The sequence below is a fragment of the Citrobacter sp. Cpo069 genome (assembly GCF_030332785.1).
GTDB lineage: Bacteria > Pseudomonadota > Gammaproteobacteria > Enterobacterales > Enterobacteriaceae > Citrobacter > Citrobacter portucalensis.
The window spans coordinates 1-230,686 of sequence record NZ_JAOWHD010000042.1 but is presented as its reverse complement, the minus strand read 5'-3'; the positions used below and the strand labels follow the sequence as shown (position 1 = coordinate 230,686).

General features: G+C 51.6%; 198 protein-coding genes, 1 tRNA gene and 1 riboswitch (1 of these 200 cut by a window edge). Of the genes, 119 read left to right on the top strand and 80 right to left on the bottom strand.

The window, feature by feature from the left end; all coding sequences use genetic code 11:
- Window positions 1–837 carry the 3' portion of a glycerol-3-phosphate transporter gene (glpT, locus tag OGY08_RS05570; protein WP_057066393.1) on the top strand. The gene continues 522 nt to the left of window position 1, outside the view, so only the last 837 of its 1,359 coding nucleotides appear in the window; its start codon lies off the left edge, out of view; its stop codon occupies window positions 835–837.
- A 3-nt stretch (window positions 838–840) separates the two neighbouring features.
- Window positions 841–1,908, top strand: coding sequence for a glycerophosphodiester phosphodiesterase (glpQ, locus tag OGY08_RS05565; RefSeq protein WP_008785318.1), 1,068 nt, complete (start codon window positions 841–843; stop codon window positions 1,906–1,908).
- A gap of 61 nt (window positions 1,909–1,969) precedes the next feature.
- Here glpQ and OGY08_RS05560 read toward each other — a convergent pair whose 3' ends face one another.
- The gene (locus OGY08_RS05560; RefSeq protein WP_057066394.1) at window positions 1,970–2,848 is read right to left on the bottom strand and encodes a LysR family transcriptional regulator; all 879 of its coding nucleotides are present in this window, start codon (window positions 2,846–2,848) and stop codon (window positions 1,970–1,972) included.
- 160 nt (window positions 2,849–3,008) lie between these two features.
- On the opposite strand from OGY08_RS05560, the gene OGY08_RS05555 reads away from it, so the two are divergent.
- Window positions 3,009–4,199, top strand: coding sequence for an MFS transporter (locus OGY08_RS05555; protein ID WP_079934560.1), 1,191 nt, complete (start codon window positions 3,009–3,011; stop codon window positions 4,197–4,199).
- A gap of 3 nt (window positions 4,200–4,202) precedes the next feature.
- On the opposite strand, the gene yfaE is transcribed toward OGY08_RS05555, so the two are convergent.
- From yfaE to ubiG, 4 genes are all read right to left on the bottom strand, one after another.
- Complete coding sequence (gene yfaE, locus OGY08_RS05550) at window positions 4,203–4,457, bottom strand: ferredoxin-like diferric-tyrosyl radical cofactor maintenance protein YfaE (RefSeq protein WP_003027609.1); 255 nt, start codon at window positions 4,455–4,457, stop codon at window positions 4,203–4,205.
- Window positions 4,457–5,587, bottom strand: coding sequence for a class Ia ribonucleoside-diphosphate reductase subunit beta (nrdB, locus tag OGY08_RS05545; RefSeq protein WP_060683511.1), 1,131 nt, complete (start codon window positions 5,585–5,587; stop codon window positions 4,457–4,459). The genes yfaE and nrdB overlap by 1 nt, the downstream gene beginning before the upstream one ends.
- Before the next feature lie 110 nt (window positions 5,588–5,697).
- Window positions 5,698–7,983: a class 1a ribonucleoside-diphosphate reductase subunit alpha gene (nrdA, locus tag OGY08_RS05540; RefSeq protein ID WP_003834667.1), complete on the bottom strand. Its 2,286-nt coding sequence runs from the start codon at window positions 7,981–7,983 to the stop codon at window positions 5,698–5,700.
- A 419-nt stretch (window positions 7,984–8,402) separates the two neighbouring features.
- Window positions 8,403–9,131: a bifunctional 2-polyprenyl-6-hydroxyphenol methylase/3-demethylubiquinol 3-O-methyltransferase UbiG gene (ubiG, locus tag OGY08_RS05535; protein ID WP_048234860.1), complete on the bottom strand. Its 729-nt coding sequence runs from the start codon at window positions 9,129–9,131 to the stop codon at window positions 8,403–8,405.
- Between the two features lie 158 nt (window positions 9,132–9,289).
- Here ubiG and gyrA point away from each other — a divergent pair, with 158 nt between their 5' ends.
- Window positions 9,290–11,929 (top strand): DNA topoisomerase (ATP-hydrolyzing) subunit A, encoded by a 2,640-nt coding sequence (gene gyrA, locus OGY08_RS05530; RefSeq protein WP_003834662.1) that lies wholly within the window; start codon window positions 9,290–9,292, stop codon window positions 11,927–11,929.
- A gap of 121 nt (window positions 11,930–12,050) precedes the next feature.
- Window positions 12,051–14,897 carry a two-component system sensor histidine kinase RcsC gene (rcsC, locus tag OGY08_RS05525; protein ID WP_048234866.1) on the top strand — a complete coding sequence of 949 codons (2,847 nt, stop codon included), beginning with the start codon at window positions 12,051–12,053 and terminating at the stop codon, window positions 14,895–14,897.
- A 118-nt stretch (window positions 14,898–15,015) separates the two neighbouring features.
- On the opposite strand, the gene rcsB is transcribed toward rcsC, so the two are convergent.
- A complete protein-coding gene (rcsB, locus tag OGY08_RS05520) occupies window positions 15,016–15,666 on the bottom strand; it encodes a response regulator transcription factor RcsB (RefSeq protein WP_003027592.1) in 651 nt (216 codons plus the stop codon).
- Between the two features lie 16 nt (window positions 15,667–15,682).
- A complete protein-coding gene (gene rcsD / locus OGY08_RS05515; RefSeq protein ID WP_125362698.1) occupies window positions 15,683–18,352 on the bottom strand; it encodes a phosphotransferase RcsD in 2,670 nt (889 codons plus the stop codon).
- Window positions 18,353–19,089: 737 nt separating this feature from the next.
- Here rcsD and OGY08_RS05510 point away from each other — a divergent pair.
- From OGY08_RS05510 to mgtE, 6 genes are all read left to right on the top strand, one after another.
- Complete coding sequence (locus tag OGY08_RS05510; RefSeq protein WP_057066398.1) at window positions 19,090–20,190, top strand: porin OmpC; 1,101 nt, start codon at window positions 19,090–19,092, stop codon at window positions 20,188–20,190.
- A 114-nt stretch (window positions 20,191–20,304) separates the two neighbouring features.
- On the top strand, window positions 20,305–21,357 hold the full coding sequence (apbE, locus tag OGY08_RS05505) for an FAD:protein FMN transferase ApbE (protein ID WP_125362697.1): 1,053 nt from the start codon (window positions 20,305–20,307) through the stop codon (window positions 21,355–21,357).
- 79 nt (window positions 21,358–21,436) lie between these two features.
- Window positions 21,437–22,501, top strand: coding sequence for a bifunctional DNA-binding transcriptional regulator/O6-methylguanine-DNA methyltransferase Ada (ada, locus tag OGY08_RS05500; RefSeq protein WP_125362696.1), 1,065 nt, complete (start codon window positions 21,437–21,439; stop codon window positions 22,499–22,501).
- On the top strand, window positions 22,501–23,151 hold the full coding sequence (alkB, locus tag OGY08_RS05495; protein ID WP_125362695.1) for a DNA oxidative demethylase AlkB: 651 nt from the start codon (window positions 22,501–22,503) through the stop codon (window positions 23,149–23,151). Before ada ends, alkB begins: the two co-directional genes overlap by 1 nt.
- Before the next feature lie 75 nt (window positions 23,152–23,226).
- Window positions 23,227–24,870 (top strand): multidrug ABC transporter permease/ATP-binding protein, encoded by a 1,644-nt coding sequence (locus OGY08_RS05490; RefSeq protein WP_125362694.1) that lies wholly within the window; start codon window positions 23,227–23,229, stop codon window positions 24,868–24,870.
- Window positions 24,871–24,976: 106 nt separating this feature from the next.
- On the top strand, window positions 24,977–26,413 hold the full coding sequence (mgtE, locus tag OGY08_RS05485) for a magnesium transporter (RefSeq protein ID WP_071444658.1): 1,437 nt from the start codon (window positions 24,977–24,979) through the stop codon (window positions 26,411–26,413).
- Here the strand turns inward: mgtE and OGY08_RS05480 are convergent.
- Window positions 26,376–27,623, bottom strand: coding sequence for a SulP family inorganic anion transporter (locus OGY08_RS05480; protein WP_100272890.1), 1,248 nt, complete (start codon window positions 27,621–27,623; stop codon window positions 26,376–26,378). The genes mgtE and OGY08_RS05480 overlap by 38 nt on opposite strands.
- A gap of 278 nt (window positions 27,624–27,901) precedes the next feature.
- Between OGY08_RS05480 and mqo the strand changes: the two genes are divergently transcribed.
- Window positions 27,902–29,563 (top strand): malate dehydrogenase (quinone), encoded by a 1,662-nt coding sequence (gene mqo / locus OGY08_RS05475; RefSeq protein ID WP_125362693.1) that lies wholly within the window; start codon window positions 27,902–27,904, stop codon window positions 29,561–29,563.
- A gap of 93 nt (window positions 29,564–29,656) precedes the next feature.
- On the opposite strand, the gene eco is transcribed toward mqo, so the two are convergent.
- The gene (gene eco / locus OGY08_RS05470) at window positions 29,657–30,154 is read right to left on the bottom strand and encodes a serine protease inhibitor ecotin (RefSeq protein ID WP_125362706.1); all 498 of its coding nucleotides are present in this window, start codon (window positions 30,152–30,154) and stop codon (window positions 29,657–29,659) included.
- A 413-nt stretch (window positions 30,155–30,567) separates the two neighbouring features.
- Here eco and napF point away from each other — a divergent pair, with 413 nt between their 5' ends.
- The 15 genes from napF to OGY08_RS05395 all read left to right on the top strand — a co-directional run bounded on the left by napF (window position 30,568) and on the right by OGY08_RS05395 (window position 42,753).
- Window positions 30,568–31,059 (top strand): ferredoxin-type protein NapF, encoded by a 492-nt coding sequence (napF, locus tag OGY08_RS05465; RefSeq protein ID WP_125362692.1) that lies wholly within the window; start codon window positions 30,568–30,570, stop codon window positions 31,057–31,059.
- Window positions 31,049–31,312, top strand: a complete 264-nt coding sequence (gene napD / locus OGY08_RS05460; protein WP_003027560.1) for a chaperone NapD — start codon at window positions 31,049–31,051, stop codon at window positions 31,310–31,312. The genes napF and napD overlap by 11 nt, the downstream gene beginning before the upstream one ends.
- Window positions 31,309–33,795 carry a nitrate reductase catalytic subunit NapA gene (gene napA / locus OGY08_RS05455; RefSeq protein ID WP_008785300.1) on the top strand — a complete coding sequence of 829 codons (2,487 nt, stop codon included), beginning with the start codon at window positions 31,309–31,311 and terminating at the stop codon, window positions 33,793–33,795. The genes napD and napA overlap by 4 nt, the downstream gene beginning before the upstream one ends.
- Before the next feature lie 6 nt (window positions 33,796–33,801).
- The gene (napG, locus tag OGY08_RS05450) at window positions 33,802–34,497 is read left to right on the top strand and encodes a ferredoxin-type protein NapG (protein ID WP_003834629.1); all 696 of its coding nucleotides are present in this window, start codon (window positions 33,802–33,804) and stop codon (window positions 34,495–34,497) included.
- Window positions 34,484–35,347 carry a quinol dehydrogenase ferredoxin subunit NapH gene (gene napH, locus OGY08_RS05445; protein ID WP_003027552.1) on the top strand — a complete coding sequence of 288 codons (864 nt, stop codon included), beginning with the start codon at window positions 34,484–34,486 and terminating at the stop codon, window positions 35,345–35,347. The genes napG and napH overlap by 14 nt, the downstream gene beginning before the upstream one ends.
- A complete protein-coding gene (gene napB / locus OGY08_RS05440; protein ID WP_003834627.1) occupies window positions 35,344–35,793 on the top strand; it encodes a nitrate reductase cytochrome c-type subunit in 450 nt (149 codons plus the stop codon). Before napH ends, napB begins: the two co-directional genes overlap by 4 nt.
- A gap of 9 nt (window positions 35,794–35,802) precedes the next feature.
- The gene (gene napC, locus OGY08_RS05435) at window positions 35,803–36,405 is read left to right on the top strand and encodes a cytochrome c-type protein NapC (RefSeq protein ID WP_003027548.1); all 603 of its coding nucleotides are present in this window, start codon (window positions 35,803–35,805) and stop codon (window positions 36,403–36,405) included.
- A 20-nt stretch (window positions 36,406–36,425) separates the two neighbouring features.
- Entirely contained in the window at window positions 36,426–37,046 is a 621-nt protein-coding gene (gene ccmA, locus OGY08_RS05430) for a cytochrome c biogenesis heme-transporting ATPase CcmA (RefSeq protein ID WP_008785298.1), read from the top strand.
- A complete protein-coding gene (gene ccmB, locus OGY08_RS05425) occupies window positions 37,043–37,702 on the top strand; it encodes a heme exporter protein CcmB (RefSeq protein WP_048215891.1) in 660 nt (219 codons plus the stop codon). The genes ccmA and ccmB overlap by 4 nt, the downstream gene beginning before the upstream one ends.
- Before the next feature lie 76 nt (window positions 37,703–37,778).
- Window positions 37,779–38,516, top strand: coding sequence for a heme ABC transporter permease (locus OGY08_RS05420; protein ID WP_003027538.1), 738 nt, complete (start codon window positions 37,779–37,781; stop codon window positions 38,514–38,516).
- The gene (ccmD, locus tag OGY08_RS05415; protein WP_048215892.1) at window positions 38,513–38,725 is read left to right on the top strand and encodes a heme exporter protein CcmD; all 213 of its coding nucleotides are present in this window, start codon (window positions 38,513–38,515) and stop codon (window positions 38,723–38,725) included. The genes OGY08_RS05420 and ccmD overlap by 4 nt, the downstream gene beginning before the upstream one ends.
- Window positions 38,722–39,201 (top strand): cytochrome c maturation protein CcmE, encoded by a 480-nt coding sequence (ccmE, locus tag OGY08_RS05410; protein WP_003834619.1) that lies wholly within the window; start codon window positions 38,722–38,724, stop codon window positions 39,199–39,201. The genes ccmD and ccmE overlap by 4 nt, the downstream gene beginning before the upstream one ends.
- Complete coding sequence (locus tag OGY08_RS05405) at window positions 39,198–41,153, top strand: heme lyase CcmF/NrfE family subunit (protein WP_125362691.1); 1,956 nt, start codon at window positions 39,198–39,200, stop codon at window positions 41,151–41,153. The genes ccmE and OGY08_RS05405 overlap by 4 nt, the downstream gene beginning before the upstream one ends.
- Window positions 41,150–41,707 carry a thiol:disulfide interchange protein DsbE gene (gene dsbE / locus OGY08_RS05400; protein WP_003834613.1) on the top strand — a complete coding sequence of 186 codons (558 nt, stop codon included), beginning with the start codon at window positions 41,150–41,152 and terminating at the stop codon, window positions 41,705–41,707. Before OGY08_RS05405 ends, dsbE begins: the two co-directional genes overlap by 4 nt.
- Window positions 41,704–42,753, top strand: a complete 1,050-nt coding sequence (locus OGY08_RS05395; protein ID WP_125362690.1) for a cytochrome c-type biogenesis protein CcmH — start codon at window positions 41,704–41,706, stop codon at window positions 42,751–42,753. Before dsbE ends, OGY08_RS05395 begins: the two co-directional genes overlap by 4 nt.
- A gap of 96 nt (window positions 42,754–42,849) precedes the next feature.
- Here the strand turns inward: OGY08_RS05395 and narP are convergent, their stop codons facing one another.
- From narP to OGY08_RS05375, 4 genes are all read right to left on the bottom strand, one after another.
- Entirely contained in the window at window positions 42,850–43,497 is a 648-nt protein-coding gene (gene narP / locus OGY08_RS05390) for a nitrate/nitrite response regulator protein NarP (protein WP_003834605.1), read from the bottom strand.
- A 209-nt stretch (window positions 43,498–43,706) separates the two neighbouring features.
- Window positions 43,707–43,783, bottom strand: a tRNA-Pro gene (locus tag OGY08_RS05385).
- Window positions 43,784–43,857: 74 nt separating this feature from the next.
- Window positions 43,858–45,618, bottom strand: a complete 1,761-nt coding sequence (yejM, locus tag OGY08_RS05380) for an LPS biosynthesis-modulating metalloenzyme YejM (RefSeq protein ID WP_286565825.1) — start codon at window positions 45,616–45,618, stop codon at window positions 43,858–43,860.
- Between the two features lie 31 nt (window positions 45,619–45,649).
- Entirely contained in the window at window positions 45,650–45,877 is a 228-nt protein-coding gene (locus tag OGY08_RS05375; protein WP_047500945.1) for a YejL family protein, read from the bottom strand.
- Between the two features lie 134 nt (window positions 45,878–46,011).
- On the opposite strand from OGY08_RS05375, the gene yejK reads away from it, so the two are divergent.
- Complete coding sequence (gene yejK, locus OGY08_RS05370) at window positions 46,012–47,019, top strand: nucleoid-associated protein YejK (RefSeq protein ID WP_003027504.1); 1,008 nt, start codon at window positions 46,012–46,014, stop codon at window positions 47,017–47,019.
- Between the two features lie 119 nt (window positions 47,020–47,138).
- Here yejK and rplY read toward each other — a convergent pair whose 3' ends face one another.
- Window positions 47,139–47,423 (bottom strand): 50S ribosomal protein L25, encoded by a 285-nt coding sequence (rplY, locus tag OGY08_RS05365; protein ID WP_003027502.1) that lies wholly within the window; start codon window positions 47,421–47,423, stop codon window positions 47,139–47,141.
- A 124-nt stretch (window positions 47,424–47,547) separates the two neighbouring features.
- Window positions 47,548–49,308, bottom strand: a complete 1,761-nt coding sequence (gene radD, locus OGY08_RS05360) for a DNA repair helicase RadD (protein ID WP_125362689.1) — start codon at window positions 49,306–49,308, stop codon at window positions 47,548–47,550.
- 151 nt (window positions 49,309–49,459) lie between these two features.
- Between radD and rsuA the strand changes: the two genes are divergently transcribed.
- The 3 genes from rsuA (at window position 49,460) to OGY08_RS05345 (ending at window position 52,051) form a co-directional block, all read left to right on the top strand.
- On the top strand, window positions 49,460–50,167 hold the full coding sequence (rsuA, locus tag OGY08_RS05355) for a 16S rRNA pseudouridine(516) synthase RsuA (RefSeq protein WP_008785291.1): 708 nt from the start codon (window positions 49,460–49,462) through the stop codon (window positions 50,165–50,167).
- 15 nt (window positions 50,168–50,182) lie between these two features.
- Window positions 50,183–51,373: a Bcr/CflA family multidrug efflux MFS transporter gene (locus OGY08_RS05350; RefSeq protein WP_003834584.1), complete on the top strand. Its 1,191-nt coding sequence runs from the start codon at window positions 50,183–50,185 to the stop codon at window positions 51,371–51,373.
- A gap of 333 nt (window positions 51,374–51,706) precedes the next feature.
- On the top strand, window positions 51,707–52,051 hold the full coding sequence (locus OGY08_RS05345) for a YejG family protein (protein WP_085951589.1): 345 nt from the start codon (window positions 51,707–51,709) through the stop codon (window positions 52,049–52,051).
- A gap of 3 nt (window positions 52,052–52,054) precedes the next feature.
- Here the strand turns inward: OGY08_RS05345 and yejF are convergent, their stop codons facing one another.
- The 9 genes from yejF to OGY08_RS05300 all read right to left on the bottom strand — a co-directional run bounded on the left by yejF (window position 52,055) and on the right by OGY08_RS05300 (window position 63,710).
- Complete coding sequence (yejF, locus tag OGY08_RS05340; protein WP_125362688.1) at window positions 52,055–53,644, bottom strand: microcin C ABC transporter ATP-binding protein YejF; 1,590 nt, start codon at window positions 53,642–53,644, stop codon at window positions 52,055–52,057.
- A gap of 1 nt (window position 53,645) precedes the next feature.
- Window positions 53,646–54,671, bottom strand: a complete 1,026-nt coding sequence (locus OGY08_RS05335) for an ABC transporter permease (protein ID WP_003834577.1) — start codon at window positions 54,669–54,671, stop codon at window positions 53,646–53,648.
- Window positions 54,671–55,765, bottom strand: a complete 1,095-nt coding sequence (locus OGY08_RS05330; RefSeq protein WP_003834575.1) for a microcin C ABC transporter permease YejB — start codon at window positions 55,763–55,765, stop codon at window positions 54,671–54,673. The genes OGY08_RS05335 and OGY08_RS05330 overlap by 1 nt, the downstream gene beginning before the upstream one ends.
- Window positions 55,766–57,580, bottom strand: a complete 1,815-nt coding sequence (locus tag OGY08_RS05325; RefSeq protein ID WP_125362687.1) for an extracellular solute-binding protein — start codon at window positions 57,578–57,580, stop codon at window positions 55,766–55,768. It lies immediately after the preceding gene.
- A gap of 100 nt (window positions 57,581–57,680) precedes the next feature.
- Window positions 57,681–59,240 carry a cyclic di-GMP phosphodiesterase gene (locus tag OGY08_RS05320; RefSeq protein ID WP_286565822.1) on the bottom strand — a complete coding sequence of 520 codons (1,560 nt, stop codon included), beginning with the start codon at window positions 59,238–59,240 and terminating at the stop codon, window positions 57,681–57,683.
- Window positions 59,241–59,407: 167 nt separating this feature from the next.
- Window positions 59,408–59,977 (bottom strand): bifunctional murein DD-endopeptidase/murein LD-carboxypeptidase, encoded by a 570-nt coding sequence (gene mepS, locus OGY08_RS05315; protein WP_003834567.1) that lies wholly within the window; start codon window positions 59,975–59,977, stop codon window positions 59,408–59,410.
- Window positions 59,978–60,390: 413 nt separating this feature from the next.
- Entirely contained in the window at window positions 60,391–61,104 is a 714-nt protein-coding gene (locus OGY08_RS05310) for a phosphatase PAP2 family protein (protein ID WP_032944023.1), read from the bottom strand.
- Between the two features lie 33 nt (window positions 61,105–61,137).
- Complete coding sequence (locus tag OGY08_RS05305) at window positions 61,138–62,124, bottom strand: CobW family GTP-binding protein (protein WP_048215900.1); 987 nt, start codon at window positions 62,122–62,124, stop codon at window positions 61,138–61,140.
- A 119-nt stretch (window positions 62,125–62,243) separates the two neighbouring features.
- Window positions 62,244–63,710, bottom strand: a complete 1,467-nt coding sequence (locus tag OGY08_RS05300; RefSeq protein WP_125362685.1) for a mannitol dehydrogenase family protein — start codon at window positions 63,708–63,710, stop codon at window positions 62,244–62,246.
- Between the two features lie 202 nt (window positions 63,711–63,912).
- Here OGY08_RS05300 and uxuA point away from each other — a divergent pair, with 202 nt between their 5' ends.
- Complete coding sequence (gene uxuA / locus OGY08_RS05295) at window positions 63,913–65,103, top strand: mannonate dehydratase (protein WP_048215901.1); 1,191 nt, start codon at window positions 63,913–63,915, stop codon at window positions 65,101–65,103.
- A 45-nt stretch (window positions 65,104–65,148) separates the two neighbouring features.
- Here uxuA and pdxR read toward each other — a convergent pair whose 3' ends face one another.
- Window positions 65,149–66,621, bottom strand: coding sequence for a MocR-like pyridoxine biosynthesis transcription factor PdxR (gene pdxR / locus OGY08_RS05290; RefSeq protein ID WP_048234896.1), 1,473 nt, complete (start codon window positions 66,619–66,621; stop codon window positions 65,149–65,151).
- Window positions 66,622–66,786: 165 nt separating this feature from the next.
- Between pdxR and torC the strand changes: the two genes are divergently transcribed.
- The 3 genes from torC to torD are packed head-to-tail and all read left to right on the top strand — an operon-like array spanning window position 66,787 to window position 71,050.
- A complete protein-coding gene (gene torC, locus OGY08_RS05285) occupies window positions 66,787–67,920 on the top strand; it encodes a pentaheme c-type cytochrome TorC (protein WP_125362683.1) in 1,134 nt (377 codons plus the stop codon).
- A gap of 9 nt (window positions 67,921–67,929) precedes the next feature.
- The gene (gene torA / locus OGY08_RS05280) at window positions 67,930–70,428 is read left to right on the top strand and encodes a trimethylamine-N-oxide reductase TorA (RefSeq protein WP_125362682.1); all 2,499 of its coding nucleotides are present in this window, start codon (window positions 67,930–67,932) and stop codon (window positions 70,426–70,428) included.
- On the top strand, window positions 70,418–71,050 hold the full coding sequence (gene torD, locus OGY08_RS05275; RefSeq protein ID WP_008785279.1) for a molecular chaperone TorD: 633 nt from the start codon (window positions 70,418–70,420) through the stop codon (window positions 71,048–71,050). Before torA ends, torD begins: the two co-directional genes overlap by 11 nt.
- A 55-nt stretch (window positions 71,051–71,105) precedes the next feature.
- Here the strand turns inward: torD and yeiP are convergent, their stop codons facing one another.
- Window positions 71,106–71,678, bottom strand: a complete 573-nt coding sequence (yeiP, locus tag OGY08_RS05270) for an elongation factor P-like protein YeiP (RefSeq protein WP_003027452.1) — start codon at window positions 71,676–71,678, stop codon at window positions 71,106–71,108.
- Between the two features lie 157 nt (window positions 71,679–71,835).
- Here yeiP and OGY08_RS05265 point away from each other — a divergent pair, with 157 nt between their 5' ends.
- Window positions 71,836–72,090, top strand: coding sequence for a YkgJ family cysteine cluster protein (locus OGY08_RS05265; protein ID WP_008785278.1), 255 nt, complete (start codon window positions 71,836–71,838; stop codon window positions 72,088–72,090).
- On the opposite strand, the gene setB is transcribed toward OGY08_RS05265, so the two are convergent.
- Entirely contained in the window at window positions 72,087–73,268 is a 1,182-nt protein-coding gene (setB, locus tag OGY08_RS05260) for a sugar efflux transporter SetB (RefSeq protein WP_003834548.1), read from the bottom strand. The genes OGY08_RS05265 and setB overlap by 4 nt on opposite strands.
- A gap of 368 nt (window positions 73,269–73,636) precedes the next feature.
- Between setB and fruB the strand changes: the two genes are divergently transcribed.
- The 3 genes from fruB to fruA are packed head-to-tail and all read left to right on the top strand — an operon-like array spanning window position 73,637 to window position 77,410.
- Window positions 73,637–74,767 (top strand): fused PTS fructose transporter subunit IIA/HPr protein, encoded by a 1,131-nt coding sequence (fruB, locus tag OGY08_RS05255; protein WP_125362681.1) that lies wholly within the window; start codon window positions 73,637–73,639, stop codon window positions 74,765–74,767.
- The gene (gene fruK, locus OGY08_RS05250; protein ID WP_003834544.1) at window positions 74,767–75,705 is read left to right on the top strand and encodes a 1-phosphofructokinase; all 939 of its coding nucleotides are present in this window, start codon (window positions 74,767–74,769) and stop codon (window positions 75,703–75,705) included. Before fruB ends, fruK begins: the two co-directional genes overlap by 1 nt.
- 16 nt (window positions 75,706–75,721) lie before the next feature.
- Entirely contained in the window at window positions 75,722–77,410 is a 1,689-nt protein-coding gene (fruA, locus tag OGY08_RS05245; protein ID WP_060683531.1) for a PTS fructose transporter subunit IIBC, read from the top strand.
- 107 nt (window positions 77,411–77,517) lie between these two features.
- On the opposite strand, the gene OGY08_RS05240 is transcribed toward fruA, so the two are convergent.
- Together OGY08_RS05240 and cuyB are read right to left on the bottom strand one after the other, a co-directional pair.
- A complete protein-coding gene (locus OGY08_RS05240; protein WP_008785273.1) occupies window positions 77,518–78,816 on the bottom strand; it encodes an anaerobic C4-dicarboxylate transporter in 1,299 nt (432 codons plus the stop codon).
- Window positions 78,817–78,891: 75 nt separating this feature from the next.
- Window positions 78,892–79,611, bottom strand: coding sequence for a cysteate racemase (gene cuyB / locus OGY08_RS05235; protein WP_048234902.1), 720 nt, complete (start codon window positions 79,609–79,611; stop codon window positions 78,892–78,894).
- A gap of 353 nt (window positions 79,612–79,964) precedes the next feature.
- On the opposite strand from cuyB, the gene hypT reads away from it, so the two are divergent.
- Window positions 79,965–80,876, top strand: coding sequence for a hypochlorite stress DNA-binding transcriptional regulator HypT (gene hypT, locus OGY08_RS05230; protein ID WP_020996669.1), 912 nt, complete (start codon window positions 79,965–79,967; stop codon window positions 80,874–80,876).
- 32 nt (window positions 80,877–80,908) lie between these two features.
- On the opposite strand, the gene nfo is transcribed toward hypT, so the two are convergent.
- Window positions 80,909–81,766, bottom strand: a complete 858-nt coding sequence (gene nfo, locus OGY08_RS05225) for a deoxyribonuclease IV (RefSeq protein WP_286565815.1) — start codon at window positions 81,764–81,766, stop codon at window positions 80,909–80,911.
- Between the two features lie 71 nt (window positions 81,767–81,837).
- The gene (locus OGY08_RS05220) at window positions 81,838–82,887 is read right to left on the bottom strand and encodes a YeiH family protein (RefSeq protein WP_071444678.1); all 1,050 of its coding nucleotides are present in this window, start codon (window positions 82,885–82,887) and stop codon (window positions 81,838–81,840) included.
- Between the two features lie 119 nt (window positions 82,888–83,006).
- Between OGY08_RS05220 and yieE the strand changes: the two genes are divergently transcribed.
- Together yieE and lysP are read left to right on the top strand one after the other, a co-directional pair.
- Entirely contained in the window at window positions 83,007–83,888 is an 882-nt protein-coding gene (yieE, locus tag OGY08_RS05215; protein ID WP_057066531.1) for a DNA-binding transcriptional regulator YeiE, read from the top strand.
- A gap of 193 nt (window positions 83,889–84,081) precedes the next feature.
- Window positions 84,082–85,551 carry a lysine-specific permease gene (lysP, locus tag OGY08_RS05210; RefSeq protein WP_003834517.1) on the top strand — a complete coding sequence of 490 codons (1,470 nt, stop codon included), beginning with the start codon at window positions 84,082–84,084 and terminating at the stop codon, window positions 85,549–85,551.
- Between the two features lie 72 nt (window positions 85,552–85,623).
- Here the strand turns inward: lysP and OGY08_RS05205 are convergent, their stop codons facing one another.
- On the bottom strand, window positions 85,624–87,609 hold the full coding sequence (locus OGY08_RS05205; RefSeq protein WP_103014201.1) for a ligand-gated channel protein: 1,986 nt from the start codon (window positions 87,607–87,609) through the stop codon (window positions 85,624–85,626).
- 279 nt (window positions 87,610–87,888) lie between these two features.
- Entirely contained in the window at window positions 87,889–88,725 is an 837-nt protein-coding gene (gene fghA, locus OGY08_RS05200; protein ID WP_008785267.1) for an S-formylglutathione hydrolase, read from the bottom strand.
- Window positions 88,726–89,047: 322 nt separating this feature from the next.
- On the opposite strand from fghA, the gene folE reads away from it, so the two are divergent.
- From folE to mglC, 6 genes are all read left to right on the top strand, one after another.
- On the top strand, window positions 89,048–89,716 hold the full coding sequence (gene folE / locus OGY08_RS05195; protein WP_003027410.1) for a GTP cyclohydrolase I FolE: 669 nt from the start codon (window positions 89,048–89,050) through the stop codon (window positions 89,714–89,716).
- Window positions 89,717–89,730: 14 nt separating this feature from the next.
- Window positions 89,731–90,888 (top strand): DUF418 domain-containing protein YeiB, encoded by a 1,158-nt coding sequence (yeiB, locus tag OGY08_RS05190; protein WP_241176560.1) that lies wholly within the window; start codon window positions 89,731–89,733, stop codon window positions 90,886–90,888.
- A 144-nt stretch (window positions 90,889–91,032) separates the two neighbouring features.
- Window positions 91,033–92,058, top strand: coding sequence for an HTH-type transcriptional regulator GalS (gene galS, locus OGY08_RS05185; RefSeq protein WP_020996668.1), 1,026 nt, complete (start codon window positions 91,033–91,035; stop codon window positions 92,056–92,058).
- Between the two features lie 293 nt (window positions 92,059–92,351).
- On the top strand, window positions 92,352–93,350 hold the full coding sequence (gene mglB, locus OGY08_RS05180) for a galactose/glucose ABC transporter substrate-binding protein MglB (protein ID WP_003027399.1): 999 nt from the start codon (window positions 92,352–92,354) through the stop codon (window positions 93,348–93,350).
- 71 nt (window positions 93,351–93,421) lie between these two features.
- Complete coding sequence (gene mglA, locus OGY08_RS05175; protein ID WP_003027396.1) at window positions 93,422–94,942, top strand: galactose/methyl galactoside ABC transporter ATP-binding protein MglA; 1,521 nt, start codon at window positions 93,422–93,424, stop codon at window positions 94,940–94,942.
- 15 nt (window positions 94,943–94,957) lie between these two features.
- On the top strand, window positions 94,958–95,968 hold the full coding sequence (gene mglC, locus OGY08_RS05170; RefSeq protein ID WP_003027393.1) for a galactose/methyl galactoside ABC transporter permease MglC: 1,011 nt from the start codon (window positions 94,958–94,960) through the stop codon (window positions 95,966–95,968).
- A gap of 51 nt (window positions 95,969–96,019) precedes the next feature.
- Here mglC and OGY08_RS05165 read toward each other — a convergent pair whose 3' ends face one another.
- The 6 genes from OGY08_RS05165 to OGY08_RS05140 all read right to left on the bottom strand — a co-directional run bounded on the left by OGY08_RS05165 (window position 96,020) and on the right by OGY08_RS05140 (window position 100,314).
- A complete protein-coding gene (locus OGY08_RS05165) occupies window positions 96,020–96,259 on the bottom strand; it encodes a DUF2542 family protein (protein ID WP_003834502.1) in 240 nt (79 codons plus the stop codon).
- Between the two features lie 2 nt (window positions 96,260–96,261).
- On the bottom strand, window positions 96,262–96,981 hold the full coding sequence (gene sanA, locus OGY08_RS05160; protein WP_003027383.1) for an outer membrane permeability protein SanA: 720 nt from the start codon (window positions 96,979–96,981) through the stop codon (window positions 96,262–96,264).
- Window positions 96,982–97,144: 163 nt separating this feature from the next.
- Window positions 97,145–98,029, bottom strand: a complete 885-nt coding sequence (gene cdd, locus OGY08_RS05155; protein WP_125362678.1) for a cytidine deaminase — start codon at window positions 98,027–98,029, stop codon at window positions 97,145–97,147.
- 148 nt (window positions 98,030–98,177) lie between these two features.
- The gene (locus OGY08_RS05150; protein WP_003027380.1) at window positions 98,178–98,873 is read right to left on the bottom strand and encodes a CidB/LrgB family autolysis modulator; all 696 of its coding nucleotides are present in this window, start codon (window positions 98,871–98,873) and stop codon (window positions 98,178–98,180) included.
- A complete protein-coding gene (locus tag OGY08_RS05145) occupies window positions 98,870–99,274 on the bottom strand; it encodes a CidA/LrgA family protein (RefSeq protein ID WP_003834497.1) in 405 nt (134 codons plus the stop codon). The genes OGY08_RS05150 and OGY08_RS05145 overlap by 4 nt, the downstream gene beginning before the upstream one ends.
- Before the next feature lie 131 nt (window positions 99,275–99,405).
- Window positions 99,406–100,314 carry a LysR substrate-binding domain-containing protein gene (locus tag OGY08_RS05140; RefSeq protein WP_032943992.1) on the bottom strand — a complete coding sequence of 303 codons (909 nt, stop codon included), beginning with the start codon at window positions 100,312–100,314 and terminating at the stop codon, window positions 99,406–99,408.
- A 126-nt stretch (window positions 100,315–100,440) separates the two neighbouring features.
- Here OGY08_RS05140 and mhbT point away from each other — a divergent pair, with 126 nt between their 5' ends.
- The 6 genes from mhbT to dusC all read left to right on the top strand — a co-directional run bounded on the left by mhbT (window position 100,441) and on the right by dusC (window position 106,432).
- Window positions 100,441–101,799, top strand: coding sequence for a 3-hydroxybenzoate transporter MhbT (mhbT, locus tag OGY08_RS05135; RefSeq protein WP_008785261.1), 1,359 nt, complete (start codon window positions 100,441–100,443; stop codon window positions 101,797–101,799).
- A gap of 11 nt (window positions 101,800–101,810) precedes the next feature.
- Window positions 101,811–102,848: a gentisate 1,2-dioxygenase gene (gene gtdA / locus OGY08_RS05130; protein ID WP_048215915.1), complete on the top strand. Its 1,038-nt coding sequence runs from the start codon at window positions 101,811–101,813 to the stop codon at window positions 102,846–102,848.
- Window positions 102,849–102,863: 15 nt separating this feature from the next.
- Entirely contained in the window at window positions 102,864–103,565 is a 702-nt protein-coding gene (locus OGY08_RS05125; protein WP_003845199.1) for a fumarylacetoacetate hydrolase family protein, read from the top strand.
- Between the two features lie 8 nt (window positions 103,566–103,573).
- Entirely contained in the window at window positions 103,574–104,218 is a 645-nt protein-coding gene (maiA, locus tag OGY08_RS05120; protein ID WP_100272122.1) for a maleylacetoacetate isomerase, read from the top strand.
- Window positions 104,219–104,232: 14 nt separating this feature from the next.
- Window positions 104,233–105,426, top strand: coding sequence for a 3-hydroxybenzoate 6-monooxygenase (locus OGY08_RS05115; RefSeq protein WP_125362677.1), 1,194 nt, complete (start codon window positions 104,233–104,235; stop codon window positions 105,424–105,426).
- A gap of 61 nt (window positions 105,427–105,487) precedes the next feature.
- Window positions 105,488–106,432 (top strand): tRNA dihydrouridine(16) synthase DusC, encoded by a 945-nt coding sequence (gene dusC, locus OGY08_RS05110; RefSeq protein ID WP_048215919.1) that lies wholly within the window; start codon window positions 105,488–105,490, stop codon window positions 106,430–106,432.
- Between the two features lie 103 nt (window positions 106,433–106,535).
- On the opposite strand, the gene yohP is transcribed toward dusC, so the two are convergent.
- Complete coding sequence (gene yohP, locus OGY08_RS25280) at window positions 106,536–106,619, bottom strand: small membrane protein YohP (protein WP_015572324.1); 84 nt, start codon at window positions 106,617–106,619, stop codon at window positions 106,536–106,538.
- Between the two features lie 70 nt (window positions 106,620–106,689).
- A complete protein-coding gene (locus OGY08_RS05105; RefSeq protein ID WP_125362676.1) occupies window positions 106,690–107,424 on the bottom strand; it encodes a class I SAM-dependent methyltransferase in 735 nt (244 codons plus the stop codon).
- A gap of 169 nt (window positions 107,425–107,593) precedes the next feature.
- On the opposite strand from OGY08_RS05105, the gene mdtQ reads away from it, so the two are divergent.
- Entirely contained in the window at window positions 107,594–109,033 is a 1,440-nt protein-coding gene (mdtQ, locus tag OGY08_RS05100; RefSeq protein ID WP_048234918.1) for a multidrug resistance outer membrane protein MdtQ, read from the top strand.
- Between the two features lie 37 nt (window positions 109,034–109,070).
- On the opposite strand, the gene OGY08_RS05095 is transcribed toward mdtQ, so the two are convergent.
- Window positions 109,071–109,640: a DedA family protein gene (locus OGY08_RS05095; protein ID WP_003834476.1), complete on the bottom strand. Its 570-nt coding sequence runs from the start codon at window positions 109,638–109,640 to the stop codon at window positions 109,071–109,073.
- A gap of 240 nt (window positions 109,641–109,880) precedes the next feature.
- Between OGY08_RS05095 and OGY08_RS05090 the strand changes: the two genes are divergently transcribed.
- Entirely contained in the window at window positions 109,881–110,468 is a 588-nt protein-coding gene (locus OGY08_RS05090; RefSeq protein WP_003834475.1) for a Yip1 family protein, read from the top strand.
- 180 nt (window positions 110,469–110,648) lie between these two features.
- Complete coding sequence (gene pbpG / locus OGY08_RS05085; RefSeq protein ID WP_048234922.1) at window positions 110,649–111,596, top strand: D-alanyl-D-alanine endopeptidase; 948 nt, start codon at window positions 110,649–110,651, stop codon at window positions 111,594–111,596.
- 101 nt (window positions 111,597–111,697) lie between these two features.
- On the opposite strand, the gene dld is transcribed toward pbpG, so the two are convergent.
- Window positions 111,698–113,407: a D-lactate dehydrogenase gene (gene dld, locus OGY08_RS05080; protein ID WP_079934531.1), complete on the bottom strand. Its 1,710-nt coding sequence runs from the start codon at window positions 113,405–113,407 to the stop codon at window positions 111,698–111,700.
- Window positions 113,408–113,639: 232 nt separating this feature from the next.
- Between dld and bglX the strand changes: the two genes are divergently transcribed.
- From bglX to OGY08_RS05055, 5 genes are all read left to right on the top strand, one after another.
- Window positions 113,640–115,937 carry a beta-glucosidase BglX gene (bglX, locus tag OGY08_RS05075; protein ID WP_125362675.1) on the top strand — a complete coding sequence of 766 codons (2,298 nt, stop codon included), beginning with the start codon at window positions 113,640–113,642 and terminating at the stop codon, window positions 115,935–115,937.
- A gap of 232 nt (window positions 115,938–116,169) precedes the next feature.
- Window positions 116,170–117,087 (top strand): glycine betaine ABC transporter substrate-binding protein OsmF, encoded by a 918-nt coding sequence (osmF, locus tag OGY08_RS05070; protein WP_008785251.1) that lies wholly within the window; start codon window positions 116,170–116,172, stop codon window positions 117,085–117,087.
- Between the two features lie 15 nt (window positions 117,088–117,102).
- Entirely contained in the window at window positions 117,103–118,269 is a 1,167-nt protein-coding gene (locus tag OGY08_RS05065; protein WP_008785250.1) for an ABC transporter permease, read from the top strand.
- Window positions 118,262–119,209 (top strand): ABC transporter ATP-binding protein, encoded by a 948-nt coding sequence (locus OGY08_RS05060; RefSeq protein ID WP_003834466.1) that lies wholly within the window; start codon window positions 118,262–118,264, stop codon window positions 119,207–119,209. The genes OGY08_RS05065 and OGY08_RS05060 overlap by 8 nt, the downstream gene beginning before the upstream one ends.
- Window positions 119,193–119,924 carry an ABC transporter permease gene (locus OGY08_RS05055; RefSeq protein ID WP_060683544.1) on the top strand — a complete coding sequence of 244 codons (732 nt, stop codon included), beginning with the start codon at window positions 119,193–119,195 and terminating at the stop codon, window positions 119,922–119,924. Before OGY08_RS05060 ends, OGY08_RS05055 begins: the two co-directional genes overlap by 17 nt.
- Here the strand turns inward: OGY08_RS05055 and OGY08_RS05050 are convergent.
- Window positions 119,905–120,012 carry a protein YohO gene (locus OGY08_RS05050; RefSeq protein WP_003027354.1) on the bottom strand — a complete coding sequence of 36 codons (108 nt, stop codon included), beginning with the start codon at window positions 120,010–120,012 and terminating at the stop codon, window positions 119,905–119,907. The genes OGY08_RS05055 and OGY08_RS05050 overlap by 20 nt on opposite strands.
- Before the next feature lie 259 nt (window positions 120,013–120,271).
- Window positions 120,272–121,003, bottom strand: coding sequence for an HTH-type transcriptional regulator MlrA (gene mlrA, locus OGY08_RS05045; RefSeq protein WP_003027351.1), 732 nt, complete (start codon window positions 121,001–121,003; stop codon window positions 120,272–120,274).
- A 225-nt stretch (window positions 121,004–121,228) separates the two neighbouring features.
- Here mlrA and OGY08_RS05040 point away from each other — a divergent pair, with 225 nt between their 5' ends.
- Genes OGY08_RS05040 through OGY08_RS05030 form a run of 3 tightly spaced genes read left to right on the top strand, consistent with a single transcriptional unit; the run spans window position 121,229 to window position 124,147 of the window.
- Entirely contained in the window at window positions 121,229–122,914 is a 1,686-nt protein-coding gene (locus OGY08_RS05040; RefSeq protein ID WP_003834458.1) for a sensor histidine kinase, read from the top strand.
- Complete coding sequence (gene btsR, locus OGY08_RS05035; protein ID WP_003840155.1) at window positions 122,911–123,630, top strand: two-component system response regulator BtsR; 720 nt, start codon at window positions 122,911–122,913, stop codon at window positions 123,628–123,630. The genes OGY08_RS05040 and btsR overlap by 4 nt, the downstream gene beginning before the upstream one ends.
- A gap of 46 nt (window positions 123,631–123,676) precedes the next feature.
- Entirely contained in the window at window positions 123,677–124,147 is a 471-nt protein-coding gene (locus OGY08_RS05030; RefSeq protein WP_003834454.1) for a YehS family protein, read from the top strand.
- Window positions 124,148–124,190: 43 nt separating this feature from the next.
- On the opposite strand, the gene OGY08_RS05025 is transcribed toward OGY08_RS05030, so the two are convergent.
- Window positions 124,191–124,649, bottom strand: a complete 459-nt coding sequence (locus tag OGY08_RS05025; RefSeq protein ID WP_071444692.1) for a YehR family lipoprotein — start codon at window positions 124,647–124,649, stop codon at window positions 124,191–124,193.
- 205 nt (window positions 124,650–124,854) lie between these two features.
- A complete protein-coding gene (gene metG, locus OGY08_RS05020; RefSeq protein ID WP_048215927.1) occupies window positions 124,855–126,888 on the bottom strand; it encodes a methionine--tRNA ligase in 2,034 nt (677 codons plus the stop codon).
- Between the two features lie 164 nt (window positions 126,889–127,052).
- On the opposite strand from metG, the gene apbC reads away from it, so the two are divergent.
- From apbC to OGY08_RS04990, 6 genes are all read left to right on the top strand, one after another.
- Window positions 127,053–128,162, top strand: a complete 1,110-nt coding sequence (gene apbC / locus OGY08_RS05015; RefSeq protein WP_003027343.1) for an iron-sulfur cluster carrier protein ApbC — start codon at window positions 127,053–127,055, stop codon at window positions 128,160–128,162.
- 265 nt (window positions 128,163–128,427) lie between these two features.
- Complete coding sequence (locus OGY08_RS05010; RefSeq protein WP_048234930.1) at window positions 128,428–128,709, top strand: DUF2574 family protein; 282 nt, start codon at window positions 128,428–128,430, stop codon at window positions 128,707–128,709.
- Window positions 128,710–128,993: 284 nt separating this feature from the next.
- On the top strand, window positions 128,994–129,533 hold the full coding sequence (gene yehD, locus OGY08_RS05005; protein WP_125362674.1) for a fimbrial protein YehD: 540 nt from the start codon (window positions 128,994–128,996) through the stop codon (window positions 129,531–129,533).
- A 63-nt stretch (window positions 129,534–129,596) separates the two neighbouring features.
- Complete coding sequence (locus tag OGY08_RS05000; protein ID WP_125362673.1) at window positions 129,597–130,277, top strand: fimbrial assembly chaperone; 681 nt, start codon at window positions 129,597–129,599, stop codon at window positions 130,275–130,277.
- Between the two features lie 13 nt (window positions 130,278–130,290).
- On the top strand, window positions 130,291–132,777 hold the full coding sequence (locus tag OGY08_RS04995) for a fimbrial biogenesis outer membrane usher protein (protein ID WP_057068840.1): 2,487 nt from the start codon (window positions 130,291–130,293) through the stop codon (window positions 132,775–132,777).
- A gap of 11 nt (window positions 132,778–132,788) precedes the next feature.
- Window positions 132,789–133,799: a fimbrial protein gene (locus OGY08_RS04990; protein ID WP_103285539.1), complete on the top strand. Its 1,011-nt coding sequence runs from the start codon at window positions 132,789–132,791 to the stop codon at window positions 133,797–133,799.
- Between the two features lie 54 nt (window positions 133,800–133,853).
- Here the strand turns inward: OGY08_RS04990 and OGY08_RS04985 are convergent, their stop codons facing one another.
- Window positions 133,854–134,186, bottom strand: coding sequence for an RcnB family protein (locus tag OGY08_RS04985; RefSeq protein ID WP_003834436.1), 333 nt, complete (start codon window positions 134,184–134,186; stop codon window positions 133,854–133,856).
- Window positions 134,187–134,423: 237 nt separating this feature from the next.
- Window positions 134,424–134,520: riboswitch (TPP riboswitch) on the top strand.
- A 31-nt stretch (window positions 134,521–134,551) separates the two neighbouring features.
- On the opposite strand from OGY08_RS04985, the gene thiM reads away from it, so the two are divergent.
- From thiM to OGY08_RS04970, 3 genes are read left to right on the top strand one after another with little or no spacing between them, the layout of a single operon-like run.
- Window positions 134,552–135,340, top strand: coding sequence for a hydroxyethylthiazole kinase (thiM, locus tag OGY08_RS04980; RefSeq protein WP_125362672.1), 789 nt, complete (start codon window positions 134,552–134,554; stop codon window positions 135,338–135,340).
- Window positions 135,337–136,137 (top strand): bifunctional hydroxymethylpyrimidine kinase/phosphomethylpyrimidine kinase, encoded by an 801-nt coding sequence (gene thiD, locus OGY08_RS04975; RefSeq protein WP_125362671.1) that lies wholly within the window; start codon window positions 135,337–135,339, stop codon window positions 136,135–136,137. Before thiM ends, thiD begins: the two co-directional genes overlap by 4 nt.
- A gap of 42 nt (window positions 136,138–136,179) precedes the next feature.
- Window positions 136,180–136,926: a GntR family transcriptional regulator gene (locus tag OGY08_RS04970; protein WP_003834430.1), complete on the top strand. Its 747-nt coding sequence runs from the start codon at window positions 136,180–136,182 to the stop codon at window positions 136,924–136,926.
- Here the strand turns inward: OGY08_RS04970 and OGY08_RS04965 are convergent.
- From OGY08_RS04965 to OGY08_RS04955, 3 genes are read right to left on the bottom strand one after another with little or no spacing between them, the layout of a single operon-like run.
- Complete coding sequence (locus OGY08_RS04965; RefSeq protein ID WP_125362670.1) at window positions 136,900–137,865, bottom strand: PfkB family carbohydrate kinase; 966 nt, start codon at window positions 137,863–137,865, stop codon at window positions 136,900–136,902. The genes OGY08_RS04970 and OGY08_RS04965 overlap by 27 nt on opposite strands.
- On the bottom strand, window positions 137,862–138,866 hold the full coding sequence (locus OGY08_RS04960) for an ADP-ribosylglycohydrolase family protein (RefSeq protein WP_125362669.1): 1,005 nt from the start codon (window positions 138,864–138,866) through the stop codon (window positions 137,862–137,864). The genes OGY08_RS04965 and OGY08_RS04960 overlap by 4 nt, the downstream gene beginning before the upstream one ends.
- Window positions 138,863–140,140, bottom strand: a complete 1,278-nt coding sequence (locus OGY08_RS04955; protein WP_008785233.1) for a nucleoside permease — start codon at window positions 140,138–140,140, stop codon at window positions 138,863–138,865. Before OGY08_RS04955 ends, OGY08_RS04960 begins: the two co-directional genes overlap by 4 nt.
- 252 nt (window positions 140,141–140,392) lie before the next feature.
- Here OGY08_RS04955 and fbaB point away from each other — a divergent pair, with 252 nt between their 5' ends.
- Window positions 140,393–141,445 carry a class I fructose-bisphosphate aldolase gene (gene fbaB / locus OGY08_RS04950; protein ID WP_003834421.1) on the top strand — a complete coding sequence of 351 codons (1,053 nt, stop codon included), beginning with the start codon at window positions 140,393–140,395 and terminating at the stop codon, window positions 141,443–141,445.
- Window positions 141,446–141,465: 20 nt separating this feature from the next.
- On the opposite strand, the gene yegS is transcribed toward fbaB, so the two are convergent.
- The 7 genes from yegS to OGY08_RS04915 form a co-directional block, all read right to left on the bottom strand.
- Window positions 141,466–142,365, bottom strand: a complete 900-nt coding sequence (gene yegS / locus OGY08_RS04945) for a lipid kinase YegS (RefSeq protein WP_125362668.1) — start codon at window positions 142,363–142,365, stop codon at window positions 141,466–141,468.
- A gap of 131 nt (window positions 142,366–142,496) precedes the next feature.
- The gene (gene artJ, locus OGY08_RS04940; RefSeq protein WP_003027308.1) at window positions 142,497–143,228 is read right to left on the bottom strand and encodes an arginine ABC transporter substrate-binding protein ArtJ; all 732 of its coding nucleotides are present in this window, start codon (window positions 143,226–143,228) and stop codon (window positions 142,497–142,499) included.
- 261 nt (window positions 143,229–143,489) lie between these two features.
- Complete coding sequence (gene artM / locus OGY08_RS04935) at window positions 143,490–144,158, bottom strand: arginine ABC transporter permease ArtM (RefSeq protein WP_003840185.1); 669 nt, start codon at window positions 144,156–144,158, stop codon at window positions 143,490–143,492.
- Complete coding sequence (artQ, locus tag OGY08_RS04930) at window positions 144,158–144,874, bottom strand: arginine ABC transporter permease ArtQ (RefSeq protein WP_003027301.1); 717 nt, start codon at window positions 144,872–144,874, stop codon at window positions 144,158–144,160. Before artQ ends, artM begins: the two co-directional genes overlap by 1 nt.
- Window positions 144,875–144,880: 6 nt before the next feature.
- Window positions 144,881–145,612, bottom strand: a complete 732-nt coding sequence (artI, locus tag OGY08_RS04925; protein ID WP_003027298.1) for an arginine ABC transporter substrate-binding protein ArtI — start codon at window positions 145,610–145,612, stop codon at window positions 144,881–144,883.
- 16 nt (window positions 145,613–145,628) lie between these two features.
- Window positions 145,629–146,357 carry an arginine ABC transporter ATP-binding protein ArtP gene (gene artP, locus OGY08_RS04920; RefSeq protein WP_003027295.1) on the bottom strand — a complete coding sequence of 243 codons (729 nt, stop codon included), beginning with the start codon at window positions 146,355–146,357 and terminating at the stop codon, window positions 145,629–145,631.
- A 225-nt stretch (window positions 146,358–146,582) separates the two neighbouring features.
- Window positions 146,583–147,098 carry a lipoprotein gene (locus OGY08_RS04915; RefSeq protein WP_125362666.1) on the bottom strand — a complete coding sequence of 172 codons (516 nt, stop codon included), beginning with the start codon at window positions 147,096–147,098 and terminating at the stop codon, window positions 146,583–146,585.
- A gap of 520 nt (window positions 147,099–147,618) precedes the next feature.
- On the opposite strand from OGY08_RS04915, the gene cspG reads away from it, so the two are divergent.
- The 4 genes from cspG (at window position 147,619) to OGY08_RS04895 (ending at window position 149,384) form a co-directional block, all read left to right on the top strand.
- The gene (gene cspG / locus OGY08_RS04910; protein ID WP_020996661.1) at window positions 147,619–147,831 is read left to right on the top strand and encodes a cold shock protein CspG; all 213 of its coding nucleotides are present in this window, start codon (window positions 147,619–147,621) and stop codon (window positions 147,829–147,831) included.
- Window positions 147,832–147,841: 10 nt separating this feature from the next.
- Window positions 147,842–148,030 (top strand): cold shock small protein YmcF, encoded by a 189-nt coding sequence (gene ymcF, locus OGY08_RS04905; RefSeq protein ID WP_071692589.1) that lies wholly within the window; start codon window positions 147,842–147,844, stop codon window positions 148,028–148,030.
- Between the two features lie 203 nt (window positions 148,031–148,233).
- Window positions 148,234–148,557: a heavy metal-binding domain-containing protein gene (locus OGY08_RS04900; protein ID WP_001160725.1), complete on the top strand. Its 324-nt coding sequence runs from the start codon at window positions 148,234–148,236 to the stop codon at window positions 148,555–148,557.
- Complete coding sequence (locus tag OGY08_RS04895; protein WP_008785229.1) at window positions 148,554–149,384, top strand: N-acetylmuramoyl-L-alanine amidase; 831 nt, start codon at window positions 148,554–148,556, stop codon at window positions 149,382–149,384. The genes OGY08_RS04900 and OGY08_RS04895 overlap by 4 nt, the downstream gene beginning before the upstream one ends.
- Window positions 149,385–149,475: 91 nt before the next feature.
- Here the strand turns inward: OGY08_RS04895 and OGY08_RS04890 are convergent, their stop codons facing one another.
- The 4 genes from OGY08_RS04890 to poxB all read right to left on the bottom strand — a co-directional run bounded on the left by OGY08_RS04890 (window position 149,476) and on the right by poxB (window position 154,903).
- On the bottom strand, window positions 149,476–150,489 hold the full coding sequence (locus OGY08_RS04890) for a 3-beta-hydroxysteroid dehydrogenase (RefSeq protein WP_286565790.1): 1,014 nt from the start codon (window positions 150,487–150,489) through the stop codon (window positions 149,476–149,478).
- Window positions 150,490–150,586: 97 nt separating this feature from the next.
- Window positions 150,587–152,017, bottom strand: coding sequence for an SDR family oxidoreductase (locus OGY08_RS04885; RefSeq protein ID WP_125362664.1), 1,431 nt, complete (start codon window positions 152,015–152,017; stop codon window positions 150,587–150,589).
- A gap of 10 nt (window positions 152,018–152,027) precedes the next feature.
- Window positions 152,028–153,029 carry a low-specificity L-threonine aldolase gene (ltaE, locus tag OGY08_RS04880; protein ID WP_048234951.1) on the bottom strand — a complete coding sequence of 334 codons (1,002 nt, stop codon included), beginning with the start codon at window positions 153,027–153,029 and terminating at the stop codon, window positions 152,028–152,030.
- Window positions 153,030–153,184: 155 nt separating this feature from the next.
- Window positions 153,185–154,903 (bottom strand): ubiquinone-dependent pyruvate dehydrogenase, encoded by a 1,719-nt coding sequence (gene poxB, locus OGY08_RS04875; protein ID WP_032943955.1) that lies wholly within the window; start codon window positions 154,901–154,903, stop codon window positions 153,185–153,187.
- 152 nt (window positions 154,904–155,055) lie between these two features.
- Here poxB and OGY08_RS04870 point away from each other — a divergent pair, with 152 nt between their 5' ends.
- Window positions 155,056–155,490, top strand: a complete 435-nt coding sequence (locus tag OGY08_RS04870) for a DoxX family protein (RefSeq protein ID WP_003834302.1) — start codon at window positions 155,056–155,058, stop codon at window positions 155,488–155,490.
- Window positions 155,491–155,564: 74 nt separating this feature from the next.
- Here OGY08_RS04870 and OGY08_RS04865 read toward each other — a convergent pair whose 3' ends face one another.
- The 5 genes from OGY08_RS04865 to aqpZ all read right to left on the bottom strand — a co-directional run bounded on the left by OGY08_RS04865 (window position 155,565) and on the right by aqpZ (window position 162,008).
- Window positions 155,565–157,178: an FAD-NAD(P)-binding protein gene (locus tag OGY08_RS04865; RefSeq protein ID WP_125362663.1), complete on the bottom strand. Its 1,614-nt coding sequence runs from the start codon at window positions 157,176–157,178 to the stop codon at window positions 155,565–155,567.
- 179 nt (window positions 157,179–157,357) lie between these two features.
- Complete coding sequence (hcr, locus tag OGY08_RS04860; RefSeq protein ID WP_003027256.1) at window positions 157,358–158,326, bottom strand: NADH oxidoreductase; 969 nt, start codon at window positions 158,324–158,326, stop codon at window positions 157,358–157,360.
- 10 nt (window positions 158,327–158,336) lie between these two features.
- Window positions 158,337–159,989, bottom strand: a complete 1,653-nt coding sequence (gene hcp, locus OGY08_RS04855; protein WP_125362662.1) for a hydroxylamine reductase — start codon at window positions 159,987–159,989, stop codon at window positions 158,337–158,339.
- Between the two features lie 155 nt (window positions 159,990–160,144).
- The gene (locus OGY08_RS04850) at window positions 160,145–161,044 is read right to left on the bottom strand and encodes a LysO family transporter (protein WP_286565787.1); all 900 of its coding nucleotides are present in this window, start codon (window positions 161,042–161,044) and stop codon (window positions 160,145–160,147) included.
- A gap of 268 nt (window positions 161,045–161,312) precedes the next feature.
- Window positions 161,313–162,008, bottom strand: coding sequence for an aquaporin Z (gene aqpZ / locus OGY08_RS04845; protein WP_003840208.1), 696 nt, complete (start codon window positions 162,006–162,008; stop codon window positions 161,313–161,315).
- A gap of 371 nt (window positions 162,009–162,379) precedes the next feature.
- Between aqpZ and OGY08_RS04840 the strand changes: the two genes are divergently transcribed.
- Window positions 162,380–164,038 (top strand): ATP-dependent endonuclease, encoded by a 1,659-nt coding sequence (locus OGY08_RS04840; RefSeq protein ID WP_003834292.1) that lies wholly within the window; start codon window positions 162,380–162,382, stop codon window positions 164,036–164,038.
- Here OGY08_RS04840 and OGY08_RS04835 read toward each other — a convergent pair.
- Window positions 164,035–164,985 carry a VirK/YbjX family protein gene (locus OGY08_RS04835; protein WP_032943951.1) on the bottom strand — a complete coding sequence of 317 codons (951 nt, stop codon included), beginning with the start codon at window positions 164,983–164,985 and terminating at the stop codon, window positions 164,035–164,037. The genes OGY08_RS04840 and OGY08_RS04835 overlap by 4 nt on opposite strands.
- A gap of 159 nt (window positions 164,986–165,144) precedes the next feature.
- Between OGY08_RS04835 and macA the strand changes: the two genes are divergently transcribed.
- Entirely contained in the window at window positions 165,145–166,260 is a 1,116-nt protein-coding gene (gene macA / locus OGY08_RS04830; protein WP_008785219.1) for a macrolide transporter subunit MacA, read from the top strand.
- Window positions 166,257–168,203, top strand: a complete 1,947-nt coding sequence (gene macB / locus OGY08_RS04825) for a macrolide ABC transporter ATP-binding protein/permease MacB (RefSeq protein WP_125362661.1) — start codon at window positions 166,257–166,259, stop codon at window positions 168,201–168,203. Before macA ends, macB begins: the two co-directional genes overlap by 4 nt.
- Before the next feature lie 74 nt (window positions 168,204–168,277).
- On the opposite strand, the gene cspD is transcribed toward macB, so the two are convergent.
- Entirely contained in the window at window positions 168,278–168,502 is a 225-nt protein-coding gene (gene cspD / locus OGY08_RS04820; RefSeq protein ID WP_003036813.1) for a cold shock-like protein CspD, read from the bottom strand.
- 323 nt (window positions 168,503–168,825) lie between these two features.
- Here cspD and clpS point away from each other — a divergent pair, with 323 nt between their 5' ends.
- Window positions 168,826–169,146, top strand: coding sequence for an ATP-dependent Clp protease adapter ClpS (gene clpS, locus OGY08_RS04815; RefSeq protein ID WP_003036810.1), 321 nt, complete (start codon window positions 168,826–168,828; stop codon window positions 169,144–169,146).
- A gap of 30 nt (window positions 169,147–169,176) precedes the next feature.
- On the top strand, window positions 169,177–171,453 hold the full coding sequence (gene clpA / locus OGY08_RS04810; RefSeq protein WP_003036804.1) for an ATP-dependent Clp protease ATP-binding subunit ClpA: 2,277 nt from the start codon (window positions 169,177–169,179) through the stop codon (window positions 171,451–171,453).
- A 268-nt stretch (window positions 171,454–171,721) separates the two neighbouring features.
- Here the strand turns inward: clpA and trhP are convergent, their stop codons facing one another.
- The 8 genes from trhP to OGY08_RS04770 form a co-directional block, all read right to left on the bottom strand.
- Window positions 171,722–173,083, bottom strand: a complete 1,362-nt coding sequence (trhP, locus tag OGY08_RS04805) for a prephenate-dependent tRNA uridine(34) hydroxylase TrhP (protein WP_032943948.1) — start codon at window positions 173,081–173,083, stop codon at window positions 171,722–171,724.
- Between the two features lie 159 nt (window positions 173,084–173,242).
- The gene (locus tag OGY08_RS04800) at window positions 173,243–173,575 is read right to left on the bottom strand and encodes a YegP family protein (RefSeq protein ID WP_008785215.1); all 333 of its coding nucleotides are present in this window, start codon (window positions 173,573–173,575) and stop codon (window positions 173,243–173,245) included.
- 135 nt (window positions 173,576–173,710) lie between these two features.
- On the bottom strand, window positions 173,711–174,433 hold the full coding sequence (baeR, locus tag OGY08_RS04795) for an envelope stress response regulator BaeR (protein ID WP_008785214.1): 723 nt from the start codon (window positions 174,431–174,433) through the stop codon (window positions 173,711–173,713).
- Window positions 174,430–175,833, bottom strand: a complete 1,404-nt coding sequence (gene baeS / locus OGY08_RS04790; protein WP_003834277.1) for an envelope stress sensor histidine kinase BaeS — start codon at window positions 175,831–175,833, stop codon at window positions 174,430–174,432. Before baeS ends, baeR begins: the two co-directional genes overlap by 4 nt.
- Window positions 175,833–177,245: an MFS transporter gene (locus OGY08_RS04785; protein ID WP_003834276.1), complete on the bottom strand. Its 1,413-nt coding sequence runs from the start codon at window positions 177,243–177,245 to the stop codon at window positions 175,833–175,835. The genes baeS and OGY08_RS04785 overlap by 1 nt, the downstream gene beginning before the upstream one ends.
- Window positions 177,242–180,322: a multidrug efflux RND transporter permease subunit MdtC gene (gene mdtC, locus OGY08_RS04780; RefSeq protein WP_125362660.1), complete on the bottom strand. Its 3,081-nt coding sequence runs from the start codon at window positions 180,320–180,322 to the stop codon at window positions 177,242–177,244. Before mdtC ends, OGY08_RS04785 begins: the two co-directional genes overlap by 4 nt.
- Window positions 180,323–183,445, bottom strand: coding sequence for an MdtB/MuxB family multidrug efflux RND transporter permease subunit (locus OGY08_RS04775; RefSeq protein ID WP_286565780.1), 3,123 nt, complete (start codon window positions 183,443–183,445; stop codon window positions 180,323–180,325). It lies immediately after the preceding gene.
- A complete protein-coding gene (locus tag OGY08_RS04770) occupies window positions 183,445–184,692 on the bottom strand; it encodes an MdtA/MuxA family multidrug efflux RND transporter periplasmic adaptor subunit (RefSeq protein WP_125362658.1) in 1,248 nt (415 codons plus the stop codon). Before OGY08_RS04770 ends, OGY08_RS04775 begins: the two co-directional genes overlap by 1 nt.
- Window positions 184,693–184,971: 279 nt before the next feature.
- Between OGY08_RS04770 and OGY08_RS04765 the strand changes: the two genes are divergently transcribed.
- Window positions 184,972–185,031 carry a type I toxin-antitoxin system Ibs family toxin gene (locus tag OGY08_RS04765; RefSeq protein ID WP_106672390.1) on the top strand — a complete coding sequence of 20 codons (60 nt, stop codon included), beginning with the start codon at window positions 184,972–184,974 and terminating at the stop codon, window positions 185,029–185,031.
- Between the two features lie 99 nt (window positions 185,032–185,130).
- Here the strand turns inward: OGY08_RS04765 and yegD are convergent, their stop codons facing one another.
- Window positions 185,131–186,483, bottom strand: coding sequence for a molecular chaperone (yegD, locus tag OGY08_RS04760; protein WP_125362657.1), 1,353 nt, complete (start codon window positions 186,481–186,483; stop codon window positions 185,131–185,133).
- 136 nt (window positions 186,484–186,619) lie between these two features.
- Between yegD and alkA the strand changes: the two genes are divergently transcribed.
- Window positions 186,620–187,489, top strand: coding sequence for a DNA-3-methyladenine glycosylase 2 (gene alkA / locus OGY08_RS04755; RefSeq protein ID WP_125362656.1), 870 nt, complete (start codon window positions 186,620–186,622; stop codon window positions 187,487–187,489).
- Here alkA and OGY08_RS04750 read toward each other — a convergent pair.
- A complete protein-coding gene (locus OGY08_RS04750; protein ID WP_219013480.1) occupies window positions 187,457–190,786 on the bottom strand; it encodes a diguanylate cyclase in 3,330 nt (1,109 codons plus the stop codon). The genes alkA and OGY08_RS04750 overlap by 33 nt on opposite strands.
- Before the next feature lie 315 nt (window positions 190,787–191,101).
- Between OGY08_RS04750 and udk the strand changes: the two genes are divergently transcribed.
- The 3 genes from udk to asmA all read left to right on the top strand — a co-directional run bounded on the left by udk (window position 191,102) and on the right by asmA (window position 194,296).
- Window positions 191,102–191,743: a uridine kinase gene (gene udk / locus OGY08_RS04745; protein ID WP_003036776.1), complete on the top strand. Its 642-nt coding sequence runs from the start codon at window positions 191,102–191,104 to the stop codon at window positions 191,741–191,743.
- Between the two features lie 91 nt (window positions 191,744–191,834).
- The gene (gene dcd / locus OGY08_RS04740) at window positions 191,835–192,416 is read left to right on the top strand and encodes a dCTP deaminase (protein ID WP_003834269.1); all 582 of its coding nucleotides are present in this window, start codon (window positions 191,835–191,837) and stop codon (window positions 192,414–192,416) included.
- A 26-nt stretch (window positions 192,417–192,442) separates the two neighbouring features.
- Window positions 192,443–194,296: an outer membrane assembly protein AsmA gene (gene asmA, locus OGY08_RS04735; protein WP_286565774.1), complete on the top strand. Its 1,854-nt coding sequence runs from the start codon at window positions 192,443–192,445 to the stop codon at window positions 194,294–194,296.
- A gap of 44 nt (window positions 194,297–194,340) precedes the next feature.
- Here asmA and OGY08_RS04730 read toward each other — a convergent pair whose 3' ends face one another.
- Complete coding sequence (locus OGY08_RS04730; protein ID WP_032941964.1) at window positions 194,341–195,924, bottom strand: TerC family protein; 1,584 nt, start codon at window positions 195,922–195,924, stop codon at window positions 194,341–194,343.
- Between the two features lie 655 nt (window positions 195,925–196,579).
- On the opposite strand from OGY08_RS04730, the gene OGY08_RS04725 reads away from it, so the two are divergent.
- The 29 genes from OGY08_RS04725 (at window position 196,580) to tnpA (ending at window position 230,577) form a co-directional block, all read left to right on the top strand.
- Window positions 196,580–197,719 (top strand): polysaccharide export protein, encoded by a 1,140-nt coding sequence (locus OGY08_RS04725; protein ID WP_003834266.1) that lies wholly within the window; start codon window positions 196,580–196,582, stop codon window positions 197,717–197,719.
- A gap of 5 nt (window positions 197,720–197,724) precedes the next feature.
- Entirely contained in the window at window positions 197,725–198,174 is a 450-nt protein-coding gene (gene wzb / locus OGY08_RS04720) for a low molecular weight protein-tyrosine-phosphatase Wzb (protein ID WP_032943935.1), read from the top strand.
- Complete coding sequence (wzc, locus tag OGY08_RS04715; protein ID WP_125362653.1) at window positions 198,171–200,333, top strand: tyrosine-protein kinase Wzc; 2,163 nt, start codon at window positions 198,171–198,173, stop codon at window positions 200,331–200,333. The genes wzb and wzc overlap by 4 nt, the downstream gene beginning before the upstream one ends.
- 72 nt (window positions 200,334–200,405) lie before the next feature.
- Complete coding sequence (gene wcaA, locus OGY08_RS04710) at window positions 200,406–201,248, top strand: colanic acid biosynthesis glycosyltransferase WcaA (protein ID WP_000206145.1); 843 nt, start codon at window positions 200,406–200,408, stop codon at window positions 201,246–201,248.
- 2 nt (window positions 201,249–201,250) lie between these two features.
- On the top strand, window positions 201,251–201,739 hold the full coding sequence (wcaB, locus tag OGY08_RS04705) for a colanic acid biosynthesis acetyltransferase WcaB (protein WP_032943932.1): 489 nt from the start codon (window positions 201,251–201,253) through the stop codon (window positions 201,737–201,739).
- A complete protein-coding gene (gene wcaC / locus OGY08_RS04700) occupies window positions 201,736–202,953 on the top strand; it encodes a colanic acid biosynthesis glycosyltransferase WcaC (protein ID WP_125362652.1) in 1,218 nt (405 codons plus the stop codon). Before wcaB ends, wcaC begins: the two co-directional genes overlap by 4 nt.
- Entirely contained in the window at window positions 202,928–204,145 is a 1,218-nt protein-coding gene (gene wcaD, locus OGY08_RS04695) for a colanic acid polymerase WcaD (protein ID WP_020996654.1), read from the top strand. The genes wcaC and wcaD overlap by 26 nt, the downstream gene beginning before the upstream one ends.
- A gap of 5 nt (window positions 204,146–204,150) precedes the next feature.
- Window positions 204,151–204,897 carry a colanic acid biosynthesis glycosyltransferase WcaE gene (gene wcaE / locus OGY08_RS04690; protein ID WP_048235020.1) on the top strand — a complete coding sequence of 249 codons (747 nt, stop codon included), beginning with the start codon at window positions 204,151–204,153 and terminating at the stop codon, window positions 204,895–204,897.
- A gap of 9 nt (window positions 204,898–204,906) precedes the next feature.
- Complete coding sequence (gene wcaF / locus OGY08_RS04685; RefSeq protein ID WP_048235022.1) at window positions 204,907–205,461, top strand: colanic acid biosynthesis acetyltransferase WcaF; 555 nt, start codon at window positions 204,907–204,909, stop codon at window positions 205,459–205,461.
- A 24-nt stretch (window positions 205,462–205,485) separates the two neighbouring features.
- The gene (gmd, locus tag OGY08_RS04680; protein WP_286565771.1) at window positions 205,486–206,607 is read left to right on the top strand and encodes a GDP-mannose 4,6-dehydratase; all 1,122 of its coding nucleotides are present in this window, start codon (window positions 205,486–205,488) and stop codon (window positions 206,605–206,607) included.
- Between the two features lie 2 nt (window positions 206,608–206,609).
- Complete coding sequence (fcl, locus tag OGY08_RS04675; RefSeq protein WP_125362650.1) at window positions 206,610–207,575, top strand: GDP-L-fucose synthase; 966 nt, start codon at window positions 206,610–206,612, stop codon at window positions 207,573–207,575.
- A 2-nt stretch (window positions 207,576–207,577) separates the two neighbouring features.
- Complete coding sequence (locus tag OGY08_RS04670; protein ID WP_079934509.1) at window positions 207,578–208,057, top strand: GDP-mannose mannosyl hydrolase; 480 nt, start codon at window positions 207,578–207,580, stop codon at window positions 208,055–208,057.
- Window positions 208,054–209,280, top strand: coding sequence for a colanic acid biosynthesis fucosyltransferase WcaI (wcaI, locus tag OGY08_RS04665; RefSeq protein WP_125362649.1), 1,227 nt, complete (start codon window positions 208,054–208,056; stop codon window positions 209,278–209,280). The genes OGY08_RS04670 and wcaI overlap by 4 nt, the downstream gene beginning before the upstream one ends.
- The gene (gene cpsB / locus OGY08_RS04660) at window positions 209,280–210,716 is read left to right on the top strand and encodes a mannose-1-phosphate guanyltransferase (protein ID WP_048225800.1); all 1,437 of its coding nucleotides are present in this window, start codon (window positions 209,280–209,282) and stop codon (window positions 210,714–210,716) included. The genes wcaI and cpsB overlap by 1 nt, the downstream gene beginning before the upstream one ends.
- Window positions 210,717–210,851: 135 nt before the next feature.
- Window positions 210,852–212,222 carry a colanic acid biosynthesis phosphomannomutase CpsG gene (gene cpsG, locus OGY08_RS04655; protein WP_286565767.1) on the top strand — a complete coding sequence of 457 codons (1,371 nt, stop codon included), beginning with the start codon at window positions 210,852–210,854 and terminating at the stop codon, window positions 212,220–212,222.
- Between the two features lie 54 nt (window positions 212,223–212,276).
- A complete protein-coding gene (gene wcaJ, locus OGY08_RS04650) occupies window positions 212,277–213,671 on the top strand; it encodes an undecaprenyl-phosphate glucose phosphotransferase (protein ID WP_008785190.1) in 1,395 nt (464 codons plus the stop codon).
- 1 nt (window position 213,672) lies between these two features.
- The gene (gene wzxC / locus OGY08_RS04645) at window positions 213,673–215,151 is read left to right on the top strand and encodes a colanic acid undecaprenyl disphosphate flippase WzxC (RefSeq protein WP_125362647.1); all 1,479 of its coding nucleotides are present in this window, start codon (window positions 213,673–213,675) and stop codon (window positions 215,149–215,151) included.
- A 23-nt stretch (window positions 215,152–215,174) separates the two neighbouring features.
- Entirely contained in the window at window positions 215,175–216,455 is a 1,281-nt protein-coding gene (gene wcaK, locus OGY08_RS04640) for a colanic acid biosynthesis pyruvyl transferase WcaK (protein ID WP_125362646.1), read from the top strand.
- The gene (gene wcaL, locus OGY08_RS04635) at window positions 216,452–217,672 is read left to right on the top strand and encodes a colanic acid biosynthesis glycosyltransferase WcaL (protein ID WP_125362645.1); all 1,221 of its coding nucleotides are present in this window, start codon (window positions 216,452–216,454) and stop codon (window positions 217,670–217,672) included. The genes wcaK and wcaL overlap by 4 nt, the downstream gene beginning before the upstream one ends.
- Before the next feature lie 11 nt (window positions 217,673–217,683).
- A complete protein-coding gene (gene wcaM, locus OGY08_RS04630; RefSeq protein WP_125362644.1) occupies window positions 217,684–219,078 on the top strand; it encodes a colanic acid biosynthesis protein WcaM in 1,395 nt (464 codons plus the stop codon).
- Window positions 219,079–219,243: 165 nt separating this feature from the next.
- Window positions 219,244–220,137, top strand: coding sequence for a GalU regulator GalF (gene galF / locus OGY08_RS04625; RefSeq protein WP_125362643.1), 894 nt, complete (start codon window positions 219,244–219,246; stop codon window positions 220,135–220,137).
- Window positions 220,138–220,535: 398 nt separating this feature from the next.
- Window positions 220,536–221,540, top strand: coding sequence for a glycosyltransferase (locus OGY08_RS04620; RefSeq protein ID WP_125362642.1), 1,005 nt, complete (start codon window positions 220,536–220,538; stop codon window positions 221,538–221,540).
- Complete coding sequence (locus OGY08_RS04615) at window positions 221,533–222,735, top strand: glycosyltransferase family 4 protein (protein WP_125362641.1); 1,203 nt, start codon at window positions 221,533–221,535, stop codon at window positions 222,733–222,735. Before OGY08_RS04620 ends, OGY08_RS04615 begins: the two co-directional genes overlap by 8 nt.
- 1 nt (window position 222,736) lies before the next feature.
- The gene (locus OGY08_RS04610) at window positions 222,737–224,152 is read left to right on the top strand and encodes a mannose-1-phosphate guanylyltransferase/mannose-6-phosphate isomerase (RefSeq protein WP_057069310.1); all 1,416 of its coding nucleotides are present in this window, start codon (window positions 222,737–222,739) and stop codon (window positions 224,150–224,152) included.
- A gap of 4 nt (window positions 224,153–224,156) precedes the next feature.
- The gene (locus OGY08_RS04605) at window positions 224,157–225,578 is read left to right on the top strand and encodes a phosphomannomutase (protein WP_057069315.1); all 1,422 of its coding nucleotides are present in this window, start codon (window positions 224,157–224,159) and stop codon (window positions 225,576–225,578) included.
- Between the two features lie 183 nt (window positions 225,579–225,761).
- Window positions 225,762–227,093, top strand: coding sequence for an O17/O44/O73/O77/O106 family O-antigen polymerase (gene wzy, locus OGY08_RS04600; protein WP_125362640.1), 1,332 nt, complete (start codon window positions 225,762–225,764; stop codon window positions 227,091–227,093).
- 41 nt (window positions 227,094–227,134) lie between these two features.
- The gene (gene wzx / locus OGY08_RS04595) at window positions 227,135–228,370 is read left to right on the top strand and encodes an O17/O44/O73/O77/O106 family O-antigen flippase (protein WP_057095142.1); all 1,236 of its coding nucleotides are present in this window, start codon (window positions 227,135–227,137) and stop codon (window positions 228,368–228,370) included.
- Window positions 228,371–228,522: 152 nt separating this feature from the next.
- Window positions 228,523–229,929, top strand: a complete 1,407-nt coding sequence (gene gnd / locus OGY08_RS04590; protein WP_008785171.1) for an NADP-dependent phosphogluconate dehydrogenase — start codon at window positions 228,523–228,525, stop codon at window positions 229,927–229,929.
- Between the two features lie 189 nt (window positions 229,930–230,118).
- Complete coding sequence (gene tnpA / locus OGY08_RS04585) at window positions 230,119–230,577, top strand: IS200/IS605 family transposase (RefSeq protein ID WP_057069660.1); 459 nt, start codon at window positions 230,119–230,121, stop codon at window positions 230,575–230,577.
- The last annotated feature ends 109 nt before the right edge of the window (window positions 230,578–230,686 follow it).

Here is a 230,686-nt window from a genome sequence, read left to right as displayed (position 1 = left end):
TTGTTCCTGCTGGGTATGGCCTGGTTCAATGACTGGAAAGCGGCGCTGTATATGCCTGCTTTCGGTGCGATCGTCGTCGCGCTGATTGCTTTTGCCCTGATGCGTGATACGCCGCAGTCCTGTGGTCTGCCGCCTATCGAAGAGTATAAGAACGACTATCCGGACGATTACACCGAGAAAGCGGAAGAAGAGCTGACTGCGAAGCAGATCTTCATGCAGTACGTACTGCCGAACAAACTGTTGTGGTACATCGCTATCGCCAACGTGTTTGTTTATCTGCTGCGCTACGGCATCCTGGACTGGTCACCAACCTACCTGAAAGAAGTGAAGCATTTCGCACTGGACAAATCATCCTGGGCCTACTTCCTGTATGAGTATGCGGGTATTCCGGGCACGCTGCTGTGCGGCTGGATGTCGGATAAAGTCTTCCGTGGTAACCGTGGCGCGACCGGCGTGTTCTTTATGACGCTGGTAACTATTGCGACCATCGTTTACTGGATGAACCCGGCAGGCAACCCGAACGTGGATATGGCTTGTATGATCATCATCGGCTTCCTGATCTACGGTCCGGTAATGTTGATTGGTCTGCACGCGCTGGAACTGGCACCGAAAAAAGCGGCGGGAACGGCGGCTGGCTTTACCGGTCTGTTCGGTTATCTCGGCGGTTCTGTGGCCGCGAGCGCCATTGTTGGCTACACCGTTGACTTCTTCGGTTGGGACGGCGGCTTTATGGTGATGATTGGCGGTAGCGTGCTGGCGGTTATTCTGCTGGTAGTCGTCATGATTGGCGAAAAACGCCATCACGAAGAGATGGAACTGAAGCGTAACGGGGGCTAATAGATGAAAACCACATTGAAAAGTCTCAGCGTGGCGCTGATGCTCGCAGGTATGGTGGTCAGCAGTGCAGCTGTTGCCGCAGATAAAATCGTGATTGCGCATCGTGGCGCCAGCGGTTATCTGCCGGAGCATACGCTGCCAGCAAAGGCGATGGCCTATGCCCAGGGGGCGGATTATCTGGAGCAGGATTTGGTTATGACCAAGGATGACCATCTGGTCGTCCTGCATGACCACTATCTTGACCGCGTCACCGATGTTGCCGAGCGTTTTCCGGATCGTGCGCGTAAAGATGGGCGTTACTACGCCATCGACTTTACGCTGGATGAAATTAAATCGCTGAAATTTACCGAAGGCTTCGATATCGAAAACGGCAAAAAGGTCCAGACCTACCCAGGGCGCTTCCCGATGGGTAAATCTGATTTCCGCGTGCATACGTTCGAAGAAGAGATTGAGTTTGTTCAGGGATTAAATCATTCCACCGGTAAAAACATCGGTATTTACCCGGAAATGAAAGCGCCGTGGTTCCATCACCAGGAAGGGAAGGACATTGCGGCTAAAACGCTGGAAGTACTGAAAAAGTACGGGTATACCGACAAGAACGACAAGGTCTATCTACAGTGTTTTGATGTTGCAGAGTTGAAGCGCATTAAAAATGAACTGGAACCGAAGATGGGGATGGATCTCAATCTGGTACAGTTGATTGCGTACACTGACTGGAATGAAACCCAGGAGAAAAAGCCGGACGGTAGTTGGGTTAATTACAACTACGACTGGATGTTTAAACCGGGTGCCATGAAGCAGGTTGCGCAGTATGCGGACGGCATTGGGCCGGACTATCACATGCTGATTGATGAGAAGTCGAAGAAGGGCAATATCTCGTTAACTGGCATGGTGCAGGACGCACATCAGAATAAGATGGTTGTGCATCCTTATACCGTTCGCGCCGATCAACTGCCGGATTACACCACTGACGTAAACCAGCTGTATGACATTCTTTATAACAAGGCGGGCGTGGACGGGCTGTTCACCGACTTCCCCGACAAAGCAGTGAAATTCTTGAATAAAGAGTGATGGCGTAAGGCCTGTGATGCACCTCCGGTCACAGGCCTTAATGGATGAAACGTTTTAACTGCTAGATAAGGCCGTCTGCTGTCAACGTTTCCATACATGCCTGCAGGAGAAATAAAGGGCTGCCGTCCACCGGCGGCTCTTTTGCCAGTAAGGATATCTGTCGATAGAACGTCGGTTCCAGCGGGACTGAGCGTACTTTCCCACCAACCGCCTTCAGCGTTAATTCCGGTAATAACGCTATACCCAGCCCCTGACGAATAAAGCTCATCGCGGTATCCGGATGGTTAAACTCGTATTTAATGACCGGTTCAATTCCCTTCTCTTTAAATAGCGCCATGATGCTTAATTCATAGCGACCTTTGCTGATAATGAGCGGTTCTCCAACCAGTTGTTCCACTGAAATCGTTCTATTGGCCGCCAGCGGATGGCTTTCAGGAACTACAACGGTAAATTTGTCGCGATACACCGGTACGCAGTACATGCCATTTACCGGGAAATGTACAAATCCCGCATCGATATCCCCACTGCGCAGGGAATCAACGATTGCCGTGCTGTTTTCTTCATAAGGGATAATTTTGATATGCGGGTGGTGCTGCTCGAAGTGGTGGATGATACCGGGCAAAATACAGGCACAGGCGCTGGGAAAGCAGCCGATTCGCAGGGTTCTGGCCGGGTTTTGTCGCTCTTGCTCGGCAATCTCTTTCACCGCGTTGGTTTCTGACACGATCGTCCGCAGGTGTGAAACGATCCGACTCCCGGCCGGACTAAGTTGAATGTCTTTGCGGCGTTCGCGGATAAGAATATCAACCCCTAGTTCTTCCTCTAGCGCTGAAATTGCCTGGCTAACGGCGGATTGGGTCATGTACAGCCGCTTGCTGGCTTCGGTAAAACCACCGTACTCAAGTACAGCAAGCAGGGCATGGATCTGGGTTAATGTCATTAGCTCCCTCTAATCAACAATATTAAAACGATTAATTTCTCTAATATAATGGACCTGTTTATACTTGCGGTCTACCGTAAAATCACACTTCGACGCACCTGTCCGTAGTTCAGTTGAGCTGAGCGTTGCCTGCGTGCGCCGTCTGGACAGGTTGTCGAATATGAAAGAAAAACTGTGGACGAAAGATTTTTGGGCAATAACGATAATCAGCTTTATTATATTTTTTGTTTTTTATGTCCTGCTCACGCTGTTACCGATCTATATTTCGGATCGACTGCATGCCACTCCAGATAAGGCCGGATTATTAGTCACCTTCTTTTTGGGGGCCGCCATTGTTGTGCGCCCGTTTGCGGGACAATGGGTAGGAAAATATTCGAATAAAACAATTCTGGTGCTCTCTTCTCTGGCCTTTTTGGTGGTCACTGCGCTGTATCCTTTTTGCCACTCAATTGAATCACTGCTGTTGATTCGGGTGCTTCATGGTGTAACGTTTGGCGTTATTACCACGGTAAAAGGAACGATTTCCGCGCGGTTGATACCGGCCTCCCGACGTGGGGAGGGCATCAGTTTTTTCTCGTTAGCCATGGGACTGGCAATGGTTGTGGGGCCGTGGGTAGGGTTGAACATGGCACGCTGGGAAGCTTTTACCACTGCATTCTGGCTGTGTAGCGCGGTTGCCGTACTGGGTATTATCCTGTCATTGATTGTCGCCGTACCGCCGGTTATCCGTCATGCTGACGGCTCAAAACCGAAGCTGGGATTTGCTGCAATGTTTGATCGCGCCGCACTGCCTTTCGCGATGGTGACGTTTTTCATGACCTTTTCGTACGCGGGCGTTTCCGCTTTTCTCGCACTGTATGCGCGCGAGCTCGATCTAATGGCCGCCGCCAGTAATTTCCTGCTGTGCTACGCCATTTGCCTGATGATCTGTCGAACCTTTACCGGCAATATTTGTGATAAAAAAGGGCCGAAATACGTGGTCTATCCGTGTTTGTTGGCCTTCACCGTCGGGCTGGTGGCGCTTGGCTATACTAACGGCAGCATTATGATGATTATTTCCGGTGGATTAATTGGCATCGGTTATGGTTCGGTCACACCCGTATTTCAGACACAAATTATTAGTTCGGTGGAACCCCATAAAATTGGTATCGCCAATTCGCTGTTTTTCAATGCGATGGATGCAGGAATGGCAATCGGCGCGTTTATCATGGGGATGATGGTCGAGGGTGTGGGATATCGGGCGATTTATCTGGTGGGTGCGCTGCTGGTGGTACTGGCCGGGGCGCTGTATATCATGCAGATGAAAAAACGCGGAGACGTGGTACTGGTCTCCGCGCATGAAGTTCACTAAACACTATAACTCTATTTCAATATCGCCTTTTGCCCGGCAACAGCACGGCAATATTTCACCGGGCTGAATGAAGGCCAGCGGTTCTGCAATCCAGTCAACCTGTCCCGCCACCAGGCGGGTACGGCAGGAGCCGCAGTATCCTTCACGACACTGATATTCGACTTCAACATCGTGCGACTCGAGCGCGGCAAGCAGGGAAGGGTGTTCATCCTGGCACAGCAACTGCGTGCCAGAGATGCGCAGAGTCACGCGGCCCATCAGAGCTGGAAGTTACTCAGATCGTCAGTATCGACTTCGGCATCGATCTGGCCGACCAGATAAGAGCTGACTTCCACTTCCTGCGGCGCAACCTGGACGTTATCGGACACCAGCCAGGTGTTGATCCACGGGATCGGGTTAGAACGTGTCTGGAATGGCAGATCGAGCCCAACAGCCTGCATACGGATGTTGGTGATGTACTCAACGTACTGGCACAGAATGTCTTTGTTCAGGCCAATCATTGAGCCATCACGGAACAGATAATCTGCCCACTCTTTTTCCTGCAGCGCGGCCTGTACGAACAGGTCGTAGCACTCTTGTTTGCACTCTTCGGCAATTTCCGCCATCTCCGGATCGTCCACGCCGCTGCGCAGCAGGTTCAGCATATGCTGAGTACCGGTCAGGTGCAGGGCTTCGTCGCGGGCGATCAGACGAATAATTTTCGCGTTGCCTTCCATCAGTTCACGTTCGGCGAAGGCGAAAGAGCAGGCGAAGCTGACATAAAAGCGGATCGCTTCCAGCGCGTTCACGCTCATCAGGCACAGATACAGCTTCTTCTTCAGCTCACGCAGGTTTACGACAACCGTTTTACCATTAACGGTATGCTTACCTTCGCCCAGCAAATGCCAGTAGCTGGTCATCTCGATCAATTCGTCGTAGTAGCTGGAGATGCCTTCTGCGCGTTTCTGGATTTGCTCGTTGGTGACGATATCGTCAAACACCACCGCCGGATCGTTAACAATATTACGGATGATGTGGGTGTAAGAGCGGGAGTGGATCGTTTCAGAAAACGCCCACGTTTCCACCCAGGTTTCCAGTTCAGGGATCGAGATTAACGGCAGCAGCGCGACGTTAGGACTACGTCCCTGAATGGAGTCCAGCAGCGTCTGATACTTCAGGTTGCTGATGAAGATATGTTTTTCATGTTCCGGCAATGCCTGGAAGTCGATACGATCGCGAGAAACATCGACTTCTTCCGGACGCCAGAAGAAAGAGAGCTGCTTTTCGATCAGTTTTTCAAAGATGTCATATTTTTGCTGATCGTAGCGGGCGACGTTCACCGGCTGGCCGAAGAACATCGGTTCCAGAAGCTGATCATTTTTCGTCTGTGAAAAAGTGGTGTATGCCATTGATGTGAATCCTGTCTGGAATGTACTGCCGGATGCGCTTTGCTTATCCGGCCTACAATACCGCGAATTAATTTGTAGGCCGGGTAAGCGTTACGCCACCCGGCAAAAGATTAAATCTTACATGCGCCGCTTTCGCAGCCATCGTCCTGAATGGACGGTACCAGATCGTCCTGAGAGTCTTCCGCACCGTCACGGGTGTTCTGATAATACAGCGTTTTGACACCAAATTTGTAGGCGGTGAGCAGGTCTTTCAGCAACTGCTGCATCGGTACTTTTCCGGACGGGAAGCGCGACGGATCGTAGTTGGTGTTGGCGGAAATCGACTGATCGATAAATTTCTGCATGATGCCTACCAGCTGCAGATAGCCGTCGTTGTTTGGCATTTCCCACAGCAGTTCGTATGCGTCGTGCAGGTGTTCGTAGTCCGGCACGACCTGACGCAGAATCCCATCTTTCGATGCTTTGATGCTCACGTAACCGCGTGGCGGTTCAATACCGTTGGTGGCGTTGGAGATCTGCGAAGAGGTCTCGGACGGCATCAGGGCTGACAGCGTGGAGTTACGCAGGCCGTGAGTCTTGATAGATTCACGCAGCTGTTCCCAGTCCATATGCAGCGGTTCGTTAGCGATAGCATCAAGATCTTTTTTATAGGTATCAATCGGCAGAATACCTTTCGCATAGGTGGTTTCGTTAAACCATGGGCATGCGCCTTGCTCTTTTGCCAGCTCGTTAGAAGCCTTCAGCAGGTAATATTGAATCGCTTCAAAGGTTTTGTGAGTCAGGTTATTGGCGCTGCCGTCAGAGTAGCGTTTACCGTTTTTCGCCAGCCAGTAAGCGTAGTTGATCACGCCAATACCCAGCGTACGACGACCCATCGCACCGCGTTTGGCGGCCGGAATCGGATAATCCTGGTAATCGAGCAGCGCATCCAGCGCACGTACCGCCAGTACGGCCAGCTCTTCCAGTTCGTCCAGACTTTCGATAGCGCCCAGGTTAAATGCGGACAGCGTACACAGTGCAATTTCGCCGTTTTCATCGTTAACGTCGGTCAGCGGTTTGGTCGGCAGGGCAATTTCCAGGCACAGGTTGGACTGGCGTACCGGCGCGACAACCGGATCAAACGGGCTATGGGTGTTGCAGTGGTCAACGTTCTGAATGTAGATACGACCGGTCGAGGCACGTTCCTGCATCATCAGTGAGAACAGCTCAACTGCTTTCACGCGCTGTTTGCGGATGCTGTCGTCGTTTTCATATTGGGTGTACAGACGCTCAAACTCATCCTGATCGGCGAAGAACGCGTCATACAGACCCGGGACGTCGGACGGGCTAAACAGGGTGATGTCACCGCCTTTCAGCAGGCGGGTGTACATCAGCTTGTTGATCTGTACGCCGTAGTCCATGTGACGAACGCGGTTACCTTCGACGCCACGGTTGTTTTTCAGGACCAGCAGGCTTTCAACTTCCAGGTGCCACATTGGGTAGAACAGCGTGGCTGCACCACCGCGTACGCCACCCTGAGAGCAGGATTTCACCGCAGTCTGGAAATGCTTGTAGAACGGGATACAGCCGGTGTGGAACGCTTCACCGCCGCGAATCGGGCTACCCAGCGCACGGATGCGACCAGCGTTAATGCCGATACCGGCACGCTGAGAAACGTATTTCACAATTGCGCTGGAGGTTGCGTTGATGGAGTCCAGGCTGTCGCCGCACTCGATTAGTACGCAGGAGCTGAACTGACGCGTTGGGGTACGCACGCCGGACATAATTGGCGTCGGCAGCGAGATTTTGAACGTAGAAACGGCGTCGTAGAAACGTTTTACATATTGCAGACGTGTTTCACGCGGATAGTTAGAGAACAGGCAAGCCGCTACCAGAATGTAGAGGAACTGTGCGCTTTCATAGATCTCACCGGTAACACGGTTTTGCACCAAATATTTACCTTCCAACTGCTTCACCGCTGCGTAGGAGAAGGTCATATCACGGTCGTGTACGATGAACGAGTCCATCTGCTTGAACTCTTCTTCCGTGTAGTCTTCCAGCAGATGATTGTCGTATTTGCCCATTTCAACCATTTTCACGACATGGTCGAACAGCTTTGGCGGTTCAAACTCACCGTAGGCTTTTTTACGCAGGTGGAAAATCGCCAGACGGGCAGCCAGATACTGATAATCCGGCGCTTCGCGGGAGATCAGGTCGGCGGCTGCTTTGATGATTGTTTCATGGATGTCGGAGGTCTTGATTCCGTCATAAAACTGAATGTGGGAGCGCAGCTCGACCTGAGAAATCGATACGTTATTCAGTCCTTCTGCCGCCCAATCCAGAACTCGGTGGATTTTGTCGAGATTGATGCGCTCTGTACTACCATCACGCTTTGTCACCAGCAGACTCTGATTCATGTGGTTTTTTACCTGTCCGTGAAAGAAAAAATATCCCCCATATTATCCACAGAGTCATGTTGTGACTAAGTCTGTGGATAAATACTATATGTAGGGGTTGTTTGATAAAATAGACGCTATATGGTGAGTATTCTAGTAGGGATTCTTTTCAGCACAAGAGTTGATTTTGAGGTTAAATTGAGGTTGCAAAAGGGTGATAATCGCTAAGTGCGCGTCTTATAAGGCCTGGCGGGGATGTCAATAATTGAGAAAAAAAATAGAAAATTTGATCGAGTGCTGATTTCTTCATCTAAGGCAAGGAAAGTTCTTATGATCTGGCACAGGATTTGTAGGCCTGATAAGCGAAACGTCATCAGGCATGGTTCCAGTAAGCATGCCGGATGGCGGCATTGCACGCTTTATCCGGCCTACAGGAGCGGTTAATCAACCTTGGCGGTGGTATGTACCATATAGTTCACATCAACGCCCGGGCCAAGTTTGAAGGTGTTGGTGATGGGGTTGTAATGCAGGCCGGTCATATGGCGCTCTTTCAGTACGGTCTGGTCAACCCAATCTAATAATTCAGCAGGCTTAATAAACTTTTTCACATCGTGCGTGCCTTTCGGCACCATGCGCAGAATATATTCCGCTCCGACCACCGCCATCAGCCAGGATTTGCCGTTGCGGTTAAGCGTGGAGAAAAATACTTCACCACCCGGTTTGACCAACCTGGCGCAAGCTCTGACCACTGACTGTGGGTCTGGCACGTGCTCCAGCATTTCCATGCAGGTGACAACGTCATACTGATGTGCATGCTTTTCCGCATGCTCTTCGACGGTTTCTTGTACGTACTCTACCTGGATACCGCTTTCCAGTGCATGCAGTTTTGCTACCTGCAGCGGTTCAAAACCCATGTCCAGTCCGGTGACGGTAGCACCTTCGCGCGCCATGCTCTCCGCCAGAATACCGCCGCCGCATCCGACGTCGAGTACCTTTTTACCAAACAGGCCGCCTGAGCGCTCAGTAATATAGCCCAGACGCAGTGGATTAATGCGGTGCAGCGGCTTAAATTCACCCTCAAGATCCCACCAGCGTGACGCGACTGCTTCAAACTTGGCAATTTCTTCATGGTCAACGTTGTGAGCTACCGGAGGTTTTTCGGCATTCATTGGGGCTTCTACTCCTAAATTTGCGATGCAAATGAGTATATCAGCCTGACGGGATGAATAAAGCCTCTGTCAGGGGGAATCCATTTACCTGAATCTGCACGGATGTGTTATAATTTGCGACCTTTGAATCCGGGATACAGTAGAGGGATAGCGGTTAGATGAGCGACCTTGCGAGAGAAATTACACCGGTCAACATTGAGGAAGAGCTGAAGAGCTCCTATCTGGATTATGCGATGTCGGTCATTGTTGGCCGTGCGCTGCCGGACGTCCGAGATGGCCTGAAACCGGTTCACCGTCGCGTACTTTACGCCATGAACGTATTGGGCAACGACTGGAATAAAGCCTATAAAAAATCTGCCCGTGTCGTTGGTGACGTAATCGGTAAATACCACCCTCATGGTGATACCGCCGTTTACGACACCATTGTTCGTATGGCGCAGCCATTCTCCTTGCGCTACATGCTGGTAGATGGTCAGGGTAACTTTGGTTCTGTCGATGGCGACTCCGCAGCGGCGATGCGTTATACGGAAATCCGTATGTCGAAAATCGCCCATGAGCTGATGGCTGACCTGGAAAAAGAAACGGTTGATTTCGTCGACAACTATGACGGCACCGAACAAATTCCTGACGTCATGCCGACCAAAATTCCTAACCTGCTGGTGAACGGTTCGTCCGGTATCGCGGTAGGTATGGCGACCAACATTCCGCCGCACAACCTGACCGAAGTGATCAACGGCTGTCTGGCATATATTGACGATGAAGACATCAGCATTGAAGGGCTGATGGAACATATTCCGGGTCCGGACTTCCCGACTGCTGCGATCATCAACGGTCGTCGTGGTATCGAAGAAGCCTACCGTACCGGTCGTGGCAAAGTGTACATTCGCGCACGCGCGGAAGTCGAAGCGGATGCCAAAACGGGTCGTGAAACCATCATCGTTCACGAAATTCCGTATCAGGTAAACAAAGCGCGCCTGATTGAGAAAATCGCCGAGCTGGTAAAAGACAAACGCGTTGAAGGCATCAGCGCGCTGCGTGACGAGTCTGACAAAGACGGTATGCGCATCGTGATTGAAGTGAAACGTGATGCGGTCGGGGAAGTGGTTCTGAACAACCTCTATTCCCAGACCCAACTGCAGGTTTCCTTCGGTATCAACATGGTTGCATTGCACCATGGCCAGCCGAAGATCATGAACCTGAAAGATATTATTGCCGCGTTCGTACGTCACCGCCGTGAAGTCGTAACCCGTCGTACTATCTTTGAACTGCGTAAAGCCCGCGACCGTGCGCACATCCTTGAAGCGCTGGCGATTGCGCTGGCGAACATCGATCCGATTATCGAACTGATCCGCCGCGCGCCGACCCCGGCTGAAGCGAAAGCTGCGCTGGTTGCGCGTTCGTGGGAACTGGGCAACGTTTCCGCCATGCTGGAGCGTGCCGGTGATGACGCCGCGCGTCCTGAATGGCTGGAGCCGGAATTTGGCGTGCGTGACGGTCAGTACTATCTGACTGAACAGCAGGCCCAGGCTATTCTGGATCTGCGTTTGCAGAAACTGACCGGCCTTGAGCACGAAAAACTGCTCGACGAATACAAAGAGCTGCTGGAACAGATCGCTGAACTGCTGCACATTCTGGGCAGCGCCGATCGTCTGATGGAAGTTATCCGTGAAGAGATGGAGCTGATTCGTGAACAGTTCGGTGACGCTCGTCGTACTGAAATCACCGCGAACAGCGCTGACATCAACATCGAAGATCTGATTAGCCAGGAAGATGTTGTCGTAACCTTGTCTCATCAGGGCTACGTGAAATATCAGCCGTTAACCGATTACGAAGCGCAGCGTCGTGGCGGTAAAGGTAAATCAGCAGCACGCATTAAAGAAGAAGACTTTATTGACCGCCTGCTGGTGGCCAACACCCATGACACGATCCTCTGCTTCTCCAGCCGTGGTCGTTTGTACTGGATGAAGGTCTATCAGTTGCCGGAAGCAAGCCGTGGCGCACGTGGACGTCCAATCGTCAACCTGTTGCCGCTGGAAGCTAACGAACGTATTACCGCAATTCTGCCAGTACGTGAGTACGAAGAGGGCGTGAACGTCTTCATGGCAACCGCCAGCGGTACCGTGAAGAAAACGGCGCTGACCGAGTTCAGCCGTCCGCGTTCTGCCGGTATTATTGCGGTTAACCTGAACGAAGGCGACGAACTGATTGGTGTAGATCTGACATCCGGCAGTGACGAAGTCATGTTGTTCTCTGCGGCAGGAAAAGTGGTGCGCTTTAAAGAAGATGCTGTCCGTGCAATGGGTCGTACCGCGACAGGTGTACGCGGTATCAAGCTGGCGGAAAAAGATAGCGTGGTATCGCTGATCGTTCCGCGCGGTGAAGGTGCGATCCTGACCGTTACTCAGAACGGTTACGGTAAACGTACGGCGGCGGAAGAGTATCCGACCAAGTCTCGTGCGACCCAGGGCGTTATCTCCATCAAGGTTACCGAGCGCAACGGTTCCGTTGTTGGCGCAGTGCAGGTTGAAGATACCGACCAGATCATGATGATCACCGACGCAGGTACGCTGGTACGTACTCGCGTGTCGGAAATCAGCGTGGTAGGGCGTAATACCCAGGGCGTTATCCTTATCCGTACTGCGGAAGACGAAAACGTCGTGGGTCTGCAACGCGTTGCTGAACCGGTTGATGATGAAGAGCTCGATTCCATCGACGGAAGCGCAGCTGAAGGTGACGAGGATATCGCACCTGAAGCGGAAAGCGATGATGATGCAGCAGCGGATGACGCTGACGAGTAATTAAGACGCTATAAAAAGGGCCGGAGAAATCCGGCCCTTTTTTTAATGGCATTGCGACAAAAGACATTTACCGCTACCTTAACCACACTCTATTAATGCCCTGAGGCGGAGCTTCGCCCCTTTGAAATACCTTGCTTCCGTTCATTCAACCCTAAAAGTTTCACGCTACCTGTTCAGAGCGTTGGCGCTCGTTATCTGGTGTCTGATTGCGTTCGCCTCCGTGTTCTACATTGTGAATGCGCTGCATCAGCGAGAGTCTGAGATCCATCAGGAGCTTAATCTCAGCTCCGATCAGGCCCAGCGCTACATTCAGCGCACATCTGATGTCATTAAAGAGCTGAAATATATTGCCGAGAATCGCTTAACGGCGGAAAACGGCGTGATGTCGCTGCGGGCGCGAGATGATAAAACCGTCGTGCCTAATTTTGAGCCGCTGTTTGCCGACTCCGACTGTTCTGTCATGGGCAACGCCTGGCGAGGTTCTCTGGAATCACTGGCATGGTTTATGCGCTACTGGCGCGACAACTTTTCCGCCGCCTATGATTTAAATCGAGTGTTCCTGATTGGCAGCGACAACCTCTGTATGGCCAATTTCGGCTTGCGTGATATGCCTGTCGAACGTGACGAGGCCCTGAAGGCGTTGCATGAGCGCATTATTAAGTATCGCAATGCTACGCAAGATGAAAACGGCAACAACTTGTTCTGGATCAGCCAGGGGCCGCGTCCGGGAGTAGGGTATTTCTATGCGCTGACGCCGGTTTACCTCGCCAATCGCCTCCAGGCGCTGTTGGGCGTAGAGCAGCCTATTCGTATGGAGAATTTCTTCACGCCGGGCAGTTTACCGATGGGCGTGACCATCCTCGACGAAAATGGGCATGCGCTGATTTCGCTCACTGGCCCTGAAGGGAATATTAAGGCTGAGCCCCACTGGATGCAGGAACGCTCCTGGTTTGGTTACACGCCGGGTTTCCGCGAGCTGGTATTGAAGAAGAATCTGCCTCCGTCCTCCCTGAGCATCGTTTATTCCGTTCCGGTCGATCTGGTGCTGGAGCGGATCCGCATGATGATCCTGAACGCTATCTTGTTGAACGTGCTGGTTGGCGCGGCATTGTTTATGCTCACGCGCATGTATGAACGGCGCATTTTTATTCCAGCGGAAAGCGATGCTCAGCGGCTGGAAGAACATGAGCAGTTTAACCGTAAAATCGTAGCTTCTGCGCCGGTGGGTATTTGTATTCTGCGCACGATGGATGGGATTAACATCCTGAGTAACGAACTGGCGCACACCTATCTGAATATGCTGACGCATGAAGACCGTCAGCGGTTAACGCAAATTATTTGCGGCCAACAGGTCAATTTTGTTGATGTACTGACCAGCAACAATACCAATCTGCAAATCAGCTTTGTGCACTCGCGCTATCGCAATGAAAACGTGGCAATTTGTGTCCTGGTTGATGTCAGTGCGCGCGTTAAAATGGAAGAGTCGTTGCAGGAGATGGCGCAGGCGGCGGAACAGGCCAGCCAGTCCAAATCGATGTTCCTTGCGACGGTGAGCCATGAGCTACGTACACCGCTATATGGCATTATCGGTAACCTTGATTTGTTGCAAACCAAAGAGTTACCGAGTGGGGTGGATCGTCTGGTAACGGCGATGAATAACTCTTCCAGCCTGCTGCTGAAAATTATCAGCGATATTCTCGACTTCTCAAAAATTGAATCTGAACAGCTGAAGATTGAGCCGCGAGAGTTTTCACCGCGTGAAGTCATGAACCATATTACGGCTAACTATTTGCCGCTGGTGGTCCGCAAGCAGTTGGGGTTGTACTGCTTTATCGACCCGGATGTGCCCGTGGCGCTGAATGGCGATCCGATGCGTTTACAACAGGTGATTTCTAATCTGCTGAGTAACGCAATCAAGTTTACCGATACCGGTTGTATTGTGCTGCACGTGCAGTGCAGCGGCGACTACCTGAGCATTCGAGTGCGTGATACCGGTGTAGGGATCCCTGCCAAAGAGGTGGTTCGGTTGTTCGATCCTTTCTTCCAGGTGGGGACTGGCGTACAGCGTAATTTCCAGGGAACGGGACTCGGTTTGGCGATTTGTGAAAAATTGATCAGCATGATGGATGGAGATATTTCCGTCGATTCCGAGCCGGGAATGGGGAGTCAGTTTACGCTGCGTATTCCGCTTTATGGCGCACAGTATCCGCTGAAAAAAGGGGTAGAAGGATTGGCAGGCACGCGTTGCTGGCTGGCAGTACGCAATGCGTCACTGTACCAATTTCTCGAATCCAGCCTGACGCGTAACGGGATGACGGTACTGCGATATGAGGGAGAACAGCCCGATGCGGATGACCTGTTGGTGGCCGACGATGTGCTGGAACAGGCCTGGCAGGGACGGGCAGCGGTAATTTTCTGCCGCCGCCATATTGGCATTCCGCTGGAACGAGAGCCTGGAGAATGGGTACACAGCGTTGCGTCACCGCACGAACTGCCTGCGCTGTTGGCGCATATCTATAGCGTAGAGCTGGGGAGTGAAGATCTCTCCACGGCGCTGCCAGCCCCGGATAAAGCCGGTGCGACGAACGATGACATGATGATCCTGGTTGTTGACGATCACCCTATCAACCGGCGCTTACTGGCCGATCAGTTGGGATCGTTGGGATATCAGTGTAAAACGGCGAATGACGGTGTGGATGCGCTCAATGTACTCAGCAAAAACCATATCGATATCGTGCTGAGTGACGTCAACATGCCAAACATGGATGGTTATCGCCTGACGCAGCGTATCCGCCAGCTAGGGTTAACGCTGCCTGTTGTGGGGGTAACGGCAAACGCGCTTGCCGAAGAGAAGCAGCGTTGTCTGGAATCAGGTATGGATAGCTGTCTGTCCAAGCCGGTGACCTTAGACGTATTGAAGCAAACGCTGGCGGTCTATGCGGAAAGAGTGAGAAAAACGCGGGGATAGGGAATAAAAGAGCCGGATGGCGGCGTTAGTCTTATCCGGCCTACGAAAAGTGCACGATGCTGTTTGTTCGTAGGCCTGATAAACGCAGCGCCATCAGGCATTTTGACGTGATAAAGAATTACTCTTTGTCTGACGGACTCAGCGTCACGGAGGAGAGGTAATTCAGCAGTGCGATATCGTTTTCCACACCGAGCTTCATCATTGCCGATTTTTTCTGGCTACTGATGGTTTTAATGCTGCGGTTGAGCTTTTTGGCGATCTCAGTAACCAGGAAACCTTCGGCAAACAAGCGCAGAACTTCACTCTCTTTCGGTGACAGACGTTTGTCGCCATAGCCGCTGGCGCTGATTTTCTCCAGCAGACGAGACACGCTTTCTGGGGTAAATTTCTTACCTTTCTGCAGCGCGGCCAGCGCTTTTGGCAGGTCGGTAGGCGCACCTTGCTTCAGTACGATCCCTTCAATATCGAGATCCAGTACCGCGCTCAGGATAGCCGGATTGTTGTTCATGGTCAGAACGATAATCGACAGGCTCGGGAAATGGCGCTTGATGTATTTAATTAACGTGATCCCATCACCGTATTTATCTCCCGGCATGGAGAGGTCGGTAATCAACACATGAGCATCTAACTTAGGCAAATTGTTGATCAGTGCTGTGGAGTCTTCAAATTCGCCGACAACATTTACCCACTCGATCTGTTCAAGTGATTTACGAATACCGAACAGTACAATCGGGTGGTCATCGGCAATAATTACGTTCATAGTGTTCATGTATTGGGCTACCTTGCTACAGCAAGCTCTTGACGTATGCGTCAATGTCGCTGATGTATTTTTCTATACCTGGAGCATCTTTCTCTTGAATAAGATGTTCCAGCGCTTCACATAACTGCTTGCCGGGTACCAGATTAAGCATGGCAAACACGCCTTTCAGGCGATGGGCCGTTTGGGCTAATGCAGCGAAATCGCTGATAGCCGCCTCAGTATACAACCTCTTAACATCATCCGGTACTGTGTCTACAAAGAGAGCGTAGTAACCACTGGCATGAAGTTCGGCGTTTTCATCTCCGCCGAGGGGGAGTTCCTGGAACTCTTCTTGTGCCAGCTGCTCTTCAATCAGCTCAAGGACAGCTTCCTGCATAGCATTGCTCATATTAAAGTTGACGCGCAGCTGACCGGGGCCAATTTTCCGTACGCCAGACTCATCATCGCTTAAAAGCAAGCCCGAGGCAGTAAGATTAGACGGATTATCCGTTAAAAAGAGATCATATTCTTGACTATTCAACCGTTCATCAGGCGTGATGCAGGTTGCCCCCCAGTTTTCCAGCTGACGTAATACAATGCTCCGTACGTCATTTGAGGTGACATCAACCATTACGCAGACGTCATCCAACAGGCGCTCTTCACTGTCAGCATGTTGATCGTGCAGCGGCATTTTAACATGGACGATGTAACGTGTTCCAAGTTCTTCCCGCGCTTTGATATTCAGGTGTCCGCCAAGCTTACGGGCTAACTGATCGCACAACCAGAACGTCAGCGGGTTGGCCTTGCCGTATCGATCGCCCTGCGTGTCATTAATGAATGGGAAATGGAGATTATCAACTTCATTTAATGTGACGCCTTCCCCGGTATCCAGAATGCGGAAGGTCAGGCGTTCGGCCTCCGACTCATCCTGGTCGACTTCCAGCGTGATTTTACCAATCTGAGTGGTAGTTACCGCATATTGGATCAACAGCAGCAAAATACGGCGCAAGGCATCGCGATCGCCACGGCGTTCGTCATGGGCGCTTAGGTGATTTTTAATCAGTAACTGCAGCCCTTTACGCTTAATAGCCGGTAGAACCTCCGGAACCACGTCGTCAATTAATGCCTGCACGGAAAACAGTGTGGATTCACCTTTCCAGGCATCGTTCTCCAGCAGGTTGGCTAGCTGGATTTCGTCCACCATTCGCACCAGAACGTCGGCCTGATTGGCCAGTTTCTGGCTGTCTGGTGTATTGAGCGCGGCGGCATTAGCAGCCAGCGTTTTCGCGGGGTCTTTCAGCGCGCTGCCAATATTCTGCATAAAGGCCGCGCGGGCCTGCTGGTTTTTCTCATACAGCCGCTGTGCTTGTTTCAGCTTCTTATTGACCAGCACCTCGCGGTCCTGGTCACGAATGATAAAGATCTGCGTTCTCGGGGAGATCTGGCTGCGAAACAGTCTGATCTCATACAGTTCATTATTGATGGTGGCCTGAATCACTCCCTGATGCTGCTCTGCCATATTGGTAATGTTTTGCAGATTTAAATGTGGCAGCAGGTGGTCGGCAATTTTATTGCTGATAACCGTGCGGTTTGCTTCCTGATCGTGTACCAGTAATCCCAGCGGCAGAAGGGAAACAATCTCTTCATTGATTGCGCGCAGAACGCGCAGCTCATTATTTGCCGCAAGGTTTGGCGCCACCTGGGTGGAACGGGCAGGGAGGTGGCGAAAGGTGGTATAGCCAAACAGCGCCAGAGCCAGTAACGCAATGTTCAGCAAAAGCGGTAGCAGAATGCTTTGCAATGTGTCGAGTAGCAATGAGCCAAACGGAACCTGCCACACCAGCCGCATATCCGTTGAGTTTAGCGCCGAAGAGATCTCAATTTTACTGTTGTTGAAATTAATGCTGACGCTGTCAGGCGACTCTTTTTCATTCAGGTGCTCGGTCGTTGAGGTGGCATCAGGTTCCAGATGGAAACTGTCCAGCGGCATACCGGGCGGGATCAAGTCATTAATCGGCAGGTCAAAGGCGACAACCGTTGCCAGATGTCCTGGCTGATTAAAGGTCGTGCGTAGCGTGAAGTAATGCCCGTTCTGCCAGGCCAGACGGCGCAGTGAAGAGAAGCTTTCACGTTCATCTAGCGCATTAGCCTGTTGCAGCATCTCAGCTCGCCGGGAATCGACAATATTCCCAATCGTCGATTCTTTAAAACCGGAGGTCAGATCTTTCAGTGGTAACGTTGAGATTAGGATCAGGCTGTTATCCTGACCATTCAGGTAATACATTGACCATGGGACATTCTCTGCGCCCCACAACGTGTCCAGATACGTTGAAATGCGCTGGGTCATTTCCAGTGTAGAACTGTCATGCGAGCCAAAAATCAGCGCCTCGGTCTTTCTGCGGGGTTTCTCAAGATAATAGATATCTTGTTTCAGACGCGTTTCCTGTAGCCCATCTGCGCCTGGTGAACTGGTTGTAGCGGCAATATTGTCATAGATTTGCCAGGTCACGTATCGCCAGGTATCGACCCTTTTATGAATGGCATGGGTAATATCAACAATCTGATAGCTCTTATCTTTTAACCAGGTGTTGACGGCGCTCTGGACCATAACACCCATCATCACCAACAGCACAACGATCAGTAATAAGAAGAAACGGGTAATACTTCCTGGCAACAGGGAGAATCGGGTGGAAACCGTTGTGTCAGACTGACTCATTCGTGTTTATGACCTGTTAAACGACGCGAAAGATGAAAGGGCAGTATAAAGGGTAATGTATGAATTACCACACTTACACCACGCCGCCTGGCCTCCATTCTTTGCGCCTGATTTTGTTGCAGCCATTACGATGCAAAGGTGTACAGAAGATAAAGGCGGGTACAAATATTCGTACGGAATGTATACATTTAGCATCAAATAACAAGAAATTATTTATCAAACTTATATCTGATCGTGACACCCGAGATAGTTAATAGTCGTTATAGTTTTGCATCGGTAGCACGGAAAGGTAAGTTTTGTGTAAAGAAGGGTAAAAAAAAACCGAACGCAGAGCATTCGGCTGAAATAGGGGTAAACAGACATTCATAAATGAATGACGGTAATAAATAAAGTTAATGATGATAGCGGGTCTATTTTAGTTGCGAGTGAAGATTTTGTTTTGTCATTCAGTGCTATAAGGTGCTTTTGTGTAATGAGTTGATTTTAAAGGAAATTAAAATGATTCTTGATTATTTGTGCTTATTTTGCCTGTTTTTTGATTTTAAAAAAGTTCCCTCATATTAATATTTTGAAACATCTATACCGACAAATGAAACACCTTAAAAGTTTTAGTATCATATTCGTGTTGGATTATTCTGTGTTTTTGCGGAGAATGAAGTTGCCGACTGGTTAATGACCTTAATCAGTATGCAGTGGCATAAAAAAGCAATAAAGGCATATAACAGAGGGTTAATAACATGAAAGTTAAAGTACTGTCCCTCCTGGTACCAGCACTGCTGGTAGCAGGCGCAGCGAATGCGGCTGAAATTTATAACAAAGACGGCAACAAATTAGATCTGTACGGTAAAGTCGACGGTCTGCACTATTTCTCTGATGACTCTTCTAAAGATGGTGATCAGACCTATATGCGTATCGGCTTCAAAGGCGAAACTCAGGTTAACGACCAACTGACCGGTTACGGCCAGTGGGAATACCAGATTCAGGGTAACGCGCCTGAGTCTGAGAACAACTCCTGGACTCGTGTGGCGTTTGCGGGTCTGAAATTCGCTGACGTAGGCTCTTTCGACTACGGTCGTAACTACGGCGTAGTTTACGACGTAACGTCCTGGACCGACGTTCTGCCAGAATTCGGCGGCGACACCTACGGTTCTGACAACTTCATGCAGCAGCGTGGTAACGGCTTCGCGACCTACCGTAACACCGACTTCTTCGGTCTGGTTGATGGCCTGAACTTTGCCCTGCAGTACCAGGGTAAAAACGGTAGCCCGGAAGGCGAAGGTATGACTGGTGTGACCGGCAACGGTCGTGATGCACTGCGTCAGAATGGCGACGGCGTTGGTGGATCAATCACTTATGATATCGGTGAAGGCTTCGCGCTGGGTACTGCTGTCACCAGCTCCAAACGTACTGACGAGCAGAACCGTTTGAACTTCGGTACCGGCGACCGTGCTGAAACCTACACTGGTGGTCTGAAATACGACGCGAACAACGTGTACCTGGCAGCACAGTACACCCAGACCTACAACGCAACGCGTGCAGGCTCTCTGGGCTGGGCTAACAAAGCACAGAACTTTGAAGCTGTTGCACAGTACCAGTTCGACTTCGGTCTGCGTCCGTCCGTGGCTTACCTGCAGTCCAAAGGTAAAGACCTGGGCCGCGGCTATGGCGACGAAGATATCCTGAAATATGTTGATGTTGGCGCGACCTACTACTTCAACAAAAACATGTCCACCTATGTTGATTACAAAATCAACCTGCTGGATGACAACCAGTTCACTCGTGATGCTGGCATCAGCACCGATGACATCGTAGCACTGGGTCTGGTTTACCAGTTCTAATCTACATTATGTCTATCAAAGGCCCTGCGGGGCCTTTTTTAATGCCGTTTTTTCGCCGTACAAACAACGATTTTTGGTGTACTCTTGCGCCCGTTCGCATGAGGATAATTACGTATGGAAATGAATTTTTATCGCGCAGCACTGCTGGCTGTGACGATCTTTTTTGTCGGGTGCGATGAGGCCCCGAAATCTGCTCAGACCACAATTCCTGCCACGGTTCTGGAAGGTAAAACGATGGGTACTTTCTGGCGGGTCAGTGTGGTAGGCGTAGATGACAAACGCGCCAGGGAACTGCAGGCCAAGATCCAGACTCAGCTTGATGCCGATGATCAACTGCTCTCCACCTATAAAAACGATTCTGCGTTAATGCGCTTTAACCTGTCGAAAAGCCTGTCGCCGTGGCCGGTTAACGACGCCATGGCGGATATCGTGACTTCGGCGCTACGCATTGGTGCAAAAACCGATGGGGCCATGGATATCACCGTGGGGCCGTTAGTCAACCTGTGGGGCTTTGGCCCGGATCAGCAGCCGTTGCATATTCCCACCCAAGCGCAAATTGACGCTGCAAAAGCGCAAACCGGGCTTTCTCATCTGAAAGTTGTGAATGAAGCGCATCAGAACTACCTGCAAAAAGACTTGCCGGATCTGTATGTTGATCTCTCGACCGTTGGTGAAGGGTACGCCGCCGATCATCTGGCTCGATTGATGGAGCAAGAGGGGATCGCCCGTTATCTGGTTTCCGTTGGTGGTGCACTGAACAGCAGGGGAATGAATGCTGAAGGGCATCCGTGGCGAGTGGCGATCCAGAAACCCACCGATCGCGAAAACGCGGTGCAGGCGATTGTCGACATTAACGGGCACGGCATTAGCACCTCCGGCAGCTACCGGAACTATTATGAGCTGGACGGTAAGCGCCTTTCCCATGTTATCGATCCACAAACCGGTCGCCCGATCGAACATAATCTGGTGTCCGTAACGGTGATTTCGCCAACGGCGCTGGAAGCCGATGGCTGGGATACAGGATTGATGGTGCTTGGCCCGGAAAAGGCCAAAGAAGTCGTGCGTCGTGAAGGGCTGGCGGTCTATATGATTGTGAAAGAGGGTGAGGGGTTTAAAACCTGGATGTCGCCGCAGTTTAATAGCTTTCTGGTCAGCGAAAAAAATTAAAAAGCAAGATTGCGGGTTTTTATGCCCGACGATGGGGACACACTGAGGCTAAGCGCTATGCTTAACAAAGGAGTCCGAAATGAAAAATCGTTTACGCATCACTGACGATGACCGTTGGCAGTCCGTTGTGGATCGCGACGTTGACGCCGACGGTCAGTTTGTTTTTGCCGTCCAGACCACCGGTATTTTCTGCCGTCCGTCCTGTCGGGCAAAACATGCGCTGCGCAAAAATGTCCGTTTTTTCGCCGATGCCCAGCAGGCACAGGATGCCGGGTTTCGCCCCTGTAAGCGCTGCCAGCCGGATAAACACAGCGCGCAACAGCATCGGCTGGACAAAATTGCCCGCGCCTGTCAGTTGTTGGAGCAAGAGTCACCTCTTACGCTGGACGAGCTGGCACAGCAGGTGGCAATGAGCCCGTATCACTTGCATCGTCTGTTCAAAGCCACGACGGGCATGACCCCGAAAGTGTGGCAACAATCATGGCGTGCTCGCCGTCTGCGTGATGCCCTGGCGAAAGGTGTTCCGGTTACACAGGCGATTCTCAATGCCGGATTCCCCGACAGCAGCAGCTACTATCGCAAAGCCGATCAAGCATTAGGCATGACGGCAAAGCAATTTCGTAAAGGTGGCGACAACGTTTCTGTACGCTATACCCTCGCAGATTGCGCTCTGGGTCGCTGTCTGGTGGCGGAAACCGAGCGGGGTATCTGCGCGATCTTGCTTGGCGATGATGACGCTACGTTGGTTGCGGATCTTCATGCGCTGTTTCCCGCCGCGCAGGATGTTCCTGCAGATGCCAATTTTCAGCAGCGCGTGCGCGAAGTGATCGTTGCGATCAACTCGCGTGACGCGTCGCTATCGCTACCCCTGGATATTCGGGGAACAGTCTTTCAGCAGCAGGTGTGGCAGGCGCTGCGCACAATTCCGTGCGGTGAAACAGTGAGCTACCAACAGCTGGCCAGCGCCATCGGCAAACCGAAGGCGGTGCGCGCGGTGGCCAGTGCCTGCGGGGCCAACAAACTGGCGATTGTTATCCCGTGTCACCGGGTGATCCGTGGCGATGGCGCACTTTCGGGCTACCGATGGGGTATTGCGCGCAAGGCGCAGTTACTGCAACGGGAAGCTACTGGCGAGGAAACATAATGCTCGATCTCTTTGCGGATGCGAAACCCTGGCAGGAGCCGCTGGCGTCAGGTGCGGTTATTCTCCGACGTTTCGCTTTTGACTCTGCGCCCACTTTACTTCAGGCGATAGCGGCTGTCGCCAGACAGTCGCCGTTTCGCCAGATGGTGACGCCCGGCGGCTATACGATGTCGGTGGCGATGACCAACTGCGGCCATTTGGGCTGGACGACGGATCAGCATGGCTATCTTTATTCTCCGTTTGATCCACTCACCGGCACGCACTGGCCGCCGCTGCCGGATGCGTTCGCTGATCTGTGCCAACAGGCGGCGACGGCGGCGGGCTATGCTGATTTTCAACCCGATGCCTGCCTGATTAACCGCTACACGCCAGGGGCAAAACTGTCCTTACATCAGGATAAAGACGAGCCCGACCTGCGGGCGCCGATTGTCTCTGTATCGCTGGGGCTACCAGCCATCTTTCAATTTGGCGGCTTGCGCCGTAATGACCCTTTAAAGCGTTTGCTGCTGGAACATGGCGATGTCGTGGTGTGGGGCGGTAATTCGCGGCTGTTTTATCATGGGATCCAGCCGCTTAAAACAGGGTATCACCCATTAACCGGAGACTGTCGTTACAACCTGACGTTTCGTCTGGCGGGTAAAAAAGAATAAAAATAAGAATTATTATTGCTGTCAGCGAAGAGATGTTTAAACTGCGGGCTGTTATTACTTGTCCGGGTTGTGTGCATGGAACTTTTACTTCTTGTCTGGCGGCAGTATCGCTGGCCATTTATCAGCGTGATGGCGCTCAGTCTCGCCAGCGCCGCGTTGGGGATTGGGCTGATTGCGTTTATCAACCAGCGCTTGATCGAAACGGTCGACACCACGCTGATGGTGCTACCGGAGTTTCTTGGCCTGCTGCTGTTGTTGATGGTTGTCACCCTCGGTTCTCAGCTGGCGTTGACCACGCTGGGTCACCACTTTGTCTACCGCCTGCGTAGCGAATTTATCAAACGAATTCTGGATACTCACGTCGAGCGTATTGAACAGCTTGGCAGCGCCTCGTTGCTGGCCGGTTTAACCAGTGATATCCGCAACATCACCATCGCCTTTGTTCGTCTGCCTGAGCTGGTGCAGGGGATTATCCTGACCATAGGATCGACGGCGTATCTGGCGATGCTGTCGACCAAAATGCTACTGGTAACGGCAGTCTGGATGGCAATCACCATCTGGGGCGGATTTGTGCTGGTGGCGCGGGTGTATAAACACATGGCCACCTTGCGCGAAACTGAAGACAAGTTGTACAACGATTATCAGACGGTGCTGGAAGGGCGCAAAGAGCTGACGCTTAACCGCGAGCGCGCCGAGCATATCTTTAATCAGATGTACGTCCCGGATGCCAAAGAGTATCGCCACCACATTATCCGTGCCGATACCTTCCACCTGAGCGCGGTTAACTGGTCGAACATTATGATGCTGGGTGCCATTGGCCTGGTGTTCTGGATGGCTAACAGTCTGGGATGGGCTGATACCGCCGTGGCAGCGACCTATTCTCTGACGCTGTTATTCCTGCGAACACCGTTGCTCTCTGCCGTTGGTGCGCTGCCGACGCTGCTTACCGCGCAGGTGGCGTTCAACAAGCTGAATAAATTCGCACTGGCACCTTTTAAGGCCGAATTCCCACGCCCAACCGCGTTTCCCAACTGGCAAACGCTGGAGCTGCGCAACGTGGTTTTTCACTATCAGGATAATGCGTTTTCCGTAGGGCCGGTGAATCTGACGATTCATCGCGGTGAACTGATCTTTCTGATTGGCGGTAACGGTAGCGGGAAATCTACGCTGGCGATGTTACTGACCGGTCTGTACCAGCCGCAGTCAGGCGAAATATTGCTTGATGGTAAGACCGTTGCCGTTGAAAAACCAGAAGACTACCGCAAGCTATTCTCCGCCGTGTTTACCGACGTCTGGCTGTTCGACAAACTGCTGGGGCCGGAAGGTAAAGAGGCTAATCCGCAACTGGTCGCGAAGTGGCTGGAACATCTGAAGATGGGTCATAAGCTGGAGCTGAGCGATGGTCGTATCCTCAATCTGAAGCTGTCGAAAGGGCAGAAGAAACGCGTGGCGCTGCTGCTGGCCCTGGCGGAGGAGCGCGACATCATTCTGCTGGATGAATGGGCTGCCGATCAGGATCCCCATTTCCGCCGGGAGTTCTATCAGGTGCTATTGCCTTTGATGCAGGAAATGGGGAAAACCATTTTCGCCATCAGCCACGACGATCACTATTTTATTCACGCCGATCGTCTACTGGAAATGCGTAACGGACAGTTGAGTGAACTGTTGGGCGATGAACGTGACGCCGCCTCGCGCGACGCGGTGGCTCGCACAGCCTGATCCTTCAGTGCCGCCGGTTTTTTAGCCACCCGGCGGCACTGTTTATTGTTATTTACATAAATCGGCATCATGATTAATGATATTTCATATCATGGATTTATGATTAATGTCCGTAATAAACAAAAACAGCGCCAGACTGCGTGATGAAGAGCGTGCGCGCCTCATCTGGCTGCTGACCACTGATAAAGCCATTATATCAACGCTGTTGGGCAAGCTTACCCTGGCTGAGCAATATGACGTCGGTACGTTAGCCGACGATATTGCTGAGGTAGGGGCGCTGGTGGCCCACCTGCCACCGCCTGACCTCGCCGATACCCTCGAAGCTTTGCCCTCTGAAGAGCGCCACGCCCTGTGGCGACTGGTCGAAAATGAAAAGCGCGGTAACGTCTTGCTTGAGGCGTCTGAAAACGTCTGGGACGACCTGATCGATGAGATGAGCGACCGCGAGCTGCTGGATGCGCTGCAATATCTCGATATCGATGAACAGATTTACCTGGTGCAGCATTTGCCTCGTAACCTTACCGGTCGTCTGCTGGCGACGTTACCGGCAGAGGAGAGGACGCGCGTCCGCCAGGTGCTGCACTACGAGAAAAATAGCGTCGGCGCGATCATGGAGTTCGAGGTCATCACTGTGCGTCCGGACGTGACGCTGGAAGTGGTGCAACGCTATCTGCGGCGGCTGGGGAAAATGCCGGAGAACACCGATAAACTTTTCGTGACCGATCGCAATAAAATGCTGGTTGGCGAACTGACGCTAACCTGCATTTTACTCAATGATGTGCAGCGAAAAGTCAGCGAGGTGATGGAAGATGACCCGCTCACCTTTTCTCCTGAAGATATCGCCGAAAACGCTGCGCGTACCTTCGAACGCGACAACCTGGTCAGCGCCGCGGTGGTTGACCCTTCCGGTAAACTGATGGGCCGTTTAACCATCGATGAGATCGTCGACGTTGTCTATGAAGAAACCGATACCGATCTGCGTCGAATGGGGGGCTTAAGCGCCGAAGAGGACGTGTTTGCGCCTGTTACCAAAGCGGTAAAAACCCGCTGGGCGTGGTTGGCCGTTAACCTCTGTACCGCCTTTATCGCCTCGCGGGTGATCGACGGTTTTGAACATACGATTTCGCAACTGGTGGCGCTGGCCTCGTTGATGCCGATTGTGGCGGGTATCGGCGGCAATACCGGGAATCAAACTATCACTATGATCGTCCGCGCGCTGGCGCTGCAAAATATTCAGCCGGGGAACCTGACGTTTCTCATCCTGCGCGAGATGGGCGTGGCGCTAATCAACGGCCTCGTGTGGGGCGGGATTATGGGCGGCATTACCTGGTGGCTGTACGATGATATGGCGCTCGGTGGTGTGATGACTCTGGCGATGATGCTCAATCTGCTGATGGCGGCGTTGATGGGGGTTATCATTCCGATGACGATGGTGAAGCTCGGGCGCGACCCGGCGGTCGGCTCGAGCGTCATGATAACCGCTATCACTGATACTGGTGGTTTCTTTATTTTTCTCGGTCTGGCAACGCTGTTTCTGATGTAGTCGCCCGTTTGCGTCTGACGATACGCGGTAGAATAAGCATCGTCATCACCCCGGCAACCACGCCAATCGCCAGGTTGCCGGTAGAAACCGTGGCAGCGACGGTCACCAGCATCACCAGCGTTTCAGTGACGGGCAGTTTCGTCAGCGTGGCGGGCTGGATGCTGTGCCAACTGAAGGTTTTTACCGCCACAATCACCATAATACCTGCCAGCACCGACATGGGTATTTCTGCCATCACTTCGCTTAACCCTGTGACTAACAGGAGTAGTACCAGTCCGGCGGCAACCGTCGAGACGCGGCTGCGTCCTTTGCCCATCTCGACGTTAACGATGGTTTGACCAATCATCGCGCACCCGGCGATGCCGCCATAAAATCCGGCCAGAATATTGGCTATCCCCAGCCCGGCACTCTCGCGATTTTTATTCGACGGCGTAACCGTCAGGTCATCCACCAGACGGGCGGTTAACAGCGACTCCATCAAACCAACAAAAGCGATACTTAGCGCGCAGGGCCAGATAATCGCCAGCGTTTGCAGGTTGAGCGGAACCAACAACTGGGTGAAACCCGGCAGGCCGCCGCTCATTGAACCTTCATCACCGACGGTCGGTAACAGTTGCCCGCTGGTGACAGTGAACACGGTTAGCAGCACGATGGCGATAAGCGGTGCGGGAATTGCTTTAATAAACCGCGGAACCCACAGCACAATCAGCAGCGTCAGGACAAACAGCCCCCAGATGAGCGGGCTTTTGCCCCAGAAATGCGGGACCTGGGCAAAGAAAATCAATATACCCAGCGCGTTAACAAAGCCAGTCATCACGGCCGTAGGGATGAATCGCATCAGACGTGCCATTCCCAATACACCAAACAGGATCTGAATCATCCCGGCCAGCACCACTGCAGGCAGGATGTATTGCACGCCGTGTTGATGCACCATCGGACCAATCACCAGCGCGACAGATCCTGCAGCGGCGGTAACCATTGCGGGACGACCGCCTAAAAAAGACATCGCCAGGCACAGTACGACGGAGGCGATCAAACTGACTTTAGGATCAACGCCTGCGATCACGGAAAACGAGATTACTTCCGGGATCAGCGCCAGGGCGGTTACCACACCGGCCAGCGTTTCGCGCACCAGCAGACGGGGTTGGCGGAGCACGGCACGGGTCGCGTGTTCAGCGACTGCGGCAGAGGAATGTTGAGTTGCAGACATAGTTACACTCAGGTCAGAAATGGCCTGATACAGCAGACCGACAGGCATCCGTGCGGTGAATAGCAAAGCGCAGCATAGTACCCGTCAGATGGACCGGTTTCCAGAAATGATTGTCAATAACCGCATAAATTATCAACGTATTAATAACATTTTTAAAATTTAAATATAATTTATAAACTTTATTTAATTATTTTTACTTAAGTGTTACCGTTGGTGCCGTTCGATTTTCACCTGCATTAAAAGCAAAAAAGCGATACTAAAAGTAAGGCATTAACATTATGAAAAAAGTGACTGCCATGCTCTTCACCATGGCCGTTGGGCTGAATGTTGTCTCGATGGCGGCAAAAGCGAAAGCGGCGGAAGAGCAGGAAACGGATGTACTGTTGATTGGCGGCGGCATCATGAGCGCCACGCTGGGAACCTATTTACAGGAGCTGGAGCCGCAATGGTCAATGACCATGGTTGAGCGACTGGATGGTGTAGCGCAGGAAAGCTCAAACGGCTGGAATAACGCCGGAACCGGCCACTCCGCACTGATGGAGCTGAACTACACGCCTAAAAAGGCCGACGGTAGCATCAGCATTGAAAAGGCTGTCGAAATTAACGAAGCCTTCCAGATTTCCCGCCAGTTTTGGGCCTATCAGGTCAATAATGGTGTAATGCATGAACCACGCTCTTTTATCACCACCGTTCCGCACATGAGTTTTGTCTGGGGTGACGAGAACGTGAACTTCCTGCGTGCCCGTTACACCGCACTGCAGCAGAGCACGCTGTTCCGTGGTATGCGCTATTCCGAAGACCACGCGCAGATCAAAGAGTGGGCGCCGCTGGTCATGGAAGGTCGCGATCCGCAGCAGAAAGTCGCAGCAACGCGTACCGAGATTGGTACTGACGTGAACTACGGCGAAATCACCCGCCAACTGATTACCTCATTGCAGAAAAAGCCCAACTTTGCGCTGCAGTTGAGCACCGAAGTGCGTGGCTTTAAGCGTAATGCCGACAATAGCTGGACTGTCACAGTCGCCGATCTAAAAAATAACGAAGCGGAACACGATATCAAGGCGAAGTTTGTCTTTATCGGTGCCGGTGGCGCTGCGCTGAAGCTGTTGCAGGAAACCGACATTCCGGAAGCGAAAGGCTATGCCGGATTCCCGGTTGGCGGGCAGTTCCTGGTTGCAGAAAATCCGGATGTGGTCAATCGCCACCTGGCGAAAGTGTACGGTCAGGCCTCCGTTGGCGCGCCGCCGATGTCTGTACCGCATATCGATACCCGTATCCTTGATGGCAAGCGCGTTGTGCTGTTTGGGCCATTCGCGACATTCTCCACCAAGTTCCTGAAAAACGGTTCATTGTGGGATCTGCTCAGTTCGACCACCACCTCGAACTTTATGCCGATGGTCAACGTGGGTCTGGATAACTTCGATCTGGTGAAATATCTGGTGAGCCAGGTGATGCTCAGCGACGACGACCGTTTTGCTGCGCTGCAAGAGTACTATCCACAGGCGAAAAAAGAAGACTGGCGTTTATGGCAGGCGGGCCAGCGTGTGCAGATCATCAAAAGCGATGCGGAGAAGGGCGGCGTGCTGCGTCTGGGCACTGAAGTCGTCAGCGATAAAGAAGGCACGATTGCAGCGCTGCTGGGAGCTTCTCCGGGCGCATCAACCGCGGCACCGATCATGCTGCATCTGATGGAAAAAGTGTTTAAAGATAAAGTAGCCAGCCCCGAGTGGCAGGCGAAGCTGAAAACCATTATTCCGTCTTATGGTACTAAGCTGAACGGTAACGTTGAGGCTACGGAACAAGAGCTGCAGTACACCAGTGAGGTTCTGGGTCTGAAATATGACAAGCCGCAGGTTGCTGATGAAGCACCGAAACCACAACTGAAACCTCAGGCACAACCGCAGCCTGAACAGAAAGTCGTTGCGGATATAGCGCTGTAAAATAAAATGCCGGATGGCACTATGCTTATCCGGCATTGTTTATGCATCTGTAGGCCGGATAAGGCGGTACGCCGCCATCCGGCACATTCTCACTTAGCGCGTGACTGCGTCCTGAATTTTGTCTTCCGCTTTCCAGATACGGTATTTAACGTCCACGTTTTCCGGGGTGTAGACCACAATCGGCAGCTTGCTGTTGTAACGCAGCATTCCGTCATCACCCAGATGCGCAGTAATGAATTTCTTCTCTGTCTTATCGTCCGGGCAGGCCATCATGGTTGAAACCGGAGACGTAACTTTGTCAAAGACATAGTAGTCATATCCCCAACCTTCCAGCGTTTTGCTGTCCAGTTCTCCGCCCAGGCGGTGTTGGTTACAGTCAACTTCCAGCGTTTGTCCGATCAGCAGTTCTACTTTCAGAGTAGATTCATCTTTCTCAGGGGTAAGCTGGATAACCTGGCGCTTCATACCCTTTTCCGCCTTGGGATAAGGGGCGACTTTTTCCAGCGGCTGAGCGGCGGTTTCGTTACTGGCAGCCCATGCAGAGGTGCTGGCAAAGGCGGCGAAAAGTACGGCAGGGGCAATTGTCTTCATCTTATTGTTCACAGTGTTTCCTTTCTTCTGTCTTATGAACGAGTCTGTAGCAGGTTAACATATTTGGATAATCTATTAATCTGGATTTACTTATATTTAAAGTGTATTCGATAGTTTTTTTCTGCCAAAGTAGCGATATATCCTAGGAATTATCCTAAAATTGAGATCTTTGTCTTTTTGAATAATCCGTTATATACATGGTTATATAACTCATTGAAATGTGAGCAAAAGCGCATTTTTTCCCGCCAACTCAACACTCCTTTGATCCGGCAACAGCATTTACCCCAATTGGGGTATGCACCTCTAACACATCCTGAAATATCTTACGGCTAAAAATAACTACTCATAAATAGTGCAGTTTTTTATGTCGTTCAACCCGCCGAGGGAGGGCGTCATTATGGAAGGACAATGTCATGGTTGATTTATCCCGTCGAGGTATGTTGACAGGCAGTTGGCGAAACGCCAGCGCAGGGATCCGTCCGCCGTGGAGCAAGGAAGACTCTCACTTTCTGGCCCATTGCCTCCGTTGTGACGCCTGTATCCAGGCGTGCGAAACCGACATCCTGCAGCGAGGCCAGGGTGGTTACCCGAGCGTAAATTTCAAACACGGCGAGTGCAGCTTTTGCTATGCCTGCGCAGAAGCCTGTCCCGAATCACTTTTTCTTCCGCGCCACACCAGGGCATGGGATCTGAATTTTACGATTGGGGAAAACTGTCTCGCACATCAGTCCGTTGAATGTCACCGCTGTCAGGATAGCTGTGAGCCCATGGCAATAACCTTTCGTCCCTCGCTGTCCGGCATTTATCAGCCGCAGCTCGACAATCAGGACTGTAACGGATGTGGCGCCTGTGTCGCTATCTGCCCGGTATCAGCCATTAACGCGGAGTACAACCATGGACAATAACTGGCAGGTCTGCAGCCTGGTCGTTCAGGCCAAAAGCCAGCATATCAACGATATCGCCACGCAGTTGCGTTCTTTTCCCGGTTGCGAAGTTGCACTCAGCGATGTGGAAAGTGGTCAGTTGATTGTGGTGGTGGAAGCTGAGCAAAGTGAAACGCTAATGAAAACAATTGAGTCAGTACGCAACGTTGCGGGCGTACTGGCGGTGTCGCTGGTTTATCACCAGCAGGATGAGCAAGGTGAGGAAACACCATGAAACTCAGTCGTCGTAGCTTTATGAAAGCTAACGCCGTTGCGGCCGCTGCGGCGGCTGCCGGGTTAAGCGTGCCGGGCGTTGCCCGCGCGGTAGTCGGTCAGCAAGAAGCCATTAAATGGGACAAAGCCCCGTGCCGTTTTTGCGGGACGGGCTGTGGCGTATTGGTCGGAACGCAGCAAGGGCGTGTTGTGGCATGCCAGGGCGATCCGGATGCGCCGGTTAACCGTGGGCTCAACTGCATCAAAGGTTACTTCCTGCCGAAAATCATGTACGGAAAAGACCGTTTAACGCAGCCGATGCTGCGCATGAAAGACGGCAAGTATCACAAAGAAGGCGAGTTCACCCCGATTAGCTGGGACCAGGCCTTTGACGTGATGGAAGAGAAATTCAAAACGTCGATGAAAGAGAAAGGCCCTGAGTCTATCGGTATGTTCGGCTCTGGCCAGTGGACGATTTGGGAAGGTTATGCCGCTGCCAAATTGTTTAAAGCGGGTTTCCGTTCCAATAACATCGACCCGAACGCACGTCACTGCATGGCCTCAGCGGTAGTCGGCTTTATGCGTACCTTCGGTATGGATGAACCGATGGGCTGCTATGACGATATCGAACATGCCGATGCCTTCGTCTTGTGGGGCGCGAATATGGCGGAGATGCACCCGATCCTGTGGTCGCGCATCACCAACCGTCGTCTGTCCGATCCTAACGTGAACGTCGCGGTTCTCTCCACCTTCCAGCACCGCAGCTTTGAGCTGGCGGATAACGGTATGGTCTTCACGCCGCAAACCGATCTGGTGATCCTCAACTACATCGCGAACTACATCATTCAAAACAATGCGATTAACCAGGATTTCTTTAGCAAGCACGTTAACCTGCGTAAAGGCGTGACGGACATCGGCTACGGTCTGCGTCCAACCCATCCGCTGGAAAAAGCGGCGAAAAACCCGGGATCCGATGCTTCTGAACCGATGAGCTTTGAGGATTACAAAGCCTTCGTTGCTGAGTACACGCTGGATAAAACCGCCGAAATGACCGGCGTACCGAAAGATCAGCTGGAACAGCTGGCGCAGCTGTATGCCGATCCGAAGAAAAAAGTCATCTCCTACTGGACGATGGGCTTTAACCAGCACACCCGCGGCGTGTGGGCCAACAACCTGGTCTATAACCTGCACTTGCTGACTGGCAAAATCTCCCAGCCAGGCTGCGGCCCGTTCTCTCTGACCGGCCAGCCTTCAGCCTGCGGCACCGCGCGTGAAGTCGGTACGTTCTCCCACCGTCTGCCTGCGGACATGGTGGTAACGAACGAAAAACACCGCGATATCTGTGAGAAGCACTGGAATATTCCGTCAGGGACCATTCCGGCAAAAGTTGGTCTGCACGCCGTGGCGCAAGACCGCGCGCTGAAAGATGGCAAGCTCAATGTCTACTGGGCGATGTGTACTAACAACATGCAGGCCGGTCCGAACATCAACGAAGAGCGTATGCCGGGCTGGCGTGATCCGCGTAACTTCATCATCGTCTCCGATCCGTACCCGACGATCAGCGCCCTGTCGGCTGACCTGATCCTGCCGACCGCGATGTGGGTAGAGAAAGAAGGCGCCTACGGGAACGCGGAACGCCGTACACAGTTCTGGCGTCAGCAAATTAAAGCGCCGGGCGAATCGAAATCGGATCTGTGGCAACTGGTGCAGTTCTCTCGTCGCTTCAAAACAGAAGAAGTATGGCCGGAAGAGCTGCTGGCACAAAAACCGGAACTGCGCGGTAAAACGCTGTATGACGTGCTGTTTGCTACGCCAGCAGTAACGAAATTCCCAGTGACTGAACTGGCTGAAGATCAACTGAACGATGAATCCCGCGAGCTGGGCTTCTATCTGCAAAAAGGCTTGTTCGAAGAGTACGCCTGGTTTGGCCGCGGTCACGGGCACGATCTTGCGCCATTTGACGATTACCACAAAGCGCGCGGTTTACGCTGGCCAGTCGTTGAGGGTAAAGAGACCCAGTGGCGCTACAGCGAAGGCAACGACCCTTACGTGAAAGCAGGTGAAAGCTACAAGTTCTACGGTAAACCGGACGGTAAAGCGGTTATCTTCGCGCTGCCATTTGAGCCTGCTGCTGAAGCGCCGGATAAAGAATATGACCTGTGGCTGTCTACCGGACGTGTACTGGAACACTGGCATACCGGCAGTATGACGCGTCGTGTGCCTGAACTACACCGTGCATTCCCGGAAGCCGTGCTGTTTATCCACCCGCTGGATGCAAAAGCACGCGATCTGCGCCGTGGCGATAAGGTCAAAGTGATTTCCCGTCGTGGCGAAGTGATTTCGATTGTTGAAACACGCGGTCGTAACCGTCCGCCGCAGGGGCTGGTGTACATGCCGTTCTTCGATGCCGCACAGCTGGTGAATAACCTGACGCTGGATGCGACGGATCCGCTCTCCAAAGAGACGGATTTCAAGAAGTGCGCCGTGAAACTGGCGAAGGTGTAACGCGTTATGTCCCGGTCAGCAAAACCCCAAAATGGCCGCCGCCGCTTTCTGCGCGATATGGTTCGCGCAGCGGGCGGGCTGGCCGTCGTTGGCGTGGCGCTGGGGTTGCAACAACAAACCGCACGCGCAACCGGCGTGCGGTTGCGCCCGCCAGGTGCACTGAGCGAGGAGGCATTCGCCAGCGCCTGCGTACGTTGCGGTCAGTGCGTTCAGGCATGTCCCTATGACACGCTGAAGCTGGCAACGCTGGCCTCCGGGCTGGCGGCCGGTACGCCATATTTTGTCGCCCGTGATATTCCCTGCGAAATGTGTGAGGACATTCCGTGTGCCAAAGTCTGCCCGAGCGGCGCGTTGGACAGGGAAATTGAATCCATTGACGATTCGCGTATGGGGCTGGCGGTACTGCTGGATCACGAAAACTGCCTCAACTATCAGGGATTGCGCTGCGACGTTTGCTATCGCGAGTGCCCGAAAATTGATGAGGCGATCACCCTGGAGCTGGACCGCAATATGCGTACCGGCAAGCATGCGCGGTTTATTCCGACCGTGCACAGCGATGCCTGTACCGGCTGTGGGAAATGCGAAAAAGTCTGCGTACTGGAACAGCCAGCAATAAAAGTGCTGCCGCTGTCGCTGGCGAAAGGGGAGTTAGGACACCATTACCGCTTCGGTTGGCTGGAGGGGAACAATGGCAAATCGTAAACGTGATGCCGGGCGTGAAGCGCAGGCAAAAAAAGGATGGTGGAAGAGTCATCGCTGGCTGCTGCTGCGTCGTTTGAGTCAATTTCTGATACTGGCGATGTTCCTCAGCGGCCCGTGGCTTGGCGTGTGGATCCTGCATGGCAACTACAGTAGCAGCCTGTTGCTGGACGCTATCCCGTTCACCGATCCGCTGATTACTCTGCAAAGCCTGGCCAGCGGGCATCTGCCGGCGACGGTGGCGTTAACGGGAGCAGCTATCATCACGGTGCTGTATGCCCTGGCCGGTAAGCGACTGTTTTGCAGTTGGGTTTGTCCCATGAACCCGGTTACCGATTTAGCCAGTTGGTTGCGCAGAAGGTTTGACCTGAATCAGTCCGCAACCCTGCCACGCCATATACGGTACGTCCTGCTGGTGGTTATCCTGGTCGGTTCCGCCCTGACCGGTACGCTGTTGTGGGAGTGGATAAATCCAGTCTCTCTGCTTGGACGGAGCCTGGTAATGGGATTCGGTAGCGGAGCGCTGCTGATCCTCGCGCTGTTTTTATTTGATTTACTGGTCGTTGAGCATGGCTGGTGCGGGCATCTTTGCCCACTGGGTGCGCTGTATAGCGTGGTGGGAAGCAAAGGGGCATTAACCGTTTCGGCAAAAGAACGTAACAGATGTAACCGCTGTATGGATTGTTTTCATGTTTGCCCGGAACCGCATGTGCTACGTGCGCCGGTGCTGGATGAGCAAAGTCCGGTGCAGGTAACCAGCCGCGATTGCATGGCCTGCGGTCGCTGCGTGGATGTCTGTTCTGAGGATGTTTTTACAATAACAACACGATGGAGTTCGGGAGCGAAATCATGAAAAGCCATGACCTGATTAAGACGCTGTGTCAATGGACGGCCCTGCTTGCCCTGGTCGTCAGTGGGGCCGTTTGGGCTGCAAATGGAGTGGATCTGAGCCAGTCACCGGAAGTCTCAGGAACACAGGAAGGGGCGATTCGCATGCCGAAAGAGCAAGAGCGCATGCCGCTGAACTATGTGAATCAGCCGCCGATGGTTCCGCATAGCGTTGAAGGGTATCAGGTGACGACTAACACTAACCGCTGCCTGCAATGCCACGGTGTGGAAAGCTATCGCACCACCGGTGCGCCGCGCATCAGTCCGACGCACTTTATGGACAGCGACGGCAAGGTATTGGCTGAAGTTGCGCCGCGTCGTTATTTCTGCCTGCAATGTCACGTTCCGCAGGCTGACGCCGCGCCGATTGTTGAAAATACCTTCACCCCCTCGAAAGGTTACGGGAAATAAGAGGTCATTATGGAAAATTCTAACCGTAAACCAGGCTGGATTAAGCGCGTCTGGCAATGGTGGCGTCGCCCCAGCCGTCTGGCGCTCGGCACGCTGTTGTTAATCGGCTTTGTGGGCGGCATTATTTTCTGGGGCGGCTTTAATACCGGTATGGAAAAGGCCAATACAGAAGAGTTCTGCATTAGCTGTCACGAAATGCGCAATACGGTATACCAGGAATACATGGAAACCGTACACTACAACAACCGCAGTGGTGTGCGAGCGACTTGCCCTGATTGCCACGTCCCGCATGAGTGGGGCCCGAAAATGATTCGTAAGATCAAGGCCAGTAAAGAGCTGTACGCGAAAGCACTGGGGCTGATAGATACACCGCAGAAATTTGAAGACCATCGTCTGACGATGGCGCAAAATGAGTGGCGGCGTATGAAAGATAATAATTCGCAAGAGTGCCGAAACTGTCACAACTTCGAGTTTATGGATTTAACCGCCCAGAAAGGCGTTGCGGCCAAAATGCACGACCAGGCCGTGAAAGACGGGCAAACCTGTATTGACTGTCATAAAGGGATAGCGCACAAACTGCCTGATATGCGCGAAGTCAAACCGGGCTTTTAACAGGATGTAGATAACCAGGTATGCTTGAAGCCAGAGAATTACTTTGCGAGCGAGATGACAGAATACTGTTCAGCAATCTGTCATTTCGCGTCAACGCAGGGGAATGGGTACAAATTACCGGCAGCAACGGCGCAGGGAAAACTACTCTGCTGCGGTTGCTTACTGGGCTGGCGCGTCCCGATGCAGGGGAGGTTTGCTGGCAAGAGCAGCCGCTGCATCACGTGCGGGACAGCTACCATCAGCAACTGCTGTGGATCGGACATCAGCCGGGGATAAAAACCCGGCTTTCGGCGTTGGAGAACCTGCGTTTCTTCCATCATGACGGCGACATTGCACAGTGTCTGGCTGCGCTGGCACAGGCGGGACTTGCCGGATATGAAGATATTCCGGTGAACCAGCTCTCCGCCGGACAACAGCGGCGCGTGGCGCTGGCCCGTTTGTGGCTGACCCGCGCCCGGCTATGGATCCTCGATGAACCCTTTACCGCCATTGATGTGAACGGCGTTGAGCGACTGACTCAGCGTATGGCGCAGCATACGGAGCAGGGCGGTATTGTTATTCTCACCACCCACCAACCGCTCAATGTCGAAACCGATAAAGTGCGACGTATTGCGCTGACCAGCGAGAGGGCAACGCAATGATGTGGCGAATCTTCCGTTTAGAACTGCGAGTTGCGTTTCGTCATAGTGCGGAAATCGCCAATCCTTTATGGTTCTTCCTGATTGTTATTACGCTGTTCCCCCTGAGCATTGGGCCGGAGCCGCAGCTACTGGCGCGCATTGCGCCGGGCATCATTTGGGTTGCGGCGCTGCTGGCGTCATTGCTGGCGCTGGAACGCCTGTTTCGTGATGATCTGCAGGACGGCAGCCTTGAGCAACTGATGCTGCTGCCGTTACCGCTACCGGCCGTGGTGCTGGCGAAAGTGATGGCGCACTGGGTCGTGACCGGCCTGCCGCTGTTGATTCTCTCGCCGCTAGTGGCGCTGCTGCTGGGCATGGATATGTACAGCTGGAAAATTATGGCGCTGACGTTGTTACTCGGAACGCCGACGCTGGGCTTCCTCGGTGCGCCGGGTGTGGGGCTGACGGTGGGCTTAAAGCGCGGCGGCGTGTTGTTAAGCGTGCTGGTGCTCCCGCTCACCATACCCTTACTGATTTTTGCAACCGCCGCGATGGATGCGGCTTCTATGCACTTACCGGTTGAAGGGTACATGGCAATTCTGGGCGCGTTGCTGGTCGGCAGCGCCACGTTAAGCCCGTTTGCCACAGCTGCGGCGTTACGGATAAGCGTGCAGTAACGAGAATTAGATGTGTAGGCCGGGCAAGGTGCTCTGGCACAACGGATTTTAATTTATGGAGTCTGGTGACTGAACTATGTGGAAAACACTTCATCAATTGGCGATGCCCCCTCGGCTCTATCAGATCTGTGGCTGGTTTATCCCGTGGCTGGCGATTGCCAGCGCGGTGGTACTGATAACGGGATGGGTCTGGGGCTTTGGTTTTGCGCCTGCGGACTATCAGCAGGGACAGAGCTATCGCATTATTTATCTGCACGTTCCGGCGGCAATCTGGTCGATGGGCATTTATGCCTCGATGGCTGTTGCCGCGTTTATCGGCCTGGTCTGGCAGATGAAAATGGCCAATCTGGCGCTGGCTGCGATGGCGCCGATTGGTGCAGTGTTTACCTTTATTGCGCTGGTGACCGGCTCCGCATGGGGCAAACCGATGTGGGGAACCTGGTGGGTCTGGGATGCCCGACTCACCTCTGAACTGGTGCTGCTGTTTCTCTACGTGGGCGCCATTGCGCTGTGGCATGCCTTTGACGACCGCCGTCTGGCAGGTCGTGCCGCCGGTATTCTGGTGCTGATTGGCGTGGTCAACTTACCGATTATCCACTATTCGGTTGAGTGGTGGAATACGCTGCATCAGGGTTCTACCCGCATGCAGCAAAGCATCGATCCGGCGATGCGTACGCCGCTGCGTCTGGCGATCGTCGGCTACCTGTTACTGTTTGTCACGCTGGCGCTGATGCGCATGCGTAACCTGATTTTGATGATGGAAAAACGCCGCCCGTGGGTGAGCGAACTGATCTTAAAAAGAGGCCGCCAATGACCCCTGCATTTGCATCATGGAGTGATTTTTTCGCGATGGGCGGCTACGCCTTGTATGTCTGGCTTGCCGTAGCGATGAGCGTTATCCCGCTGGTGGTGCTGGTACTGCATTCCACGTTACAACATCGCGCAATTTTACGCGGTGTAGCGCAGCAGCGGGCGAGAGAAGCGCGTATGCGTGCGGCGCAAGTGCAACGGGAGGCGGCGTGAATATTCGACGTAAAAATCGGTTATGGATAGCCTGTGCGGTACTGGCGGGTCTGGCATTGACCATTACGCTGGTGCTTTATGCGCTGCGTTCTAATATTGACCTGTTCTATACGCCGGGAGAGATACTCTACGGTAAGCGCGAAACGCAGCAGATGCCCGAAGTCGGTCAGCGCCTGCGCGTGGGCGGAATGGTGATGCCCGGTAGCGTAAAGCGCGATCCGCAGTCGTTGAAGGTGAATTTCAGTATCTATGACGCCGAAGGTGTGGTGGATGTCACCTACGAAGGCATTCTGCCGGATCTGTTCCGCGAAGGGCAGGGTGTCGTTGTTCAGGGCGAACTGGACGAAGGAAATCATGTGCAGGCCAAAGAGGTTCTTGCCAAACATGATGAGAATTACACCCCGCCGGAAGTCGAAAAAGCGATGCAGGAAAACCATCGTCGCCCGGAAAGTGTTTATAAGGATAAAACGTCATGATGCCTGAAATTGGCAATGCGCTGTTGTGCCTTGCGCTCGGCGTGGCGTTACTACTGTCGGTCTATCCGCTGTGGGGCGTAGCGCGCGGTGACGTGCGAATGATGGCCTCCGCGCGGCCTTTTGCCTGGGTTCTGTTTATCTGCGTGATGGGGGCGTTCCTGATTCTGGTCAACGCCTTCGTGGTTAATGACTTTACCGTCACCTACGTTGCCAGCAACTCCAATACCCAGCTTCCGGTCTGGTATCGGGTGGCAGCAACCTGGGGTGCCCATGAAGGCTCTCTGCTGCTATGGGTTTTGCTGATGAGCGGCTGGACGTTCGCCGTTGCGGCATTCAGCCAGCGTATGCCGCTGGACATCGTTGCCCGCGTGCTGGCGGTAATGGGGATGGTAAGCGTTGGCTTTCTGCTGTTTATTCTGTTTACCTCCAATCCGTTTGCCCGTACGTTGCCCAACTTCCCTATTGAAGGGCGCGACCTGAACCCGCTATTGCAGGATCCGGGACTGATTTTCCATCCGCCGTTACTGTACATGGGGTATGTCGGCTTCTCCGTGGCCTTTGCGTTTGCGATTGCCGCGCTGATGAGCGGACGACTGGACAGTACCTTCGCCCGTTTTTCGCGTCCGTGGACGCTGGCGGCGTGGGTGTTCCTGACGCTGGGTATTGTGCTCGGTTCGGCCTGGGCCTATTACGAGCTGGGCTGGGGCGGTTGGTGGTTCTGGGATCCGGTTGAGAACGCCTCGTTTATGCCATGGCTGGTGGGAACGGCGCTGATGCACTCGCTGTCGGTAACCGAACAGCGTGCCAGCTTTAAAGCCTGGACGCTGCTGCTGTCAATCTGCGCATTCTCGCTTTGCCTGTTAGGTACTTTCCTGGTGCGCTCCGGCGTGCTGGTATCGGTGCATGCCTTCGCCTCCGATCCGTCGCGCGGGATGTTTATTCTGGCCTTTATGGTATTGGTGATTGGCGGCTCCCTGCTGCTGTTTGCGGTGCGCGGTCACAAGGTCCGCTCACGGGTGAACAACGCGCTGTGGTCGCGTGAATCTCTGCTGTTGGGCAACAACGTTCTGCTGATTGCCGCCATGCTGGTGGTGCTCTTGGGCACGCTGCTGCCGCTGGTGCACAAACAGCTGGGTCTGGGCAGCATTTCGATTGGCGAACCGTTCTTCAACACCATGTTTACCTGGCTGATGGCGCCGTTCGCGCTGTTGCTGGGAATTGGGCCATTAGTGCGTTGGGGCCGTGACCGACCGCGTAAACTGAAAACGTTACTGATTATCGCGTTTGTCACCACGCTTGTTCTGTCGCTGCTGCTGCCGTGGTTGTTTGAGGATCGCATTGCCGCTATGACGGTGGTAGGGCTGGCGATGGCATGCTGGATATTCGTGCTGGCGATGTCCGAAGCGTTCCTGCGTGTTTCCCGCGGAACGAAGTTAACACCAAGCTATTGGGGCATGGTGTCGGGCCACGTTGGGCTGGCGATTACTATTGTCGGTATTGCCTTCAGCCAGAACTACAGCGTTGAACGCGATGTGCGCATGAAAGCAGGTGATAGCGTTAGTATCCATAACTATCAGTTCACGTTCCGCGAAGTGAAAGATATTACCGGACCTAACTACCGGGGCGGTGTCGCCATTATTGGCGTTACCCGAGATGGTAAACCGGAAGCCACGCTGCATGCGGAAAAACGCTTCTATAACAGCACCAGTTCGATGATGACCGAAGCGGCAATTGACGGCGGATTCACGCGCGATCTGTACGCCGCGCTGGGTGAAGAACTGGATAACGGCGCATGGGCTGTGCGTCTGTACTACAAACCGTTTATTCGCTGGATTTGGGCCGGAGGATTGCTGATGGCGCTGGGCGGATTGTTCTGCCTGTTTGATCCACGCTACCGTCAGCGCACGCGTCCTCGCGCAGCGGTGCAAAAAAATGCGTCGGAGGTTGTATGAAGCGCAACGCACTGTTAATTCCGTTTATTATTTTTCTGATCATTGCAGCGGCGCTGCTGTGGCAGCTGGCGCGTAACGCTCAGGGAGACGATCCCACGAATCTGGAATCGGCGCTGATCGGCAAACCCGTTCCGACATTTCGCCTGGAGTCGCTGGAGAATCCGGGTCAGCATTATCAGGCCGATGTGCTGACCCAGGGCAAACCGGTACTGCTGAACGTCTGGGCGACCTGGTGTCCGACCTGTCGCGCCGAACATCAGTATCTGAACCAGCTATCTGCACAAGGCGTGCGGGTGGTGGGTTTGAACTATAAAGACGATCGTCAGAAAGCCATTGTCTGGCTGAAAGAGCTGGGCAATCCTTACTCATTAAGCCTGTTTGACGGCGACGGTATGCTTGGTCTGGATCTTGGCGTGTACGGCGCGCCGGAAACGTTCCTGATCGACGGTAAAGGTATTATTCGCTATCGCCATGCCGGTGATTTGAATGCCAGGGTGTGGGAGAGCGAGATCAAACCGTTGTGGGATAAGTACAGTAAGGAGGCTGCGCAATGAGATTTTTACTGGGCCTGCTGATGCTGGTTATCTCGGGATCTGCGCTGGCGACCATCGATGTGATGCAGTTTAAGGATGAAGCGCAGGAGCAGCAGTTCCGTCAGCTTACCGAACAGCTGCGCTGTCCTAAATGTCAGAACAACAGTATCGCCGATTCTAACTCAATGATTGCCACTGACCTGCGCCAGAAAGTGTACGAACTGATGCAGGAAGGGAAAAGCCAGAAAGAGATTGTCGACTACATGGTGGCGCGCTACGGCAACTTTGTCACTTACGATCCGCCGTTGACGCCGCTTACTGTGCTTTTGTGGGTGATGCCGGTGGTAGCGATTGGTTTGGGCGGCTGGATTATTTTTGCCCGTACTCGCCGACGCGTCCGGGTGAAGCTTGAAGAGTTTCCTGACGACGTTATCCCGGATGGCAAGCGCGGTGGATTTGGGTTGTTTGTGCCCGGCATCGTGGTGGCGCTGATCGTTGGCGCGGTGAGCTATTATGAAACCGGCAACTATAAGCAGGTTCAGGTCTGGCAGCAGGCCACCGCTCAGGCTCCGGCGCTGCTGGAACGCGCGTTGGATCCGAAAGCTGACCCGCTCAATGAAGAAGATATGACACGTCTGGCGCTGGGGCTGCGCACGCGTTTACAAGCCGATCCTACAAACGTTGAAGGCTGGATCATGCTTGGGCGTATTGGCATGGTACTCGGTAACGCCAGTACGGCCACTGAAGCCTATGCCAATGCCTATCGACTGGATCCTAAAAACAGCGATGCGGCGCTGGGTTATGCGGAAGCACTGACCCGTTCATCCGATCCTGACGATAACCGCCGGGGAGGGGAGCTGTTACGCCAGCTGGTGCGCGGCGAGCATGCCAACGTGCGGGTTCTCAGCATGTACGCGTTTAACGCTTTTGAACAGCAGCGCTTCGGCGAGGCGGTTGCGGCGTGGGAGATGATGCTGAAATTATTACCGGCCAATGATACCCGTCGGGCGGTGATAGAACGCAGCATTAAGCAGGCGATGGAGCAGCTAACGCCGCAGGAGAAGTAAGAGTCCAGATTACCCGAAGGCGTGCTGCTTTCGGGCCTGTGCGAGCTTTGTAGGCCGGATAAGACGCTGCTGCGTCGTCATCCGGCATCTCATTGATTACTGCATGCCGCGCGTTTGCAAAAACAGGATGGTGGCAGCAACGCGAGAACGCACATTGAGTTTGCGCAGCAGGTTGCGAATATGCACCTTCACCGTCTGTTCAGAAATATTCAGCACTGATGCAATCTGTTTGTTCGACAGTCCCTGAGCAAGTTCATGCAATACATCCAGCTCGCGTTCGGTGAGAATGCTGAATGGATCTTCCTGCGCACCAAACAGGTCACGTTCGCGCAGATATTCGCTAACGCGAGCGCTAAACGCTTTACCACCTTTGGCACCGTTACGAATGGCTTCCAGCAAGACTTCAGGATCGCTATCTTTCAGTAAATAACCATCCGCGCCGGCATCAATTAAGGCGTACACATCGCTGGCGGCATCCGATACGGTAAGAATAATAATTTGCGCGGTGACGCCGTCCCGACGCAGCGCATTCAGGGTGTCCAGCCCGCTCATACCTTTCATATTGAGATCCAGCAGGATCACATCAAGGTCCAGACGGTTTGCCAGATCGATAGCACTTGCGCCGTCGCCAGCTTCAGCGACTACGTCAAATGCGGGATCCAGTTGCAATAATTGACTAATTCCCCGCCGCATGAGTGGGTGGTCGTCGACAATCAGCACCCGAAAAGGCGTTACTTCAGGCATACTATTCTCCTGAGCTTTTATTAGTATCATTATTGTTTTCAGCGCATCAATCGTCCAGATTCATCGCGCTGATGAGAGGATGAATTTTACCCCAATTTGTGCATGGGTAAGTAGTAAAACCTGTGCTGAAGGCTGCTGTAAAACTCAGGAATGCGGAATCGCAGACATAAAAAAAACCAACCGCAAGGGTTGGTTTTTTTAGGGATTTTTGGTCGGCACGAGAGGATTTGAACCTCCGACCCCCGACACCCCATGACGGTGCGCTACCAGGCTGCGCTACGTGCCGACGCTATGGCTGCTAATACTACTGCTTTCCGCTACGAATGCAAGAGGATGCCTCACTAACTGATTTATAATTAATCAGTTAGCAATAAATCGTTTCTCATCCGTCAGAACCTGTAGCAGCAGGCTGAGCTGCGGTTTCTGATCTTTTATTTTCTCGCCACGTAAATCATAGGTCTGATAATTTCCGTTGTTGTTCAGCACCAGTGTCATCTCTGGCGTTGTCACGGCCATCGTGCTGCCGTCGGCGGCGGTCACCCAGTAATGGCGACGTGTAGCATTGAACAAATCCTGCCCCTGCGAATATTCGTTAGCCGGCGTGCTGACATGCAGCAGGCGCTGCATCAGCGTCGTCATCAGGTCTGTATGATCGGTCAGGCTATTGATACGCTGGGCAGGTGTTCCCGGCCAGTGAATCACCAGAGGAACCTGCAGATGACCGCGCGACCAGGCAAAGTTGTTCTCTTCCTGCGTCAGCGGCACACCGCGGCCAGCGGTAATAATCACCACCGTGTTGTCCAGTTTACCCGAGTCGCGCAGGGCGCTAAGAACACGGTTAATATTGGCATCCACATCCTGAGCGGCGCTGGCGTAGCGTTTGGCAAAGTTCTTCTGGTTACTGTCATCAAGGTTTGTCCCGTTAAAGGAGACCCAGGAGAACCAGCGATTATCTTCCTGCGCGTAGCGTCCCAGCCAGTTAATCCATTGGCTTGCGGTTTGTTCGTCTGATTGCGTTTGCACACTCGGCATGGAGAAATCTGACAGTAGCGCCTGGCGATAAAGCGGGCTGGTAAAGCCATCCGAGGAGAATAGTCCTAACTGATACCCTTGCTGGTTCAGTGCAGAGATCAGCGCCGCAGGCGTTCGGGTCGACAAAATGCCGTCCATGTAGCTTGGCGATACACCATAGAACAGGCCAAAGATCCCGTTATCCGTGGTGTTGCCTGAGCTCATGTGACGTGTAAAGGAGATATTCTGCCCGGCGAACTCAGCCAGCGCAGGCATCTGTTTTTCAAAGCGTGAGTAGTTCAGGCCGTCTACGGTGATCAGCAGAACGTTCTGGCCGGTGCCCAGATCTCGATAGTGCAGTTCGCTGAGCGGGTACTGCACGGAAACCGCTTCCGGATTACCCTGTTCGATCAGGCGACGCTGATACTCTTGCGCATCCAGCAGGCCATGTTTTTCCAGAAACTTACGCGCCGTCATCGGGTAGGAGAGCGGCAGGTTTGCGCGCTGCATGGTAATTGGGCGATAGAAATTGGCATCTGCCCAGATATACACCACATGCGAGGCGATAAAAGAAACGAAGAAGAATGCCGCTAACGGTTTTGCGAAATGGCGACGACGCGTCAGGCTGCGCAGCTTTTGCCAGCTCCAGGTCGCAAACAACATTTCTATTAACAGGATAACCGGCACGCTGATAAACAACAGTTGCCAGTCACGCGCCGCTTCGTTCTGGTCAGGATTAATGACCAGTTCCCAGACTATCGGGTTAAGGTGCAGGTGGAAGCGGGTGAAAACTTCGCTGTCGATTAACAACAGCGTCATGCCAGCTGTCGCCAGAATAGCTGATAAGAATCGCATCAGCCTCTGGGACATGACGATAAACGTCAGGGGAAACAGGATTAGCAGATAGGTGGCAAACACCAGAAAGCTAAAATGCCCGACAGCGCTCAGGTAGGAATATACACGACCTGCAAGGGTTGTCGGCCAGTCGGCGACAAACAGGTAACGGCTACCGAGAACCATGGCCAACAGAATGTTGAACAAGGCAAACCAGTGCCCCCAGCTAACCATCTGGGAGACTTTCTCACGGTAGCGCTGACGATGAGTTACCATAAACTGTTGTTCGTTTCCCCGGAGCAGGCTCTTAATGCGCTTGGTCGTCGTTTACCGAAGACTGCAATGCGCGGGCAAAAGAGTTGGCAATCGCCTGGCGCTGGGCCGGTGCGATGCTTGTATTGATAAGGTTAGTCACCATGTTTCCCAGAACCATCAGGGAAAGGTCGGTCGGCACCTTATGTTTTTCCAGTACGTTGAGCATCTCATTCAGCAGTTGTTCAACGTGTTCGTCACTATAGCGGGAAATTTGTGGCATAAATCGAAATCAGTCTGTTCATGAAAGGGCAACATATTACCGTACAGACAGTTTTTTTTCTGCTTTTTTATCTTCTATTGCGTCACTGCCCGGCAGGTGGTTGAATACCGCCCGGTCTAAAAGGAGAGTTTATCATGAGTCTGGATATCAACCAGATTGCCCTGCACCAGCTTATCAAACGTGACGAGCAGAACCTTGAGCTGGTCTTGCGCGATTCATTACTGGAACCGACAGCGACGGTTGTCGATATGATGGCTGAGTTGCATCGGGTGTATAGCGCCAAGAATAAAGCCTATGGCCTGTTTAGCGAAGAGAGTGAACTGGCGCAAACGCTGCGTTTACAGCGTCAGGGTGAAGAGGATTTTCTGGCATTTAGTCGTGCCGCGACCGGACGCTTGCGGGACGAGCTGGCGAAATATCCTTTTGCCGACGGCGGTATTGTCCTGTTCTGCCATTACCGCTATCTGGCGGTAGAGTATCTGCTGGTCGCCGTGCTGAACAATTTAAGCAGCATGCGCGTCAATGAAAATCTGGATATCAATCCGACGCACTATCTGGATATCAATCATGCGGACATCGTGGCGCGTATTGATTTAACCGAGTGGGAAACCAATCCGGAGTCCACACGCTATCTGACGTTCCTGAAAGGGCGGGTAGGGCGCAAAGTCGCCGATTTCTTTATGGATTTCCTCGGTGCCAGCGAAGGTTTGAACGCCAAAGCGCAAAACCGTGGCCTGCTGCAGGCGGTCGATGACTTTACTGCCGAGGCGCAACTCGATAAAGCCGAACGCCAGAACGTGCGTCAGCAGGTGTACAGCTACTGTAACGAGCAGCTGCAGGCTGGTGAAGAGATCGAACTGGAGTCGCTGTCTAAAGAGCTTTCCGGCGTCAGTGAAGTCAGCTTCAGCGAATTTACCGCTGATAAAGGCTACGAGCTGGAAGAGAGCTTCCCTGCGGATCGCAGCACGCTGCGTCAGTTAACCAAATTTGCCGGCAGCGGCGGTGGGTTAACCATTAACTTCGACGCTATGTTACTGGGTGAACGTATTTTCTGGGATCCGGCGACGGACACCTTGACCATCAAAGGTACGCCGCCGAACCTGCGCGACCAGCTGCAGCGCCGCACGTCTGGCGGGAAATAAAACCGTGTGCCGGGTGAGAGCGTTAACGCCTTATCCGGTCGACGAGAACCATCAGTATCGATGACAAAATCCCATAAAAAAACCCCGCCGAGGCGGGGTTTTCTTCAACTTCCAGGCGATTACGCGCGAACGAAGTCGATGTGGGACAGCTTCGGCTTGAACGGGTGACGCTGTACAGCCTGAGCTTTAACTTTAACTTCTTTACCGTCAACAACGATGGTCAGAACTTCGCTGTAGAATTCAGCTTTAGCTTGCATGTTCATAACTGCATCGTGATCCAGTTCGATAGCAATCGGGGCTTCTGCGCCACCGTAGATGATTGCCGGGAACTTGTTAGCGGCACGCAGGCGGCGGCTCGCACCCTTACCCTGCTCTTTACGTACTTCAGCGTTGATAGTAAACATTTAAATCTCTCTTTAATAATTCCTGCTACAGGCGACCCAGCAACAGGTAAGTGATCTGCTTTGCGTATGCAAAAGCGGGCGAGATTCTATACTCAAACGGCTGGTACATCAATCAAAAGTACGATTAACCGCGTAATTCATGTGCCCGACGAAAGCGACCTTCATAATCGAAGACCTTTTCACGGACCTGCCAGTACTGACCTTTCATACGCGCCACCACGAAATCAGGATGCCGTAACAACGCCTGCTGATTGAGGATATCGGCGGCGGTTATCCAGCGTAAGGGTATACCGGGTGTTCGGGTGTGCGGGCGAATAAACAGTTGTTCGAAGGCCGTACGCTGCGCGGGAGTGTGCAGGCGAAAGCGTTCGCTGACGTCAGCGCCGTCTTCATCGTAATAGGTGATTTTCAGCCATTCGCCTTTATCATCCTGCCCGTTTTGTAACACCATACCACTACAGCGCAGGACCAGCGCATCTTTGAGCCTGAGCGCGGCTTTCAGCATGTCATCCGGGTCAACCAGCACCGTGTCGCACTCGCGACAACGGCGGGCGGCGATGTCATTTTCCGCGTTGCATTGTGGGCAGTTTTTAAAACGGAAACGAAAATCGCACTGTTCGCGATGGCCGTCATCATCTTCAAACCATCCCTGGCAGCGGCGGCCAAAATGTTCAATCAGCGTGCCGTCTGCCGTGGTTTTGCCCCAGAAGGTGTTTGCAAATCCGCAGGCAGGACAGAACACCTGTACCGGAACGTTGTCGCTTTTCCCTTTCGGAGCACCCACTTCCGGTGCGTACAGATCGTGCGGGTTGCCGGCGTAATCGAGGATCAGACAGTCGGTTTTACCCGGTGCAAGGCGCAACCCACGACCAACAATTTGTTGGTAAAGGCTAACTGACTCTGTTGGGCGCAGAATGGCGATAAGGTCGACGTGCGGGGCATCGAATCCGGTGGTCAGGACCGATACATTCACCAGATAGCGAAAACGCTGGGCTTTGAACTCTTCAATCAGCACGTCGCGCTCAGCGCCTGGCGTATCTCCAGTGATTAGCGCGGCGTCGTCAGCGGGCAGCAGACCCTGAATTTCTTTGGCGTGCTCAACGGTGGCGGCGAAAATCATCACCCCTTTGCGGGTTTGGGCAAACTCGACAATCTGGCTGATGATATGCGGCGTTATTCGTTGCTGCTTTTTCAGCTCCTGATTCAGATCTGCTTCGCTAAACAGGCCGTTACTCTGCGCCTGCAGGCGACTAAAGTCATACTGCACGACCGGCATGTCGAGGCGTTCTGGCGGCGTCAGGTAGCCGTGTTTAATCATGTAGCGCAGCGGTAATTCATAAATGCAGTCGCGAAACAGCGCTTTTTCATCGCCGCGCACCATACCATGATAATGAAAATGATAAATCCAGCCCTTACCCAAACGAAAAGGTGTGGCGGTAAGCCCGAGCAGACGTAAGTGGGGATTTACTTTAGTCAGGTGAGTGAGGATTTGCTGATACTGACTCTCTTCATCATCGCCAATACGGTGGCATTCATCGACGATCAGCAGGGAGAATTCACCCTGAAAGGCCTCCAGATTACGCGCTACCGACTGTACGCTGCCAAAGACTACTTTCCCGTGGCTCTCTTTACGCTTCAGGCCTGCGGCAAAAATATCGGCTTCAAGCCCCAGCGCACAATATTTGGCATGGTTTTGTGCGACCAGTTCTTTGACGTGCGCCAGTACCAGTACGCGACCACGTGCCACGCGGGCCAGTTCAGCAATCACCAGACTTTTGCCCGCGCCGGTTGGCAGGACGATAACCGCCGGGGTGCGGTGGTGGCGAAAATGGTTGAGCGTGGCGTCCACGGCTTCTTTTTGGTACGGGCGAAGAGTAAAAATCATGAGCTCATTAAGGTAAACAGCAACAATGTATAGTATGCCATGAATCATTTCCCTTGAGGGATGGTGTAACACCGCTATACTGGGCGGATAATAGTCCCACTTTTCGGGCGTAAACCCGCTTCTCGTATTTTTACAGGCAAAAATCACACTCATGCGACTTGATAAATTTATCGCTCAGCAACTCGGCGTCAGCCGCGCTATTGCCGGGCGTGAGATCCGTGCTAACCGCGTTACCGTCGACGGTGAAATCGTTAAAAACAGTGCCTTTAAGCTGCTACCAGAACACGACGTCGAATATGACGGTAATTCCCTGGTTCAACAAAATGGCCCGCGCTATTTTATGCTGAATAAGCCTCAGGGTTATGTTTGCTCAACGGATGACCCGGATCATCCGACGGTGCTCTATTTCCTTGATGAACCGGTTGCCTACAAACTGCATGCGGCAGGGCGTCTGGATATCGACACCACCGGACTGGTACTGATGACCGATGACGGACAGTGGTCGCATCGTATCACCTCTCCTCGTCACCATTGTGAGAAAACCTATCTGGTGACGCTGGAGTCGCCAGTGGCAGACGATACCGCCGAGCAGTTTGCCCATGGCGTACAGTTGCATAATGAAAAAGACCTGACCAAACCGGCTGTTCTGGAGGTCATTACGCCAACTCAGGTGCGATTGACCATCAGCGAAGGGCGTTATCATCAGGTAAAACGTATGTTTGCCGCGGTGGGTAACCACGTTGTGGAACTGCACCGTGAACGAATTGGTGACATCAGGCTTGATGACGATCTGGAGCCGGGTGAATACCGTCCATTGACCGAAGAAGAAATCGCCAGCGTTAACTTAACCCCGCGTTAATTTCAGGAGCTAAATGTGACCACCCGGCAGAACTCGTCAATTGCCATAGTTTTTATCCTTGGCTTGTTAGCCATGCTGATGCCGTTGTCGATTGATATGTATCTTCCGGCGCTACCTGTTATCTCAGAACAGTTTGGTGTGCCTGCGGGTAGCGCGCAGATGACCCTCAGTACCTATATTCTGGGGTTTGCAGTGGGGCAGTTGCTCTATGGCCCAATGGCTGACAGCATTGGGCGCAAGCCGGTGATTCTGGGCGGAACGCTGGTGTTTGCGGCGGCGGCAGTGGCCTGCGCCCTGGCGCAAACTATTGATCAACTGATCGTGATGCGTTTCTTCCACGGTCTGGCTGCTGCGGCGGCGAGCGTGGTAATCAACGCCCTGATGCGCGATATCTATCCGAAGGAAGAGTTCTCGCGCATGATGTCATTCGTCATGCTGGTGACCACAATTGCGCCTTTGTTGGCACCTATCGTGGGTGGTTGGGTGCTGGTATGGCTTAGCTGGCACTATATCTTTTGGATCCTCGCCATGGCGGCTGTTCTGGCGTCGGTGATGATCTTTACGCTGATCAAAGAGACCCTGCCTGTAGAGCGTCGCCAGCCGTTTCGCCTGCGTACCACTATTGGCAACTTTGCCTCGCTGTTTCGTCATAAACGAGTGCTGAGCTATATGCTGGCCAGCGGGTTCAGCTTTGCCGGGATGTTCTCGTTTCTGAGCGCCGGACCCTTTGTTTACATTGAGATCAACCACGTTTCACCGCAGCATTTCGGTTATTACTTCGCACTGAACATCGTATTCCTGTTCGTGATGACTATCATCAACAGTCGCTTTGTGCGTCGGGTTGGGGCATTGAATATGTTCCGTACCGGTCTGTGGATCCAGTTCGTGATGGCGGGATGGATGGTCTTTAGCGCACTGTTCGGGCTGGGGTTCTGGGCTCTGGTCGTTGGCGTTGCGGCGTTTGTTGGCTGTGTATCGATGGTGTCATCAAACGCCATGGCGGTTATTCTGGATGAATTTCCGCATATGGCGGGAACGGCGTCATCGCTGGCTGGGACATTCCGCTTTGGCATTGGCGCCATTGTCGGGGCCCTGTTGTCTCTGGCGACCTTTAACTCGGCCTGGCCAATGATATGGTCGATCGCATTTTGCGCTACCTGCTCAATTCTCTTCTATCTTTACGCCAGTCGCGCTCAAAAACGGTGATCTATTACACAACCTGGGGGCCATAAGGTCTCCAGAGTTGATGTACATCAACCGCAAATCTATCATTTCCCCCGCTTATGTTTATTTTATGTAAAATCAATTTATGTAAAAAGTCACATCATTGTAGTTAAAAAGGTTGAGTTAGATCGCAGAAACGAGTACATATAGCCCGGAAATATGCCAGAACCGTTGAATAAATTTAATTACTGGGTTCTGTAAGCAGCATAAGTACTGGATGTAAACGTTTACCAACTGTCTAAAGACGTATTGTCAATGATGTGTTAATATTGATGTAAAATAATTGTGAAGTGATTGTGCTTCCAGGGAAAGAAAGTGATGACATTACAACTCTCAATCGTTCATCGTCTGCCGCAGAGCTATCGTTGGTCGGTGGGTTTCGCAGGTTCGAAAGTTGAACCGATTCCGCAAAACGGTCAGAGTAATGAGAACAGCCTGGTGGCACTCAAATTGCTCAGTCCTGATGGTGACAGCGCGTGGTCAGTCATGCATAAGCTCAGCCAGGCCCTCAGTGATATCGAGGTTCCTTGTTCCGTACTGGAATGTGAAGGGGAGCCGTGCCTGTTTGTGAATCGCCAGGACGAATTTGCCGCAACCTGCAGACTGAAAAACTTCGGCGTGGCTATCGCAGAACCATTTTCAAACAACAATCCTTTTTGAGCGTCAGCTTAGCGCGAGCAGCTGACGCGTATAGGCCTGCTGTGGTGCGTTAAATACGTGCTCGCATTGCCCTTGCTCCACGACCTCTCCCTGACGTAGCACAATAACCTGATGGCATAATGCGCGTACTACGTGCAAATCATGGCTGATAAAAATATAAGCCAGCCGATGCTTTTCCTGTAAGGATTTTAACAACGTCAGGATTTGCGCCTGTACGGTCCTGTCGAGCGACGATGTTGGTTCATCCAGAATGATCAGGGAAGGTTTGAGAATCAATGCCCTCGCAATAGCAATGCGTTGGCGTTGTCCGCCAGAAAACTCCGCAGGATAACGATGTCGCGTTTCGCTATCCAATCCCACTTCCTCCATCACCGCTTTCACCTGTGTCTCGCGTTGTTCGGCTGACAGGGTAGGCTGATGAACGCGCAACCCCTCCTCGATAATCTGTAGCACGCTCAGGCGTGGGTTCAGCGAGGAGTTGGGATCCTGAAATACCACCTGAATACGGTGACGGACCGGCAACAGCTGGCGTCGATTTAAGGTATGCAGTGCCAGCCCATCGAACACAATACTTCCCTGCGAGGTGATTAGCCGCAGAAGCGCCAGTCCGGTAGTGCTTTTTCCGGAGCCTGACTCTCCAACCAGCCCCAGCGTTTCACCGGGCCGGAGGGAAAAACTGACGTCGTTAACGACGACGTTGTGGTCCACCACGCGTTTCAGGATACCTTTGCGGATAGGAAAGGCGACGCGGAGTTTTTCCACTTCCAGCAACGGAGCTTGCCCGACAGGCAAAGGTACCGGGTCGCCGGAAGGTTCGCTGTTTAACAATTTCTTCGTGTAGGGATGCGTTGGCGCAGTGAGCAACTGTGCTGCTCTATTTTGCTCAACGCACTGGCCGTTTTGCATGACCGCCACGGTATCGGCCAGTTTTTTCACAATACTCAGGTTGTGGGTGATGAACAGTAATCCCATGTTCAGCTCGCGCTGTAGTTCCCTCAGCAATTGCAGGATCTGTGCCTGAACGGAAACGTCCAGCGCGGTAGTCGGTTCATCAGCAATAAGCAGCTCAGGTCGTGTCAGCAGTGCCATGGCGATCATCACACGCTGGCGTTCACCGCCGGACAGCTGGTGTGGGTAATCTGCGAGACGTTTGGCCGCCTGACGGATGCCAACGCGATCCAGGCAGGTCAGGATTTCTGCCCGCGCCGCTTCCCGACGCATTCCCCTATGCAGCGACAGCACTTCATAAAGCTGTTTTTCCAGATTGTGGAGCGGGTTCAGTGACACCATCGGCTCCTGGAAAATCATGGCGATTTTATTCCCCCGTACGCCGCGAAGCGTCTGCTCGTTGGCGTGAAGTAATGATTCACCATGAAAACGGATGTCCCCAGAAGGGTAAACTACCGGAGGGCACGGTAACAACCGTAGGATAGAAAGCGCGGTCACGCTTTTCCCCGATCCAGACTCGCCCACCAGCGCCAGCGTTTGTCCGGCATCAACCCGTAGTGAGAGGGCATTGACTACGGTGCGCACGGTCTCTTGTTGACGAAAACCTACCGATAAATTTTCAATGGCTAACAGAGGTTGTGTCATTTTAAATCGCCTTGTTGGGATCAAACGCATCGCGTACCGCTTCACCAATAAAGATCAGTAGCGATAGTAGCAGGGCAACGGAGATGAACGCGGTGATGCCAAGCCACGGTGCCTGCAGGTTGTTTTTACCCTGCAACAGGAGTTCTCCCAGTGATGGCGAGCCAAGCGGTAAACCGAACCCAAGAAAATCCAGTGAGGTCAGGGTGGTTATCGAGGCGCATAAAATAAACGGTAAAAAAGTCAGGGCCGCGACCATCGCGTTGGGCAGCATATGACGCAGAATAATACTGCGATCGCTTACGCCTAGCGCTTGAGCGGCTCGAATGTAATCAAAGTTTCGGGTACGTAAAAATTCCGCGCGCACCACGCCAACCAGGCTCATCCAGCCAAACAATACGGTAATGCCCAGCAGCCACCAGAAGTTAGGCTGGACCACGCTCGACAATAGAATGATGAGAAACAGCGTTGGCATTCCTGACCAAACTTCAATGAATCGTTGCCCCCACAGGTCCACCTTGCCGCCATAATAGCCCTGAATTGCGCCAGCCATAATGCCCATCACGCTCGAACAGAGGGTGAGCATTAGACCAAACAAGACAGAAATACGTGTGCCGTAGAGGATGCGCGCCAGTACATCACCGCCGTTGGCGTCTGTTCCCAGCCAGTTTTGTGCGGAAGGCGGGGAAGGGAAGGGCTTATCGGTGGCAAAGTTAATGCTGGTGGCCCCAAAGCGTATTGGTGCCCACAGGATCCAGCCCTGGTTTTCCAGGCGCTGTTGTAGCCATGGGTCCTGATAATCAGCCTGAGTCGCCAGCGGTCCGCCGAAGTCGCTTTCACTGTAGTTTTTGAACAGGGGGAAATACCAGCTATTGTCGTAGCGCACCAGTAGCGGCTTATCATTGGCAATCAGTTCTGAACACAGGCTAAGACCGAACAGCACCAGAAAAATCCACAGCGACCAGTAGCCGCGACGGTTGTGGCGAAAGCGCGCCCAGCGGGCCTGATTGACGGGGCTTAATCGCGACATTAGCGTCCCTCAAAATCAATACGAGGATCGACCAGCGTATAGCTGATGTCGCTGAGGATATTCAGCAGCAGACCGATCAGGGTGAAGATATAAAGCGTGCCAAACATTACCGGGTAGTCGCGTGATACGGTGGATTCATAACCCAGCAATCCCAGGCCGTTAAGTGAGAACATCACTTCAATCAGCAGTGAGCCGGTAAAAAACATGCTGATAAACGTTGCCGGGAAGCCGGCGATCACCAGCAACATGGCATTGCGAAACACATGTTTCCACAGAATATTTTTCTCGCTGACTCCTTTAGCGCGTGCGGTGACGACATATTGTTTGCGCACCTCATCCAGAAATGAGTTCTTGGTCAGCATAGTCAGTGCGGCAAACCCACCAACCACCGTCGCCAGCACCGGCAGGGTAATATGCCAAAGGTAGTCGGTTACTTTCTGATACCAGGGCAGGGAGTCAAAATTGGCGGATACCAGCCCGCGAAGCGGGAACAGGTCGTAGTAGCTTCCCCCGGCAAAAAAGACGATCAGCAAAATGGCAAACAGAAAGGCCGGTATGGCATAGCCGATAATAATAAATGCGCTGCTCCAGACATCAAACCGGCTGCCGTTATGCACCGCTTTGCGGATCCCAAGCGGTATCGACACCAGATAGATGATGAGCGTACTCCACAGCCCCAGCGTGACGGAAACAGGCAGGCTGTCTTTGATAAGCGTCAGCACCGAGGCGCTACGAAACAGGCTGTCACCGAAATCGAAACGAATGTAATCCCAGAGCATTTTGAAGTAACGCTCATGAATGGGCTTATCGAACCCATAGCGGCGAGTGATTTCGGCGATCACTTCCGGGTCCAGACCCCGTCCGCCTCGATAATTACTGTCGCTGATGTTACCAACGCCGGTTTGCGCGTGGCTGGCACGAACACCTTCGCTACCCGCGCCGGGTAATGCCCCGCTTTGCCCGAACTCAATGGCGGCGACGGCCTGTTCAACCGGGCCGCCTGGGGCAATTTGCACGATAAAAAAGTTGATGGTGATGATGGCCCAAAGCGTTGGGATCACCAGCAGTAGACGTCGAATCAGATACGCGCCCATTTATTCTCCCTGTCGTCTGGCTGCGGGCAGTTTCGCCGCTTTGTTGACGTCATACCACCAGTTGTCGAGACCAATGGTGTAAATTGGGCGAATAGCAGGATGCGAAAATTTATCCCACCAGGCGATGCGATCCTCTGCCATAAACCACATCGGCAACATGTAGTAGTTCCAGGTTAATACCCTGTCCAGTGCCCGGCCCAGTGGGATCAATTTGGCTTTATCACCTTGTGCCGCGATGATTTGGTCGATCAGTTTATCAATCACCGGGCTTTGTACGCCGGGGGCGTTGTAGCTGGAATCAATATATTGAGAGGCCCACAGAATTTGCAGGTCCGAACTCGGCCACGGCATCGCGCGATACAACCTCGGCATCATGTCATAGTCGCGACTGCGCAGGCGGTTCGTGATTTGTGAGTTATCCACCTGGCGGATATTCATGGTAATACCTAAGCGCTGCAGGTTGTGCTGGAACGGCAGCACCCACTGAATGTTGCTGCCCGCCGGGAGCAACAGTTCAAAGCTCAGAGGTTTACCGCTGGCGCTGTTTACGCGCTGCTGACCCTTTAGTACCCACCCGGCCTGCTCCAGTAAGGTATCGGCTTTCAACAGGTTGTCGCGGTCGTAGCCATCGCCTTTTGATTTTGGCGGCTGATAGATTTGGCTAAAGACCTCAGAGGGGAGATCTTTTTTCAAGGGCGCGAGTATCACCAGCTCATCTGCGTCGGGGTATTTTGTCGCGGCATATTCGGTATTCTGAAAATAGCTGTTGGTCCGGCTCCAGGCATTATAGAACAGCGCTTTATTCATCCATTCAAAATCAAAGGCCAGCGTGATGGCTTCCCGTACCCGTCGGTCGCTGAATACCGGACGCTGAATATTAAATGCCAGCCAGCGGGTATCCTGCGCGGACTCGTTTTTTTGCTCATCTTTGATGATGTAATGATTCGCGAAATTTTTCCCGGTATAACGCGTCGCCCAGTTTTTGGCATCATTTTCAAGACGCAGATCAAACGCACCGGCCTTAAACGCTTCAAAGGCGACGTTATCATCCAGATAGTAGTCGTAGCGGATGGTATCAAAGTTCCAGCGTCCACGATTGACGGGCAGATTAGCGGCCCAATAATCTTTGACGCGCGAATAGACAATATACTGGCCCATCTTCCATTTCGTAATGCGATAAGGGCCGCTGGCGAGCGGTGGCGATGATAAGGGATCGCTGAGCTTATGATCTTTCCAGTACTTCTCTGGCATTACGGGTAATGAAAACAGGCTGAGCATGTCCTCTTTACCCGGTTTGGCTAATTCAATGCGTACGGTTAATGGCGCGATGGCTTTTACCGTTGTTCCCTTGTAGACCAGACGAAACTGCGGCACGCCTTCAGTCATAAATTTGTGGAAGGTGAATGCGACGTCGCGGGCGGTAATGGGTGAGCCATCGTGAAAACGCGCTCGTGGATTAATGGCAATTTCTACCCAGGAATAGTCGTCAGCGTAGCGCGCGCTGTCGGCAATGAGCGGGTAATAGCTACCAGGTTCATCGTCAGAGGTCGTAAACAACGTATCGTAAAGCGTTTCGGTACGTGCGCCGGGGTTACCGCGCATCGCATAGCGGTTAAAGTTGTCAAACGTGCCAATGGCGGACAGGGTGATTTGACCCCCTTTAGGGGCTGCGGGATTCACATAATCGAAGTGATTAAAGTTAAATGCGTACTTCGGTTCACCCAGTACGGCAAAAGCATAGCTTTCTTTGATGGATTGCGCCTGGGCGCTAAACCCGATGAGGGTAATAAACAGAAGCAGTACGCGAGGGATCATATAAAAGCGATTTCCTTTTCCTGCCACAACCCGACGGGCATCATGCCTGAAAGATAAGGGATGTAGCGGCGAGTGAGAGTATATGAATCGCATACTGCGATCACCACGTCGGCTTATTGGGCTGTGCCATCCAACGCACAAAATCAGCAAGCTTTAATGGTCGGCTAATCCAGTATCCCTGGAAAAAATGCACCCCACGATCGCGCAGCCAACGGGCTTGCTCAGGAGTTTCTACCCCTTCCGCAACCGTCAGCATATTAAGACGTTTAGAAAGTGTCAACACGGCGTCCAGAACCGGAGAGGTCAGGGTTTCCGTCCCGATGGCGTTAATAAATCCGCGATCGATTTTCAGGTAGTCAACGGTAAAGCGTTCCAGATAAAAAAGCGCGCTATGGCCGGTGCCAAAATCATCAATCGCAATTTCAAAACCTGCGGAATGTAGCCATTCAAATAGCTTTGTGGCCTCGTGCTGATTGAGCATATCTCGTTCAGTGATTTCCAGCACTATCTGAAAATAGTTTGCGGGAAGTGAAGCGTGCAGGTGCCGGATGTCGTCTTTAAATGTCTCGCCATGCAGATGCGATGGCGCGATATTGATCCCCAATTTTGCGCCAGCGGGTAACACTTTTTGTAGCGGCGGGGCATCCTGGGCGATCAACTTAAAGAGATGCTGAGTCAGCGGGACGATCATTTTCTGTGATTCAGCGTAATGAATAAAGGCATCCGGTGGGATCTCGCCCGTTGTTGGGTGATTCCAACGTAACAGGACCTCGACGCCTTTCACTTCCAGCGTTTGCATCTCTACGACGGGCTGGTACACCACATAAAACTGGTTATGCTTGATGGCGTTGAGGATATCTTTGCCTGGGCGTAAACGGATGCTGTAGATGTAGTACCAGAGGAGAAGGGCGGCAATAATCCCGGCCATACATCCCAACAAAATAGAATACCAGACGTCGGTATAGCTCCACTCTTGTGCGTATAAGCGAATTTTAAGCGGGATCCCTTCAAGAGTGGCCTGCCGCCAGGAGGTATGAGGAAGAGCGGAGACATCGATGATTCGCGATGAGAATGTCGAAATTGCGGTATTACCGACGATAATCGCAATACCGTCAAAATCATCCTGCCGGGCGGTATAGAGCAGATAAGGTGCCAGATTGATATTCAGTGAGGTAAATACGCCGCTATCGTTGAACGACGCGTTTCGGTGCCAAATCATGATCGCTGGTTTGTCCGGCATCATGGGCGTACCGGGAAGTAATTCCACATCAATATTTCTGCTGATATCGAGGTTCGGGATCAAATCTAAAATCGGAGTGAACATGGAACCTGTTGCGGAAGAGCAGAAAGCGATACCGTCTTTTACCAGTAAGAAAGCGCGAACGTTCAGGCTAAAGGCTGCACTGGAGGTCAGTTTAGCGCCAACTTGTTGGCAACTGTTGGCAACCAGCGGCTGAAGGGCATCGGTGGTGGTTTTGAGGTCGGTAAAGTAGCTGCTGACGTAATTCTGGATATCGGCAAGGAGCGTGTCGTACTTAACTTCTCGTTTATGCCAGGTGACGAAAAACTGCAGGGTACTCACGAGTATTGCGACGATAAGCCCCGTTAACATACAGGAAAGCAGGATTTTCCGACCGGATGAAGAAGAGCGTCTGAACATAGATCCTTATTTTACCTGATTTAACCGCTTACTCTGTATGAATATAACCTGAAATGACTCATGTTGTGAGATTTTTCTTAGTCGTAGGGTGAAACAAAAAAGCACCGCCGAAGCAGTGCTTTTGGAATGTCTCATCAGGATAGCCAAGGGATAGCTGCCAAACGAAACTAACTGCGGCTCAGAACCCGGCGAGCTTCGTTGTAACGTTTTTTCCAGTAAGGCTCGTTCATGCTGGAAATGATAACGCCACTGCTGGTCGAGGCATGTACAAACTGGTTGTTACCGATATAAATACCGACGTGACGGCCAGTAGAACCAGCACGGAACAGAACCAGATCGCCTGTGCGCAGATTAGTGCGCGAAACGGATTTTCCCGTTTCCTGTTGTTCATAGGTTGAGCGCGGAAGCTCTAAACCAAATTGCTCGCGGAATGTACGCTGCACGAAGCTTGAGCAATCAATACCTTTTTTGGTGCTGCCGCCAAGGCGGTAACGCACGCCTTTCCAGTCAGCATACTGGTCCATAATACGTGATTTAACATCGATATTACGTACCATATTTTCAAATTCATCCTGAGAGGCTTGCAGTGAAGAGTTATCTCCATTGCCCACAGCATGCGTCTCAGAATGCATATTCTTGGCGGTGTTCGTTGTGCTACATGCAGAAAGCAGAACCGCAACTGCTATCGCGGGTATGCCCCGCAAGATATATCTCAAAATCGGTTGAGATTTGACCATTTTGTTTGTTTTCCCTTGAAGTCCTTAACGATAAATATCGTTATAAAAAATGCCAAACGTGACGAGACTAATTACCATCGCACGATGAGACAATTCCTTAAGGTCAAATCTGTGGCAGAACGCACAAATTTATTCTGAAAGGGAATAATTATCCCGCGAGGCAAAACGAGTTCGAGATTACCCGATCGTTCCGGTCAATGCGAGTGATTTTACGTGATTTCTTATAAGAAAAATTGATACAGAAAGTGAATAAACGGCATTGTCTAAATTAAGAACAATCAGGGTAAAAAATACGCAACCCACTCATTTTAAACATGAATAAGATGACAGGAGAATGACAATCAGAATGATGAAATATTGCCCGGCATCATCAGGGAATCAGAAGTATCCCTGATGATGTTAATTACTCTGCGTTATTTGTTTAAAAATTGTTTGTTTTTGCCGGGTAGATAATTCACGAACAGAGTGACTAATCGGTCGCTTAATGGCGTCATTAGCCACCAGGGAAGGCCAATCAAGACCACCGTCATGGAACCAACCACGATATCGGTGAGCCAGTGGGCGCCAATCATTACGCGCGGGAAGGCAAAAACCACAGCAATAATAAGGCCGATTATTCCTGCGACTTTTCCGAAATAACGCAGCATGAATGCGGAAAAAATAAGCAGCATCATGCCGTGATCGCCAGGAAAACTGTCTTTCGACGCATCTTTGGTCGGAATATGCAGCAGTTCGCTGACGCGATAAATATTATCCAGCATAAGCGTGGGGCTGGCGCGTTTAACGGGAATAAGCGCCTGGCCCAGCTGGTTTAATACTACTGCAGTGAGCAGCATAACCAAACCAATTGCCACAATGCGTCGGCGACCTTCCGACGTCTCTTTGAGCCAAAAGTGCAGCATCAATGCGCCCATAGCCAGCAATGAGCAGCCATCAAATGCCCGATTATTGGTAATAGCAACAACCCATAAGAACAGCGGGCTTTCCACCAGTTTATGATTAAAGAAGCGGAAAACGCCCGTATCGAGTGAAGACCAGAACCCATGCCCGGCTGGAATATACCAGGACAGAAACAGTGCCAGACCAGCAATATTAAGCAGGAGGATTAAAGGGTATCGGGTTTTCATCGTCGTTTACCATTGCTAAAAACGAAGGCAACCTTACGCGCTAGCGTCTAAACGAAGTCTCAACAACGCGCTCTGTAACGCATTCCAGTCGGTCTCGGTATCGGCGATGAGTTCAATACGGCTATCCGGTGGTGCGACGTTTTGCGTCTCTATATGCCAGTCGTCTCCCTGGCGGTTAATGCGTACCAGTCCTTCTTTAATACGCATTACCCCCTTCACGCGCCCAACCGGGGCAAGACGCGACCATTCCAGCAGACCGATGGTATCGAACACCGTATCGGCGTCAAAAATCCAACCGCAGGCCTGATGGCCCTGACCGCTGTTCAGGCTACGACGCCAGCGCTGCTGTGCGGGTAAGCTCAACGCTGCCAGCCCCTTTTTGTTGGCATGGCTATGGTCGTGCTCCGCGCTTGCAGGAAGCTCCGCCAGGTTTAGTCGGGGTAAATCCAGTAGCTGTCCGTCAATTTGCCCATGGTCGGCATGAACCAACTGTCGATTACCGCCGTAGTGTTGCCACCAGCTTTGCAGGGCGTTTTCGCTTTCCGTCGTGGCACGGTCGGTTTTGTTGGCAACAATGATATCAGCGGCGGCCAGCTGATCGCGGAAATTGTCATTGGCGACGCTTTTCTCATCCAGTAACAGGCGAGGATCAAGGATACAAAGGGTTGCGCGCAGATCGATCCACGGCTCATAAACCGGTGCGGTGAGTAAATCCAGAATCTGTTTGGGATGCCCGAGGCCGGTGGGTTCAATCAGCAGGCGGTCGGGTTTCCCCTGACGCAGCAGCGTATTGAGGCCAACCTGCATTGGCAGACCGTTAACACAGCACATACAGCCGCCAGGGATCTCTTTTAGCAGCGCACCGCTGTCGGCCAGCAACGCGCCATCAATGCCAACTTCGCCAAACTCATTAACCAGCACGGCCCACTTCTCAGCAGGGTCTTTGTTTGCCAATAAATGAAGAATAGAGGTGGTTTTGCCACTGCCGAGAAAACCGGTGATGAGATTGGTTTTAGTCACATTTACTCCAGAATCATAAATTACCGTAATGGCATTTAACAATCCTGGCGAAAAACGGGGAAAAAGAGAAGGGGTGAAAGGACGAAGAGGCGCTTCGTCCTGCTTAATGGCAGAAATCGTTAACTTTTTAACGTCTCAATGACAGCCTGATGCGCACCGTATTGGGCAATGCGTTGCCAGGCCTTCTGAATGGCCGCGACAAACTGCGGATTCTGTACGAGATCGGTGGCGAAAATCTCGCGCAGCGAAAGCAGGGCGTTGACGCGTTCTGACTCTGTGCTCTGTTTAACCAGAGCGGCAATTTTCTCACTCAACGGGTCACGAACATCAATAGCGGTGCCTGAATCATCCACGCCGCTCACATAACGCATCCAGCCTGCGACGCCGAGCGCCAGCAGTGGCCACTCACTTTGGCGGGCTAAATGTACGCGGATCCCTTCCAACATGCGCTGGGGTAATTTCTGGCTACCGTCCATCGCGATTTGCCAGGTTTTATGTTTCAACGCTGGGTTGGCAAAACGCTCCAACAGGCTTAGGGCATACTGGTCTAAATCCACATCGGTAATTTGCAGCGTAGGTACCTGTTCGTTGAGCATCAGGCGGTAAGCGGCTTCACGAAATGCGCTGTCCTGCATACAGTCGCTGATGTGCTGGAACCCGGCCAGATAGCCGAGATAAGCGAGAAACGAATGACTGCCGTTCAGCATCCGCAGTTTCATTTGTTCCCACGGCAACACATTTTCGACCATCTGGACGCCCGCCGTTTCCCATTGTGGGCGGCCACACACAAAATTATCTTCAATCACCCACTGGATAAACGGTTCGCAGCTGATTGCGCAAGGATCGGCAACCCCCAGCTCGCGGGCAATTTCGGCCAGTGACTCTTCAGTGGCGGCAGGGACAATGCGGTCGACCATGGTGCCTGGGAAACTGACATGCTCCTGAATCCAGGTTGCCAGTTCTGGTGAACGTTTCTCCGCCATTCCAAGGACGGCGTTTTTTACCACATGACCATTGTCCGGGATGTTATCGCAAGAGAGGACGGTAAACGGCTGTAGCCCGCGTTCACGTCGGCGGTGTAGGGCTTCAACAATAATTCCGGGGGCAGAGTGCGGTTCAGTCGGTGTTTGCAGATCGTGAGCAATACGTGGATTACTGAGATCTAACGAACCTGTCGCCGGATCGATGCAGTAGCCTTTTTCTGTGATGGTTAGTGAGACAATAGCCACCTGAGGCTCGCAGAATTTTTCGATAATGGCCGCCAGCGAATCCAGCCTGGCGTTGAGACATTCGTTGACGGCGCCGATAACAATTGGCTGGTTGCCGTTGGCCCCTTTTTCCAGCACGGTAAATAAATGATCCTGTTCGCGCAGTTGGCTCATCAGTCGATCGCCGCTGAACAGACTGATCTCACAAATACCCCAGTCTCCACCCTGCGCATTCAGCACCCTGTCGGTTAGTAACGCCTGATGGGCGCGGTGAAAAGCACCGAAACCAAAATGCACAATCCGCGTTTTTAATTGCTGGCGGTCGTATTGCGGCATCATGACATTTTCCGCCAGTGGCGCTGAGGCAATAGTTTTCATTTAATACACCTGATTAACCATAAATTAACAATGGCAGTATAAAGTTATATGACAACAAATTGAATTGGTGTGCCTCATTTATCCGGGGAATGTGAGCTTGATCAACCAATCATCGGCAATGTGTTGATCAGTTGACGGATGCCTGTATGGTAGTCGTCATTAAGATGATTTAATTTGGTATAACAACTTGTGAGGTGAAACAATGGAACAAACCTGGCGTTGGTACGGACCTAACGATCCGGTATCGCTTGATGATGTGCGTCAGGCTGGCGCAACGGGTGTTGTGACCGCCTTACACCATATTCCTAACGGTGAAGTGTGGCCGGTAGAAGAAATTCAGCAGCGTCAGGCCATTCTGGCTGAAAAAGGACTGACCTGGTCGGTAGTGGAAAGTATCCCTGTCCACGAAGATATCAAAACGCGTTCAGGTCAATATCAAACGTGGATTGCCAACTATCAGCAGAGTATCCGTAATCTGGCGACCTGTGGTATCGATACGGTGTGCTATAACTTCATGCCGATCCTCGACTGGACGCGTACCGACCTCGAATATCAACTGCCGGATGGTTCCAAAGCGCTGCGTTTTGACCAGATTGCTTTTGCGGCCTTCGAACTTCACATTCTGCAACGCCCGGGAGCTGAAGCGGATTATACCGCCGAAGAACAACGCCAGGCGCTGGACTACTTCAATGCCATGAGCGATGCAGAAATTGAAAAGCTGACCCGCAATATCATTGCTGGCCTGCCTGGTGCAGAAGAGGGCTATACGCTGGATCAGTTCCGTGCGCGTCTCGCTGAATACGACGGCATCAGCAAGGACGATCTGCGCGATAATATGGCGGTATTCCTGCGGGCGATTGTGCCAGTGGCAGAAGAAGTCGGCGTGCGTCTGGCCGTGCATCCTGACGATCCGCCGCGCCCGATCCTCGGCCTGCCGCGTATCGTTTCGACTATCGAAGATATGCAGTGGCTGAAAGAAACGGTCGACAGCATTAATAATGGTTTCACCATGTGCACCGGTTCTTACGGCGTGCGCGCTGATAACGATCTGGTGAAAATGATCGAAACCTTTGGCGATCGTATCCACTTCACGCACCTGCGCTCAACCTGTCGTGAAGATAACCCGAAAACCTTCCACGAAGGTGCGCACCTGCAGGGCGATGTGGATATGGTATCGGTGGTGGCTGCCATTTTGAGCGAAGAGCAGCGGCGTAAAAAGGCGGGCGACCTGCGTCCTATCCCGATGCGTCCGGATCATGGACACCAGATGCTTGACGATCTGCACAAGAAAACCAACCCGGGCTACTCTGCGATTGGCCGCCTGAAAGGCCTGGCAGAAGTCCGTGGCGTTGAGCTGGCGCTGAAACAAACGCAGTTCCGCGATCTGCTGTAAGTCTAACAACAGGGATTGCGCGACAGGCGCGATCCCTGTTTTTCATCAAGGCTGCGCGAGCGCCTGCTCCAGCACTGTCAGCACTTTATTGATCTGCTGTATCTGCAATCCACCAAACCCAAAAAACATAACAGCATCGCTGTTCTCTTTGCGCCATGCGGCTTCTGATCCATTTTCTATATCCGGCAGAGTGTCGAAACGGATCCCGGCCAACAGGCAGCATTGCTGCAGCCTGGTGATGAGTTCTGCGTGTCTGGCAATGCGTAACGAGAGGTGCAGACCTGCCGTTGCGCCAGCGATTTTCCCTTCGGGAAACAGAGTGGAAAGGCCATCGCGTAACAGGGTGAGGCGCGTCGCATAGCTGCAGGCCAGCTTGCTGATATGCGTATAGAACACCTGGTTTTGCATCAGTTCGGCCAAAAATTGCTGCAACAACCACTGACTGCCGTTGTTATTGAGCGCTTTCATATTCTGTACCGCCGGAAGCAATTCATCAGGGCAAATAAGATAGCCAAGCCGTGCGCCTGGCCCCAGCGTTTTAGAAAATGTCCCCATGTAGATAACCCGGTTGTGATAATCCATGGCTTTCAGCGCGGGAAGGGGATTTTCCCCATAGGTAAAAACGGCATCGTAATCATCTTCAATGATGTAAGCGCCGACGCGTTGCGCCCACGTTAATAATGACTGACGGCGCTCCAGTGAAAGCACGCTTCCCATCGGATACTGATGCGCTGGAGTAACATAACAAAGCTGGGTTTCATACTCGGGTAAATTATCTGTTTGCAGCCCGTGGTTATCTACGGCAATTGACGTAATGTCTGCACCGTAATAATTAAAAAGATGCCATGCGCCAGAATAACAAGGGGATTCGGTCACAATATGGCACTTTTTTTGCTGACTGACAGCATGATGAATAATAAATATTTGGCTGAGCAGTGATAATCCTTCCTGAATCCCGTTGGTAATGATGATGTTCTCTGCTCGGGTATTAATTCCGCGGGATAAATTAAGGTATCTGACCAATTGCTCACGCAGTGAAAATAATCCACTTGGTGAATGGTATCGGGTAAATAATTGTTCTTTAAGTATGCTTGGAGCATTATTCCATTTCCGCCAACTTGACCAGGGAAAAGCGTTGGGATCGGGGACGCCCATCCGACAGTAGCACTCTCGTCCAGGCTCGGCGTAAACATCGGTTGAGACTCCGGCAGCTTTAGGTTTTGTCGGCGGAGAACCCTGGGTAACGGGCACATGCGTTGGTGTTATACGTACAGGCGTGGTGAATATCACTTCATAGCCAATGCCGTGTCGGCTCTTGATTAACCCTGCAGCCATAAGCTTATCATAGGCCATCACTACCGTTATTTTGGCTACGTTCAATACCTGAGCCTGCTCGCGAATAGAGGGAAGCTTATCGCCACAAAGCAAATCTCCCCGCTGAATAGCCTGGAAATAAAATTGAAAAATTTGCAATTGCAGCGGAGTGCGGAGTTCTCTATTGAGCGTTAATGTAAGCATGAGGAATTCCTTATTAATATATAGCCACTATATTACGAATTTCTCGTTTTTACTATTTGATACACCTCATGGAGTAGTGGCTGTTCCTATAACTTGCTATCGCTGTCTCTATTTTTGGTTTTTATTATCCCTTAGCGTGTCGCTATTAAAAAAATGGAGGCAAGCATGTCGTGGATAAGAAAGAACGCATTGTGGTGCGTATTGGCTGGGGCGGTGGCAATGGCCTTGGCTATTTGGGGAACGTGGCAAGGCGTTCATTACACCAGTACCACCGAATTTTGTTTATCGTGTCACTCGATGCGCACGGCTGGAGAGGAATATAAAACCAGCGTGCATTTTCGTAACGCATCTGGCGTGCGGGCTGAGTGTAAGGATTGTCATATCCCCCCGGGCGTTGTTCCAACGCTTATTCGTAAAACTGAAGCCTTAAACGACCTCTATCACACCTTTATTTCTCCTTCTATCGATACTCCTGAAAAGTTTGCTGCCAAACGCCCGGAGCTAGCCCAGCGGGAGTGGGCACGCATGAGCGCGAATAATTCAGCGGCGTGTAAATCCTGCCATAGCTATGAGGCAATGGATCATGGCAAGCAATCGGCAAACGCGGCGGCGCAAATGACCGCAGCGGCAGCAAAAGACAGTAACTGTATCGATTGTCACAAAGGAATAGCCCATCACAAACCCGATATGAGCAGCGGTTTTCGCGATCGCTATAAGCAGCTACAGCGTCAGGGAGATATGCCAACAGATGCGACCACACTGTTCTCATTAAGCGAAAAATCACTGGCGGCAACGGCAGGGAGTCCGGCCGGGAAGGCGCTGTTATTTCCTGCTACCGAGGTCAAGGTGCTGAAAAAAGAAGGCAGTAACGTGCAGCTCGAAATCACGGGCTGGCGAGAAAGCAAAGGGCGTGGACGGGTGATCACCCAGTATATGGGGAAACGCGTTTTCTCCGCCGTTCTCGATGAGCCCCTGATGGCGAACGTAAAAGTGCTACACACTCAGGTCGATCCTGACTCACATCAGGAATGGCAGCAGGTGAGCGTCACCGCCTGGACCACCGATCAGGACTTTATCAACACGCTTGCGCCAATCTGGGAATACTCAGATCAAATGCTGCAATCCACCTGTAGCGCCTGTCATAGCACTCCTCCTACAACCCGATATACCGCTAACGGCTGGATCGCCGGACTGAAAGCCATGTCGACCTATTACCGGCTTAATCCGGTGGAGGAACGTACGTTGTTGAAATACCTCCAGACCCACGCCAGCGATGTGTCTGAAACCAACAAAAAGTAAGGATAATGTATGGATATTCATGACTTTAATCCGTCCCGCCGCCGTTTTCTCAACGGAATGCTGGCGGTGGGGGCTGCCAGTGCACTGGCGCCTAATCCGCTGATATCAAAAGTGTGGGCGGCGGGGGGAAATCCCGAACAGTGGATCCAATCTGGTTCGCACTATGGCGCTTTTGAAGCCAAAGTGGTCAACGGTGAGTGGACCGAAACCCGTCCGTTCAAACATGACAAATACCCCTGCGATATGCTGAACGCGGTTCGTGAAGTGGTCTACAACCCGTCGCGGGTGCGCTACCCGATGGTGCGTCTGGACTGGCTGCGTAAGCGTGAGAAGTCAGATCGCAGTCAGCGCGGAGATAACCGTTTTGTACGGGTCAGTTGGGATCAGGCGCTGGATCTGTTTTACGAAGAGCTGGAGAGGGTGCAAAAAACCTATGGCTCATCAGGCGTATTTACCGGGCTTGCCGACTGGCAAATGGTGGGCAAATACCATAAAGCGGGCGGGGCGATGGATCGGGGACTTGGCCTGCATGGTAGCTATGTGACAACCGTCGGCGACTATTCTGCGGCAGCGGCACAAGTCATTTTACCGCATGTGATTGGTTCGCTGGAAGTTTATGAGCAGCAGACGTCGCTTCCGCTGGTGATTCAAAACAGCAATACCATCGTGCTGTGGGGCTGCGATCCGATCAAGAACCTGCAGATCGAGTTTTTGGTTCCCGATCACGATGCGTTTGGCTACTGGCAGCAGATTAAAGAGGCGGTAGCGCAGGGTAAGATGCGCGTTATCAGTGTTGATCCGGTGCGTAGCAAGTCGCAAAATTATCTTGGCTGCGAGCAGTTGGCGTTGCGGCCACAAACCGATGTCGCGTTAATGCTGGCGCTGGCGCATACCTTGTACGAAGAAAAACTGTACGACACGGCGTTTATTACCGATTACACCGTCGGCTTTGAGCAGTTTTTGCCGTATCTGCTGGGCGAAACCGATAAACAGCCGAAAAATGCCGAATGGGCGGCAGAAATCTGCGGCCTGACGGCAGAGCAGATCCGAGACTTCGCCCGTCTGTTGGTGAAAGGCCGGACACAGTTTATGGGCGGTTGGTGCGTACAACGCATGCACCATGGTGAGCAGTATCCGTGGATGCTGGTGGTGCTGGCCAGCATGGTCGGTCAAATTGGTTTGCCCGGCGGCGGGGTAGGATTTGGCTGGCACTACAACGGCGGTGGTACGGTAACATCCGCCGGGCCTGTGCTTTCTGGACTGGGAGGGATCACGAATCCCCCGCAGGCAAAGTACAACGCGGATTTTCGCGGCGTATCGGAGCATATCCCCACTTCGCGTATCGTTGACTGCCTGCTTGAGCCGGGCAAAAAGGTTGCCTTTAACGGCGAGACGTTAACCTGGCCTGACATCAAAATGGCGATCTACAGCGCGGCGAATCCATTTCATGCGCAGCAGGACAGGAATCGCATGATCGACGCGTGGAAGAAGCTGGAAACCGTGGTGGTGTTGGATCACCAATGGACCGCGTCGTGCCGTTTTGCCGATATCGTCCTGCCCGTTACCACCCGCTTTGAACGTAACGATATTGAGCAGTTCGGTACGCATTCGAATAAAGGGTTGATGGCGTTGCATCAGATCGTCAAACCGCAATATGAAGCGCGACATGATTTTGATGTATTTGCCGGGCTGTGTAAGCGCTTTGACAAGGAAGCGGTGTACCGTGAAAACCGTGATGAAATGCAGTGGATACAGGCGCTTTATGACGAAGGCGTGAAGATGGGGGCATCGCTCGGCGTCTCATTACCGGATTTCACAACGTTCTGGCAGGGTGACGGATATATTGAATATCCGCCGGGTCAGCCGTGGGTACGTCACGGCGAGTTTCGCGACCAGCCAGACCTGAATCCGCTGGGAACGCCGTCAGGTCTGATTGAAATCTACAGTAAAACCATCGCGGGCTTCGCCTACGAGGATTGTCCGGGGCATCCGGTGTGGATGGAACCCTTTGAGCGTACCCATAGTGGCAAAAAAGATAAATATCCACTGCATCTGCAATCCTGCCATCCGGATAAACGTCTGCATTCCCAACTGTGCTCTAGCGAGGTGTTTCGCAACACCTATGCGGTTGCCGGAAGAGAACCGCTTTATATCAGTGAACAGGATGCCACCGCTCGTGGCTTAAAAGCCGGTGATATCGCCCGCGTCTTCAACGCTCGTGGTCAGGTACTGGCTGGCGTAGTTGTCAGCCCGGATTTTTCCCCTGGCGTGGTCCGTATTCATGAAGGTGCATGGTACTCCCCGCAGGAAGGGGGGAAAGCCGGGACATTATGCACTTATGGCGACCCGAACGTGCTGAGCGCGGATATCGGTACTTCACAGCTGGCCCAGGGGCCTTCAGCGCATACCGTGCTGGTGGAGGTCGAGCGTTATCAGCAGAAAGCCCCGCAGGTGACGGCTTTCGGTGGTCCGCAGATTGTGAAAGAGGAGGGGACCAGTGCAGCATAAGCAAATTCATCAGCAGCGGGCAGCTGTGTACCAGTGGTTTTCGCAACTGTTATTTCGTGAGCTGGATGAAAAACAGCTCGCCAGTCTGGAAAACGGCGATAGCCAGGCTTGGATTGCCTCACTGGCGGCGGTTCCTGGAGTGTCTGCCGAGGTTAAACGTTTTGAGCGCAGCCTGGGCCGGGTTTTGCGGCGCGACTCCCGACAGCTGGAGCTGGCAGCAGATTTTGCCTCGCTGTTTCTGCTGGCCCCGCCGGCTAGTGTTTCTCCCTATGCAGGGCACTATCCACACACGACAGCGGCAGAAGAACGTCGGCAAATGAATGTGCTGCTGATTGAGCAAGGTCTGGCAGCCCGAGAGAATGAACCCTCCGATCATATTGCTGTGCAGTTGGCATTAATGGCGAGGATGGTTGCTAAAGAGGAGAGGCTATCGGCGCAATATTACTTTTTGCATCATCATATTCTGTGCTGGGCACCGTTATTTCGCGACGCTTGTCTGGTGCGGGATAACGAGGGGTTTTATCCTCAGGCGGTGAATCTGATAGTGCGTTTTATGCAAGAGGATGAACAGTATCTGGAGTCGTTGCTGATGGATGATTTTTATTTCAGCAGCCAGCGCTGAAAATGAAAAAAGGGACAGCCTGCGCTGTCCCTTGCTGTCACTGCGCAGCAGAAAATTAATCTGCACGGCCCATATAGCGACGTTCTTCGATATGAATACGGATTTTTTCACCCGCACTCAGATACTCAGGAACCTGGATCACCAGACCGGTGCTCAGGGTTGCTGGCTTGTTGCGCGCACTCGCTGAAGCACCTTTAATCCCCGGTGAGGTTTCAACGATTTCCAGGTCTACGGTCTGCGGCAGTTCAAGCGCCAGTAGCTGGCCATCCCAGGTCAGGACCTGCATGTCCGGCATACCGCCTTCCGGCATGAACAGCAGCTCTTCTTCAATCTGGTCTTTGGTGAAGGTATACGGGGTATAGTCTTCTTTATCCATAAAGATGTATTCGTTGCCATCGACGTAGGAGAAATCAACGCCACGACGGCTCAGAGTGACGGTATCCACGATATCGTCACCTTTGAAGCGCTCTTCAACTTTCAGACCGGTACGCACATCAGAAAAACGCATTTTGTACAGCGTGGCAGCACCACGTGCAGACGGTGATTGAATATCGATATCTTTTACAATCAGCAGTTTGCCGTTGTAGTTCAGTACCATACCTTTTTTAATTTCGTTCGCTCTTGGCATCGAAAAAATCCTGTAGTGAGGAGTGTCTAAAATATCGCGTAAAACTACTCGCGCCGGGGCATTCAGGCAAGCGGAATTCATGCTTTTGCTGGTGCAAAAAAGGTGGTACTGTGCCCTTCCCGCACAATCCGATGGTTTACGATAAAGAGAGTACTGTATGGAATGCCGTCCGGATTGTGGTGCATGCTGCACCGCGCCTTCAATCTCCAGTCCCATCCCCGGTATGCCTGATGGCAAGCCCGCTAATACGCCATGCGTTCAGTTGGATGAATCCCTGCGTTGCAAAATTTTTGCGTCGCCGCTACGACCAAAGGTGTGCGGCGGTTTACAGCCTAGTGCGGAAATGTGCGGGCGGACGACGCACCAGGCCATGGTTTATCTCATCGAGCTTGAAGCGCTAACCGCGCCTTAAACGTCCTTGATGCGTGCCAGGCACGCGACGGTGGCGACGATCATCACCAGTGCAAACCAGAACACCGCGTGATAGTTCCAAATTTCAGCGGCAATCCCCGCCAGCGATCCAGCAATAATCCAGCCCACGCGAATGGTATTCGTATAGAGGGTGGTGGCTGAACCCGCCTGTCCCGGCATCAGGTCCTGGAAATAGAGCATACCAATCCCGCCGAGAATACCGATGTAAATCGCGTTCAGCAGCTGTAAGCCAAGCAATATTGCCGGAGAGTGAGCCAGCAGCATACCGGCATAAAAGAAGAATCCGGCAACGACGGCAATTCTCATCAACAGACGTTTACCCAGACGCTTTGCAAAATAGCCAGCAATCAACATGGTTGGGATTTCCAGTCCGGCTGCGGTACCCATCATGATGCCCGCCAGTTTTTCCGGCAGATGCAGTTCGTTGATGATAAACAGCGGCATATTAATGATATAGAGACTATTGGTTCCCCACATTAATGTGCAGATAACAAACAGCAGCAACGTGTCGCGTCGATTGCGGCGCGGGGCCTCAACTGCGCCTGTCGCGAGAGGCACGTTTTTACTCATTGAGGGTAAAAACAGCCAGACCATTACGCCGCAGACAACAAACGCCACCGCCGCGCTGAGATACATCACCGTAAAGCTGAATCCCATGGCCAGCGCGTAGGCCAGCGGCGGGCCAATTACCCAGGCCAGCGAAACCTGCGCACGTAATATTGAGCTGAACATGACGGCTTCCCGACCTGTGCGGTCGGCGTGTTCACGGGCGAGAGCAAACATTTGCGGGTTGGCGGTCGATCCAAAGCTGCTGAGGAATACCCCGACAAACAGCAAGATAAAATAATTACGGTTCCAGGCGAACAGCACGCAGGCCAGCATCCCCAGCACGCAGCAAAACACAATCAGGTTCTTGCGATCGCCTTTTCTATCTGAACGTCCGGCCAGAAACTGACTTACCAGAATACCGATCACAGCGCTACCGGTAAAAAAGAACCCGACCATGCCGGGACGGGCGTGGACTTCATCCGTCAGAAAAAGGCTGAGCGTTGGCGTCTGCAACGCACCGGCGATACCCGTCAGAAATGCGACAAGCAGGAACGCCGAAGACGTTAAATCAAACGCCTTGGGTGTGGCGGCTACGGGGGTGTTATGCATGTTTTGATATCAATGATGTGAAGAGACGCGGAGTTTACGCCGCTTGTCAGAAAATAAACAGGGAGCCAAATCAAAATCGGCATCAAAAATCAAAATAGCATTTCAGTCAAAGAATGCTGTTTGCTGACGTTGCTGAATCTGACAAGCTGACGGCGTTTTTGCGTCAGCATTTTTTTCTCCTCCGCAGAGAAAATGTGCGTTATCTCTAAATTCAGCAAGTAATTTGTCAACTTTACTTGTGTGCTGAAGAAAAAAGAGCAAGACTTCTTGAAACGTTTCAGCGTCATCTTGCCTTAACTGATGGAGTCGGGTGACGCCTTTTTTCTCATGTTGGCTGAATCGTTTCAATTCAGCGGGAGAGGAGAATCATGTTCCAGTTATCTGTTCAGGATATTCACCCGGGCGAACAGGCCGGGAATAAAGAAGAGGCTATTCGCCAGGTTGCCGCTGCCTTAGTGCAGGCGGGTAACGTCGCGGAAGGCTACGTCGATGGCATGCTGGCGCGCGAACAACAGACGTCCACGTTCCTCGGCAACGGTATTGCGATTCCTCACGGTACGACGGACACGCGCGATCAGGTACTGAAAACCGGTGTGCAGGTATTTCAGTTTCCACAGGGCGTGACCTGGGGCGAAGGGCAGGTTGCTTATGTGGCAATCGGTATAGCCGCAAGCTCTGATGAACACCTCGGTTTACTGCGTCAGCTGACACACGTGCTGAGCGATGACTCCGTTGCTGAACAGCTGAAATCTGCGACCACGGCGGAAGAACTGCGTGCGCTGCTGATGGGTGAAAAGCAAAGTGAACAGCTGAAGCTTGATAACGAAACGCTGTCGCTGGATGTCGTGGCCAACTCGCTGGTGACGCTGCAGGCACTCAACGCGGCACGGCTGAAAGAAGTCGGTGCGGTTGACGCCACCTTTGTGGTCAGAGCAATCAATGAGCAGCCGATGAATCTTGGTCAGGGGATCTGGCTGAATGACTGTGCTGAAGGTAACGTGCGTAGCGCCGTTGCGGTCAGCCGTGCAGCAACAGCGTTCGATGTACAAGGTGAAGTTGCAGCCCTGTTGGTGACCGTCGCCATGAATGACGATCAACCGGTTGCGGTGCTGAAGCGCCTTGGCGATCTGCTGCTGAATAATAAAGCTGACCGTTTGTTGAAAGCTGATGCGGCAACGGTGCTGGCGCTGCTGACCAGCGATGATGCCTTAACTGATGATGTACTGAGCGCCGAATTTATTGTGCGCAATGAGCATGGTTTACATGCCCGCCCGGGCACCATGCTGGTGAATACGATTAAACAATTTAACAGTGAAATTACCGTGACAAATCTTGATGGAACCGGCAAGCCGGCGAATGGACGCAGTCTGATGAAAGTTGTGGCGTTAGGCGTGAAGAAAGGACATCACCTGCGCTTTACTGCACAGGGCGAAGATGCTGAACAGGCGCTGAAGGCGATTGGCGAAGCCATCGCGGCAGGTCTTGGGGAGGGCGCGTAATGAGCAGACGTGTTGCTACTATCACCCTTAACCCGGCCTACGACCTGGTGGGCTTCTGCCCGGAAATTGAACGCGGTGAAGTGAACCTGGTTAAAACCACCGGTCTGCATGCGGCAGGGAAAGGGATCAACGTCGCTAAGGTTTTGAAGGATTTAGGTATCGATGTCACTGTGGGTGGCTTCCTGGGTAAAGACAACCAGGATGGTTTTCAGCAGTTGTTCAGCGAGCTGGGCATTGCCAACCGTTTTCAGGTCGTGCAGGGCCGTACCCGTATTAACGTCAAGCTGACCGAAAAAGATGGTGAAGTATCTGACTTCAACTTCTCCGGCTTTGAAGTCACCCCGGCTGACTGGGAACGCTTTGTAAATGATTCGCTGAGCTGGCTGGGGCAATTCGACATGGTGTGCGTCAGCGGCAGTTTGCCAACCGGCGTGAGCCCGGAAGCCTTTACCGACTGGATGACGCGCCTGCGTAGTCAGTGTCCTTGCATTATCTTTGATAGTAGTCGTGAAGCGTTGGTAGCAGGTCTGAAAGCGGCACCATGGCTGGTGAAGCCAAACCGTCGCGAACTGGAAATCTGGGCCGGCCGCAAGCTGCCGGAAATGAAAGATGTGATTGAAGCGGCGCATGCGCTCCGTGAACAGGGGATCGCCCATGTGGTGATTTCACTCGGCGCAGAAGGTGCGCTGTGGGTTAACGCCTCAGGTGAGTGGATTGCTAAACCGCCGTCAGTTGAGGTGGTCAGCACCGTCGGCGCGGGTGATTCAATGGTTGGCGGTCTGATTTACGGTCTGCTGATGCGTGAGTCCAGCGAACATACCCTGCGTCTGGCGACGGCTGTTGCCGCCCTGGCGGTAAGCCAAAGTAATGTAGGCATTACCGATCGTCCTCAGTTGGCCGCAATGATGGCGCGTGTCGACTTAAAACCGTTTAACTGACAGCAGGAGAGGCATAATGAAAACGCTGCTGATTATTGACGCTAATCTCGGCCAGGCTCGCGCTTACATGGCGAAAACCCTGCTTGGAGCGGCGGCACAGAAAGCACATCTGGAAATTATTGATAATCCGAATGATGCCGAACTGGCAATTGTTCTGGGCGATACGCTTCCTGCCGACAGTTCGCTGAACGGCAAAAAAGTCTGGCTGGGCGACATTGGTCGTGCGGTTGCGCATCCTGAACTCTTCCTCAGCGAAGCTAAAGGCCATGCAAAGCCCTACAGCGCCCCGGTTGCAACAGCACCTGTGGCCAGCAGTGGTCCAAAACGCGTGGTGGCGGTGACGGCGTGTCCGACCGGTGTTGCTCATACGTTTATGGCCGCTGAAGCGATTGAAACAGAAGCGAAAAAACGTGGCTGGTGGGTGAAGGTTGAAACCCGAGGTTCTGTTGGCGCAGGTAATGCCATTACGCCGGAAGAAGTGGCTCAGGCTGATCTGGTGATTGTGGCCGCTGACATTGAAGTTGATCTGGCGAAGTTTGCCGGCAAACCGATGTACCGCACCTCTACCGGTCTTGCGTTGAAGAAAACCAAGCTGGAGCTGGACAAAGCGCTGGAAGAAGCAACACCGTACCAGCCAACCGGTAAAGCGCAGACTTCAGCAACCGAAAGTAAGAAAGAGAGCGCGGGGGCGTATCGTCACCTGCTGACGGGCGTCTCTTACATGCTGCCGATGGTGGTTGCTGGCGGTCTGTGTATTGCACTCTCGTTCGCTTTTGGTATCGAAGCGTTTAAAGAGCAGGGGACGCTGGCGGCGGCGCTGATGCAGATTGGCGGTGGTTCAGCCTTCGCGCTGATGGTGCCGGTACTGGCAGGTTATATTGCGTTTTCCATCGCTGACCGTCCGGGTCTGACGCCGGGTCTTATCGGCGGTATGCTGGCGGTAAGCACCGGTTCCGGCTTTATTGGCGGGATTATTGCTGGTTTCCTTGCCGGTTATGTGGCGAAGCTTATCAGCACGAAGCTGAAACTCCCACAGAGTATGGAAGCGCTGAAACCGATCCTGATCATTCCGCTGTTCTCAAGCCTGGTGGTTGGTCTGGCCATGATTTACCTGATCGGCAAACCGGTGGCGGGTATTCTGGAAGGTTTGACTCACTGGCTGCAAACCATGGGTACGGCCAATGCAGTGCTGCTTGGCGCGATTCTTGGCGGCATGATGTGTACCGACATGGGTGGTCCGGTTAACAAGGCGGCGTATGCTTTCGGTGTGGGTCTGCTGAGTACGCAAACTTATGCGCCGATGGCGGCCATCATGGCTGCGGGTATGGTACCTCCGCTGGCTCTGGGGCTGGCAACGCTGGTTGCGCGTCGTAAGTTCGACAAAGCGCAGCAGGAAGGCGGTAAAGCTGCTCTGGTACTGGGCCTGTGCTTTATCACCGAAGGGGCAATCCCGTTCGCTGCCCGTGACCCAATGCGCGTTCTGCCTTGCTGTATCGTTGGTGGTGCGATTACCGGGGCTATCTCGATGGCGGTGGGTGCGAAGCTGATGGCACCACACGGCGGGCTGTTTGTCCTGTTAATCCCAGGCGCAATCACGCCGGTGTTGGGATACCTGCTGGCAATTATTGCCGGTACGCTGGTAGCCGGTCTCTCCTACGCGGTGCTGAAGCGCCCGGAAGCTGAGGTTGTGGCAAAGGCGGCCTGATTTAACGTCAATACCAGGGGCAGAGAATTCTCTGCCCCTTTTTTTATGTTTTTACCTATACCGTTGCAGCATCGCCACAATAATCCATCCAGCCTTAATAAAACGGGTCAGGCAATCATTGGCGCGATGATAAAACCAAAGGCAACACCAGCAATGATCCCACCCAGTCCTGGCAGCATAAACGGATGGTTTAAGACATACTTGCCCACGCGCGTTGTCCCCGTGGTGTCGAACTCCATTGCCGCCAGAGAAGTCGGGTATGTTGGTAGAACAAACACCCCGGTTACCGCCACATAGGAGGCCAGAATTGCCCATGTAGGCACGCCGAGCGCAACGGCCAGAGGGATGATCAGCGGCGTGGTGGCGCCTTGCGAGTAGAGAAGCGCGCAGGTACCAAACAGCACCAGTGCCAACAGCATGGGATAAGCCCGTAGAATATCGCCTGCGATATCCTTAATCTCCGCTAAGTGGGCATCAATGAAGGTCGTTCCCAGTGTAACAATCCCGAGAATGACCGCCAGTGAACTCATCCCTGATCGAAACGTGGATGTCAGGACAATAGCATCGGTTGATGTTTTGCATAACACCACCATCAGGCAAGCGGCAGCCAACATACAGATAATGATGATATCCCGGGTATTCATTGGGTTGCCTGCATCGAATCCAGGGCGTAGCTGCGGGCAGGCGGCAAGAATAACGATGACGACCGTTGCCAGCATAAACAGGGCGACTGAGAGTTTGGCACCCGGCGTAGTGCTGTTTTGCCCTTCATATTTACGCACTAATCCTTTTTGCAGGCGTTCCAGATAGACTTCATCATCCTGTAGCTCGCATCCCTGACGTGAGGCGATAAAAGCGGCAACCATCGCGGCGACAAACGAAGCTGGCAGACATACCGCCATGACCTGAATAAAAGTGATACCGTTGCCTTCCATAATGGTCAGCATAGCCGCCATTGCGGCACTGATCGGCGAACCGGATATCGCCACCTGGGAGGCGACTACGGATCCGGCGAGCGTACGAGAAGGGCGGATACCGGATTCTTTGGCGACTTCGGCAATCACTGGCAGGGTAGAAAATACAATGAACCCTGTTCCGGCCATAATGGTCATCGACCAGGTGATAATCGGTGCAATAATATTGATATATTTAGGGTTACGCCGCATGAAATTACCGGCAACGCGAACCAGATAATCCATACCTCCTGCGGCCTGTAGCGCCGATGCTGCCACGACAACTGTCATAATAATGAGGATAACGTCAACGGGTGGCGAGCCAATTTGCAGATCAAATCCCAACGTTAAAATAGCCAGCCCCAGACCACCGCATAAACCGATACCTATTCCGCCGAGGCGGATACCAAAAAATATTGCACCCAACACGACGATAATTTCTAACCAAACCATAATGGCCTCCGCCAGAGAATAATTTGTTATTAAAATAAGTGGTTGTTTAATGCTTTATTAATCTGGTGACGGCTGTTATTGCGCCAGAAGATGATGTTTGCCAACTCGTTTTTCGTACCATTTAATACCGGCGCGAACTAATGATCCGGTTGAGTCAATATATTTATCTGGAGACTTTCTGACTGCTTCGGCAAGAATGACGGGGACTTCAGTACATCCCAGTACAATGATTTGTGCGCCGCGTGAGAAGAGCACTTCAGCCTGTTCATTCATCAGCGTTTGTGCCCGCTTAAGGTCGCCGGCTTTTAAGCAATAAATACTTTCCATGACCTTTTCCTGACCGGATGAATCAGGACTGATGCAGGTTAAACCAAGAGATTCTATGCCTTTTTGGTAGAGTCCCATGTAAAGGGTGGCGTTAGTAGCAAGTAAACCGATACGTGATTTTCCGCAGTTTTTGACCTCATTCATGGTTGTTTCAACGATACTGAGTAACTCTGTATGACAGCACTCTTTTAATTCATTAAACCAAAAGTGGGCGGTATTACAGGGGATCACAATACACTCCGCACCAGCATCTTCCAGTTTGTGCATATAATCACGCATTGCCGGAAGTGGGGAATGACCATGATGCATTAACGCATCAGTTCGGTCTGGAATATCAGGGATGGATGAAATAATTAATGGAATATGTTCCTGATCGCGTTGTGCTGCGGTAAAGGTGACGAATTTATTAAAAAGATCGACGGTTGCAGCAGGCCCCATACCACCAAGTACGCCAATTAAACCTTTCACGATATATACCTCTAATTTACCGATATTTAATATTCAGAGCTGGTTTCTATCTGGTGCTTATGTTTAACAGCAGAGTGTCGTGAGGAGAAATGCAATAATGTTTGGTTCAATGCAAAAAACGCATGAGTGTGATGTCTTTTACCACCTCAGCAGGCCGGTAATCAGCCAGAGGCCCGACATTACGCGGTGGATGAGCGGTCGTGGTCGATGGGTAAAGAAACATGTTAATGTCAAAAACGAAGGTATTATGCAAAAAACGAATCACCAGATGCTGATGTTGAATATCATCACCGGGAATATTCAGGCATGATGCTTAAGACTAATCGACATATTTAAACATCCGCGTGATAGGCATGAAAAATATCGAGACAAAATGGTTATATGATTTTCTGACGCTGGAAGCGTGTCGTCATTTTTCTCAGGCCGCAGAGGAGCGCAACCTATCCCAACCGGCATTTAGTCGGCGGATCAAGGCGCTCGAATCCGCTGTTGGGGTGCTGCTGTTTGACCGTACGACAAGTCCACTGCAGCTGACGGAGGAGGGTAAGTTATTCCATTCGCAGACCCGTAGCCTGCTACAACAGCTGGAATGCAATTTAGATGAGCTAAGTGGTCACAACCTGCTTGGCGTTCCCAATATCAAAATAGCGGCGGCACATTCTCTGTCGCTGACGATGTTGCCCAGATTAGTACATTCAATGTCGGCATGGGGCGAGGAGTTTGTTTACCACGTCGAAGCGATTGACGTAGTCCAGGCGGTGAATACGCTGCGCGAGGGGAAAAGTGATTTTATTATCTCCTTTCGCGATGAAGACTTAATGCAGTCACCTTTCTGCGGCTTGAAGGTTTTTGAGTCTGAGCTGTATCCCGTCTGTGCTGCGGATGCACAGGGTAAGGCGTTGTTTGATATCTATCAGCCGCAGGTGCCGATTCTGAACTATACCAGCACTTCCTACATGGGAAGATTGGTTAACCGTCACCTGGCGGAGGTGGGCAGTATTTCAGCGCGTACGCTGTTTATGTCTTCGATGAGTGAGCTATTGAAAAATATGGCATTGGATGGTCATGGTATCGCCTGGCTGCCAGCGTGGACGATCGTGAACGAACTACGGGATAAGCGCCTGGTTTGTCTGGACACGCCGGAGTTGATGGTGCCAATTCAGGCCTATATTTACCGAATGGATACTCGTTTGAATAAAACGGCTGAGCATTTCTGGCGGATTTTGTACAACCATATGCCAGAGGATCTGGTTACGCTCACTTGATACGCGCCAGCTTGTCTGGCGCGCGGAGATCGTTACGCCACTGCTTTTTCTGTTTGCTGGGCTTTCAGCCAGGCGATCTCTTCGGCCCATATATCCGGATTAATGGTTTCCAGTACCAGCGGAATACCGTCAAATCGATTATCCTGCATAATCCAACGGAAGGCATCATGGCCAATATTGCCTTCACCCAGGCTGTGATGACGGTCAACGCGACTGCCAAACGCGCTCTTGGCGTCGTTCAGGTGCATACCGCGTAGATACTTGAAACCGACAATACGTTCAAATTCCGTAAACGTCTTTTCGCACTCTTCTGCGGAACGCAAATCGTACCCCGCCGCGAAAGCGTGGCAGGTATCAATACAAACGCCAACACGGGACTTATCTTCGACGCCGTCGATAATGGCGGCCAGGTGCTCAAACTTGAATCCCAGATTACTACCTTGTCCGGCGGTATTTTCGATAACTGCCGTTACGCCCTGGGTCTGAGCGAGGACGATGTTGATGGATTCGGCAATGCGCGCCAGACATTCATCTTCCGGGATCTGCATCAAATGGCTGCCCGGGTGAAAGTTCAGCAGGGATAAGCCCAGCAGTTCACAGCGTTGCATTTCATCAAGAAACGCATCACGCGATTTTTCCAGCGCATCGCTGACCGGGTGACCGAGGTTAATCAGATAACTGTCGTGAGGCAGTATTTGTGCGGAGGTGTAGTGGTACTTCTCGCAGGCAGATTTGAAATCATCAATGATTTCGGTGGTTAGCGGCGCAGCACGCCACTGGCGCTGATTCTTGGTGAACAGGGCGAATGCGGTCGCTTCGATTTCTGCGGCTCGAATAGCGGCGTTAGCCAGACCGCCAGCGGCGCTTACGTGCGCTCCGATATATTTCATAAATTTAACCCGCCATACTCAAATACAAAAAGGGAGAGTATAGCGGGTTAATGGAGGTGAGTCGTGATCGTTTATGCCATCAGGGCGTGGACAGCGACGTTAATCGCACCACCACCGACAATCAGCCAGACAAACAGCAGCAGGGCCATCAGTAACGGTTTGGCACCGGCTTTTTTCAGTGCGCTAACGTGAGTGGTTAACCCCAGTGCAGCCATCGCCATTGCCAGCAAAATGGTATCCAGCGTTACCAGCATGTTCACAACCGACTGCGGCAGCAGGTGGAACGAGTTAAAAATCGCGACCACAATGAACAGGATGGCAAACCATGGAATAGTGATTTTGCTTTTCTCACCGCCCGTAGCCGGAGACAACTGTTTAACGCGTGCGGCCAGGAGGATGAGGAACGGTGCCAGCATCATGACACGCAGCATTTTGGCAATAACCGCGGCGTTTTCCGCATCCGGGTTAATGGCGTGCCCGGCAGCCACTACTTGTGCTACTTCATGCATGGTGGAACCAATGTAAATGCCGTAGGTTTCTGGGCTAAACCAGTGTGCCAGCAGCGGATACATTGCCGGATACAGGAAGATAGCGATGGTACCGAAGATCACCACGGTGGCGACAGCGACGGTTACCTTACTGGCTTCCGCTTTCACTACCGGCTCGGTTGCCAGCACGGCGGCGGCACCACAAATGCTGCTCCCCGCACCAATCAGCCAACTGGTATGGCGGTCCAGACCAAACACTTTCTGCCCCAGGAAGCAGGCAATCATAAAGGTACTGCTCAGCGTTAACACATCAATCACGATACCGCTGACGCCGACGTCAGCAATTTGCGCGAAGGTGAGGCGGAAGCCGTAGAGGATGATCCCCAGACGTAATAAATGTTGTTTAGCAAACAGCACGCCGCCGTCACAGCTTTTCCAGATGTGCGGATAGACGGTGTTGCCGAGGACCATCCCCAACAAGATTGCTAAGGTGAGGGCGCTGAACCCGGCACCTGCGACGGCGGGAATAGATCCACCCCATAAGGCGACCCCAGTGATAACTGCACTCAGGGCAAGCCCCGGAATAAAATGCCACGCTGTACGACGATGAGTCTGCAAGGTGAGTTCTGTCATATCCTTCTCCTTTATCTGGGTAAAAGAGTACGGCGAAGTGGTTTAAAAATAAAATTGATTATATATTTATAATTAATCTCTATAAGTGGTAAGTAACGGATATCCGGTGGAAAACGACTATGCATATCACCTTGCGGCAACTTGAAGTGTTTGCTGAGGTACTAAAAAGCGGTTCAACGACCCAGGCGTCTGTCATGCTGGCATTGTCGCAATCGGCGGTGAGTGCGGCACTTACCGATCTGGAAGGGCAACTCGGCGTGCAACTGTTTGACCGCGTCGGCAAACGGCTAGTGGTCAACGAGCACGGGCGTTTGCTCTACCCGCGAGCGTTGGCGTTACTTGAGCAAACGACCGAAATCGAACAGCTTTTTCGCGAAGATAATGGTGCCATTCGGGTCTATGCCAGTAGCACCATTGGTAACTATATCTTGCCTGCTATGATCGCCCGCTATCGGCAGGATTTTCCTGATTTGCCGCTCGAGCTGAGCGTGGGTAACAGTCAGGATGTGATCAATGCGGTGCTGGATTTTAGGGTAGATATCGGACTGATCGAAGGGCCGTGTCACAGTACTGAAATTATCTCTGAACCGTGGCTGGAAGACGAGCTGGTGGTGTTTGCCGCACCGTCGTCACCGCTCACAAAGGGGCTTGTTACGCTGGAACAGCTGGCGGCTTCGCCGTGGATCCTGCGTGAGCGAGGATCCGGTACGCGTGAACTGGTGGATTACCTGCTGTTGTCTCATCTGCCGAGATTTCAGATGGCAATGGAGTTGGGTAACTCAGAGGCCATTAAGCATGCGGTACGTCATGGTCTCGGGATCAGCTGCTTGTCGCGTCGGGTCATTGCGGAGCAGCTGCAGGCGGGAACACTGAGCGAAGTTCCCGTGCCGCTGCCGCGTTTAGTCCGTACTCTCTGGCGCGTGCATCACAGGCAAAAACACATCTCCAATGCCATTACGCGTTTTTTACATTACAGCGATCAGGTCGAGCTGGGCGAATAGGGCGCTTACTGTCGTAAGGTCATCTCTGTAGAACGGCGGTTATATCTTAACCGCTGTGCGCCGCATATTTTCTGCTTTACTTATAATCCGCGGCCAGTCATGAAGGTCTCTTATAACAGCGTATTTGTGCCGGAAGAATACCATTTCGTCTGCTACAATCGCGCCTCATTTTTTGGATGGATAGCATTTTCACATGGTTTCCGAAACTAAAACCACAGAAGCGCCCACGCTACGTCGTGAACTGAAGGCGCGTCACCTGACGATGATTGCCATTGGAGGCTCCATCGGTACAGGTCTTTTCGTTGCATCTGGTGCAACTATTTCTGCAGCGGGTCCAGGCGGCGCGTTGTTCTCTTATATTCTGATCGGTCTGATGGTGTACTTCCTGATGACCAGCCTCGGTGAACTGGCTGCCTATATGCCGGTTTCCGGCTCGTTTTCCACCTACGGTCAGAACTACGTAGAAGAGGGCTTTGGCTTCGCGCTGGGCTGGAACTACTGGTACAACTGGGCGGTAACGATTGCCGTTGACCTGGTGGCCGCACAGCTGGTGATGAGCTGGTGGTTCCCGGACACGCCGGGCTGGATCTGGAGTGCGCTGTTCCTCGGCGTTATCTTCCTGCTGAACTACATTTCCGTTCGCGGATTTGGTGAAGCGGAATATTGGTTCTCACTGATCAAAGTTACCACCGTCATTATCTTCATCGTGGTCGGTGTGATGATGATTTTCGGTATCTTCAAAGGCGCTCAGCCGGTGGGCTGGAGTAACTGGACGACCGGTGATGCACCGTTTGCCGGTGGCTTTGCCGCGATGATTGGCGTGGCGATGATAGTTGGCTTCTCCTTCCAGGGGACAGAGCTTATCGGTATCGCGGCTGGCGAATCTGAAGATCCTGAAAAGAACATTCCACGTGCGGTACGTCAGGTATTCTGGCGAATCCTGCTGTTCTATGTGTTCGCGATTTTGATTATCAGCCTGATCATTCCGTACACCGATCCAAGCCTGCTGCGTAACGATGTAAAAGACATCAGCGTTAGCCCGTTCACGCTGGTATTCCAGCATGCGGGTCTGCTGTCTGCGGCAGCGGTGATGAACGCAGTTATCCTGACGGCGGTGCTGTCGGCAGGTAACTCCGGGATGTACGCCTCCACGCGTATGCTTTATACCCTGGCATGTGACGGTAAAGCACCGCGTATTTTCGGTAAACTGTCTCGTGGCGGCGTACCGCGTAACGCGCTGTATGCGACCACCGTGGTGGCGGGGCTGTGCTTCCTGACTTCAATGTTTGGCAACCAGACCGTGTATCTGTGGCTGCTGAATACTTCCGGGATGACGGGCTTTATCGCCTGGCTGGGGATTGCTATTAGCCACTATCGCTTCCGTCGCGGTTATGTGCTGCAGGGTCACGATGTGAAGGACCTGCCGTACCGTTCTGGCTTCTTCCCGCTGGGTCCGATCTTCGCCTTTGTGCTGTGCCTGATTATCACCCTGGGTCAGAACTACGAAGCGTTCCTGAAAGACAGCATTGACTGGGGCGGCGTGATGGCTACCTATATCGGTATCCCGCTGTTCCTGATTATCTGGTTTGGCTATAAGCTGACCAAAGGAACCCGTTTTGTTCGCTACAGCGAAATGAAATTCCCGGGTCGCGTGAAGAAGTAATTCTTAACCAGATACGGCAGAAAAAACAAAACCCCGGCATGATGAGTGCCGGGGTTTTTTATTGCGCCTAACTTAGAAGCTGTAAGTCATGCCAACCGTGTAACGACGTCCATCAAGGACGGTGTCGTAGGTATCGTAATCGATTTGTTTATCCAGCACGTTATACACGCCAGCGGTCATCAACAGATCCTTGGTAGCATAGTAACGTAAACCAACGTCGACCTGAGTATAGGACGGAGTGCCCTGTGCCATTGAGGTACGGCTCAGGTATTCAGACGTTTTCCCGCGCAGATTCAGACGGCTCCAGAAACCGAGATCCTGCGTAGCCTGCCAGTCCAGCGTCGTGTTAAACATATGCTTCGGCATTTTGTTCAACGGCTGGCCAGAGAACTGACCGCTTTTCTGCTCAGATTCCGTGTAGGTGTAGTTCGCGGTCCAGTTGACGTCGGAGGTTATTTTCCAGCCGAAGGTGGATTCTACGCCGCGCATATTGGCTTTATCGACGTTAACGCGATCGCTGACGAAGTCATAAGTAGTATTGCCGATGGTGCAGGCCGGATCGGAACTGCTGTTACAACGGCGAACTTCGGTGATTTTGTTTTTAAAGTCGGTATTGAACAGCGTAACGCCTGCGTTGAGGTCGTTGCCGTTATCCCACAGTAAACCGATCTCTTCGCTGAGGCTTTTCTCTGGCTTCAGATCCGGGTTGCCGACAATGATTCCGTTCAGACGGCCGCCGCCGGTGACCTGTCCCCAACTGGCAGAAGACTGGCGCAGATCCGGTGCGCGATAGCCCGCGGAAACGCCGCCTTTTAAGGTCCACTGATCGCTCAGATGCCATACGCCATAGCCGCGTGGCGTCCAGTTGTCACCGTAGTTTTCATCCTTATCCATACGCAGACCGCCGGTCAGCGTGAAGGTATCGGTTACGGCCCATTCATCTTCAGCAAACAGCGCCCAGCTCCAGCGGGTCAGTTTGTTCAGTCCATCAGCAGCTTGCAGCTGGTTGCCGTTATCGCGTAGTTTTTCATAACGGTATTGTCCACCCAACGTCAGGGTGTGCGCCCCAAGGAAGACCTGGTTCTGGTTATTGAAAATCGTGTTGTAGGACTTCATCTGGCGACCGGGGTTATCGGTTTCTTCCTGCTGGACATAGCTGGTGGAGTTGAAGTCGTCGTAATAACCGCTGTGGGTTATTGAGTACGTGGTGTGCACATACTTGTTTTCGCTTTTACTGTTGGGCTTACAGCTTCCGTTACGGCAGTTTTCCTCTGCCATGGATTTGCCTGGCGTACTGTCGCGATCCTGCAATTCACGTGCGTAATCGAAATCGATGTCGTTTTTATCATCTGGCGTAAAGTTCAGGGTTAATCCCCCGCTACGCATACGCTGTTCATTGTAGCCATTTACGATTTCATCTTCCGCGCGGTGGGAGAATAATCCGGTCACCTTCGCGCCAAGTAATCCGTCAATCAGTGGTCCAGACGCATAGGCGTTGGTCTGGTAAATATCGCCGGAGTCTCTGTCTTCCTGGAAAGTGGCATCGCCGTGCAAAGAGCCGGTCCAGGCTTTAGTATTCGACACTTTTTTGGTGATGACGTTAATGACGCCGCCCATCGCATCGGAGCCGTAGAGGGATGACATCGGGCCGCGGATTACCTCGATACGCTCGATGGATTCCAGCGGCGGCAGCCAACCTTGCTCAATACCTGAGTTGTCGCTGTTAGGACGTGTACCGCGGGTGCTGATGCGTTTACCGTTGACCAGGAAGAGTGTGTATTGCGAAGCCATACCGCGAATACTGATATCGCTACTGCTCCCCCCGCCAGTGACGACGACGCCAGGGACATCTTTTAGCGCATCGGTGACATCTCGATAGGCTTTGTCCTCAATCTGCTGCTTGGTAATAACAGATATTGAAGCCGGAGCATCCTGAATTTTCTGCTCGAAACCGGTAGCGGTAACGACCACGGTGTCTTGTTCAGCGGCATGGCCGAGTGATGGGAGGCAGGCGACGCATACTGCGGCAGCTACAGCCTTAACGTGAGGTATAGTCATTTGTATCATTCCATTTAAATGAATCAAACTGCGCGTCATGTGAAAGGCCATGACAATTGTATGTATTTGTCTTTTAAGGACTCTTTTCAGTAAAGAAGCGGGGGGATTGTACAAAAGTATGAATATTTGTAAACACAAATGATAATAGAAATCATTTGTGTTTGATATGGTTTTGAGTGAAATGCTTTTTTAATCAATAAGATAGTGGGGGAAGAAAAAAGGAGAAAAAGTGAAGGAATGATGGAGAAATGAAGAGGGCTTCCGCCCTCAACTCAGGAATTACTTCAGCAAATACTGGGCGTGGAAGCGCAGGTGATCCTCAATAAACGACGCAATAAAGTAATAGCTGTGGTCGTAACCAGGCTGGATGCGTAGCGTCATTGGCCATGCGGTCTGACGGGCAGTTTCGGCCAGTACCGCGGGCTGCAACTGATCGGCAAGAAACTGATCGCTGTCTCCCTGATCGATTAACGTCGGGATCGCGTCTGCGGGTTTGCTGGCCAGCATTAACGCGCAGCTATCCCACTCTGCCCACTGTGTTTTATCTTCGCCCAGATAAGCGCTAAACGCCTTCTCACCCCACGGAACGCGACAAGGGTTGACGATCGGCGCAAAGGCGGAAACGCTGGTGTATCTCCCGGGATTTTTCAGCGCCATAATCAATGCGCCGTGGCCGCCCATGGAGTGTCCGCTGATGGCGCAGCGATCGCTGACGTTAAACTGCGACTGAATCAGTGCCGGAAGCTCATCACGCAAATAGTCATACATACGAAAATGCGTTGCCCACGGCTGCTGGGTGGCATTGAGGTAAAATCCGGCCCCTTGACCTAAATCGTAGCCATCATCGTTGGCAACCTGCTCGCCGCGCGGGCTGGTGTCCGGCATCACGAGAACAATACCCAGCTCAGCTGCAATGCGCTGCGCGCCTGCTTTGGTGGTGAAGTTTTCATCATTACAGGTCAGGCCCGACAGCCAGTACAGCACCGGAGGCGCGGCGTTATCACGGGGTGGTGGAAGAAAAATACTGAAGGTCATGGCGCAATTTAACGTGGCGGAGTCGTGACGCCAGCGTTGCTGCCAGCCTTCAAAACAGCGGTGCTCTTCAAGCATTTCCATGCGTGGCTCCTTGTTGTGTTGAACCTGAATGTGTTTGCGAACTCATCATAATACAGATTATTCATAGCACTGTGAGTAACTTTCACTTCCGCATTGAGCAAACATACTTCATCATCTATATAACTTTACATTAACACTCGACGTCACCGGGCTGAACGACAAGTGAAATCAGCAACGCTGAAAGGCTGTGCCAATTTCAATAATTATCACGGTGAATACTGGATTATGTGCGCCGCCTCACGCACAATGTTCTGGCTGTGACACAGCCTAAAAACTTTGCCCCATGCAGGGCAGAGGCGCCCCACCTGCAGGAGAAGAAGAAATGTCATCACTCAGTAAAGAAGCGGCACTGGTTCATGAAGCGCTGGTTGCGCGTGGTCTCGAAACCCCGCTGCGCCCGCCCGTGCAAGAGATGGATAACGAAACACGCAAACGTCTTATCTCTGGCCATATGACCGAGATTATGCAATTGCTCAATCTCGATTTGAGCGATGACAGTCTGATGGAAACTCCGCATCGCATTGCGAAAATGTATGTCGATGAGATTTTCTCCGGCCTCGATTACGCCAACTTCCCGAAAATCACCGTCATTGAAAACAAAATGAAGGTGGACGAGATGGTCACGGTTCGTGATATCACGCTGACCAGCACCTGCGAACACCACTTTGTCACTATCGATGGCAAAGCGACGGTGGCGTATATTCCGAAAGATTCGGTCATTGGTCTGTCGAAGATTAACCGCATTGTGCAGTTCTTTGCGCAACGTCCGCAGGTACAGGAACGTCTGACTCAGCAAATTCTCACCGCGCTGCAAACGCTGCTCGGGACGAATAATGTGGCGGTATCGATTGATGCGGTGCATTACTGTGTGAAAGCGCGCGGCATTCGCGATGCGACCAGTGCGACCACCACCACTTCTCTTGGCGGATTGTTTAAGTCCAGCCAGAACACGCGTCAGGAATTTCTGCGCGCAGTACGTCATCACAACTGATTAGGGCAGGAACCATGGAGCGTAATGTCACGCTGGATTTTATTCGTGGCGTCGCCATTCTTGGTATCCTGCTTCTCAATATTAGCGCCTTTGGCTTGCCAAAGGCTGCATACCTCAACCCCGCGTGGTATGGCAACATCACCTTATCCGACGCCTGGACCTGGGCGCTGCTCGATCTCTTCGCGCAGGTAAAATTCCTCACGCTGTTTGCGCTACTGTTCGGTGCCGGTCTGCAAATGCTGCTCCCGCGTGGTAAACGCTGGATCCAGTCGCGGCTTACGTTGCTGGTGCTGTTGGGTTTTATTCACGGTTTACTCTTCTGGGATGGCGATATCCTGCTGGCATATGGCTTGATCGGCCTGATTTGTTGGCGGCTGATCCGGGATGCGCCGTCGGTAAAAAGCTTATTTAACACCGGTGTGCTGCTGTATCTGGTGGGCGTTGGCGTACTGCTGCTGCTGGGAGTGATCTCCGGGAGCGAAACCAGCCGCGCCTGGACACCGGATGCTTCAGCGCTGCTGTATGAAAAATACTGGAAAGTGAACGGCGGAATGGAAGCAATCAGCAATCGCGTGGATATGATGTCCAATAGCTTGCTGGCGTTAGGCGCGCAATATGGCTGGCAACTGGCGGGGATGATGCTGCTCGGCGCAGCATTAATGCGTAGCGGCTGGTTAAAAGGGCAGTACAGCTTACAGCATTACCGACGCACCGGTACGCTGCTGGTTATTATCGGCATGGCGATTAACCTGCCTGCTATCGTCGCCCAGTGGCAACTGGACTGGTCCTACCGCTGGTGTGCCTTCCTGTTACAAGCCCCGCGAGAGCTGGGGGCGCCTTTGCAAACCATTGGTTATGCTGCGCTGATGTTTGGTTTCTGGCCGCAGCTTAGTCGCTTCAAATGGGTCATTGCTATCGCCTGTGTGGGGCGCATGGCATTAACCAACTATCTGTTACAAACCTTAATCTGCACCACGTTGTTTTATCAGGCCGGTTTATTTATGAAATTTGACCGGCTGGAGCTGCTGTTTTTCGTCATCCCGGTCTGGGCGATTAACTTACTTTTCTCTGTCATATGGCTGCGTTTTTACCGCCAGGGCCCGGTGGAATGGCTGTGGCGTCAATTAACCCTGCGTGCTGCGGGGACATCATTACCGCGAACATCCAGATAACGATCTGGATCACATTCATTAACAAAATGGATGTAAGCGCTTTCATTCCTGTGACATCACTCACGCAGTCCGTTTCATTGTGCTGACAAAATACCCAGCCTGGGGTGTCTGCGGGCAGCCGCAATCTAAAACAGGGCAGTGAATATGGTAACCATTCGTGATGTGGCACGGCAGTCTGGCGTTTCTGTAGCGACCGTTTCCCGCGTACTGAACAACAGTGCGCTGGTGAGTCCCGATACGCGTGAAGCGGTAATGAAGGCAGTCACTCAGCTTGGCTATCGACCTAATGCCAACGCACAAGCGCTGGCGACGCAGGTTAGCGACACGATTGGTGTTGTCGTCATGGATGTATCAGATGCGTTTTTTGGCGCGCTGGTAAAAGCCGTGGATATGGTTGCCCAGCAGCATCAGAAGTATGTCCTGATTGGCAACAGCTACCATGAGGCGGAAAAAGAACGTCATGCCATTGAGGTGTTGATTCGCCAACGTTGTAACGCGCTGATTGTACACTCTAAAGCACTGAGCGATCGGGAACTGGCCGAGTTTATGGATCAAATCCCCGGCATGGTACTGATCAACCGCCTTGTTCCGGGTTATGCTCACCGTTGCGTATGCCTGGATAACATCAGCGGTGCCAAAATGGCTACCCGAATGCTGCTAAATAATGGTCATCAACGCATAGGTTATCTGGCATCAAGCCACCGTATTGAAGATGACGCCATGCGCAAAGAAGGGTGGTTAACTGCCCTGCAAGAGCAGGGGATTGTTGCAGCAGAAAGCTGGGTCGGCACCGGTTCGCCCGATATGCAGGGCGGAGAGTCCGCGATGGTGGAATTGCTGGGGCGTAACTTACAACTGACGGCGGTCTTCGCTTATAACGACAATATGGCAGCCGGCGCGCTGACCGCGCTAAAAGATAACGGCATCGCTATTCCATTACACCTTTCTATCATTGGCTTCGATGATATTCCCATCGCGCGTTACACCGATCCGCAGCTAACCACTGTGCGCTATCCCATTGCCTCAATGGCAAAAATGGCGACGGAGCTTGCGCTACAGGGGGCGGCTGGCACGTTGGATCCGCAGGCGTCGCATTGTTTTATGCCAACGCTGGTGCGTCGTCATTCAGTCGCGCTGCGGCAGAATGCGGCACCGATCACTAACTCATAACGTTGCGCGATGTAACCGCTTTCAATATGTGAGTAAATTCACAGTATATTAACAATGCGATAGCTATGATGACACTGTTTGTTGCGCTGTAACTACTATGTAACGGTGAATAATCACTTTCATCGAGGTATAGGTGCCTTAAACAAAAATTAAAGCCTGTTTTTGGAGCGTTGCCAGACACGGAAGAAATATTTTTTAAAAGTGAGCTTCGGCGTTCAGTAACACTTCAGTAACGTTCTGCCTGCCGAGCATTTATCTCAAGTACTACCCTGCATAATAAAACCGGAGATACCATGAATAAGAAGGTGTTGACCCTGTCTGCTGTAATGGCAAGCATGTTATTCGGCGCGGCTGCGCACGCTGCTGATACCCGCATTGGTGTGACTATCTATAAGTATGACGATAACTTTATGTCTGTAGTACGTAAGGCTATTGAAAAAGATGCCAAAGCGGCACCAGATGTACAGCTGCTGATGAACGACTCGCAGAACGACCAGTCCAAACAAAACGATCAGATCGACGTGCTGCTGGCAAAAGGCGTTAAAGCACTGGCGATTAACCTGGTTGACCCGGCAGCTGCTGGCACGGTCATTGAAAAAGCACGCGGACAGAACGTACCGATCGTATTCTTCAACAAAGAACCTTCTCGTAAAGCGCTGGACAGCTATGACAAAGCGTATTACGTCGGTACCGACTCTAAAGAGTCCGGCATTATTCAGGGTGATTTGATTGCCAAACACTGGGCAGCTAACCCGAACTGGGACCTGAACAAAGACGGCAAAATTCAGTTTGTTCTGCTGAAAGGCGAACCGGGACACCCGGATGCTGAAGCACGTACCACTTACGTGATTAAAGAGCTGAACGACAAAGGCATTAAAACTGAGCAGCTGCAGTTAGATACTGCAATGTGGGATACCGCTCAGGCGAAAGATAAGATGGATGCGTGGATGTCTGGTCCAAACGCGAACAAAATTGAAGTGGTTATCGCTAACAACGATGCGATGGCAATGGGTGCAGTTGAAGCGCTGAAAGCGCACAACAAAACCAGCGTACCAGTATTTGGTGTGGATGCGCTGCCTGAAGCGCTGGCTCTGGTGAAATCTGGCGCCATGGCCGGTACCGTCCTGAACGATGCCAACAACCAGGCGAAAGCCACCTTCGATCTGGCGAAAAACCTGGCTGACGGCAAAGGTGCGGCAGATGGCACTAACTGGAAAATTGAGAACAAGATTGTTCGCGTTCCGTACGTAGGTGTCGATAAAGATAATCTGGCAGAGTTCACCAACAAATAAATACTCCGTATGTGGGCGCAATTTCATTGCGCCCTTAATAACGCACTCTGCAAGGCCAACAAGGTATAATTATGGTCAGCACACATACTCAGTCGTCAGGCGAATACTTGTTGGAAATGACCGGCATCAACAAGTCCTTCCCCGGCGTTAAGGCGCTTGATAATGTCAATTTAAAAGTCCGCCCGCATTCTATTCACGCCCTAATGGGAGAGAATGGAGCGGGGAAATCAACATTATTGAAATGTCTTTTCGGCATCTATCAAAAAGATTCCGGCAGTATTTTATTTCAGGGTAAAGAAATCGATTTTCATTCTGCGAAAGAAGCGCTCGAAAATGGTATTTCGATGGTACACCAGGAATTAAACCTGGTATTACAACGTTCTGTGATGGACAACATGTGGCTGGGACGCTATCCCACCAAAGGCATGTTTGTCGATCAGGAAAAAATGTACCGCGATACCAAAGCGATATTTGATGAACTGGATATTGATATCGATCCGCGTGCGCGTGTCGGCACATTATCCGTTTCACAAATGCAGATGATTGAAATTGCGAAAGCATTCTCCTATGACGCCAAAATCGTCATCATGGATGAGCCAACTTCATCGTTAACCGAAAAAGAAGTTAACCATCTGTTCACCATCATCCGTAAGCTGAAAGAGCGTGGATGCGGTATTGTTTATATCTCTCACAAAATGGAAGAAATCTTCCAGCTGTGCGATGAAATTACCGTTCTGCGCGATGGCCAGTGGATTGCGACCCAGCCGCTGGAAGGGCTGGATATGGATAAGATCATCGCCATGATGGTTGGACGTTCACTGAATCAACGTTTTCCGGATAAAGAAAACAAACCTGGTGAAGTCATTCTGCAAGTGCGTAACCTGACCTCGCTGCGCCAGCCGTCGATTCGTGATATCTCGTTTGATTTGCACAAAGGGGAGATTCTTGGGATTGCAGGTCTGGTAGGCGCAAAACGCACGGATATCGTTGAAACGCTTTTTGGTATTCGTGAGAAATCATCAGGTACGATTACGCTACACGGCAAAAAAATTAATAACCACAGTGCAAATGAAGCCATCAACCATGGTTTTGCACTGGTCACGGAAGAGCGCCGCTCAACCGGTATTTATGCGTATCTGGACATTGGTTTTAACTCGTTAATCTCCAATATCCAAAACTATAAAAACAAAGTTGGTCTGTTGGATAATTCCCGCATGAAGAGTGATACCCAGTGGGTAATTGACTCTATGAGGGTAAAAACACCGGGTCATCGCACGCAAATCGGTTCACTTTCTGGCGGTAATCAGCAAAAGGTGGTTATTGGTCGTTGGTTATTAACCCAGCCAGAAATTCTGATGCTGGATGAACCGACACGTGGAATCGATGTTGGCGCGAAATTTGAAATTTATCAGTTGATTGCCGAACTCGCGAAAAAGGATAAGGGGATTATTATTATTTCCTCTGAAATGCCGGAGCTGCTGGGTATTACCGATCGTATTCTGGTGATGAGCAATGGTCTCGTTGCTGGAATTGTTGACACTAAAACAACAACGCAAAACGAAATCCTCCGTCTTGCGTCTTTGCACCTTTAAGATTAGGGGCTCCTCATGAGTGCGTTAAATAAGAAAAGTTTTCTTACTTACCTGAAAGAAGGCGGAATTTACGTTGTTCTTTTGGTTTTGCTGGCGATTATTATTTTCCAGGATCCCACTTTCTTAAGCTTACTGAACCTGAGTAATATTCTCACGCAATCCTCGGTGCGTATTATTATCGCATTGGGTGTGGCTGGACTGATTGTTACCCAAGGGACCGACCTGTCGGCGGGGCGTCAGGTTGGCCTGGCGGCAGTGGTGGCGGCAACTCTGTTGCAGTCGATGGAGAATGCCAACAAGGTGTTCCCGGAAATGGCGACGATGCCGATCATTGTAGTGGTGCTGATTGTCTGCGTGATTGGCGCCATTATCGGTCTGGTGAACGGTATTATCATTGCTTATCTGAACGTAACGCCGTTTATTACCACACTGGGTACGATGATTATCGTTTACGGGATCAACTCCCTGTACTACGACTTCGTCGGTGCATCGCCAATTTCTGGCTTTGACAGTGGATTCTCAACCTTTGCGCAGGGCTTTATTGCACTGGGCAGTTTCCGACTCTCCTACATCACTTTCTATGCGCTGATTGCGGTGGCTTTTGTGTGGGTGCTGTGGAACAAGACCCGCTTCGGTAAAAACATTTTCGCCATCGGCGGAAACCCGGAAGCTGCGAAAGTGTCCGGTGTAAACGTTGCGCTGAACCTGCTGATTATCTATGCGTTGTCTGGCGTGTTCTATGCCTTCGGTGGTTTGCTGGAAGCAGGGCGTATCGGCTCAGCGACCAACAACCTCGGCTTTATGTATGAGCTGGATGCGATTGCGGCGTGCGTGGTTGGCGGCGTGTCGTTCAGCGGCGGGGTAGGTACCGTGTTTGGCGTAGTGACCGGTGTGATCATCTTCACCGTCATCAACTACGGTTTGACCTACATCGGCGTGAACCCTTACTGGCAGTATATTATCAAAGGCGGCATTATCATCTTCGCGGTCGCGCTGGACTCACTGAAGTACGCGCGTAAGAAGTAATCTGGGAAGAGAAAAATAAAACCGGTGCAGAGGCATTCTGCATCGGTTTTTTTATTTGATAAAGAGTAACCAGATACCAGTGAACAGTGCACCAATGGCCATACCGAAATAGACGATGATATAGCTCCAGTAAGTGCTGGGTTCTTTAGCGCGAGAAATGATCATTGGCGTCTGCGAACCTTTCACTGTTTTCTCGACGATACCGGAACGCAGTCCCTTCAGGCCTTCTCTGCACGTCCAGAGAACAATCATCAGTACGCCAATGACGATAAAGATCGTTTTTCCTTCCATGCTTATTTTCCTTGTTTCTTTTGTAATTCGAGTAATTGTTCAGGCGTGACCGCCGGATACCCCTGCGCATCGTCCGGTACCTGATGCATGGTAGGGATGGGCACCAGCGGTCCTAAAAAACGGGGCTCACGTTTGAAAATGTAGAGATCGGCGAGTGCGCCAAAACGCGCGCCAAATTCACGTACCCGCACGGTGAGCATATCTTTTGGCGAAGGTACGGCGTAGCACTGGGCCTGGATACCCATATGCAGCGCAATAAACAAGGCGCGCTCACAGTGGAATCGCTGGGTAATAATGATGAAATCGTTGGTATCGAACACCTTGCGGGTACGCACGATGGAGTCAAGCGTCCGAAACCCGGCGTAATCAAGCACGATGTCAGCGGGATCGACGCCTGCGGCAATCAGATCCTTACGCATCGTCATGGGTTCGTTGTAGCTTTGCTGGGCATTGTCGCCGCTTAACAGCAGATAGTTTACCTTCCCGCTGTTATAGGCGTTCAATGCGCCCTGAATGCGGTAGCGGTAATACTGATTGATGACGCCGGTGCGGTAATACTTCGCCGTGCCCAGAACCACACCGACCTGGCGGTAGGGTAAATCCTGCAGTTCGTCGTAAATGTAGGGAGCAGTCTTCCAGCTCATCCAGCGATCGAGTCCAAGCACAGTCAAAAGCAGCAAGCCTAACAGGACTAACAGGCTGTAAAACACGCGCTTTAACATGCAGAAAACTCGTTATTTGGATGGAATTTCAATCAGGCTACTGTACCGGAAGACGTAGCGCAAGAAACAGCAGTCTGATTGAGGGGATTTTAGGCATTCTGCATAGTGCCGGATGGCGGTGTAAACACCTTATCCGGCCTACGAACTGGCGTTATTGAGTCGATTAACCCAGGAGAACGCGCTCATTATTATTGCAGCCCAGTGCTTTCAGCGTGGCGGAGGTCGCATCCCACTGAATCAACGGCGCGTCGGCTTTTTCAGCCAGCACGGCGCGTTGGATATCTGGATAATCATAACCGTTCAGATTCAACAGGTTTAACGCGCCTTGCAGCGGTGGCAGGGTCGGGTTAAAGGCGGCATTTTCAGCATAGCTGCCGCTAAAAATACGGCCATCTTTACACTCCAGCGCCACGCCGCTTGGGGATTTGCTGTACGGCATATGACATCTGTTGGCAGCAGTGATTGCCGCTTGGGTCAACGCATCGCCCTGCAGCGCGAAGCCGTGATCCTGATCGTCCATCAGCAGCGTTTTAATCTCCAGATCTTTCGGGCCGAAGGCATCTGGCAGGTAATCACGCAGCATGTGTGGCGCACGTCCCGGCAGATGAATCCGTAAATCCAGTCCGCTGTTCAGTTCGTTCATAAACTGGCGACAGTGGCCGCACGGCGTGTAGTTGACGGTGATGGCGGCGAGCCCTTTTTCACCGCGCAGCCAGGCATGGCTGATAGCGCTTTGCTCGGCATGAACAGTTTGCTGCATGGTCGCGCCCAGGAACTCCATGTTCCCACCGAAGTACCAGTTGCCGCTGATGCCGCGAGAAATTGCCCCAACGTTGAAGTTGGACAGCGGAGTACGTGCGCAGGCCGCAGCCAGCGGCAGCAGAGCGAATGCCAGCGCGTCTTCGTCCAGTCCCGATTCGCGTTTTAGCAAAGAGACCTGCTCAGCAGTCAGCATGGCGGGGAAATGTGCATCCGCCAGAACAGGGGCCAGGGCTGATTGCAAGTTATCCGCGAGTTGGGCAAAAGCAGTTTGAAAACGTGGATGCATGGCGATGCCTCATAACAATGTAATGGAATCGTAGTTTACGGGCCTGTTATGGCTTTATATGTGATCCAAATCTCATTGTGTGTGCAACTTATGAAACTTAAATGAAAAATGTGCAACGCATCGCAAATAAATAGCTAAAAAATGAAGATTAACCCACCACTGCCAGAATAATCGGGAACAGGAACGGGGCTACCAGCGAGGTAATAATGCCGCAAATGACCAGCGCCAGTGAGCTAAACGCACCTTCCTGATAGTCCAGTTCCGCACAGCGTGCGGTGCCCAGGGCGTGCGACGCGGTGCCCATTGCCAGCCCACGAGCGGCCTTAGTGCGAATACGCATGGCATTGAGTAACGTATGTCCAAATACCGCCCCGAGAATGCCGACAAAAATGACGCATACGGCGCTGATCGCCGGAATACCGCCAATACTGCCTCCCACGGCCATAGCGATAGGTGTAGTGACCGATTTTGGCATGATAGACGCAGCAATTTGCGGTGATGCGCCCATCAACAAGGCGATTGTTGTACCTGTTACCATCGCCACAACGCTCCCGGCAAAACAGATAGCAATGATTGATTTCCAGCGGGCGCGAATCTGATGCAACTGTTCGTATAACGGATAGGCCAGCGCGACCACGGCAGGTTGCAGCAAATCGTTCAGCACTTCGCTGCCTTTGAAATAGTGATCGTAGGGAATACCTGTCAGCAGCAGAATGGGAATAATTACCACCATGGCGACCAGCAGAGGGTTCAGCAAAGGCATTTTAAAGCGAGCTGCCAGCTTACGTGCGCCAAAAAATACCGCCAGCGTAAGAGGTAATGACCACCAGATATACGACATCATTTTTTTGCTTTAGCCTCTTTTTGCCCAACGATTTTGCGCTCACCGTGCACAATGTGCGAGCTCCAGCTCACCACCAGGAAAACGACCAGCGTACTGATGGTACAAGACACCACCACCGGACCAAATTGCGCGCGCAGCAGGTCAAAGTACTGCATGATCCCCACGCCAATCGGGACAAACAACAGGGCCATATAGCGAATCAGCACGTAGCAGCCGGGGTTAACCCATTTTGCCGGTAACACCTGCAAAGCCAGTAAAACAAACAGAATCAGCATGCCGATAATGCTGCCCGGAATGGTGATAGGGAGTAGCGATGCAAGAAAAATACCTGCATAGAGGCAGGCATAAATCAGGACGAATGCGCGCAAATATTGCCAGATAACGTTCAGTGCTTTGCTCATAGTTGAAACCCTTGACGAGACTCATTCATCATACAATTAAACTTAAAAACGTGCTACCGATCACATCATGAATTCTAAGCATAGAGGAAATAGATATCTGGAACATCGGGCGATGGCCCTAACTCTCCGCGCTAAACTTGTGCCAGGTAGTACAGAAAACGATTCAGGGCGGTAGTAGGCGTTTCGTTGTTGCGCCAGAATACGCCGACGCTGCCTTTTTGTTCAATCTTCGGCAGATTCAGGATAGCCAGTTGTCCCTGGGCGGCATACCGTTGTGCCAGCCGTAGAGAAAGAATAGAGATCATGTCGCTACTTTGCAGCAGGTTGGTACTGACGTTGATTGATGCCGATTCAATGATGTTTTCCGGCAACATTACGCCGTTATCAACCAGCGCGTTATCAATGCTTATCCGGATAGGGGTTCCTGTCGGCCAGACAATCCAGCGCCAGTTCGCCAGATCGTGCCAGGTGAGCAGGGGTAATTTTGCCAGGGGATGATCGGGGCGGGCGACGAAACAGACCGGCTCGGTATACAGCACTTGATAATTGAGCGGCAACTGAAGCGCCCGACCGCCGACGCGACCGACGACGACATCCACCGAACCCGCGAGCAGATCGTGCAGTAGCGGGGTCATCACTTTCTCTTCAATATTAAGATGCAGGGTTGGCAGTTCTGTGAGCAAACCCAGTATTGCCTGTGAAACACAGTCGGTCGCTACCGGCGAACAGCCAATCTTCAGACTCCCTACAAGTCCGCCTTGCTTAAAACGGGCGATTTCATACTGCGAACGCTCCATATCATTGATCAGGCGTTGGGCATGTTGCAGTAGCAACTTGCCGCCTTCGGAAGGGCGCAAGCCTTTACTGTGACGTTCAAAGAGCGTGATGCCAATCTCATCTTCGAGCTGTGATAACCATTTCGACAATGCGGGCTGGGTGATATTCATCATCCGGGCGACGTGCGTCAGATTTCCCTGTTCGCCCAGCGCGATAAGCGTTTGCAGGTGTTGCAACTTCAGTTTCTGAGCCCAGTTTGCCATTTGCTATAACCTCCAGGTTATGCCTCTGCATGAAAAGCCATTGTACATTTCATCTCCAAACATACAAAGTCGCAACATACCTAAAACAAAACAGACATCTACTCTACCTGCACTGAGGCATTCACTATGACTCAACAACGTGATCTACAAGCACTGATCGATTCCGCCCCCGTCGGTAAGACCCAGTGGCGCGTTATCATCTGCTGTTTTCTGGTTGTCATGCTCGACGGATTTGATACCGCGGCGATTGGTTTTATCGCACCCGATATTCGCACTCACTGGCAGCTGACTGCTGGCGATCTGGCACCGCTGTTTGGTGCAGGTCTGCTGGGGCTGACCGCTGGCGCGCTGCTCTGTGGCCCACTGTCCGACCGTTTTGGCCGCAAACGGGTGATAGAACTCTGCGTGGCGCTGTTCGGTGCACTGAGCCTGCTCTCGGCTTTTTCACCCGATCTGCAAACGCTGGTTATTTTGCGCTTTCTTACCGGCTTAGGGCTGGGCGGGGCAATGCCGAATACCATTACTATGACCTCGGAATACCTGCCCGCGCGTCGGCGTGGCGCACTGGTCACCATGATGTTCTGTGGCTTTACTCTGGGATCGGCAATGGGCGGTATCGTCAGCGCACAGCTGGTGCCGGTGATTGGTTGGCACGGCATTCTGGTGCTGGGAGGCGTTCTACCGCTAATGCTGTTTGTTGCTCTGCTGTTTGCGCTACCGGAATCCCCGCGCTGGCAGGTTCGTCGTCAGTTGCCGCAAAACGTGATTGCCAGAACCGTTAGCGCCATCACCCGGGAACGTTATGACAATACCCATTTTTATCTCAACGAAGGTGCCGCGATAGCTAAAGGCAGCATTCGCCAGCTGTTCGTTGGGCGACAGCTGCCTATTACTCTGATGCTATGGGTAGTGTTCTTTATGAGCCTGCTGATTATTTATCTGCTCTCCAGCTGGATGCCAACGCTGCTTAACCATCGTGGAATTGATCTGCAGCATGCCTCCTGGGTAACTGCCGCCTTCCAGATTGGAGGAACGCTGGGGGCACTGGCGCTGGGTGTGCTGATGGACAAATATAACCCTTTCCGCGTGCTGGCCGTGAGTTATGCGCTGGGCGCAGTGTGCATCGTCATGATTGGCCTGAGCGAAAACGGTCTGTGGCTGATGGCACTGGCTATTTTTGGCACCGGCATCGGCATCAGCGGTTCTCAGGTTGGTCTTAATGCGTTAACCGCTACGCTTTATCCGACACAAAGCCGGGCGACGGGCGTCAGCTGGTCTAATGCAGTGGGGCGCTGCGGCGCGATTGTCGGCTCGCTTTCCGGCGGGGTGATGATGGCGATGAATTTCTCATTCGATAACCTGTTTTTCATTATTGCCGTCCCGGCGGCCATCAGCGCGGTAATGCTTACGCTGCTGACGGTTGTTATCCGCCAGTCGGCCTCTGCCTCAAATACTCTGCCACGCGCAGGTGTTGTGAATGAATAAGGAGAATCCCTATGTCTGAACTGAATCAGGACGTTAAGAACAGCCGTCAGCAGTTTTACCAGCATATTTCCGGGCAGAATCTGACCCCGCTGTGGGAGTCGCTGCACCGCCTGGTGCCGCCAACACCGAACGCACATTGCGCGCCTGCGTACTGGAACTATCAGGAGATCCGCCCGCTGCTGCTGGAAAGTGGCGATCTGATTGGCGCGAAAGAGGCGATTCGCCGCGTGCTGGTGCTGGAAAACCCAATGCTGCGTGGACAGTCTTCAATCACCCCAACGCTGTACGCGGGATTGCAGTTAATTATGCCGGGCGAGGTTGCGCCGAGTCATCGTCATAATCAGTCTGCACTGCGCTTTATTGTCGAAGGGAAAGGCGCATTTACCGCCGTGGATGGTGAGCGCACCCAAATGCATGAAGGCGATTTTATTCTGACGCCGCAGTGGCGCTGGCACGATCACGGCAACCCGGGCAGTGAACCGGTGGTGTGGCTGGACGGTCTGGACCTGCCGTTGGTGAACCTGCTGGGCTGTGGCTTTGCGGAAGACTACCCGGAAGATCAGCAGCCGGTCACGCGCAAGGAAGGGGATTACTTACCGCGCTACGCGGCCAATATGCTGCCGCTGCGTCATCAGAAAGGTAACTCATCGCCGATTTTTAACTATCGCTACGATCGCAGCCGTGAAGCACTGCATGACCTGACCCGCATGGGCGACGCCGATGAGTGGGACGGTTACAAGATGCGTTACGTCAACCCGGTAACCGGCGGTTATCCCATGCCTTCGATGGGAACCTTCCTGCAACTGTTGCCGCAGGGCTTTTCCTCACGGATGGCGCGTACCACCGACAGCACTATCTACCACGTGGTGGAAGGAAGTGGGCAGGTCACCATCGGCAACGAAACCTTCAACTTTTCGCCAAAAGATATCTTTGTGGTGCCGACCTGGCACGGCGTGTCTTTCCAGACCCGCGAAGATACCGTCTTATTCAGTTTTTCGGACAGACCGGTTCAGGAAGCACTGGGGTTGTTCCGCGAAGCACGCTATTAATTTGGGAGAGAGAAAATGACGCAATACGTATTTGAACCACAAGCGCCTGTTACCGTTCCGGTTGTTGGCTGTGATGAACAATTTCCTGTGCGCCGTGTTTACTGTGTGGGCCGTAACTATGCCGCTCATGCGCGTGAAATGGGCTTTGATCCGGATCGTGAACCACCGTTCTTCTTCTGTAAACCTGCCGATGCGGTAGTCCCGGTGGCGGCTGGTCAGATCCTCGAACTGCCGTACCCATCGCAGACCGATAACTATCACTATGAGATAGAGCTGGTGGTGGCGATAGGTAAAAAGGGCAGCGATATACCGCTGGAAAAAGCGCACGAATATATCTGGGGCTATGCCACCGGTCTGGATATGACTCGCCGTGACCGGCAGATGGAGATGCGCCAGATGGGGCGTCCGTGGGAAATCGGCAAAGCGTTTGATCTCTCTGCGCCCATCGCGCCGCTGCATAAAGCCAGCGAAAGTGTGGATGTTAACCATGCGCCAATCTGGTTGCAGGTCAACGGCGACGATCATCAGCGGAGCGATATTCGCCACCTCATCTGGTCTGTGAATGAAACCATCAGCTATCTGTCTGGTTTCTTCGAACTGCAGCCGGGCGATCTGATCTACACCGGTACCCCAGAAGGCGTGGGGGCGGTAGTGAAAGGGGATGTGATCACCGGAAACGTAGACGGTTTAACCCCCATCGCCGTGAAGATTGTCTGAGGTGGATGATGAAGCTGTACAGTTTCTTTAATAGCTCGGCGTCATATCGGGTGCGCATTGCGCTGGCGCTGAAGGGGCTGGATTACCAGACGGTGGGCGTCAACATTCGCATCGGTCAGCAGAACGAACTGGCCTACAGACGGATGAACCCGGTGGGACTGGTGCCGACTCTGGTGACCGATGACGGAGATTCACTTGGGCAGTCGCTGGCAATAATTGACTGGCTGGATAGCCACTTTCCGCAGTCGCCGCTGCTGCCTGCTGACTTTCCGATGCGCAGTAAGGTGCTGGAAATAGTCTATGCCATCGCCTGTGATATCCACCCGGTGAATAACATGCGGGTACTGCGCTACCTGAGCGAAGAGTTAAAGGTCAGTGAAGAAGATAAAAAACGCTGGTATGCACACTGGATCCAGCAAGGGTTAAGCGCGGTGGAACAGATGCTGCGCCAGAGCCATTCGGGGACGTTCTGCGTGGGTGATGCGCCAACGCTGGCGGATTGCTGTCTGATCCCACAGTGGGCGAACGCGTTACGTATGGGCTGCGATCTGAGCGGATATCCGCGCTGTAAGGCGGTATATGATGTCTGTACTCAGCTTCCGGCGTTTATCGCAGCCGCGCCCGAGAATCAACAAGATAAAATTCCAGCCTGATAAGGAGAACGACAATGGCTAAAGTGACACGCGCAATTATCGTGGGTGGCGGGATTGGCGGCGCGGCGACCGCGCTATCGCTGGCCCGTCAGGGCATTAAAGTGATGTTGCTGGAGAAAGCGCACGAGATTGGTGAAATTGGCGCGGGTATTCAGCTCGGGCCGAATGCATTCTCTGCTCTGGACAGCCTTGGCGTGGGGGAAATCGCCCGCCAGCGCGCCGTTTTTACCGACCACATCACGATGATGGATGCGGTAAATGCGAAAGAGGTGGTCCGCATTGAAACCGGCCAGGCGTTCCGCGATCACTTTGGCGGTCCTTATGCGGTTATCCATCGGGTTGATATTCACGCCAGCGTTTGGGAAGCGGCGCTGGTGCATCCTAACGTTGAGTATCGCACTTCAACTAACGTGGTTGATATCCGCCAGACAGAGAATGACGTGACGGTATTTGACGAGCACGGCAACAGCTGGACGGCGGATATTTTGGTGGGCTGTGACGGTGTAAAATCGGTCGTTCGTCAGTCTCTGATTGGCGATGCGCCACGGGTTACCGGACACGTGGTCTATCGCGCCGTGATTGATTGCGATGATATGCCGGAGGATTTACGCATTAACGCACCGGTGCTGTGGGCCGGACCACACTGTCACCTGGTGCACTATCCGCTGCGCGGCGGTAAGCAATATAACCTGGTGGTGACCTTCCACAGTCGTCAGCAGGAAGAGTGGGGCGTGAAGGATGGCAGCAAAGAGGAAGTGCTCTCCTATTTTGCGGGTATTCATCCGCGCCCGCGTCAGATGCTGGATAAACCGACGTCATGGCGGCGCTGGTCCACCGCCGACCGCGAGCCGGTAGAAAAATGGGGAACCGACCGCATCACGCTGGTGGGGGATGCCGCTCACCCGGTGGCGCAATATATGGCGCAGGGTGCCTGTATGGCGTTGGAAGACGCGGTAACGCTCGGTAAAGCGCTACAGCAGTGTGATGGCGATGCGGCTGATGCCTTTGCGCTGTATGAGTCGGTGCGTATTCCTCGTACCGCACGCATCGTCTGGTCAACGCGTGAAATGGGCCGTGTCTACCACGCCGCAGGCGTCGAGCGTCAGGTACGTAATCTGCTGTGGAAAGACAAATCGCAGGCGGAGTTTTATCGCGGTATGGAATGGCTGTACGGTTGGAAAGAAGATAACTGTCTGTTGCCGCGCTGAGCCTCTTTAATCTCCCGAACGGAGGCGCTACCATAGCGCCTCTTTTTTTGCGGGTGACGATATGCGTGTTTTACTGGCGCCGATGGAAGGCGTGCTCGACTCACTGGTGCGCGAGCTGCTGACTGAAGTGAATGATTACGATCTGTGCATCACCGAGTTTGTGCGCGTGGTGGATCAGCTCCTGCCGGCAAAAGTATTTCATCGACTCTGCCCGGAACTGCATAACAACAGCCGGACGCCATCCGGCACGTTGGTTCGCATTCAGCTGTTAGGACAGTATCCGCAGTGGCTGGCGGAGAATGCCGCACGAGCGGTAGAACTGGGCTCGTACGGTGTCGATCTAAACTGTGGCTGTCCATCGAAGCTGGTGAACGGTAGCGGCGGTGGCGCAACATTATTGAAAGATCCTGAGCTTATCTACCGGGGCGCAAAAGCTATGCGCGAGGCGGTCCCGGCTCATCTTCCGGTGACGGTGAAAGTTCGTCTGGGCTGGGACAACAGCGACCGGCAGTTTGAAATTGCCGATGCCGTCCAGCAGGCTGGTGCCAGCGAACTGGCGGTGCATGGCCGAACCAAAGAGCAGGGCTACAAGGCGGAACATATCAACTGGCAGGCGATTGGCGAGATCCGTCAGCGGCTGTCCATTCCGGTTATTGCGAATGGCGAAATCTGGGACTGGCAGAGCGCCCAGGATTGTATGGCCATCAGCGGATGCGATGCGGTGATGATCGGACGTGGCGCATTAAATATTCCGAACCTGAGCCGCGTGGTGAAATACAACGAGCCGCGTATGCCGTGGCCTGAAGTCGTGACGCTGTTGCAAAAATATACCCGCCTTGAAAAGCAGGGGGACACCGGGCTGTATCATGTAGCGCGGATTAAGCAGTGGTTAGGGTATTTGCGCAAAGAATATTCAGAGGCAACAGAACTGTTTCAGGAAATTCGTGCGTTAAATAATTCGCCGGATATCGCACGTGCGATTCAGGCTATCGAGATTACTGCCTGATCTCAGTTCCAGTAGGCCGGATAAGGCGTTTACGCCGCCATCCGGCATCAGAGAGAAGAATAGCCTGAGATTTCTGCTATCAGGCCTAGGCGAAATGACGACATCAGAAAATCATCTTAAACACGCCTGTTACCACCAATAGCCCAATCAGAAAAATAATCAGAATTACCCACAGCAGAATTTTCATTAACTTTCCTTTTTTTGGTAAGTTCAGATTGAGTATAGGAAAGTATCAATCATTCTGCCTGGAGGCGTTGTTATGCAGGTTTACGTGCGCTGAGCAGAAACACCATCGGCCGCTCCTTTTCTTCATCTAAAGCCGGGTTTTCAGCAATCTGTTGCGCGGACGGTCCCCATTCATCGACACAGACGATCTCGAATCCGGCGGCAATCAGCGCATTAATCCAGGTCGCCAGCTTACGGTGCTGTTTTTTGACGCCTTCAGCAAACCAGTTACTGATGCGCTCACCTTCCTGCTGATAATGATTAACCGGCCAGGACAGCTGCCCAGTTTTATCTTTTATCCAACCCTGACTAAGCGGTGCGGTATAAATTGGATGCTCGGCAGAGAAAACTAACATACCGCCTGGTGTTAATGACTGGTAAATGGTTACGAATAATCGTTCTATATCGTGCAAATAGTGCAGGGCAAGCGAGCTATAAACCAGGTCAAAAGAATTTGGGGACAGGGTTAGCGTTTCGAGATCTTCACGCTGATAAACGATGCCATTACCCTGCGTCATACTGTGTGCCTGGGTTAACATTTTTTGTGAAATATCCAGTCCCATTACGCTGGCTGCCTGATTATCGCGCGCGTAGCGGCAAAACCAACCATATCCACAGCCCAAATCAAGAATGTTTTTGCCTTGAAGAGAGGGGAGCATCGCTTGTATTGTCGGCCATTCTGGCGCGCCGTCGAGTCCCTTTACTGAACGATCCAGCGTGGCATATCCGGCAAAGAACTCAGGATCGTCATAGATATTCTGTGACATAACATCTCCATCCATTAATTATTAAAATTATTTAATCTATATTATTCACGAGGTGTATATTTTTCTGATTATATATTTTTATTGCCAAAGATGTATTGCCACGCGTAACTAAAAAAGCAACAGCGACAAGTCGTAATCTCTGCACATCTTTTCTTACCTGTATATCTCCATGAATCGTAATTCTGTGTTTGTCACGACGGCATTGTTGCCGCTTTTTGTTCTGATGTCTGGCTGCGCGCCGATGCATGATGACCGCCAGTCTCTGTCACAGCAGACGCCTGCCGCAAATGTCGATACCACATTGCCTGCCGCGTTAAAAAATGGCTGGCCGGACAGCCAGTGGTGGAAGGCATATCACGACCCCCAGCTTAATGCGTTGATTGACAGCACGTTACGAAATTCTCCTGATATGCAGGTCGCGGAACAGCGCATTCAACTGGCGGAGGCGCAGGCTAAGGCCGTGGAAGCGCAGGATGGCCCGGAGATCGACTTCTCCGCAGACGTTGAGCGTCAGAGAATGTCAGCTGAGGGGCTGATGGGACCTTTCGCCATAACCGATCCCGCAGCAGGAACCACGGGGCCGTGGTACACCAACGGTACTTTTGGTTTAACCGCCGGCTGGAATCTGGATCTGTGGGGTAAGAATCGGGCCGAAGTGACTGCGCGTATAGGAGCCGTTAAGGCGCGTGAGGCTGAGCGCGAGCAAACCCGGCAGCTGCTGGCGAGCGGTGTCTCCCGTCTTTACTGGGAATGGCAGACGCAGGCGGCGCTGAAAACCGTGCTGACGCAAATCGAAAGCGAGCAGCAAAATGTGATTACCGTCGATCGTCAACTGTATCAAAACGGCCTCACTTCTTCGGTGGAAGGCGTCGAAACCGATATCGATTCCAGCAAAACAGAGCAGCAGCTGAATGATGTCAGCGGTAAAATGAAGGTGATTGAGGCGCGCCTAAGCGCGTTGAGCAACTCGCAGTCCGTTGCCCTGAAGCTCCATTCGACCAAACTACCCGTGGTTGAAAGTCAGCTTCCGTCCCAGCTAGGTTATTCGCTGCTGGCCCGTCGACCAGATTTGCAGGCAGCACACTGGTACATTGAGTCATCGCTGAGCAGTATTGATGCGGCGAAAGCGGCGTTTTATCCCGATGTGAATCTGATGGCATTTTTACAACAGGATGCGTTACATCTGAGTGACCTGTTCCGCCATTCCGCGCAGCAAATGGGCGTAACCGCCGGGCTGACGCTGCCTATCTTTGACAGTGGCAGGCTGAATGCGAATCTCGATATTACGAAAGCGCAAAGTAACCTGACGGTGGCGAATTACAACAAAGCTGTGGTGGATGCGGTGAATGACGTGGCACGTGCGGCATCGCAGGTAGAAACACTGGCGCAGAAAAATCAGCATCAGCAGCAGATTGAACATGACGCTCAGCGCGTAGTGGGGCTGGCACAGGCGCGCTTTAATGCGGGTATTATTGCGGGCTCCAGGGTCAGCGAGGCAAAGATCCCGGCATTACGTGAGCAGTGCAACGGTCTGCTTTTGCAAGGCCAGTGGCTGGATGCTTCAATCCAGTTGACCAGCGCGCTGGGCGGCGGTTATCACGCATCCTGATCGTTCGGCCCGACGGTGTTCCGCTGTCGGGCCATCTTCATTGCGCTTTACGCGTGCTTCGGCGTTTCATCCACCAGCGGACGCCCGCGACTATCCCGATAACCAGCACCAGCCAGATGCCATGCTTGATATGCTGGTCAAGGCTATGCAGCCACGGCGCGATCACTTCACCACCGACGTAGCCGAGGGTGGTAAATAGCAACGCCCAGACAAACGCGCCAAGAATATTCAGCGGTAAAAATATCTTCGGCGGCAGGTGACTGGCGCCAATCAGTAAGGGACCAATAACGCGAAAGCCGTACATAAAGCGCGTACCGACCACAAACAGGTAAGGACGCCGTTGGATCATTTTCTGCGCATAATGAATTTTCGCCTGATGGCGCGAGAAACGACGCAGAATTTTGCCGCCAAAACGACGTCCGAGTAAATAAAGCAACTGATCGCCAATCATCCCACCCAGCGCGACCGAGAGCACCACCAGCGGGAATTTCAGGACTCCCTGATGCGCCACGACGCCGCCTAACAGGGTAATGGTTTCACCTTCCGCCAGGCTGCCGATGATTAACGCAGCATAGCCGTACTGCGCAACATAATGCGTTATATCCATACGTTGTATGACCTCCACTGGTCATAGCATACACCCTATGAATACTTGATGCCGGAAAAGACGCATAGTAGCGCTTAACGTCGTTCAGTTCCCTAATGCCTGATGGCGCTTCGCTTATCAGGCCTACGGCTTACACACTTTTTACCCGGCGCTTCGGTATTTTTCATGTGTACATAAAATAATCAAAAGCTGAATTATACTTGAAGTGTTGAGGTCCGGAGCTGACAAGAAGGGGGCGGTATGAACCATGTCTGGGGGCTGTTTTCCCATCCCGATCGTGAAATGCACGTGATCAACAGCGAAAACGAAAGTGTTTCGCATCACTATACCCACCATGTACTGCTGATGGCGGCAATCCCGGTTGTTTGCGCATTTATCGGTACCACGCAAATCGGCTGGAATTTTGGCGATGGCAATATCCTGAAGTTATCTCTGTTGACCGGATTTGCGATGGCAATTCTGTTTTACGGGGTGATGCTGGCAGGCGTCGCCGTCATGGGCCGGGTTATCTGGTGGATGGCACGTAATTACCCGCAGCGCCCATCGTTGGCGCATTGCATGGTGTTTGCCGGATATGTCGCGACGCCGCTGTTTTTAAGCGGATTGGTCGCACTTTATCCGCTGGTCTGGCTGTGCGCATTGGTGGGGACCATTGCGCTGTTTTACACCGGTTATTTACTCTATCTCGGCATTCCGACGTTCCTGAATATCTCTAAAGAGGAAGGCCTGAGCTTTTCCAGTTCGACGCTGGCGATCGGTGTGCTGGTGCTGGAAGTTCTGCTGGCGATTACGGTAATCCTGTGGGGTTACGGCTATCGGTTATTCTGACGGATAAACCTGTCTGCGCTGCGTTGTTGACGTAAAAGTCAGCAACGCAGCATTTCGAGACGATTCTCCTGTGGCGGCAAACCTGCCGGATCGCTATGATGCCTGAGCTAGCTTGAGATAATACTTAGTCTCTGGCGGTGTGCGTTGTGACGTGCGTGAACCATTATCAGAAATCTCATCATGCTGAAATTCCGAGTTTCATTATTAAGCCTTGCCCTGGTGCTGGCCGTTCCTTTTGCACCCCAAGCCGTGGCTAAAACGGCAACTACCGCAGCAGCTTCTCAGCCTGAGATAGCGTCCGGTAGCGCGATGATTGTTGATCTGAATACCAACAAAGTTATCTATTCGAACCACCCGGACCTTGTGCGTCCGATTGCGTCGATTACCAAATTAATGACCGCGATGGTAGTGCTTGATGCGCGACTGCCGTTGGATGAGAAGCTGAAAGTTGATATCAGCCAGACGCCGGAAATGAAAGGCATCTACTCTCGTGTGCGACTGAACAGTGAAATTAGCCGTAAAGACATGCTGCTGCTGGCGCTGATGTCATCAGAAAACCGTGCGGCGGCGAGCCTGGCGCATCATTACCCTGGCGGTTATAACGCGTTTATTAAGGCCATGAATGCCAAAGCGAAAGCGCTCGGCATGACTCAGACACGCTTTGTTGAACCAACCGGCTTATCGATTCATAACGTCTCGACCGCTCGTGATTTAACCAAGCTGCTGATCGCCAGCAAGCAGTATCCGCTGATTGGCCAGTTAAGCACCACGCGTGAAGATATGGCGACCTTTGCCAACCCGGCTTATACGCTGCCATTCCGTAACACCAACCATCTGGTATACCGCGATAACTGGAATATTCAGTTAACCAAAACCGGGTTTACCAATGCGGCAGGCCACTGTCTGGTGATGCGCACCGTGATCAATAACAAACCGGTGGCGCTGGTGGTGATGGATGCGTTCGGTAAATATACCCACTTTGCCGATGCCAGCCGTTTACGTACCTGGATCGAAACGGGCAAGGTGATGCCGGTTCCGGCAGCGGCGCTGAGCTATAAAAAGCAAAAAGCGGCGCAGATGGCAGCGGCGGGTTCAGCGACGAGCGAGCAAACTGCACAGAACGATTAAATAAGACACCTCATCCGGCATACACATAGCTAATGTAGCGGTAGGCCGGGCAAGCGAAGCGCCCCCAGCAACATGCCCGGTGGCGCTTATCTTTTTCTGGTTTACGACTCTTTCCAGAACTTTTGCTTACTCGTTTTACCAATCCCCGGATTCATACTGTTGGTGGGGTCATTCTCGCGGTAAAAACGGGTTAATGTTTCCGGTGCTTTATACAGATGTCCGACGTTATGCTCTGCCGGATACTGTGCTCCGCGCTCGTGCAGAAGTTCCAGCATCTGCTCTTTCAGGGCATGCGCATCCACGCCTTTTTTCACGATGTAATCCTGATGGAAGACGTAGCACATAAAGTGGCCGTAATAGAGTTTGTGCACCAGTTGGCTGTCGATCTCTGCAGGCAGATGCTCGTACCATTCGGTGTCGTTACGGCGCAGCGCGATATCCAGCGCCAGAATATCTTCCACTTCATCGGCATGTACGGCCTGGTAACGAATCGCCGCCCCAGCCGCCGCAAAGCGATGCAAAAACGCCTTGCTGCCTTCTTCCGGCGTACAGGCAAAGAAGTCGCCTTCAGCGGTTTTGAAAAACTCGCTTAGCCAGTTTTGCGCTTCAGCCACGCCACCACCGGCCATTTTTAACAGCAGGTGATGTTCGTACTTATCGCGCCAGCTTTTCATGCGCGCGGGTAAGTGGCTGGGGAACAAATGGCCAAATTTCTGCATTGCCCGATCGGTGAAATGTGGACGGAAAATTTTCACTTTTTCCAGCATTGCATCGGTGCGACCTTTCAGGGTGAAGAAGAACGGCATTTTGTCGGTGCCGAGCTTGTCGATCATCAGAAACGTATCTTTGCCGTATTGCTCAGCGATGTCATAAATATCGCGGTGCATATATTCACCGGCGACCGGCAGATGCTCAAATTTTGCCAAAATATGACGGCGGATCTCCGTCAGCACCTCTGGCTGGTTGGTACCGATGTAAAAGACCTGCTGGTTTTTTTCGGCTTCGAAGGTGTCCAGACGCACCGCAAAAACCGCGAGCTTGCCTGCACAACCGGATGATTCAAACAACCGATCCGGGTCGGCGTTATAGCGAGCGGGCGTGTCCGCCTCAATATCTCTGACGCGGGTAACGTAGTCGTGATCGTGTGCATGACGCCCGTCATGGCGCACATCGTCATCTTTGATCCGCTCGTCATCAAGTTTGCTCAGAATCTGTTCCGGGGTCTGGCCCAGTTCGATACCCAGATGGTTAACCAGCTGTAATTTTCCCTGCTCGTCAATACGCGCAAACAGCGACATCTCCGTGTATGCCGGGCCGCGCTGAACCAGCGAGCCGCCGGAGTTGTTACAAATACCGCCAATCACTGAAGCGCCGATACAGGAAGATCCGATCACCGAATGCGGCTCACGGCCAAACGGTTTGAGCGCTTTTTCGAGTGAATAAAGCGTGGTGCCGGGATAGGCCAGCACCTGTTCGCCTTTGCCGATGACGTGCAGCTTATCAAGGCGCAGGGTGCTGATAATGACAATCTCGCGGTCATAATCATTACCGCTCGGCGTAGAGCCTTCGGTCAGGCCGGTGTTGGCGGCCTGCATCAGGATAATTTTATCTGCGGCGACACAAGCGTTCAGGACGCGCCACAATTCTAAAAGCGAGCCAGGGAACACCACGGCGAGCGCATCGCCATGACCGGAGCGGAATCCCTTGCGATAGCGGGCGGTTTTAGCAGGGTCTGTGAGCAGGTGTGAATGACCTACCAGACGGGTCAGTTCATTCAGAAAAGCTTTATTATCTGTTGTAATGGAAGACATTCTCCACTCCTTGTGGTGGGACTCAATATCAGGAACAAGCATAGCGCTTTGTATGACAATACGCTTTCTCATTCACATTGTCTCTGGGTTGTCTTCCACTGAGTCGCGTTGGTTTCGAAAATTAGGAGAATAACCTTAGCTTTCTTTATCGCTCCCGTTTAGTCTTACGGCAAACTGCGGTTTTTGTTATATTTTCGCTGCCTCGTCGGGAAAAAATAAAGAGAGAATCAACATGAAATGGCTATGTTCTGTAGGTGTCGCGGTGAGTCTGGCGTTGCAACCAGCGCTGGCGGACACGCTGTTTGGTAACCATCCTCTGACGCCAGAAGCGCGGGATGCATTCGTTACCGATTTACTTAAACAGATGACCGTGGATGAGAAAATTGGGCAACTACGCTTGATAAGCGTCGGGCCTGATAACCCGAAAGAAGCCATCCGCGAGATGATCAAAGACGGGCAGGTTGGGGCAATTTTTAACACCGTCACGCGCCAGGATATCCGCAAAATGCAGGATCAGGTGATGGAGCTCAGCCGCCTGAAAATTCCTCTCTTTTTTGCCTACGACGTATTGCACGGCCAGCGTACCGTGTTCCCGATAAGTCTCGGCCTGGCGTCCTCTTTTAATCTCGATGCGGTCAGAACCGTTGGCCGTATTTCCGCGTATGAAGCTGCCGATGATGGTCTGAATATGACCTGGGCGCCAATGGTCGATGTCTCTCGCGATCCGCGCTGGGGCCGTGCTTCAGAAGGTTTTGGTGAAGACACGTATTTAACGGCTACGATGGGTAAAACCATGGTGGAAGCGATGCAGGGGAAAAGCCCGGCTGACCGCTATTCGGTGATGACCAGCGTCAAGCACTTCGCCGCCTATGGCGCGGTTGAAGGTGGCAAGGAATATAACACCGTCGATATGAGCCCACAGCGCCTGTTCAACGACTATATGCCGCCGTATAAAGCCGGGCTGGACGCCGGTAGCGGTGCGGTGATGGTGGGTCTTAATTCGCTAAACGGTACGCCTGCAACCTCAGACGCCTGGCTGTTAAAAGACGTGCTGCGTGATGAGTGGGGCTTTAAGGGGATTACCGTTTCCGATCACGGCGCGATTAAGGAACTGATTAAGCACGGTACCGCCTCCGATCCTGAAGATGCGGTGCGTGTGGCGATCAAGTCCGGCATCAACATGAGTATGAGTGATGAGTATTACAGCAAATATCTGCCGGGCTTGATTAAATCCGGCAAAGTGACGATGGCGGAGCTGGACGACGCCGCGCGCCACGTGCTGAACGTGAAATATGATATGGGGCTGTTTAACGATCCGTACAGCCATCTGGGAGCCAAAGAATCTGACCCACAGGACACCAACGCAGAAAGCCGTTTGCATCGCAAAGAGGCGCGTGAAGTGGCGCGCGAAAGCCTGGTGCTGCTGAAAAACCGTCTGGAAACGTTGCCGCTGAAAAAATCCGCCACAGTGGCGGTTGTCGGTCCGCTGGCCGACAGCAAGCGTGATGTGATGGGCAGTTGGTCCGCCGCCGGTGTTGCCGATCAGTCGGTAACGGTGCTGACGGGGATTAAAAATGCCGTCGGCAAACAGGGCAAAGTGCTGTACGCCAAAGGGGCGAATATCACCAACGACAAAGGCATTGTCGATTTCCTCAACCTGTATGAAGAAGCGGTAAAGGTTGACCCGCGTTCGCCGCAGGCGATGATCAATGAAGCCGTTAACGCCGCGAAGCAATCTGATGTGGTTGTCGCGGTAGTCGGTGAAGCGCAGGGCATGGCGCATGAAGCCTCCAGCCGCACCGATATCACCATTCCACAAAGTCAGCGTGACCTGATTGCCGCGCTGAAAGCCACGGGTAAACCGTTGGTTCTGGTGTTGATGAACGGTCGTCCGCTGGCGCTGGTGAAGGAAGATCAACAAGCCGATGCGATCCTCGAAACCTGGTTTGCCGGGACGGAGGGCGGTAACGCCATCGCCGATGTGCTGTTTGGTGATTACAATCCGTCAGGCAAGCTGCCGATGTCTTTCCCGCGCTCTGTTGGACAGATCCCGGTCTATTACAGCCATCTCAATACCGGTCGTCCGTATAACGCCGATAAGCCGAACAAGTACACGTCGCGCTACTTTGATGAAGCCAATGGTCCGTTGTATCCCTTTGGTTATGGCCTGAGTTACACCACGTTTACGGTTTCTGATGTGAAGCTCTCTTCTCCGACGATGAAGCGTGACGGAACCGTGACGGCCAGCGTGCAGGTGACCAACACCGGCAAGCGCGAAGGTGCAACGGTGATTCAGATGTATTTACAGGATGTGACCGCCTCCATGAGTCGTCCGGTAAAACAGCTGAAAGGTTTTGAAAAAGTGAATCTTAAGCCAGGTGAAACTCAGACCGTCAGCTTCCCGATTGATATTGAAGCGCTCAAATTTTGGAACCAGCAGATGAAATACGATGCAGAACCTGGCAAATTTAACGTTTTCATCGGCGTGGATTCCGCCAGAGTGAAGCAGGGCGAATTTGAACTGCTGTAATAGATGAATAAAGTCATGCAGCATGCCTGATGGCTCTACGCTTATCAGGCTGACAAAGTCGTATCATCCGGCAAATTCATATTGGGTTTGCCGGATTTTTTTTATTTTATTATCGCCTTACCGCTAATAACTCTCAGCGTTACCACCCAATTGCCAGGTTAAGGCTTGATTTTTCGACTATGCTTTTTCCTCAAGTCTCTGAAAAGGGCCGCAAAAAGATGAGGAGTACAGCATGATAATCTCAAAAGTATCGGTGGGTTCGCTGGTGCTGTTAGCCGCGATAAGCCTACCCTTACAGGCCGCGTCACCCGTCACGGTTGGTTCAAAAATAGATACCGAAGGGGCGCTGCTCGGCAACATTATTTTGCAGGTGCTCGAAAGCCATGGCGTGAAAACTGTCAATAAAGTACAGCTGGGCACCACCCCAGTAGTGCGTGGGGCAATCACCTCCGGTGAGCTGGATATTTATCCGGAATATACCGGTAATGGCGCATTCTTTTTTAAAGATGAAAATGATCCGGCGTGGAAAAATGCGCAGGCCGGTTTCGAGAAAGTGAAAAAGCTGGATGCAGAGCAAAATAAGCTGGTCTGGCTAACGCCTGCACCCGCCAATAATACCTGGACTATTGCGGTACGCCAGGATGTCGCGCAAAAGAACAAGCTTGAGTCCCTTGCTGATTTAGGCCGCTACCTGAAAGACGGGGGAACGTTCAAACTTGCTGCCTCTGCTGAATTTATCGAACGGGCTGACGCGTTGCCTGCGTTTGAAAAAGCCTATGATTTCAAACTGAATCAAAATCAGCTGTTGTCGCTAGCTGGGGGAGATACCGCGGTGACGATTAAAGCAGCGGCGCAGCAGACTTCTGGAGTCAATGCGGCGATGGCTTATGGCACCGATGGCCCGGTTGCGGCGCTCGGTCTGCAAACTTTAAGCGATCCCAAAGGTGTCCAGCCCATTTATGCGCCAGCACCCGTCGTACGTGAATCGGTGCTGAAAGACTACCCGCAAATGGGAGAATGGCTACAACCGGTTTTTGCCAGCCTGGATGAAAAAACGTTGCAGCAGCTGAATGCCAGTATTGCCGTGGAGGGGCTGGATGCGAAAAAAGTTGCAGCAGACTACCTGAAGCAAAAAGGATGGGTGAAGTAACGGAGTTTGCAGCAGGTGGGTGTTTTGTCAAAGATTTCAGTTAATCGGGTGCTGTTGTTACTGGTACTTCTTACCTTCGCGGCGGCAGCGCTGCCTTTCATTAGCTATGCGCCTAATCGCCTGGTCTCCGGTGAGGGGCGCCAACTCTGGGATATCCGGCCCGACATGGCGTGGGGATTGGCAGTAGCCTGTTCGCTGCTGTTTCTTCTGTGCTTTGTACCGGGAAAGCCCGGCAATATATTGACGCTTGTTATTAGCCAGTTGCTGGTTATTGCAGCGCTGGTAACCGCAGGAACAACGGCAACGTATCTGGCCCAGACGGGAAGTCCACTGGCCAGAACCAGCCTGGGCAGCGGGTTCTGGTTGGGGCTAGGACTAATGTTGCTGGCCGCCAGTGACGCCATTCGTCGCATAACCGAGCTGGCATCATGGCGTTGGCTGTTGCACGCGCAAATGTTTATTTTTCCGCTGGTGCTTTTGTTCTCCGGCACGTTTAACGATCTATCCCTGCTTAAAGAATATGCCAACCGTCAGGATGTCTTCAACGACGCCCTGGCGCAGCATCTGACAATTCTGTTCGCTACCGTGGTGCCCGCGCTGCTTATTGGTGTGCCGTTGGGCATCTGGTGTGCTTTCTCTGTCTCCCGTCAGGGGCCGGTTTTTGCGGTACTGAATATCATCCAAACCATTCCCTCAGTCGCGCTGTTTGGCCTGTTAATTGCGCCCCTTGCCGGGTTGGTGAAGCACTTTCCTTTGTTGGGTTCGCTCGGCGTCGCCGGAACCGGCCTGACGCCTGCGCTTATTGCGTTAGTGCTGTATGCGCTGTTACCGCTGGTACGTGGCGTTGTGGCTGGGTTGAATCAGGTGCCGCAGGATGTACTGGAAAGCGCCCGAGCGATGGGGATGAACACTTTCCAGCGGTTTGTCTCGGTGCAGTTCCCGCTGGCATTGCCAGTCTTCTTGCGCAGTTTACGGGTAGTGATGGTGCAAACGGTGGGAATGGCGGTGATTGCTGCACTGATTGGCGCAGGGGGATTTGGCGCGCTGGTCTTTCAGGGATTGCTCAGTAGCGCCGTCGATTTAGTGTTGCTGGGCGTGATCCCGGTTGTGGTACTGGCGGTATTGATTGATGCGCTGTTTGATTTAGGGCTCGCGCTGCTAGAGGTATCGAATAATGATTGAATTTCGCCATGTCAGTAAAACCTATGGCCAGCAAAAAGCCGTTGACGACCTTAATCTGCGGTTGGGGGAGGGCAGCTTTTCGGTGTTAATTGGCACGTCAGGTTCCGGGAAATCCACCACGCTGAAAATGATCAATCGGCTGGTTGAACATGACAGCGGACAGATTCGCTTTGCCGGGGAAGAGATCCGCAGCCTACCGGTGCTGGAGTTAAGGCGGCGCATGGGATACGCGATTCAGTCTATTGGCTTGTTTCCCCACTGGACCGTCGCGCAGAACATCGCCACGGTGCCGCAGCTACAAAAGTGGTCGCGTTCACGTATTGATGACCGAACAGACGAACTGATGGCGCTGCTGGGTCTTGAGGAAAGTTTGCGCCATCGTTATCCGCATCAGCTGTCTGGCGGGCAACAGCAGCGGGTCGGAGTGGCGCGTGCCCTGGCGGCAGATCCTCAGGTACTGCTGATGGATGAGCCTTTTGGCGCGCTGGATCCGGTCACCCGCGGTGCGCTGCAGCAGGAGATGACGCGCATTCATCGTCTGCTCGGGCGTACCATTGTGCTGGTGACGCATGATATCGACGAGGCGCTAAGGCTGGCGGAGCATCTGGTTCTGATGGATGCAGGAAAGGTAGTGCAGCAAGGCACGCCGCTGTCGATGCTGACAGCACCGGCGAACGAATTCGTGCAAACATTCTTTGGCCGTAGTGAACTGGGCGTACGTCTGTTGTCGCTTCGCACGGTAGGGGATTTTATCCGTCGCGGTGAACACACAGCCGGTGAACCGTTGGTAGATGAAATGACGCTGCGTGATGCGTTGTCGGTGTTCGTAGCGCGCGGTTGCGACGTCTTGCCGGTCGTGACCCCGCAGGGGGTGTCCTGCGGGACGCTTCATTTTCGTGATTTGCTTTCGGAGATGCCGACCCGTGAAACGTCTTGCTGATCCGTTGTTATGGCTTATTGTCCTGTTTCTGGTCCTGTTAGTTGGGTTGCCTCATAGTCAGGCCTTGTTCAGTGCGCTATTTCCGGCGCTACCGCGTCCCGTGTATCAGCAGGAAAGTTTTGCGGCGCTGGCACTGAGCCATTTTGGCCTGGTGGGGATTTCAAGCCTGATTGCCGTACTCATTGGCACCGGGGCCGGTATAGCGGTAACCCGACCCTGGGGCGCGGAATTCCGGCCGATGGTGGAAACCATTGCCGCCGTGGGGCAGACCTTTCCGCCAGTTGCGGTGTTGGCGATAGCTGTACCGGTGATGGGATTTGGTCCTGAACCGGCAATTATCGCGTTGATCCTGTATGGCGTATTACCGATCTTGCAGGCAACACTGGCGGGACTCGGCGGAATTTCACCCAGCGTGATGGATATTGCCAGCGGAATGGGAATGAGTCAGGGGCAGCGGCTGCGTAAAGTCGAGTTGCCGCTGGCGGCCCCGGTGATTCTGGCCGGGATTCGCACGTCGGTGATTATTAATATCGGCACCGCAACCATCGCCTCAACCGTTGGGGCGAACACGCTGGGTACGCCGATTATTATCGGGCTGAGTGGGTTCAATACCGCCTATGTGATTCAGGGCGCGCTGCTGGTCGCGCTGGCGGCAGTGATAGTTGATCGCGGGTTTGAGCGATTAGCGAGCCGCCTTACCCGGCACGTAAAATGAATGTGTAGCCTGCCAGCATGACGCCGCCGATACCGCCGATAGCCATTAGCAGAAAGAGGGTGATAACACCGATTTTAGCTGCGCTCATTATGCACTCCTTATGTGAATCCAAGGATTGTACACGTTTGTTAATAGAATATTAAGAGCCTGGATCATTAGGCGTTATTGGCGCAGACAGTTTGAACACGGCCAGCGCGGAAGAACCGGAGCGTACACGTAGTACGTGAGGATTATTCGCTACGCTCACCCTCCGGGCCGCCCTAAAGGGCGTTCAAAACTCTCTGAGTGTTGTCTGAGCACTGCCCAGGTTCGAAATGGCAAGCAAAATAGCCCTAATGGGCCAGGCTCTAAATACCGAGTGGATAAATATCGTGACCCAACGCGCGCCATTCGTTCAGCTGTTGCTGCTGAGCGGGCGTTTGGTTCTCGCCGCACCAGACAAGCAAGGTGCGACCTTCAAACAGCTCCGGTCGCAGTTGGTTCAGCGAATGGGCAAGGACGTCAATGCGCCATCCCTGCTGGCTGGCGACCCAACCTTCCAGCCATAAACGGGTCGTATCCTGAATGTTCCAGCCAACCACCAGAGCATCTTTCCCCTGTTTCTTACGTGCTGAGGCCAGACAAATAGCGATGTAGTTGATCAGTACGCCGTCGAGGATCCCCAGTAACGCCTGCAGGATCGGCTGTTGGCATTGCAGACGTCGGCGTAACGGAATGAACAAATGGGTGTTGAGCGTTTGTGCGGGATAATCCTGGCCACGCTCTTTGATCCAAAGTCTGAGGCTATGCAGATTATTACTTTGCAAATAGCTCAACAGCGTCTCTTGTTGTTCACGCCAACCGTTATGCACATCAATGCTCTCATTGCTGAGCAACATTTTAACCTTGCTGACCTGGACACCGTTGTTTATCCAGCGTTTTATCTCGCGGATCCGGTCGATATCCGCATCGTTAAACAGGCGATGCCCGCCGTCTGTCCGCTGCGGTTTAAGTAATCCGTAACGCCTCTGCCACGCGCGTAAAGTGACAGGGTTGATATCACAAAGCAAAGCCACTTCACCTATTGTGTAAAGCGCCATCGTCGTCTCACTCTTGCTCGCGAGGTCCCAGTTTTACTTTAGACGCTCTTTTGCGAACCAGGTAGTTTTGTCTGTTTTTTGATCTATGAATGGGTGAATTTGTAACCATGCTCGCGCTTTCGAGTGATCGTTCTCACAAATTCGTTTTTTTTTGCAACACTTCAAAGAAAGTTACACGCAGCCCATGTATGTTACGCGCTTTTAAGTGATGTGTGGTTGGCGGGTATGTACGAGTTTAATCTGGTGTTGCTGCTGCTTCAGCAGATGTGTGTGTTCCTCGTTATCGCGTGGCTCATGAGCAAAACGCGTTTGTTTATTCCGCTGATGCAGGTGACTATCCGACTCCCGCATAAACTGCTTTGCTATGTTACTTTTTCCATTTTCTGCATTTTAGGTACCTATTTCGGGCTGCACATTGATGATTCTATTGCCAACACTCGCGCTATAGGCGCGGTGATGGGCGGGCTGCTTGGCGGCCCTGTGGTCGGTGGTTTAGTTGGTCTTACCGGCGGTTTACATCGTTATTCGATGGGTGGGATGACTGCGCTTAGCTGCATGATCTCGACCATTGTGGAAGGGTTGCTCGGCGGGCTGGTGCACAGCGTGCTTACCCGTCGTGGTCGCACCGATAAAGTCTTTAGTCCGCTGACTGCGGGGGCGATTACCTTTGTCGCCGAACTGGTGCAGATGCTGATCATCTTATTAATTGCCCGTCCGTTTGACGATGCGTTTCGGTTGGTCAGCAATATTGCCGCGCCTATGATGGTAACCAATACCGTGGGCGCCGCCTTGTTTATGCGTATTTTGCTCGATAAACGGGCGATGTTTGAAAAATATACCTCCGCTTTTTCCGCCACAGCACTCAAAGTTGCCGCCTCAACGGAAGGTATTTTACGCCAGGGGTTCAACGAGGTTAACAGCATGAAGGTTGCTCAGGTGCTGTATGAAGAGCTGGATATCGGTGCGGTGGCGATTACCGATCGTGAGAAACTGCTGGCATTTACCGGTATTGGTGACGATCATCATCTACCCGGAAAACCTATTTCATCGTCATATACCCAACGCGCGATTGAAACCGGAGAGGTGGTGTATGCCGATGGGAATGAAGTTCCTTACCGTTGCTCTTTGCACCCGCAATGCAAATTAGGCTCGACGCTGGTGATCCCTCTGCGAGGTGAAAACCAGCGGGTAATGGGGACCATCAAACTGTATGAAGCCAAAAACCGCCTCTTTAGTTCGATCAACCGTACGCTGGGGGAAGGGATCGCCCAACTGCTTTCGGCACAGATTCTGGCCGGGCAGTATGAGCGGCAAAAAGCGATGCTCACGCAGTCGGAAATAAAACTCCTGCACGCCCAGGTCAATCCCCATTTTCTGTTTAATGCACTCAACACCATCAAAGCTGTGATCCGACGCGATAGCGAGCAGGCCAGCCAACTGGTGCAGTATCTGTCGACGTTCTTTCGTAAAAATTTAAAACGCCCGTCGGAAATTGTGACGCTGGCCGATGAAATTGAACACGTTAATGCTTATCTGCAAATTGAGAAGGCACGATTCCAGTCGCGTCTTCAGGTGACCTTGACGGTGCCAGAAGAACTTTCGCATCAGCAATTACCCGCCTTTACTCTGCAACCCATCGTGGAGAATGCCATTAAACACGGTACTTCTCAGTTACTGGATACCGGTGAAGTATCGATCACCGCCCGTCGCGAAGGGCAATATCTGATGCTGGATATCGAAGACAATGCCGGGCTGTATCAGCCAACCTCAGAAGCCAGTGGACTGGGTATGAATCTGGTCGATAAACGACTGCGTGAGCGGTTTGGCGATGATTTTGGCATCAGCGTAGCGTGTGAACCTGACCGCTTTACTCGAATCACTTTACGACTTCCTCTGGAGGAACTGGCATGATCAAAGTGCTGATTGTCGATGACGAACCGTTAGCCCGGGAGAATCTGCGGATCCTGTTGCAAGAGCAAAGCGACATCGAGATTGTCGGTGAATGTTCGAATGCGGTGGAAGCCATTGGCGCGGTGCATAAATTGCGTCCGGATGTTCTGTTCCTTGATATTCAGATGCCGCGAATCAGCGGCCTGGAAATGGTTGGCATGCTTGATCCCGAGCATCGTCCGTACATTGTTTTTCTGACCGCCTTTGATGAGTATGCGGTGAAAGCCTTCGAAGAACATGCGTTTGATTATCTGCTCAAGCCGATTGAAGAAGCACGGCTGGAAAAAACGCTAATCCGTTTGCGTCAGGAGCGTACCAAGCAGGATGTATCACTGCTGCCAGAAAATCAGCAGGCGCTGAAGTTTATTCCGTGCAGCGGCCATAGTCGGATTTATTTGCTGCAAATGGATGATGTGGCGTTTATCAGCAGTCGCATGAGTGGTGTGTATGTGACGAGCAGCGATGGTAAAGAAGGCTTCACTGAGTTGACGCTCAGGACGCTGGAGAGCCGTACTCCTCTGCTGCGTTGTCATCGGCAATATCTGGTAAATATGGCGCAATTGCAGGAGATCCGTCTGGAAGACAACGGTCAGGCGGAACTGATTTTGCGTAACGGACTGACCGTTCCGGTGAGTCGTCGTTATCTTAAAAGTCTAAAAGAGGCGATTGGACTGTAAAACTGATACACTGCGCGCCATTGCATCACCGACAGTTGAAGGCTCTATGCTAAGTAACGATATTCTTCGTAGCCTGCGCTACACCCTGAAAGCGAACAATAACGACATGGTGCGTATTCTTGCGCTTGCTGACATGGAATCCACCTCCGCAGGTTTCGATACCTGGATGACAAAAGAAGATGAGGCTGGGTTTGTTCGTTGCCCGGATATCATTCTCTCCGGTTTTTTAAACGGCCTGATTTATCATCTGCGTGGTAAAGATGATTCTGCACCGGAACTGGCGCTGGAGCGTCGTGTTAATAACAATACGGTGCTGAAAAAGCTGCGTATCGCCTTTTCGCTGAAAACCGACGATATTCTGGCTATTATGACCGAGCAGAAATTCCGTGTGTCGATGCCGGAAATTACCGCCATGATGCGTGCACCTGATCATAAGAACTATCGCGAATGCGGCGATCAGTTCCTGCGTTATTTTCTGCGTGGTTTGACATCACGGGTACATAACGCGAAGCCATAAAGAAAAAATGGGCGACGCCGATTAAAATCGGGTCGCCGATGGTTTACTTCACTTCTTTAAAACCCGCCGATTCCATTACCGTTTGCATTTGCTTCATGCTGATGTTTTTATCGGCGTTTTCAGATAGCTTCATCCCTGAAATGGCCTGCAACGCTTTTATATCAACTTTTTCCATATCGATAGTGACATTTTCTTGCGCGTAGGTATCTGAATAGGTGAGTTTTTCTTCTATGCCAGGAATGTTCTGATATTTGGCGCTTAATGCGTCGAATACTTTTGCTGCTTCCTCTTTATTGCTGGCACCGACTGACGCATAGCTAATTTTACTTTCGGAGATTTGCTTCAGGACCTTATCACCTTTATAGGTGTAAGAGACGGTGATATCAGAACCATTAATGTTGGCATTGAATGTTTTTGTCTCTTCTTTATCACCACATCCCGCCAGGGAAAAAACCACAATCGATGCCACGGCGAGAGAAAATAATTTTTGTAACGCTTTCATGTAAAACTCCATTTCATGAATATCGGATGTTAAATAATAACGTCCACGAATCTGGTGAGCCCGGACTACCTTGATACCAGAGCAGTATAGAATAAATCTAATATTAACAACGAAGCAGTCCGAAAATGGAGCAGGGGTTAAGATTAGAGGAAGCACTTGCGTAGAAAAAAAAAGCGCTGCGGTTGCAGCGCTTGAGATGTTTGATTTACTTCACCTGTTGGCCTGGTTTTGCACCTTCGTCCGGGCTTAACAGGAAGATATCTTTCCCGCCAGGACCTGCGGCCATCACCATCCCTTCGGAAATGCCGAAGCGCATCTTACGTGGTGCCAGGTTGGCAACCATAATGGTCTGGCGGCCAATCAGGACCTGCGGATCTGGATACGCAGAACGAATACCAGAGAAGACGTTACGTTTCTCACCACCGAGATCCAGCGTCAGACGCAGCAGTTTGTCGGAACCTTCCACGAATTCGGCGTTTTCAATCAGCGCTACACGCAGGTCAACTTTGGCGAAATCGTCAAAGGTGATGGTTTCCTGAATCGGGTCATCAGCCAGCGGGCCGGTAACCGGTGCTGCAGCTGCTTTCACTTCTTCTTTCGACGCCTCAACCAGCGCTTCAACTTGTTTCATGTCGATGCGATTGTACAGCGCTTTAAAGGTGTTGACCTTGTGGCCGAGCAGTGGCTGTTCAATGGCATCCCAGCTCAGTTCGCTGTTCAGGAAAGCTTCAACACGTTCAGCAAGCGTTGGCAGAACCGGTTTCAGGTAGGTCATCAGCACGCGGAACAGGTTGATACCCATCGAGCAGATCGCCTGCAGGTCGGCATCGCGGCCTTCCTGTTTAGCCACGACCCACGGTGCCTGTTCGTCAACGTAGCGGTTTGCCACGTCGGCCAGCGCCATGATTTCACGGATAGCTTTACCAAATTCACGGCTTTCCCATGCTTCGCCAATCACCGCTGCGGCGTCGGTGAAGGTTTTATACAGCGCCGGGTCGGCCAGCTCAGCCGCCAGAATGCCGTCAAAACGCTTAGCAATAAAGCCAGCGTTACGGGATGCCAGGTTGACTACTTTGTTGACGATATCGGCGTTAACGCGCTGGACAAAGTCTTCCAGGTTCAGGTCGATGTCATCAATACGTGAAGAAAGCTTCGCGGTGTAGTAGTAGCGCAAGCTGTCGGCATCGAAGTGCTTCAGCCAGGTGCTGGCCTTAATGAAGGTGCCGCGAGATTTGGACATCTTCGCGCCGTTCACCGTCACATAACCGTGTACAAACAGGTTGGTCGGCTTACGGAAGTTGCTGCCTTCCAGCATGGCAGGCCAGAACAGGCTGTGGAAGTAAACGATATCTTTACCGATGAAGTGATAAAGCTCGGCGTCAGAATCTTTCTTCCAGTACTCGTCAAAACTGGTGGTGTCACCGCGCTTATCGCACAGGTTTTTGAATGAACCCATATAGCCAATTGGCGCGTCCAGCCAGACATAGAAGTACTTGCCAGGCGCATTCGGGATTTCAAAACCGAAGTACGGGGAATCGCGAGAGATATCCCACTGTTGCAGGCCGGATTCGAACCATTCCTGCATTTTGTTGGCGACCTGCTCCTGTAACGCGCCGCTGCGCGTCCACGCCTGCAGCATTTCGCTAAATGACGGCAGATCAAAGAAGAAGTGTTCGGAGTCACGCATCACCGGCGTTGCGCCAGACACGACGGATTTCGGCTCGATAAGTTCGGTCGGGCTGTAGGTTGCGCCGCAGACTTCACAGTTATCGCCGTACTGATCCGGAGACTTACATTTCGGGCAGGTGCCTTTAACAAAACGGTCCGGCAGGAACATGCCTTTTTCCGGATCGTAAAGCTGGGAGATTGTACGGTTCTTAATAAAACCGTTCTCCTTCAGGCGAGTATAAATCAGCTCAGACAACTCACGGTTCTCTTCGCTGTGCGTCGAGTGGTAGTTGTCGTAGCTGATGTCAAAACCTGCAAAATCAGTCTGATGCTCCTGACTCATTTCACCGATCATCTGCTCTGGCGTGATCCCAAGCTGCTGTGCTTTCAGCATGATTGGCGTACCGTGTGCGTCGTCCGCGCAGATGAAGTTAACCTGGTGGCCGCGCATTCGCTGGTAACGGACCCAGACATCAGCCTGGATGTGCTCCAGCATATGGCCGAGGTGGATTGAGCCGTTGGCGTACGGCAGCGCGCACGTTACCAGAATTTTCTTCGCGACTTGAGTCATAGTGGGCAATTACTTCTTTTGTAGTGAAAAGGGCTTTGATAGTACCAAAATGGTAATTACTGCGCCAAGCGATAAGGGCATTTATCCGTAAATGAATAATTGTTGCGGTTGGAGTAAACTACCTGGTGACTATTGTATATTCAGAACAACAAAAAGGAGTCGGGATGAACGCACAATCCCAGGCCAAATCACCAGAGACCCTGCGCGCCATGGTTGCCGGGACGCTGGCGAATTTTCAGCATTCAACCCTGAAGCATAATCTGACGACGCTTAAAGCGTTGCACCACGTCGCCTGGATGGATGACACGTTGCACGTTGAGCTGGTCATGCCGTTTGTCTGGCATAGCGCGTTTGAGGACTTAAAAGAGCAATGTAGCGCCGATCTGCTGCGTATTACCGGTGCGAAAGCGATCGACTGGAAACTGTCGCATAACATCGCGACGCTGAAACGCGTGAAAAACCAGCCGGGTATTAATGGTGTGAAAAACATCATCGCCGTCAGTTCAGGTAAAGGTGGCGTGGGTAAATCCTCTACCGCCGTGAACCTGGCGCTGGCGCTGGCTGCAGAAGGGGCGAAGGTAGGGATTCTGGACGCCGATATTTATGGTCCGTCTATCCCGACAATGCTTGGCGCGGAAAACCAGCGTCCAACCTCGCCAGATGGTACCCACATGGCACCGATCATGTCTCATGGTCTGGCAACGAACTCCATTGGTTATCTGGTCACTGACGATAACGCGATGGTATGGCGCGGCCCGATGGCCAGCAAAGCGCTGCTGCAGATGTTGCAGGAAACCTTATGGCCGGATCTTGATTATCTGGTACTGGATATGCCGCCGGGCACCGGTGACATCCAGCTGACGCTGGCGCAGAACATTCCGGTAACGGGCGCGGTTGTTGTCACTACGCCGCAGGACATCGCGCTGATCGATGCGAAAAAGGGCATCGTGATGTTCGAAAAAGTCGAAGTGCCGGTACTGGGTATTGTTGAGAATATGAGTATGCATATTTGCAGCAACTGCGGTCACCATGAACCGATCTTCGGTACCGGTGGGGCACAGAAGTTGGCCGAGCAGTATCACACTCAACTGCTGGGACAGATGCCGCTGCATATTTCTCTGCGTGAGGATCTCGATCGTGGTACGCCGACGGTGATTAGCCGTCCTGATAGCGAATTTACTGCTATTTACCGCGACCTGGCAGGACGAGTGGCTGCACAGCTCTACTGGCAGGGAGAGGTTATTCCGGGCGAGATTGCCTTCCGCGCGGTGTAATTTATAGCGTTACAGATATTCACCGCATCAATGTATTATTGATGCGGTGAATATATTAAATTTAAAAATCTTACGATATTGTTCATTCTGCGTTTATAATTCATGCCTTTTTCCGAATAAATCACCTCGATGCATCATTATAATTGATCAAATCTATCTCATTAATCTACAATTTCAATTGGTTCAAACAGGGTGTTATGCCCATAATGTGCTGAACAGGTCCTCTGTATGCTATTTGATGCTAACCACAGGAATAACGATTAAAATGAAAAAAAGTTTACTGATGGGAATTATAGCTCTGACTTATGGAATGAGCGCCCCTACCTTCGCTTCCGATACTGCGACCTTAACAATCAGTGGGCGAGTCGTTGAACCAACCTGTAGTGCTGACGTCGTGAATAACAACGTTCAACAGAAATGCGGTCAATCTCTTCATCTTTCAAATGTTAGTCATGTGGATCCTGTTCCAGCGAAGGGCGTCGTGACCGAGATCGTTTCTGTACCAGGGGATTCTATGCGACAGATAGTGTTAAACCGTTACGATTAGACTAAGAATCTCAGTGTTGATATTAAGCACTCATCATTTATATGAATGATGAGTGCTTTTTTATTTCTCTAACAAATAAAAAACGACAATTAATAACGCTAATTTATTAAATATATAAATAGTGTTTATCTTCACTTATTTGTTGCGATTATATTGCAATTAGTAACTTGTTTTAAATCAACAAAACAACACGTTTACATTGCGGTAACGTTTTTGGTGTGCGAATTTAAATCCAAGAGTTAACCCTCTTAACAAATAGAAATTATTTTATTAAGGAAGATATTATGAAACGTTCAATTATTTCTGCTACTGTGCTGTCTGCTGTATTTATGAGTGCTGGGGCTTTTGCTGCTGATACCGATCAGGGTGAATTGATTATTACTGGTAAGGTAGTTGGAACAACCTGTAAATTTACGGGTGATACCACTGCAACCATCGGTATGAACCAAATTGGTGCTGACAGATTAAATGCCTTAAGTGCCGGTGGTGTTTATGATGGATATACAAATAAGACTACTGTGCCATTAACTGTTGAATGTACTGGGGACAACGCGCCAAAAATTACGTTCTCCAGCTCCCAATTTGATAGTGCTAATAAACATATTACACGAAACACTGCCGCAAATAATGGTGCTGGCTTCTCCGTTTACTATGGTGATGATTTTTCTAAACCGGTTAACCCTGATGAAGGTATTATGTTAACTAAAACTACAGACAATAAATATACGCTGAACTTTAGCGCACGTTATGCAAGAATTGGTTCTGCCGATGTTACTGCTGGTGACGTGGCCTCTTCGCTGACGATGACCGTTGTTACTGATTAAGATTACTATCCTGTTTGTCGGCGGCTCTTGCCGCCGATTATTTCCGCAGTAAGGATAATTATAATGAAAAAAATATTAGCATTATTATTGGCTGGCACAGTATTGCCTGCGTGGGGAGGGGTTTACATTTACGGCACGCGTGTAATTTATCCGGCACAAAAAAAAGAAATTACCGTGCAGTTAATGAATGAAGGTAGCCGCAGTTCACTGGTTCAATCCTGGATAGATGATGGAGATACCAGCTTGCCACCAGAAAAAATCCAGGTGCCATTTGTGATGAACCCTCCTGTGGCGAAGGTCAGCGGAGGCTCTGGCCAACAACTAAAAATTAAGCAGCTGGCAAATACGCTGCCAAAAGATCGTGAAAGCCTTTTTTTTCTTAATGTGTTGGATATTCCTCCTAATTCTGCGGAATCAGAAGGTAAGAATATGATTAAATTTGCCATGCAGAATCGCATCAAATTTATTTATCGTCCGCAGGGTCTTACTGGTGTGGATGAAAAAAGCTTTTCTCGCTTAAGTGTCAGGTATGTCAGTGGTGGTATTAATATTAAAAATAATTCAGCCAACTGGATAACTATTCCTGAATTAGTAGGTAATTCTAAAATAAATAGTGAGACAGTGTTACTTGCTCCGTGGTCAGATAAAAAAGTTATCACTGCTGCTGTTGTTAATCATTACAAGGTTACTCTTATTGATGATCACGGAAACTATTTAAGTGAAAAAATAAAAACGGAAAGATAGTCAAGGACTGATTATGTTAAAGATAAATTCCATTACACTGGCAATCCTGTCGGTGTTGGTCACTTCATCCACATGGGCTGAAGAAGACACATTTGATACCCACTTTATGATCGGTGGTTTGAACGGTGAGAAAATCTCTCGCTATCAAATTGATGGTGATAAGCCAATGCCCGGCATATATGAAATGGATATTTATCTTAATAACCAGTGGCGCGGTCGGTACGATATTAATATCAAAGCCGATCCTGATGCGACATGTTTATCATGGACACAATTGCAGCAGATTGGTATTCGCACCGGGAATATTAAAACAGATAAAAAAGAGGAGTGCGTGCCGCTACGTGAAGCAGTACAGGGAGGTAGTGTTAGTTATGATATTGGGCAATTTATTCTGAACTTAAGCGTGCCGCAGGCGTATGTGCTTGAATATGAGCCAGGATATATGCCGCCTGAAACTTGGGATCGCGGTGTTAACGCTTTTTATACCTCTTATTATGCCAGCCAGTATTACAGTAGTTATAAACACGGCGGCGATGATAAAAGTAGTTATGTGAGCCTGAATAGTGGGTTGAACCTACTAGGATGGCAGTTGCACTCAAATGCCAACTATACCAAAGGTAATGAGGGTAGTGGCAATTGGAAAAGCAACACCCTATATATGGAGCGAGGTATACCGCAAATACTTGGCACGCTACGTACTGGGGATATGTATACCGGCTCGGATATCTTTGATGCGGTACGTTTTCGCGGTGTGCGTATCTGGCGCGATATGCAAATGTTACCGAACTCAAAACAGAATTTTACCCCAGTAGTCCGTGGGATTGCCCAGAGTAACGCGCTGGTAACTATCGAACAAAACGGCTTTGTTATTTACCAGAAAGAAGTTCCGCCAGGCCCATTTGCAATTGATGATCTGCAACTCGCCGGCGGCGGTGCGGACTTAGATGTGAGCGTGAAAGAGGCCGACGGTTCGGTATCTCATTATCTGGTGCCTTATTCATCTGTGCCGAATATGCTGCAGTCGGGCGTATCGAAATATGATTTTGCTGCGGGGCGCAGTCATATTGAGGGGGCTGGCAATCAGTATGATTTCCTGCAAGGCAGCTATCAGTATGGCTTGAACAATCTGCTAACGGTCTATGGCGGTACAATGCTGTCACAAAACTATACCTCGTTTGTACTCGGGACCGGCTGGAATACACCCATTGGCGCGGTATCGGTAGATGCCACGCGATCGCATAGCGAGCAAGACAATGGCGATGTATTTGATGGCCAGAGCTATCAGGTTGCGTGGAACAAGTATGTCGCACAGACCGGCACGCAGTTTGCGCTGGCAGCTTTTCGTTACTCCTCGCGGGATTATCGTACCTTTAATGACTACGTATGGGCGAATAACAAAAATCACTATGACCGCGATGAAAATGATGTTTATGACGTTGCAGACTACTATCAAAATGACTTTGGCCGAAAGAACAGCTTTTCGCTGAATATCAATCAAGTATTACCCGAAAACTGGGGATCCTTGGCCGTCAGCGGCCTGTGGCGCGACTACTGGCAGCGCAGTGGAACCGGCAAAGATTATCAGCTGAGCTACTCGAACGCCTGGCAGCGTGTCAGCTATACCTTGTCCGTCAGCCAGACCTATGATGAGGACAACCACGAGGATAAACGTTTTAACCTGTATATCTCCATCCCGTTCTCGTGGGGTGACGGTATTTCAACTCCTCGACGCGATCTGTTTGTCTCTAACTCAACGACGTTTGATGACGATGGTTATCAATCGAACAACACCAGCTTAAGCGGGGTGGCGGGTAATCGCAATCAATTCAGCTATGGTGCCAATCTCAGTCACCAACGACAGGGGAATGAGACAACAGCGGGTGGTAGCCTGGTCTGGCGCGCGCCAGTTGCGACTGTAGGCGGTAGTTACAGCCAATCGAATAAGTATCAACAGGCCAGCGGCAATATTCAGGGGGGTTTAGTGGTATGGTCAGATGGTGTTGCGTTAGCTCCTCGGCTTTCAGATACATTCGCCATTATCAAAGCGCCTGGATTGCAGGGGGCAGCTGTGCAGGGGCATCGTTATTTAACAACCAACAGCAAAGGTTACGCGGTTTACGACAGTTTGACGCCGTATCGTGAGAATATGCTGGTGCTGGATCTTTCCGACAGTAATAGCGATGTCGCCTTGCTTGGCAATCGCAAAGGCGCAGTGCCTTATCGCGGCGCGGTTGTGATGACGGAGTTTGAAACCGATAGGCGTAAACCCTGGTTCTTCATTGCTGAGCGTCCGGACGGCTCTCCGTTATCGTTCGGTTATGAAGTGGAAGATGATATTGGTAATAATGTTGGCCTGGTGGGGCAGGGTAGCCGGTTATTTATTCGTACTAACGATATTCCTACCTCGGTACGCGTCGCAGTTAATAAACAACAGGGACAATTCTGTACGATTACCTTCGATAAGGCAATTGATGAGAATAAAGTTTATATTTGCCGATAAGGGATCCGTTTATGAAGAAGTATTGGTTTTTAATTTTACTGTTGTTCCCTTTTTTGGGGCAGGCTAAATGTACCCCCAAAGGAAGTCCGAGCGCGACACAGTCAATTACATTGGATTTGACCACGGGTTCAACAACAGTGAGTTTCAATCCTAATCTCCAAGGGACATTCGACTGTAACTCGACAGGCGATAAAATGTATTATGCAACAAATTTGAAGGATTATATTGTTGAAATGAAGGACTCCGCTGCTGGTAAGAGCATTTTTATTAAATTGACGCTTACAGGTACAGGTTTTCCAGTAGATACAAATGGGTCTTTATTTTCACCTAAAAATTACACGGTAAATGATGTTATTAATAATAAAAAAATGTCTATTGAGGCATCATATGTGGCACCAACCACATATAGTTCAGATAGTGGTGAAATAGTGTATGGGAACTCGTTTGGATTATCTCAGCCCGCAGTCAATTTTTTATCTGATAATTCCTGTAATTCGAATATTATAGCATGGTGGTTTTGCTCGGCATTAGGATTATTGAATAGTGGTAATGCTTACTCACAACATTTGACGTTTACAGTCATACACAAACCAACAACCTGTCGTTTCTCTCAGCCGACATATGAAATCAAAATGCCGGATACGACGTTAAACGAAATGTTAAGCGCAAACAATACTAAATCAGGGTCTACAAATTTGGTACTAAATTGCAACAGTGTTTACAATGTCACTACCAATCCCGTGAGTTTTAAGGTGGTTCGCGGTGACTGGGATGAAAGCGGGAAAATACTAAATAATACGATAACGAATGGCGCAAAAGGGGTGGGGTTCCAGATATATAACGGCACCGCGACTACTCCCCTAAAACTGGGGGATACTCTGATGAACAGAATAGCTAAATTGGAAACAATCAATAATCAGTACATTTTCCCTATCACTGCGAAATATGTTCGCGTGACAGGAGAATCTTTACGACCAGGTGAGGTACAAAGTAAAGTCATATTTGCAGTATCTTATGACTAATTGATTTGCAGTATTTCACGTACTTTCTTGCTGAAAGTACGTGTTTTTATTTTATTATCGATGATAAAAAATCTCGCCGTCGTAGGCTTTAATGATCTTAGCATCGGCATCATTGACCAGCACATAAGCGCCGCCCATGTAGGTCCAGTGGGTGCCTGCCGTCGGTGCGGGCAGGTTGCGCAGATTCCACTGTTTAATGGTGTATTCTTCGGTGAGATACAGTGGTGGAACCTTGTCACCGGGTTTGAAATGGGTGAAGTCAGCAATAAAGCTGCTCAGTTCATACTTATCGATACCGGTGGGGGCAGCTGTTGCAGCTGGTGCGGCCCAGACGACGCTGCTTGCAAGCAGAAGTGCACCCAGCAACATTTTATTCTTCATACCCATCCTCTCTACCTCTTCGGGTCATCAAAATCAGTCATGTATCATTCCTGGCATACCGGATGTCTGACAAGCACTATTTTGTGATCACTCCAGTAATTTCGTAAAAAGTGTAAATGAAAGTACAGAAATCCGGCAACTGTGACCAGAGGTTTAGCGGCGAAGCATCAGCGTGCAGTGCCAATTTACATCATCAGACACAGACAGTATCCTGTTGCTGAAACCAACATATTACATTTGCGTTTCAACGACTCGGGGTGCCCTTCCTGGTGAAGGCTGAGAAATACCCGTACCACCTGATCTGGATAATGCCAGCGTAGGGAAGTCTGACACTGCTCGTGTCCCTTCTTCGCGCGGGCAGGAGCTGAACCATGCAGCCTGACCTGCACAGCCGCGCACTCGCGGCTCACATCTTGCACCAATTTAGAATCTTATCCCCGCTCACACACTGTATGACCAATGAGGTCGTGCAAAGCTTTACTGCCAATACGTTACTGGCGCTGGGCGCATCGCCTGCGATGGTGATCGAGCCTGAAGAAGCCAGCCAATTCGCCGCTATTGCCAGTGCATTGCTGGTTAATGTCGGCACCTTAACTCGGGAACGGGCCACGGCGATGCGTGCCGCAGTTGAGCAGGCTCATCATGCTAAAACCCCGTGGACGCTCGATCCCGTTGCCGTAGGCGCGCTTGAGTTTCGTCGCCGCTTCTGCCTGGAATTATTGTCACTGCAGCCTGCGGCTATTCGTGGCAACGCTTCGGAAATACTTGCTCTGGCCGGCATGAACGGTGGGGGACGCGGCGTGGATACAACCGATACGGCTGTCGCTGCGCTTCCGGCAGCGCAGGCGCTGGCTCGTCAGATTGGGACCATTGTTGTGGTTACCGGCGAAGTGGATTACGTCACCGATGGTCAGCGTACCGTTTGCGTGGACGGTGGTGACCCGTTGATGACTCGCGTGGTGGGCACCGGATGCGCGCTATCAGCGGTTGTTGCGGCCAGTTGCGCTTTACGTGGTGACCGACTTGATAACGTCGCCTCCGCCTGTAGCTGGATGAAACAGGCCGGGCAAATAGCCACACAACAATCAAACGGACCGGGCAGCTTTGTCCCGGCATTTCTCGACGCCCTCTATAATCTGAACGCCCAGGAGCAAGCATGAAACGGATTAACGCATTAACGATCGCCGGAACCGACCCAAGCGGTGGTGCGGGTATTCAGGCTGATTTAAAAACCTTCTCGGCGCTGGGCGCTTACGGCTGTTCCGTTATCACGGCGTTGGTGGCACAAAATACGCGTGGGGTGCAGTCGGTGTATCGCATTGAACCTGATTTTGTCGCCGCGCAGTTGGACTCTGTGTTCAATGATGTGCGTATTGATACGACTAAAATCGGTATGTTGGCGGAGACGGACATTGTCGAAGCTGTCGCCGAACGTTTACGTCGCCATCAGGTACAAAATGTGGTGCTGGACACGGTGATGTTGGCGAAAAGCGGCGATCCGTTGCTGTCGCCCTCGGCGGTAGAAACGCTGCGCACCCGTTTGCTGCCGCAGGTTTCGATTATCACCCCTAATTTACCCGAAGCTGCTGCACTGCTCGGGGCATCGCATGCGCAGACTGAGCAGGAGATGTTAGAGCAGGGAAGGGCACTACGGGCGCTGGGCTGCGAGGCAGTGTTGATGAAGGGCGGTCATCTGGATGATGCACAAAGCCCCGACTGGCTCTTTACGCGCGATGGTGAGCAGCGTTTTACCGCACCAAGGGTGATGACCAAAAATACCCATGGCACAGGTTGTACGCTATCGGCGGCGTTGGCAGCCCTACGTCCGCGCCATAACAACTGGGCCGATACCGTACAGGAAGCCAAACTGTGGCTTTCAGCGGCGCTGGCGCAGGCCGACACGCTGGAAGTTGGCGAGGGAATTGGTCCGGTCCATCATTTCCACGCGTGGTGGTAATGGGTATACTGGCTGCAGAAACGGCGGCCAGGAAAAAGATAAATGGAACAAGCGCATACCCAGCTTATCGCACAACTGAATGAACGTATTTCAGCGGCGGATAACACGCCGCTGTATATGAAATTTGCGCAGACGGTGAAGAATGCTGTGCGCAGTGGGATCCTGGAGCACGGCAATATCCTGCCCGGCGAGCGCGACCTCAGCCAGTTGACCGGCGTTTCTCGGATTACGGTACGCAAGGCGATGCAGGCCCTGGAAGAAGAAGGTGTAGTAACACGTGCCCGCGGTTACGGAACGCAAATCAACAATATCTTCGAGTACTCGCTCAAAGAAGCGCGCGGTTTTTCTCAGCAGGTGGTGTTGCGCGGTAAAAAACCGGATACGTTGTGGGTCAACAAGCGCATTGTGCCTTGTCCGGAAGAGGTGGCCCAGCAGTTGGCTGTCGCCGTGGGGAGTGAGGTCTTCCTGCTCAAGCGTATTCGCTACGTTGATGAAGATGCCGTTTCTATTGAAGAGTCCTGGGTACCCGCACATCTAATTCATGACGTGGATGCCATCGGTGTTTCGCTGTATGACTATTTTCGTAGCCAGCATATTTTCCCGCAGCGCACGCGCTCACGTGTTAGTGCCAGAATGCCTGACGCAGAGTTTCAGGCGCACATTCAAATGGATAGCAAAGTGCCGGTACTGGTAATCAAGCAGGTAGCGCTTGACCAGCAGCAACGGCCTATTGAATACAGCATCAGTTACTGTCGTAGCGATCTATACGTTTTTGTGTGCGAGGAGTAGCTCCTCGCGTGACGGGGCGCAATCGCCGCCGCGATGCCCAACTACCCAGGACGCCACCGCGTTACCTAACAACACTGAGTCGGCCAGCGTCCAGCCAGACGCCAGTCCGGCCAGCATGCCGCCAGCGTGGCTGTCACCTGCGCCGATAGTATCAACGACCGCCGTTGCAAATGCCGGTACGCAGCCGGATGTCTGTGCGCTGAAATACCATGCGCCGTCTTTATCGTGACGCACGACCACCGGTGCGGTGAAACGCAGCACCCATTCTGCGCCAAAACCTTCCACATCCTGACTTAATGCAAACCGCTCGGCAGCAATTTCCGCCTCCTGACGATTAAGTGACACCAGCGGACGACAGGCCATAATTCTAGCCAGTAAGGGCTCGGGAATGTCGCCGATGCGCGGGCCAAAATCGATAAATGGTGTCACCTCTTCCAGACCTTCCAGCCACTGCACCAGCAATTCACCGCACGGGGACGCTAGCTGATAACCCGAAAGATACACCAGGCTATGACGCGGGATATCCAGCTGTGCCAGCCAGGCGGCATTCCACTGATTCTCAACGCCGCTAAAAGACATAAAGGTACGCTCGCCATCCGGCTCCACCAGCGCCAGACACCAGCCGTTATCGCCTTCGGCATTGTCGATCCGGCTGTGCAGTCCCTCTTTTGCCATCCGGTTGCGGATAATGTCAGCCCACACTCCCTGACCCAGTGGTAGAGCATTGCAGGCATCGATACCTAAACGCTTAAGCGTGACGGCGATATTGAGTGCGCAGCCGCCAACGTTAACACCTTGCTGCTTGAGCTCGATATCACAGCCGCGCCAGGGGAGGGCATACGCATCGGCAATGACATCAATCACCGCCGCACCCACCACCGTTACTGGCCGCTGTGTACGTAACTGCGAGAGAAGTTGTTGCAGATGCGTGTTGCTCATAGCGCCTCCCGCTGCTTGCGCAGTCGCATTAACCCGTTGGCGTAGTGGGTAAAGTCCAGCTGATTCACCGCGTCCAACTCCTGCTTCAATGCCGGGTTGATCGCGCTCACGCCATGTAATGCACCACAAATGGCGGTTGCCATCGCCCCGATGGTGTCGGTATCGCCGCCGAGGTTAGCGCACAAAATGGCGCAGCGGTTAGGATCGGTCTGTGCCAGCTCAACCATGGCGATAGCGCAAGGAACGGACTCAATGGTGCTGGTTCCTGCCCCCACAACCTGATACAACTGCTCGCTGGCGGACTCGACGCCATCGGCGTTACGGACGATTTTCAGCGCCAGTTCAAGGCGTGCACAAAGCGATGCGCTAAAGGTGGTGATTCGTTTTTGCTGCGCATGCAGGGCAATGGCAGGTAGCGCGTCGACAATCTCTGACCATTTTCCTCCGTCGATGGCGCGCGATACCGCCCACGCGACGACAACGGCTCCCGCGATAGCCAGATCCGATTTATGCGTTGGGCTGGAGGCCAGTGCCACATCATAGATAAAGGCATCAAGATCGCGGGCGGGCAGCAGGCATCCCAGCGGGGAAACGCGCATTGCCGCGCCGTTGGTCACGCCGTTGTTTTCCAGTTCGGCGACCGGTTTACCGTCACGAATAGCGTTCAATGCAATTTTTGAGGTCGGGCCGAGCACGTTTTTATTAAAAGCATCAAACTGCTCGGCCCATGCCAGAATATTGCGACCAATAACGTCTGGCACAATTTCGCCGTCGCACTCAAGCAGGGCATCTGCCAGACACAGTGCCATGGACGTGTCATCAGTGAACTCCGCCTGGTTAAAATAGCAGGCGGCATTATTTTCCGCAGGGCCGGGCAAAAAACGGTCGATCCAACCGAAGTGTGCTTTAACCCGGGTTCTTGGCCACAGTTCCGACGGCATACCCATCGCATCCCCTAACGCCTGCCCATAAAGAGCACCGAGAATACGTTCTGCTTTCATTTTACTTCCCCTTGTTTCAACGCTACATCGCGATCGTCCACCTTAATGGCGGTGATTTCTTTGTCTGATTCGCGAAAGAAAATCATAAACATCACGGCAATGACGGCAATCATGACCGCGCCAAATCCCCACATGCCAGCCCAGTTAAAGGTGAGACCATTAACCGGTTCCTGATAAGCAAACATTTTTTCCATCATCACGCCGCCCAGACGGTAACCGAGCAGGCTGCCGAACCCCTGACAGCAGAGGGTGATAAGCCCTTGCGCTGCGGTGCGCATGTGGACCGGCGCTTTTTTATCGACATAGATGTAAGCCGTGACGTAATAGAAGTCGTAACTGACGCCGTGCAGCAGAATGCCGAGAAACAGCAGGGCGTAAGTGAAATATTCTTCCGCACCGCCGTAAACGAAAAATCCGTAGCGGATCGCCGCAGTAATAAGACCAAGCAACAATACCTTTTTAATGCCAAAGCGTTTGGTGAAAAACGGTAGCGCCAGCATGAAGAAGATTTCAGAGAATTGGCCCAGTGTCATCCAGCCGGTGGCGTTTTTCATTCCGACTTCTGTCAGGTAACCGTTGGCAAAGATGTAATAGAACGCCAGTGGCATCGCAAACAGGAAAGAGCAAAAGAAGAAGACGAGGAAATTCTTATCGCGCAGCAGGATCAGCGCATCCAGACCCAGCATAACTTTGAAATCCATTTTGCCGGTACTTTTTGGCGGCGTATCCGGTAAAAAGAAGGCAAAAACACCTAACAATGCGGAGCTTCCGGCAGTGATAAGCAGGGGAATATTGGTCGGTGAGATGTCGTTATAGCCAAGCATTTGCGGTAAGAAACCGCAGGCCAAACCGGAGGCAATCCAGCCAATGGTGCCCATCACGCGGATGCGTGGGAAATCACGTTCAACATCCGGTACGTTGGCAAAAGCAATACTGTTGGTCAGCGCAATCGTCGGCATATAGGTCAACGAATAGGCCAGTAACAGAGGGAAGAATCCGCTAAAGGTGGTTTGCTGGGCGGCGAAGTACATCAGAATAGCGCCGACGAACATCAACACCGCCAGCACTTTTTGCGCGGAGAAAAAGCGGTCAGTGATTGAACCGACCAGAATGGGCGACAGGATCGCCGCAATGGCGGTGCAGGCGTAGGACCAGCCGATCTCTCCGGCACTAAAGCCACTTTTACTTAGCCACAGCCACAGTGGTACAAACCAGGCGCCCCAGATAAACCACTCTACAAACATCATGAACGACAGCTTAACTGTAGTTTTCATCTTTAAATCCTTCATGACAGGTAAGGTACGCGCTGATAGTACCATTCAGTAATACCTTTAAAATACCTTTGAGATTAAACTTTGACCGTCTTAACATTATTTTTTCCTGAATCGAGCCAGCAGAAGTTGCGGAAAAGTGCGCTAAAGATGGAAAAAAAGCGCAGTCGGTACCAGGCTTAATGCTGCCCGCAAAAAGGCGGGTCAGGACAATCCATATTCCGGTTTTAAACCGGAACTTACGGGAGCATAGCTATGACTGATATTGCGCAGTTGCTTGGCAAAGATGCCGACAGCCTTTTACAGCATCGTTGTATGACCATTCCTTCTGACCAACTTTACCTGCCTGGACATGATTACGTCGATCGCGTGATGGTGGATAACAACCGGCCGCCTGCCGTGCTGCGTAATATGCAGACGCTGTATAACACGGGGCGACTTGCCGGGACAGGGTATCTGTCGATCCTACCGGTGGATCAGGGGGTAGAGCATTCTGCTGGGGCTTCGTTTGCCGCTAACCCGCTGTACTTTGATCCGAAGAATATTGTGGAGTTGGCTATCGAAGCAGGGTGCAACTGCGTAGCATCGACTTACGGTGTGCTGGCTTCTGTCTCCCGCCGCTACGCGCACCGTATCCCGTTCCTCGTTAAAATTAACCACAACGAAACGCTCAGCTATCCGAATACCTTTGACCAGACACTGTATGCCAGCGTAGAGCAGGCGTTCAATATGGGGGCTGTTGCGGTAGGGGCAACCATCTATTTCGGTTCTGAGGAATCTCGCCGCCAGATTGAAGAGATTTCAGCAGCGTTTGAGCGCGCCCATGAGTTGGGTATGGTTACCGTGCTGTGGGCGTATCTGCGTAACTCCGCGTTTAAAAAAGATGGCGTGGATTACCATGTTTCCGCTGATCTTACCGGGCAGGCTAACCATCTGGCTGCCACTATTGGAGCGGATATCGTTAAGCAGAAAATGGCGGAAAATAACGGCGGGTATAAAGCGGTTAATTTTGGCTACACCGACGATCGCGTCTATACCAAGTTGACCAGCGAGAATCCAATTGACCTGGTGCGTTACCAACTGGCGAACTGTTATATGGGGCGTGCCGGGTTAATTAACTCTGGCGGGGCGGCCGGCGGCGATACCGACCTGAGCGATGCAGTGCGTACGGCGGTTATTAACAAACGTGCGGGTGGTATGGGGCTGATTCTGGGGCGTAAAGCGTTCAAGAAAACCATGGCCGACGGCGTTAAGTTGATTAACGCCGTACAGGACGTTTATCTGGACAGCAAAGTCACTATCGCCTGATCCCTCGGATTGTCGTTGGGTTAGCGCAATAGCGGACAACCCGGCGGCAGTCTGCAACGTAGCGCAGCGGGCAGGATTTCAATATGAAACTCTTGTCCGCTGAGTGGTTCACCATCGAGATTAAAGGTAATTTCGTGTGGGGCGCGGATATCAAACCACGACGATGCGCCGTCAATAATGTTAGGGTTGTCTTCGGATTGCGTTAACGCCGAAAGCAGTCCTGGCAGTAGTTCTTCGCCGGTAAAAATGCGCAGTTGCAGCAGGCCGTCGTTGATCAGCGCCGTCGGGCAAAGTTGTTGCCCACCACCGGCCTGGCGACCGTTACCGATACCAATCACCAGCGCCTTACCCTGCCAGTGAAAATCCTCCCCACGAATGTCACAGATGTCGGGCTTGAGCGTATCCATGCGCATTAATCCGTGAATAAAATACGATACACCGCCCAGTGCGGCCTTGAGTTTTTCCGGCGTTTCGGTGGTGATGCGAGTGCCAAACCCGCCGGTCGCCATGTTGACAAAACACGTTTTATCGTTGACCTGCACCATATCGATTGCAGTCGCATTTGCAGCGATAGCCAGCTTTAACGCCTTATCAAGGTCATCGGGTATACCAACGCTGGTGGCAAAGTCATTCGCCGTTCCCAACGGTAAAATACCCAGCGCTGGAATATTGCCACCCTGCGACTGAATCAGCGCTGTCGAAACTTCGTTGATGGTGCCGTCACCGCCGCCGGCTATCACCGTAGCAACGCCTAGCTGACGAGCTTCATCAACGTAGCGTTGGGCATCGCCTTTTTCCCAGGTCACGCGAACATGGATTTCCACGCCTTCATCGCGAAGCTTCGCAATGGCATCACGCAGGGGGAGATTATCAGCACTTTTTCCATTGAGGATCAGTAAACTGGCAGGGAACGCTATCATCCGTTTGCCTCACTTTTTTTCGTTTTAACAAGTGTATGCCAGGAAAGCGTTTATGGCGTAAGAACTGACTGAAAGCGCAGGCGAAGAGATAAAAAAAGCCGCAGAGCGCGGCTTTTCAGATTGGGCAGACGTTACTGCGGGAACCACTGATCGCTGATTTTCTGGTACGTGCCGTCAGCTTTGATTGCCGCCAGCGCGCTGTTCAGTTTTTCCAGTAGGGCTTTGTTATCCGGGCGAACCGCGATGCCAAGGCCAGTACCGAAGTATTGCGGATCGGTTACTTTGTCAGTGGCTACGCCTAACTGCGGGTTGGTTTTCAGCCATTCGTTAACCACAGCGGTATCGCCAAATACGCCATCAATACGGCCATTTTTCAGGTCGATAATCGCATTCTGATAGCTATCGTAGGCCACGGTTTTCACTTCAGGATGTTTGTCCTGCAGGTATTTCTGGTGCGTGGTGCCGTTTTCCATACCGATGCGTTTTCCTTTCAGATCGGCAAAGGTTTTATAGGTATCTTTTTTGGCAATAACCAGCGCGGAGTTAGCATAGTAAGGCTGAGTGAACGCAACCTGTTTGCTACGCTCGGGCGTGATATCCATTCCGGAAATCACTGCATCATATTTTTTGAATTTCAGCGCGGGGATCAGGCTGTCGAAAGCATGATTGGTAAAAGTACATTCCGCCTGCATTTGTTTGCACAGCGCCGTTGCCAGGTCGATGTCAAAACCGACAATTTTATTGCTCGCGTCCAGTGATTCAAATGGCGGATATGTGGCTGATACACCGAAACTAATTTTATCAGCAGCTGAGGCGCCAGCGGCGAAAGTAGCAAGTAATGCGGCCAGTACTAACTTTTTCATGGTGGAACTCCCGTCTGTCAATCTTATGATTATTACCGTGTCTGCGGCGTGGAGTAACAATGCCATTTAATGAATTTATATGCAATAAAAATGATTAAGTATTTTTTCTGATATAAAAAAAGACGGACAATTTAGGTTGTTGTCCGTCTTCATTATTTTGCTTTATGCATATTTGCCGGATGGCGGTGCTAGCACCTTATCCGGCCTACAAAAGGTGCATGAACCGTAGGCCTGATAAGCGTAGCGCCATCAGGCATATGCTTAATTCCGGTGTTCAAACGCCAGCGCTTTACGTTCGATTAAGCGCATCATCAGCGTCAGCAAACCGTTGACGATCAGATAAATCACACCTGCCGCACCGAAGACCATAACGTCATAAGTACGACCGTACAGCAGCTGGCTATAGCCCATGACTTCCATCAGCGTGATAGTGTAAGCCAGTGAGGTACTTTTAAATACCAGCACCACTTCGTTGGAATACGAGGAGAGGGCGCGTTTAAAGGCGTACGGCAACAGAATCGCCAGCGTATCCTTTTTGCTCATCCCTAACGCTCCGCAGGACTGCCACTGGCCTTCCGGGATTGCACGGATAGCGCCGTAGAACAGTTGCGTAGTGTAGGCCGCACTGTTTAACGACAGCGCAATTAAGGCGCATAACCAGGGTTCAGAGAGCAGATGCCACAGTACCGGATATTCTTGCAATGCCGGAAACTGCCCTGGTCCGTAGTAGATCAGGAAGATTTGCACCAGCAGCGGTGTACCGGTAAACAGCGTGATATAAGCGCGAACCAGCCACACCAGCACCGGCGTTTTCAGCGTCAGGATGACGGTGAAGATCAGCGCCAGCACCAGAGCAACCACGATGGAGGCGACCGTCAGCGTCAGGCTGGTATGCAGCCCTTTCAACAATTCAGGTAAATACTCAAGCATCAGCCTGGTCTCCGCTCAAAACGTGTCGCGCGTAGGTCAATGCGTTTGAGAATGTACTGACTCACCAGCGTAATCACCAGATAAATAGCGGCCGCCACAATGTACCAGGTAAATGGCTCCTGGGTGCGGGTGGCAATACTCTTCGTTTGCAGCATCAGATCGTTCACGCTGATAAGGCTGACCAGCGCGGTATCTTTCAGCAACACCAGCCACTGGTTACCCAGTCCCGGTAAGGCATGACGCCACATCTGCGGCATCACCAGACGAAAGAAGATCGCGGCTTTAGACAAACCCAACGCCTGACCTGATTCCCATTGTCCGAGTGGCACGGCCTTCAGCGCGCCACGCAGCGTTTGTGATGCGTAAGCGGCGTACAGTAATGACAGTGCAATGACACCGCACAGGAACGGGCTGACGTCGAAGTTTTCGATCTGCATCTGAACCGGGATTTGTACAAACCCGAGATTGATCGTAAAGCCATCGGCCAGCGTCAGCAGCAGCTGTGAGGAGCCGAAATAGATAAACAGAACCACCAGAATTTCTGGCAGACCGCGCAGGATGGTGACCAGGGCCGAGCCCGCCCATGCCACCGGGCGCCATTTTACTGACTCCCAGACGGCAAAAAACATGGCGAGTGCAAGGCCAATGATCAGCGCACAAACGGCAAGGCCGACGGTCATCCCGGCGGCGCTTGCTAAAGGAAAAAATTCATTCATCAAATATTACTTCTGGAACCATTTGTTGTAGATGGTCTCGTAAGTCCCATCTTTCTTCACTTTTTCCAGCGCAGCGTTAAATTTCTGCTGCAGCTCGGTATTGCCCTGGCGCACAGCAATGCCCAGACCGGTACCGAAGTAATCTTTATCCGTCACTTTGTCACCAACCGCGGCAAGCTTAGGATTGTCTTTCAGCCACTCGGTTACTACTGCGGTATCACCAAAGACGCCGTCAATACGACCGTTTTGCAGATCGAGTTTGGCATTCTGGTAGCTGTCATACGGCACAGTGGTCACTTCCGGATGTTTATCCATGATGAATTTCTGGTGCGTGGTACCGTTTTGAACGCCGACTTTTTTACCTTTCAGCTGGTCGATGCTGGTGTATTTACCCTGCTGGCCCACAAACAGCGCAGAGTTGTCGTAGTAAGGGGTGGTGAACAGCACCTGTTTTTCACGCTCAGGTGTGATGTCCATACCGGCCATTACCGCGTCAAAACGACGGAACTTCAGGCTCGGAATCAGGCTGTCGAAGGCCTGATTGGTGAAGGTACAAGTAGCGTCAATCTCTTTACACAGCGCGTTTGCCAGATCAACGTCAAAACCTACGATCTTGTTATTCGCATCGATAGATTCAAACGGAGGATAAGACGCTTCGGTGGCGAAACGAATGGTTTGGGCTGCGGTAGCGGAAAGACTAAAACCTGCGATTAGCGCTGCAATCAGAACTTTTTTCATTGTATTGTCCCGAATCTTAGTGAGAAAGATAGTTTTTAAACGCTTCGGTTTGCGGGTTGGCAAAGCAGCTCGCATCCCCAAACTCGACGATATGACCGTTTTCCATATACACCACACGACTGGCCGTTTTACGTGCAACTTCCACTTCGTGGGTGACGATCACCTGAGTAATGTTGGTTTCCGCCAGTTCGCGAATGATACTGACGATTTGGGCGGTAATTTCCGGGTCAAGCGCGGCGGTCGGTTCATCAAACAGCAGCACCTGCGGCTCCATCATCAACGCGCGGGCAATGGCCACACGCTGTTGCTGGCCACCGGAAAGATGTAATGGGTAACGATCGCTGTAAGGCTTGAGGCGCAGACGTTCCAGCAGTTTCTCGGCGCGCGCCATCGCTTGCTCTTTTGTCAGACCCAGTACGCGGCAGGGTGCTTCAATCAGGTTCTGTACAACCGTGAGATGCGGCCAGAGATTATATTGTTGAAAGACCATGCCTACGTTCTGACGCAGATCCCGAATGGCTTTATCTGACGGGGTCTTCGTGAAGTCGAAACGGTTGCCTGCAATAGAGAGCGTGCCCGAGCGCGGCATCTCAAGCAGGTTGAGTACGCGCAGCAGCGAGCTTTTCCCGGCTCCACTTGGGCCAAGTAACACCAGTGTTTCACCCTGAGGGCAATCCAGCGTGATATCGAACAGCGCCTGATGTGCGCCGTAGAAGCAGTTAATGCCGTTTAATTGAATACTCATTGACACTCGATACTGGCAGTCTGATAGCTATTGAAGCCGCAGATACTACCTTTGACAGAATAGTTATGCAATATTTATGCGTTAAAAGTTAAATGCAAACCGCATTCTTCTCTAAACATAGCACAAAATAGCGGGGCCACCAGTGGGCAAGAATAAATGTCGGCATTCTATGCAGAATGCCAGACAATTTATGGGGGTTATGATTTAAGCGGGTGAATGGGGCGGTTAGCGGTTTTCGACAGACTGGCGCAGCGTCCCGGCTGGCGCGTGTACGCTGCCGCCCAGATAACGTACATCATCAACGACCCAGCACTGACCTTCACGGATCATCAGCACTTCATCACGCCAGCTTTGGTCACCCTGTTTCAGCTCTACGCGCAGTGGAATGTTGCGTGCATCACTATTCGGAATAGTCGATGCGCTGGCGACACTGGCGCTTTCTGGTAACGTAGCGCGACTGGAGAACGGATCGCTGTTAAACAGATCGCGGTGTGCATTATCACGGCTGGCATCGGTCAGCAGTTTAGCCAGATTGTCGCTCAAGTACGGACGAAGGGCGGTAATATCATTGTTTCGATGCTGAATACGGTAATCATAGAATTGTTGAGCCACGCTGTCTGGTCCACCTTCTATGCATGAACCACTACGCGTGCCGTTATCTTTATAGACCGGCGTCACGGTCGTACAGGCGCTGAGAAGTAGTGCACATGGAACCAGCAGAGAGAGTTTCGAATAGCGCATAATGATTTCCTTATAAGCTTCCTACTAATTGTGTTCTACGATGAACAATTCGGTCTCACTAAAGATTGTATGAACGATTAACACATTGTTTTTGCTAAAGCAAATTCACGGACACCCGACCTGAAGCATGTTGGTGGCGCTCGTTGCCAGCTTCAGCTTTAGTATATCAACCTGCAACGGGGCGTTGGCGGCCATTCATGCTTCTTATACTGTATAGACCATCTGAGCATTTGCATGTTCCATTTGCCGCGCTTTACGCCTGGCTAAACAAAACTCATGCCGTGTTGTTGGCTATAAGGGACTCCGGATGGCTAAAATAAGAGTTGCTTAATCTCGGTGCCCGTGCGTTAATGATCCGGTCGGTTTGAATAACACACGATATACAAAGTAGTTTACTCAAGCAGTTCTCATTTTCAGGTGTAATCCGTTTATCCCCTCTTTGAGTCTCTTCATTAAGCACTACGAAGTTTCTGTCATAAAAACCAAGCTTGCCGAAAGGTTCAAATTAAGGAATAAATATATGTCTACTAAAATGACTGGTTTAGTTAAATGGTTCAATCCTGAAAAAGGTTTTGGCTTCATTACGCCTGCAGATGGCAGCAAAGATGTCTTTGTCCATTTCTCAGCGATTCAAAGTAATGAGTTTAAGACGCTGAATGAAAACCAGAAAGTCGAATTCGGTGTGGAGCAGGGACCTAAAGGTCCATCCGCAATTAATGTTGTGGCGCTTTGAGGTAACTATTATTACTAATCATATTCACTTTCGCTGTCCATGTTGCCATGGTTCCCAATACAGAACATCAACCTTTGATGTTACTGAAGGAAATCCATTCGGGGCAAAATGTATTTTTTGTAAATCAAAAATGATTACATTTGATAACGTAGCAATGTACATTCAGTCCGGCCAGGCGCCATTAGATTTCAGAAAATAATAACTTCAGGCCCCCAAACATCTGGGGGCTTTTTTATTTCTGGCGGCATGCCAGCCAAATAAAAATAAAAAACGCACCACCTGAAACCGCTACACATCAACAACGATAGCAGTTTTATTTGGCGGGCTTTCCTTTGAGTGTCATAGTATATTGGTTTGATAATGCTTTTGAGATTGTGCTCTTGGCGCAAAAGGAGATTAATCATGCAGTTTTCGACAACCCCTACGCTGGAAGGACAGAGCATCGTGGAGTACTGCGGTGTTGTTACCGGTGAAGCCATTTTAGGCGCGAATATTTTCCGCGATTTTTTTGCCGGTATTCGTGATATTGTCGGCGGTCGCTCCGGCGCGTATGAAAAAGAATTGCGTAAAGCGCGTGAAATTGCTTTTCAGGAGCTGGGCGAACAGGCGAAAGCGCTGGGTGCTGATGCGGTGGTCGGTATCGATATCGATTACGAAACCGTAGGCAAAGACGGTAGCATGCTGATGGTGAGCGTCAGCGGTACCGCGGTGAAAACTCGCCGATGAAACGTCTGTTGTGTCTGCTGGCATTTACGCTGTTGCTGGTGGGATGTGCTGGCGAAAAAGGGATTGTCGACAAAGACGGGTATCAGTTAGATACCCGCCGTCAGGCCCAGGCTGCTTATCCGCGCATTAAAGTACTGGTTATCCATTACACGGCCGATGATTTTGACTCTTCCCTGGCTACGCTGACCGATAAAAACGTCAGTTCACACTATTTGATCCCCGCAGTGCCGCCGCTTTACCATGGTAAACCGCGTATCTGGCAACTGGTGCCGGAAAAAGATCTGGCCTGGCATGCGGGGATTAGCTTCTGGCGCGGCGCTACGCGTATTAACGATACCTCAATTGGTATTGAGCTGGAAAACCGCGGCTGGCAAAAATCAGCGGGCAGCAAGTATTTTGCGCCGTTTGAGCCCGCGCAGATTCAGGCGTTAATCCCATTGGCGAAAGATATCATCGCCCGCTACGACATAAAACCGCAAAACGTGGTGGCTCATGCAGACATTGCGCCGCAGCGTAAGGACGATCCCGGTCCGCTGTTTCCGTGGCAAGCACTGGCCGCTCAGGGCATTGGCGCATGGCCGGATGCTCAGCGTGTGGCATTTTATCTCGCCGGACGAGCGCCCCATACGCCGGTAGAAACTGCGTCATTGCTCGATCTGCTGTCACGCTATGGCTATGAGGTAAAACCCGAGATGACGCCGCGTGAACAGCAGCGGGTGATTATGGCGTTCCAGATGCACTTCCGCTCGACGTTGTGGAATGGCGTGGCGGACGCGGAAACGCAGGCGATTGCCGAAGCGTTACTGGAGAAATACGGGCAGGGTTAACGCAGACACCAATGCCTGATGGCGCTTCGCTTATCAGGCCTACGGTTAATTTGGCAGGTTTTTGTGGCGCCACCCTGCAATGGCTATCAGCCTAACGCGGCAGCTTACCGTGGTCGCGCAGCCAGGCCGCGGTACGCTCAATCCCTTCATCCAGCGTCACAACGGGCTGATAACCTAACTCTTCCTGGGCGCGGCTGGTATCCAGCGTAAAGTCAAAATTCAGCTTCGAAACGCCGTAATGCGTAAGCTTTGGCTCTTTCGCCGATTTATTGCCTAAGCGCTCCATGCTGCGGGCAATCATGTCCAGCATCGGGTAGGGCACAGAGCGGATACGGCAATCAATATTCAGCTCGTCGATAAGTTTCTGCACAATACTGCGCAGGGTGCGATGTTCACCGTTGGTTATATTGTACGCACGACCCGACGGCAGCTTATCGCAGGCTTGCTGACTCGCCAGCCACATCGCGTGAACCGCGTTCTCGTAATAGGTCATATCCACCAGCGCACTCCCGCCGTGCGGCAACAGGATGCTGCCGTAGTGGTACATCATATGGGCGAGGCGGGGAATAAAGACTTTATCGTGAGGTCCGAACAAGCTTTGTGGGCGCAAGACAGTAAAGCGAGTCTGCGGGTTAGCCTGGGCGAGCAGTGCAATCACCTCTTCACCAGCCGCTTTGCTGCGGGCGAATTCGTTGGCGAAGCGATGGGGACGGAAGTCTTCTTTGATATCGCGATGATGGTGATAATCAAAATACAGCGACGGAGAGGAGATATGAATAAAGTTACATACGCCCCAGGCTACGGCCCACTCGCCCAGACGGCGGGTAGCACGAACGTTGGCCAGATCAAAAACTTCCTGAGTTCCCCATGGAGAGGTGAAACTGGAGCAGTGCCACAGCGTGTCAATGCCGGCCAGCATCACTTTTGCCTGCGAAGAAACCAGCTCGGTCAAATCCGCATGCACAAACTCTGCGCCCATTTTCTCCAGCAGCTTGCCCATCGCTTCGTTGCGACCGGTGGCTCTGACGCTGACGCCTTTGCTGCATAAAAACTCAACCGCGTTTCGGCCCAAGCCGCTGGTGGCTCCGGTAACCAGTACCTTCATATCAATCCACTGTGTTTAAAAAACGTCGTGCGCATTCTTCCGTGAATTACGCCTGTATGCAATGGGAAACATGAAAGAATACAGGCTCTTTTTATCATTAGTCTGTGATTTGTTCTGCAAGTTTGGCTATACGCTTCGCCATCCCCCTGAAAATGAACAGGTGGGCGGGGATCATCAACAGCCAGTAGAAGAGGCCAGGCATACCGTGCGGATGCCACCACGCGCGTACATCAATGCGTCGGTGATCGCCTTTATCTTCCAGTGTGAAGCTCAGGCGACCCAGTCCCGGCGCTTTCATCCCAAACAGCAGCGTCAGCTGTTTCTCCGGCTCAACGATGATGACTTTCCAGCTATCAACGGTGTCGCCAACTTGCAATAGTGGGTGTTCGGGACGACCTTTTGCCAGCTTATGGCCGACCAGCAGGTCCAACGCCGCGCGCGTCTTCCATAGAATATTGCCAAAGAAATAGCCTTCTTTGCCGCCGAGTCGATTCACAACCTGCCACAGCGCTTTTGTGCTGGCAGAGGTTTCAACGCTAAAGCCAGCTTGTTTGGCGAAATAGCCATATTCTGGACGCCAGCGGGCAAACGCCTGTGCGTCGTAACCCCAGTCGCTGGAGTTGACCAGCTTCTCTTCTTCCTTCAACGTGCTGCGCACCGCGTCATCAAAGGCAATCAGTTTTTGTGGGATCAGCGCACGTAATTCGGTGTCATCAGCCAGCAGGTCGTGTTTTAAGCCCTGGATCAGCGCTTTGGCCGTGGTTGGCGGCACTGACGTAATGACGTTCAAAAACCAGACCGAAATCCAGCGGGTAGGAAAGGGGATGGGGATGAGCAGGCGATGTTTACCGCTGACCACCATAAAATGCTCGAACTGTTCCTGATAGCTCAACACCTGCGGCCCGGCGGCTTCGAGGACGCGGTGATGTGGTGTGGGATTTTCCAACAATGCCACCAGATAGTACATTAAATTCTCCAGCGCGATAGGCGTGGTACGCGAGCGTACCCAGCGTGGAGGGGTGAGAACCGGCAGGTTGTAAACCATATCGCGCATGACTTCAAAGGCAGCGGAACCCGCTCCCACGATAATGCCCGCGCGCAATTCCGTCATTGGCACGCCTGACTCGCGCAGGGTGTCTGCAGTTATCTGTCGCGCACGCAGATGCTCGGATTGTTCATGCCGGGGAGCCTGCAATGAGCTCAGGAAAATAAGCTGTTTAACTGGCGTATTACGCAGCGCATCGCGCACGTTCATCGCCACCTGACGTTCGTGGGCGATAAAATCACCGCCTTCGCCCATACCATGAACCAGATAATAAACCGTATCAACACCCGTCAGCAGCGGGGTGAGGTTATCTGGCCAATTCAAATCGACCTTGTGGCAACTGACATTGGCCAGTTGCTGCTTTTCCAGCCGTTCAATGCGACGTGCCGCAGCCAACACCTGATGCCCTTGCTGACTGAGCGCCTGTACCAAATGCTGACCAATGTAGCCACTGGCGCCAAGAACCAAAATCCGTTGCGGCACGCCCATCTCCTTATTGGGTTAAAAAAGCGCGCCAGTGGGCGACGACTTCAGCAAGTTGTTCACGTGATACGTCCAGGTGCATCACCAGGCGCACAATCGGGGAGGCGTTAATCAGCACACCTTGCGCTTTCATATACTCGCCCAGCGCGGTAGCGTGCTCTTCGCCAACGCGAACAAACAGCATGTTGGTGTCGTGGCGCATGACGTCCGCCCCTGCTTCGCGCAGCTGCTCCGCCATCCAGGCGGCGTTGTCATGATCTTCCTGCAAACGCGCCACGTTATTTTTCAGCGCATACAGCCCGGCCGCTGCCAGAATACCGGCCTGACGCATTCCGCCGCCGGTCATTTTGCGCCAGCGAATAGCGCGTTTGATGTACTCGTGGCTGCCGACCAGCAGTGAACCAACGGGGGTACCGAGGCCTTTGGAGAGGCAAATGGTGAACGAATCACAGTATTGCGTGACATCTTTAAGTTCACAGCCGTAGGCGACGATGGCGTTAAAAATACGTGCGCCGTCGACGTGCAGGGCAAGATTACGCTCACGGGTGAATTCCCAGGCGTCTTTCAGATACTCGCGCGGCAGCACTTTGCCGTTGTGGGTATTTTCCAGGCTGAGCAAGCGGGTGCGGGCAAAATGGATATCGTCCACTTTGATTTTTGCAGCTACTTTGTCCAGAGGCAGGGAGCCATCCGGTGCGGCGTCGATAGGTTGCGGTTGAATGCTACCGAGCACCGCTGCGCCACCTGCTTCGTAGAGATAGTTATGCGCGCCCTGACCGGCAATGTACTCTTCGCCACGCTGACAATGGCTGAGCAGCGCCACCAGGTTAGCCTGAGTACCGGTAGGTAAGAAAATAGCGGCTTCTTTACCAGAAAGTTCTGCGGCGTATTGCTGGAGGGCGTTAACGGTAGGGTCGTCTCCATACACGTCATCCCCGACCGGGGCTGCCATCATCTCTTCCAGCATGGCGCGACTCGGCCGGGTGACGGTATCACTGCGTAAATCAATCATGGTGTCTCCTTATTACACTTCATCCTTCAGGCTGCTTCGGCGTTGGCCGCACCCTTAAACCCCAGTCACATAGTATACCTATGCTCCTGGGGATTTTCGGGCTAGCCGCCTTGATGCATCATGAATGATTTTGTGTGTGATTTAATAAGGATGTTTTACCTGAGCCAGTTCGTTTTCGCCAGTTCGATCACTTCATCACCGCGTCCACTGATGATTGCACGCAGCATATACAGGCTAAAACCTTTGGCCTGTTCGAGTTTGATCTGCGGCGGGATCGCCAGCTCTTCTTTCGCCACGACCACATCGACCAGCACCGGGCCGTCAATCGACATCGCCCTTTGTAGCGCTTCATCAACCTCTGAGGATTTTTCCACGCGAATGCCTGTAATGCCACAGGCTTCGGCAATCCGTGCGAAGTTGGTGTCGTGCAGTTCGGTGCCGTCGGTCAGATAACCGCCCGCTTTCATCTCCATTGCGACAAATCCCAGCACGCTGTTGTTGAAGACAATAATCTTCACCGGCAGCTTCATCTGGACAACCGACAGAAAGTCTCCCATCAGCATGCTAAAGCCGCCGTCACCGCACATTGCCACAACCTGGCGTCCTGGTTCTGTGGCTTGTGCGCCGAGTGCCTGCGGCATGGCATTCGCCATCGACCCGTGGTTAAACGATCCGAGCAGACGACGTTTGCCGTTCATTTTCAGATAGCGTGCTGCCCACACCGTTGGCGTACCAACGTCGCAGGTAAAGATGGCATCGTCAGCGGCAAAGTGGCTGATCTGCTGCGCCAGATACTGCGGGTGAATGGCTTTATCGCTGGGTTTGGCTAAATCATCCAGCCCTTTACGCGCCTCGCGATAGTGCTCCAGCGCTTTGTCCAGGAATTGCCGCTCGGTTTTCTCTTCCACCAGAGGCAGTAGGGCACGGAGAGTGGATTTAATATCGCCTACCAGCGCCATATCCACTTTACTGTGCGCGCCAATGCTCGCCGGATTGATATCAATCTGAATAATTTTGGCGTCGGTGGGGTAGAACGGGCGATAGGGGAACTGGGTGCCAAGCAGGATCAGCGTGTCGGCATTCATCATGGTATGGAAGCCGGATGAAAAGCCAATCAGCCCGGTCATACCCACATCATAGGGGTTATCGTACTCAACATGCTCTTTACCACGCAGGGCGTGAACAATCGGCGCTTTGATTTTAGCCGCAAACTCAACCAGTTCTTTATGTGCACCGGCACAGCCGCTGCCGCACATCAGGGCGATATTGCTGGAGTAGCGCAGCAGTTGCGCCAGTTTTCTCAGTTCTTCTTCTTGTGGAGTCACCACCGGGAGCGGTGCATGATACCAGTGCGTGGTGGCGCTTTCAGGTGCAGGTTTTAGCGCCACGTCACCGGGTAAAACCACCACCGAGACGCCACGATTTAATACGGCTTTACGCATGGCAATGGCGAGTACCTGCGGGATCTGTTCTGGGCTGGAAACCAGCTCGCAATAGTGGCTACATTCGCGGAACAACTCTTGCGGGTGGGTCTCCTGAAAATAACCGCTGCCTATTTCACTGGAGGGAATATGCGCGGCGATTGCCAGTACCGGGACGTGGTTACGGTGACAATCAAACAGCCCGTTGATCAGGTGCAGGTTGCCTGGCCCGCACGAGCCTGCGCAGACGGCCAGTTCGCCCGTCAACTGCGCTTCAGCGCCCGCAGCGAAGGCTGCAACCTCTTCATGACGGGTTGGCATCCAGTCAATTGTTCCCATACGATTCAGACTGTCACTCAGACCATTTAGCGAGTCACCCGTTACACCCCAAATGCGTTTTACGCCAGCCTGTTCGAGTGTTTTAGCAATAAAAGCGGCAACCGTTTGTTTCATGGTTTTCCTTCTCCTCTAATGTGATACCGGTTACAAGTTTAGATGAAGATAATAGTTATGCTTCTCATTTCCCCCTTATTTCCGGCAGGTTTCATTTAACCTGCATTAAGCGTAGTTTGTTTTGGACATGGTGAAACAAGGAATAAATTCAAATGGTTATAAAACTATTAAATTCAGTTAACCGAGTACTGACTCACGAAGATTTTGGCAAGTTATTGTTACGCTTTGCCGTAGGTGGGCTGATGCTGTTTCATGGGCTGCATAAACTCTTTGCGGGTATTGATGGCATCAGCGGTATGTTGATAGCGAAAGGTTTCCCAGGCTTTATTGCGTATGGCGTTCTGTTGGGAGAGGTCGTGGCACCGTGCCTGATTATTCTTGGCATCCTGACGCGTCCGGCGGCGTTGGGGCTGGCGTTTACGATGGTTGTGGCATGGCTGATGGTCGGGATGGGGGAAACCTGGACACTGGATAAAACCGGTGCATGGGCGATTGAAAGCCTGGTTTATTTCTTTATCGGCGCGCTGGCCGTGGCGTTTTTGGGGGCGGGGCGTTACTCTGTTGCCGGGAATTCTGCCTGGCGATAGTTACCATCTGAGAGTCAATACCGAGGCGGGAAAGCGTAACATTGCTCCGCCTCGTCGTTCAATTTGTCGCTAATCTATATGTCGTCACTGTTCCATAGTTTGTGCCGACGTCTCAGCGCTCGCTGCGTCAATGCCCTTGCCATCGCGGCGCCTATCTCAGCGCTGACCACCAGTCCCTGAATAAACGGACGATCGTGCATTAACCACGGCAGCCCGCCAAAAGCGATGCGATTGCGGGCGTTTTCCGGCGCTTGCAGCGTGTAATCTTCGCCGATATCCGGGATCTCATCGCCACAGGCCAGCAGTTGATCGCGTAGCGTTGGGAACGGGATATCTTTGCTCTGCAATGCCCGTTGTCCTCGGGCGTCAATAAACACATCAAATTCGCTGCGCTGACCGTGGTGGGAAATTACCGTCATTTCCTGTTCATTCATGCGCTCATAATCTGTGCCAAGCGCGAGGATCTCAATCAGCCCAGCTTCGTGCAGCGCCAGCAGTCGGCGAACTGACTCTGACGGGATTGCCGCATAGTTATCAATAAATACCCGCGCCAGTCCGCGCTTGAAACGTTTTTCGTCGCGGGCATCAAGATGAGGGACTATCTCCTCGATAACCTCGTGCAGGCGCAGCAAGGTATAGCGCCAGGCGACGGTATGTTGTTTCTGCTTGTTGTGCTCAACTTCTACCAGGTTACGTCTCGCCCAGTCAAAAGGGTCATGCCTGAGCCTGTCGTCGAAATAGACTTCGGAGAACGTGTCGGCGTTAAGCGTCGCAAGCGCCACCTGTTGGCACCAGCCTGGCGCCGCGTCTTGCAGTTGTTGCGCCATAAGCTGAAAGATGCGGTCCAGTAATCTGTTTTGTCCATGGGCAATGGCATCTTCAATTGCTTCTGGCGTCGCGATATTCAGCGATTCATACGGAAGGGGGCAGTAAAAATCCGCTTCAGGCAGTACCCCGCTGCGCGACATCAGGGTCAGTTTCAGGTTTTGACTGTCGGATTTAGGTGTGAATTGCAGTGAATGGTCGGTATTGGTAGTGAAGGTGCCATGCTGACTGGCCACAGCCATCGCGGCGTCGATAGCACTTAACGAGGTGCCCAGAATCCCTACCCGGCAAGCACCAATCTGCGCGTCCATCAGACCGGTCCACGGACTGGGGAAAAATTTGCGTTCCTGAGCATCCGTTTCAGGCCACAGATGACCAGTGGCGATAGCGGCGAAATCCACCTCAACGGGCTGTGACGCGTGGTTGATCCACAAAGAAACCCCATTCGGGTCTGCTCGCAGGTCGGTGACTTCGCTTGATTCATGTACGCGAATCGTGAAACCGGCTTTTTGCGCTTTCTCGACAATGGCTAAAAAACGATCGCGATAATAGTCGCCGAGGATCACGCGGGGCAAAAATTGCCGCTCATGCAAAGACGCGCGTTCAATCTGAAACTGGGCCAGATAGTCATCACTTTGATTCTGAAGCCACGTCAGATAACTGATATAGATCGGCGGGATCTCAATGCTGGCTATATTTGCCAGCATGTGGTCTGCGTTGTTGTCGCTATTGTAAGGCATGCCAACGCCCGCCTCTTCAGCTTGCTCGTAAAGCTCTATTTCCAGCGGTTCACCGCGCTCAACCAGGGCATGAAACGTATAAATCCCGGTGGGACCGACGCCGACAATGGCCACTTTTTTCATGGGGATCCTTGTAGAAAGTTCGACGTGCTAGTCGGGGATTATGTTTAATCTGCGCAGGGTAAGTGTGGTCGATAATTTGCGGGGAGAGTGAAAACATCAGAATTTTGCAACGTCTGACAGCATAAAAAAAGGCCACCCGGTACAGCCAGGCGGCCTTTTGCACGTCAGATACCGGCCAATTACGCCAGCACTAAATCACCCTGCGGATGACAGGAACAAGCCAGCACATAACCTTCAGCGATTTCTGCGTCGGTCAGCGTCATGGTGCTGCTGACCGTGTAGTTACCGTCAACCACTTTGGTTTTGCAGCAGCCGCAAACACCTGCACGGCATGCGGCGACAACCGGAACCTTGTTGCTTTCCAGCGCTTCCAGCAGCGTACTGCCCACTGGCGCGTAGAACTCTTTCGCCGGCTGTAGCTTGGTAAACTTCAGGCCACTGGTGGCGGCTTCGGCAACAGGTGTGAAGAACTGCTCTTTAAAGAAGCGCGTCACACCCAGCGCTTTGACTTCTTTCTCGACCAGATCCATATACGGTGCCGGGCCACAGGTCATCACGGTACGCGAGGTCAGATCCGGTACGCTTTTCAGCAGTTCAGTCGTCAGTCGGCCGGAAACAAAACCTTCTGTGGCATTGTTTTCAGCAACTAATGTCACCGGATATTCGCGCCACTCGTCGGCAAAAATGACATCTTGCGGCGAGCGAACGTTAAAGATTACCTGTACATCCGCTTGTGGGCGGTACTTTGCCAACCAGCGACGCATTGACATGATTGGCGTAACACCACAGCCGGCGGCCAGCATCAGGAACTTGTCTTCCGCTTTATCTTCACAGGTGAACTCACCCATTGCATCCGACAGCCAGATATAGTCGCCGCGCTTCACGTCGCGGGTTAGCCACTGTGAACCTGCGCCATCGTCAATCCGGCGGATGGTCAACGTGATGTACTCGCTAACGCCCGGTGTTGAAGAAATGGTGTAAGCACGCAGCGTATCCGCTGAATTACGTACGCTGACCAGTGCATACTGCCCGGCGCGGTAAGGATAATAATCGTGGCATAGCAACGAAATTGTCCATACATCCGGCGTTTCCTGATGGATGTGGTGAACCTGCATCCGCCATGGGCACTGATGAGTTGGCATTGTCATTCTTTACTCCTTACGCGCTCAGCAGTTGCTTCATGTCTTCTTCAACGGTGGTCACGGAACGCAGACCAAATTTCTCGTTGAGAACTGCCAGCAGATCCGGTGTGAAGAAACCAGGTGCAGTCGGGCCAGTGACGATGTTTTTCACGCCCAGAGACAGCAGGGTCAGCAGAATAACAATCGCTTTCTGTTCGAACCAGGAGAGCACCAGAGACAGCGGCAGATCGTTCACGCCACAGCCCAGTTTCTCAGCCAGGGTTACCGCCAGGATGATGGCAGAGTAAGCATCGTTACACTGACCAGCATCCACCAGACGCGGCAGGCCTTCGATATCGCCGAACTCCAGTTTGTTGAAGCGGTATTTACCGCAAGCAAGGGTCAGAATCAGGCAGTCATCCGGCACGCTGGTGGCGAAGTCGGTGAAGTAGTTACGTTCACCACGTGCACCGTCACAACCGCCAACCAGGAAGATGTGACGCAGTTTTTCGCGGCTCACCAGGTCGATCAGGGTATCAGCAGCGCCCAGCAGGGTCTGACGACCGAAACCTACGGTGATCAGGTGCGGGATTTCGCTGTACGGGAAGCCAGCCATCTGCTGTGCCTGAGCGATTACCGGACCGAAGTTGTCGCCTTCGAGGTGGCTCACACCCGGCCAACCGACGATGCTACGGGTCCATATACGGTCGTCGTACGCGCCAACGGTCGGGTCGATGATGCAGTTAGAGGTCATGACGATCGGACCTGGGAAGCGGGCAAACTCTACCTGCTGGTTCTGCCAGCCGCTGCCGTAGTTACCGATCAGGTGCTTGAACTTACGCAGTTCCGGGTAGCCGTGCGCCGGCAGCATTTCACCGTGGGTATAAACGTTAACACCAGTACCTTCGGTCTGCTCCAGCAGGTTGTACAGATCTTTCAGGTCGTGACCGGAGATCAGGATGCACTTACCTTCAGTTGCTTTTACGTTGACCTGAGTCGGGGTCGGGTGGCCGTATTTGGTGGTTTCACCGGCGTCCAGAATGCTCATCACTTTGAAGTTCATCTGGCCGATTTCCATTGAACACTCCAGCAGAGCGTTCATATCGGCAGGCCAGGTACCCAGCCATGCCATGATTTTGTGGTACTGAGCGTAGATATCGTTGTCGTACTGACCGAGAACGTGCGCGTGCTCCATGTAAGCTGCCGCACCTTTCAGTCCGTACAGACACAGCAGACGCAGGCCGAGAATGTTCTCGCCAATGGCTGCTTTGTCTTTGTTCGGGGTAAATTCAGCGGCCTGACGTTGCAGGTCGCCCAGATCGTCGCTGACCAGTTGCAGATCGGCCATCGGGTTGGTGACCGCTGCGTTCGCGTCGATGTTCAGGCATTGCGCTTTCAGGGCATCGCGCATGGCGATAGCTTCACGGGCATAGCCAACAATACGCGGGGAATCGAAGTTAACGTTAGTCAGCGTGGAGAAGAACGCACGCGGCGCAAAGTTATCAACCTCATGGTCGATGATGCCGTATTCACGTGCTTTAACAGCCCATGCAGACAGACCTTGTAGGGAAGCAATCAGCAGATCCTGCAAATCGGAGGTTTCAGCCGTTTTACCGCACATACCCTGCGCGTAAGAGCAGCCGTTTCCTGCCGGAGTACGGATGGTTTGTTCACATTGCACACAAAACATGGTCACACCTTTTAAAGTTATATTTAATATACATGTTTAAGGTTATGCCTGTGCGCGAAGGGATAAAAGGGATTTCTGCTACTACTTGCAGGGAGATTGATTTAGCGCAATTTTGGCGGTAGCTGACTACCGCCAGAGAGGTATTTGTCCCAGCGTCAGGCGGAGAAAAACGCCATTAGCAGAGGCACTAACAGACTCAGAATAAAGCCGTGGACGATGGCTGCTGGGACCATTTCCAGACCGCCGCTGCGTTGTAAAACGGGCAGGGTGAAATCCATTGATGTCGCGCCGCATAATCCCAGCGCGGTAGAGCGGCTGCGGCCCACCATTCCTGGAATCAACATAATGGCGATCAGCTCACGGGCCAGGTCGTTAAAGAAGGCGGCACTACCAATTACGGGCCCGAACGATTCGGTTAACAGAATACCGGACAGGGAATACCAGCCAAAACCTGATGCCATCGCCAGCGCGGTTTTCAGCGGTAGACCGAGGATCAAGGCATTGATAACCCCCGCCAGCATCGAACTGACGACGACGACGACGGCCACGATCATCCCCCGACGGTTCAGCACAATTTGCTTTAAGGTCATGCCGCTATTGCGCAGTTGAATCCCCACCAGGAACAGTAAAAAGATTAACGTATATTCGCTGGCTTCGGTGGCATGCTGCAGAATGGGAAGCCCAGTGAGGCCGAGCAGGAAACCGATGACGACGACGCCGCAAAGCTGAAGCGACTCAAACGCCATTGCAATTCGCGAGGGGAGCTTTTCTTGCTTGTGGTTGTGTCTCCAGGGCAGCGAACGCTCCAGCCAGAACAGCGCCGCAATATTACACAGTATAATGACCGTCACGCTGACCGCAGAATAATGAAGAATGGCTAACAGGTTGCTGGCGAGATTATCCAGAAACGCCAGGCTAATACCCATAAAAAAGAGAATAAGGTAGACGATCCAGCTTAACAGGCGATTGATAAGTTGTAATGCAGCCCTGTGCCGGAGCGGAATAAGGTAGCCCACAATAAGGGGAACCAGAATGATTAACAGCCCTGAAAACATGAAAATCAGATCCTTGCTGAGAAGTAAGACGAAATGCGTCACTATAACCTAAATAATTCAAGTTGCAGGAAGGCGGCAAGGGAGTGAATCCCCGGGAGCGTACATAAGTACGTGACTGGGGGGAGTGAGCGCAGTCAACACATCTGCAACTTGAAGTATAACGGGTATACACACTACTCAATGCAAAGAGGGGAGTAAAGTTGCAAATAAAAGGAAATATAGAGAGGAAAAAAAAGACCTGACTTTCGCCAGGCCTTTTTGTTAGCGATTAATCGCGTTTTTCGAGCAGGGTGCGGTAAATAAGACCGCCGAGAACCCCACCGATAATCGGCATGACCCAGAAGAACCACAATTGTTGCAATGCCCAGCCGCCCTGGAAAATGGCTACTGCGGTACTACGTGCCGGGTTTACGGAGGTGTTGGTGACCGGAATACTGATCAAGTGAATCAGTGTTAACGCCAGACCAATTGCGATAGGTGCAAAACCTGCCGGAGCATGTTTATCGGTCGCGCCGTGGATCACTAATAAGAAACCTGCGGTCAGAATAATTTCAATGACGACGGCAGAAAGCATGGAATAACCGCCTGGTGAATGTTCACCAAAGCCGTTCGAAGCAAAACCACTGGCCGTTGCATCAAAACCTGCTTTACCGCTGGCAATAAGATACAGTGCCGCAGCTGCAACAATACCGCCCACAACCTGAGCAATAACGTAACCAATAACATCTTTTGCCGGGAAACGACCGCCAGCCCATAAACCGAAGGTTACCGCCGGGTTAAAATGCCCACCTGAAATATGACCCACAGCGAATGCCATGGTTAATACTGTCAGGCCGAATGCCAGCGCGACACCGGCAAATCCAATTCCCAATTCCGGGAATGCGGCTGCCAGCACTGCACTACCGCACCCACCAAAAACGAGCCAAAACGTACCGAAGAATTCAGCTGCTAATTTCCTGAACATAACCACCTCAATTAAAAGTTCCGGGTTCGTGTTCCTTGCCCGGTAATTCATCGCTAAAAGGGACGATGATGAAAGAGCGGGTATTTTAGAAAAAAATATCATCCCTTCGCCAGTTAAATTGATGAAAAAATTTGATTTAAGGCAATATGTTGCGATTCCTTTTTGAATCTTGGGTGAATGAAGCATAGTTCAATTAGCGAAAGGACGATGATTAAGTTCTGAAATTATATTCAGGAGAAAACATAAGAAGAATATTCTTATTTTTTTTGCTTTTGCGATTCACGCCAGGTTGATATCGGGTGTCCTGAGCGCCCGCTTGCCGTTATACTCCTGATAACTTGAAGGAAAAAGTTAGCATTTCCGGAGGCTATATGATTCTCGAACGCGTTGAGATTGTTGGATTTCGCGGTATTAACCGTCTGTCGTTGATGCTGGAGCAGAGCAACGTGCTGATTGGGGAGAACGCGTGGGGTAAATCCAGTCTGCTGGATGCTTTAACCCTGCTGCTGTCGCCGGAGTCAGACTTGTATCATTTTGTCCGCGAGGATTTCTGGTTCCCGCCGGGTGATATACAGGGCAGGGAACACCACCTGCACATTATCCTGACGTTTCGTGAATCCCAGCCGGGTCGTCACCGGGTGCGTCGCTATCGTCCTCTGGAAGCCAGTTGGACGCCTTGCCAGGATGGCTATCACCGCATTTTTTATCGCCTGGAAGGCGAGTGTGCGGATGACGGTAGCGTTCTGACCTTACGCAGTTTTCTTGATGGCGACGGCCATCCATTACCTCTCGATGACATTAACGATCAGGCGCGCCACCTTGTGCGTCTGATGCCGGTACTGCGTCTGCGCGACGCGCGATTCATGCGACGGATCCGCAACGGTACCGTGCCGGACTCGGCGGATGTCGAAGTCACCGCCCGCCAACTGGATTTTCTGGCGCGTGAGCTGGCTACCCGGCCGCAAAACCTGACCGACGGGCAGATCCGCCAGGGGTTATCGGCCATGGTTCAGTTGTTGGAGCACTATTTTTCCGAGCAGGGGGCTGGCCAGTCCCGCTACCGTCTGATGCGCCGTCGCTCCAATAACGAACAACGGAGCTGGCGCTATCTGGACATTATTAACCGCATGATTGATAAACCCGGCGGACGTACGCACCGGGTTATTCTGTTGGGCCTGTTTTCGACCTTGTTGCAGGCCAAAGGCACGCTAAGGCTGGACAAAGACGCCCGACCTTTACTGCTGGTGGAAGATCCGGAAACGCGTTTACATCCCATCATGCTGTCGGTGGCCTGGCACTTGTTGAATTTACTGCCTCTGCAGCGAGTGGCGACCACCAACTCCGGTGAGCTGCTGTCCCTTACGCCTGTTGAGCATGTTGTTCGTCTGGTACGTGAATCATCCCGCGTCGCTGCCTGGCGGCTGGGGCCGGGTGGGATCAGTGCAGAAGATGGTCGGCGAATCGCATTTCATATTCGTTTTAATCGTGCGTCATCGTTGTTTGCCCGCTGCTGGCTGCTGGTGGAAGGTGAAACGGAAACATGGGTTATTAACGAACTGGCCCGCCAGTGCGGACACCACTTTGATGCAGAAGGGATTAAAGTCATTGAATTTGCCCAGTCCGGTCTTAAGCCGCTGGTTAAATTCGCCCGCCGGATGGGGATAGAGTGGCATGTGCTGGTCGATGGCGATGAAGCCGGGAAAAAGTACGCGGCCACGGTACGTAGCTTATTGAATGACGACAGAGAGGAAGAGCGTGAGCATTTGACCATGCTCCCCGCGCTGGATATGGAACACTTTATGTATCGCCAGGGGTTTGCTGACGTCTTTCACCGGGTGGCGCAAATCCCTGAGAATGTGCCTATGAATATGCGCAAAATTATCTCCAAGGCGATACATCGTTCGTCAAAACCGGATTTGGCCATTGAGGTGGCGATGGAAGCCGGGCGGCGGGGCGTTGATGCGGTGCCAACGCTGCTGCGAAAAATGTTTTCCCGCGTGCTGTGGCTGGCACGCGGCAGAGCGGATTAGTGGCGAAACATCGACGACAGCTGCGAATGGATGCTGTCCAGTAGCTGATAGCGGCGGCGGTATTCTGCGCGTTTTTTGCTGGCAATATCCGCCTCGCTTTTTCGCGCCAGCGTGCGTGGAATATGATAGTACCCGTTGCTGTCGCACTCACCGCCAACCGACTCCCAAAAAGTGTTGTAGTCGGAAAGAATTACCTTGTTTTTATCGTCGTAGCGCGGGCTACGAAAAATATGCTGTTCATTGCTTACAGCCAGAATTTGTTCGATATTTAATTGTTCCGCAAAACAGCAAATGGCTTCCATCACAATACGTTTTGGGAAAATCCCATGGCATGATTTGGTCGCTTTTTGAATTTCTTCATGTGGCAGTAATCGGCTTCCTCCCTGTAACCCGCCAATAAACAACGTACTGTTCCCTTCATAATTGCACAGCGTAAACGTCATTTCCGCTAAAGTCTCGCCAGCGCAATTGCGTACCAGAATGGTGCTTTCACCTTCTTTATCCAGTATGATGAATGAAGTCATTATTACACTAAATACTTCGCTATTTTTTCCCTCAATTTGTGCTAGTTGTAATCCATCTTCACTTAAATAATCCTTAAATTCAGTGGCTGAAAAAAAGCTGCGGATAGCATTGTAGTGATAACGCACGGCATCCAGTTTCGTTTTGTGGTCAAGGTTTTTCGCGAGATAGGCGCGATGCAAACGAACCGGCAATCGTGGCTGGCGTGCAAGTATGCTATCAAGGTCAGGCCATTGCGCCAACTCGGTCATCCATTCACGCGTTAATCGCGGCATAAGCGCTGAGCGCAACAAAAACTTACGACGAAAGCTACGCTGATGCCAAAATTGTCCTGGGCGCCAATGTCCGGTCATCAGGCTACAAAAGAGGCTAAAACTTGTGACTGGTTTTGAAGAAAGAAAAGTGCTTTCAGTTAGCTGGCTCATAATATAAATCCGATTGATACCTTTGTACTAATTTCAGCACAGCGGATCTTAACCATTCATCAATAACTCTGTTATTCTTGCGCTTTTCAACGGCGATTTATTTAACGTTGATGTTTAGCACTCCACTCTGGTGGGCGTATTGGGGGAATTGGGACATTTATGAAGCTCAAGGGAAAAATCAAAAAACGCTATTTTCTGTTCGCCGTCATCCTTATTGTGGCGGTAATTGCACTTTGGCGAACGCTTAATGCACCTTTACCTCAGTATCAAACATTAATTGTTCGTCCTGGCGATCTGCAACAAAGCGTGCTGGCGACCGGTAAGCTGGATGCGCTGCGTAAAGTTGACGTCGGGGCGCAGGTCAGCGGGCAGTTAAAAACGCTGTCGGTTGCGATTGGCGATAAAGTGAAAAAAGATCAGTTGCTCGGTGTTATCGATCCTGAACAGGCGCAAAACCAAATCAAAGAGGTTGAAGCGACGCTGATGGAATTGCGCGCCCAGCGTTTACAAGCCGAAGCTGAGTGGAAGCTGGCGCGGGTCACTCTCTCCCGCCAACAACAGCTGGCGAAAACTCAGGCCGTTTCACAGCAGGATCTCGACACGGCGGCCACCGAAATGGCGGTCAAACAGGCGCAAATTGGCACAATTGACGCGCAAATTAAGCGTAATCAGGCCTCTCTCGATACGGCAAAAACCAACCTTGATTACACCCGCATCGTTGCGCCAATGGCTGGCGAAGTAACACAAATTACTACCCTGCAGGGGCAAACCGTTATTGCCGCCCAGCAGGCACCTAACATTCTGACCCTGGCCGATATGAGCACCATGCTGGTGAAAGCGCAGGTTTCTGAGGCTGATGTAATTCACCTGCATCCTGGGCAAAAGGCCTGGTTTACCGTGCTGGGCGATCCGCAGACGCGCTACGAAGGTAAGCTCAAAGATGTTCTTCCGACGCCAGAGAAAGTGAATGATGCGATTTTCTACTATGCCCGCTTCGAAGTTCCCAACCCGAAAGGGATCCTGCGTCTGGATATGACCGCGCAGGTCCATATCCAGCTCACTGATGTCAAAAATGTCCTGACGATCCCGCTGTCGGCGCTGGGCGATCCTATCGGCAACAATCGTTATAACGTCAGGCTGCTGCGTAACGGCGAAACCCGCGAACGTGAAGTGGTTATCGGCGCGCGTAATGACACCGATGTGGAGATCGTGAAAGGGCTGGAAGAGGGGGATGAAGTCATTACCGGTGAGGGCAACGCTGGAGCTGCAAAATGACGGCATTGCTTGAACTGAGCCATATCCGCCGCAGCTATCCGTCAGGCGAAGGCCAGGTTGAGGTGTTGAAGGACGTATCCTTGAGCATTCAGGCCGGGGAAATGGTGGCGATTGTCGGGGCGTCGGGTTCGGGTAAATCGACGCTGATGAACATTCTCGGCTGTCTGGATAAGCCAACCAGCGGTACGTATCGGGTTGCCGGACGCGATGTCTCTACGCTGGATAGCGATGCGCTAGCGCAGCTGCGTCGTGAGCATTTCGGTTTTATCTTCCAGCGCTATCACCTGCTGTCGCATTTAACCGCCGCACAAAACGTTGAGGTACCGGCGGTCTATGCGGGCACTGAACGTAAGCAGCGCCTGGCGCGTGCGCAGGAATTACTCCAGCGGCTGGGGCTGGGTGACCGGGTTGACTATCAACCTTCCCAGCTTTCCGGTGGTCAGCAGCAGCGGGTCAGTATCGCGCGTGCGCTGATGAACGGGGGGCAGGTTATTCTTGCCGACGAACCCACCGGCGCACTGGATAGCCATTCCGGCGAAGAGGTGATGGCGATTTTGCATCAGCTGCGCGATCGCGGGCATACGGTAATTATCGTTACTCACGACAGCCAGGTCGCCGCGCAGGCCGAACGGGTCATTGAAATTCGTGACGGCGAGATTGTGCGCAATCCACCGCCACAGAAACCCTCTGGCGGACGCGATATCGCGGAGCCAACGGTGAAAACGGCATCCGGCTGGAGCCAGTTTGTCAGCGCTTTTCGTGAAGCGCTTACCATGGCCTGGCTGGCAATGGCCGCGAATAAGATGCGTACGCTACTGACCATGCTTGGGATCATCATCGGTATTGCTTCGGTGGTGTCGATCGTGGTGGTTGGCGATGCGGCTAAACAGCTGGTACTGGCAGATATTCGCGCTATTGGTACTAACACCATTGATATCTATCCAGGCAAAGACTTCGGCGACGACGATCCGCAATATCAACAGGCGCTGAAGTATGATGATTTGACGGCGCTACAGAAGCAGCCCTGGGTCAGTTCAGTAACGCCTGCGGTGTCGAAGAACCTGCGGTTACGCTATGGCAATATCGACGTTGCTGCCAGTGCTAATGGCGTGAGCGGCGACTATTTCAACGTCTATGGTATGACATTTAGCGAAGGGACCACCTTTAACGCCGAGCAACTGGCGGGGCGCGCTCAGGTGGTGGTGCTCGACAGTAATACCCGTCGTCAGTTGTTCCCCAATAAAGCGAAAGTTGTTGGCGAAGTCGTGCTGGTGGGGAATATGCCTGCCACGGTGATTGGTGTTGCAGAAGAGAAACAGTCGATGTTTGGCAGTAGCAAGATCCTGCGTGTCTGGCTGCCTTATAGCACTATGTCCGGGCGAATCATGGGACAGTCGTGGCTGAACTCGATCACCGTGCGGGTGAAGGATGGTTTTGACAGTGCCCAGGCCGAACAGCAACTGACCCGACTGTTGACGTTGCGCCACGGTAAGAAGGATTTCTTCACCTGGAATATGGACGGCATCTTGAAAACCGCCGAAAAGACCACACGTACATTACAACTCTTCCTGACGCTGGTGGCGGTGATTTCGCTGGTGGTCGGTGGGATTGGCGTGATGAATATTATGCTGGTTTCAGTAACCGAACGAACGCGTGAGATTGGCATTCGTATGGCGGTTGGTGCTCGCGCCAGTGACGTGCTGCAACAGTTCTTAATTGAAGCGGTGTTAGTGTGTCTGGTTGGCGGCGCGTTGGGCATTAGCCTGTCGATGCTGATCGCTTTTACGCTACAGCTATTTCTGCCGGGCTGGGAAATTGGATTCTCACCCGTCGCGCTGTTGACGGCGTTCCTGTGTTCGACTGCAACCGGGGTGTTGTTTGGCTGGCTACCGGCGCGGAATGCGGCACGTCTGGATCCGGTAGATGCTCTGGCGCGGGAATAATGCCACAGAGATAAAAATGCCAGCCGCAAGGGCTGGCATTTTGACTGCGGGATGTACACAATGAGACAGAAGAGCTATGCGACAGCTTCTGCTTCAATGACAGGCACGATGACACTGGCATGATTGCCTTTTGGCCCCTGGTGGACATCAAACTGGACAGACTGTCCGGCTTTTAGCGTTCTGTAACCATCCATCTGAATGGTGGAGTAATGGGCGAAAATATCTTCGCCGCCGCCTTCGGGGCAAATGAAACCAAACCCTTTGGCGTTGTTGAACCACTTAACAGTACCCGTTTCCATACTTCGACATCCTTCGTAAATCTTATATAAGTAAGATGGAATGAACCGGTGGCGGAGTGGGGGCTGTTCAAAACCTCGCCAACTCTCGAGACTACAATTTAGAGAAATCAGGCGGGGCGTCAAGCGCCATGCAGACGGAATAGGGTAAAAATGCATCAAAATTTGAAGCAGTTAACGCTATTGTCGGTTATGTGACAGATGTCGCGGATGGCACTAATAGATGATAGTTATCTAATACTTGAGGTAGATTGATTGTGCGCATAGGCTGCTTGTCAGCGGCAAGATTTTCTGCCGGAAACCGTAACTGAAGATGACGACTGACAATGGGTAAGACGAACGACTGGCTGGATTTCGATCTGCTGGCGGAAGACAAATTGCGCGACGCGCTAAAACCGCCATCTATGTATAAAGTGATATTAGTCAATGATGATTACACTCCGATGGAGTTTGTTATTGACGTGTTACAAAAATTCTTTTCTTATGATGTAGAACGTGCAACGCAACTGATGCTTGCAGTTCACTATCAAGGCAAAGCTATCTGCGGTGTGTTCACTGCCGAAGTGGCTGAAACCAAAGTAGCGATGGTGAACAAATATGCGAGGGAGAACGAGCATCCGTTGCTGTGTACGCTGGAAAAAGCCTGAATGCAGGCATAAACATTGGGGGAGGTGCCTATGCTCAATCAAGAACTGGAACTCAGTTTAAACATGGCTTTCGCCAGAGCGCGCGAGCACCGACATGAGTTTATGACCGTCGAGCACTTGTTACTGGCGTTGCTCAGTAACCCATCGGCCCGCGAAGCGCTGGAAGCGTGTTCTGTGGATCTGGTGGCGCTCCGTCAGGAACTCGAAGCCTTCATTGAACAGACCACACCTGTATTGCCTGCCAGTGAGGAAGAACGCGACACGCAGCCAACGTTGAGTTTTCAGCGTGTACTGCAACGCGCGGTCTTTCATGTTCAGTCCTCCGGGCGCAATGAAGTTACCGGCGCAAATGTGCTGGTCGCTATCTTCAGCGAGCAGGAATCTCAGGCGGCTTATCTGCTGCGTAAGCATGAAGTGAGCCGCCTTGATGTGGTGAATTTTATTTCTCATGGCACGCGCAAAGACGAACCCAGTCAGTCTTCTGACTCTGGGAATCAGCCAAATAACGAAGAGCAAGCTGGCGGGGAGGACCGTATGGAAAACTTCACGACTAACCTTAACCAGCTTGCCCGAGTGGGCGGAATTGATCCGCTCATTGGCCGGGACAAAGAGCTGGAGCGCGCCATTCAGGTACTGTGCCGTCGCAGAAAAAACAACCCGCTGCTGGTGGGAGAGTCTGGTGTCGGTAAAACCGCCATTGCTGAAGGGCTCGCCTGGCGTATCGTCCAGGGTGATGTGCCTGAAATCATGGCTGATTGCACCCTTTACTCCCTGGATATCGGCTCGCTGTTGGCTGGCACCAAATATCGCGGTGATTTTGAGAAACGCTTTAAGGCGCTGCTGAAACAGCTGGAACAGGATACTAACAGCATTCTGTTTATCGATGAGATCCACACCATTATCGGTGCGGGTGCGGCATCGGGCGGCCAGGTGGATGCGGCTAACCTGATCAAGCCGCTGCTCTCCAGCGGTAAGATCCGTGTGATAGGGTCCACAACCTATCAGGAATTCAGCAATATCTTTGAAAAAGATCGTGCGTTAGCGCGTCGTTTCCAGAAAATCGATGTCACTGAGCCATCGGTAGAAGAGACCGTGCAGATAATCAACGGTCTGAAGCCGAAATACGAAGCGCACCATGACGTCCGCTATACCGCCAAAGCGGTGCGTGCAGCGGTCGAACTGGCGGTGAAATATATTAACGATCGTCATCTGCCGGATAAAGCGATTGACGTGATTGATGAGGCGGGCGCGCGTGCACGTCTGATGCCGGTCAGCAAGCGCAAGAAAACCGTCAACGTGGCGGATATCGAGTCCGTTGTGGCCCGCATTGCGCGGATCCCGGAGAAGAGCGTTTCGCAGAGCGATCGCGACACGCTGAAAAACCTGGGCAACCGTCTGAAAATGCTGGTATTCGGACAGGATAAAGCCATTGAGGCGCTGACTGAAGCGATCAAAATGAGCCGTGCCGGTCTGGGACACGAACATAAACCGGTCGGTTCGTTCCTCTTTGCCGGACCAACTGGCGTCGGTAAGACCGAAGTCACGGTGCAGTTGTCCAAAGCACTCGGCATTGAACTGCTGCGTTTTGATATGTCCGAATATATGGAACGCCACACCGTCAGCCGCCTGATTGGTGCGCCTCCGGGGTATGTCGGTTTCGACCAGGGCGGTTTGCTGACCGATGCTGTTATTAAGCATCCGCATGCGGTGCTGCTGCTGGATGAAATCGAAAAAGCGCACCCGGATGTCTTTAACCTGCTGCTGCAAGTGATGGATAACGGCACGCTGACCGACAATAACGGGCGTAAAGCGGATTTCCGCAACGTGGTGCTGGTCATGACCACCAACGCCGGTGTACGTGAAACTGAGCGTAAATCGATTGGGTTGATTCATCAGGACAACAGTACTGATGCAATGGGCGAAATCAAAAAAGTGTTTACGCCGGAATTCCGTAACCGTCTCGACAACATTATCTGGTTCGATCATCTCTCTACCGAGGTGATTCATCAGGTTGTTGATAAGTTTATCGTCGAGCTTCAGGTTCAGCTGGATCAGAAAGGTGTCTCTCTGGAAGTGAGTCAGGAAGCACGTGACTGGCTGGCAGAGAAAGGCTATGACCGCGCAATGGGCGCACGTCCAATGACGCGTGTGGTCCAGGATAACCTGAAAAAACCATTGGCTAACGAACTGCTGTTCGGTTCGCTGGTGGATGGTGGCCAGGTGACCGTTGCGCTGGATAAAGAGAAAAATGAGCTGACCTATGGTTTCCAGAGTGCACAAAAGCACAAGCCAGAAGCAGCACATTAATCTTTAATCACCTAATCAGCCGGGCGCAATGCCCGGTTTTTTTTCGCCTGATAAAAGTGATTTGAATTGGGATATTCAGGGAGTTTAAACGGCAGGCAAAAAATAAGCCTGCGTAAGGGAGATTACGCAGGCTAAGGAGGTGGTTCCTGGTACAGCTAGCATTTATGGGTTATGTTTTTCAGCGGAGGGGATAATACCCTTAATGAACGAAACGGTATGTGATCGATTTCTAAGAATCTTCCGAACGCTGAAAAATAACCGTAATTAACTACTTAGTATGCGGGTTGCGCGTGGACTCACCGGTAAAATTACGCATCAACAATGCATAATTCAGATCGATATCCTCTGGTACTGGCATCCACACGGTGTAACCGTCGCCCGGCGCAACCGGCATGGCTTCACCTTTCGCGTTTTCCATCTGTTCGAGGGTAAAGTTAATGTTGCCCTGTGGGGTCATCAGCTCCAGGCTGTCGCCGACGGTGAATTTGTTTTTCACCAGTACGGCGGCCAGTTCACCTTTACGTTCGCCGGTAAATTCGCCGACAAACTGCTGACGCTCGGAAACAGAGAAGCCGTATTCGTAGTTCTGATAGTCGTCATGGGTATGACGGCGCAGGAACCCTTCGGTGTAACCACGATGCGCCAGACCTTCCAGCGTTTCCAGCAGTTGCGGGTCGAACGGTTTACCGGCTGCGGCATCATCAATGGCTTTACGATAGACCTGCGCGGTACGTGCACAGTAATAGTATGACTTGGTGCGGCCTTCGATCTTCAGGGAATGCACGCCCATCTGCGTCAGGCGTTCAACGTGGGCAATGGCACGCAAATCCTTCGAGTTCATGATGTAAGTGCCATGTTCGTCTTCGAACGCGGTCATATACTCACCCGGACGCTGGGCTTCTTCAATCATAAAGACTTTGTCTGTCGGTGCGCCAATACCCAGCGTAGGCTCAACGTTTTGTACCGGAATAGGCTCGTACTTATGCACGATATTGCCCACCACGTCTTCTTTGCCTTCCTGCACGTTGTATTCCCAGCGACAGGCATTGGTGCAGGTACCCTGGTTAGGGTCACGCTTGTTGATGTAGCCAGAGAGCAGGCAACGGCCGGAGTAGGCCATACACAGCGCGCCGTGAACGAAGATCTCAAGCTCCATATCCGGAACCTGGGTGCGGATCTCTTCGATTTCTTCCAGCGACAGCTCGCGGGAGAGGATCACGCGGGTCAGTCCCATCTGCTTCCAGAATTTCACCGTCGCCCAGTTTACGGCGTTAGCCTGTACTGAAAGGTGAATGTCCATGTCAGGGAAGTTTTCGCGCACCAGCATAATCAGACCAGGGTCTGACATGATCAGTGCATCCGGCCCCATTTCCACCACCGGTTTCAGATCACGAATGAAGGTCTTCAGCTTGGCATTGTGTGGGGCAATGTTAACCACCACATAGAATTTTTTACCCAGTTCATGGGCTTCATTAATGCCGAGCTGCAGGTTTTCGTGGTTGAATTCGTTGTTGCGTACGCGCAGTGAGTAACGCGGTTGGCCCGCATACACAGCGTCAGCGCCATAGGCGAAAGCGTAACGCATGTTTTTCAGCGTTCCCGCCGGGGAAAGGAGTTCCGGTTTAAACATAATTTTCTCGTTCTGATGACAGGTCAGACTCGCCTCACTCAATGAGGCGATTAGGGGAGTGCCCCCATATTAAGGGCGGGCATTGTAGCGCTGCGAGGAAGTCAGGTAAAGAAAAACGCCGGGCGACAGCGTTGCGTTACCCGGCTGAGCAAATAATTATCAGGTCTTATCTTTTATCGTCTGACTGACACCATTGGTCTTAACTGAAGCAATACCGGTCTCGCGTGACTGTTCATTCGCATACAGTTGACTGCTACCAATAATCTGGTGGTTTGCAGCTTTCAGGTTGAAATGTAATTTGCCATTAGACGCTGTTTTTTTCTCATAACGCTCATCCAGAGGGCTGTTAGCATGGACAGATGCGATCCCTTTTTCTGCAGCACCTTTTGTAGTGTAAAGCTCACTGGTAAGGATTATTTCCCCGTTCCCAGCTTTAAGAACAAAGCGGTACTGATCATCGCTACTCTTACTTAATTCAAACCAACCAGCCATATGAACTCCTTGATTAAAAGTTTTATATCAAACAGTTATTGACGACAGTATTGTCAGAAAGAGTATGAGCGATATTTGGAGAGTTGCTAGTTACCAGGGCTCACGGAGCAGCGGAGCCCTGAAGGGCAGGAGAGTTTAAGCAATTCGGCAGGCGTCGGCTTCCCAGCGATACCCCACGCCATAGACCGCGCGGATAAACGACTGCTCGGTATCCAGCGACTCCAGCTTGCGTCGCAGGTTCTTAATATGGCTGTCGATGGTGCGGTCGGTAACGACGCGGTAATCGTCATAGAGATGATTGAGCAACTGTTCACGGGAGAACACTTTACCCGGCTCATGTGACAACGTTTTAAGTAAGCGGAATTCGGCGGGCGTTAAATCGAGCATCTTCCCACGCCAGGAGGCCTGAAAACGGCCTTCATCGACGATAAGCGGGCTGTCTGCATCCATTTGTTGCAGTTCGCGCTGCGGTTTGCAGCGGCGCAGGATCGTTTTTACGCGCGCGACAACTTCGCGCGGGCTGTAAGGTTTACAAATATAATCATCAGCACCGATCTCCAGCCCCAGCAGGCGATCAATCTCTTCGATTTTAGCGGTTACCATCATGATGGGGACTTCTGAGAAGCGGCGGATTTCCCGACACAGAGTCAGACCGTCGGTACCGGGCAGCATCAGATCCAACAAGATCAGATCGGGCGGCGTTTGGCGCACGTAAGGCAGAACCAGGTCGCCGTGGTTGATCAGCGTAGGGGCATAGCTCGCTGCCCGCAGGTAGTCGATCAGCAGTTGCCCCAGCTTAGGCTCATCTTCCACGATCAGAATACGCGGTGTGTTTTCATCAATGGGTAACTCAGTCATACATCTCTCTGTAAATCGCGTTCCAGCGGTAACTCTACTGTAATGCTAACCCCACCAAAAGGCGAATGGGCGGCGCGGATTAGACCATTATGCGCTTGTACGATATTGACGCAAATCGCCAGCCCCAACCCGGAACCTCCGCTGGCGCGGTTGCGCGAGCCTTCGGTGCGATAAAATCGTTCAAACAGCTTCTGTAACTGCTCGTCACTTACGCCGGGAGCGGAATCAGCGAAGGTTAATAACACCATGCGTTCGCGTTGTTCGGCGCTGATATGCAACCCGCCACCGCTATCGGTGTAGCGCAGACTGTTTTCCAGCAGGTTGTTGAACAACTGCATCAGACGATCCCTGTCACCAAATACCGTCATGCTGTCGGGGAGCGAAAGCTGTATGGTCAATCCACGGCTGGCGAAGCGTTCACGAAATGCGCCGCTTGCCACTTCCAATAGGGGGATGAGGTCCAGCGATGTTTTCTGGTAGGCCAGCGCGCCTTCATCTGACATGGAGAGCTGATGAAGGTCGTCAACCAGTTTGGTGAGCGTACCGACTTCAGCCTGCAACGAGGCAACGGAGTCAGGGGTAAACTGGCGGACACCATCCTGAATGGCCTCCAGTTCACCGCGCAACACCGCCAACGGCGTACGCAGTTCGTGAGAAATATCGGCCATAAAGTCACGACGCATCTGCTGGTTTTTTTCCAGTGTACTGGCGAGCTGGTTGAAGTCCTGCGCCAGCTTGCCCAGCTCATCCGTACTGGTTGGCGTAACGCGAGTGGTGAAATCGCCCGCCGCCAGTTTGTGCGTGCCTTCCACCAACCGCTTAACCGGGGCCAGCAGGCTGCGCGCCAGCGTAAACGTCGCCAGCGCGGCCAGGATCGTGGAGAGCGCAACGATAAGCCAGCTGGATCGTCGTTGCTGCATGTCGAAATTGATATCCGTATTCCGCGTTAAGCGTTCCACAGGAGAGGCAATCACGGCGCCCACTTCGCTACCGTTAACGCGTATGGGATGGCGCATGCCGTCGCGAGGAACTGGGCCGCGCGGGCCGACAAGCACACGGGCGTTTTGGTCGACAACCCAAAACTGTGTACGCCAGCCGTGCGGCGGCATGCCTGGACCCGGTTTATCATCGTCGTTGTCGTGTTCAAAAGAGCGCAGGATCTGGAAAACAAAACGATCGTTATTGCGTAAGAATCGCCAGTTGCCGTGCTGCTCGTACTGCTCGCTTAACGCGTCGCTGAGCATTTGCAGCCGCTGTTCGTTGCCGTGCTTGATATAGTCAATAAAACCACGTTCGAAGCTAATGCGTACGGCCCAGTGCATGCTGATCAGCAACACAATGCAGGTGGCGAAAATTGCCAGAAACAGTTTGCCGGTGATACCGGGCCGCCAGAACTTCATCAGGTGCTCCTTTTGCGCCGTGAAATCACCGCGTTGGTTTGCGTGTCGTTCGGCACGCGGGCAAAAATAATGGCGGGCAGCGCAATAATGAAGGCGATGCACAGCCAGGTATACATAAAGACGGTATGCGTACTTCCACTGTCGATGGCGATATGCTGTTGGCCGAACATGCCCAGCAGCAGGCCTGCGATGGTCACACCAATACTCATCGACAGCTGCATGATCATCGACAGCAGGCTGTTACCGCTGCTGGCCAGATCGTCAGGCAGATCTTTTAACGTAAGCGTGTTCATGGATGAAAAACGCGTTGAGTTGACCATTCCCTGTAAAAACAGCACGAAGGGCAGGGCGTAATACCAGCCCAGCAGTGCCGTGGTCATTAGCAACAGACTGACCAGCGAAAGGCCAAGCGTAGTGGTAATCAGCACACGACGGTAACCAAAGCGGTTAACGACCTGCACCACAATGCGCTTCATGCCCATACTGCCCAGCACCATCGGGATCATCATCAGCCCGGCATGAAAAGGTGAAAAACCGAGGCCAATCTGTAAAAACACCGGTGTCATAAACGGCAACATGCCGCTGCCGATGCGTCCGGCAAAACTGCCGAACAGACCTAGCGAGAAGGTTGGTGTGCGAAACAGATTCAGGCTGAATAGCGCACGCGGATTACGATGGGCGTGTTTCAGATACAGCGCAATAGCCAACACCCCGCAGATAACCAACGCCGCCAGCGTGATACTGGAGAGGCCGGTTCCTTTGCTGCCATCGAGCGCCAGCGTCAGTACCGCCATGCCGACCGCCAGCATCGCGAACCCTGAGAGGTCGAAACGTCGGGTTTGCATGGTGTAGTTGGGCATCAGCATTAACGTCGCTATCGCGCCGACAATGCCTACCGGAATGTTAATCAAAAATATCCAGTGCCAGGAGGCGTATTCAACCAGAATTCCGCCTAACGCCGGGCCCAGCAGCGGGCCGATTTGACCGGGTAAAGTGACAAACGTCATTGCCGCCATATATTGCTCACGCGGGACGATTTTCATCACCGTTAGCCTGCCGACCGGCACCATCATCGCACCGCCAACGCCTTGTAAGACGCGCGCCATCACCAGCTCGTTGAGCGTGCTGGACCCGGCGCAAAAAAGCGAGCCAAGCGTAAACAGGATGATGGCGGTGAAGAAGATATTACGCACGCCAACTTTGTCCGCCAGCCATCCGCTGGCGGGCAGCATCACGGCAACAGTTAAAACATATGACACAATGACCATATGCATGTGTAACGGGCTTTCCCCGAGGCTTGCCGCCATCGAGGGAAGCGCGGTGTTAACGATGGTGGTATCCAGCGACTGCATAAAAAAGCCAAATGCCACAATCCAAAGTTGCCAGCGGGTGCTGTCGGGAAGTTCTGTCATAACTCTGCTACCGGTTTGCTGTTTTTACGCGAAAAACGCAGACGCAGACGGTCGAAAAAGAGATAGACCACGGGCGTGGTGTACAGCGTCAGGAGCTGGCTCACGACCAGCCCACCGACAATGGTTATCCCCAAAGGCTGACGCAGTTCAGAGCCATCGCCTGCGGATAACACCAACGGCAACGCGCCAAACAACGCCGCCAGCGTGGTCATCATTATTGGGCGAAAGCGCAACAAGCAGGCCTGGAAAATAGCTTCTTCCGGCTGTAGCTTGCCGTTTCTCTGCGCTTCCAGCGCAAAATCGACCATCATGATGGCGTTTTTCTTCACAATGCCAATTAATAGCATGATCCCTATCAGGGCGATTAGGCTGAATGGGGCATTGAACAGCTCCAGCGCTAACAACGCCCCGACGCCAGCCGAAGGTAGCGTGGAGAGAATGGTCAGCGGATGGACATAGCTTTCATACAGCATACCCAGCACGATATAAACCGTGGCGATGGCGGCGATAATCAGGATCACCTGCGAATTCATGGTGTCCTGAAATACCTGTGCGGTACCGGCAAAGCTACCGCGAACCGTGGAAGGGACGCCTAGCTGGGTCATGGTTCTGTTGATGGCCTCTGTCGCTTCTGACAGTGAAGAACCTGTCGGCAGGTTAAACGACACGGTTGAGGCGGCAGACAAACCCTGATGATTCACAGACAGCGGCGCATTCGCCGGCTGCCATTTAGCAAAGTACGATAACGGGATCGCTTTACCGTCATTGTTGATGACGAACATTTTGTCCAGTGCGCTGATGTCCTGGGTGTAACGTCGATCGACCTCCATCACCACTTTGTACTGGTTCATCGGCTGATAGATGGTAGAGATCTGTCGTTGTCCGAAAGCATTATTCAACAGGCTGTTGGCGGCTGCCACGTCGATCCCCAGACGAGACATGGTGTCGCGATCGTAAATCAGATTCATCTCCGCGCCATTGTCCTGCTGATCGGAGTTGACGTCTGCCAGTTGGGGCAGGGCGGCAAGCGCCTTACGGATCTTCGGTTCCCACTCACGCAGCGCCGCGAGATCGTCGGACAGCAATGTGTATTGATAGCTGGCGTTGGCCTGGCGTCCACCAACGCGAATATCTTGCACCGCCATTAAAAACAGATTCGCACCTGGCTCTTTTGAAAGCGCGACGCGCAGGCGGTCGATCACCTGCTGAGCGGTTTCATGGCGCTCATCACGTGGCTTGAGGGTAATAAACATCATCCCGCTGTTGACCCGCGAACCACCGGTAAAACCGGTGACGTTATTCACCGCCGGGTCGTCGCGGATGATCTTCATAAAGTCCTGCAGTTTGCCGCGCATGGCCTGAAATGAGATGCTCTGGTCGGCCTGGATCCCACCCATCAATACACCCGTATCCTGCTCCGGGAAGAAGGTTTTGGGGATGGAAATATAAAGCCAGATATTCAGCGCGATGGTGCCAAGTAACACCACGCCTACCAGCCGCGTATGGCGTAGCACCCATTTAAGCGAGGTGCCGTAACTCTGTTGCAGCGCCACTAGCACACGACCAAAACCCCGCTTGCGAGACTGTTCGCGCGGGGTGCTGGATTTGAGCATCCAGCCGCACATCATTGGCGTTAATGTCAGCGACACCAGCAGCGAGATACCGATAGCAACCGACAGCGTGACAGCAAACTCACGCAGCAAGCGCCCAGGCAATCCGCCCATTAACAGCAGTGGCAGGAACACCGCCACCAGCGACAGACTCATGGAGAGCACGGTGAATCCCACTTCGCGCGTACCCTGTAACGCCGCCTGGAGCGGCTTCATTCCTGCTTCCAGGTGGCGGGCAATATTTTCCAGCACCACGATGGCGTCATCGACGACAAATCCCGTAGCAATGGTGAGCGCCATCAACGACAGGTTGTTCAGGCTGAATCCACACAGATACATGGCGGCAAAGGTACCGATCAGCGAGACCGGAACTGCTACCGCGGGGATCAGCGTCGCACGCCCGGAGCGCAGGAAAATAAAGACCACCAGGATAACCAGCGCCACGGAGATAATCAGCGTCTGTTCGACTTCTTCCAGCGAGGCGCGAATAGTCGGCGAGCGGTCTTGGGCGATTTGCAGATCGATAGCGGCCGGGACCAGCGTTTGTAACTCCGGCAATTTGGCGCGAATGCTGTCTACCGTCTGAATGATATTGGCTTCCGGTAGCTTGCGGATCATCAACAGAATGGCCGGTTTGGCATTGGTCATCCCCGCGTTGCGTACGTCCTGCACCGAGTCGGTTACAGACGCAACGTCGCCCAGTCGCACCGCCGCGCCGTTATTGTAGTGGATGATAATCGGCTGGTATTCGGCGGCGGTTTTCAGCTCATCGTTGGTTTGTACCTGCCAACGGTGGGTATCATTCTCGATAGCGCCCTGCGGCTTACGCACATTGGCGTTGTCAATTGCGCTACGCACGTCGTCCAGCGACACGCCCTGGTTAAACAGTGCCTGCGGATTGAGCCCTACACGCACCGCAGGCAGTGAGCTGCCTCCAACGTCCACGTCGCCCACACCGTCAATTTGCGCGATGGTTTGCGCCAGTTGTGTTGATGCGAAATCGTACAATTCACCTTGCGAGTACGTGTCCGACGTTAGCGTCAGGATCATGATTGGCGCATCGGAAGGGTTGGCTTTGCGATACGTTGGTCGGCTCGGCATCCCGCTGGGTAGCAGACTTTGCGCGGCGTTAATTGCGGCCTGAACGTCCCGCGCCGCGCCATTGATGTCACGGTCGAATTTGAATTCGAGAATAATACGCGTACTGCCAAGTGAACTGCTTGATGTCATTTCGTTCACGCCCGCAATGCGCCCCAGCGAGCGCTCCAGCGGAGTTGCGACCGAGGACGCCATCGTTTCGGGTGAGGCACCGGGTAACGATGCGCTGACCATGATCACCGGAAAATCCACCTGCGGTAGCGGAGCGACCGGCAGCAGACGAAATCCGAGTATGCCGCACAGGGTGATGGCCACCGAAATGAGAATGGTCGCCACCGAACGATGAATGAAAAGCGCAAAAAATTTCATTTACGCTTCCTCTTCCTGACGCGGGAAGCGGCTTTTCACGTACAACGAGAGACGGTCAAACAGCAGATAAATCACCGGAGTGGTAAACAGGGTTAATACCTGACTCACCAGCAGCCCACCGACCATGCCAATACCTAATGGGCGACGTAACTCTGCGCCCACGCCGGTACTCAACATCAGCGGCAACGCGCCGAGCAGTGCCGCCAGTGTAGTCATCAGGATCGGGCGAAAACGCAGCAGACAAGCCTGGAAAATGGCATCGCGTGGTGACATTCCCTGTTCGCGCTCCGCGGCAAGGGCAAAGTCGATCATCATGATGGCGTTTTTCTTGACGATACCGATGAGCAAAATAATGCCGATAATCGCGATGACGTCCAGTTCGCTCCCGGCAATCATTAACGCCAGAAGCGCCCCGACGCCCGCCGTCGGCAGCGTGGAGAGAATAGTAATTGGGTGAATAAAGCTCTCATACAGCACGCCCAGTACGATATACATTGCGACAACCGCAGCCACAATCAACCAGATGGTATTTCCCAGCGCAGCCTGGAAGGCGAGCGTGCTGCCCTGGAACTGGGTGGTAATATTTGCGGGCAGGTTAAGCGTTTTTTCGGTATCCAGAATGGCCTGTACCGCATCACCCAGCGACCACTCGTCTGGCACGTTGAACGAGATGGTGGTGACCGGGAACTGATCGAGGTGGTTAATCGACAGCGGGGCAAAACGCTGTTCAACACTGGCGATCGCGCTGAGCGGTACTATGCCGCCGTCGCTACTGGTCAGACGAATTGTATCCAGTGCCGCAAGCCCTGGCGTATTGTTGGTGTCATGTTCTAACACCACGCGATACTGATTTGCCTGGGTGTAGATGGTTGAAATCAGTCGCTGGCCGAAGGCGTTGTACAGGGCGTTGTCGACATCTGACATGCTGATGCCCAAACGGCTGGCGCTGTCACGATTGACGTTCACATATGCTACCAGCCCTTTGTCCTGCCAGTCGCTACTGACATCGGACAGTTGCGGTAGCTGATTTAGTTTTGCTATCAGCTGTGGAACCCAGGTGCTGAGGGCATCAAGGGATGTCGCTTGCAGCGTGAACTGATATTGCGTCCGGCTGACCTGAGTATCAATCGTCAGATCCTGAGTGGGCTGAAGATAAAGGTCAACTCCGGGAACTCTGTCAACCGCATCCTGTAGGCGGGCAATCACTTTCTGCACCCGATCGTCGCGTTCATCCAGCGGCTTAAGGTTGATTTGTAAGCGCGCGCTGTTCAATGCCGTATTAGTGCCGTCCACACCGACAAAAGCGGTCAGGCCTTCTACCGCCGGATCTTTCAGAATGACATCTGAAACCTGACGCTGGCGCTGGGCCATGCTGGCAAATGAGCTGGACTGCGGTGCCTGTAGCGTGCCCTGGATAATGCCGTTATCCTGGATCGGAAAGAAGCCTTTGGGGATAAAGACCCATAGCATAACGCTCAGCGCCAGCGTGCCGAGCGCAACGCTCAGCGTGAGCCACGGATGGTTGAGCACTTTCGCCAGCCAGTGGCCGTACCCGGCAATAACGCGATCAAACATGCTCTCTGAGGCACGGGAGAAGCGGTTTTGCTTACGCAATGAGGCCTGATTCAGCATACGCGCGCACATCATCGGCGTAAGAGTGAGCGAGACAACGGCGGAAATCAGAATCGCTATGGCCAGCGTCACAGCGAACTCCCGGAATAATCGACCTACGATATCACCCATAAACAGCAGTGGGATCAGTACGGCGATCAGTGAAAATGTCAGAGAGATGATGGTAAAACCAATCTCGCCCGCGCCCTTCAGGGCAGCAGTCAGCGGTTTTTCGCCTTTTTCGATATAGCGTGAAATATTCTCGATAACCACGATAGCGTCATCCACCACAAAACCTGTCGCAATGGTTAGCGCCATGAGGGTCAGGTTGTTGATGGAGAAATCAAGAAATACCATCACCGCGAAAGTACCGATTAACGATAACGGTACGGCGACCGCAGGAATAATGGTTGCCGGAATATTGCGCAAAAACAGGTAGATAATCATGACTACCAGCGCAATCGCCAGCATCAACTCAAATTGGGTATCCGCTACGGACGCACGAATATTGGTTGTACGATCGGAAAGTACGCTGACCTTAACCGATTTGGGCAGGCTCTCGGTGAGCTGCGGCAGCATCTGGCGGATACTGTCTGCCGTGGAGATGATGTTTGCGCCAGGTTGGCGCTGAATATTCATTACTATAGCTTGTTGCTTATTGGCCCATGCGCCCAGCCAGCTGTTTTCGGCCCCTTGCTCAACGGTGGCGACATCGCCCAGACGAACCGGTGCCCCGTTTTTATAGGCAACAATGAGCTGACGATATTCATCCGCGGACTGCATCTGGTCGTTGGCTGAAAGGGTAACGGCACGCGTTGGACCATCAAGACTCCCTTTTGCCGAATTGACGTTGGCACCGGTAATGGCCGTACGGATGGTTTCGCTGGTCAGACCGAGTGCGGCAATAGCCTGAGCGTTAAGCTTCACGCGGACCGCCGGACGTTGCCCACCAGAAAGTGTTACCAGACCCACGCCGGAGACCTGAGAGATTTTCTGCGCGACGCGGGTTTCGACCATATCTTCCACCTGCGTCATCGGCATGGCGCTGGATGTGACCGCCAGAGTCATGATCGGCGGATCTGCCGGGTTTACCTTGCTGTAGACCGGAGGGTTAGGGAGATCGCTGGGTAATAAATTGGTGGCGGCGTTAATCGCGGCCTGAACTTCCTGCTCGGCAACATCCAACGGGAGCGTCAGTTGAAACTGTAACGTAACGACCGATGCGCCACCGGAGCTTTGTGATGACATCTGTTTTAAGCCAGACATCTGTCCAAACTGGCGTTCAAGCGGTGCGGTGACCGCCGAGGTCATGACGTCCGGGCTGGCGCCAGGGTAGAGCGTAACGACCTGAATCGTGGGGTAATCCACTTCAGGTAAGGCGGCGATTGGCAGGAAGCGATAACCGATAATTCCGGCAAGCAAAATCGCGACCATCAGCAGCGTGGTGGCGACGGGGCGCAGAATAAACAGGCGCGATGGTCCGCCTGTGTTGTCCGGAGGTAACACCTGCATCAGGAGTTAGCTCCTTTTTTGCCGTATCCGCGTGGCGCTGTTTTCTCGTCGGAAACAGAGGCGTCGTGCGCCTCAACGACTTCGACTTTTGCGCCTTCCGTCAGACGGTCAATCCCGTCGGTCACGACCCGATCGCCCGCAGAAAGCCCGGCGGCAATCACCACTTTTTGGCTATCCTGAATACCCGGTTTAACCAGGTGTTTGCTCACTTTATTGTCGCTATTCAGTACCCAGACAAAATGGCCTTCGTTACCCATTTGCAGGGCGGCAGTTGGGATCACAACGGCATTTTGTTGTGTGTCGACCAGCATGCGGGCGTTAACGAACTGGTTAGGGAATAAAGCATCATCCTGATTGTTAAAACGAGCCTTTACTTTGATTGTTCCGGTGGTGGCATCAATCTGATTGTCGAGACTGAGCAGGACGCCTTCGCTCAGCTTTTGCGAATTGGTTCGGTCCCAGGCTTCGACCTTCAGCTGGCTCCCCGATTTTTGTGCCTGCAATACGGTAGCAATGTCGTTTTCAGGCAACGTAAATATCAGGTCGATGGGATGCGTTTGCGTAATGACGACGATTCCGGTGGTATCGCCGCTGGAAATTTGGTTACCGACATCGACCTGTTTCAGGCCGACACGACCATCGACAGGCGCGGTTATCCGGCTCCAGTCGAGCTGCAACTGAGCGCTGGCGACACTGGCTTCATCCGCTTTGATTGTGCCTAACGTCTCGTTGACCAGCGCCTGCTGGGCATCCAGCTCCTGGCGGGAGACCAGATTGGTTTTAACCAACTGTTGATAGCGGGCAAGGTCGCGACGGGCATTCGCCAGCGTGGCTTTATCTTTTGCCAGTTGTCCCTGCGCCTGAGCCAGAGCAACTTTGAACTGGCTGGGATCTATCTCTGCCAGCAGGTCGCCGGCTTTTACCTGTTGTCCTTCCTCAAAGTGTAAGGCGATGAGTTGACCATCCACCCGACTACGCACCGTGGCGGTATTTGCGGCAGTAACGGTCCCCAGCCCTGTCAGATAGCGTGGCACGGCTTCCTCGGTGGCGGTGGCAGCCTGCACGGGAGCCAACGGTCCGGAGCGCATTCCACGCCGTCCTGACCCCGCCGCGTGCTGCGCGGGTTTGGTCGCGCCCGGTGCGGTTCCCTGGGATGCGCTGCGGCTTTGCCAGAACCAGATGGCGGCGACGGCGGCCACGACGATCACGATTGCTATCACCCAGCGGGATTTATTACTGCCTTTCATTGTTATGAGTTTCTCATCCTGAAACGATTCGCGGAATGATACTAGTTTAGCCAGTGAACAAGGGAGAAAAATGGAGGAATTATGAAACACTGTCGGGATTCGTCTGAATGCTGACGCGGCTTTGCGAGGCGTTACGCAACAATCGGTGGTGAAGATAGCGAATATACAATTGTGCGATAGAGTGCTGACAAGGCAAAAAGGAGGAAAGCCAGAGATTTCAGCGGGACGCTGGAACGGGAAAGCCCCTCCCGAGGAAGGGGCCAAAATAAGGAAAGGGTTATGATGAAGTACGTCATCATACTGGTGATACTCTTAGTCATTAGCTTACCGGCTTACTAAGACACCAGGGGGAGGGGAAACCTTCCCTAACCCTCACTCCTGAAAATAAGCCACAGCAAGGATGATGTCAATACGCACACTTTTCAGCATGCGAGCGGCTTAGCGGAAAACAACGTCAGCCCAGCGGGCCAGTCCGGCGGTGACAGAACCGAAGTCATCGCCACCCGCGATAGGGATCCCGGGAAGCTGCTGGGCGAGGGCTTTTTTAATCAGCGGCGAACGCGCGCTGCCGCCAGTCAGATAAATCACGTCCGGTTTTTCCTGTGCGTTGTCCAGCGCCAGCTGGACCTGCTCGAGAATACGCGCCAGGGGCTGATTGAGCGCAGCTTCCAGTCCGTGTTGATTGATATCGGTTGCCAGCGTGTCGCTGATAAACGGTATCGCCGCCGTTACAATAGTCTGGTCGGAAAGTGCGATTTTGCTCTCTTCTGCACTGCGCACCAGGCGATAGCTCAGACGCTCGCGCCAGACTTTAAGCAGCAGAGCGACTTTATCGGCTTTTCTCGCGTCGCGGACAAGATCGTTGAGCAGTCGACCGTTGGCGCTGCTATAGAAATCACTTTGCGCGGGAACGTCGTTGATTGCGACCGCGTTCCACCACGGGAGAATCGGTAAGGCGATACCTTTTTCTGTCTCACCGCCCATACCCAGCAGTGGCATCAGGTGTTTAAACGCCAGCGCGATATCCAGATCGTTCCCGCCTACGCGGCAGCCACTGTGTCCCAGCAGGCTGTTTTCGCGATCGGCACGCTGATGCCATTGCGGCCCCATCAGCAGCAGTGAACAGTCGGTCGTACCCCCGCCAATATCCACCACCAACACGCGTTTTTCTTCCTGCAGCGTCGCTTCGTAATCCAGTCCCGCCGCTACCGGCTCGTACTGGAAGACGACATCCTGAAAACCGGCGCGTTTGGCCGCACGTTCAAGAATACCCTGCGCCTGGGTGTTGGCGTCATCGCCACCTAATCCCTGGAAGTTGATGGGCCGACCAATCACGGCCTGAGTGATTGCTTCCGGCAGCTGGCTTTGCGCCTGGTTGCGAATGTGCAGCATCATTGCACAGACCAGATCTTCAAACAGCGCAACCTGTTGCGGCTTCAGACCGCTGGCGCCCAAAAATGATTTTGGCGATTTAACGAAGTACACCTCTTCCGGGTCTTCAATATACTGACCCAGCGATGCCAGACCGAACTGTACGCTGTTGGCGTTAACGTCGATGTCTTCTTCGCGGTTGTAGCGCATCGCACGGCGAAGCAGCGCCTGCGTTTCATCGTCCGTAGTTGGGATGTCATGATGGCGATACAGCCACTCGCTAACCGCTTCGCGCGTTGGTGCGCACAGCATTGAGGGTAGCAGCGTGCTGTTATTTTCCATTTTGAGCAGGTGGGGCTGCCCATCACGCATAACGGCCACTGAACAGTTTGCCGTACCGTAGTCAAAACCAATAAACACCGTAAAAATCCCCATGCCAGTGAAGAAGGGGCGTGACTTTAACGAATAGTTGACGCCCCGACAACTGGAATATGAAAGCAAGGCATACTGATTGAATACCGTTTATGCTGTAGGTTTGCGTAAAAAGGAAAACTGAATGTTCACGCTGAGCTGGCAACCACCTTATGACTGGCCCTGGATGCTGGGATTTCTTGCCGCCCGTGCGGTTGAAGGTGTCGAAACCGTAGAGGAACTGAGCTATGTCAGAAGCCTGTCCGTAGGGGAGCATCGTGGTCTGGTGCGCGTTGTCCCGGATCTGCATGCCAACGTGCTACACGTGACGTTGAGCACAGGGTTACAGCCGGTAGCTTCCGAGTGCCTGGCAAAAATAACGCGCTTGTTCGATCTTGGCTGTTGCCCGCAGCAAATTATCGCCGCGCTGGGTAGCCTCGGTGCGGCGCGTCCGGGACTGCGCCTGCCGGGATGTGTCGATGCGTTTGAGCAAGGGGTACGGGCGATTTTAGGGCAGTTAGTCAGCGTATTGATGGCCGCTAAACTGACGGCGAAAGTGGCGCACGCTTACGGGGAAGCGCTGGAGGATGCGCCCGAGTATGTGTGTTTTCCTACGCCGGAAGCGCTTGCCAAAGCCGATCCGCTACGCCTGAAAGCGTTAGGAATGCCGCTCAAACGCGCTGAAGCGTTGATTCACCTGGCTCATGCAACCCTTGAAGGAACGCTCGCGACAACAGCCCCTGCCGATATCGAACAAGGCGTTAAGCAGCTACAAACGTTTCCCGGGATAGGGCGCTGGACCGCCAACTATTTCGCGCTACGTGGTTGGCAGGCGAAGGACGTTTTTCTGCCGGATGATTATCTGATTAAACAGCGTTTTCCCGGCATGACACCGGCCCAGATCCGACGGTATGCAGAGCGCTGGAAACCCTGGCGCTCCTATGCGCTGTTACATATTTGGTATACGGATGGCTGGCAACCGTCAGTTGATGGCGAAATTACTGGTATTCAGTAGCAGATCCAGCGGTTGGGCATCGGCAATAATATCGCCATAAATCATATCAACACCGATGCCAGAAAGCGTATCCATGATGAGTGGCAACTGCACCGGACCGGCGATAGTTTTTATGTCCAGGCGCTGGGCATGACCCTGAATAATGGACACCCACATTTCGTCGATCAGGTTGCCGGGAGCGCTGGCACTTAGCTCGCTGTCGAGCAACAGGTAATCGACAATGCGATATTTCAGGTTGTCAAAGAGCTCTAAATCGCGACCAACCTGACTTAATACAATTCGACAACCGTACTGACGCAGTCGATGCAGGGCGGATATAGCCTGCGTTGGGTTGGTTTTGAAGACGCTTGCCGGAATGGTCAGATGCAGCAATCGCGGCGGTAGTGGACTGCGTTGCAAGTGCTCCAGCAACTCATCGATAAGTTCTGTGTTGAGCAGGCCGACGGCGGAAAGGGGCAGGGCAATACTGAGGCCCTTACTGGCTACTGCTTGGGCAGAGTTCTGGAAGAACTCGCTAAATACCCGACGGTCAAGCGCCTTGCTTAACGCGGGATCGACCAGCCCGGCGCGGAAGGCTTGCTCCTCAATGACTTCACCCTCAGCGGTGCCTAAGCGAAGCGAGAGAAGCCAGAAGCTAAACGTCTCCGGTATACGCGGGGAAGCCACACCTCTGGCGATCATCAGCATTGGGTTGTGCATAATGGTGTGTCTTTGCTCATCCAATGTCAGTTGACTACGCGCGGCATGACCCTGGCTTTGCTGCGGTTCATAAACGCAGACGCGTCCACGCCCACTGTTTTTCGCCGCATAACAGGCAATATCCGCTTGAGACATTACGTCGCTGGCGACATGGTTTTTCTCATCAATGAGCGTAATCCCTGCGCTGGCGCCAATACGGTGTAAGCGGCCTTCCCACATGAAGTGGTAATCATTAATGGCGCTGATGACGCGACCTGAAATAAAGCGAGCGCTTTCGATATTACAATCCGGTAGCAACAGACCAAACTCGTCGCCGCCCAGGCGCGCCAGCATATCGCTGGATCGCAACATGCTGAGCATAAGCGCTGAGAGTTCACGCAGCAGGGCATCGCCTGCGGCATGACCCGCGCTGTCGTTCACTGCTTTAAAACGATCCAAATCGATAAAAACCAACACATGGCGCTGGTGCGTGTCGTGTACCGAATGCAGCAATTGTTTTAGATGGTTTTCGAAGCTGACCCGGTTTGCCAACTGCGTCAGGTCATCATGCGAGGCGCTGTAGCTAAGCTGGCGGAGCATCTTCCGCGACTCGGTAACGTCCTGAATAACCAACACCGAGCCAATGCTGCCGCCGTCGAGGGTGCTGAGGGGCGTGATGCTATACTGAATGTCATAACTGTTGCCGTTACGACAATGCAGGACCACTTCCTGTTCGATTGCCGTACGCGACATGTCAGCACTGTAGATATTTTCCATCAGCGGACCGTTCTCGCCAAAAGTAATATGTAGTACCGTCAATAGCGGAATGCCGATGGCACTGTCCTGCTGCCAGCCGCTCATTTTCTCAGCAACCGGATTCATAAAGGTCACGTTCATATCGACATCAATACAAATCACCGCTTCGCCGATTGAATCCAGCGTAATGTGAAGGCGCTCTTTTTCCTGAAACAGCGCTTCGTTAAGCTGCTTGACTTCGGTCATATCCATATTGATACCAAGTAAGCGTTCAACTTCACCGTCTTTATTCAGTACCCGGTTGGCCAACGAACGGATATGGCGTATGCCATCTTTTACCGCGATACGAAACTCAAGCTTAAACGGAGCCCGTGCGGCCAGTGAATCACGAATCACATTTTCGGCGTACTCACGATCTTCGGGTACCACGCACTCATACCAGACTTGCCAACTGGGCTTGATATGCGCAGGAACTTCGTAGAGATCGAACATCCGTTTATCCCAGCTGATCACGTCAGGCTGTAGTTCCCATTCCCAAATCCCAATCCCCCCGGCTTCATTGGCGAGGGTAATGCGCTCCATCAACCGTTTGTTAATCCACTCGGTATGCTTCAGGTCGTTAATGTCCTCAACCTGCGCGATAAAATAGAGTGGGGTATTGTCGCTATGACGCACCAACGAAACGGCCAGCAACGCCCAGACGACGTCGCCCGAACGGGTGTAATAGCGTTTTTCCATGGAATAGCTATTAATCTCTCCGCGTGCCAGCATGTTCAGCTGTTCAATGTCGTTATTCAAATCTTCCGGCCAGGTTAATTGCTGGAAGGTCAGTGAACGTAACTCCTCCTGGCTATAGCCCAGAAACTGACACAAGGCTTTATTGGCCTGTAACCATTGCCCCTCGGTACCGACTAACGCCATGCCAATCGCGGAATATTCCATGGCGTTGCGAAAGCGTGACTCGCTTTCTGAAATGTGCTTGCGTTCGGCTCGAAACGCGTACATCACCATGGTCATCATATTAGCGGGCAACAGGATCATCAAAAACGGCAACCAGGGGATGTCCGTCATCATGTTCGGTTTCGGGGTGTAAAGTAGCGAAGGGTCGGCAGCCAGCATCAGCGAAACCATCATCACGGTGCTGAGGAATATTAAAAACGCCTCCATACGCGGCAGACGGACAGCGCTCCACATCAGCAGGACAATAACGCAGGTAAATGGCCATGGAATGTACATCATGGATAGCCAACTGAGCGTTAAGGTCACCAGCAGGGTAATCAGGGTCTCAAGCAATAATCGCGGGTCGCGATGGCGCAACAGGTAATGTGGTTTAAACAGTAAACCTAACGGCACCAACGCCAGTGCGCCAATGGATTCTGACAGTACCCAAATGAGAAAGGTATTTAACGACGTGTCCTTCGGCAGCAACAACCACATCAAAATGCCGCCCAACAGTGGCGGAACAACCGCGCTACCAAATGCCAGGCGCGCCCAGTCATTCAAATTTTGTAAGGGATTGTACCAGGGCAGCAGTTTACGCAATAACATTGCGCCAACAACAGCCTCAATAATGTTAATGACCGTATAGGAGAAATTAAGCGACTGTCCGGGGAAAAAAAGTAAAGAGGCGCCGATGCTACCGAATGAGCAAGCCAGCGCGATCCCTGGCCACATCTTTCCCGCGTGACGGTAAAAAGCCACCATCATGATAGAGGTTGGAAACCACAGAGGGGCAAGCTGTGCGCCGTAACGTGATAGTTCCAGCGAAAACAACGTAAAGATGAAAGCCACCAGACCTAAACTGGCCAGGCGCAGTAGAGGATGGGGTAAGGTAACTAAAACATGTTGGGATTGTTTACTCATTACCACTCTACCCAAATAGCCGTTGTCGCCCAGCAGAGATGCCGGACGCATCACATTTAATCTGGGATTATGCTAGTACAAACAATTTACAATTTATACGCCAGCTGCTCATAAATTAACACTCCCAAGCTATTAATTCCTAAGGCAGGTGAATAAATATAGCGGCTGTTCTAAATCTGACCATTTTAATTTGCGACAGGGACAGCATTGGTGCAGCCTGGGGTGGCATCGCGCCTCTGAAATCCCTATAATTGCCGCGTTTGGCGTTTCGGCGCCGCCCTTCCTTACATCCAGGTTAATCAGGTCGCTAAATTTATGACTGATCAGTCCCATCAGTGCGTCATTATCGGCATTGCCGGCGCATCGGCTTCCGGCAAGAGCCTTATTGCCAGTACTCTTTATCGCGAATTGCGTGAACAAGTCGGTGACGAACATATTGGCGTTATTCCCGAAGACAGCTATTACAAAGATCAAAGCCATCTGTCGATGGAAGAACGCGTAAAAACCAACTACGACCATCCGAACGCGATGGATCACAGCCTGCTGTTTCAACATCTGCAAACGCTGAAACGCGGCTCTGCCATTGAGCTGCCGGTTTATAGCTATGTTGAGCACACGCGTACGCAAGACACTATTCATATCGAACCGAAGAAAGTCATTATCCTGGAAGGCATTTTGCTGCTGACGGATGCGCGTTTGCGCGATGAGATGAACTTTTCTATTTTTGTTGATACGCCGCTGGATATTTGTCTGATGCGCCGTATCAAGCGGGATGTGAATGAACGTGGTCGTTCAATGGATTCGGTGATGGCGCAATACCAGAAAACCGTCCGTCCAATGTTCCTGCAATTTATTGAGCCTTCAAAGCAATACGCCGACATCATTGTGCCGCGCGGGGGTAAAAACCGCATCGCCATCGATATTCTGAAGGCTAAAATCAGTCAGTTCTTTGAATAAGTTCAGCGAATTGTGTACCGTTCAGTGATAACCTGGTTCACCCTTAACGCACCTGGCATTAAGGGTTTGAAGCACGAAAGGAGAAAGTGCCATGCGTTTATGTGACCGAGATATTGAAGCCTGGTTGGATGAAGGTCGCCTGTCGATCACTCCACGCCCTCCTGTCGAGCGAATCAATGGCGCCACGGTAGATGTGCGTCTTGGCAACAAATTCCGTACGTTCCGCGGTCATACGGCGGCGTATATCGATTTGAGCGGACCGAAAGATGAAGTCAGCGCCGCGCTGGATCGCGTGATGAGTGATGAAATCGTCCTCAAGGACGGCGAGGCATTCTTCTTGCATCCGGGTGAGCTTGCGCTGGCAGTAACATTCGAATCCGTGACGTTGCCTTCCGATCTCGTCGGTTGGTTAGATGGCCGTTCTTCGCTGGCTCGTCTGGGACTGATGGTACACGTCACCGCACACCGTATCGATCCGGGCTGGTCTGGCTGTATCGTACTGGAGTTTTACAACTCCGGAAAATTACCCCTGGCTCTGCGTCCGGGCATGCCGATTGGCGCGTTAAGTTTCGAACCGCTTTCCGGTCCGGCAGCGCGACCATACAACCGTCGTCAGGATGCGAAGTATCGCGACCAGCAGGGCGCCGTTGCCAGCCGGATCGATAAAGACTGAGTGTTTATCAGTCCATTGGGGATAGCATGAGACGATTTCTGACGACGCTGATGATTCTTCTGGTCGTGCTGGTGGCCGGCTTTTCTGCGTTAGTACTGTTGGTGAATCCGAATGATTTCCGCGCGTATATGGTCAAGCAGGTTGCCGCACGTAGCGGGTATCAGCTGCAGTTGGATGGCCCCCTGCGTTGGCACGTATGGCCGCAACTGAGTATCCTCTCAGGGCGAGTGGTGTTAACAGCTGAAGGCGCCAGCGAGCCTCTGGTTCGTGCCGACAATATGCGTCTTGACGTTGCGTTATGGCCGCTGTTGAGCCACCAGCTCAGCGTGAAGCAGGTGATGCTCAAAGGCGCAGTGATTCAACTGACCCCGCAAACTGAGGCGGTGCGTGGTAAAGATGCGCCCGTTGCCCCAAAAGACAATATGTTGCCCGATCTGGCGGAAGACAAAGGATGGTCGTTTGATATCGCCCGTCTGCGCGTTGCCGACAGTGTTCTGGTATTCCAGCATGAAGACGACGAACAAGTTACCGTTCGTGATATTCGTCTGGAGATGGAACAAGATAGCCAGCACCGCGGCACGTTTGATTTTTCCGGGCGTGTGAACCGCGATCAGCGCGATCTCGCGTTATCCTTTAACGGTACGGTCGATGCCTCCGATTATCCGCACAACTTATCTGCGAATATCGAGCAGTTAAGCTGGCAATTGCAGGGGGCCGATCTGCCGCCTCAGGGGATCAACGGTCAGGGACATCTTCAGGCGCAATGGCTGGAAGAGAAAAAACAACTTTCGTTTAGCCAGATAAATTTGACCGCCAATGACTCTTCGTTCTCCGGGCAAGCGCATGTATCCTTGTTGGAAAAACCGGAATGGGCCGTCGACTTAAAATTTGGTCAGCTCAATCTGGATAACCTGCTCGTACAGCATGACGCAGCGGCGACAGCAAAAGGTGACGTTCAGCAAGGTCAGAGTCAGTCAACGCTGGCGCGCCCCGTCATTGCTTCCCAGGTTGATGCCGTTTCGTATCAGGGACTCAAGGGTTTTTCGGCAGACATCGCTTTGCAGGCTGACAAAGTGCTGTGGCGGAAAATGGCGTTTGAGAATGTTTCGGCAAAAATTGACAACCAGTTCGGCTTACTGAACATTGCGCAGTTGCAGGGAAAAAGTGATGGCGGGCTGATCTCACTGCCCGGCACGCTGGATGCCAGAAAGGGAGAACCGCGAGCGGTCTTTCATCCGCGTCTGGAAGGTGTGGAAATTGGCACGATTCTGAAGGCCTTTGATTACCCCATCGCACTCACCGGCAAGCTGTCGCTGGCGGGAGATTTTTCCGGCTCAGATATTGATGCCCAGACGTTTCGCCATAGCTGGCAAGGGCAGGCCCATGTCGAAATGAACGATACGCGAATGGAAGGGATGAACTTCCAGCAGATGATTCAACAGGCTGTAGAACGCAGCGGTGGGGATGTTAAATCTCAGCAAAACCTCGATAACGCGACCCGGTTGGATCATTTTGTAACCGATATGACGCTGGATAACGGTGAGGTGACGCTGGATAACATGGCAGGGGAGTCCGCGATGTTGGCGCTAACCGGCAAAGGAACGTTAGATCTGGTAAAGCAGAATTGCGACACGCTGTTTAACATTCGCGTGCTGGGCGGTTGGGATGGCGAAAGTAAGTTGATTAGTTTCCTGAAGGCCACCCCGGTTCCTCTCAGGGTCTATGGCCAGTGGCAATCACTGAACTACAGTCTGCAAGTTGATCAGCTTTTGCGTAAGCATCTGCAGGATGAAGCAAAACGTCGTCTGAATGACTGGGCAGATCGCAATAAAGATTCCCGCAACGGCAAAGATGTTAAAAAGTTGCTGGATAAGCTCTGATTCATATTGCCGGATGGTGGCTAATGCCCCATCCGGCTCGTGACTTACACCTCGTAATCCATCTCTTCTTCACCGTGTAGCGGTATCAGCTGGACCTTTTGCACGCGATGATTTTCCACCTGCAGGGTTTTCAGTCGGTAGTCGCCAACCTGAACTTCCTCCCCGGTTTTTGGGATACGCTGCAAATACTCCATTAACAGCCCGGCAATGGTGTGATACTCACGCTTATCGTCTAACGGGATAGGCACGTACTGCACCAGGTCTTCCAGTGGCATATGTCCGTTAGCGGTCCACGAACCATCGGCGTTTTTCTGAATATCATGGCGGGCGTCGATTTCCTCTACCTCGTTTGGCAGATTGCCGGCGATGGTTTCCATCACATCACTCAGCGTCACAATCCCTTCGACGGAACCAAATTCATCGGCTACAAACGCGAAGTGCGTGCGGGCATTACGGAACTGCTCAAGCGCCGGAAGCAGCGGCAAGGTCTCCGGGAACACCAGCGGCTGGCGAATCAATACACGCAGGTCGAGCGGTTCGCCGCGCAGAGACTGTTGCAGCAAATCGATGACATGCACCACGCCCAGCAGTTCCTCCTGCTCGTCTTCGCCAGTGACCACCAGACGCGTATGCTGGTTTTTTTCCAGTAAGGCGCGGATTTCTGCTTCGGGCGCATTGAGGTCGATATGTTCAATATCGTGGCGCGAGGTCATGATACTGCTGACGGTACGCTGATTGAAGTTCAGCACACGTTCAATCATCCGCCGCTCCTGAGGCGCAAAAATCTGACCTTCATGATGATCCGCCAGCATCGCCGCGGTTTCGGCATCCAGTTCAGCATCTTCTTTTTGCCCGCTCAGCAGCCGCATTACCGCCTCGGCGGTGCGCTGGCGCAGAGTATGGTTGGCTGAGAGGAAGCGACGACGGTTAAAGATAGCCAACTGGTTCAATGCTTCGATCATGACCGAGAAGCCGATGGCCGCGTACAGGTAACCTTTCGGGATATGGAAACCAAACCCTTCGGCCACCAGACTGAAACCAATCATCAGCAGGAAGCTCAGACACAGAATAACAATAGTTGGATGGCTGTTAACAAAGCGCGTCAGCGACTTGCTGGCCAGCAACATCAGGCTGATGGCAATAATGACTGCCGCCATCATCACCGCCAGGTGATCAACCATGCCAACAGCGGTAATGACGGAATCCAGAGAGAAGATGGCGTCCAGCACCACGATCTGCGCGACCACACCCCAGAACTTAGCGCCTTTACGCTGGGTGGGGTTATCGCTGTCTTTCCCTTCCAGCCGTTCGTTGAGCTCCATAGTGGCTTTAAACAGCAGGAAGAAACCACCGAACAGCATGATCAGATCGCGGGCGCTGAAGCTGAGATCGCGAATGCTGAACAGCGGCGTGGTCAGCGTTACCAGCCAGGATATTGATGCCAGCAGCAGCAGGCGCATAACCATTGCCAGCAGTAGCCCGGTAATACGCGCCTTATCCCGCTGGGCAGGAGGTAGTTTCTCCGCGAGGATGGCAATAAAAACAAGATTATCAATGCCAAGAACAAGTTCGATCACGATTAACGTGACCAGTCCGGCCCAGATTGACGGATCGGCAATCCATTCCATAGTAAATGCTATACCCATAGTTGTATGACAATTGTCACAATTCGATCATGGGTAAAACTGGCGAAAAATGCAATGGCGAGAAGGGATTTCTCTGTCGGTTATATCAGAACTGATGCAGGATAATAGCCTTAATGTAACTACAGGAAATGATTTTATTAATCTAAATATATTTAGGAAATATCGCAGGTGGAGTATTTCTATATCAATGTTGTCAATATCAATAAAATCCTAAAAATATATAAATCCGACGCTTAATATTAATCTTAAAAGCCAGGTATCGGCGGTTTGTTATCTTGCCTGATATTCGCATAGCTGCAACAATTCTTGCGGTAATAATCAAAAGATAAATATTTCCTCATCAATCAGTGGCGCCATTCCCGATGCGTTAACGCTGTAAATGTGATGAAAATAAAGGAGAAGATAAAAATTTAAATTAATCAGTGCATTGGTAGCTAGTGAAGCCAGGGGCGGTAGCGTGTCTGGTCGCCTGAAACAAGCCTAAATTATTCTGTCAAGAGACCGCAGATGAATTCATTTTTTTTAGGACTGATGCCAGTTAAATTCCATTTCAATTAACGGCAAGGTAAATACGTACAGGCGAAGTCGCTATTTAGATTGCATGTGATAAATACTCTGCCAAAGTGATAAATAATCAATGATGAAATCCAAACTTAAATTGATGCCAGTATTGGTATCGGTGATCTTGATAAACGGTTGTACCGTGCTTCCGGGCAGCAATATGTCTACGATGGGCAAAGATGTGATTAAACAGCAGGACGCTGATTTTGATATCGATCGCATGGTGAATGTTTATCCACTCACGCCACGGCTGGTCGAACAATTACGTCCTCGACCAAATGTTGCACAGCCTAATATGTCGCTGGACCAGGAGATTTCCGGATATCAGTACCGGGTAGGCCCGGGGGATGTCCTGAATGTGACCGTCTGGGACCATCCTGAACTCACCACGCCAGCCGGGCAGTACCGTAGCTCAAGCGATACCGGCAACTGGGTGCAGCCTGATGGCACCATGTTTTACCCCTACATCGGCAAAGTCAGCGTGGTGGGAAAAACGTTGGCAGAGATTCGTAGTGATATTACCGGGCGCTTAGCGAAGTACATTGCTGACCCGCAGGTGGACGTTAATATCGCCGCTTTCCGCTCGCAGAAGGCCTATGTCTCCGGGCAGGTGAACAAATCCGGCCAGCAGGCCATCACCAACGTGCCGCTTACCGTTCTCGATGCCATTAACGCCGCTGGCGGTCTCACCGAGGCAGCAGACTGGCGCAACGTTGTGCTGACTCATAAAGGGCAGGAGCAACGTATTTCACTGCAAGCGCTGATGCAAAATGGCGACCTGAGCCAGAACCGGCTGCTCTATCCTGGCGACATTCTGTTTGTTCCGCGTAATGACGATCTGAAAGTCTTCGTAATGGGCGAAGTGAAAAAACAGAGCACCCTCAAAATGGACTTCAGTGGCATGACGCTTACCGAAGCGCTGGGCAATGCCGAAGGTATTGACCTGACCACCTCCAATGCCAGCGGCATTTTCGTTATTCGACCATTGAAAGGCGAGGGCGGGAACAACGGCAAGATCGCCAATATCTATCAGCTTGATATGTCCGATGCGACGTCGCTGGTGATGGCGACGTCATTCCGACTCCAGCCATACGATGTGGTGTACGTCACTACCGCACCGGTTGCTCGCTGGAACCGTTTGATCAATCAGTTGCTGCCGACTATTAGCGGTGTTCGCTATATGACGGACACGGCCAGCGACCTTCACAACTGGTAATCATCATGTTTAACAAAATCTTAGTTGTCTGTGTGGGGAACATTTGTCGTTCCCCGATGGCAGAGCGCTTATTAAGGCAATTTCATCCGGCGTTAACGGTCTCTTCAGCCGGTCTTGGGGCGCTGGTGGGGAAAGGCGCGGATCCGTGTGCTATTAGCGTGGCGCAGGCGCACAACCTGTCACTGGATAATCATTGTGCCCGGCAGATCTCGGGACGAATGTGCCGGGAGTATGACCTGATCCTGACCATGGAGAAGCGCCATATCTCTGCCCTGTGTGAAATGGTACCGGAGATGCGCGGCAAAGTGATGCTTTTTGGGCACTGGGACAGCGAGCGCGAAATTCCCGATCCGTATCGTAAAAGCCGTGATGCGTTTGACGCGGTGTACGCATTACTTGAACGGTCTGCCCGCCAATGGGCTCAGGCACTGAACGCAGAGCAGGGAAAACAATGACAGAAAAAGTTAAACAGTCTGCTGCGCCGGTAACGGGCAATGATGAAATCGATATTGGTCGTCTGGTAGCAACGGTAGTGGAAGCCCGCTGGTGGGTTCTTGGCATTACCGCGGGCTTTGCATTGTGTGCCGCGGTCTACACGCTGTTCGCCACACCTATCTACAGTGCGGACGCGCTGGTGCAAATTGAGCAAAATACCGGAAATTCACTGGTGCAGGATATTGGCTCGGCGTTGTCGAACAAACCGCCGGCCTCGGAAGCGGAAATTCAGCTCATTCAGTCGCGACTGGTATTAGGGAAAACGGTAGACGATCTTAACCTCGATATCGCCGTTACCAAAGATACATTCCCTATTTTTGGCGCGGGCTGGGACCGGCTGATGGGGCGTCAGAACGAAACGGTTAATGTGACCACCTTCACGCTGCCAAAGGCAATGAATGAACAGACCTTCACGCTCAATGTGCTGAATGACACAAGCTATCAACTGGTGAGTGACGGGGGTTTTAGCGCCCGGGGGCAAGTCGGCAAGGTGTTGGAACACGATGGCGTGACGATGCTGGTTGAGGCGATTCATGCCAGCCCGGAGAGCCAATTTACCGTCAGCAAATTCTCCACGCTGGGCATGATAAACACCCTGCAAAATAACCTGATGGTGACGGAAACGGGCAAAGACACCGGCGTATTGAGCCTGACCTTTACCGGCGAAGACCGCGAGCAAATCCGCCAGATCCTCGACAGTATTACCCGCAACTATCTGCAACAAAACGTGGAACGTAAATCTGAAGAGGCCGCCAAAAGTCTGGCGTTTCTGGCAAAGCAACTGCCTGAGGTGCGTAATCGGCTGGACGTGGCTGAAAACAAGCTGAACGCCTTTCGTCAGGATAAAGACTCCGTGGATTTGCCGCTGGAAGCCAAAGCGGTGCTGGATTCGATGGTGAATATCGATGCGCAGCTGAATGAACTGACCTTCAAAGAAGCGGAGATTTCCAAGCTGTTCACCAAAGCGCATCCGGCGTACCGCACGCTGCTGGAAAAACGCCAGGCGCTGGAAGATGAGAAAAGTAAGCTGAACGGGCGCGTAACGGCGATGCCTAAAACGCAGCAGGAAATTGTTCGTCTGACGCGTGATGTGGAGTCCGGTCAGCAGGTCTATATGCAGTTGCTGAACAAGCAACAGGAACTGAAGATTACCGAGGCCAGTACGGTTGGCGATGTGCGCATTGTCGATCCCGCGATTGCCCAGCCTGGCGTGCTGAAGCCGAAAACGGCGCTGATTATTCTCGGCAGTATCATTCTTGGTTTGATGCTTTCTGTGGTGGGCGTACTGCTGCGTTCTCTGTTTAATCGCGGTATTGAAAGCCCCCAGGCGCTGGAAGAGCATGGTATCAGCGTGTATGCCAGTATTCCGTTGTCTGAATGGCAAAAAGCGCGTGATAACGTTCAGACCATTAAAGGTGTGAAACGCTACAAGCAAAGCCAGCTGTTGGCCGTGGGGAATCCAACGGATCTCGCCATAGAAGCGGTCCGCAGCCTGCGTACCAGTCTGCACTTTGCCATGATGCAGGCGCGTAACAACGTATTGATGCTGACCGGCGTCAGCCCGTCGATTGGTAAAACGTTTGTCTGCGCCAACCTGGCGGCAGTCATCAGCCAGACCAACAAACGCGTGCTGTTGATCGACTGCGATATGCGCAAAGGCTATACCCACGAACTGCTGGGGACCAATAACGTCAACGGCCTGTCTGAGATCCTGATTGGTAAGGGGGATATCTCATCCAGCGCCAAACCGACATCGATTCCGCATTTTGATCTGATCCCTCGCGGTCAAGTCCCTCCCAATCCTTCCGAGCTGTTGATGAGCGAGCGTTTCGGCGAACTGATTGCCTGGGCCAGCTCGCACTATGACCTGGTGCTGATTGACACCCCACCAATTCTGGCGGTGACCGACGCGGCGATTGTTGGCCGTCATGTCGGCACCACGCTGATGGTGGCGCGTTATGCGGTCAACACGCTGAAAGAGGTGGAAACCAGCCTGAGTCGCTTCGAGCAAAATGGCATCCAGGTGAAAGGGGTGATCCTCAACTCGATATTCCGCCGTGCCAGCGGGTATCAGGATTACGGCTACTACGAATACGAATATACGTCGGATGCGAAATAAATCACCAACCCTGCCGGATGCGGCGAAAACGCCTTATCCGGCCTACAAAAGCGTATCTATCCGGAAACGAAAATGACGACAGAAAACCCGCTAATTTCAATTTATATGCCAACCTGGAACCGCCAGCAGCTGGCCATTCGGGCGATTAAATCGGTGTTGCGCCAGGACTACCCTCACTGGGAGATGATCATTGTGGATGATTGCTCTTCATCATATGAGCAGTTGCAGCAGTTTGTTGAGGAACTCAACGATCCGCGTGTGTCGTATACGCATAATTCCACCAACTCCGGGGCCTGCGCGGTGCGTAATCAGGCCATTATGCAGGCCAACGGGCAATACATTACGGGGATTGATGATGATGATGAATGGACGCCGAACCGCCTGAGCGTGTTCCTGCAGTATCGGCATCAACTGGTCACACGGGCGTTTCTGTATGCCAATGACTATGTCTGTGAGGGCGAAGTGTATTCGCAGCCGACCAGTCTGCCGCTCTATCCGAAATCTGTTTATTCGCGCCGCAGGTTTTATAAACGCAACATCATTGGTAATCAGGTATTTACCTGGGCATGGCGGTTTAAAGCATGCCTGTTCGATACCACGCTGAAAGCGGCGCAGGATTACGACATCTTCCTGCGCATGGTGGTGGCGTATGGCAAACCGTGGAAGGTCAAAGAGGCGACGCAGATCCTGCATGTGAATCACGGTGAAATGCGTATTACCTCATCGCCGAATAAATTCTCCGGTTACTTTCAGTTTTACCGCAAGCACAAAGGCAAATTTGACCGGGCCAGCAAGAAATATCAGCTGTTTACCCTCTATCAGATCCGCAATAAAAGGATGAACTGGCGCACGCTGCTGACGCTGCTTTCTGTTCGTAACAGTAAGCGTCTGGCCGACGGACTGCGAGGACGCTAATTATGCTGGAAGATTTACGCGCGAACGGCTGGAGTCTGCGCCCCTGCTGCATGGTGGCGGCCTATCGGATTGCCCATTTTTGCTCCGTCTGGCGTAAAAAAAATATCATAAACAACCTGTGGGCTGCCCCGGTGCTGGTGATGTATCGCCTTATCACCGAATGCCTGTTTGGCTATGAAATTCAGGCTGCTGCATCAATCGGTCGTCGTTTCACCATCCATCATGGTTATGGGGTGGTTATCAACAAACACGTGGTGGCGGGGGATGATTTTACCCTACGCCACGGCGTCACTATCGGCAATCTTGGTGCCAACGATCCATCCTGTCCGGTCATCGGTAACGGCGTTGAGTTGGGGGCCAATGTCACTCTGCTCGGCGACGTTGCTATTGGCGATAACGTGACGATTGGCGCGGGGAGCGTCGTGGTGGATAGCGTTCCGGACAATACGCTGGTCGTGGGCGAGAAGGCACGGGTGAAGGTAATAAAATGAAGATATTACAGTTTAATGTGCGACTCGCAGAAGGTGGGGCGGCAGGTGTGGCGTTAGATTTGCATCTTCGCGCGCTAGAAAAAGGGCTGTCGTCACGGTTTGTCTATGGCTATGGCAAAGGTGGTAAAAAAAGCGCCAGTCATGCGAATTACCCGCAGGTTATCAAATATACGCCGCGCCTGACGTCGGCGGCGAACATTGCGCTGTTTCGTTTCGCGAACCGCGACATGTTTGGCAATCTCAACAAGTTATACCGTGAAGTTACCCGCACCAGCGGCCCACTGGTACTGCATTTTCATGTGTTGCACAGCTACTGGTTGAACCTGGAAGAGGTGGTGGCCTTTTGTCAAAAAGTGAAGACGCATAAACCGGATATCACCTTCGTCTGGACCCTGCACGATCACTGGAGCGTGACCGGGCGCTGTGCCTTTACCGATGGCTGCGAAGGCTGGAGAACGGGCTGTCAGAAATGCCCAACGCTCAGCAACTATCCGCCGGTAAAAGTCGATAAAGCCCATCAGCAGTTGCCCGGTAAGCGGCAGATGTTCCGTGCCATGCTGGCGCTGGGCTGCCAGTTTATCTCGCCCAGTCAACATGTGGCCGACGCATTCAACAGCCTGTATGGCGTGGGATGCTGCCGCGTTATCAATAATGGCATTGATGTGGCAACCGAAGCCATTCTTGCCGAACTACCCGCGATGCCTGCGGAGAGCGGTCGGCCGAAAATTGCCGTGGTGGCTCATGACCTGCGCTATGACGGCAAAACCAGTCAACAACTGGTGCGAGCGATTAGCGCGCTTGGGGACAAAATTGAGCTGCATACCTTCGGCAAATTTTCGCCATTTGCGGGAGATAACGTCATCAACCACGGTTTTGAGAGCGATAAGCGCACGTTGATGAGTGCTCTTAACCAGATGGATGGACTGGTGTTCAGCTCCCGTGTCGATAACTACCCGCTGATTTTGTGTGAAGCGCTTTCCATCGGCGTACCGGTAATTGCCACGCACAGCGATGCCGCGCAGGAAGTGCTGGCCAAATCAGGCGGCAAAACGTTCAGCGAAGCGGACGTATTGCAGCTGGTGCAGCTGAAAAAATCAGACATTGCGCAGGCGGTATTTGACACGTCCCTTACCGCGTTCAGTCAGCGCAGTCGGGTGGCATTCAGTGGGCAACAGATGCTGGAGGAATATGTCTCGTTCTATCAGAATCTGTAGCTATCTGGTGCTTCCGCTGCTTTATCTGCTGGTTAACGTCAAACTTGCCCAGCTTGGCGAGAGCTTCCCGATAACCATCGTCACGTTCTTGCCCGTTCTGCTGTTGCTGTTTGTCGAGCGCATCAATATCAAAAAATTAATGATTGCGCTGGGCGTAGGGGGCGGGCTGACGGCGTTTAACTACCTGTTCGGCCAATCACTGGATGCAAGCAAGTACGTAACGTCAGCGATGCTGTTTGTTTATACCGTGGTGATTATTGGCATGGTGTGGAGTATTCGCTTCAAAACCATTTCACCGCATAACTACATTAAGATTTTGCGTTTTTTCTGGCTGGTGGTGGGACTGGTGGTGGGGTTAGCTGCGGTTGAAATGGCACAGATAATTCTCAGCGGCGGCAGCAGTTTAATGGAAGTTATTTCGAAATATCTTATTTACAGTAACAGCTATGTTCTGAACTTTATTAAGTTTGGTGGGAAACGTACCACTGCGCTCTATTTCGAACCGGCATTCTTCGCTCTGGCGTTAATCTCAATTTGGCTCAGCATCAAACAGTTTGGTATCAAAACACCTAAGTCCGATGCTATGATTCTGGCAGGGATAATATTATCAGGATCTTTTTCAGGGGTAATGACGTTTATTTTGTTTTATCTCCTGGAGTGGGCGTTCCAGTACCTGAATAAGGATGCGATAAAAAAGAAGCTACCGCTGGCGATAATCTCATTAAGCGTGTTTTTAGTTGGGGTGATATTTGCTTTTCCGTACATAGCAACGCGGCTTGGTGATTTAGGAACTGAAGGTTCGTCATCGTATTATCGTATCGTAGGGCCATTAGTGATGGTCGGTTATTCGTTACTTAACGTTGATGGCGTAGTGAGATTTGGCTCACTTTATGAATACGTTGCGTCATTCGGAATTTTTAACGGTGCAGATGTCGGTAAAACAATAGACAATGGTTTGTATCTGCTGATTATTTATTTTTCATGGTTCGCGGTGATATTAGCCCTGTGGTACATGGGGAAGGTCATGAAAATGATGATCAATGCGTTTGGCGATAATCAGAATTATCGGGTGCAGCTTTATCTTTTTACACCGTTGTCACTGTTTTTTACAGGTTCAGTATTTAGTCCGGAATACGCATTTTTAATTGTGTGTCCGTTTATATTGCGCAAGGCGCTGAATATCGCGAGGTAACTCACATGCTGCTCAGTATCATTACCGTCGCCTTTCGCAATCTGGAAGGGATCGTCAAAACTCACGCATCGCTGGCACATCTGGCGCAAGCGGGTGATATCAGTTTTGAGTGGATTGTTGTTGATGGCGGCTCCTCGGATGGTACGTCGGCGTTTCTTGAAGGGCTTAGTGGGGAACACCGGTTACGGTTTGTCAGCGAGCCGGATAACGGCATCTATGATGCGATGAACAAAGGCATCGCGATGGCGCGCGGACGGTTCGCGCTGTTCCTCAACTCCGGGGATATTTTGCATGCGGACGCGGCACATTTTATCCGCCAGCTAAAAATGCAGAGCGACCAAACCATGGTCATTGGCGATGCGTTGCTGGATTTCGGCAATGGCAACAAAATTAAGCGCCGGGCAAAACCGGGTTGGTATATTTATCACAGCCTGCCCGCCAGTCATCAGGCGATATTCTTTCCGCTCTCAGGACTGAATGTCTGGCATTATGATTTGCAATATAAAATATCGTCTGATTACGCGTTGGCAGCCCAATTATACAAGTCCGGTTACGCTTTTAAAAAGTTGAACGGGTTGGTATCGGAGTTTTCTATGGGCGGAGTGTCAACGACGAATAATCTGGAATTGTGTCGGGATGCCAAAAAAGTACAGCGCCAGATATTACACATGCCAGGTTTTTGGACCGGTTTGTCAGAGTATTTACGTCTGCGCACAACCGCTAAAACAAAAACCTTATATGGGAAAACGTAAGGGCATATTATGCAGGACTTAAGCGGATTTAAAGTGCCTGGAGGTTTTCGCGGTGGTGGTGCTATTAAAGTGCAATTATGGTGGGCGGTGCAAGCAACATTATTTCGCTGGTCACCGCAGGTCATGTATCGCTGGCGTGCGTTTTTATTACGAATGTTTGGTGCAAAAATAGGAAAAAACGTAGTCATTCGGCCTTCAGTAAAAATTACTTATCCGTGGAAATTAACCCTGGGAGATTATGCCTGGGTGGGTGACGACGCGGTTTTATATACGTTAGGTGATATTACGATTGGCGCCCATGCAGTTATTTCGCAAAAAAGTTATTTATGCACCGGGAGTCATGATTATGCCAGTCAACATTTTGATATTAACGCCACGCCGATTGTGGTTGGCGCTAAATGCTGGCTCGCGACAGATGTCTTTGTCGCGCCTGGCGTGACGATTGGCGATGGCACCGTCGTTGGAGCACGAAGCAGCGTATTTAAATCGCTGCCAGCAAATGTCATTTGTCGGGGAAATCCCGCAGTAGTCACGCGCGAACGCGTCGAGAAAGTTACTCCCTGAGGGGATCACTGAAGAGGTTATAACATGTCAAAAGTCGCTCTCATTACTGGCGTAACCGGGCAGGATGGTTCTTACCTGGCAGAACTCCTGCTGGAAAAAGGGTACGAAGTACACGGTATTAAGCGTCGCGCTTCATCATTCAACACCGAACGTGTGGACCACATCTACCAGGATCCGCATTCAGGCAATCCCAAATTTCATCTGCACTATGGTGATTTGACGGATTCATCCAACCTGACCCGTATTTTAAAAGAGGTCCAACCGGATGAGGTCTATAACCTGGGCGCCATGAGTCACGTCGCGGTGTCGTTTGGCTCACCGGAATACACCGCAGACGTTGATGCGATCGGCACCTTGCGTTTGCTGGAGGCGATCCGCTTCCTTGGTCTGGAGAAAAAGACCCGTTTTTATCAGGCGTCCACCTCTGAGCTGTACGGTCTGGTACAGGAAATCCCACAGAAAGAGAGCACGCCGTTCTATCCGCGTTCACCGTATGCCGTTGCCAAGCTGTACGCCTACTGGATCACCGTCAACTACCGCGAGTCTTACGGGATGTATGCCTGTAACGGCATTCTGTTCAACCACGAATCTCCGCGCCGCGGCGAAACCTTTGTCACTCGCAAAATTACCCGGGCGATCGCCAACATCGCTCAGGGGCTGGAGTCTTGCCTGTACCTGGGCAACATGGATTCACTGCGCGACTGGGGGCATGCCAAAGATTACGTCAGGATGCAGTGGATGATGCTGCAGCAGGATAAGCCGGAAGATTTCGTGATTGCCACCGGCGTGCAGTATTCCGTGCGCCAGTTCGTGGAAATGGCGGCCGCTCAGTTGGGGATTAAATTGCGCTTTGAAGGCGAGGGCGTGAATGAGAAAGGCATCGTGGTTTCTGTGACCGGACACGATGCGCCGGGGGTGAAACCCGGGGATGTCATGATTGCCGTTGACCCGCGCTACTTCCGCCCGGCTGAGGTGGAAACGCTGCTGGGCGATCCGGCCAAAGCACATGAAAAACTGGGCTGGAAACCGGAAATCACGCTGCGCCAGATGATCTCGGAAATGGTTGCCAACGATCTTGATGCGGCGAAGAAACATTCCCTGCTCAAGTCGCACGGTTACGAGGTCGCTATCGCGCTGGAGTACTGAGGATGAAGACACAACGTATTTTTGTGGCGGGCCATCGCGGGATGGTGGGGGCCGCCATCGTCAGACAACTGGCGCAGCGAGATAACGTAGAACTGGTGCTGCGTACTCGCGACCAGCTTAATCTGCTGGACGCCGGTGCGGTGCAGGCGTTCTTTGCCGCTGAACGTATTGACCAGGTTTATCTGGCGGCGGCAAAAGTGGGAGGGATTGTGGCAAACAATACTTATCCTGCTGATTTTATTTATGAAAATATGATGATTGAGAGCAACATTATTCATGCAGCGCATCTGCATAACGTGAATAAACTGTTGTTCCTCGGGTCATCCTGTATTTATCCCAAGCAAGCTACCCAGCCAATCGCCGAAAGTGAACTCTTGCAGGGGGCACTTGAACCGACCAATGAGCCGTATGCGATTGCCAAAATTGCCGGTATCAAGCTGTGCGAATCGTATAACCGACAGTATGGCCGTGATTATCGCTCGGTGATGCCGACCAATCTGTACGGACCGCATGACAACTTTCATCCGAGTAATTCGCATGTGATCCCGGCGCTGCTGCGCCGCTTTCATGAAGCTCGCGAGCAAAATACGCCGGATGTGGTGGTGTGGGGAAGCGGGACGCCAATGCGTGAATTTCTGCATGTCGACGATATGGCGGCGGCCAGTATCCACGTGATGGAGCTGGCTCAGGAAGTGTTGCAGGAATATACCCAACCAATGCTGTCGCATATCAACGTGGGCACCGGTGTGGACTGCACCATCCGTGAACTGGCCCAGACTATCGCGCAGGCCGTGGGTTACAAGGGGCGCGTGGTGTTTGACGCCAGCAAACCGGACGGCACGCCGCGCAAATTGCTCGATGTTACGCGTCTGCATCAGTTGGGCTGGTATCACGAGATATCTCTGGAAGCGGGGCTTGCCAGTACATATCAGTGGTTCCTTGAAAACCAGCACCGTTACCGGGGGTAAGCATGTTTTTACGTCATGAGGATTTTGCCACCGTTGTACGTTCAACTCCGCTGATTTCCATCGATTTGATCGTGGAAAACGCCCACGGCGAATTTCTGCTTGGCAAGCGCCTCAATCGTCCGGCGCAGGGGTACTGGTTCGTGCCCGGCGGTCGGGTGCAAAAAGATGAACCGCTGCGCGCGGCCTTTGAGCGGCTTACTGACGCTGAGCTGGGGTTACGTTTACCGCTGTCCGCTGCAAAGTTTTACGGGGTCTGGCAGCACTTCTATGACGACAACTTTTCCGGGGAAGATTTCTCAACGCATTACATCGTGCTGGGATTTCGTCTGCGGGTGTCGGAAAACGACCTGCAACTGCCTGACGTTCAACATGACGCGTACCGCTGGCTGGCAATTGAAGAGATTCTGACTAGTGACCACGTGCACGACAACAGCCGGGCTTACTTCTGTGAGAAGAGTCAGGCCGGAGTACCCGGGCTATGAAGATCCTTGTGTACGGCATCAACTATTCGCCGGAGTTGACCGGTATCGGTAAATACACCGGTGAAATGGTGGAGTGGATGGCGCAACAGGGGCATGACGTACGGGTGATCACTGCGCCGCCTTATTATCCGCAGTGGAAGGTCAACGGTCGCTATTCATCCTGGCGCTATCGTCGTGAAGAAGGCGATGCCATCGTCTGGCGTTGCCCGCTGTATGTGCCTGAGCAGCCTTCTACGCTAAAGCGCCTGCTGCATTTAGGTAGTTTCGCCCTGAGCAGTTTCTTCCCGCTGCTGGCGCAGCGCCGCTGGAAGCCGGATCGCATCATTGGGGTAGTGCCGACGCTGTTTTGTACGCCGGGCATGCGCCTGCTGGCGAAGCTGTCCGGGGCGCGCACGCTGCTGCATATTCAGGATTACGAAGTCGATGCCATGCTGGGGCTTGGCATGGCGGGCAAAGGCAAGCGTGGTGCGGTGGCAAAACTGGCCAGCGCCTTTGAGCGCAGTGGGCTGTTGAATATGGATCATATTTCGACCATTTCTCGCTCAATGATGAATAAAGCGCAGGAGAAGGGCGTTGATGCACAGAAGGTCATTTTCTTTCCGAACTGGTCAGAAGTAGCGCGCTTTCGTGACGTGAACGACGCCGATGCTCTGGCGTTGCGCCAGCAACTGGGCTTGCCTGATGATAAAAAAATCATTCTCTACTCAGGCAATATCGGTGAAAAGCAAGGGCTGGAAAGTGTGATTGACGCAGCGGCCCTGTTGAGCGAACAGCCCTGGCTGTTTGTGATTGTCGGGCAGGGCGGAGGTAAAGCGCGGCTGGAGAGTATGTCTGGCGAACGCGGCCTGAACAATGTGATCTTCTTTCCGCTGCAATCTTATGACGCGCTGCCTGCGCTGCTCAAGATGGCGGACTGCCATCTGGTGGTACAAAAGCGCGGTGCGGCGGATGCCGTATTGCCCTCCAAACTGACCAATATCCTCGCCGTTGGTGGAAACGCGGTGATTACCGCCGAACCTGAGACCGAGTTGGGTCAGCTGTGTGACGCTCACCCAGGCATCGCGGTGTGTGTCGAGCCTGAATCAGTGAGTGCGCTGGTTGGCGGGATTCAACAGGCGTTAACCATGCCAAAGATTAACACGGTGGCACGTGAGTATGCCGAACGCACGTTGGATAAAGAAAACGTGCTGAGCCAATTTATTGCAGATATTCGGGGTACATGATGAGTCAAAACAAACTCTTTCCGGTGGTGATGGCCGGTGGCTCGGGTAGCCGTTTATGGCCTCTGTCCCGCGTACTATATCCAAAGCAGTTTCTGTGCCTGAAAGGCGATCTCACCATGCTGCAGACAACGATTTGTCGTCTGAACGGTGTGGAGTGCGAAAGCCCGGTGGTTATCTGTAATGAACAACACCGTTTCATCGTGGCGGAACAGCTACGACAACTGCACAAGCTGACTGAGAATATTATTCTCGAACCCGCCGGGCGCAATACTGCACCTGCGATAGCGCTGGCCGCGCTGGCGGCAAAACGTCAAAGTCCGGGGGAAGATCCGCTGCTGTTGGTATTGGCGGCCGATCACATGATTGCCGATGAAGAGGCATTTCGAGAGGCGGTTCGCAATGCAATGCCGTATGCCAGCGCGGGTAAGCTGGTGACGTTTGGTATCGTGCCGGACCAGCCGGAGACCGGCTACGGCTATATACGTCGCGGCGAGGTTTCGCCGACCAATACCGACGCCGTGGCTTTTGAGGTGGCGCAGTTTGTTGAAAAGCCCAATCTGGAAACCGCGCAGGCTTACGTGGCGAGCGGCGACTACTACTGGAACAGCGGCATGTTTCTGTTCCGGGCCGGGCGCTATCTGGAAGAACTGAAAAAATATCGCTCCGACATTCTTGAGGCCTGCGAAAACGCCATGAGTACGGTTGATCCCGATCTCGATTTTATCCGCGTTGATGAACAGGCGTTTCTCGCCTGCCCGGAAGAGTCTGTGGACTATGCGGTAATGGAACGTACGGCCGATGCGGTGGTGATGCCCATGAACGCAGGCTGGAGCGATGTAGGCTCCTGGTCATCGCTGTGGGAAATCAGCGCCCATACCGCTGAAGGTAATGTGCATCATGGTGACGTCATTAGCCATAAAACGGAAAATAGCTACGTGTATGCCGAGTCTGGCCTGGTGACGACCGTCGGGGTGAAGGATCTGGTGGTGGTGCAGACCAAAGATGCGGTGCTGATCGCCGATCGCAACGCGGTGCAGGACGTCAAAAAAGTGGTGGAGCAAATTAAAGCTGACGGACGTCATGAGCACCATATTCACCGTGAAGTTTACCGTCCATGGGGCAAGTACGACTCTATTGATGCCGGAGACCGTTACCAGGTGAAGCGGATTACCGTTAAACCCGGTGAGGGATTGTCCGTGCAGATGCATCATCACCGGGCTGAACACTGGGTTGTGGTGGCTGGTACCGCGAAGGTGACAATCAATGATGACATCAAACTGCTCGCTGAAAACGAGTCTGTCTATATTCCGCTGGGGGCGACCCATTGTCTGGAGAACCCGGGGAAAATCCCGCTCGATCTGATTGAAGTGCGCTCCGGATCTTACCTCGATGAGGATGATGTGGTGCGGTTTGCGGACAGATACGGGCGTACCTGATGCCGGATGCGCTGCGCTTATCCAGCCTACAGCACCGTAGGCTCGATAAGCGAAGCGCGCCGGGAAATGCATTTAACACTCATTAAAAGGCTCATTAAGAGTCAGGGCCTCCTGTTGCCTGAAGAAGGGTAAATCATGACGAAATTAACCTGTTTCAAAGCCTACGATATTCGCGGCAGGCTGGGCGAAGAGCTGAATGAAGATATCGCGTGGCGTATTGGCCGCGCTTACGGCGAGTTCCTGAAGCCGAAAACGATTGTCCTCGGCGGCGATGTGCGCCTGACCAGTGAGACGCTGAAGCTGGCGCTGGCGAAAGGACTACAGGACGCGGGGGTGGATGTGCTGGATATTGGCATGTCGGGCACCGAAGAGATTTATTTTGCCACTTTCCACCTGGGCATTGATGGCGGTATTGAAGTGACCGCCAGCCATAATCCGATGGATTACAACGGCATGAAGCTGGTGCGGGAAGGGGCACGGCCCATCAGCGGTGATACCGGTCTGCGCGACGTGCAGCGCCTGGCGGAAGCCAATGACTTCCCAACGGTTGATGAGACAAAACGTGGCCGCTACCAGCGCATTACTACCCGTGATGCCTACATTGACCACCTGCTGAGTTACATCAATCCCGCCAACCTGAAACCGATGAAGCTGGTGCTCAATTCCGGCAACGGCGCGGCAGGTCCGGTGGTTGACGCCATTGAAGCCCGTTTTAAGGCGCTGGGCGTGCCGGTCGAGTTCATCAAAATTCACAACACGCCGGATGGCAACTTCCCCAACGGTATTCCCAATCCTCTGCTGCCGGAATGCCGGGCCGACACGCGCCATGCAGTGATTGAACACGGCGCGGATATGGGGATTGCCTTCGACGGTGATTTTGACCGCTGCTTCCTGTTCGATGAAAAAGGTCAGTTCATTGAGGGCTACTACATTGTCGGCCTGCTGGCGGAAGCGTTTCTGGAGAAGAATCCGGGGGCGAAAATTATCCACGACCCACGCCTGTCCTGGAACACCGTGGATGTGGTGACGGCGGCAGGCGGTAAACCGGTGATGTCTAAAACCGGGCACGCGTTTATCAAAGAGCGGATGCGCCATGAAGATGCCATTTATGGTGGCGAAATGAGCGCGCACCACTATTTCCGCGATTTTGCTTATTGCGACAGCGGAATGATCCCGTGGCTGCTGGTGGCGGAACTGCTGTGTCTGAAAGGGCAGTCGCTGGGCGAACTGGTCCGCGACCGGATGGTGGCCTACCCGGCGAGTGGAGAAATAAACAGTACGCTGGCAGAGCCGACGGCGGCGATTGCGCGCGTGGAGCAGCATTTTTCCCGTGAGGCGTTGTCGGTGGACAGAACGGACGGTATCAGCATGTCGTTTGTCGACTGGCGCTTCAATTTACGCTCTTCCAATACCGAACCGGTGGTGCGCTTGAACGTGGAATCGCGCGGAGATATTCCGTTGATGGAAGCGCGAACGCGCACTCTTCTGGCGTTACTGAATCAGTAATGCTGGTGCTTCCTTTGCCCGATGCTGGGCAAAGGGTGACTAACAGGAACCACGATGACACATCTAAAAAAGCGCGAACGCGCCAAAACCAATGCGTCGTTAATTTCGATGGTGCAACGCTTTTCAGATATCACCATCATGTTTGGCGGGTTGTGGGTAATCTGCGAATTAAGCGGTTTGCCTTTCCTGTACATGCACCTGCTGGTGGCGCTGATCACGCTGGTCGTTTTTCAGATGCTCGGTGGCATAACGGATTTTTATCGCTCCTGGCGCGGTGTCAAAATTTCCACTGAGCTGGTGCTGTTGCTGCAAAACTGGACGCTGAGTCTGATTTTTTGCGCAGGTCTGATCGCCTTTAATAACGATTTTGATAACCGTCTCGCTGTCTGGCTGGCGTGGTATCTGCTATCCAGCGTTGGCTTGGTGTTGAGCCGTTCGTTTATTCGCTACGGCGCGGGATGGTTGCGTAATCGCGGTTATAACACGCGCCGGGTGGCGGTGGCAGGGGACCTGCCCGCCGGACAAATGCTATTGGACAGCTTTCGCCATGAACCTTGGCTGGGATTTGAAGTGGCGGGGGTCTATCACGATCCTATCCCTGGAAAAAACTCCCGCGACTGGGCCGGTAATCTGCAACAGCTGGTGGACGACGCCAAAGCCTCTCGTATTCATAACGTTTATATCGCCATGTCGATGAGCGATGGCGCCAGCGTCAAAAAACTGGTTCGTGAGCTGGCCGACACCACCTGTTCGGTGATCCTTATTCCTGATGTCTTTACCTTTAACATTCTGCATTCACGGATTGAGGAGATGAATGGCGTTCCGGTGGTGCCGCTGTATGACACGCCGCTCTCGGGAATTAATCGCCTGTTGAAACGCGCGGAAGATATCGTGCTGGCTTCGCTGATCCTGCTGCTTATTTCTCCGGTGCTGTGTGGCATAGCGCTACTGGTAAAACTGACCTCCAAAGGACCGGTGATTTTCCGCCAGACCCGTTATGGCATGGACGGAAAACCGATCAAAGTCTGGAAATTTCGCTCGATGAAAGTGATGGAAAACGACGCGGTGGTGACGCAGGCGACGCAAAACGATCCGCGCGTTACCCCTGTGGGGAATTTCCTGCGCCGAACGTCGCTCGATGAACTGCCGCAGTTTATTAACGTGCTGACCGGGGGCATGTCTATTGTTGGGCCACGCCCGCATGCGGTGGCGCATAACGAACAGTACCGTCAGCTGATTGAGGGGTACATGTTACGCCATAAGGTGAAACCGGGTATTACCGGTTGGGCGCAAATCAACGGCTGGCGCGGTGAAACCGATACGCTGGAAAAAATGGAAAAACGTGTGGAGTTTGACCTCGAATACATTCGCGAGTGGAGCGTGTGGTTCGATATCAAAATTGTTTTTCTGACGGTATTCAAAGGCTTTGTCAACAAAGCGGCGTATTAACATGAGCTTACGAGAAAAAACGCTGAACGGCGCAAAGTGGTCGGCGATTACCACGGTGATCATTATTGGTCTGGGGCTTATCCAGATGACCGTACTGGCGCGGATTATTGATAACCACCAGTTCGGGTTGTTAACCGTGGCGCTGGTGATCATCGCGCTGGCTGATACGTTGTCTGACTTTGGTATTGCCAACTCAATTATTCAGCGCAAAGAGATTGGCTATCTTGAACTGACCACGCTGTACTGGCTCAACGTTGGGCTGGGTATCGTGGTATGCGTGGCGATGTTTCTGCTGAGCGAGACGATTGCCCATGTGCTCAATAACCCAGAACTGGTACCACTCATCAAAACGTTATCGCTGGCGTTTGTGGTGATACCGCACGGGCAGCAGTTTCGCGCGCTGATGCAAAAAGAGCTGGCCTTCAACAAAATTGGCATGATTGAAATCAGTTCGGTGCTGGCCGGTTTTACCTTTACCGTAGTCAGCGCCCATTTCTGGCCGCTCGCACTGACGGCCATTCTCGGGTATCTGGTAAACAGTACGCTACGTACGCTGCTGTTCGGCTATTTTGGTCGCCGGGTTTACCGTCCGGGGCTGCATTTTTCGCTGGCATCCGTTTCGTCGAATCTGCGTTTTGGTGCGTGGCTGACGGCAGACAGCATCATCAATTACATCAATACCAACCTTTCCACGCTGGTTTTGGCCCGCACGTTGGGAGCTGGCGTGGCGGGTGGATTCAATCTCGCCTGGAATGTGGCGGTTGTCCCCCCGATCAAACTGAACCCGATTATCACCCGCGTGCTGTTTCCGGCGTTTGCCAAAATCCAGGACGACAGTGAAAAGCTACGGGTGAATTTTTACAAGCTGCTGTCGGTGGTTGGGATTATCAACTTCCCGGCGCTACTGGGACTGATGGTGATATCGAATAACGTGGTGCCACTGGTATTTGGCGAGAAGTGGAATGGCATTATCCCCATCCTGCAACTGCTGTGCATTGTTGGGCTGCTGCGCTCGGTGGGGAATCCAATCGGTTCACTGCTGATGGCGAAAGCGCGGGTCGATATCAGCTTTAAATTCAATGTGTTCAAAACCTTTCTGTTTATTCCAGCCATTTTCATCGGTGGGCATCTGGCCGGGGCGATTGGCGTGACGCTGGGCTTTTTGCTGGTCCAGGTGATTAACACAGTCCTCAGCTATTTCGTGATGATTAAACCTGTTCTTGGCTCCAGCTACCGCCAGTACATGCTCAGTCTTTGGCTGCCGTTGTATCTCTCCTTGCCAACCCTTGTAGTGAGCTATGCGCTGGGCGTAATGCTGCATGACCAGCTGTCGTTGGGCGTGTTGTTGGGGAGCCAGATAGCGGCAGGGGCGCTGGCGTTTGCGCTAATGATGGTGCTGTCGCGTCATCCGCTGGTGGTGGAAATAAAACGCCAGCTCTGTCGCAGTGAAAAAATGAAAACCTTGCTCCGTGCAGGATAAGAACAACGCTTTAAGAGGTCATAATGAAACTATTAATTTTGGGCAACCATACCTGCGGGAACCGAGGGGATAGCGCGATCCTGCGCGGTTTGCTGGATGCCATTAACGCGTTGCGTCCTGAGACTGAAGTGGATGTTATGAGCCGTTACCCGGTGAGCTCCTCATGGTTGCTGAACCGCCCGGTGATGGGCGATCCGCTGTATTTGCAGATGAGGCAACACAACAATGCAGTGGGTGTTATGGGGCGCGTAAAGAAAGTGCTGCGTCGTCGCTACCAGCACCAGGTACTGCTCTCGCGTGTTACCGACTCCGGTAATCTGCGCAATATCGCTATCGCACAGGGCTTTACCGATTTTGTTCGTTTGTTGTCGCGCTATGACGCCATCATCCAGGTCGGTGGATCGTTCTTTGTCGATCTGTATGGTGTGCCGCAGTTTGAGCATGCGTTGTGTTCGTTTATGGCGAAAAAACCGTTGTACATGATTGGTCACAGCGTGGGGCCATTCCAGGATGAGCAGTTTAATCAACTGGCGAACTACGTATTTGGTCACTGTAATGCGTTGATTTTACGTGAATCCGTCAGTCTTGATCTGATGAAGCGCAGCGCAATTACCACGGATAAAGTTGAAACAGGCGTGGATACGGCCTGGCTGGTCGACAATCATCATGAGGATTTTGAGCCAGGTTATGCGGTACAGCACTGGTTAGACATGGCGGCTAAACAGAAGACCGTTGCCATTACATTGCGTGAGTTGGCTCCTTTTGATAAGCGTCTGGGGACAACGCAGCAGGCCTATGAGCAAGCCTTTGCCGGCATGGTGAACCGCATCCTTGATGAAGGTTACCAGGTGATAGCGCTGTCAACCTGCACTGGTATTGATAGTTACAACAAAGATGACCGCATGGTGGCGTTAAACCTGCGTCAGTATGTTAACGATTCGTCCCGATATCACGTGGTGATGGATGAACTTAACGATCTGGAGATGGGGAAGATTCTGGGGGCATGCGATCTGACGGTGGGTACTCGGTTGCACTCGGCCATTATCTCGATGAATTTTATGACGCCAGCCATCGCCATTAACTACGAGCATAAATCGGCAGGGATCATGCAACAGTTGGGGTTGCCGGAGATGGCTGTCGATATTCGTCATCTGCTCGATGGCAGTCTGGAAGGAAAGGTCGCCGATACCCTCGGACAGTTACCTGATCTGAACATACGACTTGGGGACGCTGTGACACGCGAACGCGAACGCGGGGTACGCATGGTGCAGTCGGTTTTAACGCGTATTGAGGGGGAAAAATGAAGATTGGTTTTTTCCTGCTTAAATTTCCGCTCTCTTCTGAGACCTTTGTACTCAATCAGATAACCGCATTTATTGATATGGGCTACGACGTGGAGATTGTCGCTTTGCAGAAGGGCGATCTTGAAAATACGCATGCCTCATTTAATACCTACCGGCTGGGTGAAAAAACGCGCTGGTTGCTGGATGAACCGGAAAGCAAACTGGCGAAGCTGAAATATAGGGCGGCGGCAGTTCTGAGCGGTATTACCCGCGCAGCGACCTGGAAAGCGTTGAATGTTGCACGCTATGGCGACGAGGCGCGCAATCTGATTTTGGCGGCCATTTGCGGTGGGAATCCGCGGGCGTTTGAAGCGGATGTCTTTATTGCTCATTTTGGGCCAGCAGGCGTAACGGCCGCTAAGCTGCGTGAGCTTGGGATGATCCGCGGAAAAATCGCTACGGTATTTCACGGCGTCGATGTTTCGCATCGGGATGTGCTTACCCGCTATACCCCTGAGTATCAGCAGCTGTTTCAACGTGGAGATTTGATGTTACCCATCAGCAATCTCTGGGCCGGACGTTTAAAAAACATGGGATGCCCGCCGCAAAAAATCGCGGTTTCGCGTATGGGTATCGACATGACGCGTTTTACCCCTCGCCAACTGAAAGCACCAGCTGCACCGCTGGAAATTATCTCTGTCGCCCGGTTAACCGAGAAAAAAGGACTGCACGTCGCCATCGAAGCCTGCCGACAGTTAAAAGAGCAGGGCGTCTCATTTCGTTATCGCATTCTGGGTATCGGCCCTTGGGAGCGACGTTTACGCACACTGATCGAGCAATATCAACTCGATGATGTGATTGAGATGCCCGGCTTTAAGCCCAGCCATCAGGTAAAGGAGATGCTTGAGCAGGCGGATGTATTTTTGCTGCCGTCGATTACCGGAAGAGACGGCGATATGGAGGGGATCCCGGTGGCGCTGATGGAGGCGATGGCGGTAGGTATCCCGGTAATTTCAACTGTTCACAGTGGGATCCCGGAGCTGGTCGAGTCGGGCAAGTCTGGCTGGCTGGCACCGGAAAACGATGCGCAGGCACTGGCAGAGCGTTTAGCGGCATTTAGCCTGCTCGACAGTGAGCAGGTACAGCCGATTGTGCAGTGTGCGCGCGAAAAAATTGAAACTGAATTTAATCAGTTAGCGATCAATAAACAGTTAGCCAGTCTGCTGCAAACGATGTAAATCGAGGTTGTATGTCAGAGAACAAACTCTCACGCCGTACTTTTCTGACGGCAGGCTTTGGGCTTGTCGTACTGCATTCTCCCGTTGTCCGGGCGCTTGAATCATCGGGCAGCGTCAACATTCAGGATTACAACCCAAAGGATTGGGTCGCTTCTTTCCGGCAGGCGTTCAAAGAAGGACAAACGGTAGTCGTACCAAATGGACTTGAATGTAAGGATCTCAATACCGCTATCGTTATTCCTCCTGGCAAAACGCTACACCTGCAAGGCAGAATCAGCGGCAATGGCCGTGGTCGCTTTGTTCTGCAGGATGGATGTAAGGTAGTGGGTGAGCAGGGCGGGAGCCTGAGGAATGTTACTCTCGATGTGCGCGGTTCGGATTGCGTGATAAAAGGGATTGCCATGAGTGGTTTCGGGCCAGTGACGCAAATCTATATCGGCGGCAAAACACCGAGGCTGATGCGCAATCTGACTATTCAGGATATTACCGTCACGCGCGCTAACTATGGGATCCTGCGTCAGGGCTTTCATAACCGGATGGATGGCGTAAAGATTACAAACTGCCGTTTTAGCGATCTACAGGGAGATGCCATTGAGTGGAATGTGGCGATCAACGACAGCAATATCCTCATTTCTGACCATGTCATTGAACGTATTAACTGTACCAACGGCAACGTGAACTGGGGCATCGGCATCGGACTGGCGGGCAGTACCTATGACAATACCTATCCCGATGAGCTGGCGGTAAAAAACTTTGTGGTGGCGAATATCACCGGTACCGACTGTCGACAGCTAGTCCATGTAGAGAACGGCAAACATTTTATCATTCGTAATATCACTGCACGAAATATTACCCCAGATTTTAGTAAGAAAGCAGGCATTGATAATGCAACGGTTGCTATTTATGGCTGTGATAATTTCGTGATTGATAATATCAATATGGAAAATAGTGCAGGTATGCTCATTGGCTACGGTGTTATTAAAGGACGATATTTATCCATCCCACAGAACTTTAAGTTAAATAATATCCATCTGGATAACACGAAACTTGAATATAAATTACGCGGCATTCAGATCTCATCAGGTAATGCAACGTCGTTCGTGGCCATCACCAACGTGGAGATGAAGCGAGCCACGCTTGAGTTGCACAACCAACCGCAGCACCTTTTTTTACGTAACATCAGAGTGATGCAGCAATCCGTAACAGGACCCGCGCTCAAGATGCACTTCGATCTGCGCAAGGACGTACGCGGTAAATTTATGGCTAAGCAGGACACACTACTCTCACTGGCCAACGTACATGCAGTAAACGAAACTGGGCAAAGTTCAGTTGACATTGACCGGGTAAACCATCAGGTGGTGAATGTCGAAGCGGTGAATTTTCGACTGCCGGGGCAGGGGAGGTAACTTTGCGACCATTCCTGGCAAAAGTTGTACCCGCCTGGGATTAAGATTACTGCATTCCGCAGTTAAGCGGCGTAACATACGCGGCATCGGAGTAATGTAATTCATACTGGCTAAAACAAGCTAAAAAGCTATAATTCAGCAACAATTGAATAGGTGAATGACTTAATGATTAATTTGAAAGCAGTTATTCCGGTAGCAGGTCTGGGGATGCACATGTTGCCTGCCACGAAGGCAATCCCTAAAGAGATGCTGCCGATCGTAGACAAGCCGATGATTCAATACATTGTCGACGAGATTGTAGCTGCCGGTATCAAAGAAATCGTTCTGGTGACTCATGCGTCTAAGAACGCAGTTGAGAACCACTTCGACACCTCTTACGAACTCGAATCACTCCTTGAGCAGCGAGTAAAGCGCCAACTATTAGCCGAGGTGCAGTCTATCTGTCCTCCTGGCGTGACTATTATGAACGTTCGTCAGGCTCAGTTACTGGGTCTGGGTCATTCCATTCTTTGTGCTCGCCCGATTGTTGGGGATAACCCGTTTGTCGTCGTATTGCCTGACGTCGTTCTGGATACAGCGAGTGCGGACCCGTTGCGTTACAACCTGGCTGCCATGGTTGCCCGTTTTAATGAAACCGGGCGCAGTCAGGTGCTGGCTAAGCGTATGGAAGGTGATCTGTCTGAGTACTCGGTTATTCAAACCAAAGAGCCTTTAGATAACGAAGGTAAAGTCAGTCGTATCGTTGAATTCATTGAAAAACCTGACCAGCCGCAAACACTTGATTCCGATCTGATGGCCGTAGGACGCTACGTGCTTTCTGCTGATATCTGGGCTGAGTTGGAAAAAACTGCTCCAGGTGCCTGGGGACGTATCCAGTTGACAGATGCCATTGCAGAGCTGGCTAAAAAACAGTCTGTTGATGCCATGCTGATGACCGGCGAAAGCTATGACTGTGGTAAAAAGATGGGCTACATGCAGGCATTCGTTAAGTATGGGCTGCATAATCTGAAGGAAGGTCCGAAGTTCCGTAAGAGCATCGAGAACCTACTGAGCGAGTAGAAATTTACAGGTCTTTGTGACGGCTAGCCAGAAAAAATAGCGGCAGCTAACATCCCAGCGTCTATGCTTTAGGCAATGGAATGTTACTGTCGTTTTTTATATTAAAAATAAAGAATTACAACAAGTTAACCTACCAAGTTTAATTTGTTTTTTGTTGGATTTTTTCTTGTTTCTGGCCGCGTTTGGTAAGACAATTAGCGTTTGAATTTAAGATAGCTTTGCGATAGCTAGCGGGGCGGGGTACATCTTTGGAATTTTGCTAGTGCACTGGTAGCTGTTAAGCCAGGGGCGGTAGCGTGGTATGATTGTGTTTATATGATGCGTTCTCAAAAGAAGAAATAATAATCCTGACTATTTTTATACAATTGATAATATCTGAAATAGACTTAAGAGCAAACATGAAAGTAATTGTAAATAATTTTTTTGATGGTATTTTGAAAAGAGGAATACCGATCTATACTTCTGAACTTGTGCAAAAGTTAAGAGATAATAATGTTCAGGTTATTTATGTTGCATGTCCAAAAATATTCCATAAGCTTCCTTCATGGTTTCTGAATGTTCTTTTTATAATAGTAGAGCAGCTTTTAATACCAATTATGGGTATAGTTTATAGAACTAAGTATAATATATATCCCTATAATAGTAGTTCCATCATTGACTTGTTATTAGGTAAGGCAATTGTTATAATTCATGACTTCATTAGTCTTAAGAAAAACAAACGAAACCTTGCTGCTATTTATGTGAAAATCTGTATTTATTTTTCTTCTTTTTTAGCAAAGAAAGTAATATTTATTTCTCAAAGCACTCAGCGAGTGTCTAAGAGAATATCGCTATTTAAGCGTATAGAATCTATCCTGCTCCCAAATCCATTTTTCACATTTGAGAAAATTGCTAATGTTACCGAAATAAAAGATCTTGGATATTTACTTTTAGTTTCAGGTTTAGGGGAAAATAAGGATCTAGTCACAGCTCTGGACTATTATTTTTCAATCCCAAGGGGAAAAAGAATACCATTAAAAATATTAGGTTGTGGGAATGGTATTAGCAAGGTTAACGACTTAATTGATGGACGGGATACAGATAAAGAAATTGAAATTATTGGGTTTGTTTCTTTAGAGGAAGTTGTCAAACTATATTGTAATTCTAAAATTGTTTGGGCTCATTCGCTTGCCGAGGGGTATGGCAGGACTTTAGCTGAAGCAAAACTCACATGCAAAAATGTTATATGCACACGGATCTCTGCTTTCCGCGAACAAAAGGATTCGAATATTTTCTTTTATACTTACTATTCTGAGTATTATGAAGTCTATTCATACTTGGTAGATAATTCACCCAGTGTCGAAAGGAAAGCTCTGCATGAACATATTTTATTTGAAAATGAATTGAGAAAGATTTATGAGTAATATTGATATAAATAGGAAACAGATATTAGTTTTGACTCCACGGTTCCCGTTTCCTGTAATTGGTGGGGATCGATTACGTATCTATAAGATCTGTAAAGAACTGTCTAAGCATTATGATCTTACGTTGTTGAGTCTGTGTGATAAACGCGAAGAGCTCAACTATGAATATGATCGTGAAGTTTTTAGTAGTGTTCACAGAGTATATCTTTCAAAGAAAAAATCTGTTTTAAATGTCATATTATCTTTGTTTTCAAATACTCCCCTACAGATTGGGTATTATAAATCTAAAGAATTTGAAGATAAACTTAAGCAGTTATTACCTGAACATTCTGCAACTCTTTCACATTTGATAAGAGTTGGTGATTATGTGAAAGATAATAAAGATATAAATTTTTTAGAGATGACCGATGCCATTTCACTTAATTATAAACGAGTAAAGGAAAAAGCATCTTTATTGAGTTTAAAAACATTTGTATATTCATTTGAACAAAAAAGACTCGAACGATATGAGCGAACTATAAATAACAAATTCAGCTTGACTACTTTGGTATCACAGGTTGACTCCGATTATTTATATCCAGACCGTCCGAATAATGTATTAGTTTGTGGAAATGGTGTTGATGCCGTTAGCTTACCTTTTTCAGAACGAAAAATAGCTAAAGATAAAAAGATAACCCTTGTATTTATAGGTAATTTATATTCTTTGCAAAATATGGATAGTGTGAAATGGTTCACCAAGGAAGTTTTACCATTTCTGAACAAGCATGGTAATTTTGAATTTAAGGTCATCGGACGTATTACAGATAAAGATAAGAGTTGGTTAGAAAGTCAGCCTGGCGTTGTTGTCACAGGTGAAGTTGATAGCATAACTTATGCGGCAGCTGATGGACATATTGGTGTATGTCCTATTAGATTAGGGGCAGGTATCCAAAATAAGGTGCTTGAATATATGGCTTTGGGATTACCTTGTATCTCTTCTACTGTTGGCTTTGAAGGCTTGGGAGCAGAGGAGGGTAAGGAGATTTATGTTGCCAATACAAAAGAAGAATATTTACGGGTATTAAATAATTTTATAACAAATCTGGATAAATATACCGAAACAGCAGTAGTTGCGAAAAAATTTATCGATGAGAATTTTTCATGGGAAGCTAAATTGAACCCATATATCCAGAAAATTAAGGAGTCTGTAAAATAAAATGATTATCCCAATTATTATGGCCGGTGGTTCTGGGACTCGCTTATGGCCTCTTTCTCGTTCGTTATACCCGAAACAATTTTTATCATTGACTAATGAAAATAGTTTGCTCCAGGAAACGTTGAAGAGACTTGATGGATTAAATTGTTTGCCTCCTGTCATTGTTAGCAACAATGAGCATAGATTTATTGTTGCTGAACAATTGCGACAGTTCGGTGTGGATGACTTCCAGATTATTCTCGAACCTGTAGGTAGAAATACTGCGCCCGCCGTTGCGCTGGCTGCTCTAAAGGCTCTGGAACTCCATGGCGATCATCATATGCTGGTTCTTGCTGCAGACCATGCTATTCAGGATATTGAAGCCTTCCATGCAGCTGTTTTAGCTGCAGAACAAGAGTCCGTTGACAACAAGTTAGTGACTTTTGGCATCGTCCCGACCAAACCTGAAACTGGGTATGGCTATATTAAAAAGGGCGAACAAGTTAAAAACTCTGTATTTAAAGTAAATTCTTTCGTCGAAAAACCTGATTTAGAAACGGCTAAAAATTATCTCGAACAAAAATGCTATTTGTGGAATAGTGGTATGTTCATGTTCAAGGCGAGCGTATATTTAGATGAATTGAAAAAATTTCGCCCTGATATTTTGGCAGCGTGTAAAGAGTCGCTTTCTAGTGCTAGCACTGATCTAGATTTTATCAGATTAAATTCTGATGTCTTTGCAGAATGTCCTGATGAGTCAATTGATTATGCGGTAATGGAAAAAACTCAGGATTGTGTAGTTATTCCACTTGATGCTGAATGGAGTGACATCGGTTCATGGACATCACTTTGGGAAATATCAGAGAAAGATGAACATGAAAATGTATCGCATGGTGATGTAATTAACTATAACAGCAGGAACAACTACATTTACTCTGAAGGTTCACTGATCAGCACCGTTGGAGTTAATAACCTCATTATAGTTCAAACTAAAGATGCGCTCCTTGTAGCACAGCAAGACAACGTACAAGACATAAAGAAGATTGTCGAAATTCTTAAAAAGCAAAAACGTAGCGAACATATATCCCATCGCGAAGTCTATCGCCCTTGGGGACGTTATGATTCTGTAGAACGTGGCGACCGTTATCAGGTAAAACGTATTACCGTTAAGCCTGGTGAATGTCTCTCAACACAAATGCATCATCATCGAGCTGAGCATTGGGTGGTTGTCGCTGGTACTGCAAAGGTGACTTGCGGCGAACGCACTTATTTCGTCACTGAAAATGAGTCAACTTTCATACCAATTGGCACAGTTCATACCTTGGAAAATCCAGGAAAGATACCATTAGAAGTAATTGAGATTCAGTCGGGTGTATATCTAGGTGATGATGATATTGTGCGCCTAAGTGATAAATATGGTCGTGTTGAGGATAAATAATTATATGAATATTACCAATGATGTAATTAAAAATAGCGGAATTGCATTTGGTACAAGTGGTGCTCGTGGATTAGTGAAAGATTTTACACCCAACGTGTGTGCTGCATTCACTTATGCTTTTATCGATGTAATGATGAAGGATTTTTCTTTTAAAGAGGTTGCGCTCGCAATAGATAATCGTCCAAGCAGCTATGCTATGGCACAAGCTTGCGCAGCGGCATTGTTGGAATGTAGTATTATACCTATTTACTACGGTGTAATTCCAACTCCAGCTTTGGCAAATCAAGCGATTGCCGATGGGATTCCTGCAATAATGGTTACTGGAAGTCATATTCCATTTGATAGAAATGGTTTGAAATTTTATCGTCCAGATGGGGAAATTTCAAAAGAAAATGAGAACAGCATTATACATGCTGAAAAAGAATATCCTGATGTGACTGTATTGCCAGAATTACAATGTTCAAAGCGGGCCGCTGATACTTATATCGAGAGAAATACTTCAATTTTTTCAAATATATTTAAAGGTAAACGTATCGGGATTTATGAACATTCAAGTGCGGGACGGGATCTTTATCCAGAAATATTCAGTAAGCTTGGTGCTGAAATTGTAAGTATTGGTAGAAGTGATGAGTTTGTGCCTATTGATACTGAAGCAGTATCAAAAGAAGATGAAGAAAAAGCTTTACACTGGTCATCTGACTATAACCTCGATATGATTTTTTCTACCGATGGCGATGGCGATCGTCCTTTGGTTGCTGACGAAAATGGCGTTTGGTTACGGGGTGACATATTAGGGCTATTTTGCTCAAAGGCAATGAATATTGAAGCGGTAGCTGTACCTGTAAGTTGTAATACGGTAATTCAGACCTGCGGGTGGTTTAATCATGTAACGCTGACTAAAATTGGTTCACCATTCGTCATTTCAGCGTTTGATTCTCTGAATAATAGTTTTGATAGTGTTGCAGGGTTTGAGGCTAACGGTGGGTATCTTTTAGGTAGCGATGTAAATTATAACAGCGGTATGATTAAAGCGCTTCCAACAAGAGATGCTGTTTTGCCTGCTTTAATGGTGCTGGCACTGGCTATAAACAATAATGTGACTATTTCAAAACTCTTGGCGGAGTTGCCACCACGATTTACCTACTCAAATAGAGTTCAAAATTTTGCAACAAGCAAAAGCAAAAACATTATTGCGTCAGCTCAAGAAAATCCTCAAGAATTTATCGAAAGAATAGGCTTTGTCGACCTTCATGTACAATCGGTGGATACAACTGACGGGTTAAGATTGACACTAAGTGATGGTTCAATAATCCATTTGCGACCGTCAGGCAACGCTCCTGAATTGCGATGCTATGCAGAAGCAGATAACATAATAAAAGCTGAAAAATTAGTATTAGAAGTTTTGCATAAAGTTACTCTTTTGTAAAAAATATAAACTTCTTTCTACTCTTGAGCGGTTAGTCATTGAACCGCTCAGTGATAGATTGTTTTTAAATCGTTTATATTTAGCATTGGTATTTTTTATTTGCGTTCATCCCGAATGAGAGATTGTAAAATTAACTGTTTCTTATTTTTCAAATGAGTTACTTTACTAATAAAACTAATTACTATGCATAAGCAATGTTATTCATTATTGTACAATAAAATACAGTTTAAACATTTGGCTATATATTTTTCTGTATTTCTTTCACTATCCTCATGTTTCTTGTGGGGAGGGGCGGATACATTTGTATCGCAAGCGTATATTGATATTTTAGCCACTATATCTACAGTACTATTAGTTATTTTGATGTTCTATTATTATATCAATAGAGTTCGCTATTTATCACTAACCTTGCTTTTTGCATTCGTTTTTTCTTTGATTATTGGTTTGCCATCGATTTATCTTTACTATTTTAAAAACGCGAATCATGGGTTTGAAATAATTTGTATCTGGGGGATGTTGATCAATTCCATCCTTTACTTGCAATCAACAGAGACTGTCATAAAAGAAGAAAAAAGATATTTAACTAGTTTGTTTTATATTTTGTTTTCTATTGTTGCACTGTGTCAATTATACAAAATATTAATTTATCTTGTATTTATATTGAATTCAGGAGAAGGGCATTTGGCAATTTATACTGAAAGCGAAGAATTGCTATCCCAAGTTCCATTTGTTATTCGTGCTATTAGTGGTTTTGCAGTTGTAATGTCATTGTCCACTTTTTATTTTAAAACACCGACCTATATTAAAGTTATTGCATTTGTTTTACTTGCATCTGATTTAGCTATTGGAATACGTAATAAGTTTTTCTTTTCAGTGATTTGTATTTTTATACTGTATATGTACTCTAATGAGTATAGAGTAAGGAATTTATTTAAGCAGCTCTCAAAACCAATATTTCTCATCGCCGGGTTTTTATGCTTCTCGATGGTATCGTATTTCCGTGAAGGGTACAAAATCGATTTTATGAATTATATTGGCATTGTTTTAGATTCGCTATCCTCTACTCTTGGGGGGATGCAGAATTTGTTTGATATGCAATCATCAGGATGGGTTCAACTTCATCCCGCTGTGGTATTCACACAAGTATTACCGCTAAGCGGTCTTGGTTTTCTTGATGATCAACAAATCGCAAAAGATTTTTCAATAATTGTTTTAGGTGATGTATCCTCTGGTATTGCGTTGTCATCTTCAGGATTGTTAGAGTCATCGTTGCTGAGTCTAAATTTGGGAGTGATTATTTATTTACTGTATTTATCAGGGGTGATGTTATTTATTAAATGGGGACTAAATAATCAACGGGTAATAATAAACTTTGTTGCCATCTCCATGATTTCTGGATTTTTTTATGCCGTTCGTGGTGAACTGATTTTGCCATTGGCTTTTCTTCTAAAATCATTGCCGATTGTTATTATATCTCCATTGCTTGTTAAAAATAAAATTAATCATGGTCAGTAAGTGATTTGTTTTTCGACCAGGATCTCATTAGTAGGCATGACATGATCAAAGAAATTTTCTCCGATGGCATCTTTTCGCTATTTAATAAAATATGTTACTTCGGTTTTAAAACACTTGCAATAATTCTGATTACTCGTTCCTTAGGAGAAGATGTAGGCGGAGAGTTCATTTTTTTAGTTGGTTTTCTCGAAGTCCTTCGGGTGGTTACTGATTTTGGTGTGGATCTGTTTGTTATAAAAAAATATAATGATTCCACAGATAAAATAAAACTATTAAATGTAACGTTTGCACAAAAAATTCTTTCTGGAGTAATTGTCTCACTACTGTTTTGTTTGTATTCTTTTGTTCAGGGTTATCAATATAATGTCTACATTCCTATTGTGTTAGCCTTACCCGTTGCTTTATTTTTTAATTTCTCAAATAGCTATTTTCAATCTCTCAATTCCAATAAATCCCTCACGTTTCCGATCGCAATTGCATCTATTGCAACGTGTACGATCTTCGCTATTCAGTATTTTTTAAACGTTAAATTTAACGCATGGGATTACCTGTGTGTTGAACTATTATTCGTATCGCTGGTTACACTAAAACTATTTGTTAGTGTCAAGTTTAGGTTCATTAGAACGTCAGCTTTTGATGCGCTAATGTCAATTTTTTCTTTATATAAATATACACTAAGTATAGGTCTTACAGCTGTTGTTGTAATTATTTATAGTCGTGTAGATAATTTTTATCTCAAGACATTTGCCCCAGGGGATCTTGCAGCATATGGCCAGATATTTAGAATGGTTGATCCACTGGTTATGGTTTCTTCTGTATTTTCTACAGTTGCATATGCAAGATTTTGCCGAATTAACTTACAAGAAAAAAATGCTTTTACTAAGGTGTTCCAGTTCCTATTATGTATTGTGGCATATGGCGTGCTGAGTTCATTTGTTTATTTCTTTATAATAAAATACTTGGGTCATTTTGTGTTGATTTCTAATGTTAATAACGATTTCTTGATAATGATGTTCTTGATTGTTGCATGTGTGAAATGTATCAATGGTGGTACAACTGCAATAATTCAGTCACAGGGGTTTTATAAAGTTGGATTGTATGTTTCGTATGTTTGCATTTTGACATCGATACCAACTATGTATTTCTTAATAATGAAGTACGGTGTTAAAGGTGCTGCTATGACGATTCTGCTTGTAGAGTGTATTAGTTTCATATTACTTCTCTGCAGCTTTTTTATGATAAAAAAGATGCGTCCTAAAAAAACATTCGAAATGTAATCAATGAGTCCTCTTTGATTAGAATTAGTTTGTTCTATTTATGAACACTTAGCTTGAGTAAGTTCTAACATAGATTACTAATTGTTTGATACTATCTGCTTTACAAGCATAACCGCGTATGTCGCGGTGACCACACCTGACAGGAGTATGTAATGTCCAAGCAACAGATCGGCGTCGTCGGTATGGCAGTGATGGGGCGCAACTTGGCGCTCAACATCGAAAGCCGTGGTTATACCGTCTCCATCTTCAACCGCTCCCGCGAAAAAACTGAAGAAGTTGTTGCCGAGAATCCGGGTAAGAAACTGGTTCCTTATTACACGGTGAAAGAGTTCGTCGAGTCTCTTGAAACCCCACGTCGTATCCTGTTAATGGTGAAAGCGGGCGCAGGCACAGATGCTGCCATCGACTCCCTGAAGCCGTATCTGGATAAAGGCGACATCATCATTGATGGTGGTAACACTTTCTTCCAGGACACTATCCGTCGTAACCGTGAACTGTCCGCAGAAGGCTTTAACTTCATCGGTACTGGCGTATCCGGCGGTGAAGAGGGCGCACTGAAAGGCCCGTCCATCATGCCTGGTGGACAGAAAGAAGCCTACGAACTGGTTGCGCCGATCCTGACCAAAATTGCTGCTGTGGCGGAAGATGGTGAGCCGTGCGTGACCTATATTGGCGCTGACGGCGCGGGTCATTACGTGAAGATGGTTCACAACGGTATCGAATACGGCGACATGCAGCTGATTGCAGAAGCCTATTCCCTGTTGAAAGGCGGCCTGAATCTGTCTAACGAAGAGCTGGCTACCACCTTCACCGAGTGGAATGAAGGCGAGTTGAGCAGCTACCTGATCGACATCACTAAAGACATCTTCACCAAAAAAGATGAAGAGGGTAAATACCTGGTTGACGTGATCCTGGACGAAGCGGCGAACAAAGGTACCGGTAAATGGACCAGCCAGAGCTCTCTGGATCTGGGCGAACCGCTGTCACTGATCACCGAGTCTGTATTCGCGCGCTACATCTCTTCTCTGAAAGACCAGCGTGTAGCGGCATCTAAAGTACTGTCCGGCCCGCAGGCTCAACTGGCTGGCGATAAAGCTGAGTTCGTTGAGAAAGTACGCCGCGCGCTGTACCTAGGCAAAATCGTCTCCTACGCGCAGGGCTTTTCTCAACTGCGCGCTGCGTCTGACGAATACAACTGGGATCTGAACTACGGTGAAATCGCGAAGATTTTCCGCGCGGGTTGCATCATTCGTGCGCAGTTCCTGCAGAAAATTACTGACGCGTATGCTGAAAACAAAGGCATCGCGAACCTGCTGCTGGCCCCGTACTTCAAAAATATCGCTGACGAATATCAGCAAGCGCTGCGTGATGTAGTGGCTTACGCTGTGCAGAACGGTATTCCGGTACCGACCTTCTCTGCAGCAGTAGCCTACTACGATAGCTACCGTTCTGCGGTACTGCCGGCTAACCTGATCCAGGCCCAGCGTGACTACTTCGGTGCGCACACGTATAAACGCACTGATAAAGAAGGTGTATTCCACACCGAATGGATGGAGTAAGTCTTCTGACGCACACTAGCCCGGTTTTTTGACCGGGCTTTTTTTTGTGCACAGAAAACCCCCAGCTAGGCTGGGGGTTCCGGAAAGCTTTCAGCTTTGGGCCAGTTATTAAAACCCCTTTTGATTTGTTAAAACACCTTGCGGTCTGGCAACTGCAAGGGTTAAACAAGAAATCAAAAGGGGGTCCCAATGGGGGACGAAAAGAGCTTAGCGCACACCCGATGGAACTGTAAATATCACATAGTTTTTGCGCCCAAATACCGAAGACAAGCATTCTACGGGGAGAAACGTAGGGCGATAGGCAGCATCTTAAGAAAGCTGTGTGAGTGGAAAAACGTGCGGATCCTGGAAGCGGAATGCTGTGCAGATCATATCCATATGCTTGTGGAAATCCCGCCCAAAATGAGCGTATCCGGTTTTATGGGTTATCTGAAAGGTAAAAGCAGTCTGATGTTGTATGAGCAGTTTGGTGATATGAAGTTTAAATACAGGAACAGGGAGTTCTGGTGTCGTGGGTATTACGTAGATACGGTGGGTAAGAACACAGCAAGGATACAGGAATACATAAAGCACCAGCTTGCAGAGGATAAAATGGGCGAGCAGTTATCGATCCCTTATCCGGGTAGCCCGTTTACGGGCCGTAAGTAACGAAGTCTGATGCAAATGTCAGATCGTATGCGCCTGTTAGGGCGCGGCTGGTAACAGAGCCTTATAGGCGCATCAGAAAAACCTCCGGCTATGCCGGAGGATATTTATT

Excerpts from the sequence above, each read along its gene's own strand:
- glpQ (WP_008785318.1), top strand. The coding sequence starts at position 841 with ATGAAAACCACATTGAAAAGTCTCAGCGTGGCGCTGATGCTCGCAGGT.
- OGY08_RS05560 (WP_057066394.1), bottom strand. The coding sequence starts at position 2,848 with ATGACATTAACCCAGATCCATGCCCTGCTTGCTGTACTTGAGTACGGT.
- OGY08_RS05555 (WP_079934560.1), top strand. The coding sequence starts at position 3,009 with ATGAAAGAAAAACTGTGGACGAAAGATTTTTGGGCAATAACGATAATC.
- yfaE (WP_003027609.1), bottom strand. The coding sequence starts at position 4,457 with ATGGGCCGCGTGACTCTGCGCATCTCTGGCACGCAGTTGCTGTGCCAG.
- nrdB (WP_060683511.1), bottom strand. The coding sequence starts at position 5,587 with ATGGCATACACCACTTTTTCACAGACGAAAAATGATCAGCTTCTGGAA.
- nrdA (WP_003834667.1), bottom strand. The coding sequence starts at position 7,983 with ATGAATCAGAGTCTGCTGGTGACAAAGCGTGATGGTAGTACAGAGCGC.
- ubiG (WP_048234860.1), bottom strand. The coding sequence starts at position 9,131 with ATGAATGCCGAAAAACCTCCGGTAGCTCACAACGTTGACCATGAAGAA.
- gyrA (WP_003834662.1), top strand. The coding sequence starts at position 9,290 with ATGAGCGACCTTGCGAGAGAAATTACACCGGTCAACATTGAGGAAGAG.
- rcsB (WP_003027592.1), bottom strand. The coding sequence starts at position 15,666 with ATGAACACTATGAACGTAATTATTGCCGATGACCACCCGATTGTACTG.
- rcsD (WP_125362698.1), bottom strand. The coding sequence starts at position 18,352 with ATGAGTCAGTCTGACACAACGGTTTCCACCCGATTCTCCCTGTTGCCA.
- OGY08_RS05510 (WP_057066398.1), top strand. The coding sequence starts at position 19,090 with ATGAAAGTTAAAGTACTGTCCCTCCTGGTACCAGCACTGCTGGTAGCA.
- apbE (WP_125362697.1), top strand. The coding sequence starts at position 20,305 with ATGGAAATGAATTTTTATCGCGCAGCACTGCTGGCTGTGACGATCTTT.
- ada (WP_125362696.1), top strand. The coding sequence starts at position 21,437 with ATGAAAAATCGTTTACGCATCACTGACGATGACCGTTGGCAGTCCGTT.
- alkB (WP_125362695.1), top strand. The coding sequence starts at position 22,501 with ATGCTCGATCTCTTTGCGGATGCGAAACCCTGGCAGGAGCCGCTGGCG.
- OGY08_RS05490 (WP_125362694.1), top strand. The coding sequence starts at position 23,227 with ATGGAACTTTTACTTCTTGTCTGGCGGCAGTATCGCTGGCCATTTATC.
- mgtE (WP_071444658.1), top strand. The coding sequence starts at position 24,977 with ATGTCCGTAATAAACAAAAACAGCGCCAGACTGCGTGATGAAGAGCGT.
- OGY08_RS05480 (WP_100272890.1), bottom strand. The coding sequence starts at position 27,623 with ATGTCTGCAACTCAACATTCCTCTGCCGCAGTCGCTGAACACGCGACC.
- mqo (WP_125362693.1), top strand. The coding sequence starts at position 27,902 with ATGAAAAAAGTGACTGCCATGCTCTTCACCATGGCCGTTGGGCTGAAT.
- eco (WP_125362706.1), bottom strand. The coding sequence starts at position 30,154 with ATGAAGACAATTGCCCCTGCCGTACTTTTCGCCGCCTTTGCCAGCACC.
- napF (WP_125362692.1), top strand. The coding sequence starts at position 30,568 with ATGGTTGATTTATCCCGTCGAGGTATGTTGACAGGCAGTTGGCGAAAC.
- napD (WP_003027560.1), top strand. The coding sequence starts at position 31,049 with ATGGACAATAACTGGCAGGTCTGCAGCCTGGTCGTTCAGGCCAAAAGC.
- napA (WP_008785300.1), top strand. The coding sequence starts at position 31,309 with ATGAAACTCAGTCGTCGTAGCTTTATGAAAGCTAACGCCGTTGCGGCC.
- napG (WP_003834629.1), top strand. The coding sequence starts at position 33,802 with ATGTCCCGGTCAGCAAAACCCCAAAATGGCCGCCGCCGCTTTCTGCGC.
- napH (WP_003027552.1), top strand. The coding sequence starts at position 34,484 with ATGGCAAATCGTAAACGTGATGCCGGGCGTGAAGCGCAGGCAAAAAAA.
- napB (WP_003834627.1), top strand. The coding sequence starts at position 35,344 with ATGAAAAGCCATGACCTGATTAAGACGCTGTGTCAATGGACGGCCCTG.
- napC (WP_003027548.1), top strand. The coding sequence starts at position 35,803 with ATGGAAAATTCTAACCGTAAACCAGGCTGGATTAAGCGCGTCTGGCAA.
- ccmA (WP_008785298.1), top strand. The coding sequence starts at position 36,426 with ATGCTTGAAGCCAGAGAATTACTTTGCGAGCGAGATGACAGAATACTG.
- ccmB (WP_048215891.1), top strand. The coding sequence starts at position 37,043 with ATGATGTGGCGAATCTTCCGTTTAGAACTGCGAGTTGCGTTTCGTCAT.
- OGY08_RS05420 (WP_003027538.1), top strand. The coding sequence starts at position 37,779 with ATGTGGAAAACACTTCATCAATTGGCGATGCCCCCTCGGCTCTATCAG.
- ccmD (WP_048215892.1), top strand. The coding sequence starts at position 38,513 with ATGACCCCTGCATTTGCATCATGGAGTGATTTTTTCGCGATGGGCGGC.
- OGY08_RS05405 (WP_125362691.1), top strand. The coding sequence starts at position 39,198 with ATGATGCCTGAAATTGGCAATGCGCTGTTGTGCCTTGCGCTCGGCGTG.
- dsbE (WP_003834613.1), top strand. The coding sequence starts at position 41,150 with ATGAAGCGCAACGCACTGTTAATTCCGTTTATTATTTTTCTGATCATT.
- OGY08_RS05395 (WP_125362690.1), top strand. The coding sequence starts at position 41,704 with ATGAGATTTTTACTGGGCCTGCTGATGCTGGTTATCTCGGGATCTGCG.
- narP (WP_003834605.1), bottom strand. The coding sequence starts at position 43,497 with ATGCCTGAAGTAACGCCTTTTCGGGTGCTGATTGTCGACGACCACCCA.
- yejM (WP_286565825.1), bottom strand. The coding sequence starts at position 45,618 with ATGGTAACTCATCGTCAGCGCTACCGTGAGAAAGTCTCCCAGATGGTT.
- OGY08_RS05375 (WP_047500945.1), bottom strand. The coding sequence starts at position 45,877 with ATGCCACAAATTTCCCGCTATAGTGACGAACACGTTGAACAACTGCTG.
- yejK (WP_003027504.1), top strand. The coding sequence starts at position 46,012 with ATGAGTCTGGATATCAACCAGATTGCCCTGCACCAGCTTATCAAACGT.
- rplY (WP_003027502.1), bottom strand. The coding sequence starts at position 47,423 with ATGTTTACTATCAACGCTGAAGTACGTAAAGAGCAGGGTAAGGGTGCG.
- radD (WP_125362689.1), bottom strand. The coding sequence starts at position 49,308 with ATGATTTTTACTCTTCGCCCGTACCAAAAAGAAGCCGTGGACGCCACG.
- rsuA (WP_008785291.1), top strand. The coding sequence starts at position 49,460 with ATGCGACTTGATAAATTTATCGCTCAGCAACTCGGCGTCAGCCGCGCT.
- yejF (WP_125362688.1), bottom strand. The coding sequence starts at position 53,644 with ATGACACAACCTCTGTTAGCCATTGAAAATTTATCGGTAGGTTTTCGT.
- OGY08_RS05335 (WP_003834577.1), bottom strand. The coding sequence starts at position 54,671 with ATGTCGCGATTAAGCCCCGTCAATCAGGCCCGCTGGGCGCGCTTTCGC.
- OGY08_RS05330 (WP_003834575.1), bottom strand. The coding sequence starts at position 55,765 with ATGGGCGCGTATCTGATTCGACGTCTACTGCTGGTGATCCCAACGCTT.
- OGY08_RS05325 (WP_125362687.1), bottom strand. The coding sequence starts at position 57,580 with ATGATCCCTCGCGTACTGCTTCTGTTTATTACCCTCATCGGGTTTAGC.
- OGY08_RS05320 (WP_286565822.1), bottom strand. The coding sequence starts at position 59,240 with ATGTTCAGACGCTCTTCTTCATCCGGTCGGAAAATCCTGCTTTCCTGT.
- mepS (WP_003834567.1), bottom strand. The coding sequence starts at position 59,977 with ATGGTCAAATCTCAACCGATTTTGAGATATATCTTGCGGGGCATACCC.
- OGY08_RS05310 (WP_032944023.1), bottom strand. The coding sequence starts at position 61,104 with ATGAAAACCCGATACCCTTTAATCCTCCTGCTTAATATTGCTGGTCTG.
- OGY08_RS05300 (WP_125362685.1), bottom strand. The coding sequence starts at position 63,710 with ATGAAAACTATTGCCTCAGCGCCACTGGCGGAAAATGTCATGATGCCG.
- uxuA (WP_048215901.1), top strand. The coding sequence starts at position 63,913 with ATGGAACAAACCTGGCGTTGGTACGGACCTAACGATCCGGTATCGCTT.
- pdxR (WP_048234896.1), bottom strand. The coding sequence starts at position 66,621 with ATGCTTACATTAACGCTCAATAGAGAACTCCGCACTCCGCTGCAATTG.
- torC (WP_125362683.1), top strand. The coding sequence starts at position 66,787 with ATGTCGTGGATAAGAAAGAACGCATTGTGGTGCGTATTGGCTGGGGCG.
- torA (WP_125362682.1), top strand. The coding sequence starts at position 67,930 with ATGGATATTCATGACTTTAATCCGTCCCGCCGCCGTTTTCTCAACGGA.
- yeiP (WP_003027452.1), bottom strand. The coding sequence starts at position 71,678 with ATGCCAAGAGCGAACGAAATTAAAAAAGGTATGGTACTGAACTACAAC.
- OGY08_RS05265 (WP_008785278.1), top strand. The coding sequence starts at position 71,836 with ATGGAATGCCGTCCGGATTGTGGTGCATGCTGCACCGCGCCTTCAATC.
- setB (WP_003834548.1), bottom strand. The coding sequence starts at position 73,268 with ATGCATAACACCCCCGTAGCCGCCACACCCAAGGCGTTTGATTTAACG.
- fruB (WP_125362681.1), top strand. The coding sequence starts at position 73,637 with ATGTTCCAGTTATCTGTTCAGGATATTCACCCGGGCGAACAGGCCGGG.
- fruK (WP_003834544.1), top strand. The coding sequence starts at position 74,767 with ATGAGCAGACGTGTTGCTACTATCACCCTTAACCCGGCCTACGACCTG.
- fruA (WP_060683531.1), top strand. The coding sequence starts at position 75,722 with ATGAAAACGCTGCTGATTATTGACGCTAATCTCGGCCAGGCTCGCGCT.
- OGY08_RS05240 (WP_008785273.1), bottom strand. The coding sequence starts at position 78,816 with ATGGTTTGGTTAGAAATTATCGTCGTGTTGGGTGCAATATTTTTTGGT.
- hypT (WP_020996669.1), top strand. The coding sequence starts at position 79,965 with ATGAAAAATATCGAGACAAAATGGTTATATGATTTTCTGACGCTGGAA.
- nfo (WP_286565815.1), bottom strand. The coding sequence starts at position 81,766 with ATGAAATATATCGGAGCGCACGTAAGCGCCGCTGGCGGTCTGGCTAAC.
- OGY08_RS05220 (WP_071444678.1), bottom strand. The coding sequence starts at position 82,887 with ATGACAGAACTCACCTTGCAGACTCATCGTCGTACAGCGTGGCATTTT.
- yieE (WP_057066531.1), top strand. The coding sequence starts at position 83,007 with ATGCATATCACCTTGCGGCAACTTGAAGTGTTTGCTGAGGTACTAAAA.
- lysP (WP_003834517.1), top strand. The coding sequence starts at position 84,082 with ATGGTTTCCGAAACTAAAACCACAGAAGCGCCCACGCTACGTCGTGAA.
- OGY08_RS05205 (WP_103014201.1), bottom strand. The coding sequence starts at position 87,609 with ATGACTATACCTCACGTTAAGGCTGTAGCTGCCGCAGTATGCGTCGCC.
- fghA (WP_008785267.1), bottom strand. The coding sequence starts at position 88,725 with ATGGAAATGCTTGAAGAGCACCGCTGTTTTGAAGGCTGGCAGCAACGC.
- folE (WP_003027410.1), top strand. The coding sequence starts at position 89,048 with ATGTCATCACTCAGTAAAGAAGCGGCACTGGTTCATGAAGCGCTGGTT.
- yeiB (WP_241176560.1), top strand. The coding sequence starts at position 89,731 with ATGGAGCGTAATGTCACGCTGGATTTTATTCGTGGCGTCGCCATTCTT.
- galS (WP_020996668.1), top strand. The coding sequence starts at position 91,033 with ATGGTAACCATTCGTGATGTGGCACGGCAGTCTGGCGTTTCTGTAGCG.
- mglB (WP_003027399.1), top strand. The coding sequence starts at position 92,352 with ATGAATAAGAAGGTGTTGACCCTGTCTGCTGTAATGGCAAGCATGTTA.
- mglA (WP_003027396.1), top strand. The coding sequence starts at position 93,422 with ATGGTCAGCACACATACTCAGTCGTCAGGCGAATACTTGTTGGAAATG.
- mglC (WP_003027393.1), top strand. The coding sequence starts at position 94,958 with ATGAGTGCGTTAAATAAGAAAAGTTTTCTTACTTACCTGAAAGAAGGC.
- OGY08_RS05165 (WP_003834502.1), bottom strand. The coding sequence starts at position 96,259 with ATGGAAGGAAAAACGATCTTTATCGTCATTGGCGTACTGATGATTGTT.
- sanA (WP_003027383.1), bottom strand. The coding sequence starts at position 96,981 with ATGTTAAAGCGCGTGTTTTACAGCCTGTTAGTCCTGTTAGGCTTGCTG.
- cdd (WP_125362678.1), bottom strand. The coding sequence starts at position 98,029 with ATGCATCCACGTTTTCAAACTGCTTTTGCCCAACTCGCGGATAACTTG.
- OGY08_RS05150 (WP_003027380.1), bottom strand. The coding sequence starts at position 98,873 with ATGATGTCGTATATCTGGTGGTCATTACCTCTTACGCTGGCGGTATTT.
- OGY08_RS05145 (WP_003834497.1), bottom strand. The coding sequence starts at position 99,274 with ATGAGCAAAGCACTGAACGTTATCTGGCAATATTTGCGCGCATTCGTC.
- OGY08_RS05140 (WP_032943992.1), bottom strand. The coding sequence starts at position 100,314 with ATGGCAAACTGGGCTCAGAAACTGAAGTTGCAACACCTGCAAACGCTT.
- mhbT (WP_008785261.1), top strand. The coding sequence starts at position 100,441 with ATGACTCAACAACGTGATCTACAAGCACTGATCGATTCCGCCCCCGTC.
- gtdA (WP_048215915.1), top strand. The coding sequence starts at position 101,811 with ATGTCTGAACTGAATCAGGACGTTAAGAACAGCCGTCAGCAGTTTTAC.
- OGY08_RS05125 (WP_003845199.1), top strand. The coding sequence starts at position 102,864 with ATGACGCAATACGTATTTGAACCACAAGCGCCTGTTACCGTTCCGGTT.
- maiA (WP_100272122.1), top strand. The coding sequence starts at position 103,574 with ATGAAGCTGTACAGTTTCTTTAATAGCTCGGCGTCATATCGGGTGCGC.
- OGY08_RS05115 (WP_125362677.1), top strand. The coding sequence starts at position 104,233 with ATGGCTAAAGTGACACGCGCAATTATCGTGGGTGGCGGGATTGGCGGC.
- dusC (WP_048215919.1), top strand. The coding sequence starts at position 105,488 with ATGCGTGTTTTACTGGCGCCGATGGAAGGCGTGCTCGACTCACTGGTG.
- yohP (WP_015572324.1), bottom strand. The coding sequence starts at position 106,619 with ATGAAAATTCTGCTGTGGGTAATTCTGATTATTTTTCTGATTGGGCTA.
- OGY08_RS05105 (WP_125362676.1), bottom strand. The coding sequence starts at position 107,424 with ATGTCACAGAATATCTATGACGATCCTGAGTTCTTTGCCGGATATGCC.
- mdtQ (WP_048234918.1), top strand. The coding sequence starts at position 107,594 with ATGAATCGTAATTCTGTGTTTGTCACGACGGCATTGTTGCCGCTTTTT.
- OGY08_RS05095 (WP_003834476.1), bottom strand. The coding sequence starts at position 109,640 with ATGGATATAACGCATTATGTTGCGCAGTACGGCTATGCTGCGTTAATC.
- OGY08_RS05090 (WP_003834475.1), top strand. The coding sequence starts at position 109,881 with ATGAACCATGTCTGGGGGCTGTTTTCCCATCCCGATCGTGAAATGCAC.
- pbpG (WP_048234922.1), top strand. The coding sequence starts at position 110,649 with ATGCTGAAATTCCGAGTTTCATTATTAAGCCTTGCCCTGGTGCTGGCC.
- dld (WP_079934531.1), bottom strand. The coding sequence starts at position 113,407 with ATGTCTTCCATTACAACAGATAATAAAGCTTTTCTGAATGAACTGACC.
- bglX (WP_125362675.1), top strand. The coding sequence starts at position 113,640 with ATGAAATGGCTATGTTCTGTAGGTGTCGCGGTGAGTCTGGCGTTGCAA.
- osmF (WP_008785251.1), top strand. The coding sequence starts at position 116,170 with ATGATAATCTCAAAAGTATCGGTGGGTTCGCTGGTGCTGTTAGCCGCG.
- OGY08_RS05060 (WP_003834466.1), top strand. The coding sequence starts at position 118,262 with ATGATTGAATTTCGCCATGTCAGTAAAACCTATGGCCAGCAAAAAGCC.
- OGY08_RS05050 (WP_003027354.1), bottom strand. The coding sequence starts at position 120,012 with ATGAGCGCAGCTAAAATCGGTGTTATCACCCTCTTTCTGCTAATGGCT.
- mlrA (WP_003027351.1), bottom strand. The coding sequence starts at position 121,003 with ATGGCGCTTTACACAATAGGTGAAGTGGCTTTGCTTTGTGATATCAAC.
- OGY08_RS05040 (WP_003834458.1), top strand. The coding sequence starts at position 121,229 with ATGTACGAGTTTAATCTGGTGTTGCTGCTGCTTCAGCAGATGTGTGTG.
- btsR (WP_003840155.1), top strand. The coding sequence starts at position 122,911 with ATGATCAAAGTGCTGATTGTCGATGACGAACCGTTAGCCCGGGAGAAT.
- OGY08_RS05030 (WP_003834454.1), top strand. The coding sequence starts at position 123,677 with ATGCTAAGTAACGATATTCTTCGTAGCCTGCGCTACACCCTGAAAGCG.
- OGY08_RS05025 (WP_071444692.1), bottom strand. The coding sequence starts at position 124,649 with ATGAAAGCGTTACAAAAATTATTTTCTCTCGCCGTGGCATCGATTGTG.
- metG (WP_048215927.1), bottom strand. The coding sequence starts at position 126,888 with ATGACTCAAGTCGCGAAGAAAATTCTGGTAACGTGCGCGCTGCCGTAC.
- apbC (WP_003027343.1), top strand. The coding sequence starts at position 127,053 with ATGAACGCACAATCCCAGGCCAAATCACCAGAGACCCTGCGCGCCATG.
- OGY08_RS05010 (WP_048234930.1), top strand. The coding sequence starts at position 128,428 with ATGAAAAAAAGTTTACTGATGGGAATTATAGCTCTGACTTATGGAATG.
- yehD (WP_125362674.1), top strand. The coding sequence starts at position 128,994 with ATGAAACGTTCAATTATTTCTGCTACTGTGCTGTCTGCTGTATTTATG.
- OGY08_RS05000 (WP_125362673.1), top strand. The coding sequence starts at position 129,597 with ATGAAAAAAATATTAGCATTATTATTGGCTGGCACAGTATTGCCTGCG.
- OGY08_RS04995 (WP_057068840.1), top strand. The coding sequence starts at position 130,291 with ATGTTAAAGATAAATTCCATTACACTGGCAATCCTGTCGGTGTTGGTC.
- OGY08_RS04990 (WP_103285539.1), top strand. The coding sequence starts at position 132,789 with ATGAAGAAGTATTGGTTTTTAATTTTACTGTTGTTCCCTTTTTTGGGG.
- OGY08_RS04985 (WP_003834436.1), bottom strand. The coding sequence starts at position 134,186 with ATGGGTATGAAGAATAAAATGTTGCTGGGTGCACTTCTGCTTGCAAGC.
- thiM (WP_125362672.1), top strand. The coding sequence starts at position 134,552 with ATGCAGCCTGACCTGCACAGCCGCGCACTCGCGGCTCACATCTTGCAC.
- thiD (WP_125362671.1), top strand. The coding sequence starts at position 135,337 with ATGAAACGGATTAACGCATTAACGATCGCCGGAACCGACCCAAGCGGT.
- OGY08_RS04970 (WP_003834430.1), top strand. The coding sequence starts at position 136,180 with ATGGAACAAGCGCATACCCAGCTTATCGCACAACTGAATGAACGTATT.
- OGY08_RS04965 (WP_125362670.1), bottom strand. The coding sequence starts at position 137,865 with ATGAGCAACACGCATCTGCAACAACTTCTCTCGCAGTTACGTACACAG.
- OGY08_RS04960 (WP_125362669.1), bottom strand. The coding sequence starts at position 138,866 with ATGAAAGCAGAACGTATTCTCGGTGCTCTTTATGGGCAGGCGTTAGGG.
- OGY08_RS04955 (WP_008785233.1), bottom strand. The coding sequence starts at position 140,140 with ATGAAAACTACAGTTAAGCTGTCGTTCATGATGTTTGTAGAGTGGTTT.
- fbaB (WP_003834421.1), top strand. The coding sequence starts at position 140,393 with ATGACTGATATTGCGCAGTTGCTTGGCAAAGATGCCGACAGCCTTTTA.
- yegS (WP_125362668.1), bottom strand. The coding sequence starts at position 142,365 with ATGATAGCGTTCCCTGCCAGTTTACTGATCCTCAATGGAAAAAGTGCT.
- artJ (WP_003027308.1), bottom strand. The coding sequence starts at position 143,228 with ATGAAAAAGTTAGTACTGGCCGCATTACTTGCTACTTTCGCCGCTGGC.
- artM (WP_003840185.1), bottom strand. The coding sequence starts at position 144,158 with ATGCTTGAGTATTTACCTGAATTGTTGAAAGGGCTGCATACCAGCCTG.
- artQ (WP_003027301.1), bottom strand. The coding sequence starts at position 144,874 with ATGAATGAATTTTTTCCTTTAGCAAGCGCCGCCGGGATGACCGTCGGC.
- artI (WP_003027298.1), bottom strand. The coding sequence starts at position 145,612 with ATGAAAAAAGTTCTGATTGCAGCGCTAATCGCAGGTTTTAGTCTTTCC.
- artP (WP_003027295.1), bottom strand. The coding sequence starts at position 146,357 with ATGAGTATTCAATTAAACGGCATTAACTGCTTCTACGGCGCACATCAG.
- OGY08_RS04915 (WP_125362666.1), bottom strand. The coding sequence starts at position 147,098 with ATGCGCTATTCGAAACTCTCTCTGCTGGTTCCATGTGCACTACTTCTC.
- cspG (WP_020996661.1), top strand. The coding sequence starts at position 147,619 with ATGTCTACTAAAATGACTGGTTTAGTTAAATGGTTCAATCCTGAAAAA.
- OGY08_RS04900 (WP_001160725.1), top strand. The coding sequence starts at position 148,234 with ATGCAGTTTTCGACAACCCCTACGCTGGAAGGACAGAGCATCGTGGAG.
- OGY08_RS04895 (WP_008785229.1), top strand. The coding sequence starts at position 148,554 with ATGAAACGTCTGTTGTGTCTGCTGGCATTTACGCTGTTGCTGGTGGGA.
- OGY08_RS04890 (WP_286565790.1), bottom strand. The coding sequence starts at position 150,489 with ATGAAGGTACTGGTTACCGGAGCCACCAGCGGCTTGGGCCGAAACGCG.
- ltaE (WP_048234951.1), bottom strand. The coding sequence starts at position 153,029 with ATGATTGATTTACGCAGTGATACCGTCACCCGGCCGAGTCGCGCCATG.
- poxB (WP_032943955.1), bottom strand. The coding sequence starts at position 154,903 with ATGAAACAAACGGTTGCCGCTTTTATTGCTAAAACACTCGAACAGGCT.
- OGY08_RS04870 (WP_003834302.1), top strand. The coding sequence starts at position 155,056 with ATGGTTATAAAACTATTAAATTCAGTTAACCGAGTACTGACTCACGAA.
- OGY08_RS04865 (WP_125362663.1), bottom strand. The coding sequence starts at position 157,178 with ATGAAAAAAGTGGCCATTGTCGGCGTCGGTCCCACCGGGATTTATACG.
- hcr (WP_003027256.1), bottom strand. The coding sequence starts at position 158,326 with ATGACAATGCCAACTCATCAGTGCCCATGGCGGATGCAGGTTCACCAC.
- hcp (WP_125362662.1), bottom strand. The coding sequence starts at position 159,989 with ATGTTTTGTGTGCAATGTGAACAAACCATCCGTACTCCGGCAGGAAAC.
- OGY08_RS04850 (WP_286565787.1), bottom strand. The coding sequence starts at position 161,044 with ATGTTTTCAGGGCTGTTAATCATTCTGGTTCCCCTTATTGTGGGCTAC.
- aqpZ (WP_003840208.1), bottom strand. The coding sequence starts at position 162,008 with ATGTTCAGGAAATTAGCAGCTGAATTCTTCGGTACGTTTTGGCTCGTT.
- OGY08_RS04840 (WP_003834292.1), top strand. The coding sequence starts at position 162,380 with ATGATTCTCGAACGCGTTGAGATTGTTGGATTTCGCGGTATTAACCGT.
- OGY08_RS04835 (WP_032943951.1), bottom strand. The coding sequence starts at position 164,985 with ATGAGCCAGCTAACTGAAAGCACTTTTCTTTCTTCAAAACCAGTCACA.
- macA (WP_008785219.1), top strand. The coding sequence starts at position 165,145 with ATGAAGCTCAAGGGAAAAATCAAAAAACGCTATTTTCTGTTCGCCGTC.
- macB (WP_125362661.1), top strand. The coding sequence starts at position 166,257 with ATGACGGCATTGCTTGAACTGAGCCATATCCGCCGCAGCTATCCGTCA.
- cspD (WP_003036813.1), bottom strand. The coding sequence starts at position 168,502 with ATGGAAACGGGTACTGTTAAGTGGTTCAACAACGCCAAAGGGTTTGGT.
- clpS (WP_003036810.1), top strand. The coding sequence starts at position 168,826 with ATGGGTAAGACGAACGACTGGCTGGATTTCGATCTGCTGGCGGAAGAC.
- clpA (WP_003036804.1), top strand. The coding sequence starts at position 169,177 with ATGCTCAATCAAGAACTGGAACTCAGTTTAAACATGGCTTTCGCCAGA.
- trhP (WP_032943948.1), bottom strand. The coding sequence starts at position 173,083 with ATGTTTAAACCGGAACTCCTTTCCCCGGCGGGAACGCTGAAAAACATG.
- OGY08_RS04800 (WP_008785215.1), bottom strand. The coding sequence starts at position 173,575 with ATGGCTGGTTGGTTTGAATTAAGTAAGAGTAGCGATGATCAGTACCGC.
- baeR (WP_008785214.1), bottom strand. The coding sequence starts at position 174,433 with ATGACTGAGTTACCCATTGATGAAAACACACCGCGTATTCTGATCGTG.
- baeS (WP_003834277.1), bottom strand. The coding sequence starts at position 175,833 with ATGAAGTTCTGGCGGCCCGGTATCACCGGCAAACTGTTTCTGGCAATT.
- OGY08_RS04785 (WP_003834276.1), bottom strand. The coding sequence starts at position 177,245 with ATGACAGAACTTCCCGACAGCACCCGCTGGCAACTTTGGATTGTGGCA.
- mdtC (WP_125362660.1), bottom strand. The coding sequence starts at position 180,322 with ATGAAATTTTTTGCGCTTTTCATTCATCGTTCGGTGGCGACCATTCTC.
- OGY08_RS04775 (WP_286565780.1), bottom strand. The coding sequence starts at position 183,445 with ATGCAGGTGTTACCTCCGGACAACACAGGCGGACCATCGCGCCTGTTT.
- OGY08_RS04770 (WP_125362658.1), bottom strand. The coding sequence starts at position 184,692 with ATGAAAGGCAGTAATAAATCCCGCTGGGTGATAGCAATCGTGATCGTC.
- alkA (WP_125362656.1), top strand. The coding sequence starts at position 186,620 with ATGTTCACGCTGAGCTGGCAACCACCTTATGACTGGCCCTGGATGCTG.
- OGY08_RS04750 (WP_219013480.1), bottom strand. The coding sequence starts at position 190,786 with ATGAGTAAACAATCCCAACATGTTTTAGTTACCTTACCCCATCCTCTA.
- udk (WP_003036776.1), top strand. The coding sequence starts at position 191,102 with ATGACTGATCAGTCCCATCAGTGCGTCATTATCGGCATTGCCGGCGCA.
- dcd (WP_003834269.1), top strand. The coding sequence starts at position 191,835 with ATGCGTTTATGTGACCGAGATATTGAAGCCTGGTTGGATGAAGGTCGC.
- asmA (WP_286565774.1), top strand. The coding sequence starts at position 192,443 with ATGAGACGATTTCTGACGACGCTGATGATTCTTCTGGTCGTGCTGGTG.
- OGY08_RS04730 (WP_032941964.1), bottom strand. The coding sequence starts at position 195,924 with ATGGAATGGATTGCCGATCCGTCAATCTGGGCCGGACTGGTCACGTTA.
- OGY08_RS04725 (WP_003834266.1), top strand. The coding sequence starts at position 196,580 with ATGATGAAATCCAAACTTAAATTGATGCCAGTATTGGTATCGGTGATC.
- wzb (WP_032943935.1), top strand. The coding sequence starts at position 197,725 with ATGTTTAACAAAATCTTAGTTGTCTGTGTGGGGAACATTTGTCGTTCC.
- wzc (WP_125362653.1), top strand. The coding sequence starts at position 198,171 with ATGACAGAAAAAGTTAAACAGTCTGCTGCGCCGGTAACGGGCAATGAT.
- wcaA (WP_000206145.1), top strand. The coding sequence starts at position 200,406 with ATGACGACAGAAAACCCGCTAATTTCAATTTATATGCCAACCTGGAAC.
- wcaB (WP_032943932.1), top strand. The coding sequence starts at position 201,251 with ATGCTGGAAGATTTACGCGCGAACGGCTGGAGTCTGCGCCCCTGCTGC.
- wcaC (WP_125362652.1), top strand. The coding sequence starts at position 201,736 with ATGAAGATATTACAGTTTAATGTGCGACTCGCAGAAGGTGGGGCGGCA.
- wcaD (WP_020996654.1), top strand. The coding sequence starts at position 202,928 with ATGTCTCGTTCTATCAGAATCTGTAGCTATCTGGTGCTTCCGCTGCTT.
- wcaE (WP_048235020.1), top strand. The coding sequence starts at position 204,151 with ATGCTGCTCAGTATCATTACCGTCGCCTTTCGCAATCTGGAAGGGATC.
- wcaF (WP_048235022.1), top strand. The coding sequence starts at position 204,907 with ATGCAGGACTTAAGCGGATTTAAAGTGCCTGGAGGTTTTCGCGGTGGT.
- gmd (WP_286565771.1), top strand. The coding sequence starts at position 205,486 with ATGTCAAAAGTCGCTCTCATTACTGGCGTAACCGGGCAGGATGGTTCT.
- fcl (WP_125362650.1), top strand. The coding sequence starts at position 206,610 with ATGAAGACACAACGTATTTTTGTGGCGGGCCATCGCGGGATGGTGGGG.
- OGY08_RS04670 (WP_079934509.1), top strand. The coding sequence starts at position 207,578 with ATGTTTTTACGTCATGAGGATTTTGCCACCGTTGTACGTTCAACTCCG.
- wcaI (WP_125362649.1), top strand. The coding sequence starts at position 208,054 with ATGAAGATCCTTGTGTACGGCATCAACTATTCGCCGGAGTTGACCGGT.
- cpsB (WP_048225800.1), top strand. The coding sequence starts at position 209,280 with ATGAGTCAAAACAAACTCTTTCCGGTGGTGATGGCCGGTGGCTCGGGT.
- cpsG (WP_286565767.1), top strand. The coding sequence starts at position 210,852 with ATGACGAAATTAACCTGTTTCAAAGCCTACGATATTCGCGGCAGGCTG.
- wcaJ (WP_008785190.1), top strand. The coding sequence starts at position 212,277 with ATGACACATCTAAAAAAGCGCGAACGCGCCAAAACCAATGCGTCGTTA.
- wzxC (WP_125362647.1), top strand. The coding sequence starts at position 213,673 with ATGAGCTTACGAGAAAAAACGCTGAACGGCGCAAAGTGGTCGGCGATT.
- wcaK (WP_125362646.1), top strand. The coding sequence starts at position 215,175 with ATGAAACTATTAATTTTGGGCAACCATACCTGCGGGAACCGAGGGGAT.
- wcaL (WP_125362645.1), top strand. The coding sequence starts at position 216,452 with ATGAAGATTGGTTTTTTCCTGCTTAAATTTCCGCTCTCTTCTGAGACC.
- wcaM (WP_125362644.1), top strand. The coding sequence starts at position 217,684 with ATGTCAGAGAACAAACTCTCACGCCGTACTTTTCTGACGGCAGGCTTT.
- galF (WP_125362643.1), top strand. The coding sequence starts at position 219,244 with ATGATTAATTTGAAAGCAGTTATTCCGGTAGCAGGTCTGGGGATGCAC.
- OGY08_RS04620 (WP_125362642.1), top strand. The coding sequence starts at position 220,536 with ATGAAAGTAATTGTAAATAATTTTTTTGATGGTATTTTGAAAAGAGGA.
- OGY08_RS04615 (WP_125362641.1), top strand. The coding sequence starts at position 221,533 with ATGAGTAATATTGATATAAATAGGAAACAGATATTAGTTTTGACTCCA.
- OGY08_RS04610 (WP_057069310.1), top strand. The coding sequence starts at position 222,737 with ATGATTATCCCAATTATTATGGCCGGTGGTTCTGGGACTCGCTTATGG.
- OGY08_RS04605 (WP_057069315.1), top strand. The coding sequence starts at position 224,157 with ATGAATATTACCAATGATGTAATTAAAAATAGCGGAATTGCATTTGGT.
- wzy (WP_125362640.1), top strand. The coding sequence starts at position 225,762 with ATGCATAAGCAATGTTATTCATTATTGTACAATAAAATACAGTTTAAA.
- wzx (WP_057095142.1), top strand. The coding sequence starts at position 227,135 with ATGATCAAAGAAATTTTCTCCGATGGCATCTTTTCGCTATTTAATAAA.
- gnd (WP_008785171.1), top strand. The coding sequence starts at position 228,523 with ATGTCCAAGCAACAGATCGGCGTCGTCGGTATGGCAGTGATGGGGCGC.
- tnpA (WP_057069660.1), top strand. The coding sequence starts at position 230,119 with ATGGGGGACGAAAAGAGCTTAGCGCACACCCGATGGAACTGTAAATAT.